Here is a 172,077-nt window from a genome sequence, read left to right on the forward strand (position 1 = left end):
GGGACGAAATGCTACACGGAAAAATGTCCTGTAGAACGAAGGGCTTTTCCGCCGGGACAACACGGCCAGAACCGTCGCCAGAAGATCTCCGAGTACGGGATCCAGCTTCGCGAGAAGCAGAAGGTGAAGCGATCATACGGATTGCTGGAGACGCAGTTCAGGAACTACTTTGAGCGCGCGTTGAAGCAGACCGGCCGGACAGGCGAAATCCTGGTTAAGACGCTTGAACGCCGCTTTGACAATGTCGTCTACCGGATGGGGCTTGCCCCGTCACGGAAGTCGGCCCGTCAACTGATTCTCCATCGTCATTTTACTGTCAACAATCAGGTCGTTGATATTGCTTCCTACCTCCTGAATCCGGGTGACGTGATCCAGGTTCGCGAGAAGAGCAAGAAGCTGGACCTTATCCATTCCTCGATGAAGCGCGTCAAAGATACGGCAATGCTCCCCTGGCTGAGTCTTGACAAGGCGACGTTGACCGGAACATTTTTGCAGGTTCCGGAGCGCGCCGATGTGCCGCTGCAAGCCAACGAGCAGCTCATCGTCGAGTTGTATTCGAAGTAACCTTAACGGTCGTTCATCAATGTTTCATCAAGGCTGTCCAGAAAGTACTATCAATCCTTACTGCTAGTTCAGGAAATCTCGACTATCGAGGATTCTTGAACCTCAACGTGGTCGAAATGACATTTCGACCTACATTTTGGACAGCCTCCAACGTCCTCGCGAACAGCGAGAGGAAAGAGAACTATGAGCAACGCATTAGTTCAGATGCCAGAAAAGATCGAGATCGACGAGAGCTCCCTGACCCCAACCTTTGGGCGCTTCACTGTCCAGCCGCTCGAGAAGGGTTTCGGAGTTACGCTTGGCAATTCTTTCCGACGAGTGCTGCTGTCTTCACTTCCCGGAACGGCGACTACTGCCATACGGGTTGACGGCATCCAGCATGAGTTCTCCACGATCAAAGGTGTGGTGGAAGATGTCGCCGATCTGGTCTTGAACCTTAAGCAGGTTCGAATGAAACCCATCAACAAAAAGCTCACGAAAGTGACGCTGGTTGTCAAGGGACCCGGAGAATTGAAAGCCGGTGACATTCAGAAAGCCTCCGCCGAACTTGAGGTTCTGAATCCGCAACTTCACCTCGCCACGCTCGGCAAGGAAGCCAACTTCGAACTCGAGCTCCGGCTCGGCCGCGGCAAGGGATACGTCCCGTCCGAAGAGAACAAGGCCCCGGATCAGCCGATCGGGACGATTGCGATCGATTCGATTTTCACGCCGATCAGAAACGTCCGGTTCTTTGTCGAACCGACACGCGTCGGCGGGCAGACAGATTTCGAGAAGTTGATCCTCGAGATCGAGACAGACGGATCGACTTCACCGGAAGAGGCGCTCACGCACGCGGGCAAGATCCTGCGCGATCACATCCAGCTCTTCATCAACTTTGAAGCGGAGCCGGAGACCGAGAAAGTGGAGAGCGAAGAAGAGGCGAAGCTGGCATCGATCCGAAAGACCCTCAAGATGTCCGTGGATGAACTGGAGCTTTCGGTCCGCTCGCACAACTGCTTACGGTCTGCAAATATCAAAACCATCGCCGATCTCGTCCGCAAGGATGAATCGGAACTTCTGAAATTCCGGAATTTCGGCCGCAAGTCGCTCGCCGAGTTGTCTGCGATCGTCGATGAACTGGCTCTGAATTTTGGGATGGATGTGGATAAGTATCTGAAAGACAGCAACGAGTAAGCCTGGATGTCCGGCAGAATGACCTCGTGCCCTGTTGTGTTTAGCTATCACTAAGAGGAACTGAAGAATGCGTCATCGAAAGTCAGGTCGAAAACTCGGAAGAACCGCAAGCCATCGCAAAGCGACGCTCTCGGCCTTGAGCGTGGCGGTCATCCGGCACAAGAAGATACGCACAACGACGGCGAAGGCGAAAGAAGCCCGGTCTGTGGTGGAGAAGCTCATTACGCGGGCAAAGCGGGCTGTGGCGAAAGAAGGCGATGGAAAGCCGAAAGATGTCCATGCACGCCGTGAGGTGTTCGCGTTCCTTCGTGACCGGGAAGCCGTGACCACACTCTTCAACGATATCGCTCCGAAAGTGGCAACACGCGCCGGAGGCTACACGCGCGTCGTGAAACTTGGAAGGCGCCACGGTGACGGCGCTGAAGTTGCTATCGTGGAACTGGTCGATTTCAACACCGGCCAGGAAAAAGTTGCGCCAAAGACAAAGGCAAAAGCTGCTGCAGCTCGCAAGCGGGGACCAAAGAAGGGTAAGCCCGAATCATCAAAGAAAGCCGAAAAGGCAACGACAGAAGCCGCACCGGAAACGCCGGCAAACGCTGAACCGTCGGAGCCCAAGGCCGCGGAGTCTAACTCCAAATAGTGAGAGTAGACTGTTCTTTCTGGTTTTGTCGAAGAGAGGGAAGTCTCCATGCTCAAAATCACGTCTGCTGAATTTCTCCAGGGTGTAGCGGATCTTCACCAGCTTCCGAAGAATGAGCTGAAAGAAGTCCTGTTCATCGGCCGGTCGAATGTCGGCAAGTCGTCGTTGCTGAACAAGATGTGCAATCGCAAGAGCCTCGCCCGATCGAGCTCCACGCCGGGCAAGACCAGGGAAATCAACTACTACATCATCAACAATCAGTTTTATTTCGTCGATCTCCCGGGATATGGTTACGCCAAGGTGCCGGAACAGATGCGCGCGGGATGGAAACGCCTCATCGAGGATTTCCTCAAACGCGGACGCCCCATCGCACTGGGTATGCAGCTGATCGACTCCCGCCAGGAACCGACTCCGCTCGATCTCATGATGATGGACTGGCTCGAGTACTACGAGATTCCCGACCTGCTTATCCTGACGAAAGCCGACAAGCTGCCCGTGAGCAAGCTCACCAAGCAGCTCGAGGCCTACAAGGTTCGCTTCAACCAGCAGCTGACGGAAGGTTCATGCCGGGGAATCGTGCCGTTCTCCATCATCACGAGCGAAGGCAAGGGTGAATTGCTTCGCCTCATTGATGTTCACATGAACCACGCACTGAATCAGAAGAAGGAGGCCGTCTAAGGACCGCACTCTTGAGAGAATTTTTTGTTTCAACAAAGGCCCCGGATCACTTCGGGGCCTTTGTGTTGATGTGCCATCCTTCGACTCCGCGCCGACTGCGAATCGTCGGCGCTGCGCTCAGGACGGTGGTGTTATTTCGTTTGCTGCAAAAAACTGCGTCAGTCTGAGCGCAGTCCTGAGCGAGCCCTGACTTTGGGCGAGTCGAAGGACGAAGTCGAAGACTGTTCTGCGCCGAAATCGTCCGGAGCGCTGTCACGAGGATGAGCCCCGTTTCTCTTTCCGCGAAGCTCTCCGTTCTCTCATTTCCTTTGACTGCGCCAGTTCGTGAAGCAAGTCAAAGTCTCCTTTGATCAGCGCTTCTTTCTTCTTCCTCGACCATCCCTTGATTTGTTTCTCGACGTCCATCGCCTGAAAGATATCAGGAAACTCACACAGCCACACAAGTTTCACCGGCCGACGAGCCGACGTGTAGCCCCGGAAGGTGCCGAGCTGGTGCTGTTCCATCCTCCGATCGAGGTTAGTGGTGACCCCTGTATAATACGAAGCATCACTGCATAGAAGTATGTAGACCCACGCGCCCTTTGACATTTTTCGCCTCCTTTTATCACATGATAGGCGATCTGAAGAAAAGGAGACAACCAGAAATGCTTGGCATTTTTTTTGCTAGGGTGGGACATGCGATTCTGCCAAGCATGGAGCATCCTTCGACTCCGTGCCCGCCTATCGGCGGCCACTGCGCTCAGGATGGCTATGGTTTTTTGGTTTACCTAGAAGAAAAGCACCGTCGGTCTGAGCGGAGTCGAAGACCGTAACGGGTTTGTGCCATCCTCCAATTCTTCGACTCCGTGCCCGCCTATCGGCGGCCACTGCGCTCAGGGTGGCTATGGTTTTTTGGTTTACCTAAAAGAAAAGCACCGTCGGTCTGAGCGGAGTCGAAGACCGTAACGGGTTTGTGCCATCCTTCAATTCTTCGACTCTGTGCCCGCCTATCGGCGGCCACTGCGCTCAGGGTGGCTATGGTTTTTTGGTTTACCTAAAAGAAAAGCACCGTCAGTCTGAGCGCAGTCCCGACATTCCTTGATGTCTTCTATTGGGCGCTTTTTGTCGGGACGAAGTCGAAGACTCTAAGCGGCCTGCGACACCTTTCCCCTCGAGCACAGGATCGACACACTACTTTCCGCAGCACAACAGCGTGCGGTTGCATATCGCGCACCTGATCGCTATGTTTCCTCAGAGCTTCACTTCTATGAATCATCCCGGGATTTTCTGCCAAATGAAAAAACGATTATTCACACCAGGTCCAACTCCCGTTCCGGAAACAGTGATGCTGAAGATGGCTGAGCCGATCATCCATCACCGTCATCCCGAGTTCAGGGAGATATTCAAACGGGTCAATCAGAACCTGAAGTACGTTTTCCAAACCGATCAGCCTGTGCTGACACTTGCAAGCTCCGGAACCGGGGGGGTGGAGGCAACGTTCGTGAGCTTGTTCTCCCCGGGAGACACCGTCATCGCAGTCAACGGAGGAAAGTTCGGCGAGCGCTGGGTGAAAATGCCGCGGGTCTTCGGGCTCAACGCAGTTGAGATCAAGGTCGAATGGGGGAAAGCTCCCACCCCCGGGCAGGTGCTTTCCGCCCTGAAGGAGCATCCGCAAGCAAGGGGGGTCTATCTCGTCCACAGCGAGACTTCGACGGGTACGGCCACCGATGTCAAAAACCTGGCAAAACTCATCCGAGAGAACTCAGATGCGCTCGTCTGTGTTGACGGTATAACGGCGATCGGCGCGCATGAATTCCGTTTTGACGAATGGGGGATCGATGTCTGCGTGACCGGTTCCCAAAAATGGCTGATGATTCCTCCGGGGCTGGCGTTCGTCGCTGTTAGCAAGCGTGCGGTTGAGGCGATGGAGAGATCCACACTCCCCAAATTCTATTTCGACCTTCGTAAAGCGCTCAAATGCCACGAGAATGATGACACACCGTGGACGCCCGCGATCTCGCTGGTCATCGGCCTCGACGCGGCACTGCAGATGATCCGGAAGGAAGGGATCGAGAACGTCTGGAGAAGACATGAGCGGCTTGCGACAGGATTACGCGAGGGGGTCAAGGGAATGGGGCTCAAGCTCTTCTCTGATTCTCCATCCTTTGCGGTCACGCCGGTTTGGCTTCCCGCTGGAATTGACTGGAAGGTGTTCAACTCCACTCTGAAAGAGAAGTATGGCATCACGATTGCAGGCGGCCAGGACGAATACGCCGGGAAGTTATTCCGGGTTTCCCATCTTGGCTACTACGACGAGCTGGACATGATCACAATGGTCGCGGCGCTCGAGATGGTGCTGTTCGAGAGTGGATATTCGTTCGAGCTTGGCAGCGGTTTACGCGCAGCACAGGCTTCGTTCCTTACGACCGCGCGATAACAATCCGTGTGGATCCGTTACATCCGTGTCATCCGTGGTTGCTTTGAATTTAACCACGGATCACACGGAAACAGCGCGGATTGTCACGGATTTAGAATTCCAGATGTTGCCTCAACCCCGGTTGTCAGAGAGTTAGTAAGCACCTCAATCACTGAAAATCAAAAAGACCCAGCTATTGAATCAGGGAACGGAGTTCGCGCCGCTCAGGCCTCGTTTCTGATGAGGTCATGACAACAATCTGTGTGGATCCGTCTCATCCGTGTCATCCGTGGTTGCTTTGTCTTTAACCGCGGATCACACGGAAACAACGCGGATTGTCACGGATTTAGAATTCCAGCTGTTGCCTCAATACAATTTTGAAATTTGAACTTGGAACTCAAAACTCAAAACTACTAACTCAAAACTCTAAACTGAGAATTCCCTTGAAAGTCCTTCTAAGTGATCCGATTGAACAGGTCTGCTCCGACATCCTCACCTCGGAGGGCTTCGAAGTTGTCTCTAAACCCAACCTCTCTCCGGATCAACTGAAGTCGATCATAGCGGATTACGATGTGCTGATTGTCAGAAGCGGAACGAAGGTCACGGCCGACGTTATCGCTGCAGCTCCGAATCTGAAGATCATCGGAAGGGCAGGAGCGGGAGTGGACAACGTTGATGTCGACGCAGCCACCAGGCACGGCATCGTCGTCATGAACACTCCCGGCGGCAACACGATCTCAGCCGCCGAGCACACGATGTCGTTGCTGCTCTCCATGGCCCGGAATATCCCTCAGGCAAACGAGTCGATCCGGCAGGGGAAGTGGGACCGGAAGAGCTATATCGGCACAGAACTTCTAGAGAAAACGATAGGGATTGTAGGTTTAGGAAAGATCGGCAGAGAAGTCGCCTCGCGTTGTCAGGCGTTTGGCATGGTGACAATCGGATACGATCCTGTGCTCTCCGCCGAGGTCGCAGCAAGAGCGAACATCGAGCTGGTGTCCCTGGACGGAATTTTCAAGCGATCCGATTTCATCACCCTCCACACTCCGCTGAACGATGAAACGAAAGGACTTATCGGTGACGATTCATTAGTGAAATGCAAAAACGGGGTTCGCATCATCAACTGCGCTCGCGGGGGAATCGTCGACGAGCATGCGCTGCTCAGGGGTTTGCAGTCCGGCAAGGTGGCCGGGGCAGCCCTCGACGTTTTTGAGAAAGAGCCGCCGGGAGATCAGCCGTTGTTCCATCATCCGCGCGTGATCGCTACTCCTCACCTCGGTGCGTCAACGGAAGAGGCGCAGGAAAAAGTTGCCCGTCAGATCGCAGTGCAGGTTTCTGATATGTTGAACGAGCGGGGCATCGCCGGCGCTGTGAACGGAGAGGTGGTCCAACTCGCGCTAAACAAAGAGCTCAAGCCTTTCGTTGCTCTCGCCGAGAAACTCGGAAGTCTCCTGGCTCAATTGATGGCGGGGCAGTTGAAAAAAATCTCCGTCACCTGCAGCGGCGCATTTCTTTCTCCTTCGCTCGACCTTGTGACTGCGGCGGTTCTTAAGGGAGCCTTCATGAAATTGATTTCCGAACCGGTGAATCTCGTGAACGCGCGTATGATAGCGCGGGAGATGGGGCTCGCTGTGGACGAAGAGAGAGAAAGCGAGCACCCCTCGTACATGCATCTGATCACGGTGCGGTACGAAACAGACAGGGAAGCGCGTCGTTTGGCGGGGACCGTCTTCAGCAATACCCACGCGCGCATCGTTCGCATTGATGACTTCCACTTCGAAGTGAATCCAGAGGGATCCCTTCTATTCTACAGTAATATAGATAAGCCCGGAATGCTGGCTCGCGTCGGTGCCACATTGGCAGATGAAAAAATCAACATCGGGGGTCTGTCCCTGGGACGAGACAAGCCCGGTCAGAAGGCGCTCACGGTCATTAATGTAGACACCCCGTTGAGCGAAGGTGTGCTCGAGAGGGTGGGCATGATCGAGGGGGTCACAGAGGTAAGGGCTGTGCGGCTTTGAGTGCATTTCGTCCCAAGGGATTCCGGGAATGATGTCAAGGATAATGTTACGAAATGACAATTTCCGCTTGACAAACGTATTCTCGTGTTATATATTCAGTTAAGCATATTTGGCAAATAACCCGTCTCACTGGCAAGCATTCCCATCAAGAAGGAGGTGACCTGCTAATTCGGACGACGGTGCGTTGTGTTGTTTTTGCGCGTCCGAAAAAACCAGCTTGATACCCTTTCCTCGTTGTACCCGCCGATAGTCCCCTGCAATCAATGCCGGGACTTCGACCCAGAACAGTGTTCCACTCTTCACAATTCACATTCTTCATTTACGAAGGAGGTACGTTATGTTCCGCAAGCTCCTTTTAGCTGTAGCCGCTTTGCTTCTTCTTCCCGTTCTCCTTGTCGCGCAGGATGGCAAGCTGCGTGGTAAGGTCACGGACAAGGAGTCGGGCGAAGCACTCATTGGTGCCAACATCACAGTTGAAGGCACCAACCTGGGTGCGGCGACCGATGTCAACGGCGAGTACGTTATCCTCAGCGTCCCACCAGGAGTCTACACGGTGAAGGCAACGTACATCGGCTATTCACCTGTGACGTATTCGAACGTCGAGGTGAATGCGAGCCTTACCAAGTCACAGAACTTCGCGATGTCGAGTTCTGCCGTGCAAGTGCAGGGCGTTGAAATTATCGCTGAGCGCCCTCTCATTCAGCGCAATACAACGAATACAATCCGTATTTCGAATCAGGCTGATGTGGCCTCCCTGCCGTTCCGCGGAGTACAGAACATCGTTGCTCTGTCTGCAGGCGTCGTTCAACAGGCAGGCGCCCTCTACGTCCGTGGCGGACGAAGCGGTGAAGTCGCCTACTTTGTTGACGGTGCGAACGTCACAGACCCGTCGAGCATGGGCGAAATGGTCAGCTTGATCCGTGAGGCTCTTCAGGAGGTCCAGCTTCAATCCGGCGGATTCACTGCTGAGTTTGGCGGAGCCAACTCGGGCATCATCCGTTCGTCGATGAGGACTGGCGGATCTCAACTGAAGATGTCGGTGGATTACCTGACCGATGATTTTGCCAAGACCGGCAAAGAATTCATCGGAACGACCTCTCGCGGGTACAAGAACGCAGTCGGAACCATCAGTGGTCCGATCATGTCCGGCGTCCGGTTCTTCCTCGCAGATCAATACAACTATGTGCGTAACGGTTCTTCACGTTTCATCACGCCGTTCTCATTCACGAATCTGACGCAGGACGAGTTCGGGGCGCCGCGTGTACTTGGCGAATCACTTCCCGGTCCGGTGGAGATGCTGAAGAACGCCAATCCGAATCAGACTTGGGACTGGACCAACACTGCACAGGGCAACCTGCTCTTTGACATGGCTGAGCTGGCAAACCTGCCCATGAAGATCAGGGTATCCGGCAACTACTCGTTCCGGAATAATATAAATGGCGGCTACTGGCCGTCATTATCCGCCATTTTCCGCAATCCGGACAAGATGTCACGGAACGATGCAAACACAGCATTTGGCAACTTCCGTTTGACGCACTTCCTCAGCCAGACCACCTACTACGAGGTCGGCATTTCCTACACCAAACAATGGGGCAGGACGTACGACAAGGTGTTTGGCGACAACTGGATGGCATATCCGGACAGCGCGGCGAACGCTCAGGCTGGTTTCAAGGGTTACAATGGCCACGGCTGGAGCTCCCGGTATTCCGGCCCACCGAACATGACTACGATCTATCAGTTCGCTTTCACCGATCCCGACGCTCCGAACAACGGGTACAGCAAGTACAACCAGACTCAAACTGCGGTAACGATTGACCTCACCTCGCAGATCTCCGGCCGATGGGAATTGAAGGCTGGCGGCAGCATCGAGAACTGGCTGTATCGATCGTTTAACTTTAGTGACATTGCGGGCTACCTCCGCTGGATTGACAACGACCAGAATGGTGTCGTCAACGCCGATGCGGTTGTCTACGCTTCAGACCTGGCAAAAGGCATCCCCCTCGAAGTCGCTCGTCGAGCCCGCACGATTGTTCAGGGCGGTGTCACGACGTACGGCTATGACTACTTGGGAAATGAGAAGGACGGTTACACAGTCGACGGCAGCTCCACGGTGTGGGACAAACCGTACAAGCCGACCTTTGCATCAGCGTACATTCAGAACAAGATTGAGTATCAGGACCTCGTGCTGAATTTTGGTGTTCGCTACGAGTATTCCTATACAGACGTGAAAGAAGTCCCGACGACCACCAACCCGGTTACCGGTCTGCAGGACTACGTCTATCCGGACGGTCTCAATCAAACTTTGAACTATATCGATCCAGGAACGTTTACGCGGACGACAGCGAACCATCTGTTCCTGCCTAGAATCAGCTTCTCGTTCCCGGTCACTGACCGCACGATCTTCTTTGCGCAGTATGGAAAGTACGCGCAGATGCCGTCACTCGGCCAGTTGTATCGCAGTGACAACGGTTTCCAGACGATCGTGAACCCGAATACCCGCTCTCCGTTTAGCGGAAGCGCTCCGTGGTTTGTGAAACCCGAGCGGACGACGTCGTTCGAAGTCGGGTTCCGTCAGTATTTGACGGACAACCTTGCGTTCTCGCTGAACGGCTTCTACAAAGACACGAAGAACCTGATCCAGCTTCGCCGTGTCTACGACTCTCAGGGTAATCCCAGCTTCACAGCGTACCAGAACGAAGACTTTGCCACGAGCAAGGGCATCGAGTTTTCGCTCGAGCTGAGAAGAACAAACCGGCTGTCCGCAAAACTCAACTACACATTGTCGGACGCTCAGGGAACTGGTGCCAACTCTGCATCGAATAGCGTTGCTACATCCGACGAAACAAAGGCAAGATTCCCGAACTTCACCGCGCCGTTGCCTTACAACCAGGCGAACCGCGGAAACCTCGTTATTGACTATCGTTGGGCAAAGGGTGATGGTGGCCCGATCCTTGAAGGCATGGGTCTATATGTGCTCATGAGCTTCAACAGCGGTCACAACTTCACGAAGATTCAGGAGCCGCAGAACCTTGGTCAGGCAAGCGCATGGAACATCGGCGTCAGGGCGTTGTTGGATGCCCGGACACGAACCCCGGTTGAACCTGCGAATGCTTCGACGACCCCGTGGGTCTTCAACATCGACCTGAACTGGGACAAGACGATCTATGCTGGCAGTGTCAATTTCACGATCTATGCCAACGTCCTGAACGTGTTGAACACCAAGCAGATCCTCAACGTGTACCCGTCAACAGGCACACCGTTTGACGATGGCTGGCTGAAGAGCTCGAACGCCGCGTCGTACAAGGCGATCCCGAATTACACAGATTTCTATAAGGCGATCAACCTTGACAACCGGTGGGGTATTTTGCAGAGCTTTGTCGGTGACGTATACGGCGCTCCGCGGCAAATCCGTGTTGGCGCACGCGTGGACTTCTAGCTTGAATCAGGGAAACGAATCCTGTTCCGCTCCAGCTGAACGGGAGGATGAATCGTGTAGTGAACCCTTTAACTAAAAAGGAGTTTTCAGTAATGATGAACTTCAGAAAGATTCTGCACTTGTCGCTCGCGTTGCTCAGCGTTTTGTTCTTGACGCTCGCAAACGCAGCCGAGAAACCCGGCAGCGGCAAAAACGACAAGCAGTCTCTCGGGAAGGTTTCAGGTACTCCCACGCACCAGATCCTGAACATTAACAATATCACGACGTGGGGTCGATCCGATGGCGAATCCAATCACTCGCCGTCTGCAGACAACGGGGTGTATTACCCCGTAGGAACCGGAAACGTTGTGTACGAAGACGGAATCGTCTTTGGTAGCAAGCAATTCCTGGACGCTGCGAAGAAAAATCCATCACAAGGTCAGAAAATCCGTGTTGGCGGATCGACCTATCTTTCAAACGTAGGAAACAAGGCGGGCTATGTGACCGGTGTCGGAGCTTCTGCGAAAGCAGCCAGCCCCGATGCGCCGGACGTCCGCTACTACAAGGTTCGCCGTGACTATTTCTACATGACGGATCCTGAATTGCAGTTCGATGCGTATACCCGCTTTGAGCACTCAAAGCAAGCCGACGTCACGCAGTCGGAAATGGATGCCGTGAAGGCGCAGTATGATACAGATTGGAAGAACTGGCCGGTCGCCCTTGGCGCTCCGTATATCGAGCGAAACGGGAAACCCGGTTATCAGGCCCCTCCGGTGTTCGGTCCAAATTTCACGGTTGACAGCCTGGTCTCTGGAAAATATGACGAACCCGGTGTCGGTGATCCTAACACGCCTGCCGATCAGGTGATGTGGACCGCCTACAACGATCTCGACAAGGCGCAGTCCCTTCGTTTCGAAGGTTCTGAGTCGCAGGGCATCGAGCTCCAGGTCACCACCTGGGGTTACAAGCGAACGGATGCCATGGGCAACTGCTATTTCAAGAGAGTGAAATTCACAAACAAGGGCGGCGTCGATCTTGGCAATGGAACTTTTGGCGCCTTCTATCTTGATAGCATGTATGTTTGCCAATGGTCGGATATCGACCTTGGTGACGCTGCCGACGACCTCGCCGGTTGTGACAGCGCCCGCAGCATGGGCTTTGTATACAACGGCAACCCGGTCGATAAGACTTTCACGAAATTCGGATTGCCACCTCCGTCATCCGGTTATGATTTCCTCGCCGGCCCGACAATCACCAGCGCGGGAGATTCTGCTGTTGTGGACTTCAAGCGAGTCTATGGGAAAAAGAATCTTCCCATGAGCGGATTCTCGTACTTCTCTGCCGGAAGTCCGTACACGGACCCCGGATTTGCAAACTATCCGTCGGGAACAGGCCAATGGTGGAACATGTTGCGTGGCTATGCTCCGCTCGGCACAATTACCGATCCTCCTGTTGTGTATGCATATCCCGCGACCCATTATCCGACGAAGTTCCCGCTCTCCGGCGACCCCACAAAGGGAATCGTCGCGGGCAACTTTGTTGACGGCGCAGGCACCTCGTCATCATTCGTCATGGGCGACCGTCGTATTCTTCTGAATACCGGTCCGTTTACACTGGACCCGGGCGAGTCTCAGGAGCTGTATGTTGGCTTCGTGGTGGGTATCGGCGCTGACCGTCTTTCCAGCGTCTCCGTCATGAAGGCGAGTGACAATGCCGTGCAGCAGACATTCGACCTCCTCTTCAAGGTCGCAAAAGCGCCTGCGGCACCGGTTGTGAAATTCACGGAAATGGACGGCGAGGTTATCCTTGATTGGGGCAACAATGCGGCCGCAGTCCTTGCTACGGAAACAAAGATTGCCGAACCCGGATCCTATACGTTCGAGGGTTACAACGTGTACCAGTTCCCCTCAGCAGGTTCGACGCTTGCGAATGCGAAGCGCATTGCCACGTATGATGTCGTCAACGATATCAAAGTGGTTCTTAACGACCAGTTCGATCTCGCATCCGGCGCATTCTTGAAAATACCGATTCAGTTCGGTTCGGATGCAGGCGTCAAGAGGCTGTACCGCTTTTCACAGGACAACATTCGCGATGTCGCGAAGCTGTACAATGGCCAGGCGTATTATCTCGGCGTCACGGCGTACTCGGTTACGGCTGTGCCCGGATACATCGCGGCTCTTGAATCAAGCCCCGGCGTGATCACGGTTATTCCGAAAGTTCCTTTCGGCAAGGTGTTCACGGCTAAGTTTGGGGACACTCTGAAGGTCACCGTGGGCGGAGCCAGCGATGGCAAGGCAGTACCGCTCGTGATCAATCCAGGTGCACTCACGGGAGACACGTACAAGGTCACGTTTGACGATACGAAGACTCCGACTGAGTGGAGCATCATCGACGTCACGAAGGCCAATAAGGTCATGCTTTCCGGTCAGACCAATCAGAGCGGCGACGACAACTACTTGTTCGTCGACGGTATGATGGTGAAGATCATCGGACCGAATCCTGGGATGCTGAGCTTCGCAGTTCCGTCTGGCACACGCCGCATTTCTCCTGTTGGCGGTTTCATTGGCCTCGGTCTGGAAGGATTCAGCAACGCCGGAGATGCGACTGCCTACGATGTGGCAAATGGCACAATCGGTATGGCCGGTCACCTTGCGTTTGGTGGCATCGGAACTACCTTGAAGCCAGCAGATTACCATTCGGTGCTGCTGAAGTTCGCGCCGGTTCCTGCGACATTGTGGGATCCAAAAGCAGCGACGCAGTCGTCTCCAAACTATTCCAAATCATATCGATATCTGCGAGCTGTAGGCACCACAAGCACGCCCGCAGATCCGTCCTTTGCTCCCTGGATCATCAACAAGGCCTCCGGCTATCCATATCAAGACTACAACTATGCCGTGCCGTTTTCAGCGTGGGACATCGATGTGACTCCGCCCGTTCGTTTGTCTGTCGGCAATTTCGAGAACAACGTGGTCGGCGGTTTGATCGACGGTCGCTACTATCCTGGTCTGACGTCTGTGGACAACAGCGTACCGCGTGAGTTCGCGTTCATCTTCTCTGCGCCCTACACAGAGACGCCGAATCCGTTGATGGCAGCCAACATCTCCAACAACGCGACGATGCCGTTGATGTGGGTGATGACGTGCGCCCGGCGTAATGATCCTCCCTGGGCAGACGGCGACAACTTCCAGATCAATGCAGGCAAGCTGAATACGTCGAAGGTGACGTACAACTTCACGTCCCCCGCTCCTCTGTCAGGAGCTGACCAGGATGCGATCAGTGCTGCAAAGATCGGTGTATTCCCGAACCCGTATTACGCGTCCAATACAGCAGAGACGAGCCGGTTCGACCGCTTCGTCACCTTCAACAATCTGCCAAAGAACGCTGTAATCCGGATCTTCAGCATTGCAGGGCACCTCGTAAGGACCTTGAATAAGAGCACAGATAGCCAGTTTATGCGTTGGGACCTGATGAACGCGAGAAACTATCCCGTGGCGAGCGGTGTCTATATCGCCTACATTGAACTGCCGGATATCGGCGTGACAAAGACGGTGAAGTTCTCGGTCATCCAGCAGCAAGAAGTTCTCGATTACTACTAAACCAGGGTTCGACAACGCACTTGAATAACAAGGAGAAAGTTTTATGAAACAGAAAGCAATCTTCGCAGCCGTATTGCTCTGCATGGCGGTGATGCTTCTGGCGGTGCCGGCCTTGGCCCAGCATCAACGCGTGGGAGCTGTTGCTGCGCCTGAGCTGCTGATTCCCGTGGGTGCCAGAGATCTCGCACTCGGCGGATCAAGCATCTCCACGACCAAAGGGGTTGAGGCTATGTATTGGAATCCAGCCGGCCTTGCCCATATGGACGGTGGTGCAGAAGCAATGTTTTCATCGATGTCATACATTGCCGATGTTAATGTTGTCTATGGAGCAGTCGGCGGTAAGTTCGGCAGCTTCGGCAACGTCGGTTTCACAATCAAGTCGCTCTCGTTCGGTGACATCCCGTTGACGACGGAAGACGATCCGGAAAACGTGTCCGGCCGCTTCTACTCGCCAACGTTTGTCACTGTCTCGGCAGCCTATTCCCGTCCCCTGACGGATGCCATCACCATCGGCTTCGGTCTCAAGCTGATCTCTGAGAAGATCGATCGCGTAGCCTCGTCGGGATTCGCGTTTGATTTCGGAGTCCAGTATGCCGGAGTTGTCGGTGTGCAAGGGCTGAACCTTGGCCTCGCGGTAAAGAATGTCGGCCCGCAAATGAAGTTCGAGGGCACGGGTCTCTATCGTCAGGCGATCGCAACGGGCGGAAATCGTCCGCAGGAATTCTATCTCCTGCAGGCGGCCTCGTTCGAGCTCCCGGCATTGGTGGAAATCGGCTTGTCGTATGATTACAAGCTGGCCGATAACTTCAATGCTCTCGTGAGCGGTTCGTTCACGAATAACAATCTCTACTTCGACTCCTACAACGGGGGCCTTGAGCTTGCGTACTCAATGGAAGACGTGAAGCTCTACGGCCGCGGTGGATATTCTGCTGTCCCGCAAAATTCGGACAACGAAATCTACGGCGCCACGTATGGATTCGGACTCGGCTATAATCTGGGAGGCATCAATTTGGTCCTGGATTATGGATATCGCTCAGCGAAGTACTTCAGCGCGAACCAGGTGTTCTCGGTGAAGCTCGAGTTCTGAGCCGATTGATTCAGCTGTAGCAGGTCAGAGAGGCCGCCAGAGCATGGCGGCCTCTCTCTTTTTCTGGGGACGGAGAGCAAAGGGTTTCCCGTGGCTTTTTCGAAGATTTATGCCGTTCTTGTTGCAGTCGGTGCAATCAAGCGTTGGAGATGCGATGCGAGGATATCTCTTCTCGACAATAGTGGCTTTCAACGCTGAGACGCCGAGTCCGCCGAGAATCGCTGAGCGATGAACATTGCGGGATATTGAACTCAAGAATTCGCTGTGGGTACGGCATTGCACGAAAACGATATATCAGAAAGAATTATTGGTTGTGCGATCGAAGTGCACAGGGCCCTGGGTCCAGGGTTGCTTGAGAGCGCATATGAAGAATGTCTTGCAGCCGAAATGAAGTCGCAGGGGCTGCATTTCGAGCGACAGAAGCCAGTGCCGCTTGTTTTTCGAAATCTGAAGCTTGATTGTGGGTACAGGGTTGATTTTCTAGTAGAAGAGAAAGTTGTCGTGGAGTTGAAGGCACTGGATGTTTTGCCACCAGTCATAAAGTCCCAAGTTTTAACATATGTGCGTCTGCTAGACAAAAGGCTTGGGCTCCTGATTAACTTCCATCATGAGATTCTTGTCAAAGGAATTCGGCGTATCGTAAACAAGCTTGAATGAGGCTCTGCGATACTTGGCGTTCTCCGCGCCTCTGCGTTGAATCACTACAAACCGACATGTACTCATCACGCTTCAATTAAACCAAATCTTCACATCCTTCTGAACGATGAATAAGAACATTCGTGCACTGTTCGCCTTTTTCTTCCTCGGTGTAGCCACGCCGGCGTTTGCCCAGTACTTCCCCCAGACTGGCAAGGAAGCCCTTCACCAGCGCTCCCTTGACGCCAGAGCGCGGCTCAACGTGCTCTCCATTTCCCTTCAACCCGGGTATGAAGACCTTGCAACGCTGGCATATTTTCGGATAGGCGTCGGCGCAAGAATCGTCAGTGCCTACGTAACGAACGGGGAAGCGGGGGAAAGCGATGTGCGGGCGGAATACCCGTCCTACCTTGCCGCGATGCGAAGAAGTGAAGCTGCCGCGGCTCTCTCGCACCTGGGCGGCGAGGAGTATTTTCTCAACATGCAGGATTTTGGCGCTGCCCGTGACACGGCAGTGGTCCGGTCACAATGGAGCATCGATACGCTGCGCATGCGCCTGAACAAACTCCTCACCGATCTTCGCCCGGATGTCATTCTGATTGCGCGGGATTGGGCCGTCGACGGACGGAGCCCGCAGCGCGAAGTGCTCGCCGATGTACTGCTCAATGCGCTCCGAAAGCTGGAACCGACAGAAGCAGAGAAGAGGGCAGGAGGAGCAGATGAAATGTTCCGATGGAACGTCGACAGAGTGCTTCTGGAAACCGGGTCTCGGGTTGGCGCGCGTGTACCCGTCGACCGTGTGCATCCGTTCTGGAAGAAATCGTATCTGATGATTGGCCAGGAGGCAGGAAGAGCATATGCATCGCTCGCCGTTCGGCGGACGCAGTGGTACGGATCGGGACAACCGATTGCCTATGAGGCCATCTACCCGCGCCCATCCCGGCAGATGAAATCAGTCGATGAGGGATTGCCGCGCCCTGCACCTGCGCGCATCATGGGAATCGATGCAGGAATCGCGGGCGTAGCGCGGACCATTGCAGGCGGAACCATGTCCACCGCCTCTCAAACCGACGCTCTCCGGCGTGTGGCTGCCCTGATCGATTCTGTCGATGACCGGCTGACCCGCCCCCTGGATCTTCCGTCACAGGCGCGCAAAATCTGCATGCAATGGAAGATATCGCTCGAAAGCCTCCGCCTCGCATTGCTCGGCGTGGAAGTCCGGTATTCGGTCAACCCCATGATCCTCACGGAACGTCAATTGGCGCACCTGACGATAGACTCAGTCGCCGGAATCAGGCCCGGAGACTCCACCTGGGTCTACTTCCCGTTCATAGAACAACAGTGGTATGTGGATGAGTCGCCCGGCAAGATACGGGCACTCCGGCTCCGCGATTCATACCGCCTCCTGACCCCGTCGCGGCTTGATCATGATCTTCCGGCAGCTGGAGAAGGACTTACGCAGACAAGCGTTGGGAAGAATCTGACGTTTTTCATCATGTGCAAGTCGAAGACGCGGGAGCAAAACTTCGTGTACCGGGCGACGACGCGCATGCTCTACTCCGAGAGATTCAGCGCCGAAGTTCTCACGCCTATTGTTCGCGTCTTCCCGGGTGAGCAGGTGATTGTACGCAATACCAACCATTCGCGGGATGGGGTGCGGGACTCCGTTTATGTAGATGATTCCCTGGCCACGAGCGGCAAGAAAGAGTTCCGGATCAATGTGAAGGACCAAGCTGAGGTGGACACTTTGGTTCTGGACTGGAAGCGCTCGCTTGGGGAAGGAACGTACATCGTGCCTGTCAGCATAGCCACAAAGAAAGTCGCGAAGTTCGCCGCGCGGCAGTTCGAAGCTCGGGTCGATTCAAACATCCGCGTGGCTCTGATCACCGGCTTCACGGACGGTACCACGGGAGAATCGCTGAGACGGCTGGGAGTAGGGTGGAAGGAACTCAGGAACGCCCGTGCAGTGACGGAACAGCTGGGAGGGTTCAAGGTGGCGATCGTCGATCGCAGAGCGATGACGCTGATGAGAGACCTCGTGTCGTGGGCGCAGTATCTCAAGCGCTTTGTGGAAGGCGGAGGACATTTGATTGTTCTCGCACAGGACGCGGGCATTTGGAACTCCGCTCCTCTCGTTGAGGGGCTCCATCTGACTTCATCTGATGCGTTGGAGGAAGCAGCAGAGGTGGAGAGCGATTCTCTCCATCAAGTGTTCACGCGTCCCAACCGCATCACATGGGAGGATTGGGAGTTCTGGCTCTTCAGACGTGCACACAACATCCTGAGCGGACCTGCGCTCGAAACGGCGCTCGTCCCCTTGAAGGCGAAGCTCGATCGAAGTCCGCTGATCGCGGAATGGCGCATGGGTTCGGGGACGCTTACGTACGTCGACCTTGCTCTCCAACAACAGCTTCTGAATATCCATCCCGGCGCATTTCGGCTGCTTGCAAACCTGATTTCGTATTGATATATTACTGCAAAAGGAGAGTTGGAATGAAAAGGATATTCGGATTCGTTCTGCTGCTGGTCTTTGCTGTTTCGCCCGGGTTGGCCCAGAAACCGGCGCAGAAACAGAACTTTGTACTAAACATTGACTATGCGAAATTCCACAACAACGATTCCAGCGGCTATCTCGAAATCTACTATGGATTCTACCCGAGCCTGATCAGCTACGGTAACCGGAACGGACAGCGCATGGGCGTATTGAAGGTGAATACGCGCGTCGTGGAGGAGAAAACCGGCGCATACCGGGTGAATATTCTCTCGACGGTGCTGATCCCTGCCCCGGACAGTTCTCAGATTTCAGTCAGATCGGTGAGCATCAGTCAGGCCGGTCACGCGCTTCCGTTCGGTGACTATCGGCTTGAAGTGTTTGCGGTCGATTCTATTTCCCCGACGCGAAAAGACAGCCTTTCGATTCCGGTTCAGATTCACAGCTACGGAGCAAGTGCGTCCATCAGTGACCTCGAGTTGTGCTCGAGCGTGAAGAACTCTGACCAGAAGAACGATCTCTACTTCAAGAATTCTTTGGAGGTCATTCCGAATCCAACTCTCGTGTTCGGTGCATCGTCGCATCCAATGATGTTCCACTATTGCGAAGTCTACAATCTCGATACTGCGCAGACATATGTGGTGAAAACACAGATCGTTGGCCCGGATGGTAAGCTCGCAAAGGAATCCCTAAAAGCGCGGCATTTCGGAGTAAAAAGCGCAGTGGAGGCCGGAATGTCGAACGTCGCATCCCTTTCCTCGGGCAAGTACCGCCTGCGCCTCGTCATCGTGGACGAGAAGGGGACAACGACAACGCAATCCGAAAAGGCATTCTACGCCTACAATCCCCACATCCAGTCCACAATGCCCGCGGCAGCATCGATCAAATCGTCTGAGCTGGCTGGCATGACGGCAGATGAGCTCGCGGATGAGTTTCGCAAGGCCCAGTATGTCGCGTACGATCAGGAGATACGGATGTTTTCGCAGATCACTTCGGAGGACGGACGCCGTGAGTTCCTGGCGAAGTTCTGGTCCGAAGTTGAAGCGGGAAGATCAGGGAGGGCGGGCATCCTGCGCTCCGTCTACCTCCAGAGAGTCCTCAACGCCGACCAACGATTCCGTGCGCTTGGCAGGCCCGGATGGCGGACCGATCGCGGCAGAGTGTTGATGCTGTATGCCGATCCGGACGAAATAGAACGCTTTCCGTCCTCGCAGGACACCAAACCGTACGAAACGTGGCACTACTATTCCATCGAAAACGGCGTGGATTTTATCTTCGTCGATCGATCGGGATTCGGTGATTACACGCTGGTTCACTCCACGAAGCGAGGCGAGCTACAGGATCCTGATTGGCAGCGTTTCCTCAAATAGTCGCACTTCTGCTGAGTGTCGGGGCTCCGGGCTTTGAAACCCGGACCGATACGTCGCTCGCAGAAGTTCAGATCCTCGGTTCGTTTCTTCAGGCGTCTCGCCTCGTCACGACTCCTCAGGGGTGGATCTACGTCACCGACTCCGAGCGTAATGTGGTCTTCCGGCTCAAAGGGGATGACGCCGCCGTCAGTTCTGTGGGAGGCTATGGCTGGGCGTCCACAACGTTTGACAAGCCCACAGGTTTGGCCACGGACGGGCTGAATCTCTACGTGTCCGACTACGGTAATCATCGCATCCAACGATTCGACAGCAATCTCAACTTTATCTCCTCGTTTTCCACGCGTGACACCTCCTTTTCCAATGCACGGTTTGGATACCCTCTCGGCGTTGCCCTTTCGCGTCTTGGCGATCTCTTCGTGCTCGACGGCGACAACCTTCGCGTAATCAAATTCGCGGGGAACACCCGTTTTGAACGGTCCTTCGGCGACATCGATGATCAACGCTCGCGGCTGCGGCAGCCTGAAAAAATCCTCGTTGGACTGAACGACCAGGTGTACGTCCTGGAACCTGATCGCCTTCTCGAGTTCGATTATTTCGGTCACTATGTCCGGACGATCGGGGTGGGGACCTTCAACGATGCGTGCGGGTTCTGTCTTCTCGGCGGCGGAGCACTCGTTGTCACGCCTGCCGCACTGTTCTGGTTTGGCGGGAGAGGAGAACTTGTTCGCACTCTTCGGCCAACCGATCTGCAAATGAAAACCGAACGCGGTCCATTCAAAGACGTCGCATACGCCGGCGATCGATTGCTGGTGCTGACGGCGACACAGCTGCATATCATCCAGCTGGTACTTGGCAGTCATTAATTCGCCAATCGACCGCACCTTGACATTCAATCGCTTTTCTGATAACTTGCCGTAGAGAAAAGCGTTCAGCTTCATCAACTACTATCGATATTCGTTCCCAGCGGAGGATTTACTATGGCATCTCGCAGCGTAAACAAGGTTATTCTGATCGGCAACCTTGGTAAAGATCCGGAGCTTCGATATACCAGCGGCGGCGTGGCAGTGGCCTCGTTCAGCGTGGCCACCAACGAGTCGTGGAAAGACCCGCAGGGGAATGCCCAGGAGCGAACCCAGTGGCACAACATTGTCGCGTGGAAGAAACTGGCCGAAATCTGCGGCGAGTATCTGAAAAAGGGGAGCAAGCTCTATCTCGAAGGACGGCTTCAGTACCGCAACTACGACGACAAGCAAGGTGTCAAGCGATACGTGACAGAGATCGTGATGGACGAGATGGTTATGCTCGACGGACGCGGCGCCGGCACGGCAGCATCGGCCCCGGATTCGGGCGGAGCGCCAGCACAGGATGAGCCGGGCGGCAAGATCGATGATCTCCCGTTCTAACTGGGATCGGGCCACCTCCTGATTCTCTGAGTATTGTGAATTCAACTGAGCGACCGGCTTATGATCGATACCCGGTCGCTTTCTTTTTCTCACGGTCATTCAAACCGACAGACTCACAATGAAATCCCTCGTCGCGTCTGCGCTCATTCTGCTTCTGCTGGTCCCCTCGGATTTATTCGCTTCCAAGCGCCCGGTTCGTGCACGTCACGGCATGGTGGTATCGGCCGACGCCTACGCATCGAAGGTCGGAGTCCAGATCCTTCAAAACGGAGGCAACGCTGTCGATGCCGCAGTGGCGGTCGGGTTTGCTCTCGCAGTAACATTTCCGGGAGCCGGCAACATTGGCGGCGGCGGTTTCATGGTCATCCGCATGGCTGATGGGCGAACGACAACGATCGATTATCGGGAAAAAGCCCCGGGGGCAGCGCGTCAAAACATGTTCCTGGATGACAAGGGGAATTTTGTGCCGGAGAAAAGCCAGGACGGTTATCTCGCTTGCGGTGTGCCCGGATCGGTGGCAGGGATGCTCTATGCCCTGGAGCACTACGGTTCCCTCAACCGGAACAAAGTCATGCAACCGGCGATCGACCTCGCATCGAAAGGATTCCGACTCGGCCACGAGTTCACAGATGAGCTCAAATCCGAAATTCATGAGTTCGGCAAATGTCCATCGACCCGCAAAGCGTTCACGAATGACGGGAAACCTCTGGAAGAGGGGATCCTGTTTGTTCAGAAGGAGCTCGCCCGAACACTGCAGCGCATTCAGAAAACCGGCAAGGACGGATTCTATGGCGGTCGTACTGCCGATCTGATCGTTGCGGAAATGAAGCGCGGCGGCGGTCTTATCTCGCTGGACGACCTTCGCTCCTACCAGGCTATCGAGAGACCTCCCATCCGTGGCAGCTATCGCGGATATGAGATCATCTCGATGGGACCCCCGAGTTCGGGGGGGCTGGTGCTGATGGAAATGCTGAACCTGCTCGAACCGTACACGATAGGTTCATTTGGATTCGGATCCTCAAGAACAATCGGCACGATGACGGAAGCGATGAAGATCGCCTACGCAGATCGGGCTGAGTTCATGGGTGACGCAGATTTCTACCCCGTACCCGTTGACCGGCTCATCTCGAAAGAATATGCCGCTGAGCGGCGGGCGCTTCTTGACACGACGAAAGCGACGCCAAGCCGGCAAATTTCCCACGGCGCAATCGCGGTGAAAGAAGGGATCCATACAACCCATTACTCCGTTGTCGATCAGTGGGGAAACGCAGTGTCGGTGACGACGACGATCAACAGCTGGTATGGAAACAAGATCGTCGTTGACGGAGCCGGCTTCTTTTTGAACAACGAGATGGATGATTTCGCAGCGAAGCCCGGCGTCCCGAACCAGTTCGGCCTTGTTGGCGGTTTCGCGAACTCGGTTCAGCCGAACAAGCGCATGCTCAGCGCAATGACTCCGACGATTGTGCTCAAGGAAGGCAAGCCATACCTCGTTCTCGGCAGCCCGGGAGGATCGACGATCATCACATCGGTTCTCCAGGTGATCATGAACGTCCTCGATCACCGCATGAATGTCGGCGAGGCGAACGATGCCCCCAGGTTTCACCACCAGTGGCTTCCGGACACGCTGCAGAGCGAGCGGTTCGGGTTTTCAAAGGATGTGATCGAGAACCTCGAGAAGCGAGGATACAACGTCCGGCCGCGGGGTGGAACGCTTGGCCGCGTAGAAGCGATCATGATCGACCAGAAAAACGGTTTCCTCTACGGCTCGACCGACCCGCGCGGCTACGGCGCGGCGGTTGGATACTAGGGTCACGCTCTGTCGTGACCACCCTGTTCGGACGTGACGGAGCAGGTCCGCTCCAACACGGGACATTACGCTCCGTGGCGACCGCGCTGTCCTGACGTGAGGGAGCAAGTCCTTCCAAGGTACTTAGTCATACTCCTTCGTGACCATCCCCATGTTACCCCATGCTGCCAAATCGAAAAACCCCCATTCATTTGCCGATAGTTGAGATCCTCAACCGTCCCAACATCGTCTTCATTACAGTTTGTTCAAAAGACAGAAAGCCGATTCTGTCACAACCTGATGTTCATCGATTGCTCATCGACGCATGGAGAGAAGCCCACTTGTGGCGGGTAGGCCGATACGTGATCATGCCAGATCATATCCATCTTTTTTGCTCTCCGTCATGCTCCGAGTACCCCGACCTGAAGAATTGGGTGCAATACTGGAAATCATTATCGTCTCGTTTTTGGCCGAGACGTGAAGAGCAACCAGTTTGGCTGAGATCGTTCTGGGATACTCAGGTGCGGAACGGCGTGAGCTACGAACAGAAGCTGGAATATGTTAGACAGAATCCTGTCCGGGCCGGCTTCTGTCGGAATCCCGAGGCCTGGCCGTTTCAGGGCGAACTCAATGTCCTCGAGTGGTTTGGATAATGCGCATCCACAAAAATGGGAAGCCATGGATGTTTGTAGTCACTCCAGTGATGATATGGCTGATTGTCAATTGACCGTTATCCATTGACCATTGGAAGTCTCTCTTGACTCTCATCCCGAAACTCTCTACTTTTCAGATGTAATCGAGTGTCGTTCTTTTCCATAGAACGTTTTGGTGTCCCGACATCATGAACTGATGAAGGGATGAAAAGGGAATTCCGTGCTCCGATCCGGTCCAGGCCGGGTTTGGAAATTCGGAAGCTGCCCCGCAACTGTAGTTCCGATCCTGCCTCGTGCAGGAAAATCTCTGACGCCAGAAGTCACTGCCTCGTTGCTGTTGGCGGGAAGACAAGTCAGGAGATCGGAAAAGCCAGGAGACCTGCCAGGACGCTGCTTCATCGCTGCACTGTTCTACACAGTGCGGCGCGCTTCCGGTTTTGTGCCGGGAGTGTAACCTTCGCGGGAGGGTACTCATCAGGCATCGATGTCCGTCTGTGTCTTTCTTTAGCCCCCGTCCCGCGAAAATTGGATTGGGGGTTTTTTGTTGTGCGTTTGATACGTTCCATAGTGCTCCTCTCTGTTGTCGTTGCCACCGGGCTGATCTCGCAGGTGAAGAACTCTGCGGCGGACAGCCTTGCGCAGAGTCAGCACGACCGCCTCTATACAATGCCCGAATTCGTTGTCTCTGCAACGCGTTGGCAGGTGAACGTGCAGCAACTTCCGTCGAGCGCGACGGTGCTGACGTCTGCGGACCTGCTAGGCGCAAACGGCAGTACCCTCGAAAACGCTCTCGAAGGAGTACCCGGACTTTTTCTGAAATCCTACGGCGGACCCGGCGCTGTGACGACGTCGTCGATCCGGGGAATGGGGGCCGAGCATACGCTCGTTCTCATCGATGGGCAGCGGTACAACAATGTCCTCGATGGCCAGGTCGATTTGGGCGTCTTCCTGATGCAGAATGTCGATCGGGTTGAAGTGCTTCGGGGTGGATTCTCTTCCGTGTATGGAGCGGACGCTGTTGGCGGCATCATCAACATCATTACCCGGCGGCCGGACGGAAAGCTCGATGTGCGGGCCGAGCTGGGCGCCGGCTCCTACGGCATGAGCGGCTTCCAGCTGGGAACCGACTTCAGTCTGTTCGGCGTGGGCATGCAGGTGGCTGCAAAGCGCGAAGCAGGAAAAGGGGACTATGAATTCGATTTCAACGATGGCATCTCTTCGAATTTGCTCCGCCGGCAGAATTCGGATTATGCTCTGCACCAGGTGCAGCTGCTCGCCGGCGCACTGCTTTCTCCAAATCTGAACCTGCGTGCATCCTCGATGTATGACTGGGCCGAGCGCGGATCGCCCGGAGCGGTCGTGACGGCTGCAAGCTACGCCATGGGGCGACTGGTTGACCGGGGGTTCCTGAACCAGGCGACACTAGAATGGACCGTCACTCCGGCGCTTCTGGCACGATTCCCTTTGTTGTTTCACTCACAGCGAAGAGAATACTCCAACCCACTCGCAGAAGTCGCGGATGGTAATGATGATGCAGTCTACAATGACCGGACGATAGCGTTCACACCGCACGTGCGGTATTTTCTGAGTTCTTCTGCAGCGATCGACGCCGGCGCGGAGTATTCGCGTTCCTCCGTGTCGAGCAACAAAGTTCTCGGCTCAACGCGTGAACAGGCCGGTGTCTTCGTTTCTTCCGATCACGTCGTGGAATTCCAGAACTCGTTGGTCTATCAACTTAACATCTATCCTTCGGTCAGGTATGACCATTTCTCCGACGTCTCGGATGCGGTCAATCCAAGACTCGGAATCAACGTGGGATTGTGGCGGCCCTCCGGTCTGCGATTGAAGGCGAGCTATGCGAAGAGTTTCAAGGCGCCGACGTTCGACGACTTGTACTGGAAGGGGGGAGGAAATCCTCTCCTCAGGCCTGAGCGGTCTCTCAGCTTCGATGCCGGCGTGGCGATCTCGCCTTCCCTGATCGGTGCGCTGGAGATCGAGGTCAATTACTTCGATATCCGCACGCATGACCGGATCGTCTGGAGCCCGGACAAGTCGGGCTTCTGGTCACCCAAGAATCTTCAGGATGTGCGGTCATCCGGCGTCGAACTGATCACTTCGTGGCATTTGTTTGAAGATCGGCTGATTCTGAGAGGCTTCTACTCCATTTTTGATACACGGAAAACCGGCTCCGCCTTGGCCGATGATCAGACGCTGAACAAACAGCTTCCATACATCCCGAGCGAGACTGCGGGACTTTCGTGCTCGGTCTCCATCGGGCGCACCCGGCTCAACGTCCATCATACGTTTACCGGTTTCCGGTATTCGACGGAGATCAACGATCCGAGATTCGTGCTTTCCGGGTTTGGAAAGACAGACGCCAACGTCTCCGTCCGGATTACCGAAGAGCCGTTCAACGCCGATCTCCGGTTCGAAGCGACGAATCTTTTCGAGTCGAGGTACGAACTCTTTCCAAGCTATCCAATGCCGCTGAGGAACTTCGCCTTGAAGATCCTCCTTGATTTCTAGCAGGTTGTTGAAATTTGAAGTTTCGCCACCTTGAGCGGAGTCGAAAGGTGTCATAAGATGCAAAAACAGGCTTCGACTTCCCGCCTGCCTCGTAGGACTGTAAATGGCGGGCAGGCGCTCGGCCTGACGATACTATTGTTTGTGTGCCTGTTTTTTTAACAACCTGCTAGTGACCAATGATGAACTCTGAGACAATGAAAATACTCGTGAGCCGTGTTGCCCTCGCCGTCAGCGCTCTTGCTCTGTCGCTTCACTTCTCGTTTGGGTGCAGGTCGAACCCGGCCGAACCGTCCGGCACGACGCCGACAAGCACCACAGGCGTGTACATCGTGAACGAAGGCAATTTCCAGCGGGGCAATTCGACGCTCACCGTCTATCTCCCGGACTCGAACAAGGCATACCAGGACGTGTTTGCCCTCGCCAACGGCCGGAATCTGGGCGACACGGGGAACGACATCGTGTTATACGGCGGAAAGGCGTACATCGTCGTCAGCGGCTCGCAGCGGATCGAGGTGATCTCGCTTGAAACGAACAAATCGTTCGGGACGATCACGTTTCCGGGAAAGCGGAATCCCTACAGGCTCGTCATCCTCAACGATGCAAAAGCGTTCGTCACGAATCTTTCCGATTCGTCAATCACAGAATTCAACCCGTCGACACTTCAGATCGTGACCGACCGGATCAAAGTTGGAACGTACCCCATGGGCATCCTGGGGGCGAACGGCAAGGTGTATGTCTGCAACTCCGGTTTCGGCTACGACAGCACGGTCACCGTGCTCAATGCGACGACCGGTGGACTCATCAAAACGATTGTCATTGGAGATAGTCCAAGCGAGATCGGTGTCGGGCCGAACAACGAAGTCATTGTGAAGTGCGATGGCCGGAGCGACTACGTCAAACCGGCGAATGATACGCCAGGTTCGATTTCGAAAATCAACGCGGACAACGATGTCGTGTTCTCGAAAGTGACCCTGCCGCTGGCGACCTACGGACATCCGGGGCGGATGACGATCAGCAGCAAGGGGGTGGGGTATTTCCAGGCGAAGACCGGCGTTATCAAATTCTCCTACACCGGTTCCATTATAAGCGTTGGCGGCACACCGTTTTCCACGATCACGGCATACGGTCTCGCGTACGATGATGTAACCGACCGGCTCTATGTGACAGACGCCAAGGACTATGCCCAGCCGGGCGACGTGTACATCCTCGATACCAACGGCGCCAGCATCAGGCAATTCCTGGGAGGCGTCATACCTGGAGCAATTGCCTTCAAACACTGACAACTTCTGTGCGGCGGGGGCTTTCCCAAATGTAGGTCGAAATTCCATTTCGACCACGTTGAGAATCCCGAAATCTCCGAAACTGAAGAAATCTTGACCTACTCGAAGAGGTCGAAAGTACTTTTGGGACAGCCATCTGCCCTTGCCCGCAACCCCTGTCCCAGCGGACAACCAATCGCTGCTCATAAGTTCTGCCCGCCAACGGATAGGCAGTCAGCGAACAGCCACTTTCTATTCTGTACTCCGCATCACCAATACACATCCCGCTGTACTTGACATTTGAGGTATCCTTCGGTAAAATTGCGCTGAGGGGTTGGCGTTCTCACGGGAGCTTGTCGCTTTCGTTGGTTCTCATCCTGCACCGAAACCCCCGTGATCCAACCGCTAGTTGACCGATCAGAAAAGCTCCGAAGCCAAAAAAAATCACAGGTCCATGTTCCCTGCAATCAGTTCTCAAGAGGGGTGAGGCCGTGAAATACCTTCGACTGTTTCTCGCACTCGCTGTCTCCCTTCTTCTCTCTGTTGGTGCGGCTTTCTCGCAAGATACTCCTCAACAAACTAAGCCCGACGGGACACTCGCTACAATCACGATTTCAGGCCAGGTTCTCGTCGGGCACACGGGATTGGCCGGAGTCACCATATCAGGACTCCCAGGTAATCCAGTCACGGATGCATCTGGCAATTACAGCGTCGTCTGCCCGGCTTTTTATTCAGGAACGGCCACGCCTTCGAAGGCGGGATACACCTTCAGCCCGGCATCGACGTCCTACGTCAGGGAGAGTGCGTCTTTGATCACCTCCTACACCGCTACCATCCTCACATATACAATCTCCGGCGCCGTGATGGACGCTTCTCAGTCTCCCATCAGCGGCGTCTCAATGAATGGCCTGAAGGGTTCTCCTGTGACCAATTCATCCGGGGTCTACACCGCGTCCATGGATTACGGTCAATCATTTACCGTCACCCCATCAAAGGCGGGTTACACATTCAATCCGCCTTCCATGCCTTACACCAACCTCTTGGCTAATCAAACTCAAAACTTCCAGGGGACGATTCAATCGTTCTCGATTTCTGGTGACGTGAAGACTTCTACGGGTGCAGCTATCCCCGGTGTCGTGATGAGCGGTCTCTCCGGAAATCCAACCACCGACGCGACCGGCCACTATGCAACGACAGTCAATTACGGCACTTCCTGGACTGTGACTCCAGCGCTGGCCGGATACACCTTCAGTCCAGCTAATAAGGTCCACAATTATGTGACTTCAAATATCTCCCAGGACTACGTTGCGACTCAACTCACATACGCCGTCTCTGGTACCGTAAAGACCTCCGCAGGAGTGGCGATCAGCGGCGTGACGATGAGTGGACTGACCGGGAGTCCCGTTACTGACGCAAGTGGCTTCTACACCGCCACCGTGAATTGGGGCTTCACCGGACCAGTAACACCAACTTTGGCGGGATATGCATTCTCCCCTTCCTCAACGACCTACGCAAACGGTGTGCAGAGCAATCAAACAACCAACTACACCGGTACTATACAGAAATTCGTTATCTCAGGCTATACGCGATTCTCGGACAGATCGGCGCTCTCGGCTGTGACCATGAGCGGACTCCCAACCAGCCCGACCACCAACTCCAACGGTTACTACAGTGATACTGTCACGTATGGCTGGAGCGGTACAGTAACCCCAACGAAGGCCGGATACACCTTCGATCCGGTCTCTACGACCTATAGCAATGTCTCTGCCCCCCCCCAGGGCACGAGCTACGAAGCTTCAGTCCAGACAATCGCGATCTCCGGCTTTGTAAGGGATGGAAATAACCGCTCAATCAGTTACGTGGTGATGAGTGGATTACCCAACAGTCCGACCACAAACAGCGACGGGTACTACACCTCAACCGTCTCCTACGGCTGGTCCGGAACTGTCACACCCTCGAAATCAGGCTACGCGTTTACGCCGGCTTCGGTCTCATACTCAAATGTGACGAGTAGCCAGACTGGAAACTACACTGGCACGCTTACATATACAATCTCGGGCTCTGTCAAAACACCCGGCGGTGCTGCAATCGCCGGCGTGACGATCAACGGATTGCCCGGGAATCCGGTGACCACAGTCAACGGCACGTACTCGGCAACGGTCAACTCGGGATGGTCCGGAACTGCGACGCCATCCCTGAGCGGATACGTCTTCAGTCCGACATCAAAAGACTTTTCAAACGTCACGTCGAATCAAACGTGCGACTTCACCGGGGCACAAAACTACTCGATTTCGGGAACTGTGACGAGGGGCGGGATGGGGTTGGGAGGGGTCGTGATGAGCGGACTCACCGGGAATCCCAGTACGAACCCGTATGGCTCATATTATGCCACGGTTACTGCCGGCTGGTCAGGCACGGTTACGCCTACTCTCTCTGGTTACCGCTTCCTTCCAACAGCAACAATCTACACATCCGTCGCTTCAGATCAATCGACCAATTACACCGCATACAGGCAATTCACGATTTCGGGAACTGTGAAGAGCTCGTCTGGGGCTGTGCTCACCGGTGTGACGATGAGCGGGCTGGGAAATACCGTGACCGACGGGAACGGCTCCTATTCTGCAGTGGTGGACTCGGGTTGGTCAGGGACCGTCACGCCGATTTACACGGGCTATGATTTCTCGCCGGTGTCGATGACGTACTCAGGCATTACGGGGAATCAATCCAAGGACTATACCGGGACGCTCAAGACGTATACGATTTCGGGAACGGTCAAGACCTCTGCGCAGGTCGCGATCCCGGGAGTTGTTCTTAGTGGGCTGACGGGCAATCCGAGCACCGATGCCTCGGGGGCCTATTCGGCCAGTGTCAGCTACGGCTGGACCGGAACAGTGACCCCGACGAAAAGCGGCTACACATTCTCACCGGCCAGCACGGACTATCGCTCGGTCTCAAGCAGTCAATCGACAAGCTATGTCGGAACGCTACAGACGTTTACGGTTTCAGGCTACGTTCGCACAGCGGCCGGGGCGGGGATCAGCGGCGTTTCGCTCAGTGGTTTCCCCGGGAGTCCCGCGACGGACACGTCCGGCTTCTATTCCGCAGCTGTCAGCTACGGATGGTCAGGCACAGTCACGCCCGCGAAGACCGGATACACGTTTTCGCCTTCCAACTCCACGTACAGCAATCTGACATCGAGCCAATCGACAAACTACACCGGTTCTCTTGCCACGTGCACAATATCCGGCACAGTCAAGACCTCTGCCGGAGCAGGGATAGCGGGAGTAGTGCTGAGCGGTTTGACGGGGAATCCTTCGACGGACGCGTTGGGCGCGTATTCGGCCACTGTGAGCTATGGCTGGCAGGGGACCGTCACTCCTACGTTGAGTGGATACAGTTTCAACCCGGTGTCTACAACATACAACGGTATGACCGCAAGTCAGGTGACGCACTACGTCGGCACATCGCTGTCTTATACGATCTCGGGCTCTGTCCGTACATCCGCCGGAGCTTCGATTACCGGTGTTGTTCTCAGCGGTCTTCCCGGAAATCCGTCGACTGATGCAAATGGCGCGTACTCAGCTTCGATTACATATGGTTGGTCGGGGACCGTGACGCCGACGAAGCCGGGATACTCTTTCGATCCCGCCTCCAAAAGCTACAACGGAGTGAACTCGAGCCAGACCACGAACTACACAGGAACTCTCTCTACCTACACCATTTCTGGCACCATCACGACCTCAGGCAGGACTGGGATTAGCGGGGTTGTCCTGAATGGATTGCCCGGAAATCCGACGACGGACACTTCCGGATACTACCGGGCAACTGTGGACTATGGCTGGTTCGGAACGGTGACTCCATTGAAAAGCGGATACGGCTTCAGTCCGTCCTCCACAACGTACAGCAGCGTCGCAGCCAATCAGAATTCGAATTATACGGGGACGCCGCTTTCGTGCAAGATCAGCGGGACGATCCGGACTTCTGCGCAAACGGGAATCTCGGGCGTCCTCCTCAGCGGTTTGCCGGGCAATCCGACGACAGACACGTCGGGCGCTTACTCAGTAGTGGTGACCTACGGCTGGTCAGGAACCGTGACGCCGGCGAAGACCGGCTATAGCTTCAGCCCAGTATCGTCGACCTACGGCAACGTGACAACCGATCAGGTTACGAACTATACCGCCACATTGCTAACCTACGCCATCAGCGGTGCAATTCGGACTGCTGCGCAGTCTGGCGTCTCAGGTGTAGTCCTGAGCGGTCTGCCGGGAGATCCGGCAACCGATGCGACGGGTGCTTACTCGGTGAAGGTGAACTATGGTTGGTCGGGAACAGTGACGCCTGTAAAAGCGGGCTACTCGTTCAGTCCCGTATCGTCGAATTACCTCAATGTGATTTCCGATCAGGTGACGAATTATGCCGCTACATTCCTGACAAATGCCATCAGCGGCACCGTCCGGACGGCTGCAGGAGCAGGCATCAGCGGCGTCGTGCTGAATGGGTTGCCGGGCAATCCGGCGACCGATGCCACCGGTGCGTACACGGTCACGGTCGATTATGGATGGAGCGGTACGGTGACCCCGGCGAAGTCCGGATATACATTCAGTCCGCCGTCGACCAGCTATACAAATATTACGACGAGCCAAACCGGCAACTTCACAGGGACGTTGCTGATGTATTCAATCTCCGGATCGGTGCGGACTGCGACCGGAGCGGCCATCAGCGGTGTGCTACTGAGCGGTTTGCCGGGCAATCCGACGACAGACGTTACAGGTCACTATGCTGCGACGGTGGATTACGGCTGGTCGGGGAGTGTCGTGCCATCGAAGAGCGGCTATGTATTCGCGCCTTCATCAACTCCGTACTCGAACGTCACTGGTAATCAAGCTGCCGACTACGTTGGAGCGCCTTCGGCATACAACATTTCGGGATATATCAGAACCGCGGCAAACGTCGGAATTGCAGGAGTGGTATTGAATGGACTGGAGGGAACTCCGAGCACGAATTCTGACGGGTTTTATAGTGGAGGAGTGAGTTTCGGGTGGTCGGGAACAGTAACTCCGGCAAAACCTGGATACACTTTCACCCCGCCTTCCGTGACGCACTCCAATGTAACTGCCGACCAGTCACAAAACTACACCGGCACAACGATTGGATACACGGTGAGCGGTTATGTGCGCACCACGGCGAATGCGGGCGTCAGCGGTGTAACTATCAACGGACTGCCGGGAAATCCCATCACGAACTTGGATGGTTACTACTCAGCGCCGATAGACTATGGATGGTCAGGGACCGTTACGCCGGTGAAGCCGGGATACACGTTTGACCCGCCTTCAACCGCCTACGCGAGCGTCTCCGGAAACCAGGCGACGAACTATACCGCTACGTTTGCCAAGATCTTGGTCTCGGGATATGTGCGGACGGCAGCGAGAACAGGAGTCAGCGGCGTAGTGATGAACGGCCTCCCGGGAAGTCCGAGCACAAATGGGAATGGCTTCTACACGGCGACGCTCGATTATGGCTGGTCGGGGACGGTGACTCCAGTGATTGCCGGTTATTCGATAAATCCCCCCTCAAGTGTTTACTCAGGAGTGACAGCAGACCAGTCGACCGACTATACGGCGACAGCATTGACGTTTACGATTTCCGGGTATGTCCGGACAGCTGCCGGAGCCGGAATCAGTGGCGTCGTCATGAATGGTTTGCCAGGAAGTCCGGGCACAAGCGCGGATGGATTCTACGCCGGTACGGTGGACTACGGTTGGTCGGGGACAGTGACGCCCGCGAAATCCGGTTATGCCATCAGCCCATCCACAACAAGTTACACCAATGTCACATCAAGTCGATCGACTGACTATGTCGGGATCGTCCTGACCACTTCTGTCGCAGGGTATGTCCGCACTTCGTCGGGCTCGGGCATCGGCGGCGTTCTTATGAGCGGGCTGCCGGGGAGTCCTTCCACGGATGCGAACGGGTATTATTCCGTATCTGTGGACTACGGATGGTCAGGAACGGTGACGCCCGCCAAGGCCGGCCACGTGTTCAGCCAGCCGTCCACGACGTACAGCAACGTAATCTCGAATCAGTCAACCAACTATGTGGGAACGCCGCTAACATACACGATTACGGGAAGCGTCCGCATGGTTGGTGGCGGTGGGCTTGGTGGTGTGCTCATATCAGGGTTGCCGGTAAGTGTTACAACAACTGCAGATGGAAACTACACAGCGACGGTCGACTATGGATGGTCGGGCACTGTGACGCCGACGAAGGCGGGCTACGAGTTTAGTCCGCCGTCAAACACCTACACAAACGTCACGAGCAACCAGGCGAACGATTACATCTCCTGGTTGCAGGCGTACACAATTTCCGGATATGTCCGCACTGCGTCGGGTTTGGGCGTGGGCGGAGTGGTGATGAACGGTCTTATCGGGAACCCATCGACAGACTCGACGGGATTCTATTCGACGTTTGTGAATTATGGGTGGTCGGGAGTGGTGACGCCAACGAAGACGGGATACACTTTCAATCCGTTATCCTCTACCTACAGCAGCGTCGCAGCGAGTCAAACGACGAACTACGCCGCGTCTCTGCTCACGTTCACTATTTCGGGATTCGTCCGCACATCAGCGGGAGTGAGGATCAACGGTGTTGTCATGACAGGCCTCCCGGGCGATCCGGCAACAGACACTTCTGGTGCGTATACAGCGACTGTTACCTATGGCTGGTCCGGTACTACGAAACCTCTCAAAGCGGGATACACGTTCGATCCAACTTCGACTTCGCACACGAATGTAACGACTGACCAACGAAAGGACTATGTGGGGAAGTTGATTCAGAATCCCGTCCCGACGTTGGCAGGTATCATACCGACATCGGGCGTCAGAGGAAAGAGGGTTTCAGTTGTATTAGCAGGTACGGAATTCATTGCGGGGATCACATCGGTAGGATTCGGGGCAGAGGTCACGGCGGATTCGGTGATTGTGATTAATCCCACACAATTAAGCGCAATGCTTTCTGTCAGTGCCGCAGCGGCTGCAGGAGCGCGTGATGTTACAGTAACAAACAGCCCGCCTGGCGGCGGGACCGCGACGCTTTCTGCCGCGTTTACTGTGACGAATCCGGCACCATCGGTTGCCTCCGTTGTACCTGCCGCCGCCGGAAGGGGAAGCGTATTGATTGTCAAAGTGACCGGCTCGAATTTCATCAGCGGCATCACCACTGTCAGTTACGGCACAGACATCACGGTTTCCAACCTCCTCGTAAAAAGCCCCACGGAATTACAGGCAAGCGTCACGATTAGTTCATCGGCGGCTGTGGGCCTTCGCGCTGTGACGATCACCAATGCCGCTCCGGGCGGAGGATCTTCAAGTTTGCCGAATGCATTCAACGTGACGACGAGCCCCGCCACTGGCATTGTGGCTAACGGAGTCCTTCCGGACCAATACCTGCTGCAGGAAGCGTATCCGAACCCGTTCAATCCATCGACGAGGGTGGGGTTCGGTCTCCCTGAGGACAGCAGAATCACGTTGGACGTGCACAACATGCTTGGCAATGTCGTCGCTGAGTTGGTAATCGGCCAACGCGCGAAGGGGTTGTACGAGCTCCAGTGGCACGCGGATAATCTGCCAAGCGGTGTGTACCTCATCCGGATGCATGCCGAATCGCTGGAATCAACAAAGAGGTTCATCGCGTCTCGAAAAGTAGTGCTCGTGAAGTAACATCCGCTGACGATGCCACGCGCCGCTCAGGTGCGTGGCATTTCTTTGTACATCTTTCGCGCCAAGCGTTTTGAATTGCTCTCCTCGTTTTGCTGTCGTACTTTTCCCCCACAGCAGAGCCCATCTCTACAAAGTAACTTCATCAGTCTTGTCACAGGGGACTTTGATTGCGAAGGTCGCCCCTGACTGCCCGAAAAGATACAGAACTCACGCGGGAAAGACTGATTCCTCTTTCAAATAGTCACGCCGCAGTTGTGTCCGCTCCACCCAGCCGCATTCTTAAGCCTCGTGAGCAAAGCCATGACCCACACCATGCAAACAATTCCCCGCATGTTCTTTCTCCTCCTAATCAATCTGGTTCTTCCCGCCAACGCGATGATTCTCCCAGCGTCAGTTCAGACGTCTCCTGGGTCCGATGGAGATTACCGGTCGGTGCGCTCGGGAGACTGGCACAAGGATTCCACATGGGCCAGATGCGCGGCCGGTGTCTGGATCACGCCGGCACCGCCTCCCGACTCAAGTTCGGGTGTTGTCACGGTGCGAACCGGGCATTCCGTAACGATCAGGAGCACGCTCGCGTATGATCAGGTAGTTGTGGAGGAAGGCGGGCAGGTTGTCGTTGCGCCTGGGACCAGTCACACATTGACTGACGGTCCGGGGAACGACTTGATTATCAACGGAACGTGGGTGAATCAAGGATCGACCTGGACCATTTCCGGAAGTGCCAGATGGGTCGTCAATGACGGCGGCACATTCGTGCAGAACACCTCCTCAGGAATATCGACCCCTCTTTCAAAAGCTGCGCTGTCCCGTGCAAGCAGCTTCGTCTATCGGGGCGGAACTGCATTGGTACCGGCTTCGTCTTTTTCTGGCCGCACGTATGGCAACCTCGCTTTTGATTCGAGCGGCGGGATGTGGACATGCTCGGCCGCCGGTTCCAGCGCTTTGACCATCAGCGGAAATCTGACCATCGGTACAGGGGTCAAATGGAATACCAGCGGATTCGCGGGTGCAATCCTTGTCCAGGGTGCGACGACGATCGAAGGAGAGTGGGGTGGGACTGGTTCGGGGAATCAGGGGACGCACACGTTCGCTGGGGCATTCTCCGTTCTGAGCACGGGAAAATATGCGCTTTCGACAAGCGGCGCTGTTCAGGGAGGACTCGTATTTCAGTCGGATCTTACAAACCATGGCTCGCTCTCGACGCCGTCGAACCGCACGATACTCTTGATTGGCCAGAGCGTTCAGTCGATCGCCGGGTCGGCGGCGCTCACGTTCAACAGAAGCCTCACGGTAAACAATCCGGCAGGCGTCCTGTTGGAGTGCCCGGTTTCTCTCGAAGATACACTCTTCTGCGTTGCCGGCAATCTGTGCACGGGCAGGCAACTCCTTACCGTGGGGTCGAAAGCTGCCCTTGTCGAGCGGGATTGTTCATCAGTTGTAGGGAAGGCCTCGGCCAGCAGAGCACTGCAGAACGGCGTAACCGAATCATTTGGAAACCTCGGGCTTGATATCACTCCAGCATCACCGTACACCGGGACAATTACGGTGATGCGTGAGACCTCAAGTCCGCAGTCGATCGAAAGTGTCAGAACCATCAGCCGGTGTTTTGACGTCGTACCCTCAGTCTCTGCAAACAGCGCGGCCGAATTCCGGTACCATTTCAACGAATGCGATCTCTCCGGTGCAATCAAGGCCAATTTGAAACTGTACAAATCGAGTGATGGCGGCGCTACGTGGAGGGACGAAGGAGGAATTGTCGATTCGGCGAAGAATACAATCAGACTCGATGCGATCTTGTCAGCTTCCCGATGGGTGGCCGGCGAACCGATTCCAACGCCAACGATCGGTTCTGTGAGTCCGGCGTTCGCGGAATCCGGCTCGTCGTTAAGCTTATCGGTATCGGGGACGGGGTTCGTGACCGGAATAAGCAGCGTGTCATTCAGCGGGACCGGCATTACCGTTGCCTCCATCTCCGTCATCTCCGCAACGCACATCATCGCGGGGATCGTCGTTTCTCCCTTCGCCCCGCTCGGCGTTCGCGATATCACTGTGACAAACGCTTCGGGCAGCGCGTCAATGCTCGCCAATTGTTTTGAAGTGCGCCCGCATCTCAATCCATTCCCGGTAATCACCGGTATGTTCCCGGCATCAGGGTTTCGAGGGGGTGCGGCAGAGGTGGTGGTGCGCGGGCGCGGATTTGCGAATGGTCTTACGGTTGCTTCATTCGGAGAAGGCATCGTTGTCGGAAACACCAGAGTCGCGGCGGAGACTGAACTCATCGTCTCGATTGCCCTGAATCAAGGGGCTCAACCCGGCATGCGGAATGTGTCTGTGGCAAACCCGCCTCCGGGGGGAGGGCTTTTCATCTTCCCGAATGGGTTCCTTGTTCTCAATCCCGCCCCTTTAATCAACACTGTTTCTCCAATCACGTTTGTCCGTGGAGAGACTTCCTGGATATCACTCAGGGGGAAAGATCTGTATGCTGATGCCACGCGCCTTGACGTGGGGGAAGGGATTACGCTTGATTCGCTCGTTGTCGAATCATCTACGATTCTGAAAGCCAGAATCAACATCGCCATTTCAGCGAGGACCGGCGAAAGGGACCTCGCACTCGTCAATGCTCCTCCGGGAGGAGGGAGCGCCAGGCTTCCCGCCGCAATGAACATTGTGAACCCGTCACCGATTGTCCGAATGTTCGCTCCAGACACCGTCATTGTCGGTCAGCAAGCAGAGTTGACACTCGACGGATCGGGATTCATACAGGACGTGACATCTGTCAGGATTGGAAACGGCGTGACGGTCGATTCAGTTGTCGTCAGGAGCGGTTCCAGGCTCACCGCCAACGCGCTGGTTGCGATGACCGCGATTCCTGGGCCGAGAGACGTCACTGCAACAAATAATCCCCCCGGTGGGGGAACAGTCACGTTGCCGGGAAGAGTCATCGTGGCAAGTCCGCATCCCCGCATTGATAGTATCGCGCCTGCAATCGCGGTGGGCGGAACGCGCGAAAGGATCACTGTGCGGGGAGGGGGGTATGTCCCGGGATTGACGCGGCTCGATTTTGGTGCTGGCATCAGGGTGGATTCAATGGAGTTTTACGGATCGTCCTGCCTCGTGGCTTCGATATCGATTTCCGGATCGATTCGGGGCGGTGCCAGGGATGTGGCCTTGATGAATCCTGGACCCGGTGGCGGAGCAACGCGCCTTTCAGGCGCACTTGTGATAAACAACCCTGTGCCAATCATAACAAGCCTCTCCGCAACATCCGGTTCCCGGGGAAATACGTTCACCATCATGGTCAATGGAGGAAACTTCACACAAGGGGTTACATCCCTCGTATTCGGGGAAGATGTTAACGTGGACAGTGTCAGGGTGACCAGTCCGGATTGCCTGTTCGCTGGAATTACCGTCAGTCGTTTGGCGTCGACTGGTTTGCGCGACGTGCAAATCACGAATTGCGCTCCTGGCGGAGGGTCTCGGCTGGTTCGCGGAGCTTTCGCCGTCACGAACCCGTCGCCGGTTCTCAGGGAAATCAGTCCACGCACTGTGTGTATCGGTGAGACAATCACGCTGAAACTCAACGGATCGGGATACCTCGATGGAGTGACGACACTTGACCTTGGGGCGGGAATCGCGGTGGGCACAATAATCATCGACTCATTGGGGAGGGAGATTGTGTCGATCATTTCTGTCGATCGCACTGCAGCTGCGGGATGCCAAATTGTTCAAGTTTCGAATGCAAAGCCCGGGGGCGGCACTGCATCCCTGCCGAACGCCCTCGAACTCGTCTATCCTGCTCCCGTCCTCGCGAGTATTGCGCCGCTCGGCGGAAACCGATCGCAAGCATTCGAGATCACCATAACAGGAAGAAACTTCATCCCCGGCGCAACGAAGGTAGGTGTTGGAGCTGACGTTGAAGTCAAATCAATCATGGTGAAAAGTTCCGTTGAAATGAGGGGCACCGTCACCATCGGAGCTGAGGCGGCTCTTGGTCAAAGGACCGTCGTCGTGTCCAATCCATCTCCCGGAGGAGGGGCGTCGGCACTGACGAACGCTTTCACCATTGCTAATTCAGCTCCAATGTTGGCCCATATGACTCCGTCTGCCGGAGCAAGAGGGGATACGCTGGATGTTCTCCTCGAGGGCATGAACTTCACCGTAGGTGAAACTCGTGCGAGCTTCGGGGACGGAATCATTATCACTTCATTGACGAGGCATAGCTCGTCCGTCATGACTGTGCGTGTCGCCATCGCAACTACTGCCGAAGTGGGACCCAGAGATGTTGCACTCACGACCGCAGAACCCGGTGGAGGACAATGCAGACTGTGCGGCGCTTTTGCAGTCGTGAATCCGTCTCCGATTGTCACAAGTGTCTCTCCCTCCGCTGGCTGCAGGGGGAAAACGTATGTCGTGTCGGTGACCGGATCGCGTTTCGAGTCGGGCATCAGTTCTTCGGATTTTGGATCAGGGATTACGGTAACGGCGCTGCGCATTGACAGCCCGGAGATGCTGACGGCGGTGATATCGATAGGAGTCATCGCCAAAACGGGAGTGAGGCCCGTCATCGTCCGGAACAAAGGGCCCGGTGGAGGTACTGCGAGTCTGGCCGGAGCGTTCGCCGTTTGGAACCCATCTCCAGCGCTCACAGCTGTGTCTCCCGCCGAGTGTGTCCGCGGCAGATCTCTGCAAGTGACACTAACCGGAGAGAATTTTATCGCCGGCGAAACGTCAACAGATTTTGGGCCGGGTGTCACTGTGCAAGCGCTCGCTGTGAAGAACGGTTCCGAAATCAGCGTGAATCTGTGCGTCGATCGATCAGCAGAACCGGGCCCTCGAGCCGTGAGCATTACGAATGGGCAGCCCGGTGGTGGCGTGGCCACGCTCGTGAATGGGTTTCTAGTACAATCAGACGTGGCCTCTCTTGTCCTGAAAGGGTCAGAACAGGCTCCGACGCGAAATGCCTTGAACGAGGCTTTTCCAAATCCGTTCAATGGAAGAACAGCGATCAGCTATCAGCTTTCAGTTGCCAGCCTGGTGACGCTCAAGGTGTTCGATTTGCTCGGAAGGGAGGTGGCATTGTTGGTCAACGGCGAACATGCGGCTGGCGTTCATCAGGCATGGTTTGATGCAGGCGATAGAACGAGCGGCATGTATTTCGTTTGTCTTGTTGCAGAGTCAATGGAATCACGAGCGAGGTTCGTCGCATCGAAGAAAATTGTTCTGGTGAGATAGAAATCCGGGGGAGAAGGACGATCCACATCTCGTGATCGTGTCGCAAAGGGACGATTCGCACAGGGTCGTCCTTTTCATATTTATGCAGGTTCCGGGACCGGGGAAGTAATCCAAATTCGCAAACCTGGGAAGGCAGATTTCCCCGCGTTCGGCACGCACTGTTCGAGTTGAAAATTCGCAACACGAAGGTTAACAAAAAATAATGTGGGAACGATGAGTCGCAGAGGCTGCGTCAATCATTTGATGCATACTTATCCGGTATTTCCTTTGATGTTGCTCGGTCACGGAAAAGGGATTATATTCGAAAGCACTTATTGCTCGAGCTTTGGTTGAAGTGAAACCGCACACTTCTTCGGTGTCACACCGTTACGCGCCGCAGAAGAGGATCCGTCGGCTGAACTCGGGCACCATGATCCATTCCTATAGAAGAAATTGCGAGGGAGATATGTCAGATTATACGCAAAATGTTTTGGCTCAGGTAAAGGCGAAGAATCCTTCGGAGCCGGAGTTTCATCAAGCAGTCATGGAAGTTCTTGAGTCACTTGAAATAGTACTTGAACGACATCCGGAGTATAAGTCAGCGAAGATTCTCGAACGCATGGTTGAGCCCGAGCGCGTCGTGATGTTCCGCGTTCCGTGGATGGACGACCAGGGGGAGATTCACGTCAATCGCGGATTCAGAGTCCAGATGAACAGCGCGATCGGACCGTACAAGGGCGGTCTTCGGTTTCACCCGTCGGTGAATCTCGGCATACTGAAGTTCCTTGGATTCGAGCAGGTGTTCAAGAACAGCCTCACCTCACTTCCCATGGGCGGAGGCAAGGGAGGATCTGACTTCGATCCGAAAGGAAAGAGCGACCACGAAGTCATGCGTTTCTGCCAAAGCTTCATGACGGAACTCTTCCGTCATATTGGCGCGGACGTGGATGTGCCCGCGGGCGACATCGGCGTCGGAGGCAGGGAAATAGGATTTATGTTCGGCCAATGGAAACGCCTGACGAAGGAATTCACCGGCGTGCTTACAGGGAAGGGGACCAACTGGGGCGGCTCGTTGATTCGCCCTGAGGCGACCGGTTTCGGTGTCGTGTACTTCGCAGAAGAGATGTTGAAAACGAAGGGTCAATCGTTTGCCGGCAAGACGGTTGCAGTGTCCGGCTTCGGCAACGTCGCGTGGGGAGCGGTCTTGAAAGTCAATGAACTGGGGGGCAAGGTTGTAACGCTCTCAGGACCCGACGGATACGTGTACGACAAAGAAGGCGTGAAGGGGGAGAAAGTTGACTACATGCTTCAACTGCGCTCCAGCGCCAACGACCGGGTGAAAGACTACGCGGACAAGTTCAAAGTCGAATTCTTCCCCGGCAAGAGACCCTGGGTTGTGAAAGCGGATGTCGCCTTGCCGTGCGCAACGCAGAACGAGCTGGACGTGGAAGACGCAAAAGAGCTGGTGAAAAACGGCTGCCTGTGTGTCTGTGAAGGCGCGAACATGCCGACGACAGTCGCCGCCATCAAGATCCTTCTTGACGCGAAGGTGCTCTACTCGCCGGGCAAGGCATCGAACGCCGGCGGTGTTGCCACTTCGGGACTTGAAATGAGCCAGAACAGCATGCGCCTGCCCTGGCCCAGGGAGGAAGTTGACCAGCGGTTGCATCAGATCATGAAGAACATTCACCGCACATGCCTTGAGACGGCCGAGAAGTACGGCACACCGGGCAACTATATGAACGGTGCGAACATTGCCGGCTTCCTCAAGGTGGCGGATGCGATGATGGACCAGGGATTGGTCTAGCGCAGCAGCATGCAATCTGCGGGAAACACCTGCAATGTCAGCAGGAGAGCGGTGTGACTCTCGAATGACCGCTCGCGGAGAAAAGGCGTACAACTCTTGGGTTCTTTCACAGCATTGACTGTATGAGACTCGTCCTAAGGGTCGTTACGCCTTTTCTTTTGTGGGGAGAACCGATCCGATGCCTCTCCGCCTACACAAACTGTATCGTTTAACCAGAGGTCATGTTGTTGTCAGCCATAAAAGCCTTGGACCCGATCAAGGGTCTTGACTATTTTGACACCCGCGTCAAGTCGTTTCAGAAACTGATGCGGTTCAAGATCCGGGACATCCTTCTTGTCTCGAGTCTGTACGACCAGTACCTCTTCGAAGAAGACGGCCGGCTCTATGAGCTCATCCGCCAGGAATTCCAGGCCCTCAACCTCAGTCAGACTCCCGACATCACTCACGTTACCAGCGGATCAGAGGCCGTCGAACTCGCTTTGACGGAGCAGCGCTTTGATCTCATCATCGCTACCCTGCACATCGAGGACATGCACGTCATCAAGTTTGCGAAGATGGCGCGTCAGGCAGGGATCAATGTTCCGATTATTTTGCTCGCGTATGACAACCGTGAGCGCAAGGAACTGGTGACGAATTATGACGCCTCGATTTTCGACCGTATTTTCATTTGGCAGGGGGATTATCATCTTCTGCTTGGTATTATCAAGTATGTCGAAGATCGGATGAACGTCGAAAGCGACACGCAGGCGGTCGGAGTCCAGTCGATCATCCTCGTCGAAGACAACGTCAGTTTCTACTCCTCGTATCTCCCTGTCATCTACACGGAGATCCTGAACCAATCCAAACGGCTGCTGTCGGAGGGGGTAAATCTCACACACAAGTTCCTCCGGATGCGGGCCCGCCCGAAGATTCTGCTCTGCACGACGTTTGAGGAAGCGTGGGCGTACTACGAAAAGTACCAGGATTTCATCCTTGGCATCATCTCCGATATCAACTTCAAGCGGGGCGGGGTCAAGGACCCGGAGGCCGGATTCACCTTTGCCAGGATGGTCCGTGAGCGGCACGAGGACATACCGATTCTTCTCCAGAGCAGCAATGCGGAATTCGCAGAACGGGCCCGGGAGATCGGAATCTCGTTCGTTCAGAAGACATCTCCGAGGTTGAGGCAGGAGCTGCGCGATTTCATGCTGAACAACTTCGGCTTTGGCGACTTTGTGTTCCGGACGCGCGATGGCAACGAGGTCGGCCGGGCTCACAACTTGAAAACGCTGGAAGAGCAACTTCACGTCGTGCCCGACGAGAGCATTCTCCTGCATGCCGAGCGCAATCACTTTTCCAACTGGCTGAAAGCAAGGACGGAATTCTGGCTCGCCCACCGGCTGAGACCGCGAAAAATCACAGATTTTGATTCCATCGACGGCCTCAGGAATGAACTCATCAATTCACTGGGGTTTTACCGGGAAATTCAACAGCGGGGGGTGATCACCGAGTTTCACAAAGAATCGTACGATGTGAAGGGGAGTTTTGCGAGGATGGGCCTCGGTTCGCTGGGGGGGAAGGCGCGCGGGCTTGGATTCATCAACACCCTCATCACAAACTACCACATCGACCAGAAATTCGAAAACGTCGAAATCTCTGTCCCGTCGGCAGTCGTGATCGCGACGGATGTGTTTGACAGGTTTCTCGAGCGCAATGATCTTGAGCAGTTTGCACTGCATGCCACTGATGATAATGAACTCAACAAGCGGTTCCTCGATGCGCCTCATTTCCCGGAGGATATCGTCCAGAAACTGACCGAATTCCTGGAGATTAATCACGAACCCCTTGCCGTCCGCTCGTCAAGCCTCTTGGAAGACTCACAATATCAGCCGTTCGCAGGAGTCTATGAAACGTTCATGATCCCGAACAACAACCCGGATCCTGCCATCCGGCTCCGGGAGTTGCTTCAGAGCATCAAGCTTGTGTACGCTTCGACGTTCTCGCACAGCGCTAAAGACTACATGAAGGCAACCGCCTACCAGTTGGCGGAAGAGAAAATGGCGGTGATCATACAGCGCATGGTGGGGTCACGACACCACAACCGGTTCTATCCTGCCTTCGCTGGTGTCGCCAAGTCGTACAATTTCTATCCGGTGCCTCCCCAGGATTCTTCCGATGGAATCGTCCATGTCGCTCTGGGTCTCGGAAAAATGGTCGTCGATGGCGGAAATGCAGTTCGTTTCTGCCCGAAGTATCCCCGACATCTCCTGCAGTTTTTCTCGACAACAGAAACGATCCGCAATGCGCAGCAGGAATTCCTTGCACTCGACCTGGATGGCGGCTTCGATCACAAGCAGGATGAATCACCGGATGTCTTTGTGCAGCGGTATGACCTGAGCAAGGCGGAGGAAGACCAGACCTTGTTCTACGTCGGGTCCACCTACTCGTCGGAGAACGACTCGGTATACGACGGCGTGTCGCGGAGCGGCAAACGGGTCGTGACCTTTGCCCCCATCCTCAAACACAAGATATTCCCTCTTGCCGAGATTCTTGAACTGATACTCGACATGGGCACGTGGGGCATGGGGACGCATGTGGAGATAGAGTTCGCCGTCAACATGAGTGTGCCCGACGGCAAGCCCAAGGAGTTTGCGCTCCTGCAAATCCGTCCGCTCGTCCTGAGTCTTGAGGCAGAAGAGCTGAATGTCGACAACATCGCGCAGGAAGATGTGATCTGTCAGAGCAGGCAGGTGCTCGGCAACGGGGCCATCACGAATCTGCATGACGTCGTCGTTGTTGATATCGACCGCTTCGATAGGGCGAAGAGCCGCGATGTGGCCACTGAGCTCAGCGCGATCAACGCAAAGCTCACGGGACTCAAGATCCCATACGTGCTCATCGGCGTTGGACGGTGGGGAAGCCTTGACCCTTGGCTGGGGATTCCCGTCACGTGGGACCAGATCTCAGGTGCGAGTGTCATTGTGGAGTCAGGATTCAAGGATTTCAACGTCACACCTTCGCAGGGATCTCATTTCTTCCAGAATATCACGTCGTTCCGGATTGGCTATTTCACGGTCAACTCGTTCAGCAATCTCGGGTTTATCGATTGGGATTGGCTTTCGAAACAGCCAGCCGTCGAGGAAATGTCATATATTCGTCATCTTCGGTTTGAAGATCCGATTACCGTTCGGATCAACGGTCACAAAAACATGGGGATTATTCTCAAACCTAAGAAATCATGATTTGTCTGACGCAGTGGTTGGCGCTCTGATAATCGCTTCTTGAGAGTACATAATTCGTTTCGTTCGTTCTATCACCTAAGTCCTCGTTCCTCATATGCATTACCGTTGCATAGCAGGACAATCGCAATACCACACATCTATCAGGAGGGTTTTATGTCTGATTATGTAAAAGATCTGATGGCTGAAGTAAAAGCGAAGAACCCGGCCCAGCCGGAGTTTCACCAGGCGGTTCAGGAGGTCGTGGAATCGCTCGCGTTGGTCTTTGAGAGGCATCCCGAATATCGCACGGCGAAGATACTTGAGCGCATTATTGAACCTGAGCGAGTGATCACATTCCGCGTCGCGTGGGTTGACGATCAGGGCGAGGTGCAGATCAATCGCGGTTACAGAATTCAGATGAACAGCGCAATCGGACCCTACAAGGGAGGTCTGCGATTCCATCCTTCCGTGACTCTCGGCATATTGAAGTTCCTTGCCTTCGAGCAGGTATTCAAAAACAGTCTGACGACGCTCCCGATGGGCGGCGGCAAAGGCGGATCGGATTTCGATCCAAAAGGGAAGAGCGATCTTAAAATCATGCGATTCTGCCAGGCTTTCATGTCGGAGCTGTTCCGGCATGTCGGACCCGAGACGGATGTCCCCGCAGGTGATATCGGAGTCGGCGGAAGAGAGATTGGATATTTGTTTGGCCAGTACAAGAAGCTTAGAAACGAATTCACCGGTGTCCTGACGGGGAAGGGTCTGAATTGGGGCGGTTCGCTCATTCGTCCCGAAGCCACGGGCTACGGCGCTGTGTATTTCGCGTCTGAAATGCTGACGACACGCGGGAAGACACTCGAAGGAAAAACGTGCCTCGTTTCCGGGAGCGGAAACGTTGCCCAGTACACGGTCGAGAAAATCAACCAACTGGGAGGCAAGGCGGTAACGTTGTCAGATTCGAACGGCTATATCTATGATGAGGCCGGAATCACAAAGGAGAAGCTCGCGTACGTCATGGAGTTGAAGAACGTCCGCCGCGGAAGGATCCAGGAGTACGCGGAGAAATTCAAGGGCTCAGTCTATACGCCGCTGGATGCGAAGATGGACAGCAATCCTCTCTGGAACCACAAGGCGGATTGCGCCTTCCCGAGCGCGACGCAAAATGAGATCAACGGCAAGGATGCGCAGAACCTCATCCGGAACGGCGTGTATGTGGTCAGTGAGGGCGCGAACATGCCGACGACGATTGACGGCGTGAAACTGTTTCTCGACGCGAAGATCCTGTACGGTCCCGGCAAGGCCGCGAACGCAGGTGGTGTGGCCACATCAGGGCTGGAAATGTCGCAGAATAGCATGCGCCTGTCCTGGACCCGCGAAGAAGTCGACAATCGTTTGCGCATGATCATGCACAGCATTCACTCGACCTGTGTGCAGAGCGCCGAGCGGTTCGGCACGCCGGGCAATTATGTCAACGGCGCCAATATCGGCGGTTTCCTGAAAGTTGCAGATGCAATGATGGATCAGGGAGTCGTGTAACACCCTGTTTGCGGTAGAATGAACGTGACGACGGAGAGGCGGAGATGCCTCCGTCTCTCCGGTAGTCTCCATACACCTATCTCGGAAACAGCTGTCGCAGGAACAGCAGTTTCACGCCTCGACGCATAGCCGCTGGCAATCTTCACCTATTTCCTTTCTTTGCGTCATGGGGCCTTCGCGTGACAGTCCTTGAGATACTTGGTATCACCTATTCCGACCGAGAGCTCCGTGAAGACAGAATTTGATGAGCTGAAATCTACCTCCGATACACTCTGGGTCGAGCACGGCTACGGAGACCGCTTCCAGGGATTCCAGAATCTCATGCGGCTCCGGATTCGGGATGTCCTGCTGGTCTCGAGCCTCTATGATCTTTACCTCTTTGAAGAGGATGGAAGGCTCTACGAGCTCATCCGGAATGAATACCAGGGATTCAACCTCAGTCACTCACCCGAATTGACGCGCGTCTCCAGCGGATATGAGGCTCTCGCGCTTGCAAAGGAAGAGAGACGGTTTGACCTCATCATCACGACGCTCCATATCGACGACATGCACGCGATCGATTTCGCGCGCATGGTGAAGGAGGCGGGCATCAACATCCCGATTGTCCTGCTGACCCACGACAACCGGGAGCTCAAGTACCTGCTGATGAACCATGACACCTCGATGTTCGAGAAAGTGTTCATCTGGCAGGGGGATTTCCGCATCATTATCGCCATCATCAAGTCCATCGAAGACAAGATCAATGTCGACCATGACACGCGCATGGTCGGTGTGCAGACTATTATCGTCATCGAAGACAGCGTCAAATACTATTCGTCGTTTCTCCCCAGTATCTACACAGAGATTCTGAAGCAGTCCCAGGCGCTCATTTCCGAAGGGATCAATCTGACGCATAAGTTTCTCCGGATGAGGGCGCGGCCGAAGATCCTCCTTTGCTCCACGTATGAGGAGGCTTGGGATTACTACGTTCGATACAGTGAATATATGCTGGGTATCATCTCGGACATTGATTTTCCCCGCGGCGGGGTGCAGGATCCGAGGGCCGGACTCGCGTTTGCCAGGGGAGTCAAGGATCGTCAGCCCGACCTGCCTATCCTTCTGCTGTCGAACATGCCGGAAAATGAGTCCCTGGCGCATGCCCGGGGTGCAGCGTTCCTTGTCAAAGACTCTCCGCTCCTGCTGAACGAGCTGAGAAAATTCATGATCCAGTACTTCAGCTTCGGTGATTTCGTATTCCGTACTCCGGAAGGGGTCGAAGTCGGGCGTGCGAATGACCTCAAGAGCCTCGAAGAACAGCTGACGATCGTCCCGGAGGCGAGCGTCCGGTATCACGCGGAGCGCAATCACTTCTCCAACTGGCTGAAGGCAAGAACGGAATTCTGGCTCGCCCATCAGTTGAGGCCTCGAAAGGTCTCGGATTATGATACCGTTGAAGGACTGAGGCAGGATCTCATACGATCGCTCAACCACTACAGGAATATCCGTCAGCGCGGAATCATTGCGGACTTCGTCAAGGAGTCATTCGATCCGGCGAGCAGCTTTGCCCGCATCGGGGGCGGTTCGCTTGGTGGCAAGGCGAGGGGGCTGGGATTTGTCAACACCTTGATCAACGACTACAAGGTCCGCAACCGGTTCGACAATGTGCAGATTTACGTCCCTGCAGCCGTGGTCATCGGCACGGATGTCTTCGATGAGTTCCTGACCGACAACAATCTGCGGAAGTTCGCGATGAACTGCACGGACGACAAAGAGATTACAAAGAGGTTTGTCGAGGCGAGCAGGTTCCCGGAAGCAGTGCTGGGTGAGCTTGCGGCATTTCTGGACATCGTGCGTTCGCCCATCGCAGTCCGTTCTTCAAGCCTGCTGGAGGACTCTCAATACCATCCGTTTGCCGGGGTCTATGAAACGTACATGATCCCGAACAACAATCCGAATCCTCTCATCCGCCTCAACGATGTGATCAACAGCATCAAGCGGGTCTACGCGTCGACCTTTTACCAGAGCGCGAAAGACTATATCAAGATTACGACGTACCGCCTTGAAGAAGAGAAGATGGCAGTAATCGTCCAGAGACTGGCAGGGTCGGAGCATGAAAACCGCTTCTACCCGGATATTTCGGGCGTTGCGAAATCATACAACTTCTATCCGCTCGCTCCCCAGAAATCGTCCGATGGAATCGTCTCGGCGGCCCTCGGACTCGGGAAGACTGTAGTCGATGGCGGCAATACCGTCCGTTTCTGCCCCAAGTATCCAAACGACGTCATTCAATTCTATTCCGTCGAAGAAACCCTGAACAGTTCCCAGAAAGATTTCTTTGCGCTTCAATTGGACGCCCATTCGGATTTTGGATTTGAAACGCATGACGTCCACGTGCAGAAATATGGTCTGGACGTCGCTGAGCGGGATGGCACGATGGCATACGTCGGGGCTACATACTCGCCGGAAAGTGACGTCATCACAGACGGTCTTGGAAGAAGCGGATCGCGCGTGGTGACGTTTGGACCGATCCTCCGCAACCGATCGCTCCATCTCCCCCAGATTCTTGAATTGTTGCTCGATATGGGGACATGGGGCATGGGAACGCCGGTGGAGATCGAATTCGCGATGGTTATGTCCGGACGCAATGCGGGTCCGAATGAATTCGCCTTGCTCCAAATGAGGCCGCTCGTCGTTCACAGGGAGCCGGAGGAGCTCAACGTGGAGGAATTCAAGCCGGCCCAGCTCATCTGCGAGAGCACTCAGGTTCTTGGGAACGGGCTGATCGAAGATATCCAGGATATTGTCTTTGTCGACATCGAGTTGTTCGATCGTTCGCAATCGCGCGAAGTGGCAAAGGAAGTCAGTATTATGAACAGCCGGCTGATCGCTGAGCAGCGTCCGTATCTTCTGATTGGAATCGGGCGCTGGGGATCCATGGATGACTGGCTGGGAATCCCGGTTACGTGGGAGCAGATCGCAGGTGCCCGTGCAATTGTCGAGACCGGGTTCCAGGAAATGTCTGTGGCCCCCTCGCAGGGCTCGCATTTCTTTCAGAACATCACCTCGTTCATGATAGGCTATTTTACAATCGATCCGCACAACAACAAAGGTCTTCTCGATTGGGATTGGCTGCTGAGCCAGAAACCAATCGAGAAGTTGAAGTTCACTAAACTCGTTCGATTTGAAAAACCTCTCGTTATCAAAATCAACGGCCACCAGAGCAAGGGAGTCATCTTGAAACCAGAGGCGGAGCATGACTAAGACAAGTGGTCAATCGGGATCAAAAGCAGTTGATGTGTGCCCTCACTGCGGCGCCCATCTGAGCCCATGGCAGCAGGTGCTGCTGGGAGTTGATCGGGCCCTGATGTGCAGGAACTGTTGGTATCGGATCGTGATCGACGCGACCGACGAGGAGCAGGGGGGGAAGCCGGATGACACGTCACCATCGAAGGACGACAAGAAATGACATCCTATAATTCGTTTGGAGTCGAACAACAGCAGGTCCTCGAAGCTGCGAGGATCCTGAACCTGGACAAAGCGACGAGCGACCTGCTTCTTTGGCCGCAGCGCGAATTCAAATTCACCATGCCTGTCAAGATGGACAACGGCGAGGTGAAGATCTTCCACGGATACAGGATACAATACAACTATGCCCGTGGTCCGGCGAAGGGAGGAATTCGCTTCCACCCGGACGAGACGGTCGATACCATCCGGGCTCTCGCGGGATGGATGACGTGGAAAACGGCCGTGCTTGATCTGCCGCTCGGCGGCGGAAAGGGGGGCGTGGTCTGCGATCCAAGGCATATGTCGGATCGTGAACTCGAAAACGTGGCACGCGGGTATGTGCGGGCAGTGGCCCCGCATATTGGAGTCGACAAGGATATTCCGGCCCCTGACGTATATACGAATCCACAGACGATGGCGTGGATGATGGATGAGTATGAGACGATTCTCAATATTCATCAGCCCGGCGTACTGACGGATAAACCGATGCAGATCGGGGGAACAGAAGGACGACGTGACGCCACGGCGCGCGGAGGTGTCATCAGCGTGAGGGAGGCATGCAAGGTGCTCGGCGTCGATCCGCATGGGGCGTTCGCGATCCAGGGCTTCGGCAATGCCGGCCAGAGGGCTGCATTGTTACACCAGGAGCTGCTGGGCGGCGGGAAGCTGGTCGCGGTCTGCGATTCGCGGGGAGGCATTTCCAATGTCGATGGCTTGAATCCCAAGGAACTCGTCATGCATAAGCTCAAGACCGGTTCTGTTGTCGGATTTCCGGGAGCGAAGTCCATCCCGCGCGACTCCATCGTCGAACTTGACGTACAGGTCCTGTATCCGGCGGCGCTGGAAAACTCCATCAATGATGAAAACGCGGCTTCTATCAAAGCTCGAATCATTTGTGAGTTGGCTAATGGCCCGACCACGCCGGAGGCTGATCTTATCCTGCACGAAAAAGGAGTGCACGTGATCCCGGATATCCTCGCAAGCGCGGGAGGAGTTACGGTCTCCTATTTTGAGATGGTTCAGGACAAGTATTCGTACTTCTGGGACGAGAAAACCGTCCATCAGCGGCTCGACGAGAAAATTTCGAGGGCGTACCTGACCGTGCAGGAGGCGATCAAGGAGAAGAAAGTCCATCCGCGCCTTGCAGCGATGGTGGTGAGTGTTGCCCGTGTTGCAGAAGCGTGTAAGCTTCGGGGATGGGTTTAGAAGATAGTGAACAGGACACAGTGATTAGAACCTATCTCGAAAATACTCACGCAAAGTCGCGAAGGCCGCAACGCCAAGAATTTGAGTTGGAGTTTCCTGTCTTTGCGCCAGCCCGCCATGCGGTCTGGTGGGGCTTTGCGAGAAATTCTCTTCTTTTCGAAGTGTTTTTGGGATGTCCTCTAGTGAATGGATGAACACTGAAGAGCCGATGCGGCCGATGGAAACAGTGCCCAGACCCTTTCTCCTCGTCGTGCTTCTCTTGGCCGCTGTGGGCTGGGGTCTCGCACAGGATATGAAGGTTTCGGTGCGGGTTGTCCCACCCGCGTCTACACCGCGTGATGCGAAGATTTTCATTGCGGGGAATTCTCCCGCGCTGGGAAACTGGGACCCGGGAAAAGTACTCTTGATCAGGGAGAACGCTCGGTTGTGGATCTATTCCACCGATGCGCCAGTTGGAAGTGTGCTCGAGTTCAAAATTACACGTGGCAGTTGGAGCTCTGAGGCCCTCTATGTCGACGGCGCCATTCCCCAGAATACGGTTGTCAAGATATCTTCCGACACCGTGATTACGCTGGCCCCTGTGACCTGGAATGATCTCTCTCAATCCCGCAAGAACCGTACGCTGGCAGGCGGTGTCACCGGCACAGTCCGGTATCATCGTTCCCTGAAAGGGGAGGGATTGAATTTTGCCCGCGATATTCTCGTGTGGCTTCCTCCGTCGTACAGAAGGGAACCCGTGAAACGATATCCGGTCCTCTACATGCATGACGGACAGAACGTCTTTGATCCCGCGACGTCGTTCATAGGATTTGACTGGCGGGCTGACGAAGTTGCGGACAGTCTGATCCGGGCGCATGCAATCGAAGACATTATCATCGTCGGTATCAATAGCACTCCCGATCGCATGAAGGAGTATGCGGATACTGAGCTGGGTCGGAAATATGCCAGATTTGTCGTCGATCGTGTGAAACCTTTCATCGACTCCCGGTATCGTACCAAACCCTCCCGTGAGAACACTGCGGTGATGGGTTCTTCGATGGGTGGATTGGTTTCCATGTTGTTTGTCTTGTGGTATCCGGCCGTGTTTTCCGAAGCGGCCTGTCTCTCGTCGTCAGTAGGATTCGGAATTGGCGAAAAAGACCTGGAAGAAAGTTTCAACGAAAACCAATTGAGCAAGCACCTGCGCATCTATATGGACGTCGGTGAGCTCGAGAGGTCCTTGCTCCCCGGCAATGAGGCTCTCGCTGCGTTCCTTCAGAAGAACGGATACGAGTCCGGCAAGAACTTCGAGTACTTTGTCGCACAAGGCGCACTGCACAACGAGCAGGCCTGGGCTCACCGGCTGTGGCGCCCCTTGACGTTCCTGTTCGGACGATAGAGACCCGTTGCTCCCCAAAGGACTTCTGCGTTCAATAATCGAATGTTCGACATTCGAAATTCCCCAGATCATCAGAACCAGTGAATGCTCAACACCGATCAAGGAATGTTGAATGATGAAGTTGTTTGACCGTCACCCGAGCTTGACCAGACCCCTTGTTCATTCACAAATCTCCTCCCGGAGGATTTCCATGAGACGTATCGCCATCCTATGTGCTGTCCTGATTCCGATTGTTCTCGTCCACGCGCAGACGAAACACTCCATCCTGTTTGATGAATTTATCAGCCTCGGCCGGGTCACCGACCCTCAGGTTTCTCCTGACGGAAGAACCGTCGCGTTCGTCGTGACCTACCAGAACAAGCTGGAGAACAAGTCGAACAGCAATATCTACCTTGTCCCGGTCGATGGAGGATCAGTCCAACAGCTCACAAATGCGAAGGGGGCGAACAATACGCCACGCTGGCTGCCTGACGGCAAATCACTCGCCTTTGTATCTACCCGCGACGGAGAAGCCCAGATCTGGGTTGTTCCGGCGACCGGAGGCGAGGCACGCAAGGTATCGACCATATCCACGGGAGCATCAGACCTGCAGGTTTCCCCCGACGGCATGTGGTTTGCCTTCTCCTCAACGGTGTATCCGGATTGCCCAAACGATGACTGCAACAAGACGCGGATGGAAGAAGCGGAAAAGAGCAAAGTGAAGGCAAAGATCTTCGACAAACTTCCATATCGGGTCTGGAATTCGTGGAAAGACGGGATGCGCAGTCACTTGTTCGTTATCGCGTCGGCCGGTGGAGAGGCGAAAGACATCACGCCGGGAGACTTCGATTCTCCGCCGATCGATCTGGGAGGCAACTGGTCCTATGCCTGGTCCCCGGACAGCAAGGAAATCGCGTTTGAGAGGAATACGGATCGGGACATTGCCATCAGCACCAACAACGACATTTTCGTTGTCCCGGTTACGGGCGGAGACGCAAGGAAGATCACTGACAACGCCGGCAACGATTCCCAGCCCCTGTATTCGCCCGACGGCAGGTATATCGCATATCTTCAGATGAAACGGGCTGGTTTCGAAGCCGATCAAAAGCAGTTGGTTCTCTACGAGCGTTCTACAGGCAAGAGGACAAACCTAACCGAAATGTTCGACTACAGTCTCAATGACGTGGTCTGGTCTCCGGATTCAAAGGTCATCTATTTCAATGCCGATGACAAGAGCAACGAGTCCATCTTCAGAATGACCATCGCCGGAAAGAAGATCGAGTCACTTCTCGGGAAAGGCTACAACCATGATCTGAGGATGCAAGCCGGAGGGAAGTCGCTCGTGTTTTCACGCGAATCTATCAACCAGCCTGTGGAGATATACCGGATCGATGCGGATGGGAAGAACATGAAGAACATCACGGGGATCAATGACAGCAAGCTCGGCCCGATTGAGATGAATCCGAAGGAGGATTTCTGGTTTGAAGGAGCCGGCGGCACAAAAGTGCACGGGTTCCTGGTGAAGCCCCCGGCGTTCGATGCCTCGAAAAAGTATCCCATGATCTTCCTGATCCACGGCGGACCTCAGGGACAATGGGGTGACCAGTTCCACTACCGTTGGAACGCCCAGATGTTTGCATCACGCGGCTACGTTGCCGTCTTGATCAATCCGCGCGGAAGCACGGGGTACGGACAGCAGTTCACCGACGAGATAAGCCGGGACTGGGGAGGGAAAGCGTACGAAGACCTGATGAAGGGGCTCGACCACGTACTGAAAACCTGTCCATTCATCGATGGGAAGCGCATGGCCGCTGCAGGCGCATCGTACGGCGGTTACATGATCAACTGGATCGAAGGGCACACAGACCGGTTCCGCTGCCTGGTGTCACACGATGGCGTCTTCAATCCGAAAAGCATGTACGGGACCACGGAAGAACTCTGGTTCCCGGAATGGGAGCTTGGCGGTTCACCGTACAAGAACCCTGAGCTGTATGACAAATGGTCGCCGATGGCGTTTGTCAATCAGTTCAAGACTCCCATGCTCGTTGTTCACGGGCAGATGGATTTCAGGCTGGACGTCAGTGAAGGTTTCCAGTTGTTCACCGCACTGCAGCGGCAGGGCATCAAGTCGAAGATGTTGTATTTCCCTGACGAGGGGCACTTTGTCGCAAAGCCTGCTAATGCCGAACTTTGGTACAAGACGGTGCTGGACTGGATTGACGAGAATACGAAGTAGCAGGGTATTCGCTGGTATCTGTCTGCAGTAGTCTGCGTTCTGTCTGCTCGTGTACATAAGAAAGCCGCTGCGACTCCAGCCGCAACGGCTTTCCTTCTTCCCACAACCATCCCGGTTGTCCAGGACGGTGTTTCTCAGATGTTCTCTTGCTGTTGGTACTCCTGATAGAACAATGCGCAGAGTTTCCGCACGCGATCGTTGCCGTCCAGCCGGCCTGTCTGCTTGACCGCATAGATACCGACAGGGTCACCGATCTTGATAAGAGCCAGGGCCGCAACTATTCTGCCGCGCTCGTCGGTCTCATTTCTCAGCATCTGCATCAGGGCAAAGACCCCATTGGGACTTTTGATGTCACCCAGCATATTTGCTGCGCTGACACGCAATCCAAAATTGCTCGAATTTACTCCGATGACCAGGTTGGCTTCCACTACTTCCATCTGAAAAGCTGGTTTGCTCACTTGTTTGTCTGTGCGAGCAAAAGCAGACGTCGTGAGGGCCACGGCGAGCACGAGGGCCAAAGTGACCAATACCGACCGTTTCATAATTCCTCCGGGTTAATGGGTTGTGGGAAAGAATGTGAATCTGTCGCTTCTGGTCCCAGGTTCTTCAGAATCTCATGGCCTGGTCCAATCAATCTGTCTTCTTCCCCTAAGACGCTCTTCGGTCGTAGGAGTTGGAAGCCTGTGACGAATGAGCCTTCCCTTGGGATGAGTGACGCGTCGACACGGGGGAGATGCTGTTCTGAAGGGAATACCGGGGTTACTTTGGCTGCGAATTACGCTCTGCAGGGATGGCTGACCCGTGCCGATGTGATCAATTGACATTCAATTCTCCATCCCATACATTATCTGGCGTTAGCGAGCCCTTCACCAACCATTTCGGCCCGCCTAGGGAGGCACTCGAATTCCATGAAAACCTTCATATCCATAGCCATTTTTTGCGCCATGATCGATCAATCAACTCAGGCTCAATCCAGCTCAACCTCCTTGACGCCTCCGGCAGCGAAAAGAATCGCCAGGGTGGATACGATCCACAACGATGTCCGGATCGACAACTATTACTGGCTCAGGGACAAAGAGAACCCGGAGGTTATCGCATACCTTGACGCGGAAAACCGCTATACGGAGGCGATGACGAAGAACATCGAAGGGTTTGAGCAGACGTTGTATAAGGAGATTCTCGGTCGGATCAAACAAACCGATTTGAGCGTCCCGTACTTATTGGGAGGATATTGGTACTATAGCCGCGTGGAGGAAGGGAAGCAGTACTCCATTTATTGCAGGAAGAAGGGTTCGATGGAGAGCCCTGAGGAGATTACGCTCGATCTTAATGAACTGGCGAAAGGCCACAAATTCCTCGGACTCGGCCTCTACGAAGTGAGCGATGATGGGAACCTCCTCATCTATTCACTCGATACCACGGGCTTCAGGCAGTATCAATGCGGAGTCAAGGATCTGAAGACTGGCAGAATTCTTCCTGACGCTATCGGTCAGGTGAACGGGGCGGTGTGGTCAGCCGATAACAAGACCTTCTTCTATACGAAGGAAGATGCAGCGAAGCGCCCGTATCATCTGTATCGCCATGAACTCGGTGCAACGCATGACGAAATGTTGTACGAGGAAAAGGACGAACTCTATCGGGTGGGAGTCGATCGATCGAGCGATCGGAAATACGTGTTCTTCATCGCGGGGAGCTCCATCACCGATGAGGTCCATTATCTGGCCAGCGATCAGCCCCGGGGGAAATTCACAACCCTGTACGCACGCGAAGAGGGGCACGAGATGAGCGTGGATCATCGCGAGGGCCTCTTCTATATCCGGACGAACAAAGGCGCGAAGAACTATCGCCTTGTCACGGTTTCCGACTCCGATCCTCGTCAGGAACTCTGGAAGGAACTCCTGCCTCACCGTCCGAACGTGAAGCTTGAATCAACCACGCTCTTTCGCAACCACGCTGTCTTTGTCGAGCGCGAGCAGGCCCTCATCAGGTTTGTGACTCATGATTTTCGGACTGGCAAGAACTCAAACGTCTCCTTTCCTGAGCCGGTGTATTCTGCCGGGCCCGGGGCAAACCCTGAGTATGATTCCAGAGTCTTTCGATACAACTACCAGTCGTTCGTAACGCCAAGCTCTGTGTACGATTTTGACATGGAGACCGGGAAGAGCACGTTGCTTAAGCAAACGGAAGTCCTGGGCGGATATGACCCGAAACTGTATGTGTCTGAGCGGGTCTACGCGAAGGCTGCAGACGGGGCGATGGTGCCCCTGTCGATTGTCTATCGGGCTGGAATGAAACGCGACGGATCAAACCCGCTTGTACTGTACGGCTACGGCGCCTACGGATTCTCGCAATCTGCATCGTTCTCCGTGGTGCGTGTCAGTCTCCTGGATCGGGGAGTGGTCTACGCTCTCGCGCACATCCGCGGGGGAGGAGATCTCGGCGAGCAATGGAGGGACAATGGCAAGATGTTGAACAAAAAGAACACATTCACCGATTTCATTGCCTGCGCTGAGTATCTCATCCGGGAGAAATACACGTCGCCCGCGCATCTCGCAATTCAGGGCGGGAGTGCCGGCGGTCTGCTCATCGGTGCCGTGGTGAACATGCGCCCCGATCTCTTTAAGGTCGCTCACCTTGCTGTGCCGTTCGTCGACGTCGTCAACACGATGCTCGATGAAACGCTCCCGTTAACCGTTCCGGAATTCCTCGAGTGGGGCAATCCGAAGAAGAAGGACGAGTATGAGTACATGAAGTCGTACTGTCCCTACACCAATGTCGAGGCGAAGGCATATCCGGCCATGCTCATTACGACATCGCTCAATGATAGCCAGGTGATGTACTGGGAGCCTGCGAAGTATACCGCGAAAATGCGAGTGACCCGGACGGACAAGAATCCTTTGCTGCTCAAGGTCAATATGGGAGCCGGGCACGGAGGTGCATCGGGCCGGTACGACGCATACAAAGAACAAGCCTTCAATTTCGCGGTGATCCTGGCGCAGCTCGGCATTACGAAGTAGCGGGCGGATACAGAGAATTCTTTCACAGAGACACTCACATACACTGAACGGAGGGACTATGCAGCCCACGCAAATGCAGCCACCGGTTCCACCCCCTATGCGGCCAGTTGTACAGTATGCGGGATTCTGGCGAAGATTCGTCGCCCATCTCATCGATCAGGTGATTGTTGGCTTCATCGCACTCGTGCTGTTCCTTCCGGCTCTTGCGATGTTTGGCATCGGGGTCGGGGCAGGGATGATGGATGAGGATTTCAGCGCCGTCGGTTTTGTCATTGCTGTGATCGCAGCGTATCTCGTGGCGATCCTCGCTGTCATGATCCTGGCCTGGCTCTACTTTGCCCTGATGGAGTCCTCGGCAAAACAAGCTACTCTTGAGAAGCTCGCTCTGGGAATCGTCGTGACCGATCTCTCCGGCAACCGGATATCATTTGGGAGGGCGACAGGTCGATATTTTGGGAAGATCGTTTCCAGCATGATTCTCAGCATCGGATACATCATGGCAGCCTTCACGGAGAAGAAACAGGCACTGCACGATATCATGGCCAGTTGCCTGGTGGTGATGAAATAGGCCTCGAACGTCATCATTCGATCAAACAAAAAACCAAGGAGCGTACCATTTGAGCATCTCACCTCGTCAGAAAGTGATATCGCTGTCGTTCCTCATCGTTGCCTTATCCGCGCTGTTCTTGAGTGAAGGCCGGGCTCAGGATTCGCTCTACATCAAAGAGCATTACAGCAAAAGTGAATTCTACATCACCATGCGGGATGGCGTGAGGCTCTTTACGTCTGTCTATGCTCCCAGGGACACAACCCGGCAATTCCCCGTTATTCTCAATCGTACGCCGTACAGCGTGGGGCCGTACGGGCTAAGCTCAACCCGTAACCGGATGGTTCCCTCAATGAACGAGGTGCGCGAGGGTTACATCTTCGCTTACCAGGATGTTCGCGGGAAGTACTTGTCCGAAGGGACGTTTGTCGACCTCCGCCCGTACAATCCTGCGAAGAAAAGCAAGAACGATATCGACGAAACGACAGACACGTATGACACTGTCGATTGGCTCGTGAAGAATCTTGCCCGCAACAATGGGCGGGTAGGAATCACCGGCATCTCCTACCCGGGCTTCTATACCACGATGGGAACTATCGACGCGCATCCCGCAGTCAAGGCGACATCTCCGCAGGCGCCCATCGCCGATCCGTTTGTCGGGGACGATGAGCACCATAACGGAGCCTTCTTCCTCGCTCAGAACTTCGGCTTCTATATGTTTTTCGGGCATCCCAGGCCGTCTCCGACCACCCGGACAATGTATTCTTTCCGCCCCTGGACGATGGACTCCTACAAGTTCTTCCTGGCCATGGGCCCGCTGTCGAACGCCAACAAACTGTATTTCAAAGACAGCGTCGCGATGTGGACGAACATGATGGCACATGAAACATTGGATGAATTCTGGAAGCCTCAGCTCGTCGCTCCTCACCTGAAGAACATCAAACCCGCCGTGATGACCGTCGGTGGCTGGTTTGATCAGGAAGACATGCTCGGACCTCTCCGGACATACAAGGAGATCGAGAAGAATAACCCGGGAATAGCAAATACTCTCGTGATGGGCCCGTGGTTCCATGGCGAATGGAACGGCGACGAGGGAGAGCGGCTGGGTGACCTCAATTGGGGTTCGAAGACCTCGCTCTGGTTTCAGGAGAATGTTCAGTTACCCTTCTTCAACTATTATCTGAAAGAGAAGGGGGAAGCCCCCAAAGGAGAGGCTATTGTATTTGAAACGGGTGTGAATGTCTGGCATCAACTCGATAGCTGGCCGCCGAAGAACTCAATGGAGAGAAGGTTGTATCTGCAGCCAAAGGGGGGGCTATCCTTTGATGCGCCGAAGGAGTCGAATGACCAATTCACCGAATATGTGAGCGATCCTGCGAAGCCGGTCCCTCACTCGCGTGATATCCGGCCGGGTGTCTCCCGCGAAGTGCTCGGGGAAGACCAGCGCTTCGCAGCAAGCCGTTCCGATGTCGTCGTTTTCGAGAGTGACAAGCTCTCATCGCATATGACCATCGCTGGACCGATCGTCGCAAGCATGGAGGTCTCGACGTCGGGCACAGATTCTGACTGGATCGTGAAACTGATTGATGTCTTTCCTGATGATTCTGCCGGGGTGACGAAATCCGGAGTTCCCGTCGGCGGGTACCAGATGCTCGTCCGCGGAGACGTGTTCAGAGGCAAGTTCAGAGAGAGCCTGTCCAAGCCGGTACCGTTCACTCCAAACAGAGTCACGCATGTAGAGTTTGAGCTGCGCGATGTACTTCATTGTTTCAAGGCGGGCCATCGTATGATGGTGCAGATACAGAGCAGCTGGTTCCCGCTCGTCGACAGGAATCCCCAAACATTCGTCAACATCCGCACCGCAAAGGAAACGGATTTCCGAAAGGCCACGCAGCGTATCTACCACTCTGCGAAGGATCGCACGTTTCTGAAAGTGCTGGTGTGGGAGAAGTAGGGGCGGCAGACGCGGGGTTAGGACGACTCATCGTGTGTGATGGGGCTCAATATCGCATCGCATTCTCCCTTTGGTTGAGCGTAATGCGAGAGACGACAATTGATCTCCTTTGACCGTGTCAGAATTTCCGATCGCGGTAAAAATGTCCGGAACCATGACCGGAGCGCTTTTGATGATGTCACTATCTAAAGGATATTGACCGCACCATCTCATACCGCTATGGGGCATAGATATTGAATATCTGGGAGCAGCGGATTCCGCATCCTGATGATGGGGAGTACGATTCTTGTGTACATCCCGGAGAGATAACCCATGGGTCAACAGCAGCTTCTGCTTGTCATTCTCGGCGTGATCATCGTTGGCTTTGCCATTGCCATCGGTATCAGTCTCTTCGGTGCCCAATCGGTCTCATCGAACCGTGATGCTATGATCAATGATATCAACCATCTCTCGATGGTCGCGTATCAATTTCGAATCAGCCTTCGCTCGATGGGTGGTGGTGAAGGTGACTTCAGCACGTTCGTCATTCCTCTGCAAATGAAAAGCAACAGCAATGGACTGTATTCCGTCACCAACGCACAGGTCAATACGCTGACATTCAAAGCGACGTCAGCAAATGACGCCTCGAACACGATTACTGTCACGGTTGACAGCAACGGCAGGCTTGGCAGTCTGACCTTCGGAGGAGATTTCCAGTAACACCCTTATTGTTTTTCTCACCACGGCGCCCGGTTCGAGATTCGCGTGTTTCATGCGAAACGATGTTCGGGCGTTTCTCTTTGCTGGCTTTCCATCGTCCCCGCTTGTTCCTCCCCCTCGTTCAACACCGTCGTCCGATGTGAGTGCTGCACGCACGTTCGGGCCTTGAACTTTCCTTTGCCATTTCCCTTATCGTTCTCTATATTGGTCGCGATCACTCACCCCTCGTAGGCCAGCTTATTTCTACCAACATCGAGGCCACACCGCATGAACATGTGCCGTACTGTATTCCTCGTCTTCGTCCTCCTTGCCTCACAGAGCTTTTCACAATCCAACCAGGATTTGCTCAGTTCCAGGATCAGGGATCTTCTGCACGAATCCCTCAGCGGAGAACTTGCGAAGGAGCACGTCATTCAGATCAGTCGCCACCACAGGATCCAAGGCTCACGCGGATACCGTGCTGCGGCGCACTATGTCCTGGATCAACTCCGCTCCTACGGCTACACCGACAAGGACGCGACGATCGAATCATTTAAATCCGACGGCCGTGCGATGTATCAGACCTGGCAGTCCCCTTCCGGATGGGACATTACCTGGGGCGAATTGAGGATGATTGAGCCCTACGAAGAACGGATAGTGGGATACCCGGAGATCGCGATGAGCGTCATGACTTATTCCAACGCAGGCGATGCCACAGCTCCGCTTGTCTGGGTCGGGGGAGGTACGAGTGACGAGGACTACAAGGGGAAAGACGTCGCAGGCAAGATCGTGCTTGCGACCGGATACGGGGGCGAGGTGCACAGGCTGGCTGTGCTCAAGTACGGGGCCAAAGCTGTCGTTTGTTACCTCGACGATGATCGGGCGAAGGACCATCCCGACATGCTGCAATACACCGGCATGTGGCCTAAGACGCAAGAGCTGGAGCGCGTGACGTTTGGGTTTAACCTGAGCCATCGACAAGGCGAGAAGCTCCGCGATCTGATCCTGAGCGGAAGCAAGGTTGTTGTGAGGGGCCAGGTGAAAGGGATCGGGCTCGAGCCCTACTTCATGGATGTTGTTGTTGCCCGCTTGCGGGGTTCGGAGAAACCGGAGGAGGAGATCGTCCTGAGCGCCCATCTCGACCATCCGAAGGAATCTGCCAACGACAACGCCAGCGGTTCCGCCGCCATCCTGGACATTGCCCGCACGCTCAAGGAACTGACAGACTCCGGGCGGATACCGAAACTGAAACGCTCGGTTCGTTTTGTCTGGGTTCCCGAATGGAACGGCACAATGCCATACATCGATGCTCATCCTGAACTTGTTGGCCCGGAATTGGGCGGGAAATTCCTCGCCAATCTGAACATGGACATGGTCGGCGAGAACGAAGAGCTTCTCCATTCCAAGCTCATCATGACAAGGACTCCCAACTCCATTCCCTCGGCGCTGATCGACGTCATGGAAAACATGACGCAGATGGTCGACGGTCTGAACATCAGAACCCCTCGGGGGAGCCTCTCTGAATTCAACTATCGTATCGTGCCTTACTCGGGCGGAAGTGACCACATGATGTTCATCGATCGGAAAGTACCCGGCGTGATGATGGTCCACGGTCCTGACTATACCCATCACACCTCAGACGATACTCCCGACAAAGTCGATCCCGTCGAACTGGCGAGGAGCGAAATGATAGCTGCCGGAACTGTCGTGTTTCTCTCCAATGTGTCCACGAATGAGGCTCTCGATCTGGTCCATCTGGCAGGCGCGAACGCAACACAGAGGCTCGGCCAGGCCGGACGGAACGCGGCCAGGTTGGTTCTGGATTCACCTTCCGATCGAATACCGACCGTTTACGGGGAAGCTGCAACCGTTGTTGACGAAAACGCCCGCATCGCGAAAGAGGGACTGTCGACAATTCTCTGGTTCAACAGCGAAACCGAGGTCCAGCGGGCAATCAAGAAATCAAACGAACAGATCGGCTTGTACGCGAATGCGCTTCTGGAAGAGGTCAAGCAAGGGGCGTCGAAGCAGCTCGGTTCGAAGAGCATTCCGGCGCTTCGTCCTGCCGTTGATACCAGGGTCCCGGTTCGCCTGACACGAGGCCCGCTTGATTTTGGACTGCCGGAGAGCAAGTTACTGAAAGCAGGAGCCCCAACAGGGGCGCCCCGCTATCAGCTAAACGGTGACGTCCGTTTTGAAATCCCGAACTTCATCGATGGCAAAAGGAACGTTTCCGATATCCAGCGTGTGTTGACGGGCGAATTTGGCAGCGCCGCGATCGAAGGATTTGACAGGTTTATTGAAGATCTTGTGAAGGTGGGTGTGGTGAAGTGGAAGTGAATTTGATACAGCAGCCTAATCTCTGAATTGAGGAACCTCCTTATGAAATCTGCTATGAGAGCAAGCGTCAGTCTGATCGTTGCCGTGCTCGCGGTGACATCGTGTGCCAGCGGCCAAACCATCTTCAAAGATCCGCTGAGTCCGCGTATTGCCTCGTACAAGATCTCCGTCACGCTCGACGCAGCCCAAAAGATGCTAAACGGGAAAGAGACTCTGACGTGGCGTAACACGTCAACCGACCGTGTCGGGGAGCTGCAGTTCCATCTCTATTTCAACGGCTTTAAGAACACCGCATCGACGTTTATGAAGGAATCAGGCGGCGTCAATCGGGGTTTTGAACTTGCGGAAGGAGGGTGGGGCTGGATCGATGTGACCTCTATGAAGACCGCCGATGGCGAAGACCTGATGAGTCGCATCCAGTATATTCAGCCCGACGATGGCAACGACAAGGACCAGACGGTCATACGTGTTCCATTGTCGAAGCCCGTGCTTCCCGGCCAGACAATTCAGCTGAACCTGGCATTCACTGCGAAGCTGCCAAGGGTATTCGCACGAACCGGTTACTATCAGAACTTCTTCATGATAGGTCAGTGGTTTCCGAAAATCGGCGTCTACGAAGCGGCCGGCCAGAGATATGCCACGAAAGGGGGGTGGAACTGTCATCAATTCCATGCCAATACAGAATTCTTCGCCGACTATGGCGTCTATGATGTGGATATGACCGTGCCGAAGGAATACGTAGTCGGAGCGACCGGGCTCCTCTCCGGCGTCAAGGACAACGGCGACGGTACGAAAACGGTGACGCATCACGCGGAGGACGTTCACGATTTTGCCTGGACGGCCTCGCCGTCCTATGTCGATCTCAGCGATCAGTGGAAGCACGTGAAGATACGAGTGTTGATGCAGCCGCAACGCGTGCATCAGGCCCAGCGATATTTTGAATCTGTGAAAGCGGCGCTGGAGTATTTTGAGAACCATGTCGGGAAGTACCCCTACCCGAACGTCACCGTCGTCGATCCCGCCTACGGAGCATCCGGTGCCGGGGGAATGGAATATCCGACACTCATCACAGCCGGGTCGATGTGGGGGATCGGCAAGTTCGCGAAGTTCGCCGAACTCGTCACCGTCCACGAATTTGGGCATCAGTACTGGTATGGTCTGGTGGGCAGCAATGAATTCGAAGAAGCGTGGATGGACGAAGGGATCAATCAGTACTATGAGACCCGCATCATGGATCACGCGTATGGGAAGAAGACTTCAACGATAGAGTTCCCCGGTTTCAGAGCAGGCGATTTGGAAACGACCAGGATGGGGTACACGGGTATGCGCAACCCCAAGATTGCCCCGACCGGGACGCTCGGATGGGAGTTCAAGCAAGGGGGATACGGCAACCTAACGTACCAGAAGACGGCTGTCTTTATGTCGACTCTTGAGCGGCTCATTGGTCAGGCGGTGATGGACACGCTCATGAAGACCTACTTCGAGCGGTGGAAATTCAAGCATCCTTCCGGCAGAGATTTCATCGCAGTCGTGAATGAAATCGTCCCAAAGTATCACGGGAACAAGTTCGGGAAGGACCTCAACTGGTACTTCGACGAGGTTCTCTACGGCACGGATGTATGCGATTATGAGTTGAGCCTCATAGAAAACAAAGAAGCCCGGGCTCCTCAGGGGCTTGTCGACGACAAGGGGAAAAAGGTCCAGCTCAGTTCGGGAAAGGATAGCTCCAAGTCAGCGAAGCTGTATGAATCGAGAGTGGTCGCCATCAGAACTGGCGAAATAAAGCTGCCAACGTCGGTTCTCGTGCATTTCGACAACGGGCAGGAGGTGCGAGAGCCCTGGGACGGACAAAGTCGATGGGTGGAGTTCAAGTATGCTCGGCCTGAGAAGATCGTTTGGGCGACCGTTGATCCCGACACCGCTCTCGTCATCGACAGGAACTGGAACAACAACAGCAAGACGACAGAAACAGCTGTTGCTCCCATTTGGAAATACACCATCAAATTTCTGTTTTGGTTTCAGAATATGCTGCAGCTTGGTGGGATGATTGGATGAGAACGTCATTCTCGACTGAATAGAGGACTCGACTTTTATGAGCATACTCAGAGCATTTTCCAACGGTATTCGGCGGGCAACCACAGAACCCAGAATGGTTCTCGCTTTGTACATAGTCAATCTTCTGATGGCACTTCCAGTGGCCCTGGCGTTCAGGGACGCTATGGTGGCTGGCTTCGGGGCTTCGATGGCCCCGGCCGGACTTATGGGCGGTCTCGACTTCACTGTCCTCTCGGATTTCATGAATTTTCACGCAGCAGAGTTATCTGCCGTGTTCCGACAAATAACGTGGGCGATCGTCGTGTACATGCTCGTGAATTCCTTCCTTGCCGGAGGAGTGTTGACCATCCTGCGCAAGGAATATGGTGGATACTCGACATCCGAGTTCTTCGAAGGCTGCGGCACTTATTTCGGGAGATTTCTGCGCCTCTTTGTCGTGTGCGCAATCGTTCTGTTGCTCCTCGTCCTCATCATGACTCTGTTCTTGGCGATGCTCTCAAGCGTTTTCATTGAGGACTCAGCCTCCGAAGTCACGACCGTCGTGTTCACCATGGTGCAGATTGTTCTGTTCTTCCTTCCTGTGGTGCTCCTTCTGATGATAGCGGACTACACCAAGATCAGCATCGTCGTGAACAATGAGCGAAGGGTGTTGAAAACTGCTTGGCGATCAATGAAATTTGTTTTCAGCCATTTGTTCAAGACCTTCGGACTTGAGCTCCTGATGCTGCTGGTTCCGGTTGTCCTGTTTGCGATCTACGCCCTTCTCGATCTCGCAATTGGCATGACAACCAACCTGACGATCGTCGTGATGCTGGTTATCCAGCAGCTCTTCATCGCCTCGAGAGCCTGGACCAAAGTACTGTTTTTCGAAGGTGAGCGGTCGATGTTTGAAAGCCTTCAACCTGTTGTGTATGCAAATATCGAAGGGGCTGGGAACCCACTTGCTGCCGAGCCCGTCAAGCCATGAGTGAACGATATGACTTCGTTTCTTGTTTTACCCAGAGGTTTATAAGGAGATAGATATGGAACACTTCAAAGAGAGTATGCTGAGCCTCATTTCGGAAACGTCGACCAATCTGCCCGCTGATGTCAGGAGAGCGATCAAAGACGCCGCGAAGAAGGAGAACAAGGGGACTCAATCGGACCTCGCCCTGCAGACGGTCGCCCTCAACATCGATATGGCTGCCACTGGATCGGCGCCAATTTGCCAGGACACCGGAATGCCGACATTCGAAATCAAAACGCCCGTCGGCGTCAACCAGATCGCGATGAAAAAACAGATCCTCGAGGCAATCGTCGAGGCCACCAAGCAGGGAAAACTGCGCCCCAATACAGTCGATTCGCTGACCGGAAAGAACAGCGGCAACAACCTCGGTGAAGGCGCACCCGTCCTGCATTTCGAACAATGGGAAGAGCCGGACATCGAGGTGAAGTTGATTCTCAAAGGAGGCGGCTGTGAGAACAAGAACATCCAGTACTCGCTTCCCCAGGAGTTGCCAAACCTCGGACGGGCCGACAGAACCATCGACGGTGTGCGGAAGTGCATCATGCACGCAGTGTGGCAGGCGCAGGGACAGGGATGCAGTGTGGGCGCGCTCGGCGTAGCGATCGGTGGTGATCGGGCATCAGGATATGGTTTTGCGAAGCAGCAGCTGTTCCGGGAACTCGACGACATTAATCCAAATCCGGAGCTGGCAAAGCTCGAAACGTATGTCATGGAAAATGCCAACAAACTAGGCATCGGGATGATGGGGTTCGGCGGCCAGGCGACGTTGATTGGATGCAAAGTCGGATCATTCCATCGCTTACCGGCCAGTTTCTTCGTCTCCGTTGCGTACGATTGCTGGGCCTATCGCCGACTCGGCGTGGTCATCGATCCGGCAACAGGCGGCGTCAAGCGGTGGCTCTATAAGGGAGATTCGTCTGCGATGAAGATGGCGGCGGCCGAAAAACTGCCGCTGACCGGCCGGGAAATACGGCTCTCGACGCCGCTTTCGGAAACGCAGGTGCGCGCGCTCAAGGTCGGAGACGTTTTGTTGCTCAACGGCCCCATGCATATGGGCCGGGACGTTTTACACCATCATTTGATGACGCACGATTCTCCGGTCAGGCTGGACGGCGGCGCGATCTATCATTGCGGACCGGTAGCGTTGAAACGGGACGACAAGTGGTTCATGAATGCGGCCGGCCCAACCACAAGCATTCGCGAAGAACCGTACCAGGGCGAGATCATCAAGAAGTTCAAGGCGCGGGCGATCATCGGAAAAGGAGGGATGGGGGCGAAGACACTTGCGGCGATGAAGGAAGTCGGAGCAGTCTATCTCAGCGCCATCGGAGGGGCGGCCCAGTACTATGCGAAGTGCATTGAAGAAGTGGAAGGAGTGGATTTGCTGGAGTTCGGAGTGCCCGAAGCGATGTGGCATGTCCGCGTGAAGGATTTCCTCGTCATCGTCACGATGGATTCCCATGGCAACAGTCTCCACGCTGAGGTGGAAAAGGCCTCGGCGGCAGAGCTTGCGAAGTTCGCCCAGCCCGTCACTCTTTGAGCGGTTATGACGGAGTTACTCACGGAGCCGGGGAAGCAGAGAATGAGGCTGGGCACGTACGAGCTCATTTGGGAAACTGTCCGGCATGTCCCCAAAGGCAAAGTGGCAACCTACGGTCAGATTGCTTCTGAAGCCGGATTCCCAAGGCAGCCGCGTCTGGTCGGTTACGCTCTTCATGCTCTTCCCCCTCGCTCAGGTGTCCCGTGGCACCGGGTGATCAATGCGAAGGGAAGAGTCTCGTTTCCCAAAGACAATGCTGCCTACAAGAAACAGCGACGACTTCTGAAAGCGGAAGGCATAGTCTTTCGGGGGGAGGCTGTGGACATGGAGCGATATGGCTGGCTGAGTGATCTTTGAGGATGACACAGGAATGCGGATATGGGTAAGCCTGAATATCCGGTGACAACGGCAATAAGAGTTCTTCGTGAGAAGAAGATAGATTTTCAGCCTCATGTGTACACGTACGAGGAACATGGCGGCACGAAGCACTCGGCGAGCGCCTTGAATGTATCCGAGCACGAGGTGGTGAAAACGCTCGTGATGCAGACCGACGAAAAGAAGCCGCTGATCGTCCTGATGCACGGCGACCGCGAAGTGTCGACGAAGCAACTCGCCCGGATCACCGGTGCGAAACGGATTGATCAATGCGATGAGGCGACTGCGCAGAGGCACACCGGCTATCAGTTCGGCGGGACAAGTCCTTTCGGCATACGCCACCCTCTTCCGATTTACGCGGAGCGGACGATTTTCCCCCTCCCACGAATCTTTGTCAACGGCGGGAAGAGAGGGTTCCTGGTGGAAATTCAACCGTCTGACATGAAGAAAGCGTTCGAAGTGACTGAAGTTGACGTGGCGATCTCACCAACTGAACAACGGTAGAAAACATGAACATCATTGAATGGAGCACCGAGCTTCGATTGGCTTTGGCTCTGGCACTTGGCTTTCTCGTGGGCCTCGAGCGTGAGAGCACAAAAATCGAACAGGGGAGTGTGATCTTTGGTGGTGTGCGGACCTATCCCATTATCAGTCTGCTTGGTTTCGGGTGCGCCTGGCTTCAGCGTTATGGCGTGGGTTTGATGCTCCCCGTGGGTATGACGGTCATCGGAGCCCTGGCCGCCATAGCCTACATCACGAAAACAAAATCAGGTCATCATGGTTTCACGAGCGAAGCTTCCGCTCTTCTTACTTTTGTGGTGGGAGCTGTTGCGCTTCTCGCTGATGTCTGGATCGCTATGGCGTTGGCTGTCGTCAACACCGTCCTTCTCTCCGAGAAAGCTGAACTCGAAAAGTACCTCGACAGCTTCAACAAGGTAGAGTTCCTCGCCGTCGTCAAATTCATCCTGGTGACGGTTATTATCCTGCCGGTTCTGCCGAATCAGGACTACACCCCTTTCGGCCTCAATCCAACCCACATCTGGCAAATTGTGATCCTGGTTTCAAGCATAGGGTTCGTCGGATATTTCCTGTCGAAGCGATTTGGCAACAAAGTGAGCTTGTGGCTATCGGGGATTTTTGGCGGCATCGTATCGAGCACCGCCACGACGGTTGCGCTCGGCCGCATTGCCCGGAAAAGCCCGGAGCATTCGGGAATGGCCCTTCAGGCTGCCATCCTCGCCTCCAGCATGATGTATGTACGGATTCTCGTGCTGACCCTCATCATCAATCCCGCTTTTCTCCCGGTACTGTGGTGGAGATTGGCACTCCTTTTTCTTGTGGGGGTTGTTCTGTCGTTTCGCATTCGGCCATCAGGCGAGTCGGAGGAGAAGGCGGCTTTCCCCAACCTGCAAAATCCGTTCGAGATCCGGCCATCCATTGTGTTTGCTCTCGCGTTCGTATTGTTGATGATCATCACGAAACTGATCGAACAGCGGCTGGGAAGCACGGGACTTCTGGTTCTTTCCACAGTCGTCGGGTTCACAGACATTACGCCGTACGTCCTGTCCCTTCTGCATCCTTCCGCTGCAATGGCCCGGTCTGTCGTCCTCGCCCTGACGGTCGCGATGATGAGCAATACGACTGCAAAGGCGATCTACTTTGCGTCGATCGTCCCTGAAGCGCGCAGGGAGACATTTCTCCGCTACGGCGTCTGGGCAGCATTACACATCCCACTCCTGGTTGTGTAGAGTTCTCGCGCTAGGCAAACAAACGTTATTCAATGAGGTGGTTCGTGGAGCTATCGATTTACCGGCACTTGTGGGGTATTACCGAAGCGTGGGAAACGCTCTTTCCAAGAATCCGTGCCCTCGGATATCAGGGGATTGAACATATATTGCCCGAGGACGCGGACCGCGATCGATTCCGCGGCCTTCTCGATGAGCATCGATTCAAATACATAGCACAGATCATTACGACGGGAGTTACGGTCGAAGACCATATCCGAAGTTTTCGCCAGAACGTTGAACGGGCCGCGGCCATGAATCCGCAAACCATCAACTGCCATTCCGGATGTGATTGGTTCTCGGATGAACAATCGAAGAAGTACTTTGGAGAGGCTCTCGAATTCGAAGCGAAGGTCGGAATTCCGGTGGCTCACGAGACGCATCGCGGTCGAATCCTCTACAACCCATGGACCACGGAAAAACTCCTGAGACAATTCCCCGGGCTCAAGCTCAGCTGCGATTTCAGCCATTGGGTTGTCATCAGTGAACGTTTGCTGGAGACTGAGCTCGAAATCATCGCCCGGAGCGCGGAACGGTGCATCCACATTCATGCTCGGGTCGGATATGAGGAGGGACCGCAGGTGCCGGATCCGCGGGCTCCGGAATACGAGAGGCATGTCTTGGCGCACGAGCGGTGGTGGGATATGATCTGGGATGCCCAGCAGCGAAGAGGTGTGAAGGAATCGACTCTCACACCGGAGTTCGGGGCGCCCGACTATATGCACACGCTGCCGTACACGAAGACACCGGTTGCCGATCTCTGGGACATATGCAATTGGCAGGCAGACCGGCAGCGATCGCGGTTTCTGACCCGATCAAAATAGGCCCGACAAAAAAGAACCTCTCTGAATTAGAGAGGTTCTTTGGTTGAACATTTGGTGACATATGTGTGCTAATGAAAAGAATGCCCACCGCGGACGTGCCCTGCAGTTACCTTCTGCACAAGTTTCAGTTGCTTCGAGGCCCGATTCTTCCGTTTGTTGCGGTCCTCGAGCAAGCTGATTTTTTTTAGCAACGATTTGGGCTGCTCAGCGTCCATCTTCAAAGGTACATGGGATTGCTTCATACCTTCCTCCTGCAGTGTTAGTGGGATTCAAAGAACGGTCGCACAACCTCCTGAGCAATTGTAGCTACCTGGCCGAACAATGTCAAGGCCTCTGGTATTAGTTTCATCTTGCTCTCAACACCCTTTTTTGCTATATTAAATGGTCATTATGCTGAAGTAGCTCAGTGGTAGAGCAGCGGTTTCGTAAACCGCAGGTCGTGGGTTCAACTCCCACCTTCAGCTCAAACAAGGCGCTCTTGTCCGCCAATCTCAATGGCGGACTACCTTCAGCTCGCATTCTGCATCTTTTCCCATCGCAGATTCCAACTGGCTTCGAATTGGTTACCTCCGCGGTACAAAAACGGAGACCCCAATGTTGTTTCCAATCGAGACGTCATATCCAACTGTTTCGCACAGCTCACCAGATGGATTGATTGCAGATCCGCACTGAATGGTGAATGTCTGAGTCAGCAGAAAACTTTTGTCCTAATCCCACCTAGACCGCGAATGTGCGCGGACTTCCAGGCAGCAAGTCCTCAGTTGATCACCAGCGGAGATTTCATCCAGATCTTTCAATGGTTCTCGCAGCCGCGCCTGATTGCATGCGGTACCGGATGCAATCCGTTAGTCGATGCCCCCGTCTGGACAACATAGGTATCTCATTCCATAAAAATAGCCCAGTGGTTAGCTGGGCTATGGTGGATCTGAGCGAATACGGTCCGGCTGAATAATTTCCGACGAATGTAAAGGAGCTAATGTTCAGCGTCCTTGGCGAAATCCCGAAGTCTCTTGACGGAATGCTAATCCAGGACGCAACGGAACCCGTTGGATTCCCCGCGGTAGCCGCCCGGTTGGTTCGCGCGGTAGCGATCCGCAATACGGCAGTTGATAGCGCCGGCGTAGTACGAGCCTCCTCGCATCACACGTAATACTCCTGGGCTGGAGGTCGGTCCTTTCGGATCTGTCTGTGCCGAAGCGCTATAGGTGTCATACCAATCCCAGCACCACTCCTGTACATTACCGCTCATGTCATAGAGCCCAAGCTCGTTTGCCCTTTTCGTTCCAACAGCATGAGTCACCTGGCCCGCGTTGTCAAAATGCCATGCCACACTGTCGAGAATGCTGCTTCCGCTATATGTATACCCTTGCGATTTCGTACCACCTTTTGCTGCAAATTCCCACTCAGCCTCCGTCGGCAACCGGTACCCGTTTGCTGTCCATTTCACAGCATCTGAAGCGAGATCAAGCTGACCTGTGCGGTAGACAGTAGCGAGTGTACTGTTTGTGTAGTACACGGCTGTTAACCCATCTTTTTCCGAGCGGGCATTGCACCATTTCAGTATATCATACCAGTTCAACTGTGCAACTGGATTGTTCGAGGCACTCTGGTTGTAGCCATTCGCACCTGCAGGCAAATCGGTATAGCCGTGCGTCAAGCCCCAGTTGCGCACTTCCGTCCACTTTTCGTACGTGGTCTCGGTTTTGTCCATGTAAAATGAGCCCAGTGTAACTGAATGCGGTGGACTCGCTCCCCAATCATTTGTATTAGTGCTTCCCATCTGGAATGTGCCTCCAGCGACTTGAATGAAGCCAGTTGGAGTAGTAGAGGAGGAACCCGATTTGAACGAAATACTCTTAACATCTGACATTAGCAAAGAATCCGTCGTTCCATTGTTCTTGTTGATGAACATTTTTGTTTGAGCCAATGCTGGAAATGACATTCCAAGAATGAGAAGGACAACCCAGGTGCGTTTCATAATAATCTCCGCAGTATTGTTCTATTTGATTCACTTGAGAAGGAGGAGTTTCTGGACGAGGAATGAATGATTGAAATCCACGCGACAGAAATAGTTGCCGCTGGATACATTGACTCCACCATCATTGCGAGCGTCCCAAACTACGGAATGTGTGCCAGCCTGTTCAGTCAGATTTGCTAGAGAGCGAATAAGGCGGCCTTGAATATCATAGATCGCAATCGTGACTTCGCCAGTATGAGGAATATCGTACTGGATTGTCGTGGTCGGATTGAATGGATTAGGATAGTTTTGATGGAGCGTAAAAGAGGAAAGAACATTCTGCAAAAGCTCTTGCTCCCGTATGCTCGTGGGCAAGCCGGAGAACGTTATCTCACGAATGGCTGATACGGCGTATCCGATGATTGTGCCGTCCGCCTTCTCCACAAAGACGGAATCCGTTTGTGCGAAACAGATGGAAGAAACGGCGAAAAACAGAAAGACAATGCATGGCTTCATCGTGCCTCCTATCTTGATTATGGGGAACGTCGGCTTGGCGAATGCCAGACTACAAAGCAAAAAACCTCCATCATCACATTCGTGACTCCGGAGGTTCATCACAATCCCTCGCTTCTTGAAGCCTTCCCCGGCTTCGTTGTGTCTCAATGCTACGGAGATTCTGGAACAGTGTCAAGCAACTGATGAACTCCCAAGACACCTCCACGTCAGATAGCTATCCGGGTCCTCCGAAACTTCCGCCGTGCGGCCACGCAGTCCAAAAACAAGGGCAAAAACGTCGCAGATCATCTCATCGCATGTTCCCATTTCTAGGACACTCGCCTGCTTGTCGGGGTATACACTCATGGCGTTGCTCTATGGCCATATCGGTGTCGGTAACAATCATGAAGGTTGATCTCCCGAGAGGATATTCGTATATTGTTTACGTTAAATTCATGGACAATTCAATCTGCCAAGATTGTCACTGAAATCCGCTTCGCGCGGATTTTTTTGTTGTCGGGCATCAATCGTATGAATTCATATGATCTCATTGTGATCGGTGCAGGACCTTCCGGGCTCGCGTGTGCTATCGAGGCTAAAAAGAAGGGGCTCTCACAATTGGTCCTCGATAAGGGATCAGTGGCTGACGCCATCCGTCGTTTCCCGATCGACATGACATTCTTCTCGACCTCCGAACTCCTGGAAATCGGAGGTGTTCCCTTCACTTCTGCAGGGTCTCGTCCGACCCGCGTCGAATGTGTCCGATATTACCAGATGATTGCGCGGTACTTTGATCTGCCGGTCCAGCAAGGTGTGGAAGTCACCGGCATCCGACCCCACGCCGCAGGGTTTGAGGTCATATCCCCGGATGGATCGTTATTGGCGAAGAACGTTGTCGATGCGACTGGTTACTTTGACCACCCAAACCGATTTGATGTCCCGGGTTCGGAGCTCAGCAAGGTGAGAAGGTACTACGACGAGCCATACGCGTACTCCGGCAGGAATGTCGCCGTTATTGGTGGAAAGAACTCGGCAGTCGAAACAGCCCTCGATCTCTTTCGCAATGGCGCCCGCGTGACACTTATTCATAGGGGGCCGAGTCTTAGCCAGGGGGTGAAGTATTGGATACTTCCCGACATCGAAAACAGGATCAAGGCCGGTGACATCCGGGCGATGTTCGAAACCAGGGTCGAGCGAATTACCTCGGGCTCGATTACGGTTGGAGGGAGGCATCACGAAGAATTCTCGAATGATGCTGTCTTTCTGATGATTGGCTACTGCCCTGATTCTTCACTCCTCCGGCAGGCGGGAGTAGAAATAGATCCCGAGACACAGGCGCCGGTTCATAATTCTGCCACCATGGAAACGAATGTTCGGGGTGTCTTCGTTGCCGGATCGATAGCGGCCGGCAGGTTCAACAATAAGATTTTCATCGAAAATGGGCGGATGCATGGCAAACTCATCGTCGATGCAATTGAATCATCTCATTGATTTTAGGCCCCAGTTTTGTTAATTTATGCCTCCAGTGTGCAGTGAAGTTCCTCATCTGAATCGAAAGGCGTGAGATGACAGAAGGCTCCATCATTCAAATCATCGGTCCTGTCGTTGACATCGATTTCCCAAGCGGCAAGCTTCCCTCGATCCTCAATGCGGTGAAAATTCCACGCGTCAACGTCGAAGGTGTCCAGGAAGACCTGATCGTTGAAGTCCAGCAGCAACTCGGTGAAGACCGCGTGCGCGCGGTGGCAATGGATACTACCGATGGCCTTGTCCGGGGCATGAAAGCCTACGATACCGGTGGACCGATCATGGTTCCCGTGGGGCCGAAGGTCCTGGGTCGCCTCATTAACGTCATCGGTCAGCCTATCGACGCTCTCGGTCCAGTCGAGGCCAAAGCATACTATCCGATTCACCGACCTGCTCCAAGTTTCGAAAGCTTGTCCACGCAGAGAGAGATGTTCGAAACCGGCATCAAGGTCATCGATCTTCTCGAGCCGTATTCGAAGGGGGGCAAGACCGGATTGTTTGGTGGAGCAGGTGTCGGCAAGACCGTTGTCATCACCGAGCTGATCCACAATATCGCCACGCATCACGGTGGGTACTCTGTGTTCGGAGGTGTCGGCGAACGCACACGAGAAGGAAACGACCTCTGGTTGGAAATGAAAGAGTCGGGCGTGCTCGATAAAACAGCCCTGATCTTCGGACAGATGAATGAGCCTCCCGGAGCGCGCCAGCGCGTTGGATTGACGGCCCTGACGACTGCTGAATATTTCCGTGACGAAGAAGGAAAGGACGTTCTTCTCTTCATCGACAACATCTTCCGTTTCGTCCAGGCAGGGTCTGAAGTGTCCGCCCTCCTCGGCCGTATGCCTTCTGCAGTAGGCTATCAGCCGACCCTCGGAACTGAGATGGGCGAGCTTCAGGAGCGCATCGTGTCCACGAAGAAAGGATCCATCACGTCCGTCCAGGCGATCTATGTCCCGGCAGATGACCTTACGGATCCGGCTCCTGCGACGACGTTCAGTCACCTGGACGCGACGACGGTTCTGAGCAGGCAGATTGTGGACAAAGGTATTTATCCCGCTGTCGATCCTCTTGACTCCACGTCGCGTATTCTCGATCCGCTCATTGTGGGTGAAGAACACTACTCCGTGGCAAAGCGTGTGAAGGAAATTCTCCAGACCTACAAAGACCTGCAGGATATTATCAGTATCCTGGGTATGGACGAACTTTCCGATGCAGACAAGATTACAGTGTCCCGTGCGCGAAAGATCGAGAAGTTCCTCTCCCAGCCGTTCTTCACGGCAGAAGCGTTTACCGGTACGCCGGGACGCTATGTGAAGCTTGAGGACACCATTCGGGGATTCAAGGGAATCGTTGAAGGCGAATACGATGACCTGCCGGAAGGTGCCTTCCTGATGGTTGGTACGATCGAAGAAGCGGTCGAGCAGGCCAAGAAAATGATGGCGGCATAGCGTTCCCATGGCAGAAAAGGTCTTCAAACTCGAAATTGTAACACCGAAGAAGATTGCCTTCAGCGGCGACGTGGTCAGCTTCAGTGCGCCGGGAGTTGTTGGCGGATTCCAGGTTTTGAAAAGCCACGCCCCGTTCCTTTCGAATATCTCTGTCGGCGAAGTGAAGCTCGTTGACGTTTCCGGCAACGAGATTCGATTTGCTGCCAGCGGCGGCTTTGTTGAAGTCCACGACAACAAAGTGATCATGCTCGCGGAGACTGCGGAACGCTCGGACGAGATCGATGTCGCACGTGCGGAGGCAGCCAGGGATAGAGCCCGAAAGCGGCTCGCAGAGAAGACCTCGGGGCTCGATCCGGATCGCGCCAGGCTCGCGCTATTCCGGGCGATGAACCGGCTCAAAGTCGCAGACCAGCTCTGAGCGGAGTGGACGTACTTGGAGAGATATGGGTAACCCATCAGATGCTGTGATGGGTTTTTTGTTGGCCCGTGCAGCCGGGTCGGCCGCGTTGACAATCAATACACGAACCGTTATATTCTTCCGGCTTTTAGACGGCCGATCGCACTCACGAAACTACCTATGTCGATGGCAAGCGCCGCACCGATGCCGACCCGACCCACCGTTGCAGAAATCGATCTCCACGCTCTGGCTCAAAACCTGAAGGGAATTCGCGCTAAAGTCGGCCGGCGGGTACAGGTGATGGCTGTGGTGAAAGCCAATGCCTACGGTCACGGTATGACCGACGTCGCCCGATTCCTCCAGCAAAGGGCGGTCGACTATTTCGGTGTCGCCAATGCGGAAGAAGGCTCGGCGTTGCGCGAAGCTGGCATCACGGCGCCGATTCATGTCTTCACAATCCCTGCTCCGACTCAGATCCCCGTGTTCACGACGTTTGGACTCGATGCTACCGTGGGCAGCGAGACGGAAGCTCGTTTGCTCAATGAGCAGGCCCAGCGGGCCAGGAAGCGATTGAATGTCCATATCAAGATCGATACGGGCATGAACCGGATCGGCGTCAGACCCCGGGATGTGGGCGCGCTGGTTCGAGTCGTCGGCGGCTTAAAACGTCTTGAGATCAAGGGGGCCTACACGCACTTCGCAACCGCGGACCGGCGTGACAAGACTTTTTCGATGCAGCAACTGGGGCTGTTCAATCAGGCGCTCGAGTCTTTACGCGCTGCGGGAGTTGAGCCGGAGACCGTGCATTGCGCAGGGAGCGCTGGAATCCTCGATATTCCCGAATCGTATTTTTCGATGGTTCGACCTGGAATCATGATGTATGGCTACTACCCCTCGGACGAAACGACAGAAAGCGTCCGGCTGAAGCCCGTTCTCTCGCTGAAGTCGCGGGTCTCGATGGTCAAATGGATTGAGCCGGGCGAAAGCGTGAGCTACGGCAGGAGGTTCGTCGCAAGCCGCCGAACGAAAATTGCGACGCTGCCTCTCGGGTACGCTGACGGCTATATGCGATTGCTCACCGGTCAGTCGAATGTTCTCATAGGGGGACGATTGTTTCCGATTGTCGGCACCATCTGCATGGATCAGTTGATGGTAGATGTTGGCAGGACGGACGTGTGCGTTGGGGACGAAGCAGTGCTGATAGGACGCCAGGGGCGGAAGGCCATTACTGCCTGGGATCTCGCCGCCAGGGCCGGCACAATCCCATACGAGATCTGTACGAATATATCGTCGCGTGTTCCACGAATCGTTGGGTGAACCATGACACAGACTAATGACATCCTGCGCGCGCTGCTCTCCAATTTCCCGATGGCCGAACTGCCGTCGGGCGCGCAGCGGACATTGTTCGAAACCCTCAGGACGCGGCTCGGCGACGCCCCGGACGCCGCCGAAGAACTGAAGAATCTCTATAAGGTGAAGGGATTCTCGGAATTTGCGCTGGGGTTGATGTGGATGGTTGAACGTGCGTCGAAGAATCCGGGTCAGATCTCCATCGGCCCCGAAGATGAAACGCTCCTCTTGTCTTCCTTCCGAAGGGCCGCGGCGGATGGAGCCGTGCAGGATTCAGAGGAACCGGCCGCCCGGCAGCAGGCGGCTGCAGGTGGCCAGGGGGGAGGGGAGATCGACGTGCAGGTGTTCGCCGGTCAGTTGGAGCAGCTCTCCGATGCCGTGCAAGGCGGATCCGGGGGAGCTCGCATGCTGCTGGAGGATCTCGTCGGAGAATGCGATGACCTGAGCGGCCAGGGAGGCGATCCGGAGCTGATGGAGTTTGCCACACTCTTGAGGGATTTTCTGAAATTCCTGTCCGAGAGTGATCTCTTTGACGACATGCGGGTCATCAACATCTTATCAAATGTTTCATCAACCGTCTCGCAGTGGGCGAACGCTCCTTTGGATGCGCGGCCAGGGATGCTTGAGGAGGCTCTCAGCATGCTTCGAGACTTCAAGACCCATTTTGAATAACTGAAACGGCGACATATGCCCAAGACTTTTGCTGTAATCATGGCGGGAGGGGTTGGCTCGAGGTTCTGGCCGCGAAGCCGTGAACGTTCTCCAAAGCAGTTTCTCGAAATCCTCGGCGGCGGGACGATGATTGAGAACACGCTCACGCGTCTCACTCCGCTCGTTGATCCTAACGACATGTACGTGGTGACAAATCAGGTCCAGGCGGACATGGTGCGGCGCCTGGTGCCGGGAATGCCCTCAACAAACGTAATCGCAGAGCCGATTGGCCGAAACACAGCGGCTTGTATCGGCCTTGCCGCGCTCTGGATCAATCGCATTGACCCGAACGGTGTCATGGTGGTATCGCCGGCAGACCATATCGTCCAGGACACGGATGAGTTTCTTCGTATCCTGCGTCTCGCAGTCCGAGTTGCGGAAGAGAAAGACGCCCTCGTGACCATCGGTATCAAGCCTACCCATCCGGAGACCGGCTACGGCTATATCCAGTCCGCAGAAGAAGAGCTCGACCGTAACGAGTTTCGATCGGAGGGGGTTTATCGCGTCAAGACCTTCGCTGAGAAACCGAACCTGGAAACGGCGGAGAAGTTTCTGCAGAGCGGCGACTTCCTCTGGAACAGCGGCATCTTCGTCTGGAAGGCGAGCGTCATTCTGCGCGAGATTGAACTCCACCTCCCTGATCTGCACGAGCAGCTGCACGATATCCAGAAAGCTATCGGCACGTCGGTCTACGATCAGACCCTCGAGCATGCCTACCGGATTATCCGGAGCATCTCCGTTGATTACGGTGTGATGGAAAAGGCGGGAAATGTCTTCGTCGTCAAGGGCGATTTCGGCTGGAGCGACGTGGGTTCATGGGATGAAGTCGTGCGATTGACTCCGAAGGACGAGGGGGGGAATTCCATCCGGGGGCGCACGGTGCTCTTCGATTCGAAGAACAATTACGTGGATGCCGGAACCAAGATCGTCGCTGCGATCGGTGTCGAAGATCTGATTATCATCAGCACGGACGACGGAATTCTCATCTGCAAGAAAGGGCGTTCGCAGGAGGTCAAAGAGATCGTCGATTTCATCCGGCGAAAGCAAATGAATGAGTATTTGTAGCAGACTGATCCCCCATACCTTTGTGTTCGTTTCATTCGGGCTGCTGCTCGCCGGGTGTGCCTCGTCGCCCAGATTCGCCGCTCGCAGCTCACCTCCTGAGCCCCGGGCCGAGAGGACGCCGGAACAAGCAAGGACGGACGAGCCCAAGCCTTCCCATAACCCAACCGGAAAAATCCTCCTTACGCTCGAGGGGGTCGCGTCATACTATGCCGATGACTATCATGGGAAACAAACATCCAACGGAGAGGTCTTCGACATGAATGAACTGACCGCAGCGCACCGGACATTCCCGTTTGGGACGAAGGTCCGCGTCACAAATCTGGAGAACAAGAAAAATGTTGTCGTCAGGGTCAATGACCGCGGGCCTTTCAAGGAGGGGAGAATCATCGACCTCTCCCTGGCGGCCGCAAAAGAGCTGGACCTTATCAGGACGGGAACCGCAAAAGCAAAACTCGAGGTGCTTGAATGGGGCGACGGGAAATGAGGCATGATGGGGGAAAGGTACTGGAGACGACGCGACGCACCTCTGACAGGGTGCGTTTGTCATCTGTGGGAGAACAAGAGGAAAACAAGTGAAAATCACGGTACAAGTGAAACCAAATGCGCGGAAAGACGAAGTCGCTCTTCGTGAAGACGGCGTATACGTTGTAAAGGTCTCTGTCCCCCCGATCGAGGGAAGGGCAAACGAGCGACTCATCGAAATCCTGGCCGATTACTTCAAGAAGCCCAAACGGTCTATCGGGATTCTGGTCGGGACACGCGGCAAGCACAAAATCGTGGAAATCAAATGAAATCAGCTATGAAATGCTGTTGGAGAATCCCTGCGGTATGTCTGTTCTTGTTCGCTTCAGGTCAAGCGGCGGTCGCTGCCGGCAGTTTTGCCGGGAAGTCTTCGCCTTGAATCGTACCGGCCGGTTGGTCTGGTGCGGACGTCCGAACAAGCAAAAAGGAACGACAAGGATGGTCACAAGGTCATCGGTGCAATCAATGCAGATTTCTTCAGCTTCAAGACAGGCTGGCCGGTCAATAACCAGGTTCGGAACGGTGAATTTGTTTTCGGAACGCAGACGCAACGTTCACATTTCATACTGGACGACCAAAACAGGCCGCATATCGAACGGACGAGCTTCGATGGGTGGGCCGGACGTCCCAGGGGAAACAAGTTTAGAATAGCCGGCGTGAACGATGTTCACAGCGATAGCGTAATCATCCTTCACACTTCCTTCTCCGATTCGGCAACGAGCTCGACCGGCAAGGGAAGAACCGTCTCGCTCACTCTTCTCAACTCCTCATGGTCGGTCTGTGACACCATGCGGATGATCGTGAGCGGTGCTGGTTCTGAAGATCTGAAGAACATCTCTTCCGGCAGGGCTGTACTCTGGATCGGCAATGGGGCCTCCGTTTCCGCGGCAGCAGAAGAAATGAAATCGGGAGACACTCTGCTCGTCTATCTCGGAGTCCGCCCGGTCGTCAGAAATGCCAAAACAATTCTCGGCGGATTTGGCAAAATTGTGTCAGATGGCCGTCCTGTCAGCGACAGTACGAACCTGGAGGAGAAGACAAATCTCAATTTCCTGACTGCAAGACACCCCAGGACGTTCGTCGGATTCGATCGGGACTCGACGAAACTATACCTCTGCGTTGTCGACGGCCGCCAGCAGAAGAGCGTCGGCATGAATTTCCGAGAGATGGCGGATTTCCTCGTTTCGATCGGAGTCTGGAACGCCGTCAATTTCGACGGAGGGGGCTCCACGACGATGGTCTTGCAGGGGAGGATCGTCAACTCCCCCTCGGACGTGACAGGCGAACGCCCGGTTGCCAATACGTTGCAGATTATCGAACTCGGTCCACCGGGCAATGCCCGGTGAGTCAGAAGTGGAGTGCTTCGAATCTGAAAATGAGTCAGGTCCAAACATGAAACCCATTTATCGAAAGGTACAAGCCGTGTCAAGACTCGGAATAATGAGATTGATGGTCGTGTTCTGTCTCGCACTGGTTGCTTCAGTCCAGTCACGGGCGCAGACGGTCAAATCCCCGCTCCCTTCACTGCGCGAGCAGGACGCGGTCCAGCAGGAATGGCTCAAACTCCGCCTCGAGCGCGTCCTTCCGTCTCTCATGAGAGCGCACAAGGTCCAGATGTGGATTGTCCCCATGCGTGAATACAATGAGGATCCGGTGTTCTCCTCTCTGGTCTCCGCTACTACATTCTCTGCGCGGCGTCGGACAATCTATGTGTTTTCTGACCGCGGACCTGAAAAGGGGCTGGAACGATTGGCTCTTGGAGGTTCGTCTCAGGGTGGGCTCTACTCTGCCTATCGGGATACCACTCTGAAGAACGCAGAACTGATCGGCGACGTACAATGGAAACTGCTCTCGAAACTTGTTGCAGAGAGAGATCCCGGAACCATATCGGTCAACATCTCCTCAGTCCATGCATTTTCTGACGGTTTGAGTGCCGGGGAGTGGGAGCAGTTGCAGAAGGCTCTCGGGCCAAAGTACCTCCCCAGGGTCATTCGGGCAGACCGGCTGCCCCTCGACTACATCGCAACTCGGCTCCCTGAAATGCTCCAGGTCTATGAGGAGATGATGCGGACAGTGCATGCCATCATCGGAGAAGCTTTCTCAAGTTCAGTCATCACTCCCGGAAAGACCACCACGCAGGACGTGGTCTGGTGGATGAGGCAGAAGATCCAGCAATTGGGAATGACAACCTGGTTCCAGCCCTCAGTGGATATCCAACGGTTCGGCGCTGACCTGTCCGGAACACCAAATCCGGTCATCGAGAGGGGAGATGTTCTCCATTGCGATTTCGGGATTACAGGAATGAGGCTCAACACAGATACCCAGCATATGGCATACGTCCTGAATCAGGGCGAAGCTGACGTTCCGTCAGGTATACAGCACACTTTGTCTGTGAGCAACAGGCTTCAGGACATCGTCGTGAGCTCAATGAAGGTAGGTCTGACGGGTAATCAAATCCTGGCTCAATCACTTGCTGAGATGAGGAAGGCAGGAATCGACGGGTCAGTGTATTCACATCCCATCGGGGAGCACGGTCATGGGGCTGGGACTTTGATCGGACTTTGGGATCGGCAGAATGGGGTCCCGGATCGTGGCGATGTCCCGGTCATTCCGAATACCTGGTACTCAATAGAACTTCAGGCTGGAACAAAAGTCCCCGAGTGGAACAACCAGGTGGTACGGTCAGCTCAGGAAGAGGACGTGATTGTTGATGGCGATGGAACAGTTCGGTGGGTCATTGGCCGGCAGACGCAGTTCCACCTTATCAGGTAGGCAGCCCCGCTCTCGCAGCTGATACAATGCCCAAAAATTCGCTAATTTTGGGGTTTTCTATTTGCTGGAATGCTCAAGCCTTGACTTTGTCATGGCAACCAAGTACATTGTAGGGGTAAACAGTGGAGCTACCGTCCATTGAAGTTTCGTGGTAATGGAGATTGCTCACTCAGAATTGGAACTTGTTGATTTCAAAGCGGTTGGTATTGTGGTTATAGGGGGGAGGCTTCTATGCGACGAAACCGATTTGCTGACGCAGGAAAAGAGAAAGTTACGCATCAAGGGGGATATTTGAGTTTAGAAAACATCAATAAAATCAAGGGTTTTCTGCTGTCCGGCGGATTGCTTATCGCCTTGCTCTCATTGACTGGATGTTTCCAGCCCGAGTCATCGTTGGCTCACAAGACCGATGACATCAAAGCCACCTTCGCGGGGGAGCATCCCGGTGGTCGGCTGGCATCAGTAGACCAGCGGACGGAGTATTCGCTCCAGCGATATGGATCGATGGTCCGCAATTACTCCAACAGATATGAGCTGGACTGGCGGCTGGTAATGGCGGTGATGAGGCATGAGTCCAGGTTTATGGCCAACGCTGTGAGCAATAGGGGGGCCTTCGGATTGATGCAGATAATGCCAGCCACTCAGCTGGAATTGGCCGGGAAACTGGGGGTCAATGAAACCGAGACTCCTTCGAACAATATAAAAGCCGGGGCATTTCACCTTCAACAGCTGTATCGAGCCATCGATGCATCTGATGAGGATAACCACATAAGACTGACCCTGGCAAGCTACAATGCCGGTCTGAACCGGATTCACGACGCACAGGATGTCGCCGCTTACCTGGGTGACGATCCCAACAAATGGGAATCGGTGAAGACCGCACTTCCTCTCCTATCGAGACGATATCAGAGTCTCCATCGCAGCATCTGGCAATCAGGCAAGCCGAGTGCCGGGTATTTCACCGATTGGCACCAGACTATCGGATACGTCGAATCGGTGATGTCGCACTACAGCCATTATCAGGTGGCACTCAGGTAGATTAGTACCATGCTGCCTTTCCATCATTCGTCAGGAGTCGATTCTCATGGCGAATGGCAACCCCCCCTTTCAGACTACTGAGCGACGTCGTTTCTGTCGATACTACCTACAAGCGGGAAGGTGTTTGACAGAGGAAACAGCGGCGTTTGATAATCCCCATTGAAATGAATATATTCCTTCAGAATGATCAACTTTGAAAAAGGAAATATCCGGGTTCCCGAACTCTTCGGGAATTTCTGGCTGAACTCAGAGCCGGTGAGTTTGAGGGACCTCAGGGGCAATGTCGCCCTTATCGACTTCTGGGACTACTCGAATGCCAACAGCCTGAGGACCCTTTACTACGTCAAGGGATGGTTCGATCGCTACAAGGAATTCGATCTGGCGGTCATAGGAGTTCACACGCCGCAGTTCGCTTTTGGAAAGAATCCTGAAAACGTCGAGGATGCCCTGAAGCGACTGGGAATCGAATACCCGGTGGTGATGGATAATGATGCGATCATATGGACGGCGTATTCGAACAGGATCTGGCCGACAAGGTACCTCATCGACAGGGATGGATTCGTTCGCTATTCACATCCCGGAGAAGGGGGTTACGATAGCTTTGAACGGGCACTCCAGGCTCTTCTGATCGAAGCGGGCTATCGTGGAGTTTTCCCCGATCATATTCCGCCGGCCCGTGATACTGATTTTGCCGGAGCACTCTGTTTCCGTGCGACTGGAGAAATCCAGCTCGGATATCTGAGAGGGACGCTCGGTAATCCTGAGGGGCACGGACCAGAATCGACGATTCTGTACGATGACCAGGGTTTCCATCTCGCCGGACGGGTTTACCTCAAGGGAAAATGGTTCAATGAACGGGAGGGGGTCCGGTTCAACGGCGAAGCGGGTGAAGAGGGGGGCGTATCGTTCACCTACGAAGCGTGCGAAGTGAGTGTCGTGATGAGCCACGACGGCGTAGGTTTCGGAAAAGTGTTTGCAACGCAGGACAAGAAACCGCTCACAAAAGAAAATGCGGGAGCGGATGTCCGGTTTGACGAGAACGGTCTCAGTTTCATCCTGGTGGACCGGCCGCGGGATTTCAACATTGTTTCTCATCAGGAGTTCGGTGAGCACGAAATTGCTCTGACAACGCAAACGCCCGGGCTGGCATTATTCATCATCAGTTTCCTGACGGGTGTGATTCCTGAACTCGTGTCCAGAAACTGATGTTCCGGGGCGGTCGCGTTGACGTTCCTCTTATCGGTTCTTTGAAGTGCGCAATCATGCAGTAGCCGGTGAATTGTCCGGATGGCTCATCTGAAGCAAGGATGAGTACGATGCGGCAAATGACTAACATAATCCCACGCTCTGCGGACGAATGCCGAGCCGGAAAAAACAGCGAACCCAATCTGAAGAGATTCTGAAGATTGGGTTTTTTTGTTTCCGGGCCCGGTGCATCGACCTGCATCAATCTGGAGGAAATCATGAAGACAACGATCGTTGCGAGTATGCTCCTCCTTGTCTGTTGCCTGCCTCTCACTGCTCTCGCTCAAAAGGAATCTTCAAACCTTGTCAAGAACGGGGACTTTGAGAAATTTACCGGAGAGAATCCGGAAGGGTGGGACACGTCCAACATCCCGGGCACGCTCACTGTCGTGTCTGCCTCAAAAACCTGCAAATCAGGGACGCATGCTGTCAAATGCGAAGTCAAAGACTTCTACGGCTCGATAGTCGCAGGCTTCGTATGTCAGAAGAACCTCCCGACCGGTGGAAAGGACCTCCACCTCTCGGCAAGCTACATGGTGCACGCGGTTGGGAAGGACCAGGCGGTTATCGTCCTGTGTTTTCAGAACGCCGCAGGGAGTACGATCGGGACGGTGGAAGAGTACATCGAAGACACGAATTCAAAATGGTCCGAGTTCTCGAAGGAGTACAAATCGCCAGCCGGATCGGCGCTTGTTCATGTTCGGTTGACCATCCTCCCAAATAAAGAGAGCGAAAGGGCGCATCCGGGATCGTTTCTGATTTGTGACGACATGAAGATCGCGGCTCTGACACCCCCGGCACCGGCAGAAAAGCCCTTGATCCAATAGCGCAATTTCTCGGGCGGTCGGCTGCGAGCCGCCACGGGCTCGCCGACTGAAAAGAAATCCTTCACGGTACGAGGGCGCACGTTCGATCTCCTCACATCCGGAATGTCGTGAGGCGGGTACGCTCACGGTTCTCCCTTCCTTGTATTTCCATCGAATTTTGGATACTATCTCACACCAATCACAGCAATGCGGGCGAATTGAATGAAATGTGTCCGAATTCACGAACATGGCGGTGTAGAGAAGCTTGTTTTCGAGGAAGTCCCCCGACCGGCGATAGGTCCAAATGACGTGCTCGTTCAGGTCAAGGCGACGTCTGTCAACCATCTCGACATCTGGGTAAGGCAGGGGCTGCCGGGTGTACGGTTCCCGTTGCCGATTATTCCCGGGGTTGACGCGTCCGGCGTCGTGGCAGAGTTGGGTGAGTCTGTCCGTCACGTTTCTGTTGGCGAGAGGGTCGTCGTTGCGCAGGGGATTTCCTGCGGCCACTGCAAGCAGTGTCTGAATGGGGACGACAACCTTTGCAGGGAGTACAGATTGATCGGCGAGCATAGGGATGGGGCGGATGCAGAGTACATCTCGGTCCCTGGAAGAAACGTTCTCAAGCTGCCGGAGTCTGTGAGTTGTGAGGCGGCGGCGGCATCCGCGTTGGTGTTCCTGACCGCCTGGCATATGCTTGTGAACAAAGCGAAAGTGCAGCCGGGGGACGATGTGCTGGTGATCGGAGCCAGCAGCGGTGTCGGAAGCGCCGGCCTGCAAATTGCCGGGATGCTGGGAGCCAGAGTCATCGCGACGACGAGCACGGAAGAAAAAGAAACGAAACTGAGGGAGCTCGGAGTCGACGAGGTCATCAACTACACGACGCATCGTGTCCTGGATCAAGTCCGCCGGCTAACTGACAAGAAAGGGGTCGAAGTCGTCTTTGATCATGTAGGCGTGAGTGTGTGGGAAGACAGCATCAAGGCGATGGCGAAGGGGGGACGCCTGGTCACGTGCGGTGCCACCTCGGGTTACGACGCGAAAACAGATTTGCGGTACGTGTTCTACAAGCAGATTCAGATTCTTGGATCCACGATGGGCCGAAAAGGTGATCTCATCACAATTTTCAACCTCATCGAACGAGGCCTCCTGAAGCCGGTCATCGATCGCGTCCTGCCTCTCGAAGATGTGCGATCGGCACATCAGATCGTCGAGGCCGGGAAACACTTTGGGAAAGTTGTCTTGACTCCGTAAGGAGATCCCGACGATCCATGGACTCGCTTCACTCGCTCGGGATATCGGGACGCGCAGAATGGACGCTGCTTCCCTAGCAGGCTTCGTGGCACTGTCAAATCCACATCATCGCCCCTGGATATAAGAAAGAAGAACTTGGCTTTGCTGCAATTCCAGTTATCAACGGGTCGTAGTGCGAGGTATTGATTTCTGGAAGAGTCCAACTTGACCATTGTGAGAACAGTAGCTATCTTCCAGCCAGACCGAAGTACGGAGTAAAGGGATTGGACAAGAAGAAGAATCAGCACATCGAGCGTTTTCGTGAGAAGTGCAAGGCTCTGGGATTGAACGTCACGCCTCAGCGTTTGGCAATCTACAAGGCCGTTGCGGGTGACGAGACGCACCCCAGTCCCGATGCCGTCTTCCGCCGCGTCAGGTCAAGTCACCCTACCATTTCTCACGCAACGGTCTACAAGACACTCGACACGTTTGAGCGGCACGGCATCATCTCGAAGCTGACACCCCTTCACGAGAGCGTTCGATACGATCCGATGACATCCCAACATCATCATATCGTCTGTGTGCGATGCAAGAAGGTCGTGAACCTGGCTGACGACGATTTGGAGGCCATCCATATTCCCTCACAAGTCAACCACGGCAACAAAGTCCTTGGATATAGTGTGCATTTTAGTGTGCTTTGTGCGTCATGCAAAGAGCGTGAATGATTTTTTTTGCGTTTCTCGATAAGTATTATCACCTGATAACTACTCACACTCACATCACGATCTGAAAGGAGCCATTATGAGCGAAGCAAACAAGTGCCCGGTGCCGCATGGAGCCCACGACCACACCGTTGGCGGCGGCACGACGAACCGACACTGGTGGCCGAACCAGCTGAATCTCGATGTCCTGCACCAGCATTCCTCAAAATCCAACCCGATGGGTGGAGGATTCAATTACGCTGAAGAATTTAAGACTCTCGACCTGAAGGCCGTGAAGAAGGACCTGCGAGAGCTGATGACGAAGTCTCAGGACTGGTGGCCGGCGGACTTTGGGCACTACGGACCTCTGTTCATCCGCATGGCGTGGCACAGTGCCGGCACCTACCGCACCGGAGATGGACGCGGCGGGGCAGGCAACGGCAGCCAGCGCTTCGCGCCCCTCAACAGCTGGCCCGACAATGCGAACCTCGACAAGGCGCGCCGATTGCTCTGGCCGATCAAGCAGAAGTACGGCCGGAAAATTTCCTGGGCCGACCTGATGATCCTCACTGGCAACGTCGCGTTGGAATCGATGGGTTTCAAGTCGTTCGGTTTCGCCGGAGGGCGTGAGGATATCTGGGAACCGGAAGGGGACATCTACTGGGGTTCCGAAGACAAGTGGCTGGGTGACAAGCGCTATGCCGGTGACCGGGATCTCGAAAACCCGCTCGCTGCTGTGCAGATGGGGCTCATCTACGTCAACCCGGAAGGCCCGAACGGAAACCCAGACCCGATCGCTGCGGCGCGGGATATCCGCGAAACCTTTGCTCGCATGGCCATGAACGATGAGGAGACTGTGGCTCTCATTGCTGGCGGCCATACCTTTGGCAAGGCCCATGGTGCCGGCGATGCGAAACATGTAGGGCCTGAGCCCGAGGCTGCTGGTATCGATGAGCAGGGACTGGGCTGGAAGAGCAGCTTTGGAACGGGCAAAGGCGGCGACGCAATCACCAGCGGCCTGGAAGTAATCTGGACGACCACGCCCACGAAGTGGAGCAACAACTTCTTCTGGAACCTGTTCAGCTTCGAATGGGAACTGATGAAGAGCCCGGCGGGTGCGAATCAGTGGAAGCCAAAAGGGGGGGTAGCTGCAGGAACAGTGCCGGATGCGGCGGACCCGTCAAAGCGTCATGCGCCATCCATGCTGACTACGGACCTCGCCCTGAGGTTTGATCCTGACTACGAAAAGATCTCGCGACGCTTCATGGAAAATCCGGATCAGTTTGCGGACGCGTTCGCTCGGGCTTGGTTCAAACTGACGCACCGCGACATGGGACCGCGCGCGCGTTATCTCGGTCCAGAGGTTCCGGCAGAAGAGCTCATCTGGCAAGACCCCATCCCCGCCGTCAATCACAAACTGATTGATGCACAGGACATCTCCTCCCTCAAGGGCAAGATCGTGGCTTCTGGACTGTCAGTGTCGGAGCTGGTGTCAACCGCCTGGGCATCGGCATCCACCTTCCGTGGTTCGGACAAACGCGGTGGTGCCAACGGTGCCCGCGTTCGTCTGGCCCCGCAGAAGGACTGGGAAGTCAACCAGCCTGCCCAACTCGCGAAGGTGCTCAAGACCCTGGAGGGTATCCAGAGTGCATTCAACAACGCACAGTCCGGCGGCAAGAAGGTATCATTGGCTGACCTGATCGTTCTGGCGGGTTGTGCGGGTGTCGAACGGGCTGCGAAGAATGCCGGCCACGAGGTGTCCGTTCCCTTCGCTCCGGGACGCATGGACGCGTCGCAGGAGCAGACCGATGCGGCCTCCTTCGCCGTGCTTGAGCCGATCACGGATGGATTCCGCAACTTCCAGAAGGCCCGTTACGCGGTATCGGTCGAGGAACTGCTGGTTGAGAAGGCGCAATTACTGACCCTGACCGCACCCGAGATGACGGTACTGCTGGGCGGCATGCGCGTCCTGAAGACCAATGTCGCAGGGTCCCAACACGGAGTCTTCACAAAGCGGCCAGACGCCCTCACCAATGACTTCTTCGTGAATCTACTCGACATGAGCACGACGTGGAAAGCGACAGCAGATAACAATGAGGTATTCGAGGGGCGCGATCGCGCAACGGGCTCACTCAAGTGGACCGGCACCCGTGTCGATCTGATCTTTGGTTCGAACTCCCAACTCAGGGCCTTGGCCGAAGTCTACGCTTGTGAGGACTCCCTCGAGAAGTTTCTGCACGACTTTGTCGCGGTGTGGAACAAAGTAATGAACCTTGACCGCTTCGATCTTCCCTGATCGTGGTACAACGCTCCAGGATTTGGCGAAGGAAACGAATGAGGCAATCCCGGACACACGGAATTGCCTCGTTCTTTTGGAGATACATATTGAACTGACCAGCGCTTCTAATTGTCAATCGACAATTACTGTTTAGTCGTACCAAGCACCTTCACGAATCCGTGTGCTTCATGCCGCCAATCCGGACTCTGAAGGCAAGTTGCAGTTCGGGGCAAATGTCCTTAATTTACGGTGTGGCAATTTGAACGACAGCTTGCGGCCACGCAGGGGGAAGGTGCTAAAGCGTCGGTGAGAATGTATGACCATTTGCCCGGCGTTCCGTGCCGGGTTTTTTGTTCATCAGCAGTACTTTCGATGTTCAATCGTCAGATCATCCGATGGCCTGATCACCCGATACTCCAATAACCTGAATTCAAAAGCCAAATCGCATTGATGCCTATTTCCTTCCTCGACATACTCAAAGAGAAGATCGTTGTTTTCGACGGTGCCACGGGGACTCATCTGCAAAGTCAGAACCTGACGGCAGATGATTTCGGCGGCGAGCATTATAACGGCTGCAATGAATATCTCGTCGTCACCAGGCCCTCCGCTGTGGAAAACGTCCATCGGGATTATCTGGAGGCGGGATGTGATGTCATCGAAACGAACTCCTTCGGCGGAGCCAGCACGGTTCTCGCGGAGTACGGTCTCGGAGATTCGTCGTATGATCTCAATTTCAAAGCCGCTTCCCTTGCCCGCAATGTCGCTCATGGATACTCACGCAAAGGACATCCGCGCTTTGTCGCCGGCTCGATGGGACCAACGACGAAACTTCCCTCTCTCGGGCACATCTCATTCAAAGAGATGGCGGATTCATATCAGGTCCAGGCCCGGGCACTCATCGATGGCGGTGTTGATCTCCTCAGCCTTGAAACATGTCAGGATGTGCTTCAAATCAAATCGGCTCTCTGCGGTATCCACGACGCATTCCAGGCGAGTGGAAAACGCGTGCCGATCGTTGTCTCGGTGACCATCGAGACGATGGGGACCATGCTGCTCGGAACAGAGATTGCCGCGGCGCTCGCCGCCATTGAGCCGTTCGATGTGGATGTCATCGGCATGAACTGCGCGACAGGCCCAAAGGAAATGTCCGATCACGTCCGGGTTCTTTCGGCGAGTTCTCCGAAGCCCATATTTGTCATGCCGAATGCCGGTCTGCCTGAAAACATCGGCGGCAAGGCGCATTATCATCTCTCGCCCCCCGAGCTCTCCAAATACCTCTCGCATTTTGTGAAGGATCTCGGTGTGCAGGTTGTCGGCGGATGCTGCGGGACCACCCAGGAACACATACGACAGCTCGTGCAGGCCGTTGGAAACCTCTCGCCCGCGCCGCGGAAATTCGATTTCGTCCCCGGGGCCTCCAGTCTCTATCAGGCAATTCCGTTCCAGACTCTTCCGCCGCCCATTCTCATCGGCGAGAGAACCAACGCGAACGGAAGCAAGCAGTTCCGCGAACTCCTCCTGAAAGAGGATTGGGAAGCGATGGTCGCAATGGGGCGCGACCAGGTTCGCGAGCAGGCGCATATGCTCGACGTGTGCGTTGCCTACGCCGGCCGGAACGAGGCAGCCGATATGCGCGAGCTTATTACGCGCTTCAACACGCAGATATCGATCCCGCTTGTGCTCGACTCGACGGAGCCGCCGGTCATTGAGGAAGCACTGCAGCGCATCGGCGGCAAGGCCATCGTCAACTCGATCAACCTCGAAGACGGTGAGGAACGGCTCGCGAAGGTCGTCGGCCTCTGCAAACGGTACGGGGCCGCTGTCATAGCTCTGACGATCGACGAGAACGGCATGACGAAGACGGCTCAGTCCAAACTTGCCGTCGCCCGCCGTATCTACGAACTGGCCGTGGGAAAATACGGCATGAAGCCGCACGACCTCATCTTCGACCTGCTCACGTTCACCCTGGGTTCCGGCGAGGAGGAGTTCAGGAGATCCGGGCTTGAAACGCTCGAAGGCATCCGGCTTGTGAAGCAGGAATTCCCGGGTGTTCATACGAGCCTCGGTGTCAGCAACGTGTCGTTCGGTCTCTCTCCGGCTCTGCGTCACGCACTCAACAGCGTGTTCCTGCATTTCGCTGTCGAGGCCGGATTGGATATGGCGATCGTCCACGCGTCGAAAATAATGCCTCTCTTCAAGATCGACGAACGCGGCCGGGAGCTCTGCCGACATCTGATCTTTGACGAGCGCAAGTACGAAGGGGAAGGAGCCGACCGTCGTTGTGTCTACGATCCGCTGACGGAACTGATGGCCTACTATGCCGGTCAGAAGACGGGTGAGAAGGCCAGGACCGAACCGCGTGGCGGAACCATCGAGGAGCGTCTGAAAAACCGCATCATCGATGGAAACAAAGTTGGCATACCCGTAGACCTCGAGGAAGCCCTCAAACGAATCCCGGCCCTGGATATCATCAACGTGGTCTTGCTCGATGGGATGAAAGTCGTCGGTGAACTTTTCGGGTCAGGCCAGATGCAACTTCCGTTTGTGCTCCAATCTGCTGAAGTCATGAAGTCCGCCGTCTCCTTTCTTGAACCGTTCCTCGACAAGAAGGAAGGTTCGCAGAAGGGGACGCTGGTGATCGCGACGGTCAAAGGGGATGTCCATGACATTGGCAAGAACCTCGTCGACATTATCCTTACGAACAATGGATACCGGGTCATCAACCTCGGCATACGATGCCCTATCGAAACAATGCTCCAGGCAGTCCACGAACACAACGCGGATGCAATCGGGATGAGCGGTCTGCTGGTGAAATCGACCCTCATCATGAAGGAGAACCTGGAGGTCATGAATGAGCGGAACCTCAAAATCCCGGTGATCCTCGGCGGCGCGGCGCTGACGAAACGTTATGTCGATGGAGACCTTCGTCCCCTGTACAAGGGAGATGTCTACTACGCCAATGATGCGTTCGACGGGCTGCGCTACATGGAGGACATTCTAAGCGGCAGAGCCGAGACACCGTCTCAGGAGAAGAAAATCGCTGCCGACCCGGAATCGCTGACCGGCTCTGAAGCCAAGATCGCCCTCGCTCTGGAAGTCGAGTCCGCTGAATCTGCTCACGGCGTGGGAGGAAACACCGCCCCGGCTGCTCGTTCGAAAGTCAGATCCGATGTTTCCATCCCGCAGCCGCCGTTCTGGGGATCTCGGATAGTCAAAGACGTGTCGCTGGATGAAGTCTTCAAGTATGTCAACGAGACCGCGCTCATCAGGGGACAGTGGCGCTTCGTGCGCGGGACGATGGGCGACGAGGAGTACCAGCGGTTGATGAATGATCAGGTGCTGCCTGAGTACCAGAGCCTGCGGGAACAGGTGAAGCGCGAGCAGCTTCTCGTTCCCCAGGTCGTGTACGGCTATTTCCCATGCCAATCTGATGGCAACGAGCTCATTATCTATCACGTACCGTCTGAGGAGGCGGAAGAGTCTGAATCCGAAATGCGAAATCCGAAATCCGAACCCTCCAATCCGCAATTCTCAGAGTGGCTTCGGTTCTCCTTCCCGCGGCAGACCGATGATCGTCATCTCTGCATTGCCGACTACTTCGCGTCCGTCGGATCAGGGAAGATGGATGTGCTGGCATGCCACGTGGTGACGGTTGGCCAGCGGGCTTCGGAATATGCGAAGAAACTGTACGACGCGAACAGCTATAAAGACTATCTGTATTTCCATGGCTTGAGCGTGGAGAGCGCCGAGGCGCTCGCCGAGCTCTGGCACAAGCGGATGAGGGAGGATCTCGGAATCGCTGGAAACGACGCCCCGCACATCAAGCGGTTGTTCAGCCAGGGATATCAGGGGTCGAGGTTCAGTTTCGGATATCCTGCCTGCCCGCGTCTCGAGGATCAAACCAAGCTCTTCGAACTTCTGAAGCCGGAACGCATCGGGGTCTTCCTGACAGAAGAATACCAGATGGAGCCGGAGCAGTCGACGTCCGCTCTCGTCGTGCATCATCCCGAAGCCCGGTACTTTACCGTTAAATGAAAATAGTGTACCTTTCCAGAGATGCCGCTGAGCATGCTTCATGGCGGGTGGCATCTCCTGCAAGTCACCGATCAGCACACTAGAACCGAAACGACCATGCCAAATCTCATACTACTTCGCCACGGCGAATCGCAATGGAACCTGGAAAACAGGTTCACCGGATGGACCGATGTTCCGCTGTCACCGAAGGGGGAACAGGAAGCGCACGAAGCCGGTCAGAAATTGAAGGCCTACAAGTTCGACAAAGCGTACACCTCGGTCCTCAAGAGGGCCATCAACACTCTGCAGATTGTTCTGAAAATCACGGGTCAGGAGAACATCCCCACCGAGTATGACAAGGCGTTGAACGAGCGGCACTATGGCGCCCTGCAAGGATTGAACAAGGCAGAGACGGCAGTGAAATACGGCGACGCCCAGGTGAAACTCTGGAGGCGAAGCTATGACGTGCCGCCTCCGAGCGAAGTGACCGAGTTGAATCCGATGGGGATCAGCGAGAGCCTGAAGGATACAGCTGCCCGTACACTTCCGTACTTTGATACCAAGATTCTCCCGGATATCAAAGCCGGCAAGAATATCATTGTCGCCGCACATGGCAACAGCCTTCGGTCCATCGTGATGCAGCTCGACAATCTCACGAGGGAACAAGTGATCGAATTGAATATCCCGACCGGTGTCCCGCTACTCTATGTCTATGACACTGCAGGAAAGATCCTCGAGCACAAATACTTGTAAGCTTCTGGTGGTTCGTGAAAAAAGAGGCGCGGTTCGAACAGGACCGTGCCTCTTTCATTCTGTTCCCTTTCCGTCAAGGCCTTAGGGAACGGCGATCATGCCGAGTCTCTCATTTCCGGCAGAAGCAATTCGTGTGGAGGTTGGTGCGCGGACCCGGCATGCGCTTGCGAAGGTGCGAAGACAGACGCGCAAGAGAGTTTTTCCTGAGAATGATACTGAGGTGCTCAAAAACCACAGAAACTCAATAAAATATCGGCCAAACAGCTTGTTTTTTATTCCTCTGTTTGCTATACTCACATCGAATGGATGAGCGATTCTACGAGGGAATCAGGGAATTTAACGGGGGAAGGTATTTTGAGGCGCATGATATTCTCGAAGATCTCTGGCAAGGCTATCGCGAACCAGACCGTGTGTTCCTGCAGGCGTTGATCCACTCCGCCGTTGGCCTCTATCATCTCGAAAACAACAATTTCAAAGGGGCCCGCAGCCAGCTCTCGAAAGCCTGCTCAAAGTTGGAGCCCTATCTGCCTGCACATTGGGGCCTGAATGTGAATCTGTTGTGTGCATCATTGAAGGATCAGATGGAGATCCTGGAAGGGCGTGAGCGGAGCGGGGAGAAGAGTGGCGAGATTTTCGACAGACCAAGAATGCAATTGATATCTGACAATTATCTGACAATTTCTTAATCAAAGGAGATATTTGAATGGCGACATTTATCACTGAGGAATGTATCAACTGCGGAGCATGTGAGCCGGAGTGTCCGAACACGGCGATCTATGCTGGCGGAGTCCAATGGGAGAAGGACGGAGCCACGCACGAGGCAATCTCGAACGACTTCTACTACATCGTTCCTGAGAAATGCACCGAGTGTGTGGGACATTTTGAAAAGGAGCAATGTGCCGCGGTCTGTCCGGTGGACTGCTGCGTCCCGGATCCGAATATTGTGGAGACCGAGGACGTGCTCTTCGAGCGGGCAAAGAAGCTGCATCCCGATCGCACGTTTACTGAACTGAGTGCGGCGACGTCACGCTTCAGAAAGTAAGATCGCGTTAAGTTCGTAGGAAGGTCGGTGTCAAACCATCACGCTTAGCCGATGATGGCAGGTGACAGCCGGCCTTCTTTGTTTTTAGATCGAATGAAATCAGAGACCGGAGCAAATGAAGATCGGTGAATACGATATTGTCTCCCTCGAAACAGGGCGCTTCTGGCTCGATGGAGGGGCAATGTTTGGGGTCGTTCCGTGGGTGTTCTGGAGCAAGTCGAATCCGCCTGATGCACGGCAGCGGATCGAACTCGCGGCCCGTTGCTGGCTCGTTCGGGGGCATGGCCGGACTATCCTGGTTGATGATGGCAACGGTTCTAAATGGAGCGAGAAGCTGAAGGATATCTACAATCTCAACACGACCGCTGGAGATCTGCTGCAGTCGCTCAGGAACCTCAACGTCTCCCCCGAAGCAGTCACGGACGTCATACTGACCCACCTCCATTTTGACCATGCCGGAGGTTCGACGACCGTTGTGGATGGCAGGATCATTCCTACCTTTGCGAACGCTCGATACCATGTCCAGAAAAAGCAATGGGAGCTTTCTCAGAATCCCACAGAGAAGGACCGTGGGAGTTTCATGCGGGATGACTTCGTGCCGCTCCGGGAGTATGGGGTTCTGGAACTGATCGACGGAGAATGCGAGCTTTTCCCGGGTATCGAACTGCTTGTGTGCAACGGCCACACGAATGCACAGCAGCTTCCGAAGATCTCGGACGGCCGCTCCACGATGCTGTTTTGCTGCGACCTGGTTCCGACGATTTCCCATATCCCGTGGCCATATGTGATGGCCTACGACGTCAGACCTCTTGTGACGATCGAAGAAAAGAAAAAGATTTTCGGCCGGGCTTGTGAAGAAGGGTGGATCCTGTTCCTGGAACACGATCCGACGACAACAGCGATCACGCTCAGGAGCGCGGAGAAGGGTTTTGCAGTCCATCAACGATTGATGTCGATCTAATCGGCCCCATCAAAGAAAACAAAATGAATCGCTTTGTGAAAGTAGCCCGGACGACGGACTTCGGTACTCGAAAATCGATGCGTGTGACAATTGAGAACGTTGACATCGCTTTGTTCTCTGTCGATGGCGCCTATCATGCCGTTCAGAACGATTGCCCCCACCAGCATTTTTCTGCGTTGCACGATGGAATCCTCAACGGTGCGGAGATTACGTGCCCGATGCACGGATGGACGTTTGATCTTGCTTCAGGCAAGGCCACGATCGGCGGCGGAAGGCTGAAGCGGTACTCATTGAAAGTCGTTGGCGAGGATATTCTCGTCGAAGTCCCGAACGACGAGCCGGACTGGGCGAAGAAGTGACGCCGAATCAAATCCTCACGCGGGCGATCAAGACGAAGGCCCTCGAACTTGGATTCTCGGGTGTCGGAGTCGCGTGCGCACGGAGTCTGGAATCTGAAGGTGTGAGGCTGCAGCAGTGGCTTTCCCGCGGGTATCACGGTACGATGGAATGGATGCAAAAGAACCTCGAAAAGCGTACCGATCCCCGCCTGCTGCTCCCGAACGCACGATCTGTAATCTCGCTCGCTCTGAACTACTACACTCCGCCTGAACATAGCTGGAACATCGAAACCGGGAAGATTTCCCGCTATGCGTGGGGGGATGATTATCATCTCGTGATGACGTCGCGAATCCTTCAGCTTGTTGACTGCATCAAAACAGAAAGTCCCGGGGTTAACGCGAAAGCCTACGTCGATACCGGTCCTGTGATGGACAAGGCCTGGGCGGTCCGCGCGGGAATCGGTTGGCTGGGGAAGCACACGAACGTCATCACAAAAGAATACGGGTCGTGGGTCTTCCTGGGCGAGATCATCCTGGACGCGGAGCTGGAATACGATGAACCGATCCTGGATTTCTGCGGCTCGTGTACAGCATGCATCGCGGCTTGCCCCACGGACGCGATCGTTGAGGCGTATCTCCTCGATTCGACGAGGTGTATTTCGTACCTTACAATAGAGCACAGGGGCCCGATACCGGAGGAACTCAAACCGCGATTCGACAATTGGGTGTACGGCTGTGATATCTGTCAGGATGTCTGTCCGTGGAATCGATTTCAACAGCCGACGGGAGAGCAGGCATTCTTTCCCAGAGCCGAAAACGTGGAACCCCGGCTGGCCGACCTTGAAAACATCTCTGCGGAAGAGTTTGCCAGGCGATTCAAAAAGAGTCCCGTGAAACGGACAAAGAGAAATGGAATGATCCGAAACGCGAAAGCAGTCCAAGAAGGAAGAACAGGCAAGGCAACAACATAGAATCAAGTTCCAATACTCATCTACTTGATACGTAACTACTCCAATACTCAACTACTCCATAACTCAGATACTTACTTCTTATGACCGACACGAACCGTCACAAAGTCATCATCATCGGATCTGGTCCGGCAGGACTCACGGCAGCGCTCTACACCGCGCGTGCAAGCCTCAGCCCGGTCGTATTCGAAGGGATTCAACCCGGAGGGCAGCTGACCATCACCACTGAGGTTGAGAACTTCCCCGGTTTCCCCGAAGGTGTCATGGGTCCGGCACTGATGGACCTCATTCGGCAGCAGGCTCAGAAGTTCGGGGCGAAGTCCCTTTACCAGGAAGTGACGGAGGTTGATTTCTCAAAAAGACCATTCAAGATAGTCTCGGATGGTACGGAGTACTTCGCTGAAACAGTGATTGTCTCCACCGGAGCATCGGCGAAACTGCTCGGAATTCCGTCGGAAGCAGAGTACATGGGCTATGGAGTGTCTGCGTGCGCCACCTGTGACGGGTTCTTTTTCAAGAATCAGCACGTTGTGGTGGTCGGAGGGGGCGACACGGCAATAGAGGAGGCCTCGTTCCTGACGAAGTTCGCTTCGAAAGTGTCGATTGTTCACAGAAGAAACGAACTGAGGGCTTCAAAGGTCATGCAGCAAAGGGCATTCAGCAATCCGAAGATCGAGTTTGTCTGGGACTCGGCTGTCGACGAGGTGCTGGGGAAGAACGAGGGGGGAAAGAAGTCACTCACCGGTGTTCGCCTCAAGAACCTGAAGACCGGCGTACTCACTGAGTTCGCTTGCGATGGTCTATTCCTGGGTATCGGTCATCAGCCGAACACGAAGTTGTTCGAAGGGAAGCTCGACATGGATCCCGTCGGGTACCTCATAACCAAGCCGCATAGCACCGCCACGAACATCCCGGGTATTTTTGCGGCGGGCGATGTGGCCGATCCGACATATCGTCAGGCGGTAAGCGCCGCAGGGACAGGATGTATGGCGGCAATTGATGCAGAGAGGTTCCTGGCCCACGGCGAAGTCGGCCATTAGACGCATCGACCTAAGACACCAACAAGCCCCTTGGCAGAAGTGACAAGGGGCTTTTTTTCGATCCCTTTGAACAGGCAAAAGGTTGAAACAGAGGCGGCAATTGCCTACTTTTGTGCGAACCACGAGCATCGCACTGTGCCGTGAAAATCAATCCTTCCTATAGAGCTGTTCTACTGAGCATCCTTTCCGGTACTTACACACCGCATGATGTGCGTGAATTCGTGCGTTCATGTTATGCTCTCGCACTTCCATTGATCCGCAAGAGAATCATCCAAGGACGGATCAACCTCCAATCGCTCGGTCTCCAGCAGCCGGATTTGATCTATGACTGCATCGCGGATTTGTTCGTCCGGGATGCTGGTGGGCGCTTCACGGAGATCGAACAGTTCTTCAGAAAAGAACTGGGAGAACCGGATCAGGCTTCAGATGCCCTTCTCTTTGATACGCTGCGACGGATTGTGTTCGGTCGCGTCAACAACAACCTCATCCGTTTTCATGCCGACGCGGACCCGTCGTTTGGGAAGATCCTGCATAATCTTGACGTGTCACTGACGCGTACCCGGTACTTTGAGAAGTTTGTCAGGTTTGGGGAGACGTTTCTCGCCTGCTGCGAGGTCGAACTTCTTCTGGACCGTCCTCCCGCACCGTTTGAGTATTTGCGAAAACGTCTCTCGCAGGTTGTGCTTCTCCATGATCCCATGCCGGTGATGCTGGCGAAACTCCACGATTGCATGAAAGGTCAGGAGGAATATCAGCGCGTAGCACCGTTTCTGTGGGTCGTTTCTGTGCTCAAAGAAATCTACGCCTTGGGCGCTGAATCTGATTCAGGTGAACGCGTGGCCGTAATCGAGCAGGTGGAGTTGGAGGAAGGTCTGAAACTCGTAGAGGACGCGTGCACGATCCTGCGAAAGGAAGTCTATCCACACTACGTGGGAAGCGGCAAGATAAGCGAACAATTGCTTGACGTGTATCTCCGGACAACCTCGGAAATTCTGTCGGATTCTATTACAGCCGGTCGCAACGGCCAGAAGCACTTTTTCGACTACCTCGCAGCTCGCATGCCCGCTGTGACCAAAGAAGAGTATATCAATCGGCACAAACCAGTACTTGAGTACTTCGTGAGATGCGCGAAAAACAAGCTTAGAGATGAATTGAAGAAAGAGGAATCTGCACCCTAGTCATTGTGAGGTACACAAGAGGAGAACGGGAGTCAAGCTTTGGCGACAACGGAACATTTGGAAGAATCGACACTGGCGCTCTACGTCCTCGGCGCACCTGAAGTGCAGGATCGCCGCAAGGAGATTGCGTCGCACATGGCAGACTGTGCCGGATGCGCAGATCTCGTGGAGAAGATCAGGGATTACTATGTGGATGTGCAAGAGATCGAGCAGGCGGAGGCTCCTGCTTTTCTCCCGTCCTTGAATGTCTCCGGGCAACTGGTGCGCAAGACGGGGGGTGAGAGCGCGGTGCCCGTCATCCCGGGTCGCCGTGCGACGTCTGAGGTTGTCATCAGTTCCTTCAGGACGTATCCCATCCGCTGGACCGGGGCGTTCGCCCTGGTTGCAGCCGCGCTCATGCTTGTCGTGCCGAAGCTCGTAACAAGAGATGCGAGCCCTGCTTATCTGCGTGCGAAGGACGAATTTCTGGTCGCATTGAACAAGAATGGTGAAGAACTTTGGAGAAAACTTGTCGTCCCGGGTTTCGACCTTAAAACGAGCAAGACCGCTTTGACTAACTTCTCGGTACTCGAAGATGTGGATGGAGATGGGAAGAAAGAGGCTGTTTTACTGTCGCCTCATCCAGAGGCGCCTCCCGGAAGTTATCAAGCGACCTCGATTCGATGCTTTAACGCGGACGGGAACGACCGATGGATTGTGGCTTACCATCCCGTCATGACATTCGACTCAGTGGCATTCTCTGGCGATTATCTGATTCAGCCGCCACTTGGGGTCAGGGATTTCGACCGGAATGGGAAGTACAGTGTGGTGTTCGTCGCACATCACGCCACTTGGTGGCCGGCAGTTGTGGGTATGCTGGATGCCAGCAACGGAAAGCCGATTGCGGAATATTGGCATCCCGGTTGGGTGAAACTTGCGATAAAGGACATTGATGGGGATGGGAGGGAAGACATCCTGGCAGTAGGATATAACAACGCATTCAAAAAGAATGTCCTGGCGGTTCTGGATCCACGCAAGGCTGCTGGACACGCTCCGGCAGCGACCGGATTCACGCCGAAAGATATCGAAGCTGCCGCGGAGAAGTTTTACATCCTGCTGCCCGATCCGGATCTATTTGGATTGTCACTTCGTCTGCCGGGCGAGAACAATTCATGGATTGAGGAAAGCTCCGGTCTCGTCATACGCACAACCAGATATCTGACAGATGGCAAGCGGGGTGATCGCGTAGCGGAGGTATTCTTCGAATTTGACGGTCACATGAACTGCGTCCGGGTCAGGGGAGGAGACGAGTTTGTTGCTCTGCACCATGACCTCGAAAAAGCGGGCAAGCTCAGCCGGAAGATCGAGGAAGGGTATTTCGAAGAGATGCGCCGGGGCGTTCAATATTGGGATGGAGGGAAATTTGTGAAGGAGGTGACGATTAATAAGAAGTATGTGAGGAGTAAGTAGGAAATATTTGAGCGTCGGCTTTCAAGTCGACGTTTCGGTCAGGACATAACATAGATAGCCGAATTGCCAGAAGTGAGAATGGCGGTTCGGCTTTTTTCTTGGCCCCGACATTCTGCATGAGGGTCGATGTGAAGTATAAAGAACTATCAGAAATGTCTCAGAGAGATGCCACAAGATCTGTGAAAACGTACTCCCTTACTGCTTGGATCGATACTTCAAAACCTGAGGTCATTGAACGCGCCCTTCGGGATCTCTCGCCGAGGAGGAAGATCATTCACACTGATGTGGGTTTCTTTCTGAAAGCAACCGTTCGCGGTCCGGATGCGAGGCTTTTGAACAAGCACCTTCTGCTTGCTCTCCGGAGCATAGAGCCCTGTACGGCGCTTCACGCAGAATGGAAAACGCGGAATTCAACTCAATGGTTCTTCAACTATGTTCAAAAACGATCACGCAAAACAAGTTCTTCTCATTGTCTGAAGCCGCATCAGGCCGGACACGCACGTTCGAGGCGCTAGCCCTCATCCCGCACGATTCAGAGTTCCGAGAGGATTCCTCACACATGAATCGCCTGGCAGCAATTCTCATCGCCCTCTGTATCATCCACGTATGTTCGTTCGCTGGACCCGCGAAGGCATACTTCTGCCGCGCGAGCATCGGAAACGCAGTTGTACTTGAAAACGATTTGGTGAAAATCACGATCGCCGAGACTGGGGGCAAAGTGATCGGATGGTATGTCAAGAGCCTCCGGAGAGATATCGCTGCCTGGGATTCCACCTTGCCGTATGCAGTTCTTGCACAACGATTTGGTGTCTTCGACGACTCAGCAAAATGGCCTGGAGGCTGGCCATCACCTATTGGCCTGGAGAAGTATCAAACCGAGATACTCCCGTCTGCCGATCAATCGGCTCGTGTGAGACAGACATTGATTGTTCCCCCGCCTTCTGCGTTTTCTGGATTAAGTGTGGAGAAGACCTACACACTTTCCGTGAATCGTTATGAGCTCTCGGTCGACTATGTCATCACAAACACCTCAAGGGAGGTCAAGTGCTACTTGGATAGCGGGAGCACATACGGCATCAATCTGACCGTCGAAACGACGATGCTCTGCGACACCAGCTACACGATATCGTTCAAATCGAACGGCAGAGTGTACTCAAGTCCATTTCCTGCTGAATTCTTTAACCCCGATGCCCCGAACGCTGAATTCAAGCAGGCCATCGACTGGTGCGCTATCGAAGACAAGAATGGCGGATATGTGATGGGCTCCTTCTATCCTTCCGGATTGACACGCGGCCTTTGGCCTGGCGAACAAAGGTCGGGAGCGTACGACTATGAGATAATCTTTCGATCTGTGACCTACCAGCCGGGACAGGTGGAGACATATCATTTCAGGACGTGTGGAGGCCCGGGCAACATAGAGTCGTTCGCAAGAGGCGAACTCTCCAACCCGACATCGATCGAGAGGGCGACCGATGAAGTCCCAGGTCAGCTGAGGCTCATGCAAAACTACCCAAACCCTTTCAATCCGAGCACCACTATCGAGTTTAGCGTGCCGGCGAATTCGTTCATATCTTTGAAAGTCCTCAATCTGCTTGGACAAGAAGTGGCTGTCCTGGTGAATGAAGAAAAGCATGCTGGACTGTACAGGATTCAATGGCAGGCAGATGTGCCCAGCGGGGTTTATTTGTATCGACTTCAGTCCGGGGGCCACACGCTTCTCCGGAAGATGACGTTCATCCGTTAGAATCAGTGAGCTTATCTTCAGATGGCAGTATTCCGACGCAAGCGGCAACCCTGCGGACGGACCTTGGCGAAATACCAAACGCACCATCCCGACCTCGAAAGGAGCAGATCATGAAACGCTGTGCCCGAGTTTGTTTAGCCGCATTGTCCTTTTTTTTTAGCACGAACGTGATGAACTCACAGTGGATCCAGACGAATGGCCCTACCGGGGGGGCAGTCTCTACCCTTGCGGCGATCGGTACAAACGTATTTGCGGGGAGTTCAGACGGCGGCGGTGTATTCTTGTCGACTGATTTCGGCACAAGCTGGAAGCACATCGACAGCGGCTTCGCCTACACTCCAGTCAAGGCGCTTACAGCATATGGAACAAGCCTGCTGGCTGGCACGGACAAAGGGATCTTTCTCACGAACGACAACGGGAAGAGTTGGAACAACGTGGGCGTCAACGGTCTCTCCGTTAACGCGATCACAGTGGGAATAAACTCAGGCGGAGTCACGAAGATCTTTGCCGGAGTCAGTTCAAGCCCCGCCGTCTATATGTCCACCAACGGAGGAGCCTACTGGAACGCAGCAACCAATTCGGGATTGTCGGCATCTGCTGTTTATTCGCTTGCCGTCAGTTCACTCGCCGCGGGCGGAACGGCTCTTTTTGCGGGCACCAGTTCGGGGGTCTTCTATTCGACAAACGACGGCGGAAATTGGACAGCGTCAAATACCGGGCTCACGGGGGCGTATGCCCACTCCATGGTCGTGGGTCCGGACAGCGCAGGAAAGTCAAGTCTCTTCATGGGAAGCTACGGCAAGGGAGTTTTTCGCATGTCGCAAAATGGTTCCTCATGGGTTGCTGCCAGCAACGGTCTGACAAGCCTTTACATCTACTCTCTGGTTGCAAACGGAAACGTGATGTACGCAGGAACGGGTGCAGGGCTTTTTGCAACGTCTGATGGAGGGAGATCCTGGAGCCCAATCGTGTCAGGTTTGGCGACGAACAGAATCAACGCTCTGCTTTTCGTCCCGTCAGGAGGAACTGGCGGTTCCAGCTTCTTCGCAGGCACAGATCAAGGCGTATGCCTATCCACCAACAATGCATCGACTTGGGTCAGCAAGAACTCAGGACTGGCGAACACTGTGATTTACGCATTCGGAGTCTCCGGCAAAAATCTGTTTGCCGGGACATATGGCGGTGGAGTCTGCCGTTCAACCGACAATGGAACGAGTTGGACGACTGTCAACGACGGTCTTACAAACCTGAACGTTGATGCATTTGCAGTAACCACCGGGACTTCGGGCAACACGGTGTTTGCCGGCACAGGGGCGGGCGTCTTCGTCTCGACAAACGATGGAATCAGTTGGTCATCTGCAAGCTCAGGACTGACGAACACGACGGTCCTGGCACTCGCGACGATGCCTGCAAGCGGCAGTTCCGGCACAAACCTGTTCGCGGGCACCATGGGGGGCGTCTTCATTTCCTCAAACAACGGCGCAACGTGGAATGCCGCGAATTCCGGTTTAGCAAGCCTCTCCGTTATGTGCCTTGCAGTGAGCGGCACGAACCTGTTCGCTGGGACGTACGATGGTGGGGTCTTTCTTTCATCCGACCATGGCAGGAGTTGGGTGCCGACGAGTGTCGGGCTGCCGAACAAACCGATCAACGTGCTTGCCGTTATTCCCAACAGTTCAGAGGGTGCGAACCTGTTTGCCGGAACTGAAGGGAGCGGCGTGTATCGCTCCACAAATAATGCCACGTCATGGTCAGCCGCCGGGCTGGCTACACAACAAATTTGGGCATTTGGAGTGAGCGGAACGAACCTGTTCGTTGGGGATAATTTCGGGATTTGGTATACCACTGACAACGGCGCGGTGTGGCGGACAGCCTCGACTGGACTCACGAATGTGAAGGTCATAAGCTTTGGCATAATAGGCTCGGACATCGTGACCGGGACAATAGGAGGCGGCGTATTCCGCAGAGGTCTGTATGAAATGATCCCGCGCCCTTGTGCGTGGACCGCACAGATTTCGCCACTTGGATACACGGCTCTCGGTCAGATCCAATTCGTGAGTCCAACAGAAGGTTGGGTCGTGATGGGTAACGGAAAACTGCTTCACACGACGAATTCCGGATCGGCTTGGTCAACCGTCAATGTGGCCGGGACAGATACTGTTTGGTTCAACACCGACAACCTCAGAGCGTTGTCCCCTATGTCGTTTACCTCGCCCTCGACGGGTTGGGTGATTGGAACACTCGGGACATCGCAACAATCGCGCGGGCCGGTGCTCTTCAAGACGACCGATGGGGGATCGATTTGGGTAAAACAGTCCATTGCGGGATGGAGCACTGCATTTGGAACGCAGTTCGTTGACGCGACACACGGGTGGGTCGAAGTGCTGACCGGGATTCAATCGAGTTTCACCTACGCGATCCTACGAACGACCGATGGGGGGAACCAGTGGACGACTGCTTACACCTCGAATACCTCTTTGCTCGCACCCCATTTCATCGATGCAAATATCGGCTGGGGCATTGTTGGTATTCCTGGCGGCACCGGCTCTTCCATCGTTCGTACCTCGAATGGTGGGACAACTTGGACTGAGCAACGTTCTGACAATACGGCTGGCAGTCTCAATCGCGTACAATTTGTGGATGCTAACAATGGATGGGTCATCGGCGATTCTGCCAAGATATTCAAGACCACGAACGGCGGGAACATGTGGACACAACTCACGAACGCCCCGATAGACCGTTCGACCAAGCTCAAGTCAATGTACTTCCTGAACGCCAACTGCGGCTGGATCGCAGGCCAAGTTGCGTCGGGCGCGATTCCAACGTATTTGCTGCATACGACGAATGGCGGCGCCACTTGGACGATTGATGGCGGCAGCCTGTGGTCCCCGCCGAACAATCCACCGTTCGAAGCCAGTATAATGGGTCTTTGCTTTGTCGACGCAAACACCGGTTGGATGAGCACGTATCACGGCGATCTTGTGAAGACGACGTCGGGGGGTGTTATCACTTCCGTCCGGCTGGAATCAAAAACAGAGACTTCGCAATCCTTTGTGCTGGAGCAGAATTACCCGAATCCGTTCAATCCGAGTACGACAATTCGCTATGAACTCTCCGAGCCAACATATGTCTCGCTGAGCATCTATAATATGCTTGGACAGCTTGTCTCGACACTCGTGGATGAGAGAAAGGGGCCGGGCTGTTACCAAGTCCAGTGGACCACGAGAGTTCCGAGCGGCATCTATCTTTGCCAGCTTCGAGCTGGATGTCTCGTGGCGACAAAAAAGATGATTGTGGTCAAGTAGATCGATCAGCACTTCGGAAGGAGAACGAGCGTGAAACAATTATCATACCTTCTCGCCGTGATGGTTTCCATCTTGATCAGCAGAGACTCAACGTTCGCACAATGGGTTCGAACCAACCAACTCTGTGGTGGTTACTTCACGTCTTTTGCCGCTTCCGGTGCAGCGGTGTTCGCTGGTGCCTACGGCGGCGGGATCTTCCTCTCAACAAATGACGGGGCCAATTGGAAGAAGCTCAATCTCGCTGACGGAACCTGGACTAACGGGCTCGTGGCTGCGCTTGACGGATCAGGGGGGACAGATATCTTCGTTGCCGCCACTTGGGGGGCGGTCGGTGAACCCTGCGGCGTCATACGCTCTACCGACTTCGGCCAAACATGGTTTGAGGTAAATTCAGGACTGACCAATCTCTTTCTGACCTCGCTGGCAGTGTCCGTCGGCGATGACGGAAGCAAGAACCTCTTTGCAGGGACATGGGGAGGCGGCGTCTTTAGGTCAACAAACAACGGGGCAAGGTGGAATCCAGTCAATACTGGTCTACATGGACTGAATGTGAAGGCGCTTGCGGTGGCTGGCTCTACTCTTCTTGCGGGTACCGATCATGGTGCATTTTTGTCGGTGAACAACGGTTCACTGTGGACTCAAGTGAATTCGGGTTTGCCAGACACCAATTTGTCCTGTGCAGCAATCTCTTCAGTCGAAACCGGCGGTAAGATTCTGTTCGTAGGCTCGTACAAATCAGGTGCCTTCAGGTCGTCTGACACAGGCGCAAGTTGGGTGCCAGCCAATGACGGCCTGAACAACCTCCATGTGTATGCTCTCACCCCTTCACCGGTGGGGACAGGAAATCCATGCATACTCGCCGGCACAAATGGCGGCGGAATCTATCGTTCCACAAACAATGGTGTTGGCTGGGTGCCCGTGAATACGGGACTGACATTTCCCTATATCCAGGGACTTGCGATTATAGCGGACGGCAATGGAGGACGCAAGTTCTTTGCCGGCACGTGGGGAAGCGGAGTCTTCGTCTCTTCTGATGAGGGGTCCAGCTGGACGATTGCAAACTCGGGACTGGTGTGCAGGTCCGTGAATGCCCTTGCAGCGTTTGATTCAAAGGTCTTTGCCGGTACGAATGGTTGCGGGGCTTTTCTCTCGACAGACGGCGGCGCAACATGGAATCAGAACAACGTCGGCATGAAATTCCCCAACGTGTACGCTCTTGCGGTCGTGGCAAATGAACAAGGGGGGACACACCTCGTGGCCGGTGCGGGGGGCATCTACATCTCCAGCAACGGCGGCGCAACATGGAAGGCCGCGAATATGGCTGTGGGGGACGTGCACGCGTTCGCTGTCTCGCAAGTCGGTAATGAATCGCCTACAATCTTTGCGGGAAATAATGCACTGGACTTGCATCAGGTGCAGGTGATCGCATCGACGGACAGAGGAATGACCTGGAGGCAGCAAGGGACAAACATCAATGCATCCCGCCTGAACGCGCTGGTCACATACGAAGCGAACCTCCTTGTCGGAACAGACAACCGGGGGGTTCTTCTCACGACCGACGGCGGAATGACTTGGATCCCTCGAAACAACGGACTGATGGATTCTTCTGTCAGCGCTCTTACGATCTCGACCGGCTCAGCAGGCGCTGTCAATGTCATCGCCGCTACAGGTCATGGGCTGTTTCGTTCTACAGATTTCGGGATGCAATGGACTTTGGTCAGCGGCGATGCCGTGAGCACTCAAATCCAGGCTCTCGCGGTTAGCAGACAGAACATGTTCGCAGGGGTCTCTTCAACGGTCTGGAAACGTCCGCTCTCCGAAGTCGTCACAGCTGTCGAGGACATCCGCGCGGGCGATCTGAAATCGTTTTCACTGAGTCAGAACTATCCGAACCCCTTCAATCCGGCAACTAGGATTCCCTACCAACTTGGCTCGAATAGCCAGGTCGTGCTCAAGATCTACGATATGTTAGGAAGGGTAGTGGCAACATTCGTGAACGGGATTGAGCACTCCGGAACTCACGCAGTATGTTGGGATGCGTCAACAATGCCTACCGGGGTGTATTTCTATCGCTTCGAAGCTTACCCGACAAACGGGAACAGCGCTGTTGTCGAGACGAAACGAATGGTGTTGCTCAGATGATACTCGACATGATGGTTCATCGCTCTAGGAGAGACTCATAATGACTCACAGGCTTATCGGGCGGTCGTTGTCACTCTTGCTGCCTCTTGTTCTGATATGCCCCAGGCTTTCAGGCCAAGGTAACTCATTCGACTACAAGAAGATTATTTTTGGAACGTCATCCACCCTCAACCTCACTGTCGAATCCGTCGATACGATTACCGGCGCCGCGAGAGTGAACGGTGTCGATAGTCAGGCGCCCACCACACCCTTTACGTGGAACTGGGGTGATGGAATGACGACGAGTGGCTTCTTCCCTCAAACACACACCTACTCGAATGTTTCGAAGAATTACTTCCTCACGGTTACCGCCCATTATTCCGGCGGGAAGCAAGATTCATGCATTCTCCTCATGCGGTTCGTCGGACCGACGGTGTCGCCTATTGCGCTTTCGCCTGATATCGCTGTCCGGATTCCGGTCAATCCTGTCACACTCGGTACACGCTTGTACACGCCCCCTCGCCTTGGAGGATTCGCCGACAGATTCTTTACTACACTGTCGCGATCGACCGTCGAGTATATCGCTTCGGCTGTATCGTCCATCGAAAAGGATTTTGTAAACGACAACATCTATCTGGTGGACTCAAAATTCGAACAGTTGATGCTCAGGGACTCCGCGTTCCAAGGTGCCTATAGCCTCTGGTACACGAATCCCGTCGCATTTGGTGTTGGCGATGCCTTCATGCAAGGTCATATTGGGTGGACAGCGCTCTTTCATGAGATGGGCCACAACTACACCCTGAATTGTCCGGCCAATTATTACTATGGTGGACGCATCGACGGAAACGCGAATGCGATCTATTCTGAGACCATGGCACAGGTCTATGCATACGCCGCCGGTTATGAGCTTGTTAATCACTCTCGATTCTACGGCCTGAGCGATGACCTTGCGTGGGAGATTGGCGCCGATCTCACCGGTTTCATGATGTGGTCTCGCGACAACTACAACACCTACATCAGTGGAGGGAAGAAATTCACGTCATGGAATGATCCGGTCACCCAGGAGGATGATGCTCTGCCCACCTTCAGCACGATCGCGTTTGAATTCTGCAGGCAAGCGGAGACTGAGGAAAAGGGATATCGAGTACCCCTCAAACGTATGACCGGGCTCCTTCAAGGCTTCAATCCATCGTGGTGGCAGAAGTTTGACCAGGGCCATAACACAGCAGCCGCTGATACTTTCCGGTCAACCCTTCTGGTGACGGCCATGTCGTATGGCTTCGCCAAAGACCTCCGTGCCGATTTCAGGAACCTGAAGTTTCCCATCAGCGACCAGATCTACAACGACTTATATGCGTCCGTTACCGGAGTCCCTTCGGCCCCCTTCTTGATTGGTCCCGCGGACCGTGCGCAAGGGATTTCCATTCCGGTGGCCCTCTCCTGGCAATCTGTTCCCGGTGCCGGATTGAACCATCTGCAGGTATCAGAAAGTCCTTTCTTCGCGACTCTCATCGTCAATGACTCCACCTTGGCGAACGCCTCAAAGCAGGTGGGGTTGCTTTCAGAAGGGGCGACGTACCACTGGCGCGTCAGAGCGAAGAATTCTTACGGCTTCGGCGGTTGGTCAGATGTGCGCTCCTTTGTGACACTCAAGGCCCAACCGATTCCTCCGTTATTGTCTCAACCTGCCAACGGGAGTGCCGGTGTTGCGATGACTCTCACATTCAGTTGGGGGGCGGTGACAGGCGCTTCGAAGTACCGTCTTCAAATCTCCCTTTCATCTCTCTTCAATCCTCTGGTGCTGGATGATTCGACGCTGATCGGGGTCTCACGTCAGGTTGGTCCTCTCCTGAACGGCGCCATGTACTATTGGAGAGTTTGCGGTTTCAACGCGAGTGGTTGGAGCCAGTTCTCGCCTGTCTGGAGTTTTACCACGTTGGCCGCACCTTCGGCATCAACCTTGATCGAGCCTATCGACAGCGCACGAAATGTACCCATGAGTCCCACGCTGAGTTGGAGTCCCTGTGAAGGTGCGATCATCTACCAACTTCAGGTCTCCTCCAGGTTTACGTTCAGTGCCAATGTAATTGATGACACAACACTCACCACGACGACTCGGGTTGTCGGCCCTTTGAGTCCGGCAACAACGTATTACTGGAGAGTGCGTGGTCGGAACGCCGCTGGCTACGGCCCCTATAGCACGATAAGACACTTCATCACGGTTGTGTCGACATCATTGGAGCAACTTGGTGGCGCAGTGCCAACAACGTTTGCCTTGCACCCGAACTTCCCGAACCCGTTCAATCCAAGCACCACGATTCGCTATCAAACTCCTCTCGACGGTCCAGTCCTTCTCAAGGTATACAACGTGCTAGGCGAAGAAATCGCAACCATTGTCTCAGGGATTCAAAAGGCTGGATTCTATCAGGTGCAGTGGACACCGCAATTGCCAAGCGGTGCGTATTTCTATCGGTTGCTGGCAGGGATCTACATCGAATCGCGGAAAATGATACTTGTGAAATAGAACCAAAGGAATAGTTGTTTCAGGTGTTCCAAGAGCGCGAGTCCCAATCCGGTAGGGTTGGGACTCGCCGTCTATAATGTGGCGCCTGCTGACCAGGAAGGCCTTCTTGGAATTCCTCAATTTAACGGGGATTCCTGACATCCTACTTGACCCAAATTTCTTATTTGACTTTCAAACACTGTATTCGTATAATCTTAAGTATATCAATAACTTATGCGACCCGACGTGGTGGGAGCTGTAGCCTCTAACTTCGGGGCGTAATCGAGATCCGCAGAGAGATGTCAAACACGGCGAAGTGGATATTAGGCATCACCGTATTCATCCTGGCAATGGGAGGTCTTTTTCTCATTTCCATCGTCACCCTCATTTTCAGCGCGCCGGATGATGAGTCTGCGAGCACGTCGGGTGAGCGCGTCGCCGTCGTGGAATTGGCAGAACCGATCATTGATTCGCAGGATATCGTCCGGCAGTTCAAAAAGTATCGCGAGAACCGGTCGGTGAAGGCCATCGTGTTCCGCGTAGATTCCCCCGGAGGCGGCGTTTCAGCGAGCCAGGAAATCTACGAAGAAGTGAAGAAAACACGCCAGTCCGGCAAGCCGGTTGTCGTTTCCATGGGTTCGGTCGCTGCAAGTGGCGGCTACTACGTGTCATGCGGAGCCACCAAGATCATGGCGAATCCCGGCACGCTGACAGGGAGTATCGGCGTGATATTCCAATTCCTTCACTTCGGCGAGCTCATGAACAAGATCGGAGTCGATGCCTCCACGTTTAAGACGGGAAAGTTCAAGGACATCGGTTCTCCGTATCGCAAGACCACTGTAGACGAAAAGAAGTTCTTTGATCAGCTGCTGGCGGACGTGTATGATCAGTTTGTGACAGTCGTGGCCACTGAACGCAAACTGGACCGCAAGATCGTCCTCGGGTACGCTGACGGACGTGTCTTCACCGGACGCCAGGCGCGTGAATACGGACTTGTCGACACACTCGGAACCTACGAAGACGCCGTGAGTATCGCCGCGAAACTTGGTGAGATCAAGGGAAAACCAAAAGTTGTGAAAGAGCGGAAGATCAGGTCGTTCATGGAAAGGTTGATGGGGGAGACAATATCGGAGCTGGCTTCCTTGAAACATGAACTCTTGAACCAACCCGTGCTGCAATACAAGTTTACGTCACCGTACTAACAACTCACAGGAGGCACCTTGACAAAAGCTGATATCGTAGATGTCATTGCAGCAGCCACGGGCCTGACGAAGGTCGAAACTGAAGCTGTGGTCGACGGATTCATTTCCACCGTCATCGATGCAATGAAGGCGGGAAAGAACATCGAGATCCGCGGTTTTGGCAGCTTCAAAGTCAAGAAACGGAAGGGGAGAATGGCCCGCAACCCGAGAACCGGCGAACAGGTGAAGGTTGAGGAGCACTACGTCCCGATATTCAAGGTTTCCAAAGACTTGAAGCATGTGGTCGACGAAAATCTGAAGAAAACGTTAGGATAGCCGAAGATGAAGCCAAGGATTTCATGCGGGGAATGCGGCAAGTGGATAAAATTGGGTGATCAGAACTGCCCGCATTGTGGCAAGGTCGTTGATTGGTCAACCGAGCCACCTACCGCTGAGGCAGGCGAAATGTCGGGTGGTGTAAGATCCTGCAAGAGATGCGGTTCGGAAAATGCGGCGGATGCGACTTTCTGCGGCACTTGCGGAGCAAAGCTGCAGGGGGCGAGAAGGCATCAGTCTCAGTCCTCACACCAGTCGGCCAGGCAGGAAAAAGACCGGGGTTCGAAGAAACGGGAATCCCAGGCCGGCTCGCTGTTCTCCTGGAAAGTGATTTTCGGCTTCCTCGGACTTCTTCTGATTGTTGTTGTTGGAGTCGAATTGTTCTCGAAGAAGGAACAAGTTGCAGTTCAGGAGCAGTCTGCAGTTCCCCAGATGCCGGCGGCGAACATCCAACTCGCCGGTCAGATCTCCGAGTTGGAGAAAGTGCTCGCAGCCAATCCTGCCGATATGCAGACTCTGCTCAAGCTTGCGAATATGAGCCACGACGGCCGGTTCTTCGATAAGGCCATCACGTACTACAAGCGCTACGTCGAGAAGAATGTCAAGGATGCGAACGCCCGGGTCGATCTCGGTATCTGTTATTTCGAGAATGGGGACTTGGATGAGGCGCAAAAACAGATGCAAACGGCTCTGAAATACGATCCGAAGCACTTGCAGGCGCATTTCAACCTGGGGATCGTGAATCTCCGGGCACGACGGTTTGAAGAAGCAAACGCCTGGTTCAAGAAGACTATAGCTCTTGCTCCACCCAACAGTGAAATTGGTCAGCAGGCCAAGCAGTTTCTCGAACAACACTCTAGTCCACTCATTCAGAACAAATAACGGAGGGCGCTATGCCAAGCGGTAAAAAGCGCAAACGCCACAAGATGGCAACGCACAAGCGCAAGAAGCGCTTGCGAAAGATGCGTCATAAGAAGAAAAAGCGTTAAGTCCCATTTTGGCCGGAGTTAGCGAGCGAAGCGAAGCTAACTCCGTTGCCAAAATGAGGATCCCGACTCTTCTCGTCGGGATCTGATCCAGTGCCCAAATGGGATGCCGACTTCCTTCGTCGGGATCTGATCCAGCGCTAACTAAAATGATGATCCTGCAATTCTTCCTGCGGGATCTGGGTCATCTCAAAGTCAAGCAAATTGCCCTGTCCGGCTTCATCGGCAGGGCAGTGTTGTATATGGTACCCGGCAGTCTGTTCGAGATTCGATACGAGCTTTCTGCCGTCAGTGACCGCTGCGCACCGTGACTGATCCCAGATGCTTGCCGTAGATCCGAGAGCGCTCAATATCGTGGGTTTGGAACCCGTCACCCTGTCCTGAATTAGGACCGAAAATCGAGTTCTCACAAAAAGGATTCAGGAAAATGCGTCTCGTTTTTGATCCAACCTGATTTTTCCTGACAAGAGATTTTTGGTTCTCCCGATTTCCTTGTTTATTTACCTCTTATTTTCTACTTTCTCTTGCGCTTTCGGTCTGGATCAAGTCGAAACGAAATCGATGGACAAAGGCAAGATCTTTCGGAAAGATTTCCCCGCCATAGAGAACCGTGTCGTTCAGGCGGGCGCTTGGCAGCGAAGAATTGGGGAAGGTTTTCTCGTAGCGTCCTTTGTTTAGCCCGAAGGAGTGCCGGGGCAACGTGGCACGAGTGTCTAGGTAGAGGGTTTCTCATCACGCCGAAAATTTCTCACGGAGGATCGTATGGCAGACGAAAACAATGAAGGAATGGCGAAAGGCTTGATCGTCGGCTTTATCGCAGGCAGCGTTGTTGGTGCCGTGATGGCACTTCTGTATGCACCGAAGAGCGGGAAAGAGCTGCGCCGCGACATCAAGGAAAAGACTGGTGAACTCGTCGACAAGGGCGAGGAATACCTCGCGAAGGCCCGGTCGAAGGCATCGGAAATCATGACCGAGGCAAAAAAAAAGTCTGACTCCCTGATCACGGATGCCCGGAAGCAGGCCAACAGTCTTATGGGGGATGCGGAGAGAATTCTCACCGACGCCCGCAGCAAGAAGGGGGAGTAGCCGGACAAAGCTCTGTAATGTTCGATTGACGATTGCCGAATGCCGATTGATGGATGTGGAACTCAATCGAAAATCGAAAACCGACGATCGACAGTAGGATTCGTGGTCATCGAACTGACTGATTGTTGTGTTTGTATTGATTGAGAGGAGCTTCACGTGGAAACTGTTCTCCAACTCGTCCAGGTAGTTTCGCTGGTTAGCTTGACGGCACTCTGTGTCTATCTCATTGTGGCGCTCTCCGGTATCAGACGCGATCTGGCGGAATTTGTGCAGCGTTCCAAACCTGTGCTTGAAAATCTCGCATTTATTACCGAACGGTTGAAATCGACGGCACAGAAAATTGATGATCACGTCGACATTGTCAAAGGATCTCTTAACTCGCTGAAGAATGTGGCAGACAATGTCCTCTTGCTCGAGGAGCGCGTGCAGCAACAGCTCGAAGAACCCATCATGCAGGTAGCTTCTGTTCTTGGAGCCATCGTGAGCAGTATCGGAGGCTTGTTCGAACGATTCCGACCTCGTTCGTAACGGGCTTCACCTCGAGCAGTCCTCTCTTGTCCTAACTATCACCTAAGACCAATGAGGAGATACCGTGGCTATCGCGTCTTCGAAAGAATATACAAGTGACAAAATCCGCAACATTGCATTCATAGGGCACGGTGGATCCGGCAAGACAACAATGTCGGAAGCCGCGCTCTTTACCTCCGGCACTTCAACACGTTTCGGACGAGTCGAAGACGGGAGCACCGTTTCCGACTATCATCCGGACGAAATCGAACGGAAGATTTCCATCAATACGTCGGTTCTTCATTGTGAGTGGGAAGGATGCAAGTTCAACATTCTTGATACGCCGGGGTACTCCGATTTTACCGGAGAAGTGATCTCCGCCCTGCGTGTCGCCGACATCGCCGTTGTGCTGCTGAAAGCCGTGGAAGGGACAGAAGTCGGTACGGAAATTGTCTGGAACTACACGAAACACTATCAAACTCCGACCGTCATCGTTGTCAACAAGATGGACAACGAAAACGCAGAGTTTGAGAAGTCGTTCGGTTCGGCGAAAACCCGCTTCGGCAATGATGTGACGCTGATCCAGTTCCCGGTCAACGAAGGTTTGACGTTCGACTCCGTCGTCGACGTGTTGAAAATGAGGATGTACAAGTTCAATCGTGACGGCAGCGGGAAGTTCACCGATTCCGACATTCCCGCCGAGCACAAAGAGCGGGCAGAAGCGCTTCACGAGGAATTGATCGAAAAGATTGCGGAAACTGACGAAGGACTCATGAACAAGTTCTTCGAAGACGGGACGCTCCATGATGCGGATCTCCAGAAGGGACTTAAATTTGCTCTGTTGTCACGCAAGATCTTCCCGGTTTTCTGTTCCGCTGCGAGTATGAACATTGGACTTGGCTCGATCCTGAGCTTTCTCGTTCAATACGGTCCGTCGCCGCTGGAGCGCGGCAGTGTTACTGCCACGGATACACAGAAGAAACAGGAGATCCAGATCGCCCCGGATCCTGCGGGCCCGCCGTCTCTCTTCGCGTTCAAGACCATCTCCGAGCAGCACGTGGGCGAGTTGTCGTTCTTCCGCGTCTATTCCGGCGCGGTCGTCCCCGGTCTTGATTTGACAAACGTTTCAAATGGAAAGAGCGAGCGTCTCGGGCAGCTCTTCGTCATGAACGGCAAAGAGCGGCGCGATGTCGCGAAGCTCTTCGTTGGCGATATCGGCGCAGTCGTCAAGCTTAAAGACACCCACACAAACAATACGCTCAGCAGCAAGGGGTTCCCTGTGCTGTACCCGACAATCGCTTTTCCCGAGCCGGTGATCCGCATGGCGATTTCGGCAAAGTCGAAAGGTGACGAAGACAAAATCGGCACGGGCCTCCACTACTTGCATGAGGAAGATCCGACGTTCCTTGTCCAGGTCGACGGCGAGCTGAGCCAAACTGTGATTGCAGGCCAGGGAGAACTCCATCTGTTGATCGTGACCAAGAGACTCAAAGAGAAGTACGGCGTGGAGGTCGATCTCAAGGAACCCAAGATACCGTACAAGGAAGCGATCAAAGCAAGAGTGGATGAGGTTGAGTACAAGCACAAGAAACAGACCGGAGGACGCGGCCAGTTCGGTCACGTCTACCTCAAGATCGAACCGTTGCCGCGCGGTACCGGGTTTGAGTTTGCCGACGAGATTGTCGGCGGCGTGGTGCCCGGCAGGTTTGTCCCCGCAGTTGAGAAGGGGGTCATCGAGACGATGCAGAGAGGTGTTCTCGCAGGTTATCAGATTGTCGATGTAAAAGTGACAATTTTCGACGGATCCTATCACTCAGTCGACTCGGACGAACATTCATTCAAGATTGCCGGCACGATGGCGTTCAAGAAGGGCTTCCTCGAGGCGAAGCCGGTACTTCTTGAGCCGATCAACGAAATCGAAGTGATCGTCCCCGATGAATACATGGGCGATGTCATGGGTGACATATCTGGGCGTCGCGGAAAAATCTCGGGGATGGAATCCGAAGGACATTTCCAGAAGATCAAGGCCCTCGTCCCAATGTCCGAGATCCACAAGTACTCCACGATTCTCCGTTCCATGACACAGGGTCGGGGAGTCTACAGGACGAAGTTCGATCATTATGAAGAACTCCCGCGCGAGCTGGCGGAGAAGGTGATCGCGGCCAAGGAAAAGGAGAAGGAAGAAGACTAGTTCTGAGCGTACAACGATCAAGCCCGCTGAGAGCGGGCTTGGTTTTTCATGGGTGCGTCGCGCCCGACTTCGGCATACCGGGATCGGTGCTCGTTATTCCATCTTCACAGCGCCGTCCTGCTGGCGAAGATCGAAGATCGGACAAGGAATATCGAATCACGAAGTTAACGCCAACAAGTAACTACATACGGGATATTCATGCCTACCCTCGAAAACAAGATCAAACAGAAGAAAGCACGCATTGGTGTTGTAGGACTGGGATATGTCGGACTGCCGCTCGCGGTGGAATTTGCCGCGAAGGGGTTTGAAACCCTCGGTATCGAAGTGGATGAGAGGAAAGTGAAGGCCATCAACGAGGGGAAGAACTACATTGACGATGTCGACAACAAGGTCTTCGCCAAAGTCACCAGGAACGGCCTGCTCAAAGCCGCCGCGAACTATGACGCGGTTTCAGATCTCGATGTGATCTTCATCTGCGTTCCGACCCCTTTTACGGCGAACAAGGAGCCCGATATTTCGTACATCGTCGCGTCGGCGAACGAGATCGCTCCCCGGCTGCGCAAAGGACATCTTATCATCCTGAAAAGCACGACGTTTCCGAATACGACCGAAGGGTATGTACAGCCGATACTGGAGGCGACGGGCCTGAAAGTGGGGAAGGATTTCCACCTAGCATTTTCGCCCGAAAGAATCGATCCGGCGAACAAGAAATGGACGACGGCAAATACGCCGACGGTGGTGGGCGGTGTGACACCCGAGTGTACCCGGCTTGCGTGCCTGATTACGTCGCAGGCTGTCTCCGTCGTCGTCCCGGTCTCCAATCCGAAGGTAGCGGAGATGGAGAAGCTCCTGGAGAATATTTTCCGCAGCGTCAATATTGCGCTCGTCAACGAACTCGCCCAGCTCTGTGACAGGATGGGAGGCATCAACATGTGGGAAGTCGTTGCGGCCGCGGCGACCAAGCCGTTCGGGTTCATGCCGTTCTACCCGGGCCCGGGGATTGGCGGTCATTGTATCCTGATCGATCCATACTATCTCTCCTGGCTGGCCCGTGAGCATGATTTTCAGACCAATTTTATCACGCTTGCCGCTGAGACAAACGAGAACATGCCGTTCTATGTGATGAACATGGTCCAGCGCGAAATCAGCATGATGCCGGTCGCATTTCCGCAGGCGAAGCTCCTGATTCTGGGAGTTGCCTTCAAGCGGGATGTTGACGACACTCGTCATTCGCCGGCCCTCAAAGTCATGGAACTGCTGCTCAAAGACGGGGCGCGGAATATCGTCTACAATGACCCGTTTGTACCAAAGGTCAAGGTCAACGGCAATTCGTATGAGTCAGTACCCCTGACGAAAGAGCTGCTGGCGAGCGTGGATTGCGTGCTCATCACGACGGACCACAGCCAGTATGACTATGAAATGGTCGTGAAGAACGCGAAGCGCGTGATTGATACGCGCAACGCCACGAAGAACGTGAAGAAAGGGAGAGAAAAAATCGTGCTGCTGGGGGATGGGAAGTAGGAATAACGGTGAGCCGTAAACAGTTGGAAATCTCGGTTCGGCTCGGGTATCTTGATCAGACGACGTTTGAGCCAACCGAAACGGATATCATCGAGACCCAGATGATGTTGAGTGGTCTTTCCCGGAGTATCCAACGCTAGGTCTAACCCCCAGTCCTGTTAACCGTTCACTGTTTACTGTTCACACGAATCAGGAGTCAGCGTGAAACGTCTCTTCTCACCTTGGCGCTCAGCCTACATCGCATCCTTCAGGGGCACGAAGAAGAGCAAGGGATGTCTTTTCTGCCGCATTGCCAAGGAGAACCAGGATAAGAAGAACCTCGTCGTGTGGCGCGGCGAACACTGCTTCCTTGTGATGAACCTCTACCCGTACAACAGCGGACACCTCATGGTGGTGCCATACAAGCACACCGCCAACCTCGCTGCCTTGACGAAGGAAACATACGTCGAAATCATGGAAACCACCTTGCGTGGAATGAAGGCTCTTGGGAAGACGAGCGGCCCCCACGGATTCAACCTTGGGGCAAACATAGGCCGTATCGCCGGCGCCGGAATCGACAAACACATCCATTTTCACATTGTCCCGCGCTGGAGCGGCGACACGAACTTCATGCCAGTGCTCACCGACGTGAAGCTCATTTCGGAAGATCTGGCGAACACCTGGGCCAGGTTGAGAACCGCGATGAATCGAAAAGGGAAGAACTGATGTCAAACATTGCGCTGATCACGGGCATCACCGGCCAGGATGGCTCGTATCTTGCCGAACTTCTCCTTTCCAAAGGGTACGAAGTCCACGGCATCATCCGGCGGGCAAGCACGTTCAATACTCACCGGATTGACCACATCTATGTCGACCCCCACGTGCCGCAGGCGAAGATCCATCTTCACTACGGGGATCTCTCCGATCCCGGGCTGATGACCGAAATGATGTACAACATCAGGCCGGACGAAGTTTATCACCTCGGGGCGCAGAGCCACGTCAGGATCTCATTCGATATGCCCGAGTATACCGGCGACATCACAGCGCTTGGCACAACACGGTTGCTCGAAGCCATCCGGAGGAGCGGGATCAAGACACGGTTCTATCAGGCCTCCTCTTCTGAAATGTTTGGCGGGGCGCCGCCGCCGCAGAGCGAAAGCACCCCGTTCCAGCCGCGCAGCCCGTATGCGGTCGCAAAAGTCTATTCGTACTGGATTGTGGTCAACTACCGCGAAGCCTACAATATTCATGCCTCGAACGGGATTCTCTTCAATCACGAAAGTCCGCGCCGCGGCGAAGTGTTCGTGACCCGCAAGATCACCCGCGCGATCGCTGACATGCTCGCCGGCAACGGGAATAGGTTGTACCTCGGCTACCTCGATGCAAAACGGGACTGGGGATTCGCTCCGGAATACGTTCAGATGATGTGGCTCATGCTTCAGCAGGATAAGCCGGATGACTATGTCGTCGGGACCGGTGAATCTCATACCGTCCGGGAATTCCTGGAGCATGCGTTCGAATATGTAGGGATTGAGATCGAGTGGAAGGGGAGCGGTGTCAAGGAAAAAGCCAGGATCAGAAGCCTCCGGAAGGACTTTGTCGGCGGGCTCAAAATCGGCGATGTGGTTGTCGAGATCGATCCAAAGTACTTCCGGCCGACCGAGGTGAATGGGCTTCAGGCAGACATCCGCAAGGCAAAGCGAAAACTCGGCTGGAAACCCACCGTCCTTTTCGGCGATCTTGTCAAAGTCATGATCGATCATGACATGATGCGTGCAGGTTTGACCCCGCCGGGCAAGGGGATCAAAATCATGCAGAAGAAGGATTTTGGCTGGACGAATCACTCTGTAACGCTTCAGGAGAACATAAAGGAAGGCGTTGGATAAGAACGCGAAAATATATGTCGCGGGCCACCGTGGACTGGTGGGTTCGGCGATTGTTCGAAGGCTTGAATCTCTCGGCTTCAACAATATCGTGGTGCGGGGGCAATCTTCGCTCGACCTGCGACGACGTGATGAAGTTGACCGGTTTTTCGCCGGGGAGCAGCCGGAGTATGTTTTTCTCGCGGCTGCAAAGGTCGGAGGAATCCTCGCCAACAGCACCTACAAAGCGGAATTCATTCATGACAACCTGGCCATCGCCCTGAACGTCATCGATGCGAGCCACCGGAATGGCGTAAAGAAACTGCTGAACCTCGGCTCGTCGTGCATCTATCCCAAACTTGCACCTCAGCCCCTGAAAGAAGAATACCTGCTCACCGGCCCTCTGGAACCGACCAACGAACCATACGCCATAGCGAAAATTGCAGCGATCAAGCTGTGCCGGTATTACAACGAGCAGTACGGATCGAATTTCCTTTCCGTGATGCCGACGAACCTGTTCGGCGTCGGAGACAATTTCAATCTCGAGACTTCCCACGTGCTTCCCGCGCTTATGAGGAAGTTCCACCTTGCAAAGCTGCTGAGCTTCGGACGATTTGCAGTGATACGCAACGACCTTCAGGCCACTCCACTCGGATTCGGTCTTGACCTCGGGACACTTGCGAGTGACGCGCAGATCGAGGAAGCGCTCAAGCGCTACGGAGTGTCGCGCTGTTCCCTTCAGCTCTGGGGGACCGGAACAGCGCTCCGCGAGTTTCTCTATTCAGACGATCTTGCTGACGCCGTCGTGTACTTGATGACGCGGTATGACGCGAAAGAGATCGGGGAATTGGTGAACATCGGCGTGGGAACAGATCTCAGCATCAGGGACCTCGCGTATAAGATCAAGCATCTCGTTGGGTTCACCGGTGATATCCACTTTGATGCCTCGAAGCCCGACGGGACACCGCGCAAACTCCTCGATGTTTCAAAGTTGGCATCGCTTGGCTGGGCTCCGGGTATAAGCCTCGACGATGGACTCAAGGCATTGTATGATTGGTACTGCACGGGAGCAAAGTCATGTTGAAGGATTACGCCCCGGAGGCTTTTTCCATTTCACTGTAGTGTTCTTGTGACACTCGACATCAAATCACCAAAATCCGAATGATAAGACTATGAACCTTTCCGTAATTGGTACCGGATACGTCGGCCTCGTTCAGGGAGCATGTTTCGCCGACACCGGAAACAATGTCATTTGCATGGACATTGATGAAAAGAAAATCAACAGCCTGAAAAAAGGAACAATCCCCATTTACGAGCCCGGACTTGAGGAGCTGGTTCGAAAGAACACTCAGGAGGGGCGTCTCGAGTTCACCACGTCCATCAAGACCGCAGTCCAGAAGAGCGATATCATTTTTCTCTGCCTGCCGACGCCTCCCTCGGAGGATGGCTCGGCAGATTTGACGCACGTTCTGAGTGTCACAAAGCAGATCGCAGAATTGGCGAACTCTGAAAAAATCGTTGTCAGCAAAAGCACGGTGCCGGTTGGGACAGTGGACAAGATCAAACAGCTGCTGAAGAAGAAATCGAAGTACGCGATGGAAGTCGTGTCAAACCCGGAGTTCCTCAAAGAAGGATCCGCACTGCAGGATTCGCTCAAGCCGGACAGAGTCGTGATCGGCACCAGGAGCAAGAAGACGAGCGCAACGCTTCAGGAACTGTATGAGCCATTCGTCCGGACGGGGAACCCGATCATTGTGATGGACGAACGGAGCTCTGAGATGACGAAGTACGCGGCGAATGCTTTTCTGGCGACGAAAATCTCGTTCATGAATGAACTGGCCAACCTGTGTGAGGAAGTCGGAGCGGACATCGATTCGATCAGAAGGGGGATCGGATCGGACCCGCGGATCGGAAAGCAGTTCCTGTTCCCGGGCGTGGGATATGGTGGATCGTGCTTCCCGAAGGATGTCAAAGCGCTGGTCAAGACTGCGGAGTCGTACGGGCGGGAGTTGACGATTCTCCGTTCCGTGGACGAGGTGAATGAAACCCAGAAAGCAGTTCTTTTCAAGAAACTGAAGCAGCACTTCAAAGACAACCTGAAGGGGAAGACGGTAGCTCTTTGGGGGCTTTCGTTCAAACCTCAGACGGATGACATACGCGAAGCCCCCTCGCTTGTGATGATTCGCGCACTTCTGAATGCCGGCGTAAGAGTGCGGGCTCATGATCCTATTTCGAACAGCATGGTCGAGCCTCTTTTCAAGGGAAAAGTGGAGTTCTGCGAGAGTTCCTATGACGCACTGAAAGATGCTGATGCCCTCCTCGTCGTGACTGAATGGAATGAATTCAGGCGTCCTGATTTCTCAAAAATGAAAAAAATGATGAAGAAGCCTGTCATTCTTGACGGGCGGAACATCTATGACCCCAAAGAGATGAAAGCAAAGGGGTTCACATACTACAGCATAGGACGCTGATTCTTCAGAATCTGCAAGAAAGTCCCGGTTGGCGGTTGTCGGCCGGGACTTTTTGTTTGTATGGCATACTTTGTGCCGTTTTCTGCGCGTGGCATTGACCTGAACTGAAGGTCTCCTGGAAAGAGACCCGTCACAATTGAGCGAACCGACACGATCAATCAGGAGGAGTGGATGGATAGACGAACCTTTTTCCGAAATTCGCTTGGAGTTTCCGCGCTGGCAGGTTCATATCTGACTCTCGGCGGACCGAAAGATCTTTTCGCGGGCGTTGCCCCTCGAACCGCCGCAGGCACCGTTGATCTCGTTGCAGTGCGCGGGGGCGAAGCTGCTCAGATGTTCCAAAAGGGAATTGAGGCTTTCGGCGGAATTGGTACGTTTGTGAAGAAGGGGCAGAAGGTTGTCATCAAACCGAATATCGGCTGGGATGTACTTCCCGAGCGCGGGGGAAACACGAATCCGAAATTGGTTGCAGAGATCATCAGGCATTGTCTGCAGGCCGGTGCAAAGGAAGTCGTTGTATTCGACCATACGTGCGACGAATGGCAGCGCTGCTACAAGAACAGCGGCATCGAAGCTGCAGTGAAGGATGCGGGAGGGAGAATCGCGCCGGGCCACACCGAAGGATATTATCACGAAGTCGCCATCCCGAAAGGAAAGGTCCTCAAGCAATCCAAGGAGCACGAACTGGTGCTCGCTGCAGATGTGTTCATTAATGTTCCCGTTCTCAAGCACCACAGTTCCAGCCGCATCACGTGTGCGCTGAAGAACCTCATGGGAAATGTGTGGGATCGCGGCTACTGGCATGGGAACGATCTTCACCAATGCATCGCGGACTTTGGCACATTCCGAAATCCGACCCTCAATGTGGTCGATGCGTATTATGTCATGAAACGCAACGGACCGAGAGGCGTATCCGCAGAAGATGTCGTGACAATGAAGGCGCAGCTCCTCTCGACAGACATCGTTGCGATCGATACCGCTGCGGTGAAGATGTTCGGTTCGGAACCGAAGGATGTCCGGCACATACAGATCGCTGCAGAACAAGGTGTTGGCCGGATGGACCTTGAGAACCTCACCATCAAGCGCATCACGCTCTGAGGCAGATCCTTGCATCCACTGAAGAAGATCAGGGTCACGATTGCTGTGGTGGTGTTTGTTCTCGTGTCGGCCGTTTTTCTGGACTTCACGGGCCGGGTTCCAACCTGGTTGATGACGGTCCTCGGCTCGCTGCAGCTCATCCCATCGCTTACCCGGCTTGTCTCCGGACTCACAGTTGCATCGTTGGGTCTGCTCGGTGTACTTCTTCTCACCGTTGCCTTCGGGCGGGTCTATTGCTCCACGATCTGTCCACTCGGCACTCTTCAGGACATTGTCATCCGGCTTTCAGGTCGCATGCGTCGCCGGCGATGGTACCGCTACAAGCCGGCTCCCATCGTTGTCCACTATGCGCTCCTCGCAGTGTCGGCAGTTTTCGCCGTTGCCGGAAGCATGATCCTCGTCGATCTCCTCGAGCCATTCAGCAACTTTGGGCGCATCGCGACCAATCTGGGTGACCCGGTTCTCGTTTCGTTCAACAACGCGGCTGCGTTTGTTCTGAGCCGGTTGGGGATCTTCCTGCTGTTTAACATTCCGCTCCTCCATATCACGGCTGTTGCGGTTCTTCTCACCTTCGCATTTCTCGGCCTTGTGGTCTACCTCTCATACTATCATGGCAGGTTGTTCTGCAATCTGTTGTGCCCGGCGGGTGCTCTGCTTGGATTGATCTCACGCTTCTCGTTGTTCAGAATTTCGATTGTGACAGAGCGGTGCACCGACTGCGGTTTCTGTGAGATGGTTTGTAAGGCGAATTGCCTCGACAGCGGGTCGAAAAGGATCGACGTGCACGCGTGTGTCGGCTGTTTCAACTGTATCGATTCGTGTCCGACCGTGGCGTTGAAGTTTGAGGGGTGGGGGAGAAAGACAAAGGCACCTGAGGAGAGGGTGGTTGATTCGCCCCGACGGGCTTTTCTGGGCGCGCTTGTGGCGACAGGATCTGCCATGGTGTTTCCCGGACAAGGCCCCGCAGGAGATCCGTCCGCATCGACTGCTACCTACGACGCGAGCAGAGGGATGCCGGTGACGCCGCCGGGTTCACAGAGCAGCGACCGGTTTTCGAATCTCTGCACGGCGTGTCATTTGTGTATCAGCGTTTGCCCGCCGCAGGTTCTTTCACCGTCGCTGTTCGAGTATGGCCTGGCAGGCATCATGCAGCCGAAAATGAACTATAATGCGAGCTACTGCAACTACGAGTGCGTTCTCTGTTCACAGGTGTGTCCGACAGGGGCGATCCTTCCTCTCGATGTCGCTGCCAAGAAAGAAATCCAGCTGGGCAGGGCGAGTTTTGTCAAAGACGATTGTATCGTCGTGGCGAAGAAGAAGGATTGCGGTGCATGTTCTGAGCATTGCCCGACGAAGGCTGTCAAAATGGTTCCGTACGAACAGAAACTCGTGATCCCTGAGTTGAATAACGAAATCTGCGTCGGCTGCGGCGCCTGCGAACACGCCTGCCCGACAACGCCCCGGAAAGCCATCTATGTTGTCGCAAACGCGGTGCACCAGAAGGCGAAGAAACCGCAAGAGCAAAAACTGGAAAAACTGATCGATAGCCAGAAGGATTTCCCCTTCTGATTCCTCCGCCAAACGGTTTGCTCTGGACAATCATCCCGCGTTATGGCATATTCATATCGGATTCGCGAGACGCCTACCTTCACGAGAGGAACACTCATATGAAGCCATTCCCCGTCACCTTAATCCTTGGGCTATTTCTTCTTGCTCTCCTTGCTTCATGCACCGGGAAACAACAGGAGTCGACCACGATGGAAAAAATCTCATTCGGAAAGACCAACGAAGGGACAGAGGTGTTCCTCTACACTCTTCACAACAAGAATGGAATGGAAGCCCGGATCACGAACTACGGGGGGATCGTCGTATCCCTGGTCGTGCCGGACCGAGACGGCAAGCGGGCTGATATCGTTCTTGGATTTGATTCCCTGGCGAGCTATCTCAAAGACACACCGTATTTCGGCTCACTGATTGGGCGCTACGGTAACAGGATCGGAAGAGGAAAGTTCGCATTGAACGGAAACTCCTATACGCTTGCGGCTAATAATGGGTTGAACCATCTCCACGGCGGTTTGAAGGGATTCGATAAGGTCGTATGGAGCGTGGATGAAAAGGAAACCATGCCGGGCAAATCCCTGGCGCTGAACTATGTCAGCAAGGATGGGGAAGAAGGATATCCGGGGACGCTCGCCGTCAGAGTCGTGTACTCGGTGACCGAGAACAATGAATTGAAGATCGAATACTCAGCGACGACCGACAAGCAGACCGTGGTGAATCTGACCCATCACTCGTATTTCAACCTGGCCGGAGCAGGAAGCGGAGCCATCCTCGATCATGAACTGTTCATTGATGCAGAACGGTTCACGCCAGTCGACACCGGGTTGATTCCGACGGGTGAGTTGAGAAGCGTGAAGGGAACGCCGATGGACTTCACTGTTCCGACCGCCATTGGAGCCCGCATCAATGAGCCGTACGAACAGCTGAAGAGCGGTGGAGGATACGACCATAACTGGGTCCTGAACAAAGCTGAGAACTCCATGAGCCTGGCCGCGAGAGTGTACGAGAAGACATCGGGTCGGGTGATGGAGGTGCTGACGACCGAACCCGGTATGCAGTTCTATTCCGGCAATTTTCTTAACGGCACGCATGTCGGAAAGGGAGGAAAGAAATACGAGCATCGCTATGGGTTCTGCCTTGAGACCCAGCATTTCCCTGACTCGCCAAACAAGCCGGAGTTCCCGACGACGACTCTAAAGCCCGGCCAGACGCTGGTGTCAGCGACGGTCTACAAATTCTCGGTCCGATAGCAGCAGTGGCTGACGGTTACCCGGTGCCATGGCGTCTGGGTGACGGCGATCTGCTTCAGAATTCCCTTGCTTTTGCGTGTGCGTTACCGCAACTTCTAGCGCAGCGTTTCCGGAGATCCGCTTTCCGTCAGGCAGAGCAACGTGCACCGATGCATGATGTGCTGCGGGAAGGCTCGTTTCTCAAGTCTCCGGGGCCGGACAACAATCACTTCGCTTCCCTCCTGTTCTATGGCTCATCTCCTCGAAGTCAGGCAGATCTCCAAGAGCTTTGGATCAACCCAGGCGCTTCGCCGCGCGTCCTTCACGCTGGCTGCCGGTGAAATCCATGCACTCGTCGGAGAAAACGGAGCCGGCAAATCCACCTTGATGAAGATCCTCTCCGGTGTCCACCAGAAGGAAGAAGGGCAGATTCTCCTTGACGGGAGAGAGGTGAATCCGCAGTCCCCGCAGGAGGCGAGGAGCCTCGGCGTTGGGACTGTGTTTCAGGAGCTGAGCCTCTGCAACAACCTCTCCGTGGCCGAGAACATTTTCGCGAACCGTGAGCCGGGATCATTCGGCCTCGTCAATCACCGGCTTCTGAACAAGCTCAGCGATGATCATCTCCGCGAATTTTCTTTTTCGATACCCGCTGACACCCTCGTCGGCGAACTGAATCTCGCCAGGAAACAGGTCGTCGAGGTTCTGAAAGCGATCGCTCTCAGAGCCAAAATCCTGATCCTCGATGAACCGACCTCCGCACTCGAACGCAGTGATGTCGAGCGCCTCTTCGAGCTTCTTGCCCGGCTGAAGGACCAGGGCACTGGGATCATTTTCATCTCCCATAAACTCGATGAAGTGTTTCGCATCGGGGACAGAATCACCGTCTTCCGCGATGGCGAACATATCGTGACCCTGAACAGCGGCGATACTAATCGGGATGCGATCATCCAATACATGGTGGGCAGAGAAATCCACCAGATCTATCCGCCGAAAGGCGATGGGACGGGAAGAAAGAGACTTCAGGTAACGGACTTCTGTCTCCGGGACACGTTCAACGGCATTACGTTTGATGTCCGGGAGGGCGAAGTGCTCGGAGTCGCCGGATTGACAGGCTCCGGCCGCAGCGAAGTAATGCAATCGATTTTCGCGTATCGGCAGAAGGACTCAGGAACGATCGACCTGGAAGAAATACCCCTCGATCTTGACGCCCCGTCGACGGCAATTGAGCGGGGCATAGTCTACTCGCCGGAGGACAGGAAAGAGCAGGGGCTCTTCCTGAGCCATAGCGTCGCAATGAACATCACCTCAGCATGCCTTGAAGAATGCAGCACGTCGATCCTACTCTCGCCGGCAAAAGTATCTGGCGTCGCATCAAGGATGGTGAAGGATTTGGCGATCAAGGTCAACTCCATCGATCAGGAGGTCGGGTCGCTGAGCGGGGGCAATCAGCAGAAGGTTCTTCTTGCGAAGTGCCTGGCGTGCAAACCAAAGGTGCTGATTGTGGACGAGCCGACACGCGGAATTGATATCGGCTCGAAGATTGAGATCTACGCTCTTCTCCGGGAGTTCACCTCACGTGGCGGATCTGTCATCCTGGTTTCGTCTGAGCTGCAGGAGGTCATCGGGTTGAGCGATCGTGTGATAGTCTTCAAAGATGGAAGAATCGTGGGGGAACTAAAATCAGATCTCACCGAACAGAGCCTCATGGAATTGATGTTTCACCGCACTGCACGCTAACGGCGCGCCTGCTGTTCTTCGACAGCCCGCCTGCCCCAAAAAGCATGGTTTGGCGGGCAGGTTGCACTGTCGAAGAAGGCCCATGCTGGAGTTAAACTCCAGGAGTTCTAATGAGGTTGTCGAGTGGCCGTTCGCGGCGCAATCATGTGCGCAAATGTTGTGCTTGAAAAGAACGAAGCACCATGCAAGATCCGAGAGTAAAACTCTCGCTTGATTCGAGTCCGACAGTCCAACTGTCGGACAGCCGGGAGAAAAAATGTTACACCGCACTGCACAAGAACGACCATAGACTATGAAAAGAATCCTGAAGATTCGGGAGTTTGTCATCCTGCTTGCGGTGATCGTGACCGCCCTCGTGTTTTATGCGGCGCAGCCGGGTGAAGGTAACCGTTTTCTCTCGCTGTCAAATCTCGAAGCCGTGCTGATGGGGATCTCGCTTGACGGGCTGATTGCCATAGGGATGACGTTTGTCATTATCACGGGAGGTTTCGATCTCTCTGTCGGCTCGACGTTTGCGTTCGGCGGCCTGATCGTCGGGGTGCTGCTGCAGAGCGGCTTTTCGACGCCGGTCGCCTTCTTCGGGGCAATACTCGCCGGGTGTGCTGTCGGTCTGTTCAACGGATTCTTCATCACGAAAGTCAAGGTCAATCCATTTGTCACGACGCTTGGTTCGATGACGATCGTACGCGGAATTGTCCTTGTTGCCACACAGGGAAACTCCATCACCGGCTTTCCGTCCGGATTCCTCGCCATCGGCCAAGAGAAGCTGTTCGGAGTCTTCCTGCCGATCCTGATCATGCTCGTGTTCCTTGTTCTCTCCGACTTCCTGCTGAGAAAATCGCGATTTCTGCGCAAGACATACTACATCGGGGGCAACGAAGAAGCGGCCCGCCTTTCCGGAATCGATGTCGATAACCTCAAAGTCTGGATGTATGTCATCACCGGGGCACTCTCCGCCTTTGCCGGGGTCATCGCGACCGCGAAAACCGGAGCGACATCGCCGGTGGCAGGGACCGGTGCAGAGCTGCGGATTATTGCTGCTGTCGTGGTCGGCGGCGCCAGCCTCTCTGGCGGGCGGGGAACAATCTTTGGTACATTCCTCGGGCTGATGCTCACAAGCATCATCACCAACGGTTTGGGGTTCCTCCGCATTTCTTTCTATGCGGAAGGAATCGTATCCGGCACAATCCTCATCATCGCTGTCATGCTCGATCAACTGACACGAGAACGCATACGGCTATTCATTCGCTTTCTGACAACCACAAGGAACAAACGCATGGAACGAGCAATCAATGTTGCCCTGGCTTGCATCGTGGTGTTGCTGTTTGTTTTCAGGCCCTGGGGATCTGTTTCAACGACCACTGAAAGCAAGAAAGCTGCGTCGAGCAACGAAGAGTACGTGTTCATCGGCGTTTCCGTCGGGAATCCGTACTGGGTTGACGCGCGGCTGGGGATGGAAGACAAAGCGAAAATGCTGGGGGTCAAATCCGAATTGCGCGGCCCTACCGGCAACGATCCGAATCAGCAGGTGAAGGAGTTCGAACAACTCATCGCCCGCCGGCCGGCCGGAATCCTTATTGCGCCTGCATCGAACGTCATGACGCCAAGCATCAATCGCGCCATCGATCTTGGAATCCCGGTCATCTGCATCGATACGGATGACCCGAACAGCAAGCGCTACGCGTACATCGGAACGGACAACTACAATGCGGGCCGGCAGACCGGATTGATGCTTGCGCGTGCGATTGGGGGAAAAGGAGAGGTCGCGCTGCTCATGATCCCTGGGCAGCTGAATCACGAAGAGCGGGCACGCGGGTGCAAGGAAGTCCTCGCGACATATCCCGATATCAGGATCGTGAAGATCGGCAATGACCAGGCCCTTGCGACAGAAGCAGAAAAGGTTGCCCGTTCGATATTGCAGGCCTATCCAAACCTCGCCGGATTTGGCTGTGTCAACGCGGCCGGGGGAGAAGGGTGCGCCGTCGCCGTGAAGGAAGCCGGAAAGGTCGGAAAGGTGAAGATCATCGCTATGGACCGGAACGAAACGACGCTCGAGTTCATCGAGCAGGGCATTATCGAAGCCTCGATTGCACAGCGAACGTACACGATGGCATATATGGGCCTCGAGCTACTCTACGATCTTAATCACAACAACATGCAACTCGTCAACAACTGGAGGGAAGCTAAAATCATCCCTCTCCCGCGGAGCATCGATACCGGTACGATTGTGATCGACAAAACGAATGTGAGTGCGTTTCGGCGAAGCGGGAAGAACATGTGAGTGGGAAAAGGTGAAGAGTAAACAGTGAACAGTAAACAGAAACTGATTTGCCATCGATAAAAGACATAGCCGCCCGCGCACAGGTTTCCATCGGTACCGTCGATCGCGTTCTCCACAACAGGGGACGTGTCTCTGCGGAAACCAAGGCACGCGTCGAGCAGATCATCCGAAAGCTCGGCTACCGGCCGAATATCCATGCCCGCAATCTGTCCCTCGATAAGGCGTATAGGTTCGGCATCGTGCTTCCCCGGCTTTCGCAGGACAGCGGGTATTGGAACATACCGATGATGGGAATCGAGAGGGCCGGACGCGAACTGCAAGTATACAAGGTGCACCTGCGTTCACACTACTTCGACCGGTATTCCGAACGATCATTCGAACGCGCCCTTCGCGACGCGCTGGGGGCGAAACCCGACGGACTGCTCATCGCTCCGGTCCTTCCGCAAATCGCGCAAAAGCTCATACCTGCGATTCCGGGAGGAATTCCGTTTGTCTTCATCGATTCTATGATTCCGGGAACGGAGTGCCTCTCGTTCATCGGCCAGGACCCTTACCAGAGCGGTCTTCTGGCAGCGGGGTTGATGCTTAAGTCGGTGCGGAACGGCAGGTCGGTTGCGATTGTCAAGGTTATGCCTGAGGATTTCCACATCACGGAAAGAATTCGCGGGTTTCTCTCAGGTCTGCGCGACAGTCCCCAGCAAGGGGCGCGAGTGTATGAGGTTGACAGCCATAAGGGCGAGAAGGCGTTCGCCGGAGTTGTTGAGCTCATGCTGCGGGAGAACAAGAACCTGGGCGGCGTGTTTGTTTCGAACGCCTGGACACACTCAGTTGCTCGGCTGGTCAATGCACTCCCGGACCGGGAAAGAGTCTCCCTCATCGGTTACGACCTCGTCGAGAAGAATCTCAGAGCGCTCGAAAGAAACGCCGTTGACTTCTTGATCAGTCAAAGACCCGAAATGCAGGGGTACGAAGGAGTCTACTGTCTGTACGAACACGTGGTTCTCCGTGAGCCTGTCAAGCGAAAGATCATGGTTCCCATCGACATCCTCACAAGAGACAACGTCCAATACTATCAGGATTACACACGCGAGGAATTATGGACACCAAGCGTTTCGTCATCGGAGTTGACTACGGGACTGATTCAGTCCGCACTCTGATTGTTGACGCGGCGGACGGTACTGAGGTTTCCAGCGCGGTATTTCACTATCCGCGTTGGCGGGATGGGAAGTATTGCGACCCGGCCCGCAATCAGTTTCGGCAGCATCCTCTCGACTATATCGAGGGGCTTGAGTGCACAGTCCGACAGGCACTGCTCGAGGCGCCTGTGGGGACAGCGGAGAAAATTGCCGGCCTGTCGGTGGATACCACCGGCTCGACCCCCGTGGCCGTTGACAGGCAAGGGACGCCTCTCGCACTGCTCGCCGAGTTTGCAGAGAATCCGAACGCGATGTTCGTCCTCTGGAAAGACCATACAGCGGTCGATGAAGCGGGCGAAATTAATACGCTCGCGCGATCATGGGGAGGCATTGACTATACTCAATATGAGGGAGGCATTTATTCCTCTGAGTGGTTTTGGGCGAAACTGCTTCACATCCTTCGCGAAGATCCTGCCGTTCGCAAAGCTGCATTTTCATGGGTCGAGCACTGCGATTGGATACCTGCGATGCTGACAGGGCAGACCGATCCGTTGACCATAAAGCGGAGTCGATGTGCAGCCGGCCACAAGGCAATGTGGCACGAATCGTATGGCGGGCTTCCGTCAGAAGAATTCCTTGGAATACTCGATCCTCTCCTGGCCGGACTGCGCGGCAGACTGTTCGAGAAGACATACACAAGCGACATCAGCGTCGGGACACTGACGGCTGACTGGGCCCGACGGCTCGGCCTTTATGCGGGGGTGCAGATTGGCGTTGGAGCATTTGATGCGCACATGGGAGCTGTCGGAGGCGAGATTACTCCGTATGTTTTGCTCAAGATCATGGGCACGTCAACGTGTGACATGCTCGTCGCCCCGCCCCGAGAACTCGGCAATCGGCTCGTGAAGGGTATATGCGGCCAGGTCGATGGATCAATCATACCGGGAATGATCGGACTCGAAGCGGGACAATCGGCATTCGGAGACGTCTATGCATGGTTCCGTGACCTGCTGTTATGGCCGATCGGGAACGTCGTCGCCCGGAGCGAGTTGCTCGATGAGCGAACCAAAACGAAGGTCATCGAAGAAGCGACTGAGCGCATGATTACGACGCTCTCCATGGAGGCGGCCCGGCTTCCGGTTGATGAGTCCGGGATTCTGGCGCTCGACTGGATGAACGGGCGAAGGACTCCTGATGCAAATCAGCTGTTGAAAGGAGCTATCACGGGGCTCACGCTTGGAAGCGATGCTCCCCGAATGTTCCGCGCGCTCGTTGAATCGACGGCATTCGGAGCGAGGAAAATCGTCGAACGCTTCCGCAGCGAGGGGGTACGGATCGAAGGCGTGATTGCTATCGGCGGTGTTGCGAAGAAATCCCCGTTCATCATGCAGGTCGTTGCCGATGTGCTGGACATGCCCATCAAAGTACCCCGGTCTGAGCAAACCTGCGCACTGGGTGCATCGATGTGCGCTGCGGTCGCGGCCGGGATTTATCAATCCGTCGAGGAAGCGAAACAAGGAATGGGGAGCGGAATCGAACAGGAGTACCGCCCCGACCCCGTGCGTGCGAAACAATACGACACGCTCTACAATCGCTATGGCAAGCTGGGAGAATATGTGGAACAGGAAATCCAGAGCATGAGGAGGCAGCGATGAGCTCAATCAGCGGACTTAAGCAGCGTGTGTGGAAGGCGAACAGGGAATTGCCGCACATGGGACTCGTTGTGCAGGCGTTTGGCAACGTCAGCGGGATCGACCGCGCTGAGGGCCTGGTGGCGATCAAGCCGAGCGGTGTGCCGTACCACGATCTCAAAGTGGATGACATTGTCGTGGTCGACCTGGAAAACAAGATTGTTGAGGGAAGGCTCCGGCCGTCTTCGGACACGAAGACCCATACGCATTTGTACCGGAGCTTTCCGGAGATAGGCGGCATTGTCCACACTCATTCGACGTATGCGGTAGCGTGGGCGCAGGCCCTGAAACCGATACCGATACTCGGAACGACGCACGCGGACTTCCTGCCGGGCGAGATCCCCTGCACCGAGGTCATGAGCGATGAGATGATCCAAGGCGACTATGAGGAGGAAACAGGAAAGCAGATTGTGAACGCGTTCGGCGCTCGTTCATACAGAGACACTCAAATGGTGCTCGTCGGTGGTCATGGACCGTTCGCATGGGGGGACTCTCCGGAGCAGGCCTTGCATCATAGTCAGATACTCGAAGGACTGGCGAAAATGGCATATCTGACGCTGCAAATTAATCCGGCGGCGATGCCGCTGAAGAGAACGTTGATCAATAAACACTACCTGAGAAAGCATGGTCCTGATGCATACTACGGGCAGAAATAGAATGACTTTGAAAGGAGAGATCGTATGAAGAATATTCCGACGGTGACAATGGGTGTGCTGGCAGTAAGCAGGGATTGCTTCCTGGCTGAACTCTCGAGAAAACGGCGGGCAAAAGTCGTTGAGGAATGTAAAGCCAGGAACATCCACGTTGTCGAACTACAGACCATCGTTGAAAACGAAAACGACGTTCTGAAGGCTCTCGATGAACTCAGGGAAAAGAAGATCAATGCTCTCGTCTTGTATCTGGGCAATTTCGGTCCGGAAGGGCCGACCACGCTTCTCGCTCAGAAATTCCAGGGACCCGTCATGCTCGCCGCCGCTGCGGAGGAGACAGGAAAGGACCTCTACGACGGAAGGGGAGACGCCTACTGCGGACTCCTGAGCGCGTCGTACAACGTCGGGTTGCGGAATCTCAACGTCCACATCCCGCGTAACCCGGTCGGGTCTGGAGCCGATGTCGCCGAGATGATACGGGAGTTCATGCCCGTCGCGAGAATATGCATTGGCCTGAAGCAGTTGAAGATCTTCTCGTTCGGTCCGCGCCCATTTGATTTCCTCACCTGTCATGCTCCGATCAAGCCGCTCTTTGATATTGGTGTCGAGATCATGGAAAACAGCGAGCTGGATATGTACGACATCTTCCTTTCGAAAAAGGGAGACCCGCGGATCAAGTCGGTTGCTGCAGACATGGCGAAAGAACTTGGGAAAGGGAACATGTATCCCGATCTGCTGGAACCGCTCGCGCAGTTTGAAATCGCACTCCTGGATTTCATGGAGAAGAACCTCGGCGCGTCGAAGTACGCCGTGTTTGCGAACAAGTGCTGGCCTTCCTTCGAGAAGTACTTCGGGTTTGTGCCGTGCTTCATCAATTCCAGGCTCGCGACGCACGGAATACCAATTTCGTGTGAATCAGACATCTATGGTGCATTGAGCGAGTACATTGCGACGTGCGCAACAGAGATGCCGGCAGCAATTCTCGACATCAACAACACCGTTCCGCAGGATATGTATGAGGAGTCCCGGCCAACCGTCGGGCAGTACACGAACAATGATCTTTTTATGGGATTCCATTGCGGCAACACGTCTTCATCCTGCATGGCCACGTTCGAAATGAAGTACCAGCTTATCATGCACCGACTGATGGAACCGGGAAAGGATCCGAAGATCACGCGCGGCACGCTGGAAGGGCAGATACGGCCGGGAACAATGACGTTGTTCAGACTTCAGTCGACTGCGGACGCCGAGTTGAAGGCTTACGTCGCAGAGGGGGAGATCCTCAACATCAATCCGAAATCGTTTGGATGCATTGCGGTGTTTGCGGTGCGTGAGATGGGGAGATTCTACCGCCACGTGCTCCTTGACAAGAGATTCCCGCACCATACGGCGGTGGCATTCGACCACTCCGGGCGCTCACTCTGGGATGCCATGCGGCTGATGGGAATCAAGGACCTTTCGTTCAATCGCCCGGCAGGTGTGCTGTATGAAGGCGAGAGTATGTTCTAATCCGGAATTCGCCGAGGGACTTCAGCCCTTTCGTATCCAGTGTCCGATAGGCCAAACGAAGGAAATTTAATCATGGCCATGACCGGTGTACGACTCCACGCTCCGCGAGAAATGAAAGTGGAGCAGCTATCTGATCCGAAACCTCCAGCGAAAGGCGAGGTGCTCATTCGCGTGGGAGCTGCCGGCATCTGTGGCAGCGATCTTCACACGTATCTTGATGCACAGATAGGCGATACCAAGCTGAGGGGCCCTCTCGTCCTTGGGCATGAGTTCGCCGGTACGGTGGAACAGGTCGGCGACGATGCGTTCACCGAGGACCTGACCGGTTTGCAGCCGGGAATGCGCGTGGCGGTGGATCCGGCTCAGCCATGCGGTCTGTGCGAGTTGTGTCTCCGCGGTCATCCGAATCTTTGCACGAGTCTGCATTTCTGCGGCCTGTACCCGGACGGAGGATGTTTCTGTGAACGCATCGTGATGCCTGCCCGGTCCTGTTTCCCTCTTCCTGACGCAGTGGACCTGGAGTCCGGGGCATTGCTCGAACCATTGGGTGTTGCACTTCACGCTGTCGATCTCGCCAAGCCAACCTCAGATGAATCAGCGGTCATTGTCGGCGCAGGTCCGATCGGGCTCCTGATTCTCCAGGCCGCAACCCTTGCCGGCATGAAGCCGGTCTATGTCGTGGAGCAGCTTCCGTGGCGACTTTCGCTCGTCGAGAAGTTCGGCGGTATCCCGATCGACTCGGCCAGAACGAATGCGCGGGAAAAACTGATGATCCAGACGCTCGGGCGCGGCGTCGATGTCGCTTTCGAAGCCGCGTGGGCTGACTCGACGATTCAGCTCGCGGCGGAAATGACGCGCCACGGAGGTTGTCTCGTCCTGGTGGGAATTCCGCGCGAAGACCAGCTCACCCTGCAGCATTCGACGGCACGCCGCAAGGGGCTTACGATTCTGCTGTCGAGGCGCATGAAACACACGTATCCACGCGCCATCGATCTTGTGGCAAAAGGGCTCATCGACGTCAAAAGCCTAGTCAGTCACCGCTTCCCGCTGACACAAGTGCCCCAGGCCTTCTCGTTGAATGCGGATTACCGCGACCACGTTGTCAAAGTCATGATAACGTACTAACTGAGGAATCCATGAAATCCGTTCTGGTAGCATGCTGCCTCCTCACATCGCTGTCGTATACGCACGCGTCGGAGCCAAAGGAGAAACCGGGCGCCAGGAAACTGGCCCTGACTGCGCAAGTGCAGTTCAAGGCGCGTCCCTTTGATCTGAAACAGGTCAGGCTGCTTTCCGGACCCCTCAAGGAACTCCTCGATCGAAACAGAATGTACCTTCTCAGTCTCTCCGTCGATCGGCTTGTCCACAATTTCCGCGTCAACGCTGGACTCCCGTCAAAGGCGGAGCCGCTCGGCGGATGGGAAGCTCCGAATTGCGAGCTCCGCGGACATTTCACCGGTCACTTCATGTCGGCTTGTGCTTTGATGTATTCCGCGACAGGTGACGAGCGAGTGAAGCAAAGGGGGATGGAGGTCGTCACTGCGTTGGCATCTTGTCAGAAGGCGCTTGGTTCATCCGGATATATCAGCGCCTATCCGGAAGAATTGATAGATCGGGTTGAAAGTGGCAAGCGTGTGTGGGCGCCATATTATACACTGCACAAGATCATGGCTGGGTTGCTCGATATGTACGCGATGTGCGACGATCAGCAGGCGCTCACGGTCGTCACGAACATGGCTGGCTGGGTGAAGTCGCGCACCGACCGGCTCGATGAGAAGCAGATGCAAACGATGTTGAAGGTCGAGTTTGGTGGCATGGCGGAAACCCTCTCTGATCTCTATGCCGTCACGGGAGATCAGGCTCATCGTGCTTTGGCGCGGAGATTTGAAAAGCGGTCATTCCTCGATCCGCTCATCGAGCGGAGGGATGAGCTGAAGGGACTGCATGTGAACACACACATTCCACAGGTTATCGGTGCTGCGCGCAGGTATGAACTGACCGGTGAGAAATCGTACTTCGATGCGGCATCGTACTTCTGGAATGAAGTCGTGGATGTCCGTTCGTATGTCACTGGCGGCACGAGCAACTTTGAACACTGGCGTGAAGACCCGCATCATCTCTCGGACCAGTTGAGCCAGGAATCGCACGAGAACTGCTGCACCTACAACATGCTCAAGCTCACCGATCACCTGTTTTCCTGGTCTGCGGATTCCCGGTTCGCCGACTACTATGAGCGCGCCCTCTTCAGCGCCATCCTTCCTACACATCACCCAGATGTCGGCGGGGCGATCATGTACTATGTGCCGTTGAGATCGGGACTGTTCAAGATGTTCGGCATTCCTGACTCCTCGTATTTCTGCTGCAACGGATCGGGCATCGAGTCGTTCGCCAAGCTGGGCAGCGGTATCTACTACCATAGCGACGATGAGCTTTTTGTGAACCTGTTTGTTTCTTCTGAAGTGCGATGGGTTGAGAAAGGAGCAACCATCCGACAGGAAACCATGTTCCCGGATCAGGAGTCATCTGAGATCAGCATGAAGCTTCGGTCCGTCACGGAGCTCACACTTCTTATTCGCATGCCTTCCTGGACCACGAAGGGTTTTGAAGTCAGGGTCAACGGAAAGGTTCAGACGGTCAAACCTAGTGCCAGGGGATATGTCGAACTTCGTCGAAAATGGAATACAGGGGATGTGATACTAATCAGTCTGCCGATGGAGCTGAGACTATCGCGGTTCCAGGATGATCGGACGCTGGGCGCAATTCTCTATGGCCCGGTCGTTCTTGCCGGAGCATTGGGGACTGAAGTGATGACGAAGGAAATGCAGAATGGATTGGGGCTGCCGGATGTCGATCGCATGGTTTCTCAGGGGGCGGCTATTCCAGTTCCCTCCCTGGTCGTTTCGAACCCGGATCCAAACAGCTGGATCAGGCAAGTGCCGGGCAAGCCCTTGACTTTTCGGACTGTCGGAGTCGGAGAGCCGAATGACGTGACGCTGATTCCCTTCTACAGAACATTCGGACAACGATACGCCGTCTATTGGAACATGTACGCTCCGTATGAATGGCAGGCGCGTCAGAAATCGCGTCCTCACCTGGCCCCGGGAATCGTTGACCATGTGCTCGTGGGGGATTCGGAGTCGGATCGCGATCATAATTTCCAGGCCTGGCGGTTTGAAAAAGGGGAGAGGCGGGGACGAAAATGGGTGCAATCACCTCTGTCGTTCCGCTATGATGTCGCCGTCCGCCCCGGCCGTGCCAACGACCTCGTGTGCGTATTCGGTGAAGGGGAGAAGGAATCCGCTTTCGACATTCTCGTCGATGGTGTAAAGATCGCCGCCCAGGCGATAGGTGCCGCGACAGGGGCCGAATTCGTTGAGAAGAAGTATGCGATTCCGGAGGAGCTGCTCAGCGGCAAGAACAGAGTGGCTGTCACGTTCCGAGCGCGGGATAACAAAACAACTGCCCAGTTGTACGACTGTTTGATATCGGTTAAAAAAGACTGATCCAAGAACCCGGAGGCGTATCTGCAATGAAATCCATTCAATCGACGTTCCTTGCTCTCGCTGCGCTCGCCATCGCTTCGACAGTTGTGGCTCCCGGACAAGGGGCGAAAGACTATCCGATCAAACCTGTGCCGTTCACACAGGTTCATATCAAGGACAGTTTCTGGTCTCAACGGCTCGAGATCAATAGAACCGTCACGCTTCCGCACAACTTCAAGGAATGCGAAATAACCGGCCGCGTGGACAACTTCGCAAAGGCCGCGGGCCTGAAGGCTGGAAGGTACAAAGGGTATCAGTTCAACGATTCCGATGTCTTCAAGGCGATCGAAGGAGCCTCCTATTCGCTTGCGATCCATCCGGATGAGCAGCTGTCTCATTACCTCGATAGCCTCATTACAATCATCGCGGCTGCGCAGGAAGAGGACGGGTACCTCTATACGCCTCGGAAACTCATGGATTCGTCGTACGCGCCGCCTGGCGGAAAGAACAGGTGGGTTGGCGAGAAAGACGGCAGTCACGAGCTCTACAATGTCGGCCACTTGTATGAGGCGGCTGTCGCCCATTATCTCGCAACGGGAAAACGGAACCTGCTCGATGTCGCGCTCAAGAACGCAAACCTTATCTGCAGCACGTTCGGCCCGGCGGGAAGGCATGAAGTCCCCGGACATCAGGTCATTGAGATCGGATTGTGCAAACTCTACCGCGTCACGGGCGATGAAAAGTATTTGAAAACGGCCAAGTTCTTTCTTGACGAACGGGGAGATTCGAAGGGACACGAACTGATAGGCGAATATGCGCAGGACCATATCCCGGTGCTTGAGCAGGACAGCGCGGTGGGGCACTCCGTGCGTGCGGCCTACATGTACGCAGGTATGGCCGACGTTGCTGCGTTGACCGGAGACCCGAGCTATATCAAGGCCATTGACAGGATTTGGAACGATGTCGTGAGCACGAAGATGTACCTTACAGGAGGTATTGGTGCGACGGGTGGGAATGAAGGCTTCAGCCATTCGTACGCCCTGCCAAACATGAGCGCTTACTGCGAAACATGTGCTGCCATCGCGAATGCGTTCTGGAACCACCGGATGTTTCTCCTCCACGGCGACAGCAAATATATCGACGTGCTGGAAAGAATCATCTACAATGGTTTTCTCTCGGGAGTGTCGATGGAAGGGAATCGGTTTTTCTATCCGAACCCGCTCGAATCGTTCCGCGGCGCAACCCGCGCAGCATGGTTCGAGTGTGCCTGCTGCCCGACAAATGTTGTCCGGTTTGTTCCGTCAATCGCAGGCTACATCTATGCTGAAGACGGCAGCGATATCTATGTGAATCTCTTTATCGGCGGCGAATCCACGATCAAACTCGGTCAGCGGGCGGTCACGATGACGCAGTCTACGCTGTATCCATGGGACGGCGCCGTCACCTTGTCCGTCGCACCGAACACGCCGGCTGAATTCGCCTTGAAGTTCCGGATGCCCGGTTGGGCACAGAACCGGCCGGTGCCGAGTGATCTCTACCGGTATACGGATCAATCGAACGCGCCGATCACGCTCAAGGTCAATGGTCAGGCAATCGCTTATTCGGCGGCAAATGGGTACGCAATCGTGAAACGCATGTGGAAAAAGGGGGACGTCGTGGAGATCAACTTCCCCATGCCGGTCCGGCGGGTGGCGGCACATGACAAGCTCCTCGAAAACACGGGGCGTGTTGCGCTCGAACGAGGACCTGTGCTGTTTTGTGCCGAATGGCCCGACAACAAGGACGGAAATGTCACGAACCTCGTCTTGTCTGAGAAGACGCCATTGACGACTGAATTCAGAAAAGATCTGCTCAACGGCGTTCAACTGGTCAAAGCCGTGTCGGTTCCTGTGAGGAGGACGCTCGAGCGGACCGTGGTTTCGGATCCTCCCCAGGAATTTACCGCCATCCCCTACTATGCCTGGGCACACCGCGGACTTGGCCAGATGATTGTATGGCTCGCACGGGATGCCTCCGCTGCGCGGCCCCTGCCGGCGCCGACGATTGCATACACGAGCAAGGTGACCGCCTCGGATAAACGGCGCGCGGATGCGATCAATGACCAACTTGAGCCGCAGAACTCCATCGATCATTCTATACCGTTCCTCCATTGGTGGCCTCGCAAAGGAACCGCCGAGTGGGTCCAGTATGATTTCAACAAGGAGCAGACTGTCTCACGGATCGAAGTGTATTGGTTCGACGATACCGGAATCGGCGAGTGCCGCCTTCCGAAATCGTGGCGGGCTCTTTATAAAGACGGGGACACATGGAAGCCAGTCGACTCCAGCGCACCGTACATCGTGGAAAAGGACAAGTTTTGCGTCGTCTCATTCAAGCCGGTACGGACCACAGCCGTGCGTCTCGAGGTCCAGTCGATTCCTGATTTCTCGGCGGGAATGTACGAATGGAAGGTCGAATAACGAGGCAGAGCGGCCTGGGGCCTTGACCGCGTCGGCGTTTTGCTTTTGTCAGTATTGTCTTCCATCTTGGAAATGCACGTTTCCCGGTTTGCCCTTCCCGGGTTCTGTTCATAACATCCATACTCCGGAGAATGATCATGAATCTAAAGACTCTTTTTCTCCTCCCTCTAGCCATTCTTCTGTTGCACATCCAATCTGCTGACGCTCAATGGAAAATCGCTGCGGGGGCTCCGCTCCTCACACGATGGGCGAAGGACGTAGCGCCGGCGAATCCGCTCCCCGAATACCCGCGTCCTCAGATGGTTCGCGAGAACTGGCTAAACCTGAACGGACTGTGGGAGTTCGCAGTAGGGAAAGTCGGTGAGGACGCACCCATCGACAGGGAGCTCAAAGAGAAGATCCTGGTACCGTATCCGATTGAGTCCGCACTTTCCGGCGTCATGAAACACGCAGATCGTGTGTGGTACCGGCGAACCGTCACGCTGCCGAAAAAGTGGGGAGGCCGGAACGTGGTGCTTCATTTCGGCGCTGTGGATTGGGAAGCGACGGTTTTTGTGAACGGGATCATGGTCGGAAAGCATCAGGGAGGATACGACCCGTTCTCGTTCGACATTACCTCGGCCTTGAAGAAGGAAGGAACTCAGGATATCATCGTTGGGGTCTTTGATCCCAGCGATCAGGGTGATCAGCCGCGTGGAAAACAGGTGTTGAAGCCGGGCGGAATCTGGTATACGCCGGCAACAGGCATCTGGCAGACGGTATGGCTTGAACCAGTCAGCGCTGATCACATCGCAGATCTCCTGATTGTCCCTGACGTGGATGAGAAGAAGGTACGGGTAACGGTCAGAAGCACCGGGGACGCCGCCGCTCAGAAAGTCCGTCTCCTGGTGCTCAATGAGGGAAAACAGGCCGTAGAAACCGAAGGTAATGTCGGAGAGGAAATCCTTCTCCCGATCAAATCTCCCAAGCTCTGGTCACCGTCGCATCCGTTTTTGTATGACCTGAAGGTCGAGCTGATTCAACACGGACACACGGTCGATGCCGTGAAGAGCTATTTTGGAATGAGGAAAATCGAAATTGCGCCGGACAGCCATGGCGTCAACCGGATAATGCTGAATGGCGAGTTTGTCATGCAGGTTGGACCCTTGGACCAGGGATTTTGGCCCGACGGAATCTACACTGCACCTACCGACAAAGCCCTTCGCTATGATATTGAGATGACGAAGAAACTCGGATTCAACATGGCGCGGAAGCACGTCAAGGTGGAACCCGACCGTTGGTACTACTGGGCCGACAAACTCGGTCTGATCGTGTGGCAGGATATGCCGAGCGGAAACAACAAGACCGACGAGTCGAAAAAGCAGTTCGAGCTTGAGCTGGAGAAACTCATACAGACTCATTGCAATCATCCCTCGATCGTCATGTGGGTTGTTTTCAACGAAGGATGGGGACAATATGACACAGAGCGGTTGTCCGCCTGGGTCAAACAGCTGGATCCATCACGACTTGTAAACAACGCAAGCGGATGGACGGACAAGAATGCCGGAGACGTGCTTGATATTCATAACTACCCAACGCCGCAATCGCCCAAGCCTGACCCAAAGCGCGCGATCGTCCTGGGTGAATTCGGGGGGCTCGGCCTTGCGGTTGATGGACACACGTGGAAAAAAGAACACTGGGGATATCAGGGTATGGCAAACGCGGAACAGCTCACATCCCGTTACGAGAGGTTCATGAAGCAGGTGTACGCGTTCAAAGATTCGCCCGGTCTTTCCGCCGCAATCTATACTCAGACGACCGATGTCGAAGTAGAATGCAATGGCCTGATGACCTATGACAGGGCGATCGTGAAGCCGGACCTCCAACGGGTGGCCGCAGTGAATAAGGGGGATTTCAGCAGAATCCCTCCGCCTCCAATCGTGAAAGTGCTCGTGCCGACGTCAGAGCAGGAGGGGCGGGCATGGAAGTACACAATGGACAAGCCGGCTGAGAGCTGGTCCAAGTCGGATTTCGACGACAACGGATGGAAGTCCGGCGTCGGTGGATTCGGAACGAAAGAAACGCCAGGGGCAATTGTGCGGACCGAATGGAAGACGCCTGATATCTGGCTGCGAACCGAGATCTCAATGCCTGCCGCGAAGGCAACGAGCCTTCATTTCAGGATTCATCACGATGAGGATGCCGAGATCTTTATCAATGGCGTGCCCGCGGGCAGCGCAGGTGGATTCTCGATGGAATATGAAGAGATGCCGATTGCACCTGCGGGAATCAAAGCACTGAAATCGGGGAAGAATACCATCGCCGTTCACTGCAGGCAAACCAAAGGCGGACAGTATATTGATCTCGGCATTGTTGATTTTCTGCCTGCAAAGCGATAGGACTATTGCGTGCGCGGCCTTTATCGGCAGACTCTCATTACCAATTTCCGAACATCATTCATGAATCGACGCCATAGCAGGCTTCTCTTTGCTCTCATCACGGTCTCCCTCTCCGTTGCGTTTTCGCGGCCGCAGGAGGTTGCTGCGCCTCCCAACTCTCCCGGGTCGGTTGAGATCAAAAACGACGCAATCACAATCCGGTACGACGGACAGATTCTCTTCTCCGGAACGATGACCGGTGGAGGCGCGGATATTCATCAGCGCACGCAGGTCTACCAGGATGGACGGAAAATTCAGCAAATCGTCCTCCTGACGACGATGGATTGGAACAAGAAGATCAGGATCAGCGGAACCGTCGTCGGCAGCGAGGAAGCATTTCCGTGCGAGGCGGACCGCCCGACGGAGAGGGGAAACCAGGGTCCTTTAATTGTCCGGCATGCGTCCGGGATCGGACGCAATCTGCGGAATCGAGCGGTCTATGACAGGAAGCGGGACTGGGCTTTCTCCGTTGACGCGAATCCGAAGTTCGCCATTGCGCCAATGGAGCTGCGGGAGGACCGGCACTCCTTCTCAGTTGACATCGAAGGATATGAGATCGTCCTTCGTTTCAGACCGCGCTTCTATCAGAATCATCGCGGGTTGGAATTCTTTGAACCGTGGACATACAAGCCGTGGACACAGTCCGTGGCAGGATGGATTTCCTGGTTCGCGTTTTTCGACAAGGTGTCCGAAAAAGACATGATCGAAACGGCGGACGTTTTCTCCGATGCGCTCCGTCCTTTTGGGTATGAGTATTTTCAAATGGACGACGGTTATCAGCGCGGCAACGGTGGTCCGGACATGTGGCTCAATCCGAACGACAAGTTCCCGCACGGTCTCAAGTACCTCGCCGAGTACATCAGGGGTAAGGGGCTGAAACCGGGACTCTGGATGGGCGTCGGTATCTTTGACGACACCCTCGCACGAAAGCACCCCAATTGGTTTCTTCGAGATGCGAAGGGGATGCCCGTCCAGGGAAACTGGATCCAGTATCCGCTCGATGCTTCGAATCCTGAAGCATTACAGAACGTCGTCCGCCCCATCTTCAAGGGATTCCGTGATCAGGGCTGGGAGTACTTCAAGGTTGACGGATTGCGGCATCTCCGGTACGAAGGATACAACGCCAACCGTGACTATTTCGACCGCAAGAAGGTCGATCTTGTTGATGCCTACCGGAAGTATGCAAAAACCGTCCGCGGAGAAATCGGAAGAGACCATTTCATGCTCGGATGCTGGGGAATCCGCCCCGAACTCATCGGGATCATCGATGGCTGCCGCATCGGCGACGACGGGTTCTCCTACGCCGGACTCGCACAATACAACTCCTTCAACAACATCGTCTGGCGCAATGACCCGGACCATATCGAGTTGAACGAGGATGCCTACAAATCGACGATGGTAACCTCGCTGACCGGTTCCCTCTTGATGCTGACGGACAAGCCGGCGGTCTATAAGACGCCTGTCATCGAACCCGCCAGGAGGGCGGCCCCGGTCCTCTTTACGCAACCCGGACAACTGTACGATGTCGACGCGTCCCGTTCCGATAACCTCCACCGTGTCAACGAGGAGGTGAGCGGCTCGGGACCACGCGTGTTTGATGCGGGGTATGTTCCTCTGTGCCATCTGTACTCGCTTGAGGTCAACAGGTCATTCGGCTCGTGGCTCGTCCTGGGAAGAACCGGGGGAGAGTTCCATGAGATTCGTTTCTCGGATTTGGGTCTGCCGCCCGATCGGGAGTACCTCGTGTTCGAGTATTGGACCAGGTCTTTGAAGGGGGCGTTTGCCGAAGCGTTTGACCCGGGGGAAATCAGTTCCAAATACAACTGCCAGCTTTTCTGTATCAGGGAACGGGAGAACCATCCACAACTTGTTGCGACAAGCCGCCATATATCCTGTGGCGGATACGAACTTCGCGATGTATCTTGGGATGGCCATGCTCTGGCAGGAACGAGCGATGTTGTGTCCGCTGATCCGTACACGATCTTTGTCTATGAGCCGGTTGGATCTCAGTATCAAGGGACGGAGTGCGAGGGGGCTGCGGTTGTTGCTGTTTCCAAGCGTGGATTGATGCGAGAAGTGACGCTCAAGTCCGAAGATTCGAAAACCGTCAGGTGGCGGATAAAATTCTGAACATCCCTTCAGTTGGTACGTTGCAGGAAAAGTCGAGTATGAATTCTGCGGGAAGTCTCTTGAACACACAATCAGCCTGGAAGCGTGCTGTTCTGGTTAGTGGGCTTCTATGCGCTCTGATGATCTGCCGTGCTGTCGGTCAGACAGGTCCGACTGCGTCGCTTCTGGTGCACGCTGACAAACCAGGCCCGCAGATCAGCCCGACGCTCTATGGAATTTTCTTTGAGGAAATCAATTGTGCGGGTGACGGCGGGCTCTATGGTGAGCTCATCCGCAACAGGTCATTCGAAGAACCCGGCACCCTTGCACACTGGAAGATCATCAAAGAAGGAATGGTCGATGCCGAGGTTACCGTTGACTCGATGTACTCGATGACCGAGAAAAACGAGCACTATCTCAAAATCAAGGTGCTTCTGGCGCTCGAAGGATATGTCGGCATAGCGAACAGCGGATACTGGGGAATCCCGGTGACGAAAGGCGCATCGTATGATCTTTCGTTGAACGCGATGGCTCTCGATGGTATCAATGACACGCTCCTCGTTGTCCTGGAGAGCCCGGAAGAAGAAATCCTTGCCTCGACGTTGGTGAGGGGTGTGGGATCGGACTGGAAGCGATTCACTGCCACGCTTGTCGCAGGAAAGAGCTGCCCCGATGCGCGGATGGTCATCAGGATCCGGGAGCCCGGACAGGTGTTCCTCGACATGGTCTCTCTTTTTCCGAAAGCCACGTTCAAGAACCGCTCCAACGGACTTCGATCGGATTTGGCGACGATGCTTCTGGATATGAAGCCTGCATTCGTTCGGTTTCCTGGAGGATGCTGGGTCGAGGGTGACAACCTCCGTTTGTCGTACCGATGGAAGCAGACAATCGGCGATGTCGCAGACCGGCGCTATCAATATAACATTTGGCAGTACTTTTCAACGAACGGATTAGGGTTCCACGAGTATCTCCAGATGTGTGAAGACCTCGGCACGGAGCCGCTGTTCGTGATCAACTGCGGCATGTCGCACACGGAAACCGTGCCGCTCAGGGATATGAAACCGTGGGTTCAGGATGCGCTCGACGCTCTGGAATATGCGAACGGTTCAGTGGACTCTCGCTGGGGTTCGCTGCGTGCCAAGAACGGCCACCCGGTTCCTTTCAAACTGAAATACATGGAAATCGGCAATGAAAATGGAGGGGAGCCTTATGCTGAACGATTTGCCCTCTTCTATGATGCCATCAAAGCTCAGTACCCGGACGTTCACCTGATCACAAATGTTTGGGGAGGCTATCCCAAGAACCGCCCCAGCGAACTGATCGACGAACATTATTACTCCTCGCCCAGATTTTTCATCAGCAACGCCGATCGTTATGACAGCTACGACCGCAAGGGGCCGATTATCTACGTCGGCGAGTACGCGGTGACGCAAGGATGCGGTAACGGCAACCTTCGCGCTGCCGTGGCGGAAGCGGCGTTTATGACTGGGATGGAGCGCAACGCAGACGTCGTCACGCTGAGTTCCTTTGCTCCGCTGTTCGCGAATGTTCAGTACAAGAAATGGAACCCCGACCTCATCAATTTCAACGCTGCATCGGCGTACGGGACCCCATCGTACTACGTCCAACAGATGTTCAGCAGCAACCGCGGCGACGTGGTTCTGCAAAGCGAGTGGGAGACTCAGGACCTGATCCAAGAACCTCTGCCGCCGCGCAACGGCAAGATCGGACTCGGCACGTGGAATACGCAGTCAGAGTTCAAGGATGTGAAGGTCGTACGAGGAGGGAAGACTCTTTATCAAAGTGATTTCGAGACGAATGCCAAGGGATGGCTGCCTTTGGGGGGCGAATGGAAGCTGGTCAACGACGCGATGAGGCAGTCGGAAGGCGGCTCGAAGCGCATGGCGCTGTTTGGTGATTCAACATGGACTGATTATACCTATACGTTGAAGGCGCGTAAAATCGGCGGGGCTGAGGGATTCCTGATTCTCTTTTATTGAACGGAGAGCACGTTAAGTGTTTTCTTGACGGCCAGCTTGTCCATGACTTCACCTATGATCTTGCTCATCTGAAGCCGCTCCACGCCGTTGTCAGCCGAGTGACGGCATCGGGCGACATTATCATGAAAGTCGCAAACGTGTCGAGCCAATCGATTGATACACGGATTTCGATCGATGGCGCATCGTTAGTCGGATCGAATTGCGAAGTCTCCATCCTGACATCTGCCAATCCACGGGACGAGAACTCCATCGAGGCACCAATGAAGGTTGTGCCAAGATCAAAGGTGGTCCAGGGGGTCGGCAGGATCTTCCGGTACACGTTTGATCCAAACTCCGTCACGGTCATAAGACTCAAAGCTTCGCAGTGACGCTGATAACAGGGATGTGAGCCGAATCTTCTTTCTTTAATTCAACCTCCACTTTCAAAAGGAGTCTGGCATGCAATTCTCCGATACCGTGCGACGCATACTCGCTACTGCGATAGGAATGCTCATTCTCTCCTCTGCAGGTCTGGCGTTCCAGGCGAAGAAGGGAAATCGGATCACCTCCACCGATCCGGCGCTGAGGCTGAAGGGATTTGAACAATACCAGGAGATGAAAAAGAAATCCCCATTCAAAGATTTGAAATGGCAGTTTGCCGGTCCTACGAATGTGGGAGGGCGGTGCGTTGATGTTGCCGTCGTGTCACCGAAGGGGAAGAACTATACGATCTATGTCGCTTCCGCATCGGGCGGCATATGGAAAACCGAGAACGAGGGAACGACGTGGGATCCGGTTTTCGAACAGGCGGCTTCGACTTCGTTCGGTGACATCGCAGTGGCACCCTCAGACCCGAACATCGTTTGGGTCGGAACCGGTGAGGCAAACATCTTCCGGAGTTCACAGGCCGGAATCGGTGTGTTCAAATCGACAGACGCAGGGAAAACATGGCTGCACATGGGGTTGCCCGACACCTACACGATTCCCCGCATTGTGATTCATCCCAAAAACCCGGACGTCGTTTACGTCGCCGCAACCGGCCATGAATGGACCACGAACAGCGAACGAGGCGTTTACAAGACTACCGACGGAGGCAAAACGTGGCAGAAAATCCTGTTTGTGAATGACCAGACAGGCGCCATCGATCTTGTCATGGATCCGAATAACCCGGAGACCTTGTATGCCGCGACGTGGCAGCGCACAAGAGTGAGATGGAACGATCCCTGCAACAAGCCTGACTACACCGGGAGCGGAATTCACAAGACCACGGACGGCGGAAAGACCTGGGAACAGATCAATAAAGGGCTTCCCGAAGCACAATTTCGCGGTCGCATTGGGATCGATATCGCACGGTCAAATCCGAACGTCTTATACGCTTTTGTCGATAACTATCAGCAATCAGCAACCATTGACAGTGGTGCCGTGGACTCCTATGGCCGGCCATCGTCAGGAGCCATTCGCGGAGCAACAGTATTCCGCACGGATGACGCGGGAGAATCGTGGAAGCAGACCAGCGGACAGGTTGATTCCACGCGAAAATACATGGAACGGCATTCGTCTACATACGGCTGGGTGTTTGGGCAGCTCCGCGTTGACCCGAACGATGAGAACACGGTGTATACGATGGGCCTTGGACTGAATGTCTCGACCGACGGCGGCAAGACTTTCAAGCCGTTACGAGGGATGCATGGCGACCACCATGGTCTTTGGATCGATCCCGAAAACTCGAAGTATCTCATGAACGTAAACGATGGAGGCGCATATGTCTCCTATGACAAGGGGAAGAACTGGCGAAGTTTCACAGACAAGATTCCAGCGACCCAGTTCTTCAACATCGCGTTTGACATGGATACGCCGTTCAAAGTCTACGGTTCAGTCCAGGATTACGGCAGCTTCAAGGGGGTCATAGATCTGAGCCGTGGTCGTGACAATATTCCTGCGGTAAAATTCGATCCCGCCCCCGGGGGTGAAGGTTCGACGCATGTGATCGATCCGACGAATCCCGCAATCGTGTATTCGGCCGGATTCTATGGCACGATTACTCGCTCGGATGTCGTCAAAGGGACCTCAAAGCGCTTACTCCCGAGAACATTCGATGACGAGCCAAAGATGCGCGGAGAATGGGTGGCGCCCTTTACGCTTTCTCCGCACAATTCCAACATCCTCTACCACGGTATGCAGTACGTGCTGAAATCGCTTGACCAGGGGAATACGTGGGAGCAGATCAGCCCCGATCTCACCTACAACATGGCCTCGGAGATGGGGGATATTTCGTATCACACGTTGACCTCGATTTCGGAATCGCCATTGAAGTTCGGCCTGATCTACGCGGGGACGGACGATGGCAGAGTCCATATGACCCGGGATGGCGGCGAGCACTGGCAGGAAATTATGGAAGGACTGCCGTATCAGAAATGGGTCTCGCGCATCGTGGCTTCTGCCTATGATCTCGGAACCGTCTATATGACCCAAACCGGGAAGCGCGATGACGACTTCACGCCATACATTTGGAAGTCGACAAACTTTGGGAAAACGTGGGTCGATATTTCGAAGGGGATCCCTCTCGGTCCCATCAACGTAATCCGCGAAGATCCGCGGAGCAAAGATATTCTCTACGTTGGAACCGACTGCGGAGTCTATGTGACGAAGGATGGTGTCAAGACCTGGGAAGCTCTGGGCACTGGACTACCCATGACCTACGTGCTCGACCTTGCATACCACCCGCGTGAAAATGTGATCATTATCGGGACGCATGGAAGAGGCGTCTGGGTGCTTGATGCCAGCTCTATCTTCAAGACTCGCTCCAGGCGGTTCATACAGGAGGAAGACTAGCAGGTAGCCTGTAGATTCCCGAGCCGCGAGATCGGATTTTACCATACTTTCATTTCTCCCGGGGATGTCGGCACTCCCCGGGAGAAATGTTGTTCACCCACATCATGATGATCTCAGTTGAAACAGCTCCTCCTTCTCATCTTCGCTCTCTCTGCAGGACTTCTTCCTGCTCAAACCAGATTTGGCAGCGGTCTTCGCGATAATTTCCCCGCCGATCTTCCGCTGCCTACAATCTCTGCGCTGAACAACCCGTCCGACGGATACATGTTCGCAGCTGTGCCGTATTGGGGAACGGGCGGATCGTATCTGGTGATGTACAACAACCAGGGGCGTCCTGTGTTCTACCGCAAAACCCCCACAACGTGTTCAGATTTCAGATTGCACGGCAATGGCTTGCTCACATATTTCGATTATGCCTCGAGCAAGTTCTTTGCCATGGATTCCACGCTCGCTCTCGTCGACAGCTTCTGGGTGCAGAACGGATTCACGACCGACGAGCACGACATCAAAATCCTCGCAAACGGCAACGTCCTGCTCATCGGCAATGGCTTCAGGTTCTTTGACATGAGTCAGCTTGTCCCCGGCGGAGATCGCAACGCCAGCGTCGTTGTGAATGTGGTGCAGGAAATCGACAAGAAGAGGAATGTAGTCTTTGAATGGAAAGCGTATGAACACTACAAATTGACGGACGTCGGGCCGGAAGTCAATCTCCTTGACCCGTCGTTCATTCACTCGCACATCAATTCGATCGATTTCGACCTCGACAGTAACCTCGTTCTGTCGAGCAGGAACCTGGAAGAGATCACGAAGATCGACCGGAAGAACGGGAACATTGTGTGGCGGTTGGGAGGAAAGAACAACCAGTTCAGGTTCGTCAATGATTCTGTCGGTTTTAGCGCTCAGCACGCAGCCAGCATCCTCTCGAACGGGAATCTGGTTCTCTTCGATAACGGCGTTTACCACAAACCCCATGTTTCCCGCGCTCTTGAGTACAAGCTGGACGAAGTCAACAAGACCGCAACGCTTGTCTGGTCGTACCGGAATACACCTGATGTTGCGAGCATTTTCTGGGGGAATGTGCAGAGGCTGAAGAACGGGAACACATTCATCAGTTGGGGCAAAAGTCAGCTTGGGGCGACAGAAGTCAATGCGAGAGGCGAGAAGGTTTTTGAGATGTCCTTCCCGGCGGATGTCTTCAGTTACAGGATATTCCGGTTTCCGTTGAATCTACAGAGTGTCACCTCTATCGTCGAAAACACTCCCGTCGCAAGCGAGATACGTCTGGAGCGGAACTTCCCGAATCCGTTTAATTCCACGACGGCCATCAGCTATGTGCTGCCTGCCCTGAGCGGAGTCGAAGGGTCGGCTAATGGCTTCGCCTCACTCAAGGTCTTTGACGTGCTCGGAAGACAGGTGGCCACTCTCGTGAACGAACAGCAGGCGCCCGGGACGCACAAAGCGTTCTTCGCGCCGGACAATCTGCCAAGCGGATTGTATCTTTTCGGATTGCAGGTTGGGAATGTCTCAAAAGTGGGGAAGATGCTCTATCTGAAATAAGCTCGCCGGCAAAAACGCTTTGGCGTTAGACTTGCTTCCGGATGAATTTCTGACCTGTCTCTATTTAGCGTAGACCATTTTCTTCGTTGCTACGAATCCCCCCGCCTCGCCCCTGCCCGTGAGTTGAGCATTCAAGCGATAGAAGTACACTCCACTTGGAAACGCTGAGGCATCCCACGTGATGAGGTACGTACCAGCTTGTTGGATATTGTTCGCGAGCGTGGAGATCTCCCTCCCCAGCACATCGAACACAACGAGTCTCACGAAGCTATCAGCCAATAGCTGATAGCTAATAGCTGTTCTTGGATTAAACGGGTTAGGATAATTCTGCGACAACGCGAATTCACCTGCGACCTGATCACGGGCCTCAACTCCCGTCGAACCTGAAATCACCGAGAACATGCCCGCGCTCGTGCTGAACAGCGAACTATCCGCGACGCTCGTAACCCTGATCCTGTATGTTGTATCTGGGGCGAGCGACGACGGGATCGTCCAGGCATAGGCACCCAGATTCGTCACAGAGTCCTTCACCGTGCTCTGCTTGCCGGAGCCTCTGTAAAGGTCAATTCTCACTCTGTCGTTGATGTTGCCAACCCACTTGACGAAAAACTGCTGTCCACGTTGCCACACCTCGCGGCCGTTCGGCGACAGGATGGCGATATAGGGCGCGGTGGCGCTGAATCTCCTGAAGGCCGACCAGGCGCTCGTCTGTCCGTAGTTGCGTGAGCGGACCCTCCAGTAGTACTTCGTTCCGCTGGAAATCCCTTTGAGCGTGTCCGCCGGAGAGGTGAGGAGCGAATCGTTCAGCACGAGAGTCCTGAAGAGCGAATCGAGGGCCACCTGAACATGAAAGCCCGTCACATATCCCTTGGGGTCCCAGACCAACGCGAGCGGAAGTTTCTGATTCACACTGTCTCTTTCGGCGGGCGAGACGAGGATGGGAGCGCTCGCCAGCGTATCGTTGTCGCCCCAGCAGAAAATAAATTCTCCAAGCTTCGACGTAGTTGCCACGATCTCGTTTCTGACGGTGTTGTAGGAAGTCGAAAGAGGCGAGAACGTCCCCGTCCCGATAGTCTCCCGCTGGAAGACCGTGACGCGGTCAGGAGCAGGAATCCCGGGAATCATCGCGGCGTCGAAGGAGATATCTGCATTCAAGGTGGAAATACCGAACTGCGCAATCGTCACGCGCTGCGATGCCATCCAGGGGGATCTACCGGCAAACTGCGGCTTTGCCGGCGCGACGGAGAATCTCTGCACCATCGCGCTGTTGTAGGGTATCGTCGACATCTCGTTGAACTTCAGCCGGACACCCGTGCGGCCGGAGGGAGTTGTGTCGTTGAACGAATAGGTGTTCCCCTGGAGAAGTTCGTAGCGCGTGTACGTCGCCGCTGGTGTCATCGATTTCCAGGAAAGCCGATATACGCGCATGCTTCGGTATCCGGCGGGAAGCGAGAGCTCAAATGCCACGGTGTTGTCTGAACGGATTTCCGTTATGGCAGTCTGTCCCTGCAGGCTTGCATCTCCCCAACCGATCAACGTGTTTCCATTTGCAAACCTCTGCACCGATCCCTGTGCCGATGCGTAGATATCAGGCGTGTGTCGGTACTCCCAGGCCAGCGTAGCGATCTTGTTTGTCTCGTCCAACCGGTACTCCACCACACGCGAGTATTTTGTCTTGCGCTGATTTCCGTTGTCGAACATGATGATGTTGCCGTTCGCGAGACGCTGTATGTGATGCGGATAAGAGAAGTAGAGCGGGCTGTTCTCGGAATGCTCGTTGAGGAAGGTAAACTGGTTCCGCTTCCCGCCCAGCCGCCAGATGATCTCGCCTGTATTCCTGTCGACCTTAGTGACCTCGGACATGTGCCTGTTGGAGAGCAGCATATTCCCGTCCTGGTCGAGCGAGAGAGTGTTCGCATGCGAATAGTCGAATGAGGCCGCAAGTGTATCTTCGTATGTGTCGGTGATCGGTAGGTAGTCGAAACTGCTCCATTGAAAGACGACATTCTTGTTGATGTCAAATTCCTGGATGAGGTTGCCCATGACACTCGCTGCGGGATGCCCTCCCTGCACGATCTTGCTCATGTCGATGGTCTTGACGTCGAAATACAGCACGAGAGCGTGTCCGTTTGGGAGAAGCAGGAAATCTGCATGGCTCGCGGTGGCAGGATTTCCTCTGGGGTAGGTATCGACCTGCGCGAATGTGCTGTCGACGATCCTGATGTTCGTGGCTGTAGGAGTCCGGTCGATATATGAGTAGAGACCGGTCGGATCGGCCTTGAACATATAGGCAAACGGGTTCACGAGAGTCCCAATTCTCTTGTATGCGAGAGGTTTTCCTCTGTTGTCCGCAACGATCAGATAGTTCGCATAGGTTGAGGCACCGCCTATGCCGCTGAACACCCCGAGAAAGAGCTCGCCCGACGCAGGATTGTTGACCGTGTCGACTCTGAGCGGGGGAAAATCCGCGGGAATCGAATCCCCTGCCGTGACAAAGGTCCGTTGATCTGTGCGACCGTCCCGGATGCCCGTTGCAGGAGGTTGTTGTTCGTCCGCGACAGTTGGAGCAGAAGGGGGAGCGATCGAAGTGGCGAACCGGAAAGATACACCGCCGATCGTTGACCCGTCTGTCCCCCGTAGTCCGGCTGTGACATCGACGCTCACACGTTCATTCTCGACAAACGGTTCCCGCGGGTTGAAAACCATTGTTCTCTGATCATCGGAAAGGATCATCGTACCGCGATGGAGACCGCTCTGAGAACCTTTGACGCTGATCAGCGATGCTGAAACCGAAGATCGTTCGATTTCCCTGCCCGGCCTGAGGATGATGATTGCTTCCGTTGATACGTACCGGGAGTCGGGTTTTGGGAACACGTATTGATAGCGCGTCAGCTGTTGTCCCGCGCTGCTCTGGACCAGGAGGACAATGGCGCAAACGATTGTGAGTACTCTGCCGTAGAAGTTCATTCCTTGCTCTTCAATTTGGTGGGCGGTGCAGGTCACATACATTGCCCAGGACAGTCTCCGGACCTGACCGGAGTCAATATCATTGATGGTGGCCATACGTTCAACAGGCAGCGTCTGCCGCCTGTACTCGTTAGTGTACCATATTTTGCGTTCTCTTTCCAGATCAGTACTCATTGTTGCCCGGAAGGACCTGCGAGGCTAACAGCTGCTTGTCCAGAATTCCCCTTTTTTCCTTCGACCAGATTCCTTGTCGTCAACGAAGTCGCCGCGGAGTGGGATGTTCACCTGGTCGTGAACCGTAATGAGACGCGATGGAATCTGGTATGCATCATCGGCGAATAGGCCTTGACTGAGAACGAAAAGGTGCATAGCTTCATCCGAACAAGCCAGCACCGAAGTTGTCTCGAATAATTACGGACATTATTTGGCAACATCCCGGAGGCATGTCCGGCATCATTCCCAGTATTCACAACGATCAATCATATCGCCGGAAGCATGCAGGGAATTACTCCGCTCTTGGATGACCTTCCGTGGACTTTTATGTCGCACCGGCGCAATTCCACCGCGCAAGACAAATGCTCTTCAAGGATTCCCCACATCACCAATCGCTGGAGGCTGCAATGAGAACTTCGTTACGAGGGATGCTTTTTCTCAGCGTAATCATGCTGGGCATCGCGCAGCAGAATGCCGCTGCTCAAACGATTACGTCAACAGTCACCGGGGGCCGGTGGAACAGCGGAGGCGCCTGGATTGGCGGGGTTGTCCCATCTTCTGGCAGTGATGTTGTCATCGCGGGAACCGTTGCATTTGAAAACGGAGACGGCTCATGCAGAAACCTGACTGTCAACGCTGGCGGTACACTGAACAATACGACCGACTACTACGCCAATGAGAGAATACTGATTGTGAATGGGAATGTAACGAATAATGGCTCTATCGCGAGTTATGGCAATCAGCCGCTTGTGTTGAGAGTCAAGGGCAATATCACAAACAATGGAACGTGGACACCCCGCAGAGTTGAGCTGAACGGGACCGGAACCCAGACATTGACCGCTGGGGCAGCAAACAGGTACAGCTGCGTTATCACCGTTGATACGACCTCCAAACCAAGTGTTGCCGCCGGGTCGAATCTGACGTTCACGTCCACTGTAGACCTCGGGAAGAGGACCCTCGACATGAAGTCGTTCAGCCTCACATTTGTGGGCGAGGGTACACTCCTTACCAATGGTACCGTGCTATCTGCAAAGGACATCACCGGGCTGCCCGGATATAATCAGTATGGTACCGCCAATTATTCCGCTATGTACAACGTAACGTACAGCGGTGCCGTCAATATCCGCGGAAGAATCCAGATCAACCATACCGTCACGTTCATCGGAAACACGACCATCACCGATACAATAGAGAGCATATCGGACTACTACTCAAACGAGCGCCTCCTGAAGATTACAGGTAATCTGACGAACAATGGTATTATCAGATGGGGTGGCAGGAATCCCATGGCTTTGAATGTGTCGGGGGACATCACGAACAATGGGAAATGGATTCATAACCGGACCGATCTGAGTGGGACCGGCAATCAGGTGATCACGCTCGGCCCGGGCAAGAGGTTTGAATCGCCGTTCAGGGTAACAGATTCTCTCGGAATGATCGTCGCCGCCAGCGATGTAGTCTTCACAGGCAGCTTCAATTTGAACAAGACTGTCATGGACATGAAGAATTACAGCATCACGTTGGTCAGTGAGGCGGCCGGGTTCACCAATGGGATTGTGATCAATACAAGAGACATCATAGGATCCCCGGGGTACAACATCTATGGGACGCCAAACTATCCGATGATGAACAATATTACCTATGATGGTGCGATTTACCTCAAAGGACGTCTGCAGATAAACACATTGGTGACGATGAGAGGCAGCGTCACAGTCGTCGACACGGTCGAGAGTATTTCTGAGTACTATTCTAACCCGCGGACTCTTGCCGTCGTTGGAAACATCACCAACAACGGTATCATGCGATATACTGGCAGAAATCCTTTCATCGTGAGTGTGACAGGCAATCTCCTGGCGAACAAGCCGATCACCAACCAGGGTGTTCAACTTGCGGGCACGGGCAACAGAACAATTGTTGACCGGCTCAGTACGGCGCCCTATTCTTCTATCGGGGAGAAAGTGGTGTTGGTGGGTGACAACTACCTGCCTAATCTGACAGTTGCTGCCAACTCGAAGTGCCTGCTCGCAAATGGTGCAACAATCTTTACCGCCAACGGGACTCTCGATCCTGCGCTCGACAATTGGAGCTGCATAACGACAACAAGGAAGTTCACGGGAATCGCAGACTATTCGTTCTTCAAGTCCCGAATCAAAGTCCTGCCAAACGTCGCCATCGACTCGGTGCGAATTCTATCCTACGGCCATCAGGTCCCTTCGACGTATGCAGGCGCAGTCAAATGCTACTGGCGCGTCAGGACGTTTGCGTCGAATCCGAGACAGTCTTTTTCATCCATGACATTCCTCTATGACGATGTTCTGCTCGGAACGAATACTGAATCGGCCCTTCAGGTCTATCAATCTCAGGACAGCGGGATGACGTGGAAGCAGGTCTCAACGACCGCCAACCTCACTCGCGATCTGAATGGCAATTCCATCACTCTTGCTGACGCTCCTGGATTCGGAGACTATGTCATCTCTTCGACAGCCGATCCATCATCCGTCAGGCCGTCGATAGTTGTGTCGATCTCGGGCAGGAATCAGATCAGGATCGGCGGTGCCCCGAACCGGTATACGATTAATTACTACAACAACTCGGATTCCCCGACGCTCGATTTCCTTCTGCCCGTCATGACAGAGAAATTCGTCCATATCAAGAGCGCTGAGATTACCCAGCTGGATGGACGAAAAGACATCTTCCCGGCAGACAGCATCTGCTATGATGGGGACGATTCGTCGGCTGTCTTCTGGGTCGCTCCGATGAATCCCCGCGAAGCGCGAGCGTTCGACATTATTCTGACATCTGATTCTCCGCCGGTGAGCAAATTGTCAGGTGCGAGTCCACTTCGCCTGGGCAAGGACTCAGAGATTCTGATAGAACCGCTCACAACCGCGGCAGCCGCGGCAGTGACATACGTCGTTACGAAGTATGGCGCAAAGATTGTTGCTTCGGGGATAGACTACCTCGGTAAGAAAGCAGAGGAAGCCACAACGCTTCCTCCGGATAAGATGGATAAGGCGAAAATAATATTCGCCAACACGGGTGATATATACTTGCCTCAGGCCAAGAAAGAGAACATTGGCTCGGAACCTGTGAAGAAAGTCGGTGAGAAACTGTCGAAGATTCTGATTACCAAAGCAATGAATATTACGGGAGGTGCCTATGATATCGCTGCATCAACTATTGGCGCCGTCAAAAGAGTCGTGCCGAATCTCAGGGCGAGGTTGTGGGTTTGGCTCATGGATGACGTGGGGTACTTTGGAGTAACGGAAACGACGGATGTGGAAATCTCTTCGAAAAGCCTGAAGAAGACAAATCCGGTGAGGTCATTTGACCCGAACGAAAAAGTGGGACCGACCGGGTTCGGGACGCAGAACTACATCACCTCAGCTGGAAAGATGAACTACCGGATTCTCTTCGAGAACAAGAAAGAAGCCACAGCTCCGGCATGGAAGATTACGATTGTTGATACGCTGCGCGCAGAGTTCGATCCAGAGTCATTCGAATTCGGTGCCACGAGTCATGATTCTGCACAGTATGTCTGGAAGAAGACGCGAACCGGGAACATGGTACGGTGGGAGATCGAGGGAATTGATCTACCGCCGAACGTTACACCGCCGCAAGGCGAAGGCTGGGTGGCCTTTAGTGTTAATGCGAAACCGAATCTAACTTCCGGCACGACCATCAAGAACCGCGCGACGATCGTCTTTGATATGAACGCGCCGATCGCGACAAATGAATTTGTGAATACGCTTGATTTCTCTCCGCCAAAAACGACGATGAAAGGAATCCCGACCAGAATGACCGCATCGAGGTTGGTCGTTCGCTGGTCTGGAGCTGATGACCTTAATGGGTCCGGTGTGGAGTCATACACAGTGTATGCCGCGAAGGATAGTGGCACATACCAGGCAATCGGCTCGACGACGGCTGATTCGATGGTTGTGAACCTCGACATGTACACGCACAAGTACTCATTCTACGCCCTTTCCAAAGACAACGTCGGCAATGTTGAAACAGCCAGACCGACGCCTATTAGCTCAGACATTACAAATGGTGTAGGTGAATCGGACAGAGTTACTCCGGTCGAATTCGCACTCGATCAGAACTACCCAAATCCGTTCAACCCGTCGACTACGATTGCCTATACGCTGGCATCAGAAGTTCGGGCCTCGCTCAAGATCTACGACGTGCTCGGAAGGGAAGTGGCAGGTCTGCTTGACGAGGAACAGACTCCCGGGAAACACAGTGTCATCTGGGATGCCACAAGATTGTCTTCCGGCATCTACTTCTATCGTCTGACTGCGGGGGATTTCATCCAAACCCGCAAGCTCGTTCTGCTTAAGTAGGTGCCTGTGTTGCGCTTGCTGTTGCTCTCATGAAAAGGGGCCCCGCGTATGGGGCCCTATTTCTTTTTGTCGAGCGGCTGGGATTCATTGTGGAAAAAATGAACTCGGGGAAACGATGCACGCATGGGGGAGAGAATTGAGAAGATTCCGATAAATGCGCGGCGGGCGAGCGAGGAAGAAAGCGAAAGAACTTGTTCCCAATCTGTCTCGAAATGGGACGACTGGCGATTGGCAACACTGTTTCCTCTGACAAATATTACCATGCTGGTAATCGTTTTTCTAGTTTGAGAAATGGCACGCAGAGAGATTGGCCTCACCGAGTTGCCGGGATGGACTTATGAAATTCCGGTTGCCACGGGCAGATGTCTTGTCCCGCATGTCTGCATGATCCGACAGGTGAGTCCATGCGAATTCCAGGGATTTTCTTGTGGGGCGTGATTGATTATCACGAAAAGTTTTTGATTCTTTCCAGTGCACCGATGATCGCTCCCCAAGGCGGGGGTCGATTTTTCCCCCCTGATTACATATTAGCAATGGCACCTGTTTTCGTCTCAACTGACAGTGTGTTCTTTGTATAACTCTATCCTGATGATTCTGCGCGTGAAGTCTCGGTCACGTTTGCTGTCGTGGAGGTGTGTCCACACCTGTCCGATCTGGAGTAGTCGATGTGACCATTCGGCAAACTGAATTATTGTCTTACAAGGGTCTCCATTCCCGATCCATTCATAAGGAGGTTGTCATGAACTTTAAACAAACAGTTCTTTTGTTTGTGTGCATGGTACTGGCCGTGCTGATACCTGTGTCAGCATTCGCACAGAGTCTTCACTCGACGCCGCGCGAAGGTGGGTTGGAAAAGCAGAAGGGGGCGGGGTTCATTGGAACGACCTCGAATGCTGGGAACAAGTACATCAAAGTTGCCATGAGCACGAGTGATGGACGTTTTACAATCGGGACGGCCGACGGTCGCAGGCTGCTTTATGGTTTCCCTACTGAGGGATCCACGAGTTGGTCAACTGTTCGTATCGATTCAACCTACTACAACACCCGGAACACCACTTCAAGCGGGTACGTCTCTGGTGCGACCGGATTTCCCACTGGAACCGCATCGATAGATGCGTCGGACAGCTCGCTCGTAATGAAATGGACTTTGCCGAACTCGATTGAAGTAACGCAGAGGTTGACACCGGTTATCGGTGATTCTTCCGGTGCGATTTGGATCCAATACACAATCAAGAACAACGACACGAAAAGCCATGGCGCTGGCTTGCTCATGATGTTTGACACGCAGGTCAACACGAACGATGCTGCATTGCTCCAAACGAGCACTACCGGTGTCGTGCCACGGGATACGGTGTTTGTTGCACCGGGCATTCCGTCCTACTGGCAGGCATTCGAAGGGACGCCGTCCAACCCCGGATTAGTCAGCCGTGCAACGCTCACCGGGTCTGGCGTTGTCACGCCCGACAAGCTTTCGATCGGGTCGTGGGGCACATTCAGTGGAATTCTCTGGGACTACACGCGCACCGGCAGTTCGTACGGTGATAGCGCAGTGCTGATGCAATGGGCGCTCCGCACAATCGCTCCGGGTGCCTCGATAACAATCGCAACGATGTATGGAACCGGCTCTGTGTCTGTCTCTCAGGGCACTCTCTCCATGAACTTGGCCGGCCCGTCATCTCTGAGCGCCGTCGGAACATCGCTCTCACCCAATCCGTTCGACATCATCCTCAACGTCCAAAACACCGGCACGGCTACAGCGAGTAACGTTTCCGCTACGCTGAATCTTCCCCTGGGATTGGCGCTTGCTTCGGGCTCTGCCACGAAGAGTGTGAGTCCGTCTACACTTGCTCAGAATGCTTCCGGCGTCGTAACGTGGTCTGTCCAGGCATCGAATGCCGTGAAGACTGCAGGAGATACGCTGGCGTACAGCGTCTCGTCCACAGCAACGGGATTGCAAACGTATTCGCTGTCCCGAAAGGTCTTCATCCCTTATATCGGGGGTTCTTCGTCGACAATGAGCCTTATCTATAATCAGGTTGACGCCAGCGCTTTTCCGGTGATCAAATCGTACGTCAGCGCCAACACGCTTGCGGGTGTGTCGATCCCCGGACTCACGACGAGCAACTTCGTCGTAAAAGAAGATGGGACGACGGAAAGCCCGTTTACCGTTGTGCCGGTTGGAAGCGGCGGCTCGAGTGTCTCCGTGATGCTCACGATCGACAAGAGCGGAAGCATGGCCGGAACGCCCCTCACCGACGCCAAAACGGCATCGGCTACCTTTGTCAGTATGCTGCAGACAGGCGATAAGGCTGCACTGATCTCTTTTGACGACGTCGTGACCGTCGTCCAGGGTTTCACATCGGATAAGACCGTGTTGACGAACGCGATTAATGCAGTCGTCTCCGGAAACAACACCGCAATCTACGACGCTTTGTACGAATCGGTGAACCAGACGAGGCTGCAGTCGGGACGGAAAGCGATCATCCTGATGTCCGACGGGCAGAACAACTCCGGCACACATACACTGACAGAAGCGATCGCGTATGCCAACCAATACAGCATCCCGGTGTTTTCGATCGGGCTCGGCTCAAGCTCCGACCAAACGCTTCAGCAGATTGCCACGCAGACCGGAGGAGCCTACTACGCGGCTCCAACTTCCGCGGACTTGTCGCGCATCTACCAAAGCATCTCTCAGCAGCTTGCGAATCAGTACCTGATTACGTACACAACGCACAACTCCTCCCGCAACGGGACTGTCCGAAGCGTGAACATTGCTGTGAACTACAACGGGACGACGGACAACAAATCCAAATCGTACACTGCGCCGAATACATCGACCATCTCAAGCATTATCCCCGTGGGCCCGGCGACTGCCTCAACGGGAATACCATTCTACATCGATGTGAAGGTGGGTGATCCGACTGCTGTGTCGGATCTCTACAGCATCGTCTTCAAGTTGAGTGCCAGCGCTGTATTATGCTCCTATGTCAACGGCAGCGCTGTGGCGGGAAGCTTCCTTGGAACGAGTCCTGTGACGGCATTCCAGATGGTAGACGCCCAAACGGTGAGCATCGGCGTGACGAAGTCAGCGGCTCCCGGTGTCAACGGAAGCGGCGTTGTTGCGCGAGCGCAATTCCTGGTACCGACTTCGGTTACAACATCCTTCGGTCTCACGTTCTCGCTGTACGATGTCATCGCGACGAACTCGTTCGGAGGTCCGGTGCAGTTCTCTCCGACGGCTCTGAGCGTGACGATCACTCCGGGAACCTCCGGTGGCAACGCGGCAGTGTGGCCGGGTGACTGCGACAACAATGGCACCGCCAATGCGTCCGATATCTTGCCTCTCGGTGTGTACTACGGCCAGTCCCGGCCGGGTGCGAACAGCCCCGGCAACCAATGGTCAGCATACACGCGTACGTATTGGGCGAGCGAGCCTCCGGGAAAGAAGGTGTATGCCGACGCCGATGGGAGCGGTATTATCGATGCGGCGGACCTCCTGCCGATCGGGCTCAACTACGGCAAGACACACACTGTCACGACGAACAGCATCGAACCGGTTGTGGTTGCCGCGGGTGGAGATCGGCAGACAGATGCCGCGCTCCAGATTGGCGCCGTGACGCGGCGCCCCGGCACGAGCCGCGTGCGTGTCCCTGTCATCCTCAGGACGGTGCGGACGGTGTATGGCATCGCATTCACGCTGAAGTACAGCACGGATCAATCTGCGATGCGTTATGTGTCGACCGAAACGGCAGGATCTGTCCTCGGTGACGCTCTGATTGTGAGCAACGCGCTCGATAAGGAAGGGACCGCTCAGGTCGGCATGACGCAGACACGTGGAACCGGATTCAGTGGCTCCGGAGAACTCGCAACAATTTCGCTCGACCTGGTCGATCGGAATCCAGGGGCGCTCTCTCTCGAAATCGTCGAGATCCACGCGAACGATGCCGATGGCAATCCTCTTGTTGTTTCAGGCGGTTCATACAAGGGAGTTCTGACTTCTGCTCAGGCCGAGATTCAGCTCCCCACACAATATCGGCTCACGCAGAACTATCCAAATCCGTTCAATCCCACCACAACGATTTCGTTCAGCATCCCCGAAGAGTCACGCGTGAAGCTGGCCGTTTTCGACATGCTCGGACGTGAAATCAGGTCTCTCACAGAAGGCGTGCGCTCCCCTGGGACATACAGCGTCATGTGGGATGGAAAGAACACGGAAGGACTTGTGATGGAGAGCGGAGTATACTTCTACCGGATGACAGCAACGACGGGTTCCGGCAAATCGACGACCGAAACTCAGCGCATGATCCTCATGAAGTAATCCAAAGTTGACCGGCGGTGGGGGATGCACTGTGACGAATCGCTCACAGCTTCCCCCACGGTCCTTTGGCTCGGGGCGGGGCGTGAATAACCGACCTGCCATCGCTGTCGAACCATGGAGGAGTAGAATTTATGATCATCACAACGATGAGAACGAACTTTCCGGAGATCCCCGGGTTGATGCTCGTGAAATCGCTTGGCCACGTCGTGGTGCTTGCGCTCATGCTGACTGTCGGTAATCTGGCAGCTCAGACCACGGTTACAAGCACATTTGATACGAACACCGATGGGTGGATAGTCGAGGGGCTTGCAGGCGGCCCGACCTACATGGCAGCCGGAGGAAATCCTGGGGGATACATTTACGGTGAAGACGCCGGAGGCGATGATTGGTACTTCAAGGCTCCAACAAAATTCCTGGGGAACCAGTCATTCTCGTATGGAGGAAGTCTCAGCTTTGACCTCAGGCAGTACTACACGAGCAGCCAGTATGACATTGAAGACATCATCATAGAGGGGGGTGGGTTGCGGCTTGTGTTCGACACTCCGAACAATCCCGCCACCACGTGGACGCATTACCAGGTATCGTTGCTCGAAACCGCCGGATGGAAGAAAACTTCGCTGTCCGGAACTGCGCCAACTGCGGCTGAGCTTAAAACCGTGCTCGGTTCAATCACCAGACTTCTGATACGCGGCGAGTATCAGAATGGTACCGACAAGTGCGACCTCGACAATGTCATTCTCGCTTCGGGGTCGACGTCAGGTTCCGGGAAAGCCTCGCTGAAACCTTCAGTGGCCGGCTATGTGCAGGCTGGAAAGCCGTTCTGGGTGGAGGTCCGTGTCGGAGATCCCGTCACGGTTTCGGGTCTCTACGGACTCGCACTGAAGCTTCAGAGCGACAAGGCGACGTGCACGTATGTTGATGCGTCAGGTGCCGCAGGAAGTTTTCTCGGATCGAGCCCGCTTACCTTCTTCAGAAAAGTGAATGCTCAAACCGTTGACCTGGGAGTTACGAAGACCGCAAGTCCCGGTGTGAACGGAACAGGCTCAGTAGCGAGAGCACAGTTTGTATCGTCTGTTACCGGATTGGTTCGGTTCTCTATGTCGGATGTGACGGGTGTAGACCAGGCCGGCGCTGCCGTTCTTTTTGATACTGCGAGTACTCCTGTGACAGTTGGCGGCGCAATGGTGGTACCGATGAGCAGCGGTCCATATCAGATTGGACAGCCTTTTTCCGTTGAAGTGTACGCCAGCGGGATGAACGTCGGAACCGGACTGTATGGGATTTCCTTCAAACTGAAATGCGACAAATCATCCTGCACCTATGTCGATGGCAGCGGAGCTGCCGGAACGTTTCTTGGTTCGAGTCCGCTGACGTTTTTCCAGAAAGTAAACAGCCAGATGGTCGATATGGGCGTGACGAAAACATCAGCCCCGGGTGCTACCGGCACAGGTCCGGTCGCGAAAGCGCAGTTTGTCTCCACAGCATCAGGACTGATCCGGTTCACGCTCTCAGACGTTATCGCTGTCGACCAGTATGGTGCCCGCATCACTGTCGATACCTTGAGCCTTTCGATAATTATCGGCGGTCCCTCTGTGAAACCGGTCGGAATCGGGCCGTACCAAATCTACAAGCCGTTCACCGTGACGGTTCAGGCGAGTGATTTCACGTCGAACCCGGCCTTGTACGGGATCGCATTCAAATTACGGAGCGATGTGCCGTCGTGCACATATGTGGATGGAAGCGCCGCTGCCGGCTCGTTTATGTCGACGACTGCGATCTCCTATTTCCGCACGATCGATGCGCAGACAGTTGATATGGGAGTGTCGAGAACGACGGTGCCTGGCTCAGTGGGCGCAGGTACGATCGCCTCGGCGCAGTTCGTTCCAACCTCAGGGACAAACGTCCAGTTCACGTTGTTTGACGTGACCGCCGTTGACCAGAATGGGGCGAGTATTCCTGTCAATGTGGAGTACTTCAGTGTCACCACGATCTCCGCAGTGGAGAGGGAGGGGACGGTGCCGACGGCGTTCAGCTTGTCTCAGAACTATCCCAATCCGTTCAATCCTTCGACCACTATCCGATTCAGTCTTGTGCAGCAATCACCGGTTCGATTGAGCGTCTATGACGTTCTCGGCCGGCAGGTGGCCACGTTGATAGACCAGCGCATGGACATGGGCAGTTACTCAGTCGAATGGAATGCGGGGAATCATCCGAGCGGGTTGTATCTTTACGAATTGCGGGCGGGGAACTCGGCTCAAACCAGGAAAATGGTGTTGACGAAGTAACACGCAAGAGGGTCTGACCTTCAGAATCCCGATCGGCAGAGAGCCGGTCGGGATTCTCTTTTCCGGCCCCCGGGGAGAATAGCAGAGGGTTGGTCCGAGCTCCGGCCGCCGGCAACGGATCCCCCGCGGCGCACCGAATCCGCTTGACAGTGAAAGGAAATCGTGTAATTTGCGGAATAGATGTTTCGCTCCCCCAAGCACCTGAAACAATTCGTTCACCCCCACTATGTCATCCGCTGAACAGGAACTTTTATCGCTTTTCCTGCGTCTCGCTCCGATCGAAGGCGTTTCGCATGCCGAGCGGGCAATCACGGACGAAGTCACAGCACTCCTCCGGCAGGGGGGCATTCGTGTCGTTGAAGACGATGCCGCCGGGATCGTCAAGGGGAACAGCGGCAACCTTCTCTGCTTTCCGCCCGCATTCGATGAACACGCCCCGGCAATTCTCCTCGAAGCCCATCTCGACACGGTGCAGTCAACGGCAGCGCTCAAGGCAATTGTGAGGGATGACAGGGTCACATCCGACGGCACGACGATCCTCGGTGCAGATAACAGAATGGGTCTCTCGATACTCGTGGACCTCTTGCTGAGGGTGGCGAAGACGATAGCCCCGCATCGCAATTTCTTTGTCGCACTCACGGTGTGCGAGGAAACCGGCCTCTACGGAGCAGACGCTATTGATCTCGCCAGCCGCAACGTTTCTGCAGCGTACGTTTTTGATTGTTCGAAGCGGCCGGGAATTTACATCCGGGAATCGGTTGGGCTGTATGCGTTCACCGCGCAGTTCTTCGGCAAGGCCGCACATGCCGGCGTCGCGCCTGAAGAAGGTATCAGCGCAATCGCTCTCAGCGCGGCCGCGATCAGCAAGCTCCGGTTCGGGAGGATTGATGCGGACACGACAGCCAACATCGGAAAGATCTACGGCGGAGAAGCGGTCAATGTCGTCCCGGACAAGGTTACTATTGAGGGAGAAGTGCGCTCGTTCTATCCGGAAAGAATCAGCCGCCAACTCGACCTCATCCGCCAGACTTTTGAGAAGACTGTCCAGGGAACGGGGCGTGTGCAGTTTGATGCTCTCCCTGATTTTGAGCCGTACGTCCACAACCCCGACTCAGCCGCCGTCGTGACGCTCGAAGCCGCTCTGCGCGCTGCCGGACTTACTCCGCAGCCCATCCGGTACATGGGAGGGAGCGATGCGAACAAATACAACGCAAAAGGGATTCCTGCTGTGAATATCGGTATCGGCGCCCAGAAGCCGCATTCAGTTGACGAATTTTTCCTTCTCGAAGATCTCCACACATCATCCAGGATCGCACATGAACTTGTACAGAATCGCTAACATCAGTTCCTCTCATTCATTTCGTATGTTTCAACGCAGAGGCGCAGAGGCTGCAGAGAATCGCGGAGAGTTCCAGGAATCAGACTCTGCGATGCTCGGCGCTCTCCGTTTACCCCGATTCTTCCATCGGGGCGTCTCCGCGATGAGAACCATTATTGTGCTTCTTGCCATGATTCTTCCAATTTCGGCATGCCTTCTTGCTCAGGAAGGGCCAAAGGGGAGCCTCATCATCATCGGCGGGGGGAACAGGGGAGCCGAAGTGATGAAACCGTTTATTCAGCTGGCGGGAGGGGAGAAGTCGAAGATAGCGTTCTTTCCTATGGCGAGCGTCTATGGCGACACGATGGCACAGGAGCGCATCGCTGATATGAAATCCTTTGGAGCAGGATCAGTGCTGCATCTCTATATCACTCGCGAACAGGCGAACAGCGACTCCATCCTGGCCTTGCTCGATGACGTGACGGGAGTCTATTTCGGCGGCGGTGATCAATCGAAGCTGACCGCGGTTCTCAAAGGAACCAGGACGGAGAAGCGGCTTCACGAACTCTATCACAAGGGGGCGGTGCTCGGTGGAACGAGCGCGGGCGCTGCGGTCATGAGCACGATCATGCTTACAGGCGATGAAAAAAGGCCTACGAGGGATTCCTCATTCAACAAAATCGAAATCGACAATATCATCACGACAAGCGGGTTTGGTTTCATTGACGACGCGATCGTCGATCAGCATTTCCTCATCCGGCGCAGGAGCAACCGGCTCATCAGCGTCATCCTCGAGCACCCTGACAAAGTGGGAATCGGCATTGACGAGGCTACGGCGATTTGGATGAAACCCGATCACACATTTGAAGTGCTCGGAAGGTCTGTCGTGCTCGTGTTCGACGCCACAAGGTCCGAGGTCCAGCGCGATCCCAAAGGGTACGGCGTGCGCGCATCGGACATCCGGATGAGCGTTTTGCGCAGCGGCTCCGTCTATGACCTCAAGTCGAAAAAAGTCATCCGGCTCTCAAACTGAGGCGGCGAATCAATGCGAATTCCCCCGACGCTCGTTCTGATTTTCTCGATCATCGCTCTCTTCGGCATGCTCACCTGGATTGTACCCGCCGGGGAGTTCAAGCGGATGGAGAAGGATGGCCGCACGGTTGTCGTCCCGGGGACCTACACGCAGGTTGCCCCCCAACCGCAGGGGATCGACAAAGTGCTCGCCGCCCCCATCAAAGGCTTTGTCCTGGCCGCGTACGTTATTGCTCTGGTCTTCGTTGCCGGCGCTGCGTTCGGAGTGGTCAATGCGACGGGAGCCATCAGTAGCGGTATCCAGGTGTTGGCCGTCGCCGTGGAGAAAAGTCCGGTGCTGCAGAAAGCCATGATCCCGATTCTCATGTCGCTCTTCTCTCTTGCGGGAGCGACCTTCGGCATGAGCGAAGAGGTGCTCGCGTTCATCCTCATCTTCATCCCCTTCTCCCGAGCGTTGGGGTATGACTCCATTGTCGGTGTTGCAATTCCGTTCGTCGGCGCCGGTACCGGGTTCGCCGCTGCTTTTTTGAATCCGTTCACCGTGGGAGTGGCGCAGGGAATCGCCGACCTCCCGCTGTTCTCAGGGATCGAATTCCGGCTTGTCATGTGGGTTGTCTTCACGACGATCTCGATACTGTTCGTGGGCCGCTACGCAAAAAAGATCAAGAAGAATCCTGCTTTGAGCCCGGTCTACGCGCTCGACGGTGAGCGGTTGGAGAGCAGCGAGGGCGTGCTTGTCGGCAATCTGTCGGCGCGGCAGAAGATTGTCCTTGGTGTGCTCGCGGCAACGCTGGTCGCCCTGGTTGTCGGCGCACTGAAATTCGACTGGTATATCACCGAGATTGGGGCGCTGTTTCTCGGTATGGCAATTCTCACTGGCCTTGTCGGCCGCCTGAAAATGAAGGAGTTCTCAGACTCGTTTGTCTCTGGTGCAAAGGACATGCTGACGGCAGCGCTTGTCGTCGCCTGTTCACGCGGAATTCTCGTCATAGCGTCGGAAGGAAAGATCATCGACACGGTGCTCGATTCGATGACAGGGCTTGTCCGGCAGGCGCATCCTATCATCTCGGCGTACGCAATGCTCGTGGTTCAGTTCACGCTCCATTTCCTTGTCCCCTCAGGCAGCGGCCAGGCTGCGCTGAGCATGCCGATCATGACGCCGCTCAGCGATTTGCTGGGAGTGACGCGGCAAACCGCAGTCCTGATCTTCCAATATGGCGACGGCTT

At 54.6% G+C, this 172,077-nt stretch carries 110 protein-coding genes, 1 tRNA gene, 1 pseudogene and 1 riboswitch; of the genes and pseudogenes, 105 read left to right on the plus strand and 7 right to left on the minus strand.

Going from position 1 to position 172,077, the window contains the following annotated elements:
• The 4 genes and pseudogenes from rpsD to yihA form a co-directional block, all read left to right on the plus strand.
• Positions 1–564, plus strand: a 564-nt coding sequence (gene rpsD / locus NTU47_07640) for a 30S ribosomal protein S4 (protein ID MCX6133668.1), incomplete at its 5' end; no start/stop codon positions are given.
• Positions 565–747: 183 nt separating this feature from the next.
• Positions 748–1,737: a DNA-directed RNA polymerase subunit alpha gene (locus NTU47_07645; protein MCX6133669.1), complete on the plus strand. Its 990-nt coding sequence runs from the start codon at positions 748–750 to the stop codon at positions 1,735–1,737.
• A 67-nt stretch (positions 1,738–1,804) separates the two neighbouring features.
• A pseudogene (rplQ, locus tag NTU47_07650) lies at positions 1,805–2,185 on the plus strand (50S ribosomal protein L17).
• A 240-nt stretch (positions 2,186–2,425) separates the two neighbouring features.
• Positions 2,426–3,055: a ribosome biogenesis GTP-binding protein YihA/YsxC gene (gene yihA / locus NTU47_07655; protein MCX6133670.1), complete on the plus strand. Its 630-nt coding sequence runs from the start codon at positions 2,426–2,428 to the stop codon at positions 3,053–3,055.
• A 252-nt stretch (positions 3,056–3,307) separates the two neighbouring features.
• Here the strand turns inward: yihA and NTU47_07660 are convergent, their stop codons facing one another.
• Positions 3,308–3,643 (minus strand): GIY-YIG nuclease family protein, encoded by a 336-nt coding sequence (locus NTU47_07660; protein MCX6133671.1) that lies wholly within the window; start codon positions 3,641–3,643, stop codon positions 3,308–3,310.
• Positions 3,644–4,328: 685 nt separating this feature from the next.
• Between NTU47_07660 and NTU47_07665 the strand changes: the two genes are divergently transcribed.
• The 23 genes from NTU47_07665 (at position 4,329) to NTU47_07775 (ending at position 55,450) form a co-directional block, all read left to right on the plus strand.
• Entirely contained in the window at positions 4,329–5,471 is a 1,143-nt protein-coding gene (locus NTU47_07665) for an alanine--glyoxylate aminotransferase family protein (protein MCX6133672.1), read from the plus strand.
• A 422-nt stretch (positions 5,472–5,893) separates the two neighbouring features.
• On the plus strand, positions 5,894–7,471 hold the full coding sequence (serA, locus tag NTU47_07670; protein MCX6133673.1) for a phosphoglycerate dehydrogenase: 1,578 nt from the start codon (positions 5,894–5,896) through the stop codon (positions 7,469–7,471).
• A gap of 337 nt (positions 7,472–7,808) precedes the next feature.
• On the plus strand, positions 7,809–10,907 hold the full coding sequence (locus NTU47_07675) for a TonB-dependent receptor (GenBank protein ID MCX6133674.1): 3,099 nt from the start codon (positions 7,809–7,811) through the stop codon (positions 10,905–10,907).
• A 92-nt stretch (positions 10,908–10,999) separates the two neighbouring features.
• Positions 11,000–14,482, plus strand: a complete 3,483-nt coding sequence (locus tag NTU47_07680; GenBank protein ID MCX6133675.1) for a hypothetical protein — start codon at positions 11,000–11,002, stop codon at positions 14,480–14,482.
• Positions 14,483–14,525: 43 nt separating this feature from the next.
• The gene (locus NTU47_07685) at positions 14,526–15,569 is read left to right on the plus strand and encodes a PorV/PorQ family protein (protein ID MCX6133676.1); all 1,044 of its coding nucleotides are present in this window, start codon (positions 14,526–14,528) and stop codon (positions 15,567–15,569) included.
• A 264-nt stretch (positions 15,570–15,833) separates the two neighbouring features.
• The gene (locus NTU47_07690; protein ID MCX6133677.1) at positions 15,834–16,226 is read left to right on the plus strand and encodes a GxxExxY protein; all 393 of its coding nucleotides are present in this window, start codon (positions 15,834–15,836) and stop codon (positions 16,224–16,226) included.
• 106 nt (positions 16,227–16,332) lie between these two features.
• Positions 16,333–18,672, plus strand: coding sequence for a PIG-L family deacetylase (locus NTU47_07695; GenBank protein ID MCX6133678.1), 2,340 nt, complete (start codon positions 16,333–16,335; stop codon positions 18,670–18,672).
• 26 nt (positions 18,673–18,698) lie between these two features.
• Positions 18,699–20,066: a GWxTD domain-containing protein gene (locus NTU47_07700; protein MCX6133679.1), complete on the plus strand. Its 1,368-nt coding sequence runs from the start codon at positions 18,699–18,701 to the stop codon at positions 20,064–20,066.
• The gene (locus tag NTU47_07705) at positions 20,045–20,929 is read left to right on the plus strand and encodes an NHL repeat-containing protein (GenBank protein MCX6133680.1); all 885 of its coding nucleotides are present in this window, start codon (positions 20,045–20,047) and stop codon (positions 20,927–20,929) included. The genes NTU47_07700 and NTU47_07705 overlap by 22 nt, the downstream gene beginning before the upstream one ends.
• Before the next feature lie 114 nt (positions 20,930–21,043).
• Entirely contained in the window at positions 21,044–21,469 is a 426-nt protein-coding gene (locus tag NTU47_07710; GenBank protein ID MCX6133681.1) for a single-stranded DNA-binding protein, read from the plus strand.
• A gap of 118 nt (positions 21,470–21,587) precedes the next feature.
• The gene (gene ggt, locus NTU47_07715; protein ID MCX6133682.1) at positions 21,588–23,279 is read left to right on the plus strand and encodes a gamma-glutamyltransferase; all 1,692 of its coding nucleotides are present in this window, start codon (positions 21,588–21,590) and stop codon (positions 23,277–23,279) included.
• 788 nt (positions 23,280–24,067) lie between these two features.
• Positions 24,068–24,313: riboswitch (cobalamin riboswitch) on the plus strand.
• A 144-nt stretch (positions 24,314–24,457) separates the two neighbouring features.
• Positions 24,458–26,437, plus strand: coding sequence for a TonB-dependent receptor (locus NTU47_07720; GenBank protein ID MCX6133683.1), 1,980 nt, complete (start codon positions 24,458–24,460; stop codon positions 26,435–26,437).
• Positions 26,438–26,631: 194 nt separating this feature from the next.
• Positions 26,632–27,717: a YncE family protein gene (locus NTU47_07725; GenBank protein MCX6133684.1), complete on the plus strand. Its 1,086-nt coding sequence runs from the start codon at positions 26,632–26,634 to the stop codon at positions 27,715–27,717.
• A gap of 470 nt (positions 27,718–28,187) precedes the next feature.
• Positions 28,188–35,411: a T9SS type A sorting domain-containing protein gene (locus tag NTU47_07730; protein MCX6133685.1), complete on the plus strand. Its 7,224-nt coding sequence runs from the start codon at positions 28,188–28,190 to the stop codon at positions 35,409–35,411.
• 300 nt (positions 35,412–35,711) lie between these two features.
• Positions 35,712–40,646, plus strand: coding sequence for a T9SS type A sorting domain-containing protein (locus tag NTU47_07735; GenBank protein ID MCX6133686.1), 4,935 nt, complete (start codon positions 35,712–35,714; stop codon positions 40,644–40,646).
• A gap of 445 nt (positions 40,647–41,091) precedes the next feature.
• Positions 41,092–42,432, plus strand: a complete 1,341-nt coding sequence (gene gdhA / locus NTU47_07740; GenBank protein ID MCX6133687.1) for an NADP-specific glutamate dehydrogenase — start codon at positions 41,092–41,094, stop codon at positions 42,430–42,432.
• Positions 42,433–42,659: 227 nt separating this feature from the next.
• Positions 42,660–45,653, plus strand: a complete 2,994-nt coding sequence (locus NTU47_07745) for a histidine kinase (GenBank protein ID MCX6133688.1) — start codon at positions 42,660–42,662, stop codon at positions 45,651–45,653.
• 153 nt (positions 45,654–45,806) lie between these two features.
• A complete protein-coding gene (gene gdhA, locus NTU47_07750) occupies positions 45,807–47,168 on the plus strand; it encodes an NADP-specific glutamate dehydrogenase (GenBank protein MCX6133689.1) in 1,362 nt (453 codons plus the stop codon).
• A gap of 228 nt (positions 47,169–47,396) precedes the next feature.
• On the plus strand, positions 47,397–50,408 hold the full coding sequence (locus NTU47_07755) for a histidine kinase (protein MCX6133690.1): 3,012 nt from the start codon (positions 47,397–47,399) through the stop codon (positions 50,406–50,408).
• Positions 50,401–50,613: a hypothetical protein gene (locus NTU47_07760; protein ID MCX6133691.1), complete on the plus strand. Its 213-nt coding sequence runs from the start codon at positions 50,401–50,403 to the stop codon at positions 50,611–50,613. Before NTU47_07755 ends, NTU47_07760 begins: the two co-directional genes overlap by 8 nt.
• Positions 50,610–51,857, plus strand: coding sequence for a Glu/Leu/Phe/Val dehydrogenase (locus tag NTU47_07765; protein ID MCX6133692.1), 1,248 nt, complete (start codon positions 50,610–50,612; stop codon positions 51,855–51,857). Before NTU47_07760 ends, NTU47_07765 begins: the two co-directional genes overlap by 4 nt.
• Before the next feature lie 190 nt (positions 51,858–52,047).
• Positions 52,048–53,235 carry an alpha/beta hydrolase-fold protein gene (locus tag NTU47_07770; protein MCX6133693.1) on the plus strand — a complete coding sequence of 396 codons (1,188 nt, stop codon included), beginning with the start codon at positions 52,048–52,050 and terminating at the stop codon, positions 53,233–53,235.
• 190 nt (positions 53,236–53,425) lie between these two features.
• Positions 53,426–55,450, plus strand: a complete 2,025-nt coding sequence (locus NTU47_07775; protein MCX6133694.1) for a S9 family peptidase — start codon at positions 53,426–53,428, stop codon at positions 55,448–55,450.
• Between the two features lie 134 nt (positions 55,451–55,584).
• On the opposite strand, the gene NTU47_07780 is transcribed toward NTU47_07775, so the two are convergent.
• Positions 55,585–55,992, minus strand: a complete 408-nt coding sequence (locus NTU47_07780; GenBank protein MCX6133695.1) for a HEAT repeat domain-containing protein — start codon at positions 55,990–55,992, stop codon at positions 55,585–55,587.
• Between the two features lie 366 nt (positions 55,993–56,358).
• On the opposite strand from NTU47_07780, the gene NTU47_07785 reads away from it, so the two are divergent.
• The 4 genes from NTU47_07785 (at position 56,359) to NTU47_07800 (ending at position 61,667) form a co-directional block, all read left to right on the plus strand.
• Entirely contained in the window at positions 56,359–58,467 is a 2,109-nt protein-coding gene (locus NTU47_07785) for a S9 family peptidase (protein MCX6133696.1), read from the plus strand.
• A gap of 58 nt (positions 58,468–58,525) precedes the next feature.
• Positions 58,526–59,035, plus strand: coding sequence for an RDD family protein (locus NTU47_07790; GenBank protein MCX6133697.1), 510 nt, complete (start codon positions 58,526–58,528; stop codon positions 59,033–59,035).
• Positions 59,036–59,084: 49 nt separating this feature from the next.
• Complete coding sequence (locus tag NTU47_07795) at positions 59,085–60,968, plus strand: CocE/NonD family hydrolase (GenBank protein ID MCX6133698.1); 1,884 nt, start codon at positions 59,085–59,087, stop codon at positions 60,966–60,968.
• 312 nt (positions 60,969–61,280) lie between these two features.
• Positions 61,281–61,667: a hypothetical protein gene (locus NTU47_07800; protein MCX6133699.1), complete on the plus strand. Its 387-nt coding sequence runs from the start codon at positions 61,281–61,283 to the stop codon at positions 61,665–61,667.
• A gap of 50 nt (positions 61,668–61,717) precedes the next feature.
• Here NTU47_07800 and NTU47_07805 read toward each other — a convergent pair whose 3' ends face one another.
• A complete protein-coding gene (locus NTU47_07805) occupies positions 61,718–61,885 on the minus strand; it encodes a hypothetical protein (GenBank protein MCX6133700.1) in 168 nt (55 codons plus the stop codon).
• 55 nt (positions 61,886–61,940) lie between these two features.
• On the opposite strand from NTU47_07805, the gene NTU47_07810 reads away from it, so the two are divergent.
• The 9 genes from NTU47_07810 to NTU47_07850 all read left to right on the plus strand — a co-directional run bounded on the left by NTU47_07810 (position 61,941) and on the right by NTU47_07850 (position 72,034).
• The gene (locus NTU47_07810) at positions 61,941–63,986 is read left to right on the plus strand and encodes a DUF4910 domain-containing protein (GenBank protein MCX6133701.1); all 2,046 of its coding nucleotides are present in this window, start codon (positions 61,941–61,943) and stop codon (positions 63,984–63,986) included.
• Positions 63,987–64,028: 42 nt separating this feature from the next.
• A complete protein-coding gene (locus NTU47_07815) occupies positions 64,029–66,041 on the plus strand; it encodes a M1 family metallopeptidase (protein ID MCX6133702.1) in 2,013 nt (670 codons plus the stop codon).
• Positions 66,042–66,078: 37 nt separating this feature from the next.
• Positions 66,079–67,008: a hypothetical protein gene (locus tag NTU47_07820; protein MCX6133703.1), complete on the plus strand. Its 930-nt coding sequence runs from the start codon at positions 66,079–66,081 to the stop codon at positions 67,006–67,008.
• A gap of 55 nt (positions 67,009–67,063) precedes the next feature.
• Complete coding sequence (locus tag NTU47_07825; GenBank protein MCX6133704.1) at positions 67,064–68,587, plus strand: FumA C-terminus/TtdB family hydratase beta subunit; 1,524 nt, start codon at positions 67,064–67,066, stop codon at positions 68,585–68,587.
• Between the two features lie 6 nt (positions 68,588–68,593).
• The gene (locus tag NTU47_07830) at positions 68,594–68,944 is read left to right on the plus strand and encodes a methylated-DNA--[protein]-cysteine S-methyltransferase (GenBank protein MCX6133705.1); all 351 of its coding nucleotides are present in this window, start codon (positions 68,594–68,596) and stop codon (positions 68,942–68,944) included.
• Positions 68,945–68,965: 21 nt separating this feature from the next.
• Positions 68,966–69,466 (plus strand): Cys-tRNA(Pro) deacylase, encoded by a 501-nt coding sequence (gene ybaK, locus NTU47_07835; protein ID MCX6133706.1) that lies wholly within the window; start codon positions 68,966–68,968, stop codon positions 69,464–69,466.
• 5 nt (positions 69,467–69,471) lie between these two features.
• Positions 69,472–70,710, plus strand: coding sequence for an MgtC/SapB family protein (locus NTU47_07840; GenBank protein MCX6133707.1), 1,239 nt, complete (start codon positions 69,472–69,474; stop codon positions 70,708–70,710).
• Positions 70,711–70,754: 44 nt separating this feature from the next.
• Positions 70,755–71,570 (plus strand): TIM barrel protein, encoded by an 816-nt coding sequence (locus tag NTU47_07845; GenBank protein ID MCX6133708.1) that lies wholly within the window; start codon positions 70,755–70,757, stop codon positions 71,568–71,570.
• Positions 71,571–71,962: 392 nt separating this feature from the next.
• Positions 71,963–72,034: transfer RNA gene (locus NTU47_07850), tRNA-Thr, on the plus strand.
• 557 nt (positions 72,035–72,591) lie between these two features.
• Here the strand turns inward: NTU47_07850 and NTU47_07855 are convergent.
• Both NTU47_07855 and NTU47_07860 read right to left on the minus strand, forming a co-directional pair.
• Positions 72,592–73,548 carry an SUMF1/EgtB/PvdO family nonheme iron enzyme gene (locus tag NTU47_07855; GenBank protein MCX6133709.1) on the minus strand — a complete coding sequence of 319 codons (957 nt, stop codon included), beginning with the start codon at positions 73,546–73,548 and terminating at the stop codon, positions 72,592–72,594.
• Positions 73,549–73,578: 30 nt separating this feature from the next.
• The gene (locus NTU47_07860; GenBank protein ID MCX6133710.1) at positions 73,579–74,043 is read right to left on the minus strand and encodes a T9SS type A sorting domain-containing protein; all 465 of its coding nucleotides are present in this window, start codon (positions 74,041–74,043) and stop codon (positions 73,579–73,581) included.
• A 510-nt stretch (positions 74,044–74,553) separates the two neighbouring features.
• Between NTU47_07860 and NTU47_07865 the strand changes: the two genes are divergently transcribed.
• The 59 genes from NTU47_07865 (at position 74,554) to NTU47_08155 (ending at position 154,374) form a co-directional block, all read left to right on the plus strand.
• Positions 74,554–75,513: a YpdA family putative bacillithiol disulfide reductase gene (locus tag NTU47_07865; GenBank protein MCX6133711.1), complete on the plus strand. Its 960-nt coding sequence runs from the start codon at positions 74,554–74,556 to the stop codon at positions 75,511–75,513.
• Between the two features lie 74 nt (positions 75,514–75,587).
• Positions 75,588–76,997, plus strand: a complete 1,410-nt coding sequence (gene atpD / locus NTU47_07870; GenBank protein MCX6133712.1) for a F0F1 ATP synthase subunit beta — start codon at positions 75,588–75,590, stop codon at positions 76,995–76,997.
• 7 nt (positions 76,998–77,004) lie between these two features.
• Positions 77,005–77,415 (plus strand): F0F1 ATP synthase subunit epsilon, encoded by a 411-nt coding sequence (locus NTU47_07875; protein MCX6133713.1) that lies wholly within the window; start codon positions 77,005–77,007, stop codon positions 77,413–77,415.
• Positions 77,416–77,598: 183 nt separating this feature from the next.
• Complete coding sequence (gene alr / locus NTU47_07880) at positions 77,599–78,711, plus strand: alanine racemase (protein MCX6133714.1); 1,113 nt, start codon at positions 77,599–77,601, stop codon at positions 78,709–78,711.
• Between the two features lie 3 nt (positions 78,712–78,714).
• Entirely contained in the window at positions 78,715–79,416 is a 702-nt protein-coding gene (locus NTU47_07885; protein ID MCX6133715.1) for a hypothetical protein, read from the plus strand.
• A 15-nt stretch (positions 79,417–79,431) separates the two neighbouring features.
• Positions 79,432–80,520, plus strand: a complete 1,089-nt coding sequence (locus NTU47_07890) for a mannose-1-phosphate guanylyltransferase (GenBank protein ID MCX6133716.1) — start codon at positions 79,432–79,434, stop codon at positions 80,518–80,520.
• The gene (locus NTU47_07895) at positions 80,507–81,004 is read left to right on the plus strand and encodes a septal ring lytic transglycosylase RlpA family protein (protein MCX6133717.1); all 498 of its coding nucleotides are present in this window, start codon (positions 80,507–80,509) and stop codon (positions 81,002–81,004) included. The genes NTU47_07890 and NTU47_07895 overlap by 14 nt, the downstream gene beginning before the upstream one ends.
• Positions 81,005–81,092: 88 nt before the next feature.
• Positions 81,093–81,311, plus strand: a complete 219-nt coding sequence (locus NTU47_07900; protein ID MCX6133718.1) for a DUF167 domain-containing protein — start codon at positions 81,093–81,095, stop codon at positions 81,309–81,311.
• 87 nt (positions 81,312–81,398) lie between these two features.
• Entirely contained in the window at positions 81,399–82,388 is a 990-nt protein-coding gene (locus NTU47_07905) for a phosphodiester glycosidase family protein (GenBank protein ID MCX6133719.1), read from the plus strand.
• 46 nt (positions 82,389–82,434) lie between these two features.
• The gene (locus NTU47_07910; GenBank protein ID MCX6133720.1) at positions 82,435–83,814 is read left to right on the plus strand and encodes a M24 family metallopeptidase; all 1,380 of its coding nucleotides are present in this window, start codon (positions 82,435–82,437) and stop codon (positions 83,812–83,814) included.
• A gap of 231 nt (positions 83,815–84,045) precedes the next feature.
• Positions 84,046–84,852 (plus strand): transglycosylase SLT domain-containing protein, encoded by an 807-nt coding sequence (locus NTU47_07915; protein ID MCX6133721.1) that lies wholly within the window; start codon positions 84,046–84,048, stop codon positions 84,850–84,852.
• A 183-nt stretch (positions 84,853–85,035) separates the two neighbouring features.
• The gene (locus NTU47_07920; GenBank protein ID MCX6133722.1) at positions 85,036–86,058 is read left to right on the plus strand and encodes a redoxin domain-containing protein; all 1,023 of its coding nucleotides are present in this window, start codon (positions 85,036–85,038) and stop codon (positions 86,056–86,058) included.
• A gap of 257 nt (positions 86,059–86,315) precedes the next feature.
• Positions 86,316–86,924: a hypothetical protein gene (locus NTU47_07925; protein ID MCX6133723.1), complete on the plus strand. Its 609-nt coding sequence runs from the start codon at positions 86,316–86,318 to the stop codon at positions 86,922–86,924.
• A gap of 201 nt (positions 86,925–87,125) precedes the next feature.
• On the plus strand, positions 87,126–88,154 hold the full coding sequence (locus tag NTU47_07930; protein ID MCX6133724.1) for a zinc-binding dehydrogenase: 1,029 nt from the start codon (positions 87,126–87,128) through the stop codon (positions 88,152–88,154).
• 263 nt (positions 88,155–88,417) lie between these two features.
• Positions 88,418–88,858, plus strand: a complete 441-nt coding sequence (locus tag NTU47_07935) for a Fur family transcriptional regulator (protein MCX6133725.1) — start codon at positions 88,418–88,420, stop codon at positions 88,856–88,858.
• A 76-nt stretch (positions 88,859–88,934) separates the two neighbouring features.
• Complete coding sequence (gene katG / locus NTU47_07940; protein ID MCX6133726.1) at positions 88,935–91,130, plus strand: catalase/peroxidase HPI; 2,196 nt, start codon at positions 88,935–88,937, stop codon at positions 91,128–91,130.
• 432 nt (positions 91,131–91,562) lie between these two features.
• Complete coding sequence (gene metH / locus NTU47_07945) at positions 91,563–95,147, plus strand: methionine synthase (protein MCX6133727.1); 3,585 nt, start codon at positions 91,563–91,565, stop codon at positions 95,145–95,147.
• A gap of 96 nt (positions 95,148–95,243) precedes the next feature.
• The gene (locus NTU47_07950) at positions 95,244–95,879 is read left to right on the plus strand and encodes a 2,3-bisphosphoglycerate-dependent phosphoglycerate mutase (protein MCX6133728.1); all 636 of its coding nucleotides are present in this window, start codon (positions 95,244–95,246) and stop codon (positions 95,877–95,879) included.
• 302 nt (positions 95,880–96,181) lie between these two features.
• The gene (locus NTU47_07955; GenBank protein ID MCX6133729.1) at positions 96,182–96,565 is read left to right on the plus strand and encodes a DUF309 domain-containing protein; all 384 of its coding nucleotides are present in this window, start codon (positions 96,182–96,184) and stop codon (positions 96,563–96,565) included.
• Between the two features lie 17 nt (positions 96,566–96,582).
• Complete coding sequence (locus NTU47_07960; GenBank protein MCX6133730.1) at positions 96,583–96,921, plus strand: YfhL family 4Fe-4S dicluster ferredoxin; 339 nt, start codon at positions 96,583–96,585, stop codon at positions 96,919–96,921.
• Positions 96,922–97,036: 115 nt separating this feature from the next.
• Positions 97,037–97,882 carry an MBL fold metallo-hydrolase gene (locus tag NTU47_07965; GenBank protein ID MCX6133731.1) on the plus strand — a complete coding sequence of 282 codons (846 nt, stop codon included), beginning with the start codon at positions 97,037–97,039 and terminating at the stop codon, positions 97,880–97,882.
• Positions 97,883–97,905: 23 nt separating this feature from the next.
• Positions 97,906–98,241, plus strand: a complete 336-nt coding sequence (locus NTU47_07970) for a Rieske 2Fe-2S domain-containing protein (protein ID MCX6133732.1) — start codon at positions 97,906–97,908, stop codon at positions 98,239–98,241.
• Positions 98,238–99,191 (plus strand): tRNA epoxyqueuosine(34) reductase QueG, encoded by a 954-nt coding sequence (queG, locus tag NTU47_07975; protein MCX6133733.1) that lies wholly within the window; start codon positions 98,238–98,240, stop codon positions 99,189–99,191. The genes NTU47_07970 and queG overlap by 4 nt, the downstream gene beginning before the upstream one ends.
• Before the next feature lie 80 nt (positions 99,192–99,271).
• Positions 99,272–100,228, plus strand: a complete 957-nt coding sequence (gene trxB, locus NTU47_07980) for a thioredoxin-disulfide reductase (GenBank protein MCX6133734.1) — start codon at positions 99,272–99,274, stop codon at positions 100,226–100,228.
• 140 nt (positions 100,229–100,368) lie between these two features.
• Positions 100,369–101,406 carry a hypothetical protein gene (locus tag NTU47_07985; protein ID MCX6133735.1) on the plus strand — a complete coding sequence of 346 codons (1,038 nt, stop codon included), beginning with the start codon at positions 100,369–100,371 and terminating at the stop codon, positions 101,404–101,406.
• Between the two features lie 57 nt (positions 101,407–101,463).
• Positions 101,464–102,855 carry a hypothetical protein gene (locus NTU47_07990; protein MCX6133736.1) on the plus strand — a complete coding sequence of 464 codons (1,392 nt, stop codon included), beginning with the start codon at positions 101,464–101,466 and terminating at the stop codon, positions 102,853–102,855.
• Between the two features lie 559 nt (positions 102,856–103,414).
• On the plus strand, positions 103,415–104,599 hold the full coding sequence (locus NTU47_07995; protein ID MCX6133737.1) for a T9SS type A sorting domain-containing protein: 1,185 nt from the start codon (positions 103,415–103,417) through the stop codon (positions 104,597–104,599).
• A 170-nt stretch (positions 104,600–104,769) separates the two neighbouring features.
• On the plus strand, positions 104,770–107,904 hold the full coding sequence (locus NTU47_08000; protein ID MCX6133738.1) for a YCF48-related protein: 3,135 nt from the start codon (positions 104,770–104,772) through the stop codon (positions 107,902–107,904).
• A 30-nt stretch (positions 107,905–107,934) separates the two neighbouring features.
• The gene (locus tag NTU47_08005) at positions 107,935–110,046 is read left to right on the plus strand and encodes a T9SS type A sorting domain-containing protein (GenBank protein ID MCX6133739.1); all 2,112 of its coding nucleotides are present in this window, start codon (positions 107,935–107,937) and stop codon (positions 110,044–110,046) included.
• A 40-nt stretch (positions 110,047–110,086) separates the two neighbouring features.
• Positions 110,087–112,549: a T9SS type A sorting domain-containing protein gene (locus NTU47_08010; protein MCX6133740.1), complete on the plus strand. Its 2,463-nt coding sequence runs from the start codon at positions 110,087–110,089 to the stop codon at positions 112,547–112,549.
• A 278-nt stretch (positions 112,550–112,827) separates the two neighbouring features.
• Positions 112,828–113,730, plus strand: coding sequence for a signal peptide peptidase SppA (sppA, locus tag NTU47_08015; GenBank protein ID MCX6133741.1), 903 nt, complete (start codon positions 112,828–112,830; stop codon positions 113,728–113,730).
• Between the two features lie 18 nt (positions 113,731–113,748).
• The gene (locus NTU47_08020; GenBank protein MCX6133742.1) at positions 113,749–114,045 is read left to right on the plus strand and encodes an integration host factor subunit beta; all 297 of its coding nucleotides are present in this window, start codon (positions 113,749–113,751) and stop codon (positions 114,043–114,045) included.
• A 129-nt stretch (positions 114,046–114,174) separates the two neighbouring features.
• Positions 114,175–114,927, plus strand: a complete 753-nt coding sequence (locus NTU47_08025) for a tetratricopeptide repeat protein (GenBank protein ID MCX6133743.1) — start codon at positions 114,175–114,177, stop codon at positions 114,925–114,927.
• An 866-nt stretch (positions 114,928–115,793) separates the two neighbouring features.
• Positions 115,794–116,117 carry a YtxH domain-containing protein gene (locus NTU47_08030; protein ID MCX6133744.1) on the plus strand — a complete coding sequence of 108 codons (324 nt, stop codon included), beginning with the start codon at positions 115,794–115,796 and terminating at the stop codon, positions 116,115–116,117.
• 156 nt (positions 116,118–116,273) lie between these two features.
• Positions 116,274–116,645, plus strand: a complete 372-nt coding sequence (locus NTU47_08035) for a hypothetical protein (protein MCX6133745.1) — start codon at positions 116,274–116,276, stop codon at positions 116,643–116,645.
• Positions 116,646–116,709: 64 nt separating this feature from the next.
• A complete protein-coding gene (gene fusA, locus NTU47_08040) occupies positions 116,710–118,815 on the plus strand; it encodes an elongation factor G (protein MCX6133746.1) in 2,106 nt (701 codons plus the stop codon).
• Positions 118,816–119,013: 198 nt separating this feature from the next.
• Entirely contained in the window at positions 119,014–120,336 is a 1,323-nt protein-coding gene (locus NTU47_08045; GenBank protein MCX6133747.1) for a nucleotide sugar dehydrogenase, read from the plus strand.
• Positions 120,337–120,537: 201 nt separating this feature from the next.
• Positions 120,538–121,041: an HIT domain-containing protein gene (locus NTU47_08050; GenBank protein ID MCX6133748.1), complete on the plus strand. Its 504-nt coding sequence runs from the start codon at positions 120,538–120,540 to the stop codon at positions 121,039–121,041.
• On the plus strand, positions 121,041–122,201 hold the full coding sequence (gmd, locus tag NTU47_08055) for a GDP-mannose 4,6-dehydratase (protein ID MCX6133749.1): 1,161 nt from the start codon (positions 121,041–121,043) through the stop codon (positions 122,199–122,201). The genes NTU47_08050 and gmd overlap by 1 nt, the downstream gene beginning before the upstream one ends.
• Positions 122,194–123,261 carry a GDP-L-fucose synthase gene (locus NTU47_08060; GenBank protein ID MCX6133750.1) on the plus strand — a complete coding sequence of 356 codons (1,068 nt, stop codon included), beginning with the start codon at positions 122,194–122,196 and terminating at the stop codon, positions 123,259–123,261. Before gmd ends, NTU47_08060 begins: the two co-directional genes overlap by 8 nt.
• An 88-nt stretch (positions 123,262–123,349) precedes the next feature.
• On the plus strand, positions 123,350–124,648 hold the full coding sequence (locus NTU47_08065; GenBank protein ID MCX6133751.1) for a UDP-glucose/GDP-mannose dehydrogenase family protein: 1,299 nt from the start codon (positions 123,350–123,352) through the stop codon (positions 124,646–124,648).
• A gap of 171 nt (positions 124,649–124,819) precedes the next feature.
• Positions 124,820–125,746 (plus strand): DUF362 domain-containing protein, encoded by a 927-nt coding sequence (locus NTU47_08070; protein ID MCX6133752.1) that lies wholly within the window; start codon positions 124,820–124,822, stop codon positions 125,744–125,746.
• Between the two features lie 9 nt (positions 125,747–125,755).
• Complete coding sequence (locus NTU47_08075) at positions 125,756–127,315, plus strand: 4Fe-4S binding protein (GenBank protein MCX6133753.1); 1,560 nt, start codon at positions 125,756–125,758, stop codon at positions 127,313–127,315.
• Between the two features lie 98 nt (positions 127,316–127,413).
• Positions 127,414–128,556 (plus strand): galactose mutarotase, encoded by a 1,143-nt coding sequence (locus NTU47_08080; protein MCX6133754.1) that lies wholly within the window; start codon positions 127,414–127,416, stop codon positions 128,554–128,556.
• A gap of 228 nt (positions 128,557–128,784) precedes the next feature.
• Complete coding sequence (locus tag NTU47_08085; protein ID MCX6133755.1) at positions 128,785–130,272, plus strand: sugar ABC transporter ATP-binding protein; 1,488 nt, start codon at positions 128,785–128,787, stop codon at positions 130,270–130,272.
• Positions 130,273–130,564: 292 nt separating this feature from the next.
• On the plus strand, positions 130,565–132,553 hold the full coding sequence (locus NTU47_08090) for a substrate-binding domain-containing protein (protein MCX6133756.1): 1,989 nt from the start codon (positions 130,565–130,567) through the stop codon (positions 132,551–132,553).
• Positions 132,554–132,600: 47 nt separating this feature from the next.
• Complete coding sequence (locus NTU47_08095) at positions 132,601–133,710, plus strand: LacI family DNA-binding transcriptional regulator (protein ID MCX6133757.1); 1,110 nt, start codon at positions 132,601–132,603, stop codon at positions 133,708–133,710.
• Positions 133,650–135,344: a ribulokinase gene (locus NTU47_08100; GenBank protein ID MCX6133758.1), complete on the plus strand. Its 1,695-nt coding sequence runs from the start codon at positions 133,650–133,652 to the stop codon at positions 135,342–135,344. The genes NTU47_08095 and NTU47_08100 overlap by 61 nt, the downstream gene beginning before the upstream one ends.
• A complete protein-coding gene (araD, locus tag NTU47_08105; protein MCX6133759.1) occupies positions 135,341–136,036 on the plus strand; it encodes an L-ribulose-5-phosphate 4-epimerase AraD in 696 nt (231 codons plus the stop codon). The genes NTU47_08100 and araD overlap by 4 nt, the downstream gene beginning before the upstream one ends.
• A 24-nt stretch (positions 136,037–136,060) precedes the next feature.
• Positions 136,061–137,539 carry a hypothetical protein gene (locus NTU47_08110; GenBank protein ID MCX6133760.1) on the plus strand — a complete coding sequence of 493 codons (1,479 nt, stop codon included), beginning with the start codon at positions 136,061–136,063 and terminating at the stop codon, positions 137,537–137,539.
• Between the two features lie 72 nt (positions 137,540–137,611).
• Entirely contained in the window at positions 137,612–138,664 is a 1,053-nt protein-coding gene (locus NTU47_08115; protein ID MCX6133761.1) for an alcohol dehydrogenase catalytic domain-containing protein, read from the plus strand.
• Positions 138,665–138,675: 11 nt separating this feature from the next.
• The gene (locus tag NTU47_08120) at positions 138,676–141,042 is read left to right on the plus strand and encodes a glycoside hydrolase family 127 protein (GenBank protein ID MCX6133762.1); all 2,367 of its coding nucleotides are present in this window, start codon (positions 138,676–138,678) and stop codon (positions 141,040–141,042) included.
• A 26-nt stretch (positions 141,043–141,068) separates the two neighbouring features.
• Positions 141,069–143,480, plus strand: coding sequence for a glycoside hydrolase family 127 protein (locus tag NTU47_08125; protein ID MCX6133763.1), 2,412 nt, complete (start codon positions 141,069–141,071; stop codon positions 143,478–143,480).
• A gap of 137 nt (positions 143,481–143,617) precedes the next feature.
• A complete protein-coding gene (locus NTU47_08130) occupies positions 143,618–145,858 on the plus strand; it encodes a hypothetical protein (GenBank protein ID MCX6133764.1) in 2,241 nt (746 codons plus the stop codon).
• A gap of 60 nt (positions 145,859–145,918) precedes the next feature.
• Positions 145,919–148,027 (plus strand): alpha-galactosidase, encoded by a 2,109-nt coding sequence (locus tag NTU47_08135; protein MCX6133765.1) that lies wholly within the window; start codon positions 145,919–145,921, stop codon positions 148,025–148,027.
• Between the two features lie 59 nt (positions 148,028–148,086).
• Entirely contained in the window at positions 148,087–150,006 is a 1,920-nt protein-coding gene (locus NTU47_08140; protein MCX6133766.1) for a hypothetical protein, read from the plus strand.
• Positions 150,003–150,374 (plus strand): hypothetical protein, encoded by a 372-nt coding sequence (locus tag NTU47_08145; GenBank protein ID MCX6133767.1) that lies wholly within the window; start codon positions 150,003–150,005, stop codon positions 150,372–150,374. Before NTU47_08140 ends, NTU47_08145 begins: the two co-directional genes overlap by 4 nt.
• 70 nt (positions 150,375–150,444) lie before the next feature.
• Positions 150,445–152,817, plus strand: a complete 2,373-nt coding sequence (locus NTU47_08150; protein MCX6133768.1) for a hypothetical protein — start codon at positions 150,445–150,447, stop codon at positions 152,815–152,817.
• Between the two features lie 117 nt (positions 152,818–152,934).
• Positions 152,935–154,374, plus strand: a complete 1,440-nt coding sequence (locus NTU47_08155) for an aryl-sulfate sulfotransferase (protein MCX6133769.1) — start codon at positions 152,935–152,937, stop codon at positions 154,372–154,374.
• A gap of 60 nt (positions 154,375–154,434) precedes the next feature.
• On the opposite strand, the gene NTU47_08160 is transcribed toward NTU47_08155, so the two are convergent.
• Together NTU47_08160 and NTU47_08165 are read right to left on the minus strand one after the other, a co-directional pair.
• Positions 154,435–157,437 (minus strand): aryl-sulfate sulfotransferase, encoded by a 3,003-nt coding sequence (locus NTU47_08160; GenBank protein MCX6133770.1) that lies wholly within the window; start codon positions 157,435–157,437, stop codon positions 154,435–154,437.
• Between the two features lie 102 nt (positions 157,438–157,539).
• Positions 157,540–157,710, minus strand: coding sequence for a hypothetical protein (locus NTU47_08165; GenBank protein MCX6133771.1), 171 nt, complete (start codon positions 157,708–157,710; stop codon positions 157,540–157,542).
• Between the two features lie 251 nt (positions 157,711–157,961).
• On the opposite strand from NTU47_08165, the gene NTU47_08170 reads away from it, so the two are divergent.
• The 6 genes from NTU47_08170 to NTU47_08195 form a co-directional block, all read left to right on the plus strand.
• Positions 157,962–161,897, plus strand: a complete 3,936-nt coding sequence (locus NTU47_08170; protein ID MCX6133772.1) for a T9SS type A sorting domain-containing protein — start codon at positions 157,962–157,964, stop codon at positions 161,895–161,897.
• 739 nt (positions 161,898–162,636) lie between these two features.
• A complete protein-coding gene (locus NTU47_08175; protein MCX6133773.1) occupies positions 162,637–166,215 on the plus strand; it encodes a VWA domain-containing protein in 3,579 nt (1,192 codons plus the stop codon).
• A 131-nt stretch (positions 166,216–166,346) separates the two neighbouring features.
• Positions 166,347–168,500 (plus strand): T9SS type A sorting domain-containing protein, encoded by a 2,154-nt coding sequence (locus tag NTU47_08180; GenBank protein MCX6133774.1) that lies wholly within the window; start codon positions 166,347–166,349, stop codon positions 168,498–168,500.
• Positions 168,501–168,726: 226 nt separating this feature from the next.
• Positions 168,727–169,839: a M20/M25/M40 family metallo-hydrolase gene (locus NTU47_08185; protein MCX6133775.1), complete on the plus strand. Its 1,113-nt coding sequence runs from the start codon at positions 168,727–168,729 to the stop codon at positions 169,837–169,839.
• Positions 169,817–170,851 (plus strand): cyanophycinase, encoded by a 1,035-nt coding sequence (locus NTU47_08190; protein MCX6133776.1) that lies wholly within the window; start codon positions 169,817–169,819, stop codon positions 170,849–170,851. Before NTU47_08185 ends, NTU47_08190 begins: the two co-directional genes overlap by 23 nt.
• 12 nt (positions 170,852–170,863) lie before the next feature.
• Positions 170,864–172,077, plus strand: a 1,214-nt coding sequence (locus NTU47_08195; protein ID MCX6133777.1) for a YfcC family protein, incomplete at its 3' end; no start/stop codon positions are given.

This window comes from Ignavibacteriales bacterium, assembly GCA_026390595.1.
Classification (GTDB): Bacteria; Bacteroidota; Ignavibacteria; order UBA10030; family UBA10030; genus UBA9647.

Excerpts from the sequence above, each read along its gene's own strand:
- NTU47_07645 (MCX6133669.1), top strand. The coding sequence starts at position 748 with ATGAGCAACGCATTAGTTCAGATGCCAGAAAAGATCGAGATCGACGAG.
- yihA (MCX6133670.1), top strand. The coding sequence starts at position 2,426 with ATGCTCAAAATCACGTCTGCTGAATTTCTCCAGGGTGTAGCGGATCTT.
- NTU47_07660 (MCX6133671.1), bottom strand. The coding sequence starts at position 3,643 with ATGTCAAAGGGCGCGTGGGTCTACATACTTCTATGCAGTGATGCTTCG.
- NTU47_07665 (MCX6133672.1), top strand. The coding sequence starts at position 4,329 with ATGAAAAAACGATTATTCACACCAGGTCCAACTCCCGTTCCGGAAACA.
- NTU47_07675 (MCX6133674.1), top strand. The coding sequence starts at position 7,809 with ATGTTCCGCAAGCTCCTTTTAGCTGTAGCCGCTTTGCTTCTTCTTCCC.
- NTU47_07680 (MCX6133675.1), top strand. The coding sequence starts at position 11,000 with ATGATGAACTTCAGAAAGATTCTGCACTTGTCGCTCGCGTTGCTCAGC.
- NTU47_07685 (MCX6133676.1), top strand. The coding sequence starts at position 14,526 with ATGAAACAGAAAGCAATCTTCGCAGCCGTATTGCTCTGCATGGCGGTG.
- NTU47_07695 (MCX6133678.1), top strand. The coding sequence starts at position 16,333 with ATGAATAAGAACATTCGTGCACTGTTCGCCTTTTTCTTCCTCGGTGTA.
- NTU47_07700 (MCX6133679.1), top strand. The coding sequence starts at position 18,699 with ATGAAAAGGATATTCGGATTCGTTCTGCTGCTGGTCTTTGCTGTTTCG.
- NTU47_07710 (MCX6133681.1), top strand. The coding sequence starts at position 21,044 with ATGGCATCTCGCAGCGTAAACAAGGTTATTCTGATCGGCAACCTTGGT.
- ggt (MCX6133682.1), top strand. The coding sequence starts at position 21,588 with ATGAAATCCCTCGTCGCGTCTGCGCTCATTCTGCTTCTGCTGGTCCCC.
- NTU47_07725 (MCX6133684.1), top strand. The coding sequence starts at position 26,632 with ATGAAAATACTCGTGAGCCGTGTTGCCCTCGCCGTCAGCGCTCTTGCT.
- NTU47_07735 (MCX6133686.1), top strand. The coding sequence starts at position 35,712 with ATGACCCACACCATGCAAACAATTCCCCGCATGTTCTTTCTCCTCCTA.
- gdhA (MCX6133687.1), top strand. The coding sequence starts at position 41,092 with ATGTCAGATTATACGCAAAATGTTTTGGCTCAGGTAAAGGCGAAGAAT.
- gdhA (MCX6133689.1), top strand. The coding sequence starts at position 45,807 with ATGTCTGATTATGTAAAAGATCTGATGGCTGAAGTAAAAGCGAAGAAC.
- NTU47_07760 (MCX6133691.1), top strand. The coding sequence starts at position 50,401 with ATGACTAAGACAAGTGGTCAATCGGGATCAAAAGCAGTTGATGTGTGC.
- NTU47_07765 (MCX6133692.1), top strand. The coding sequence starts at position 50,610 with ATGACATCCTATAATTCGTTTGGAGTCGAACAACAGCAGGTCCTCGAA.
- NTU47_07770 (MCX6133693.1), top strand. The coding sequence starts at position 52,048 with ATGAACACTGAAGAGCCGATGCGGCCGATGGAAACAGTGCCCAGACCC.
- NTU47_07775 (MCX6133694.1), top strand. The coding sequence starts at position 53,426 with ATGAGACGTATCGCCATCCTATGTGCTGTCCTGATTCCGATTGTTCTC.
- NTU47_07780 (MCX6133695.1), bottom strand. The coding sequence starts at position 55,992 with ATGAAACGGTCGGTATTGGTCACTTTGGCCCTCGTGCTCGCCGTGGCC.
- NTU47_07785 (MCX6133696.1), top strand. The coding sequence starts at position 56,359 with ATGAAAACCTTCATATCCATAGCCATTTTTTGCGCCATGATCGATCAA.
- NTU47_07790 (MCX6133697.1), top strand. The coding sequence starts at position 58,526 with ATGCAGCCCACGCAAATGCAGCCACCGGTTCCACCCCCTATGCGGCCA.
- NTU47_07800 (MCX6133699.1), top strand. The coding sequence starts at position 61,281 with ATGGGTCAACAGCAGCTTCTGCTTGTCATTCTCGGCGTGATCATCGTT.
- NTU47_07810 (MCX6133701.1), top strand. The coding sequence starts at position 61,941 with ATGTGCCGTACTGTATTCCTCGTCTTCGTCCTCCTTGCCTCACAGAGC.
- NTU47_07815 (MCX6133702.1), top strand. The coding sequence starts at position 64,029 with ATGAAATCTGCTATGAGAGCAAGCGTCAGTCTGATCGTTGCCGTGCTC.
- NTU47_07820 (MCX6133703.1), top strand. The coding sequence starts at position 66,079 with ATGAGCATACTCAGAGCATTTTCCAACGGTATTCGGCGGGCAACCACA.
- NTU47_07825 (MCX6133704.1), top strand. The coding sequence starts at position 67,064 with ATGGAACACTTCAAAGAGAGTATGCTGAGCCTCATTTCGGAAACGTCG.
- NTU47_07830 (MCX6133705.1), top strand. The coding sequence starts at position 68,594 with ATGACGGAGTTACTCACGGAGCCGGGGAAGCAGAGAATGAGGCTGGGC.
- ybaK (MCX6133706.1), top strand. The coding sequence starts at position 68,966 with ATGGGTAAGCCTGAATATCCGGTGACAACGGCAATAAGAGTTCTTCGT.
- NTU47_07840 (MCX6133707.1), top strand. The coding sequence starts at position 69,472 with ATGAACATCATTGAATGGAGCACCGAGCTTCGATTGGCTTTGGCTCTG.
- NTU47_07855 (MCX6133709.1), bottom strand. The coding sequence starts at position 73,548 with ATGAAACGCACCTGGGTTGTCCTTCTCATTCTTGGAATGTCATTTCCA.
- NTU47_07860 (MCX6133710.1), bottom strand. The coding sequence starts at position 74,043 with ATGAAGCCATGCATTGTCTTTCTGTTTTTCGCCGTTTCTTCCATCTGT.
- NTU47_07865 (MCX6133711.1), top strand. The coding sequence starts at position 74,554 with ATGAATTCATATGATCTCATTGTGATCGGTGCAGGACCTTCCGGGCTC.
- atpD (MCX6133712.1), top strand. The coding sequence starts at position 75,588 with ATGACAGAAGGCTCCATCATTCAAATCATCGGTCCTGTCGTTGACATC.
- NTU47_07875 (MCX6133713.1), top strand. The coding sequence starts at position 77,005 with ATGGCAGAAAAGGTCTTCAAACTCGAAATTGTAACACCGAAGAAGATT.
- alr (MCX6133714.1), top strand. The coding sequence starts at position 77,599 with ATGCCGACCCGACCCACCGTTGCAGAAATCGATCTCCACGCTCTGGCT.
- NTU47_07885 (MCX6133715.1), top strand. The coding sequence starts at position 78,715 with ATGACACAGACTAATGACATCCTGCGCGCGCTGCTCTCCAATTTCCCG.
- NTU47_07890 (MCX6133716.1), top strand. The coding sequence starts at position 79,432 with ATGCCCAAGACTTTTGCTGTAATCATGGCGGGAGGGGTTGGCTCGAGG.
- NTU47_07895 (MCX6133717.1), top strand. The coding sequence starts at position 80,507 with ATGAGTATTTGTAGCAGACTGATCCCCCATACCTTTGTGTTCGTTTCA.
- NTU47_07910 (MCX6133720.1), top strand. The coding sequence starts at position 82,435 with ATGAAACCCATTTATCGAAAGGTACAAGCCGTGTCAAGACTCGGAATA.
- NTU47_07915 (MCX6133721.1), top strand. The coding sequence starts at position 84,046 with ATGCGACGAAACCGATTTGCTGACGCAGGAAAAGAGAAAGTTACGCAT.
- NTU47_07920 (MCX6133722.1), top strand. The coding sequence starts at position 85,036 with ATGATCAACTTTGAAAAAGGAAATATCCGGGTTCCCGAACTCTTCGGG.
- NTU47_07925 (MCX6133723.1), top strand. The coding sequence starts at position 86,316 with ATGAAGACAACGATCGTTGCGAGTATGCTCCTCCTTGTCTGTTGCCTG.
- NTU47_07930 (MCX6133724.1), top strand. The coding sequence starts at position 87,126 with ATGAAATGTGTCCGAATTCACGAACATGGCGGTGTAGAGAAGCTTGTT.
- katG (MCX6133726.1), top strand. The coding sequence starts at position 88,935 with ATGAGCGAAGCAAACAAGTGCCCGGTGCCGCATGGAGCCCACGACCAC.
- metH (MCX6133727.1), top strand. The coding sequence starts at position 91,563 with ATGCCTATTTCCTTCCTCGACATACTCAAAGAGAAGATCGTTGTTTTC.
- NTU47_07950 (MCX6133728.1), top strand. The coding sequence starts at position 95,244 with ATGCCAAATCTCATACTACTTCGCCACGGCGAATCGCAATGGAACCTG.
- NTU47_07955 (MCX6133729.1), top strand. The coding sequence starts at position 96,182 with ATGGATGAGCGATTCTACGAGGGAATCAGGGAATTTAACGGGGGAAGG.
- NTU47_07960 (MCX6133730.1), top strand. The coding sequence starts at position 96,583 with ATGGCGACATTTATCACTGAGGAATGTATCAACTGCGGAGCATGTGAG.
- NTU47_07965 (MCX6133731.1), top strand. The coding sequence starts at position 97,037 with ATGAAGATCGGTGAATACGATATTGTCTCCCTCGAAACAGGGCGCTTC.
- NTU47_07970 (MCX6133732.1), top strand. The coding sequence starts at position 97,906 with ATGAATCGCTTTGTGAAAGTAGCCCGGACGACGGACTTCGGTACTCGA.
- trxB (MCX6133734.1), top strand. The coding sequence starts at position 99,272 with ATGACCGACACGAACCGTCACAAAGTCATCATCATCGGATCTGGTCCG.
- NTU47_07995 (MCX6133737.1), top strand. The coding sequence starts at position 103,415 with ATGAATCGCCTGGCAGCAATTCTCATCGCCCTCTGTATCATCCACGTA.
- NTU47_08000 (MCX6133738.1), top strand. The coding sequence starts at position 104,770 with ATGAACTCACAGTGGATCCAGACGAATGGCCCTACCGGGGGGGCAGTC.
- NTU47_08010 (MCX6133740.1), top strand. The coding sequence starts at position 110,087 with ATGACTCACAGGCTTATCGGGCGGTCGTTGTCACTCTTGCTGCCTCTT.
- sppA (MCX6133741.1), top strand. The coding sequence starts at position 112,828 with ATGTCAAACACGGCGAAGTGGATATTAGGCATCACCGTATTCATCCTG.
- NTU47_08025 (MCX6133743.1), top strand. The coding sequence starts at position 114,175 with ATGTCGGGTGGTGTAAGATCCTGCAAGAGATGCGGTTCGGAAAATGCG.
- NTU47_08030 (MCX6133744.1), top strand. The coding sequence starts at position 115,794 with ATGGCAGACGAAAACAATGAAGGAATGGCGAAAGGCTTGATCGTCGGC.
- NTU47_08045 (MCX6133747.1), top strand. The coding sequence starts at position 119,014 with ATGCCTACCCTCGAAAACAAGATCAAACAGAAGAAAGCACGCATTGGT.
- gmd (MCX6133749.1), top strand. The coding sequence starts at position 121,041 with ATGTCAAACATTGCGCTGATCACGGGCATCACCGGCCAGGATGGCTCG.
- NTU47_08065 (MCX6133751.1), top strand. The coding sequence starts at position 123,350 with ATGAACCTTTCCGTAATTGGTACCGGATACGTCGGCCTCGTTCAGGGA.
- NTU47_08070 (MCX6133752.1), top strand. The coding sequence starts at position 124,820 with ATGGATAGACGAACCTTTTTCCGAAATTCGCTTGGAGTTTCCGCGCTG.
- NTU47_08080 (MCX6133754.1), top strand. The coding sequence starts at position 127,414 with ATGAAGCCATTCCCCGTCACCTTAATCCTTGGGCTATTTCTTCTTGCT.
- NTU47_08085 (MCX6133755.1), top strand. The coding sequence starts at position 128,785 with ATGGCTCATCTCCTCGAAGTCAGGCAGATCTCCAAGAGCTTTGGATCA.
- NTU47_08090 (MCX6133756.1), top strand. The coding sequence starts at position 130,565 with ATGAAAAGAATCCTGAAGATTCGGGAGTTTGTCATCCTGCTTGCGGTG.
- NTU47_08100 (MCX6133758.1), top strand. The coding sequence starts at position 133,650 with ATGGACACCAAGCGTTTCGTCATCGGAGTTGACTACGGGACTGATTCA.
- araD (MCX6133759.1), top strand. The coding sequence starts at position 135,341 with ATGAGCTCAATCAGCGGACTTAAGCAGCGTGTGTGGAAGGCGAACAGG.
- NTU47_08110 (MCX6133760.1), top strand. The coding sequence starts at position 136,061 with ATGAAGAATATTCCGACGGTGACAATGGGTGTGCTGGCAGTAAGCAGG.
- NTU47_08115 (MCX6133761.1), top strand. The coding sequence starts at position 137,612 with ATGGCCATGACCGGTGTACGACTCCACGCTCCGCGAGAAATGAAAGTG.
- NTU47_08120 (MCX6133762.1), top strand. The coding sequence starts at position 138,676 with ATGAAATCCGTTCTGGTAGCATGCTGCCTCCTCACATCGCTGTCGTAT.
- NTU47_08125 (MCX6133763.1), top strand. The coding sequence starts at position 141,069 with ATGAAATCCATTCAATCGACGTTCCTTGCTCTCGCTGCGCTCGCCATC.
- NTU47_08130 (MCX6133764.1), top strand. The coding sequence starts at position 143,618 with ATGAATCTAAAGACTCTTTTTCTCCTCCCTCTAGCCATTCTTCTGTTG.
- NTU47_08135 (MCX6133765.1), top strand. The coding sequence starts at position 145,919 with ATGAATCGACGCCATAGCAGGCTTCTCTTTGCTCTCATCACGGTCTCC.
- NTU47_08150 (MCX6133768.1), top strand. The coding sequence starts at position 150,445 with ATGCAATTCTCCGATACCGTGCGACGCATACTCGCTACTGCGATAGGA.
- NTU47_08160 (MCX6133770.1), bottom strand. The coding sequence starts at position 157,437 with ATGGCCACCATCAATGATATTGACTCCGGTCAGGTCCGGAGACTGTCC.
- NTU47_08165 (MCX6133771.1), bottom strand. The coding sequence starts at position 157,710 with ATGCACCTTTTCGTTCTCAGTCAAGGCCTATTCGCCGATGATGCATAC.
- NTU47_08170 (MCX6133772.1), top strand. The coding sequence starts at position 157,962 with ATGAGAACTTCGTTACGAGGGATGCTTTTTCTCAGCGTAATCATGCTG.
- NTU47_08175 (MCX6133773.1), top strand. The coding sequence starts at position 162,637 with ATGAACTTTAAACAAACAGTTCTTTTGTTTGTGTGCATGGTACTGGCC.
- NTU47_08180 (MCX6133774.1), top strand. The coding sequence starts at position 166,347 with ATGATCATCACAACGATGAGAACGAACTTTCCGGAGATCCCCGGGTTG.
- NTU47_08185 (MCX6133775.1), top strand. The coding sequence starts at position 168,727 with ATGTCATCCGCTGAACAGGAACTTTTATCGCTTTTCCTGCGTCTCGCT.
- NTU47_08190 (MCX6133776.1), top strand. The coding sequence starts at position 169,817 with ATGAACTTGTACAGAATCGCTAACATCAGTTCCTCTCATTCATTTCGT.